Raw genomic sequence first — 220345 nt, 5'->3', positions numbered from 1 at the left:
TCATGCCGGCGCCCCTGAGGATGCGCTGGGCGACCCGCGGATCGTAGCCGGCGCCGCTGCGCTCGAGCAGCAAGCGGTGCCAGGCATACGATTCGGCGGCCGAGAAACCGCCGGTGGCATTGATTCCCTGCAGGTCGGCGAGTTCGGGCAGCGTGATTTCCTCGATGCGGGCGCCGGCGCCGCGCAACACGTGCAACGCACGGTCGAAGGCGCGGGCGACCGACGGTTCGATGTCGTCGAAGAACACGTTCTTCACGACCGCAAGCCGGTACGCACCCACGGGCGCGGCACCGCGCGTCACGCGCCGTGCCGAAAGGATTTCGTGCGCGAGGATCGCGTCACGCACAGAGCGCGTCATGGCGCAGACGGTGTCGAGGGTGGTCGACAGCGGGAGCGCGCCATCGGCCGGAACAAGGCGCGCGGTGCTCTTGAAGCCCACGATGCCATTGAGTGCAGCGGGGATGCGGATCGAGCCGCCGGTGTCCGAGCCCAGGCCGATGAAGGCGGCGCCCGCGGCCACCGAGACCGCCGCGCCCGAAGATGAACCGCCGGGAATGCGCGGCATGGCCGCTTCCGCCGCATTGGCGGGCGTGCCGTGGTGAGGATTGACCCCGACCCCCGAGAACGCAAACTCCGTCATGTTGGTGCGGCCCGTGAGCACCCCGCCGGCGGCCCGCAGGCGCGCCACCGCGACCGCGTCGGTCTGGGCCGCCGGCGCGTGCGCAAGCACCATCGAACCGGCCGGTGTGGGCTGTCCCTCGACGTCGAACAGGTCCTTTGCGGTGAAGGCGAGGCCGGCAAGGCGGCTCGCCGGCGCTGCGCCGGCGATTTCCCGGCGGGCTTCGTCGAACATGGTGCGGGTGAAGACGTGGCGGCAGGCCGGCGATTCGGAGATGCCGATGGCACGCTCCAATTCGGTGCGTGCATCGGTGCCGCCGGCCAGGAGTTCCAGGCGGGTGGCGTGAAGGTCGTTCATGGGGGCTGGAGGGGGGTGGGTCGGCGTTGCGGGGAAGGCGGCAAGGGGCGCGTGCTATACTCTTTGGGTTTCGCTGATCGCGTGGCGGACTTTCGCTACAGCAGCCAGACGCATTCGCAAACCGGCCCATTCAAGGTGTTGCGGCTCCGCCCAAAGAGGGCTGGAGAAGCAAAGCGGGCTGGATTTTAGACCCAACCTTTGGAGTAATTTCAATGTCGACCACCATGCGCGAAATGCTGGAAGCCGGTGTCCACTTCGGCCACCAGACCCGCTTCTGGAACCCCAAGATGGCACCGTTCATCTTCGGCCATCGCAACAAGATCCACATCATCAACCTGGAAAAGTCGCTCCCGATGTTCCAGGACGCGATGAAGTACGCCAAGCAGCTCACCGCCAACCGCGGCACTATCCTGATGGTCGGCACCAAGCGCCAGGCCCGTGAGATCGTGGCGGCCGAAGCCCGCCGTGCCGGCGTGCCCTTCGTCGACACCCGCTGGCTCGGCGGCATGCTGACCAACTTCAAGACGGTCAAGACCTCGATCAAGCGCCTGAAGGACATGAAGGCCCAGCAGGAAGCCGGTCTGGACAGTCTGAGCAAGAAAGAGCAGCTCACCTTCTCGCGTGAAATCGAGAAGCTCGAGAAGGACATCGGCGGCATCCAGGACATGACCGCGCTGCCCGACGCCATCTTCGTGATCGACGTGGGCTTCCACAAGATCGCCGTGGCCGAAGCCAAGAAGCTCGGCATCCCGCTGATCGGCGTGGTCGACTCGAACCACTCGCCCGAAGGCATCGACTACGTGATTCCCGGCAACGACGACTCGTCCAAGGCCGTGGTGCTTTACGCCCGCGGCATTGCCGACGCGATCATCGAAGGCCGCAACAGCGCTACCGGCGACGTGGTCAAGGCCATCGCCGAGGGCAGCGACGAATTCGTTGAAGTCGAAGAGGGCGCCTCGGCCTGATCGAGGCCCTCGCGCGCCTGAAGAAGGGGCTTTGGTGCCCCTTTTTTTTAATCTGATTTTTTGGACACGGAGATAGAACAATGGCTGCAATCACCGCAAGCATGGTCGGCGAACTTCGCGCAAAGACCGATGCGCCCATGATGGAATGCAAGAAGGCCCTGACGGAGGCCGACGGCAACATGGAAAAGGCCGAGGAACTGCTGCGCATCAAGCTCGGCAACAAGGCCGGCAAGGCGTCGGGCCGCATCACGGCCGAAGGCGTGGTCACCGCATTCGTCGAGGGCGACAAGGGCGGCATGATCGAGATCAACTGCGAGACCGATTTCGTCACCAAGAACGACAGCTTCCTGGCCATGGCCAATGCCGCTGCGATGCTGGTCGCGAAGAACAATCCGGCAGATCTCGCGGCGCTCGGCGCGCTCCCCTATGAGCAGGACGGCTTCGGCCCGACGCTCGAAGACGTGCGCAAGGGCCTGATCGGCAAGATTGGCGAGAACATGAGCTTCCGCCGCTTCAAGCACTTCTCGGGCAACGGCAAGCTGGCTTCGTACCTGCACGGCACGCGCATCGGCGTGATGGTCGAGTTCGAAGGCGACGACGCCTCGGCCAAGGACGTGGCCATGCACATCGCTGCCATGAAGCCGGTCGCCATCTCGGCCGCAGACGTGCCCGCCGAGCTGATCGAGAAAGAGCGCGCAGTGGCTGCAGGCAAGGCCGAGGAAGACCGCAAGACGGCCGAAGCCGAAGGCAAGAAGCCGCAGCCTGCCGACATCGTCGCGAAGCGCGTCGAAGGCGGCGTGCAGAAGTACCTCAAGGAAGTCTCGCTGCATAACCAGGCTTTCGTGAAGAACGACAAGCAGACCGTCGAACAGATGCTCAAGGCCGCCAACACCTCGATCAAGGGCTTCACGCTCTACGTGGTCGGCGAAGGCATCGAAAAGAAGGTCGACGACTTCGCGGCCGAAGTGGCTGCGCAGGTCGCTGCCGCCAAAGCTGGCGCGTAAAACTGTTACGCCCCGAAGCGACGGCCTGCGCCTGTGCGCCGTCGCTTTTTCACCGCCTCGTTCTACACTCGTCCCGCCAAATCAACCCAAGGAAAATGCCCATGTCCGATGCCCGCCCAGCCCACAAGCGAATCTTGTTGAAGCTGTCGGGAGAGGCATTGATGGGAGATGATGCCTTTGGTATTAACCGTGCCACCATCGTGCGCATGGTCGAGGAGGTGGCCGAGGTCGTGAACATGGGCGTCGAGGTCGCGGTCGTGATCGGCGGCGGCAACATCTTCCGCGGCGTCGCGGGAGGCTCCGTGGGCATGGACCGCGCCACGGCCGATTACATGGGCATGCTGGCCACGGTGATGAACTCGCTGGCGCTGGCCGATGCCATGAACAAGCAGGGCCTGGTGGCGCGCGTGATGTCGGCCATCGCCATCGAGCAGGTGGTCGAGCCGTATGTCCGGCCCAAGGCGCTGCAGTACCTCGAAGAGGGCAAGGTCGTGATCTTTGCCGCCGGCACGGGCAATCCGTTCTTCACCACCGACACGGCCGCTGCGCTGCGCGGCGCCGAGATCGGTGCCGAACTGGTGCTCAAGGCGACCAAGGTCGACGGCGTCTACAGCGCCGACCCCAAGACCCACCCGGACGCGACGCGCTATTCGACGCTGACTTTCGACCAGGCGATCGCGCAAAATCTGGGCATCATGGACGCCACGGCCTTTGCGCTGTGCCGCGACCAGAAACTGCCAATCAAGGTGTTCTCGATCTTCAAGAACGGCGCGCTCAAGCGTGTCGTCATGGGCGAGGACGAGGGCACGCTGGTGCATGCCTGAGGAGTAAATTGAGATGACCACCCCGACCATTGCTGAAATCCGCAGTGCGACCGACGCCAAGATGAATCAGTCGCTCGCAGCGTTCCAGAACAACCTCACGAAGATCCGCACCGGCCGCGCGAATTCGGCGCTGCTCGACTCGATCCAGGTCGAGTACTACGGTTCCCAGGTGCCCCTGAGCCAGGTGGCCAACGTCTCGGTGCTCGATTCGCGCACGATCAGCGTCCAGCCCTGGGAAAAGGGCATGGGCGCCAAGATCGAGAAGGCCATCCGCGAAAGCGACCTGGGGCTGAACCCCGCCTCGATGGGTGACCTGATCCGTGTGCCGCTGCCCGCAATGAGCGAGGAGCGCCGCCGCGAGATGACCAAACTGGTCCGCAACGAAGGCGAGAGCGCCAAGGTCGCGACGCGCAACCTGCGCCGCGACGCGAACGAGTCGGTCAAGAAGCTGGTGAAGGAAAAGCTCGCCTCCGAGGACGAGCAGAAGCGCGCCGAAGCCGAGATCCAGAAGGTCACCGACCGCCACATCGCGGAAATCGACCGCCTGATCGCGGCCAAGGAAGCGGAGATCATGGCCGTTTGAGGCTGCGCATGGCTTCCCCCTCGCTGCAGATTCCTCACCATATTGCCATCGTCATGGATGGCAACGGTCGGTGGGCCACGCGGCGATTTCTGCCCCGCGTGGCAGGCCACAAGCAGGGCGTTGAATCGCTGCGCCGCTGCGTGAGGGCGTGCGTCGACCGCGGCGTGGGCATTCTCACTGTGTTCGCGTTCTCGTCGGAGAACTGGAACCGGCCGCCCGAGGAGGTCTCGGGGCTGATGGAAATCATGGTCGGTGCGCTCGCGCGCGAGGTGCCCAAGCTCGGGCGCGATGGCGTGCGCCTGCATTTCGTCGGCGAACGCGCGGGTCTCTCGAAGAAGATGGTGCAGGGCCTGGTCGACGCGGAGGCCAACACCGCGCAGAACGCCAAGCTGATCCTCAACATCTGCTTCAACTATGGCGGCCGCTGGGACATTGCCCGCGCCGCTGCGCGCCTGGCCGAGCAGGGCGAGGCGCTCACCGAGGCCAACCTCGACCGTGCCATGGCCCTCGCGCACGTGCCCGACCCGGATCTGCTGATCCGCACCGGCGGCGAGCAGCGGCTGTCGAACTTTTTGCTGTGGCAGAGCGCCTACGCCGAGTTGTTCTTCAGCAGCAAGCTCTGGCCTGAATTCGACGAGGCCGAGCTCGATGCAGGCATTGCTGCGTACCAGGTGCGCGAGCGCCGCTTCGGCAAGACTTCGGCGCAGGTCACGGCCGGCAGCCAGTCCCCGCAAGATCGCCAACTGGCCTGAGGCTGCGGCCGGCCTCCACCTTTCAGCCGAATGCTCAAACAACGCATCATCACGGCGGTCGTCCTGTTGGCGATCCTGCTGCCGGCGCTCTTCTATCCGTCGCACATCCCCTTTGCCGGCGTGATGCTGGTGCTGATCGGCGCGGCCGGCTGGGAATGGGGCCGCTTGAACGGCCACGGCCAGCGGCTGTCGGTGTTCCTCGGCCTGGAAGTCGTGGCGCTGTGCGCGCTGTCGTGGTGGCTCGGCCTGCTCGAACGTTCCCTGCTGCCGATCTGGCTGGTGGCCAGTGCGGCCTGGGTGCTGGGCGGCGCCGCCTTGCTGCGCGTCGCGGTGCCGGGTTGGCCGCGCATTCCGCGCGGCCTGCGTCTGGTCGGCGGATTGCTCGCACTCTGGGTGGCCTGGCTGGCGGCTGTGCAGGCGCGCATGGTCGGCATCAATTTCCTGCTGTCGATCTTCGTGCTGGTCTGGGTGGCGGACGTTTTTGCCTACTTCGCCGGCCGGGCGTTCGGCCTAAAGTTCACGCGCAGCAAGCTCGCGCCGGCGATCAGCCCCGGCAAGAGCTGGGAGGGCGTCTGGGGCGGCATGGTCGGTGTGGCCGTGCTGGCCTTCGCCTGGGTCTGGGCCGACCGCGCCGTGGGCGCGACGGTGGCCAGCCTGTACTCCCGGCTGCACGAGCGCGGCTGGTGGCTGCTGCTTCTTGGCGTGGTCTTTCTCGCGGCGATGAGCGTCGTCGGCGACCTCGTCGAATCGCTCATCAAGCGCAGCGCCGGTGCCAAGGACAGCAGCAGCCTGCTGCCAGGGCACGGCGGCGTGCTCGACCGCGTGGATGCCCTCTTGCCGGCGCTTCCCATTGCCATGATGCTGGCTTCCTTGTGAACATGTCCAAACAACGGGTCACGGTGCTCGGCTCGACCGGCTCGGTCGGTGTCAGCACGCTCGACGTGATTGCACGCCATCCAGACCGTTTCGAGGTCTTCGCGCTCTCCGCCTCGACCAAGGTCGACGAGATGCTGGCGCAGTGCGCACGCTTTTTGCCTCGCTTCGCCGTCATGGCGAGTGCGCCGCATGCCGCGCTGCTGGCCGAAAAGATCGACCAGAACGGCCTGCCGACGCAGGTGCTGAGCGGCGCGCGCGCGATCGAGGAGATCGCGTCCCACGAAGAAGTCGATGCCGTGATGGCTGCGATCGTCGGTGCCGCCGGGCTGGGGCCGTGCCTCGCTGCGGCGCGAGCCGGCAAGCGGCTGCTGCTGGCCAACAAGGAAGCGCTGGTGGTCGGGGGCGAGCTGTTCATGCGCACCGTGCGCGAAGGCGGCGCCACGCTGCTGCCGATCGACAGCGAGCATTCGGCGATCTTCCAGTCGCTGCCTGAAGATCCATCGACCTGGGCGCGGCGGATCGACAAGATCATTCTCACGGCCTCGGGCGGCCCTTTCCGCACCCGCGCGCCCGCGACGCTGGGCTCGGTCACGCCGGAGCAGGCGTGCGCGCATCCGAACTGGGTCATGGGCCGCAAGATCTCGGTCGATTCGGCCACCATGATGAACAAGGCGCTCGAGGTCATCGAGGCGCGTCACTTGTTCGGCGTCGAACCCGAGCAGATCGAGGTGGTCATCCATCCGCAGAGCGTGGTCCATTCGATGGTGCAGTTCACCGACGCATCCGTCATTGCCCAGCTTGGAACCCCCGACATGCGGGTGCCGATCGCGGTCGGCCTGGCCTGGCCCGAACGCATCGAGAGCGGGGCAGGGCGCCTCGACTTCCGGCAGATGGCCGCGCTGAGCTTCGACGCGCCCGACGCGGCGCTGTTTCCAGGACTGGGCCTCGCCTGGCATGCGCTGCGCGCCGCGCCCGGAACCACGGCGGTGCTCAATGCCGCCAACGAGGTCGCCGTCGAGGCCTTTCTCGACCGGCGCCTGCGGTTCGACCGGATTCATGCGGTGAACATGGAAACTTTGGAGGCCGTCATCCCCTCCAAGCCCGGATCGCTGACCGACCTGCTGGCGCTCGATGCCAGCGCCCGGGCGGCGGCCAATGCGGCGGCGCTTCGCTTCGCCGCCTGATCGCGCCCCTGCCGACCGACAAGGATCAGGATGCTCACTGTCATTGCTTTTGTGGTTGCGCTCGGCCTCTTGATTGCCGTGCACGAATACGGCCACTACCGCGTCGCCGTGGCCTGCGGCGTGAAGGTGCAGCGCTTCTCGGTCGGCTTCGGCAAGACCCTTTTCCGCTGGCGGCCGAAGCGCCAACACCCGGGGCAGGAAACCGAATTCGTCATCGGCGCCTTCCCGTTGGGCGGCTACGTCAAGATGCTCGACGAGCGCGAAGGCCCGGTGCCGCCCGAAGAGCGCCATCGCGCCTTCAACACGCAGCCGCTGCGCTCCCGCGCGGCTATCGTGGCCGCCGGGCCGATCGCCAACCTGCTGCTCGCGGTGGTGCTCTACACGGCCGTCAACTGGATCGGCGTGGACGAGCCGGTCGCCAGGCTCGCGCCCCCCGTGGCCGCTTCGCTCGCCGAGGCGGCGGGGCTGCGTGGCGGCGAGCATGTCACGCGCGCCGGCTTCGAAGGCGAACTGGAGCCGGTGGACTCTTTCGAGGACCTGCGCTGGCGCATGACGCGCGGCGCGCTCGACAGCCGCGACCTCACGCTCGAGATCGCGGGCGAAGCCGGCCGGCCCGCGCGCGAAATCGTGCTGCCCCTGAGCCAATTGGAGGCCAAGGACGCCGATCCGCAGATGTTCCGCAAGATCGGCCTGCTGGCGCCCCTGACCGTTCCCGAGATCGGGCAGGTCATGGAAGACAGTGCTGCCGAGCGCGCCGGCCTGCGCAGCGGCGACGTGGTGCGTGTCGTCGGGGACACGCCCATCGTCGACGGCCAGCAGTTGCGCGAGGTGATCCGCAGTTCGATCGACGGCGACCAGCCGCGTGCACAGACCTGGCAGTTGATCCGCGCCGGACAGGCGCTCCGGCTCGAAGTGGCACCCGAAGTGCGCGACGAAGGCGGCACGAAGGTGGGACGGATCGGTGCCTATGTGGGTGCCCCGCCCGAGATGATCATGGTGCGGCAGGGTCCGGTCGAGGGCTTCTGGCGCGGCATCGTCCGCACCTGGGAGGTGTCGGCCCTCACGGTGCGCATGATGGGCAAGATGGTGATCGGCGAGGCGTCGCTCAAGAATCTCAGCGGGCCGCTCACGATTGCCGACTATGCCGGCAAGTCCGCAAGCCTCGGACTCACGCAGTACCTCGTGTTCCTGGCCCTGATCAGCGTGAGCCTGGGCGTGCTCAATCTCATGCCGCTGCCGGTCCTCGATGGAGGACACCTGATGTATTATCTTTGGGAGGGCCTGACCGGCAAGGGTGTCTCCGACGCCTGGATGGAACGGCTTCAGCGCGGCGGTGTCGCTTTGCTGCTGGTCATGATGTCGGTCGCACTCTTCAACGACGTCACGCGGCTCTTTGGTTAACTTTCTGCCGGCCCTTTGCGCGCCGGCCCAATTCTCAGATGAACAAAAACTTCAGTCGCTTTCGCCTGCGTAGCGTCGCCGCGGTGGTGGCCAGCGCCCTGGCGGCCACGGCAGCCTGGGCCGTCGAGCCCTTCACGGTGCGCGACATCCGTGTCGAAGGCCTGCAGCGCGTCGAGCCCGGCACGATCTTCGCATCCCTGCCGCTGCGCGTGGGCGATACCTACAGCGACGAACGTGGATCGGCCGCGATCCGCGCGCTGTTCGACCTGGGATTGTTCAAGGACGTGCGCATCGACGTCAACGGCAATGTGCTGGTGGTGATCGTCGAGGAGCGGCCCACGATCGCCGACGTCGACTTCGTCGGCACCAAGGAGTTCGACAAGGCCGCGCTCCAGAAGGCGCTGCGCGAAGTCGGCCTGGCCGACGGACGCCCGTACGACAAGGCGCTGGCCGACCGCGCCGAGCAGGAGCTCAAGCGCCAGTACGTGAGCCGCAGCCTCTACAACGCGCAGGTCGTGACCACCGTCACGCCGATCGAGCGCAACCGCGTCAACCTGACCTTCACCGTCACCGAAGGCGATTCGGCGCGCATCCGCGAAGTGCGTGTCATCGGCAACAAGGCATTCAGCGAATCGACGCTGCTGAGCCTGTTCGACCAGGACAGCGGCGGCTTCATGAGCTGGTACACCAAGTCGAACCACTATTCGCGCACCAAGCTCAACGCCGACCTCGAAACGCTGCGCTCCTACTACATCACGCGCGGCTACCTCGAGTTCCGCATCGATTCGACGCAGGTCGCGATCTCGCCCGATCGCCAGGACCTGACGGTCACGGTCAACGTCACCGAAGGCGAGAAGTTCGTCGTGGCGGGGGTCAAGCTCGACGGCAACTACCTCGGCCGCGACGAAGAATTCAAGTCACTCGTCACGATCAGGCCGGGCGAGCCCTACAACGGCGAGGAGGTCACCGAGACCACCAAGGCGTTCACCGACTATTTCGGCACCTTCGGCTATGCGTTCGCACGGGTGCAGGCGCGCCCCGAGATCGACCGCGTCAACAACCGGGTGACGCTCACGCTGCAGTCCGAGCCGTCGCGGCGCGTCTATGTGCGGCGCGTGATCGTCGGCGGCAACACCAAGACCCGCGACGAGGTCATCCGCCGCGAGTTCCGCCAGTTCGAGGCCTCTTGGTACGACGGCGACAAGATCAAGCTGTCGCGCGACCGCGTGGACCGCCTCGGCTTCTTCACCGAAGTCAACGTCGAGACGCAGGAAATCCCCGGCACGCCCGACCAGGTCGACCTGACGATCAACGTGGCCGAAAAGCCCACCGGCAGCCTGCAGCTGGGCGCCGGCTACTCGAGCGCAGAAAAGGTCGCGCTGACCTTCGGCATCTCGCAGGAGAACGTGTTCGGCTCGGGCAACTTCCTGGGCGTGCAGGTCAATACCAGCAAGTACAACCGCACCCTGTCGGTGACCACCACGGACCCGTACTTCACGAAGGACGGCATCTCGCGCACGGTCAGCCTCTATCACACCACGACGCGTCCGTACTCGACGACCATCGACGGCGACTACAAGCTCGTGAACCAGGGCGGCTCCATCCGCTTCGGCGTGCCGTTCAGCGAGGTCGACACGGTCTTCTTCGGCATCGGCCTCGAGCGCTATGCCTTCGACCCGAACTCGACGACCTCGTTCTCGGGCCTGTTCACCCCTTCGTCGTACCTGCGCTACTTTCAGTGTTCCAAGGATGCCACCGGCTTCTTCGTGACCAACTGCGACCAGAAGAGTGTCTGGGGTGTGCCGCTGACCATCGGCTGGGGCCGTGACAGCCGCGACAGTGCATTGGTCCCGACCACCGGACGTCTGCAGCGCGCCAACCTCGAGCTCGGGGTGGCGGGCGACATGAAGTACTTCAAGACGAACTACCAGTACCAGCAGTTCTTCGCAATCAACAAGCAGTACACCTTCGCGATCAACGCCGACCTCGGCTATGCCAAGCCGTTGGGCGGCGCGGTCTACCCGATCTTCAAGAACTTCTATGCCGGCGGCCTGGGCTCGGTGCGCGGCTTCGAGCAGAACTCGCTCGGTCCGCGCGACGTGCCGCTGGTCTTCCAGACCGAAGGCGCCGCGCTCGGCGGCACCAAGAAGGCCGTGTTCAATGCCGAACTCAGCACCCCGTTCCCCGGCGCCGGCAATGACCGCACGCTGCGCCTGTACGGCTTCTTCGACGTCGGCAACGTTTTCGGGTCGCGCGCTCCCGGCCTGTCTGAAGAGCAGTACAAGGCGCAGAAGAAGCTGCGCGCCTCGGTGGGTCTGGGCATCAGCTGGATCTCGCCGCTGGGCCCGCTGCGCCTCGCCTACGCCTTCCCCGTCAAATCCCAGAAGGAAGTGCTGGATCCGGCCACCGGCTTCGTTGTGATCCCGAAGGATAGAATCCAGCGCTTGCAATTCCAGATCGGAACGTCTTTCTAAATGAAGCATTTGATTCGCGCCGCCGCTGGCGCGTTGTTGATCCCCGCTTTTGCGCTGGTTGCCGCGCCTGCCCAGGCGCAGGAGACCTTTCGCATCGGCTTCGTGAACCCGGACCGCGTGCTGCGCGAGGCCCAGCCGTCGAAGAATGCGCAAGCCAAGCTCGAGGCCGAGTTCCTCAAGCGCGAAAAGGATCTCGCAGCATTGGGCGAGGCACTGAAGAGCGCTTCCGAACGGTTCGAGCGCGAGGCGCCCACGCTGTCCGAAAGCCAGCGCACGTCGCGCCAGCGCGCGCTCGTCGATCAAGACCGCGACTTCCAGCGCCGCCGCCGCGAATTCCAGGAAGACCTCAACGCACGCAAGAACGAAGAGCTGCAGCAGGTCTACGAGCGCGCCAACCGCGTGGTCAAGCAGGTGGCCGAGGCCGAGAAGTACGACGCGATCCTGCAGGAAGCGATCTACATCAATCCGAAGCACGACATCACGGACAAGGTGATCAAGGCGCTGAACGCCACGACCGCTTCTTCCGCGCCAGCGGGCGGCAAGTAACGCCGCAGACGGCGTGTCGTTGCAGCTCGGAGCCATCGTCAGCGCCCTTGGGGGTGAGCTTCACGGCGACCCGGCGCTCTCGATCGAGCGGCTTGCGCCGCTTCAGAACGCTCAGCCGGACGCGCTCAGTTTCCTGAGCCATCCCAAGTACCAGCAGGAACTCGCGGTCTCCAAGGCCGCCTGCGTCATCGTGGCGCCCGCCATGCGCGAGGCCGCTGCGGCGCGCGGCGCGTACATCGTCGCGGCCGATCCCTACCTGTATTTCGCACGGCTCACCCAGTTGTGGAAGGCCCGTCATGCGCGGCCCGAAGCCGAGCGCATCCACCCGTCGGCGGTGGTCCATCCTGAAGCCGTGGTCGACGCCACGGCGCGCATCGGCGCGCTGTGCGTGGTGGAGCGGGGTGCGCGCATCGGCGCGGGCACGGTGCTCAAGTCGCGCGTCACGGTCAGCGAGGATTGCGTGATCGGCGAACGCTGCCTGCTGCATCCGGGCGTGGTGATCGGTGCCGACGGCTTCGGCCTCGCGCCGCACGAAGGTGCATGGGTCAAGATCGAGCAACTGGGCGCGGTGCGCATCGGCAACGACGTCGAGATCGGCGCCAACACCTGCATCGACCGCGGTGCGCTCGACGACACTGTCATCGAGGACGGCGTCAAGCTCGACAACCTGATCCAGATCGGTCACAACGTGCACGTGGGCAGGCACACGGCCATGGCCGGTTGCGTCGGCGTGGCGGGCAGCGCGACCATTGGCGCGCATTGCACCTTTGGCGGCGGCGCAATTGTGCTGGGCCATCTCACGGTGACGGACGGGGTGCATGTGTCGGCCGCGACCGTGGTCACGCGCTCGATCCGCAAGCCCGGCCAGTACACCGGCATGTTCCCCATCGACGACAATGCCAGCTGGGAAAAGAATGCTGCAACGCTGAAGCAGTTGCACGGCCTGCGCGAACGACTCAAGGCGCTGGAGAAGGCTCCCGAGAAAAAGTGAAGAGATGCAGGAACAGACAATCATGACGACGACGCTCGATATCCATCAAATCCTCAAGCTGCTGCCCCACCGCTACCCGTTCCTGCTGGTGGATCGCGTGCTGGACATGGAAAAGGGCAAGCGCATCACGGCGCTCAAGAACGTGACGATGAACGAGCCGTTCTTCAACGGCCATTTCCCCCATCGCCCCGTCATGCCTGGCGTGCTGATGCTCGAGGCCATGGCGCAGGCGGCCGCGCTGCTGTCGTTCCGTTCGCTCGACATCGTGCCCGACGACAACACGGTCTACTACTTCGCGGCCATCGACGGCGCGCGCTTCAAGCGTCCGGTGGAACCCGGCGACCAGCTCACGCTCGAGGTCGAGATCGAACGCATGAAGGCCGGCATTTCGAAGTTCAAGGGCCGTGCGCTGGTCGGCAGCGAACTGGCTTGCGAGGCTTCGCTGATGTGCGCGATGCGCCAGATCAACTGAGCCTGCGCAGCAACGAAAAGGCATGACGCAGGTTCATCCCACAGCGCTCGTCGACCCGAAGGCAGAACTCGACGCCTCCGTTTCCGTCGGGCCCTACACCGTCATCGGTCCGCACGTGCGCGTGGGTGCGGGCACGACCATCGGCGCGCATTGCGTGATCGAAGGCCGCACCAACATCGGCCGCGACAACCGGATCTTTCAGTTCTCGTCGCTCGGAGCGATACCGCAGGACAAGAAATACGCCGGCGAGCCGACCGAACTGGTGATCGGTAACCGCAACGTGATCCGCGAGTTCTGCACCTTCAACCTCGGCGTGCCGGGGGCGGGAGGCGTCACGCGCGTGGGCAGCGACAACTGGATCATGGCCTACACGCACATCGCGCACGATTGCCAGGTCGACGACCACACCACGCTCGCCAACAACACCACACTCGCCGGGCATGTGCACCTGGCCGACTGGGTCACGATCGGCGGGCTCACGGGCATCCACCAGTTCGTCTCGGTCGGCGCGCACGCGATGGTTGGTTTCGCCAGTGCGGTGTCGCAGGACGTGCCGCCCTTCATGCTGGTCGACGGCAATCCGCTCGCGGTGCGCGGCTTCAATGTGGTGGGCCTGCGGCGGCGCGACTTCTCCGCGGCGCGCATTGCAGCCGTCAAGCAGATGCACCGCCTGCTGTACCGCCAGGGCAAGACGCTCGAAGAGGCGCGCGCCGGCATTGCCGCGCTGGCTGCCGAGTCGCCCGAGGCGGGCGAGGACGTGGCGCTGATGGAGCGCTTCCTGGCCAGCTCGACGCGCGGCATCGCGCGTTGAGGCCGGCGGCACCCATGGTCAAGGACGCGCAGCGGCGGTTCGCGCTGGTCGCAGGCGAAGCCTCCGGCGACCTGCTGGCCGGCCTGTTGCTCGACGGCCTGCAGGCGCGCTGGCCTTCGCTCGAGACGGTGGGCATCGGGGGTCCGCGCATGCTCGCGCATGGCCTCCAGAGCTGGTGGCCGCAAGAAAAGCTCGCGGTCCGCGGCTACATCGAGGTGCTGCGCCACTATGCCGAGATCGCCGGCATCCGGCGCCAGCTCAAGGCGCGGCTGCTGCGCGAATGGCCCGAGCTCTTCATCGGTGTCGATGCGCCGGATTTCAATCTCGACCTCGAGGCCGGCCTGCGCAGCCGCGGCATGAAGACCGTGCATTTCGTCTGTCCCTCGATCTGGGCCTGGCGGGCCGACCGCATCGAGAAGATCCGTGCCGCGGCCGACCATGTGCTGTGCATCTTCCCGTTCGAGCCGGCGCTGCTGGAAGCGCAGGGTGTCGAGGGCAGCTATGTCGGGCATCCGCTCGCCAACGTGATTCCCATGGTGCCCGACCGCGGCGCGGCTCGCGCGGCGCTCGGCCTGCCGCCTGATGCGCAGGTCGTGGCCCTGTTACCAGGCAGCCGCCGCTCGGAGGTGCGCTACCTTGCCACACGCTTCTTCGCTGCCGCCGCGCTGATGCTGAAGGCCAGGCCCGGGCTGCGCTTCGTCGCGCCGATCCTGCCGGGGCTGCGCGTCGAGGTCGAGGCGCTGCTGCAGGCCAGCGGTGCGGCGGGGCGGGTGACGCTGCTCGACGGCCAGTCGCATGCCGCGCTGGCTGCCTGCGACGCGACCCTGATCGCGAGCGGCACCGCCACGCTCGAGGCGGCGCTGTTCAAGCGGCCGATGGTCATCGCGTACAACATGAATTCGCTGTCCTGGCGGCTGATGCAGCGCAAGCAGCTCCAGCCCTGGGTCGGCCTGCCCAACATCCTGTCGGGGGAGTTCGTGGTGCCCGAACTGCTGCAGGAGGCCGCGACGCCCGAAGCGCTGGCGCAGGCCACGCTCGAATGGCTCGATGCGCCCGAGAAGACCGAGGCGCTGCAACAAAGATTTTCAGCGCTGCACGTGCAACTGCAGCGCGATACGCCGACACTTTGCGCCGATGCGATCCAGAAAGTTCTTGAAGGCTGAGCAGGCGCCGCTCGTATGGGACGCGCCGGGCCTGGTGGCCGGCGTCGACGAGGCGGGCCGCGGTCCTCTGGCGGGGCCGGTGGTGGCCGCGGCCGTCATCCTCGACGACCTTCGGCCGATCCGGGGCCTGGCCGACTCCAAGACGCTCACGGCGCTGCAGCGCGAGCGCCTGCACGACCAGATCCTCGCGAAGGCGCTGTGCTGCTCGGTAGCGCAGGCCAGCGTCGAGGAGATAGACACCCACAACATCCTGCAGGCCACGATGCTCGCGATGCGCCGCGCGGTCGAGGGGCTGCGGCTCAAGCCCGCCAAGGTGCTGGTCGACGGCAACCGCCTGCCGACGCTCGATGTGCTTGCCGAGGCCATCATCAAGGGTGATGCGCGCGTCAAGGCGATCTCGGCCGCGTCGATCCTCGCCAAGGTGCACCGCGACCGGCTGTGCGAACAACTGGACCTGGAATTTCCGCATTACGGTTTCGCGGGCCACAAGGGCTACGGCACGCCCGAGCACCTCGAGGCGCTGCTGCGCCACGGCGCCTGCGTGCATCACCGCCGCACGTTCAGTCCGGTGGCTGCGGCGCTGGCGCGCACCGCGACCACGGCGGGTTCGACCATGGCGTTCGAGATTGCGGTGGGACCGGCTGCAGTGCCGATCGGCGCCGCCGAGACCGCGCACCCCGAACTGCGCACTGCGCCGTGATCTGCCCATGACCGAACCCGCTGGCCCGACCCACATCAGCTCGCGAGACAACCCGCTGCTCAAGGACCTGCGCAAGCTGGCGCAGGACCCGGGCGCCTACCGCAAGCTCGGGCGCGTGTGGCTCGAAGGCGACCACCTGTGCCGGGCAGCGCTGGCGCGCGGGGTGCAGCCAGCCCTGGCGGTGTTTTCCGAATCGTTCTGGGCGGCAGCGCCGGCCGAATGGCGCAGCAGTGCCATCAAGACGGTGGTCGTCGGCGACGACCTGCTGCGCGGCGTGAGCGGGCTCGAATCGCCCGCGCCGATGGGCTTCGTGCTGGATCTGCCGGTGCGCCCCGAATTGGTGCCCGGTGCGCCGAGCGTGGTGCTCGACCGGCTCCAGGATGCCGGCAATGCCGGCTCGATCCTGCGCAGCGCGGCCGCCTTCGGGTTCACCCAGGTGATCGCGCTCAGGGGCACCGCAGCCTTGTGGGCGCCGAAGGTGCTGCGCGCCGGCATGGGCGCGCATTTCGGCCTGCGATTGATCGAAGGGGTAGAGCCTGAAGCGCTCGAGGCCTTGACGATTCCGATGGTGGCCACCAGCTCGCACCGCGGCGAATGGCTTCACCAGGCCCGGCTGCCGCATCCGTGTGCGTGGCTCATGGGGCACGAAGGGCAGGGCGTCTCGCTCGCGCTCGAGGCCCGCGCGGCCCGGCACATTCGCATCGCCCAGCCGGGCGGCGAGGAATCGCTGAACGTGGCCGCCGCCGCCGCCATCTGCCTGCACGCCAGCAGTGCCCTTCAGGCGGGCTAGAAGCGCAGTCCGGGCTACAATCGGGGGCTTACTCGCAAATCAGCGTCGCCCGGCCGCCTTCAACGCCATCTTCCCCTTAAGCAGCAGTCCGCAGGCAACGCGCCTGGGGCTTCCGGGCGACCGTAACCATCCGGAGAACCCAGTGCTTTTGTCTCTCAAGGGAAGTTTCCCGCCCGCCATCCTGGCGCTCGCAGACGGCACGGTCTTTCAAGGCAATTCGATCGGAGCCACGGGCTCTACGACCGGTGAAGTGGTGTTCAACACCGCGATGACCGGTTACCAGGAAATCCTCACCGACCCGAGCTACTGCCAGCAGATCGTGACGCTCACGTATCCGCACATCGGCAACTACGGCGTCAACGAGGAAGACATCGAAGCCGACAAGATCCATGCCGCGGGCCTGATCATCAAGGACCTGCCCCTCGTCGCCTCCAACTTCCGCAAGACGGCCACGCTGAACGAGTACCTGGTGGCCGGCAAGACGGTCGCCATTGCCAACATCGACACCCGCAAGCTGACGCGCCACCTGCGCACCCACGGCGCCCAGAACGGCTGCATCCTGGGCCTGGCTGAAGGCGAGGCGGTCACGCAGGCGCTGATCGACAAGGCCATCGCGGCCGCCAAGGCCGCGCCGAGCATGGCCGGCCTCGACCTGGCCAAGGTGGTGTCGGTCCAGCAGACCTACGAATGGACCGAAACCGAGTGGAAGCTCGCGAACGCGAACGGCAAGCCGGGCTATGGGGTGCAGATCACGCCGCGTTTCCACGTGGTGGCCTTCGACTACGGCGTCAAGAAGAACATCCTGCGCATGATCGCCCAGCGCGGCGCACGCATCACGGTGGTGCCGGCGCAGACGCCCGCGGCCGACGTGCTCAAGCTCAAGCCCGACGGCATCTTCCTGGCCAACGGCCCCGGCGACCCGGAGCCCTGCGACTACGCCATCGAGGCCACCCGCGAGCTGATCGAGACCGGCATCCCCACCTTCGGCATCTGCCTGGGCCACCAGATCATGGCGCTGGCCTCGGGCGCGAAGACCTTCAAGATGAAGTTCGGCCACCACGGCGCGAACCATCCGGTGAAGGACCTCGACAACGGGCGCGTGAGCATCACGAGCCAGAACCACGGTTTCGCGGTCGACGAGAAGTCGCTGCCGGCCAACCTGCGCGCCACCCACATCAGCCTGTTCGACAATACGCTGCAGGGCCTTGCGCGCACCGACAAGCCGGCGTTCTGCTTCCAGGGCCACCCCGAGGCCTCGCCCGGCCCGCACGACATCGGCTACCTGTTCGACCGCTTCACCGCGCTCATGGAGGAGCAGGCACGTGGCTGATGCGTCCGCGGTGCTCGACGTCTCGGTGCTCGCGGCATTGCGCGAAGCCGAGAACAAGATCTATGTGCTGCGTGGCCTGAAGGTCATGCTCGCGCAGGATCTGGCCGAGCTCTACGGCGTCGAGACCCGGGTGCTGTTGCAGGCGATGCGCCGCAACCTCGACCGCTTTCCCGCGGATTTTGCTTTTTCCCTTGAGAATCAAGACCTTGCGAGTTTGAGATCACAAATCGTGATCTCAAACAAGGCCGACAGGCCGGGTTCGGGTGGTGCGCGCTACCGCAGCGTCGCCTTCACCGAGCAGGGCGTGGCGATGCTCTCGAGCGTGCTGCGCAGCCAACGCGCCGTGGCGGTCAACATCGAGATCATGCGCACCTTCGTCAAGCTGCGCAGCATGCTGTCGGAGCATGCCGACCTGAAGCGCAGGCTGACAGCGCTGGAACAGAAATACGACCAGAACTTTCGCGATGTCTTCACCGCGATCCACCAACTGATGGATGAGCCGAAGCCCGGCGCCTACGGCGGCCGCGGCATCGGATTCACCAAGGACAATTAAAGATGCCCAAGCGCTCAGACCTCCAATCCATTCTCATCATCGGCGCCGGCCCGATCATCATCGGCCAGGCGTGCGAGTTCGACTATTCCGGCGTCCAGGCCTGCAAGGCGCTGCGCGAGGAGGGCTACAAGGTCATCCTGATCAACAGCAACCCCGCGACGATCATGACCGACCCGGCCACGGCCGACGTCACCTACATCGAGCCGATCACCTGGCAGACGGTCGAGAAGATCATCGCCAAGGAGCGTCCCGACGCGATCCTGCCGACCATGGGCGGCCAGACCGCGCTCAACTGTGCGCTCGACCTCTGGCGCCACGGCGTGCTCGACAAGTACACCGGGGCGGCCACCAACAAGCCCGTCGAACTGATCGGCGCGACCCCCGAGGCCATCGACAAGGCCGAGGACCGCCTGAAGTTCAAGGACGCGATGACCAAGATCGGTCTCGGTTCGGCGCGCTCGGGCATTGCGCACACGATGGAAGAGGCCTGGGCGGTGCAGAAGACGCTCGGCTTCCCGACCGTGATTCGTCCCAGCTTCACGCTCGGCGGCACCGGCGGCGGCATCGCCTACAACCCCGACGAGTTCGAGACCATCTGCAAGCGCGGCATCGAAGCCTCGCCCACCAACGAGCTGCTGATCGAGGAGTCGTTGCTCGGCTGGAAGGAGTACGAGATGGAGGTCGTGCGGGACAAGGCCGACAACTGCATCATCGTCTGTTCGATCGAGAACCTCGACCCGATGGGCGTGCACACCGGCGACTCGATCACGGTGGCACCCGCGCAAACGCTGTCCGACAAGGAATACCAGATCCTGCGCAACGCCTCGCTGGCAGTGCTGCGCGAGATCGGCGTCGACACTGGCGGCTCCAACGTGCAGTTCTCCATCAACCCGAAGGACGGCCGCATGGTCGTCATCGAGATGAACCCCCGCGTGTCGCGCTCCTCGGCGCTGGCCTCCAAGGCCACAGGTTTCCCGATTGCCAAGGTCGCGGCCAAGCTGGCTGTGGGCTACACGCTCGACGAGCTGCGCAACGAGATCACCGGCGGCGCCACGCCGGCGTCGTTCGAACCGTCGATCGACTACGTGGTCACCAAGATCCCGCGCTTCGCCTTCGAGAAGTTCCCGCAGGCCGATTCGCGGCTCACCACGCAGATGAAGTCGGTCGGCGAGGTGATGGCCATGGGCCGCACCTTCCAGGAGTCGTTCCAGAAGGCGCTGCGCGGCCTCGAAGTGGGCGTCGACGGCCTGAACGAGAAGACGCAGGACCGCGAAGTGCTCGAGAAGGAACTCGGCGAGCCGGGCCCCGAGCGCATCTGGTACGTGGGCGACGCCTTCGCCATGGGCCTGTCGGTCGACGAAGTGTTCGCGCTGACCAAGATCGATCCGTGGTTCCTGGTGCAGATCGAGGAGATCGTGAAGATCGAACTCGAGCTCGAGACCAAGTCGCTCGACGACATCGACCGCGACACGCTGCTCGCGCTCAAGAAGAAGGGCTTCTCCGACCGCCGCCTCGCCAGGCAGCTCAAGACCACCGACACGGCCGTGCGCGAGAAGCGCCGCGCCCTGGGCGTGCGCCCGGTCTACAAGCGCGTGGACACCTGCGCGGCCGAGTTCGCAACCAACACGGCCTACATGTACTCGACCTACGAGGACGAGTGCGAGGCCGAGCCGACCGACCGGAAGAAGATCATGGTGCTCGGCGGCGGCCCGAACCGCATCGGCCAGGGCATCGAGTTCGACTACTGCTGCGTGCATGCCGCGCTCGCGATGCGCGAGGACGGCTACGAGACCATCATGGTCAACTGCAATCCCGAGACCGTGTCGACCGACTACGACACGAGCGACCGCCTGTACTTCGAGCCGCTCACCCTCGAAGATGTGCTCGAGATCGTCGACAAGGAGAAGCCGCTCGGCGTGATCGTGCAGTACGGCGGCCAGACGCCGCTCAAGCTCGCGCTCGACCTCGAAGCGAATGGCGTGCCGATCATCGGCACCTCGCCCGACATGATCGACGCGGCCGAGGACCGCGAGCGCTTCCAGAAGCTGCTGCACGAGCTCAAGCTGCTGCAGCCGCCGAACGCCACCGCCCGCACCGAGGCCGAAGCCCTCGAGAAGGCGGCCGAACTGGGCTACCCGCTGGTGGTGCGTCCGAGCTACGTGCTTGGCGGCCGCGCAATGGAGATCGTGCACGAACAGCGCGACCTCGAGCGCTACATGCGCGAGGCGGTCAAGGTCAGCAACGATTCGCCCGTGTTGCTCGACCGCTTCCTCAACGATGCCGTCGAATGCGACGTCGACTGCCTGCGCGATGCCGAGGGCCAGACCCTCATCGGCGGCGTGATGGAGCACATCGAGCAGGCCGGCGTGCATTCGGGCGACTCGGCCTGTTCGCTGCCGCCCTACAGCCTGAGCGCCGAGACCATCGCCGAACTGAAACGCCAGAGCGCTGCCATGGCGGCCGCGCTCAACGTGGTCGGGCTGATGAACGTGCAGTTCGCGATCCAGCAGAAGGACGGCAAGGACGTCATCTACGTGCTCGAAGTGAACCCGCGCGCGTCGCGCACGGTGCCCTACGTGAGCAAGGCCACGGGCATCCAGCTTGCCAAGGTCGCGGCGCGCTGCATGGCCGGGCAATCGCTCAAGTCGCAGGGGGTCACGAAGGAAGTGACGCCGCCGTACTTCAGCGTCAAGGAAGCCGTGTTCCCGTTCGTCAAATTCCCGGGCGTGGACACGATCCTCGGACCCGAGATGAAGTCGACCGGCGAGGTGATGGGCGTGGGCAAGACCTTCGGCGAAGCCTTCGTGAAATCGCAGATCGGCGCCGGCACGCACCTGCCGAAGTCGGGCAAGGTCTTCATCTCGGTGAAGAACAACGACAAGGCGCGCGCGGTCGAAGTGGCACGCGGCCTTGCCAAGCTCGGCTTCGAGCTGATCGCCACCAAGGGCACGGCCGCGGCGATCGCCGCCGCGGGCATCGCCTGCGACACGGTGAACAAGGTGACCGAAGGCCGTCCGCACATCGTGGACATGATCAAGAACAACGAGATCGCGCTGGTCATCAACACGGTCGAGGAGCGCCGCAATGCGATAACCGACTCGCGCCAGATCCGCACCTCGGCACTGCTCGCGCGCGTGACCACGTTCACCACGATCTTCGGCGCCGAAGCGGCCGTCGAGGGAATGGGCTTCATGGACGAACTCGGCGTGATTTCGGTGCAGGAGATGCACGCGCAGCTCGCCGCGGCCGCCTGAGCCTGGCCATGCAGACGCAGCTCGTCGAACTCGACCTCGCGCTCTGGGATGCGGCCACGCCCAACGAGGCGTGGATCGCGGAACTGGAGGCGGGCAAGGTCCTGTACTTTCCGCGGCTGGGCTTCGAGCTGCTGCCCGAAGAGCGGGCGTTGCTGACGCCGGGGCTGCTCGCGCCCGGCGTGCGCAACATCAGCCTCGATGCCGAGGGCCAGCTCAAGGGCGCCGTCGGCGACGCGCCGGTACAGCGCGCCACCGCGACGATGGTGGGGCGGTTCCGCGCACAGGCCACGCAACTCATCCATGGGCTGCTGCCGCACTACACACCGGCGCTGCGCCTCGCGCCCACGAGCTACCGGCCCGCGCAGGTCGAGACGCGCGTGCAATCGTGGCGCGCCGACGACCGGCGGCTGCATGTAGACGCGTTTCCCTCGCGGCCCAACTACGGCGAGCGCATCCTGCGCGTGTTCACCAACGTCAATCCCGAAGGCGCGCCGCGCGTGTGGCGCGTCGGCGAGCCGTTCGAGGATGTCGCGAAGCGCTTCCTGCCGCGCGCCAAGCCCTACGCGCGCTGGCAAGCCAGGCTGCTGCAGGCGCTGCATGTGACCAAGTCCTTTCGCAGCGAATACGACCATTTGATGCTGCAGCTGCACGACGGCATGAAGTCGGACATGGCCTACCAGGCGGATTCGCCGCAGGAAACCGCGAAGTTTCCGCCCGGTTCGGTCTGGGTCTGCTTTTCGGACCAGACCTCGCACGCGGTCATGGCGGGGCAGTACATGCTCGAGCAGACCCTTCATCTGCCCGCGTCAAAGCAATACAATCCCGATTCGAGCCCGCTCGCCATCCTGAGCCGGCTGACCGGACGTCCGCTCGTTTGAGAGACGTCCCCATCGACCGCCGAACGGCAGCGTTCGGCGGTTTCGCTTTATGGAGAACTAGATATGGCGACCATCCCCATCACCAAGCGCGGCGCGGAGAAGCTGCGTGAAGAGCTGCGCAGGCTCAAGTCGCAGGACCGTCCCGCGATCATCGGCGCCATCGCCGAGGCGCGGGCCCAGGGCGACATCAGCGAGAACGCCGAGTACGAAGCCGCCAAGGACCGCCAGGGCTTTATCGAGGGCCGCATCATCGAGATCGAAGGCAAGCTCTCGGCCGCGCAGGTCATCGATCCGTCCGAACTCGATGCCGGCGGCAAGGTCGTGTTCGGCTCGACCGTCGACCTCGAGGAAGAGGACAGCGGCGACGCCGTCCAGTACCAGATCGTCGGCGAGGACGAGGCCGACCTGAAGCAGGGCCTGATCAATGTGTCGAGCCCGATCGCCCGCGCGCTGATCGGCAAGGAAGAGGGCGACACGGCCGAGGTGCAGACGCCCGGCGGCCTCAAGCGCTACGAGATCGTGGCGGTGCGCTACCTCTGATCGCACGCATGAAGGCGCGTCTTGCCCTGCTGCTGGCCGCTTTCTGGTGGGGCAGCCTCACGACCATCGGCTTTCTCGTGGTGCCGATGCTCTTTGCGAAGCTCGGCAACCCGGCCGTGGCCGGCAACTTCGCAGGCCAGCTGTTCGAGGCCCAGAGCTGGATCGCGATCGGCTGCGGGCTGTTGCTGCTGGTTCATTTCAGGACCCAGATGGACGACCGCATCGATGCGGCCTCGATGGGCGCGATCTTCCTGATCCTTGCGGCGCTCCTGCTTGCGCTGCTGCAGCAGTACGCCGTGGCGCCGCGGATCCTGGCGCGCGACAACCTGAAGCTGTGGCATGCCGTGGGAAGCGGCATGTACCTCGTGCAGTGGCTGTGCGCGGGAGCGCTGCTGTGGCGCATGAGCGCCCGTCCGGCCGCGGCCTGAGCCGCCGCCGACCCGTCAGTCACTCTTTCCAGAACTTCGCGACCCAGGTCGCGGGCCGGATGTAGCGGAAGGCCCGGTTGCGCCGGCCGGCAAGCGCATCGGGAGGATTGCATTCGCCGTGGAACACCATGATCCGTGCGCCTTCGGGCACGAAGGGCGCTTCCCAGTAATTGGTCGGCCAGGTCGGGATGCCGTGGTACTTGAAGCTCGGGCACCAGGCCGCGGGCCAGTAGGCCAACTTGCCCCGCTTGTGCATCATGGCCGAAAGATAGGTCTGCTCGTTGCGGTACTCGGCCTGAACCTGGTCCATGTTGTCGCGAAAATGCGCCAGCACGTCGGCATGGGCACCGAGCTCGAAGCGGTAGACCGACGAATTGCCGGTGATGCGCTGGCGCCGCCAGGGCCGAGCGTAGTCGTGGATGATGAGGAATTCGCCCGGCTGCTCGAAGAAGGCGTCGAGGCTGCCCACGACGACCACGTCGAGGTCGAGGAAGAGGGCGGTGCCGCGCAGCCCGTGCAGATCGCGCTCGAAGGTCGTGAGCTTCTTCCAGGCGCCGTCGCGCTGGCCGGGCGCCAGGTGCAGGTTGAGCGGCGGGATCGGCAGGCAGGCGACCTCGGGCCGGACGCCGGCGCCATCGTCGGTCAGGCACACGAACTTGAAATCGCCGCTGAGGTGGCGGCGCACCATCGCGTAGAGCCGGTTGACGTACTCGGGGCCGTACTTCGTGCCCCACTTCATGCAGAGGATATGGCGCTCGGCGCCTTTCGCCGGCGCCAAGCTCAGTCTGCCTGGTTGCGCTTCTTGGCCGACAACGGGCGCTTCGCCTTGGCACGCTTGATGGTGCCGCCGGGGGTGAGACGCTGGTTGCCGAGCACCCGCAGGGTCTTGATCTCGGGACGCTGGCCGGCGCGCTTGCTGTACTTGACGATCTTCACATCACGCGGGCCGGGCATGCGGTCTTCGTCGACCACGCGCTCTTTCTCGGGCTTCGGGCGCCACAGCACCAGCAGCTTGCCGATGTGCTGGATCGGCGCGGCGTTGAGCTCTTCGGCCAGCTCTTGCAGCATCGCATCGCGCGCGAGGCGGTCGTCGGAGAACACGCGGATCTTGATCAGGCCGTGCGCCTTGAGCGCCGCGTCGGCCTCTTTCTTCACGGCAGGGGTCAGCCCGTCTCCACCGACCATGACGATCGGATCCAGGTGGTGAGCTTCGGCGCGGTGCACCTTGCGCTCGGCAGGGGTAAGTTGAATGGCGGGCATCCCCGTATTATCGGACGTTCTCGAATGCATTCATGAGCCGCCGGGCCGCCCCAAGGCGAATACCGCAGCGAATGCGAAGGCTATCCAATGAGCACCAAGCCCAAAAGCAAAAAAGTCAACAAGGCGTGGCTGCACGACCATATCAACGACCCCTACGTGAAGCTCGCCACGCGGGAGGGCTACCGAGCGCGCGCCGCCTACAAGCTCAAGGAGATCGACGAGGCGTTCGGCCTCGTGAAGCCGGGGCACTTGGTGGTCGACCTCGGCTCCACGCCCGGCGCCTGGAGCCAGTACCTGCGCCGCCGCATGTCGCCCGGGGGCGCCGCCGCGGGCGAGCTCAACGGCACCATCATCTCGTTGGACATGCTGCCGATGGATCCGATCGAGGGTGTGACCTTCCTGCAGGGCGACTTCCGCGAGGCCGACCTGCTGGCGCAGGTGCAGACGGTGCTGGCGGGCCGCAAGGCCGATCTGGTGGTCTCGGACATGGCGCCCAACCTCTCGGGCATCCACTCGGCGGACGCGGCGCGCGTGGCGCACCTGATCGAGCTGGCCATCGACTTCGCCCAGCACCACCTGAGGCCCGAGGGAGCCCTGGTCGCCAAGCTGTTCCACGGCAGCGGCTACGACGAACTCGTGAAGCTGTTCAAGGCCAATTTCCGGACTGTGAAGCCGTTCAAGCCGAAGGCCTCGCGCGACAAATCTGCCGAAACCTTTCTGGTCGGCATGGGTCTCAAGGGGCAGGAAACGCTTTGATACCTTGAGGCTGCGGGCCCGATTTCGGTGCAATACGGGCAATTCCTACCGGTCAACCCTTGCGGGGCTATGGCTGCTTTAGGGAAATGCCGCTTTTTCGCAGCTTGAAAAGCCTAAAATGGAGCGCAATTGCGTATCCGTAGCGCGTCCTTTCACAATCTTGTCACGCGCTTTTGACTGGAGCTTCGTTTGAACAATCAGTGGTTTTCCAAAGTTGCCGTCTGGCTCGTCATTGCCATGGTGTTGTTCACTGTGTTCAAGCAGTTCGACACCCGTGGCGGCGTCGGCTCGGGAATGGTGAGCTATTCGGAGTTCCTGGACCAGGTCCGGAACAATCAGATCAAGAGCGCCGTTATCCCTGAGGGCGCGAGCGGCGGCGAAATCGTCGCCGTCACCAACGACGACCGCAAGATCCGCACCGTCGCTACGGTCCTCGACCGCGGCCTGGTCGGCGACCTGATCGACCACAACGTCAAGTTCGACGTCAAGCCGCGCGAAGAAGGGTCGCTGCTCATGACGCTGCTCGTGAGCTGGGGCCCGATGCTGCTCTTGATCGGCGTCTGGATCTACTTCATGCGGCAGATGCAGGGCGGCGGCAAGGGCGGGGCATTCAGCTTCGGCAAGAGCAAGGCCCGCATGATGGACGAGAACAACAACACGGTCACCTTCGCCGATGTCGCAGGCTGCGACGAGGCCAAGGAAGAGGTCCGTGAGGTCGTCGACTTCCTGAAGGACCCGCAGCGCTTCCAGAAGCTCGGCGGTCGCATTCCGCGTGGCTTGCTGCTGGTCGGCCCCCCGGGCACCGGCAAGACCCTGCTGGCCAAGTCGATCGCTGGCGAAGCCAAGGTGCCGTTCTTCTCGATCTCGGGTTCCGACTTCGTCGAGATGTTCGTCGGCGTCGGCGCGGCCCGCGTGCGCGACATGTTCGAGAACGCCAAGAAGAACGCACCCTGCATCATCTTCATCGACGAAATCGATGCAGTGGGCCGCCAGCGCGGCGCCGGCCTCGGTGGCGGCAACGACGAGCGCGAGCAGACGCTGAACCAGATGCTGGTCGAGATGGACGGTTTCGAGACCAACCTCGGCGTGATCGTGGTCGCGGCCACCAACCGCCCCGACATCCTGGACGCCGCACTGCTGCGCCCCGGCCGCTTCGACCGCCAGGTGTACGTTACGCTGCCCGACATCCGCGGCCGCGAGCAGATCCTCGGCGTGCACATGCGCAAGGTGCCGCTGGGTCAGGACGTGAACCCGAGCGTGATCGCGCGCGGCACGCCGGGCATGTCGGGCGCCGACCTGGCCAACCTCTGCAACGAAGCGGCGCTCATGGCTGCGCGCCGCAATGCGCGCGTCGTCGAGATGCAGGACTTCGAGAAGGCCAAGGACAAGATCTTCATGGGCCCCGAGCGCAAGAGCATGGTCATGCCCGAGGAAGAGCGCCGCAATACGGCCTACCACGAGTCGGGCCACGCGCTCATCGGCAAGCTGCTGCCCAAGTGCGATCCGGTGCACAAGGTCACCATCATTCCGCGCGGCCGGGCGCTCGGCGTGACCATGAGCCTGCCGGCGCAAGACCGCTACAGCTACGACCGCGAATACATGCTGAACCAGATCAGCATGCTGTTCGGCGGCCGCATCGCCGAAGAAGTGTTCATGCACCAGATGACCACGGGCGCCAGCAACGACTTCGAGCGCGCGACCTCCATCGCCCGCGACATGGTCACGCGCTACGGCATGTCCGACGCGTTGGGCCCGATGGTCTACGCCGAGAACGAAGGCGAAGTGTTCCTCGGCCGCTCGGTGACCAAGACCACCAACATGAGCGAGCAGACCATGGAAAAGGTCGACGGCGAAGTGCGTCGCATCATCGACGAGCAGTACGCCCTGGCGCGCGGCCTCATCGAAGAGAACAGCGACAAGATGCACGCCATGGCCAAGGCGCTGCTCGAGTGGGAAACCATCGACACCGAGCAGCTCGACGACATCATGGCCGGCCGCGCACCGCGCCCGCCCAAGGACTGGACGCCACGCGTTCCGCCCTCGGGCAGCGACGGCAGCGGCGGAACGCCAGCGGTCAACCCGGATCCCGCGCCGAGCGCCGCCTGAGGTGCCTCCGGAATCCGACAGCAACGGGGCCGTGGGCCCCGTTTTCGATGATCCGGATGAAGAAGGCGCCGCATGACAACCCCGATGGCGCCGACGGCCTGGCAGACCAGCCGCTTCTCGATCGATCTCGCGCAGCCGCGCGTGATGGGCATCGTCAACGTCACGCCTGATTCCTTTTCCGACGGTGGCGCCCACGCCTCCACCGAAGCCGCGCTGCGGCATTGCGAGCAGCTGCTGAAGGAAGGGGCCGACATCCTCGACATCGGCGGCGAATCCACCCGTCCCGGCAGCCCGGCCGTGCCGCTCGAGGCCGAACTGGCGCGGGTGCTGCCAGTCGTGCGCGAGGCCGTGCGGCTCCAGGTGCCGCTTTCCGTCGACACCTACAAGCCCGAGGTCATGCGCGCCGTGCTCGACCTGGGCGCCGACATCGTCAACGACGTGTGGGCGCTGCGGCAGCCCGGTGCGCGCGAAGCGGTCGCTGCGCATCCTTCGTGCGGCATCTGCCTGATGCACATGCACCGCGATCCGCAGACGATGCAGGCCGCGCCCATGCAGGGCGACGTCGTTCCCGAGGTGCTGTCGTTCTGGCGGGCGCAGCTGGCGTTGCTGCGGGTGCTCGGTATCGCGCCTGCGCGCATCACGCTCGACCCGGGCATCGGCTTCGGCAAGACCGTGGCCCAGAACTTCTCGTTGCTGGCGCGGCAGCGCGAACTCCAGGCAGCGGGGCATCCGCTGCTGCTAGGCTGGTCGCGCAAGTCGTCGATCGGCTCCGTCAGCGGCATTCCTGTCGCGGCCGAGCGCCTTGTGCCGAGCGTGGCGGCGGCCGTGCTCGCGGTCGACCGCGGTGCCGCCGTCGTGCGCGTGCACGACGTGCGCGATACCGTGACGGCGCTCGCCGTGTGGCGCGCCATGAAGGCCGAAACACCGGCCCCGCTAGTTAGGTAGTCTTCGATCAACAAATTCCACAACAAGAAGCGTTCCATGACCCGCAAATATTTCGGCACCGACGGCATCCGCGGCACGGTCGGCCAATCGCCCATCACGCCCGATTTCGTGCTGCGCCTCGCACATGCCGTGGGCCGCGTGCTCAAGAAGACCGAGGCGCGCCCCACGGTGCTGATCGGCAAGGACACGCGCATCTCGGGCTACATGCTCGAATCCGCGCTCGAATCGGGCTTCAACTCGGCGGGCGTCGACGTGGTGCTGCTCGGGCCGCTTCCCACGCCCGGCGTCGCCTACCTCACGCGTACGCAGCGCGCGAGCCTCGGCGTGGTGATCAGCGCGAGCCACAACGCGTTTCCCGACAACGGCATCAAGTTCTTCAGCGCGCAGGGCACCAAGCTCGACGACGCGTGGGAACTGGCCGTGGAAGCGGCGCTCGAGGAAGCACCGACATGGGTCACTTCCGCCGATCTCGGCAAGGCGCGCCGCCTCGACGATGCGGCCGGGCGCTACATCGAGTTCTGCAAGAGCACCTTCGCGAGCGACCTCACGCTGCGCGGCATGAAGCTCGTGGTCGATGCCGCGCATGGCGCGGCCTACCAGGTGGCGCCGAACGTGTTCCACGAACTCGGCGCCGAGGTCGCGAGCATCGGCTGCGCGCCCGATGGCCTCAACATCAACGAAGGTGTGGGTGCGACGCATCCCGCCGCGCTCGTGGCGGCGGTGACGGCGCAGCAGGCCGACTACGGCATCGCGCTCGACGGCGACGCCGACCGGCTGCAACTCGTCGATGCAAGCGGGCGCCTGTTCAACGGCGACGAACTGCTCTACCTCATGGTTGCCGAGCGCATTGCACGCGGCGACAAGCCGGTGGGCGTGGTGGGCACCCTCATGACCAACAAGGCCGTTGAAGTCGCGCTGCGCGGGCAGGGCGTCGAGTTCGTGCGTGCCAAGGTGGGCGACCGCTATGTGCTCGAGGAACTCGAGCAGCGCGGCTGGCTGCTCGGTGGCGAGGGCTCGGGCCATCTGCTGGCGCTCGACCGCCACACCACGGGCGACGGCATCGTGAGCGCGCTGCAGGTATTGCAGGCCTGCGTGCGCAGCGGCAAAACGGTGGCCCAGTTGCTTGAGGGCGTCACGCTGTTCCCGCAGACGCTGATCAACGTCCGCTTGGCGCCGGGGCAGGACTGGACGAACAACGCGGCCTTGCGCAGCGAGACCGTGCGCATCGAAGCCGAGCTCGGCGACAGCGGCCGTGTGCTGATCCGCGCGAGCGGCACTGAACCGCTGGTGCGTGTGATGGTCGAGGCGCGCGATGCGAAGCAGGCCGAATCGTGCGCGAAACAGCTCGCCGCCACGCTGGAGCCGGCGGCTTGAGTGCGCCAGCGACGCCACAGGTGCTGGCGGTGCACGCCAGCGACGTGCACGGCTTCTCGAAATTCGCCGAACCGTCGGTGCGGCTGCTCGCCGGCCTCGGCGTGGGGGGCGACACCCACGCGGGCCGCACCGTGCAGCATCGCTCGCGCGTCGCGCGCGACGCCAGTGCGCCCAACCTTCGCCAGGTGCATTTGCTGCATGCCGAACTCTTCGACGAGTTGGTCGACGCGGGCTTCGCGGTGTTCCCCGGCGACCTGGGCGAGAACATCACGACACGTGGCATCGATCTGCTGGCACTGCCCACGGGCACGCGCTTGCGCCTCGGCGCCGAAGCGATCGTCGAACTCACCGGCCTGCGCAATCCCTGCAGCCAGATCGACCGCTTTCAGAAAGGTCTGATGGCGGCCACGCTGGCGCGCGACGCAGACGGCACGCTGGTGCGCAAGGCCGGCGTGATGTCCATCGTCGTCTCGGGCGGAGAGGTACGAGCCGCAGACGCCATCCGCATCGAACTGCCGGCGGGCGAACCGCGGCGGCTGGAGCCCGTGTGATCGAGATTCTTCTGGCGGACTACCGCACGAGCGCGCACGCCAGCGCGCTGGTCGACTTGCTGGATGCCTATGCACGCGATGCGGCAGGTGGCGGCACGCCGCTGACAGAAGAGGTGAAGCAGGGCTTGCCGGCCGCCCTGGCTGCGCGCCCACAGGCTTTCAGCGTGCTGGCCTTCGACGGCGCCACGCCGGTCGGGCTCGTCAACTGCATCGAAGGTTTCTCGACCTTCGCGTGCCGGCCGCTGGTCAATGTGCATGACGTGGTCGTGCTGGCGAGCCACCGCGGCCGGCGCGTCGCGCAGCAGATGTTCGCGAGGGTCGAGGATGAGGCGCGCAAGCGCGGCGCCTGCAAGCTCACGCTCGAAGTGCTGTCGGGCAATGCGCCGGCTCTGCGCGCGTACGCGCGCGAGGAGTTCGCCGGCTATCAGCTCGACCCGGCGTTCGGCCAAGCGGTCTTCCTGCAGAAGAAACTCTGAACAAAGAAAAGGGCCGGGGCGAATGGATCGCCGTCGGCCCTCGGCCACCCGCTCCCGGAAGGAGCGGGTGGCATGCAGAAGCAGAAGATCAGAAGCGCGTGACGGGCGCCTCGGCTTCGGTCTTGGCTGCCGAGTACTTGCCCAGTTCCCACTTCGCGATCGCATTGCGGTGCACTTCGTCGGGACCGTCGGCAAAGCGCAGCGTGCGTGCGCCGGCATAGGCGTAGGCGAGCGGGAAGTCGTCGCACATGCCGCCGCCGCCGTGCACCTGCATGGCCCAGTCGATCACCTGGCAGGCCATGCTCGGCGCCACCACCTTGATCATCGCGATCTCGTTCTTCGCGACCTTGTTGCCGGCCACGTCCATGAGCCAGGCGGCCTTCAGCGTCAGCAGGCGAGCCATGTCGATCTTGCAGCGTGCTTCGGCGATGCGCTCCTGCGTCACGGTCTGCGAGGCGACGGTCTTGCCGAAGGCCACGCGTGAGGAGGCGCGCTTGCACATCAGCTCGAGCGCGCGTTCGGCCAGGCCGATCAGGCGCATGCAGTGGTGGATGCGTCCGGGGCCGAGGCGTCCCTGTGCGATCTCGAAGCCGCGGCCTTCGCCCAGCAGGATGTTGTCGACGGGCACTCGCACGTTCTCGAAGTACATCTCGACGTGGCCGTGCGGTGCGTCGTCATAGCCCATCACGTTGAGCGGACGCACGATGCGGATGCCCTTCGTGTCGGCCGGCACGATGACCATGCTCTGCTGCGAATGCCGCGGCGCGTCGGGATCGCTCTTGCCCATGGTGATGAAGACCGCGCAGCGCGGATCGGCCGCGCCCGAGATCCACCACTTGTGGCCGTTGATCACGTACTCGTTGCCCTGTCGCTCGATGCGCGTCGAGATGTTGGTGGCGTCGCTGGAAGCGACTTCGGGCTCGGTCATCGCGAAGGCCGAGCGGATCTGGCCCTCGAGCAGCGGCTTGAGCCAACGCGCCTTGATGGCGTCGGAGCCGTAGCGGGCGATCGTCTCCATGTTGCCGGTGTCGGGCGCCGAGCAGTTGAAGACTTCCGATGCCCATTGCACGCGGCCCATCAGCTCGGCCAGCGGCGCGTATTCCTGGTTCGTGAGCCCCGCGCCTTCGTAGCCCGAGGCTGCGGCGCTGTCGACCGGCAGGAAGAGGTTCCACAGGCCCTGGGCCTTGGCCTTGTCCTTGAGCTTCTCAACGGTGTTGAGTGCCGTCCAGCGCTTGCCGGCCGCCGTGTTCGCGGCCAGCTCGGCCGCGTACTCGGCTTCGGCCGGAAAGATGTAGTCGTCCATGAACGCGCTGACGCGTTTCTGCAGTTCTTTGGTTTTGGCCGAGTATTCGAAGTCCATCTCTGTCTCCTTGGGTGATGGGTGATGTGGGACAGCTAGGCCTTTTGGGCAAACTGCCAGGCCATTTCGGCCATGGGACGAGCGCCGCGGGCCGATGCCACGGCTTGCTCGCTCGATGCGGTGCCGGCCTCGACCCGTTTGGCAATGCCTTGCAGGATCGCAGCCATGCGGAACAGGTTGTAGGCCAGGTAGAAGTTCCAGTCGGGCGCCAGCGCTTCGGGCGTGCCGATGCGCGTGCGCTCGCAGTAGCGGCGGATGTATTCGCTCTCGGTGGGAATGCCGAGCGCGGCCACGTCCACGCCGCCGATGCCGCGGCCGGTGGTGGGCGGCATGTGCCACGACATGCAGTGGTAGCTGAAGTCGGCCAGCGGATGGCCCAGCGTCGAGAGCTCCCAGTCGAGCACCGCGATGATCCGCGGCTCGGTGGGGTGGAACATCACGTTGTCGAGGCGGTAGTCGCCATGGACGATCGAGATCTTGCTTTCGTCGCGCGCGCTCGCCGGCATGTGCGCAGGCAGCCAGTCGATGAGCCGCTCCATGGCCTCGATGGGCCGCGAGAGTTCGCCGGCACCGTCTGCCGAAGCCTTGTACTGCTTGCTCCAGCGGCCGATCTGGCGTTCGAAGTAGTTGCCGGGCTTGCCGTAGTCGGCGAGTCCGCGCTCGGCGAACTTCACCGTGTGCAGCGCCGCGATCACGCGGTTCATCTCGTCGTAGATCGCCGCGCGTCCGGCGTTGTCCATGCCGGGAAGCGACTGGTCCCAGAGCACGCGGCCCTGCATGAATTCCATCACGTAGAAGGCGCGGCCGATGATGGCTTCGTCTTCGCACAGGCAGTGCATGCGCGGCACGGGCACGTCGGTGCCGGCCAGGCCGCTCATGACCTTGAATTCGCGCTCCACCGCATGCGCCGAAGGCAGCAGCTTGGCGACGGGACCGGGCTTGGCGCGCATGACGTAGCTGCGCTTCGGCGTGACGAGCTTGTAGGTCGGGTTGGATTGCCCACCCTTGAACATCTCGACCGTGAGCGGCCCCTCGAAGCCCTCGAGGTGCACTGCGAGCCAGGCCGCAAGGACCTCGACGTCGAAGGCATGCTGCGCCGAGACCGCGCGGGTGCCGATGAAACTGGAGAAATCCTGGCTCATGTCAATGATCTGCTTCCGAGATGCGCATCAAGGCTGCGCGGTCCAGCACCACGAGGCCGCCTGGCTCGATCCGGATCGTGCCCTCGCGCTCCATGGTCTTGAGTTCCTGGTTGACGCGCTGGCGCGAGGCGCCGAGCAGCTGCGCGAGCTCTTCCTGTGCCAGGTGCAGGCCAATGCGCGTCTGGCTGCCGTCGTCGAGGTTCGGCACGCCGTAGCTGCGCACCAGATGGATCAGCTGCTTCGCGAGCCGCGCGCGCAAGGGCAGGGTGTTGAGGTCTTCCACCAGCCCGAACAGCGTGCGGATGCGGCGCGCCTGCAGCCGCATCAGCGCCTCGTACAGCTCGACGTGGGTCGCGAGGATCTTCTGGAAATCGGCGCGCGCCACGCACAGCACCGTGCTGTCGCCATGCGCATAGGCGTCGTGCGTGCGCCGGTCCCCATCGAACATCGCCACGTCGCCGAACCAGATGCCCGGCTCGACGTAGGTCAGCGTCACCTGCTTGCCCGAGACCGCCGTCGAGCTGACGCGCACGGCACCCTTGGCACAGGCGATCCAGTGATCGGGCGGGTCGCCGCGGGCAGCGATCAGGTCGCCGTCCTTGAAGCGTTTGACGAAAGCGCATCGAAGAATGTCGTGCCGTAGCGATGGTGAGAGAGAAGAAAACCAGCGACCACTGTTGATCGCTTCACGTTCTTCGATGGTAAGAATGGGGTCGTCCATTGGTCTGTCCTGTCGGCGACTGAAAGGCTGGAAGGTGTCACGGGAGCGACGGCGCGCTTATCCGTACTGCGGAGGCTTCTTCTCGAGGAAGGCGGCAATGCCGATGCCGGCATTCGGATGATGGAGGTTGCGCACGAAGTGGTCGCGCTCCTGCGAGAGCTGCGACGCGAAGCTGGCGCCCCGCGCCTCGCTGAGCAGTTCCTTGATGCTCGCCAGCGCATTCGGTGCGTGCGCGTTGAGCCGCGCCGCCAGCGCCAGCGCGCCGGCAAGCGCCTGGCCGTTCTCGCTCAGTTCGTTGACGAGGCCGAGCGCATGCAGCCGCGGCGCGGCGATGCGTTCGCCGCACATCAGCCATTCGCTGGCAAGCTGGCGCGGCAGGGCTTGCGCCAGCTCCCAGCTCAGGCCCGCCACGGGAGACAGCGCCAGGTTGCTGTACGACGATGCGAAGACCGCATCGCGCGCGGCCACGATGAAATCGCAGGCCAGCGCCAGCGAGAAGCCTGCACCTGCCGCCGCACCTTCGACGGCCGCAATGATCGGCTTGGGAAAGGCGCGGATCGAGTCGATCCAGTTGTGCAGGCCCTCGACGCTTTCGGCCTGCACCAAGGGATCGCGCTGGCGGTTGTCGGCCAGGCGCTGCAGCGAGCCGCCGGCGCAAAACCAAGCGCCCTGGCCCACGAGCACCACGCTGCGGACCTCGTCGCTGCTCTCCGCGCCGTTGAGCGCCTCGACGCCGGCGGCGTAGATCTCGGGGGCCAGTGCATTGCGCTGGGTCGGGTTGGCGATGGTCAGCACCATGGTGCGTCCCTCGCTGGTGCTTTTCAGTTCGGCGGGCATGGCGGCGGTGCTTTCGTGGAGGATGGTCGGTTCGGCGGCTGACTACTCTTACTCTTCTTCGTGCAGCAGGCTCAGGCCGAGTGCACCACGGCGGCGCAGCCACGGGCTCGGGCGGTAGCGCGGGTCGCCATAGACGGTCTGCAGGTTGAACAACACTTCGAGCATGTTGGTCGGCCCGTGCAGGTTGCCCATGGCGAGCGGTCCGCGCGGGTAGCCGAGGCCGAGCTGGACCGCGGTTTCGAGATCGGCCGGCGAACACACGCGCTGCTGGCACATGTCGGCGGCGATGTTCACGATGGTGCCGACCACCCGTTGGGTGACGAAGCCGCCGCTGTCGCGGATCACGCTGACGGCCTTGCCGTCGCGCGCGAAGAGCGCATGCGCTGCATCGCGCATGTCGCGCCGCGTGGCCGGGTTGGTGGCCAGCACGCGGCGTCGCGTGGCGGCGTCGTCGACCAGCATGTCGATGCCGACGGTGCGCGTGGCGTCCAGGCGCTCGACGGCGGCGATCGTGGTCACGTCGAAGCCGAGCGGCGCCACGAGGATCAGCGAGCCCGGTGCCGCCGTGGCGCCGCTGTCGATCTGCGCGCCCAGCGTGTTGATCAGGCGCAGCAGTTCGGCACGGCGTGCGGCACGCGGCGAGACCCAGACCGAAGGCAAGGTGCCCACGCTCGGCGGCAGTGGTTCGGCGTCCTGCTGCTGGGCCCCGTCGGCGTAGCGATAGAAGCCCTCGCCGGTCTTGCGCCCGAGCACGCCGGCCGCGAGGCGCTGCGCGGTGATCACGCTGGGCCGGAAGCGCGGCTCCTCGTAGTACTGGTGGTAGATCGACTCCATCACCGGGTGCGACACGTCGAGCGCGGTCAAGTCCATCAGCTCAAAGGGGCCGAGGCGGAAGCCCGCCTGGTCCTTGAGGATGCGGTCGACCGTGGCGAAGTCGGCCACGCCTTCGCCGACGATGCGCAGCGCCTCGGTGCCGTAGCCGCGGCCGGCGTGGTTGACGATGAAGCCGGGCGTGTCCTGTGCCTGCACGGCGCTGTGGCCCATCTGTGCGGCGTAGCCCGCCAGCCGCTTGCAGGTGTCGGGTGATGTGCGGAAGCCGGCCACGACCTCGACCACCTTCATCAGCGGCACGGGGTTGAAGAAATGGAAGCCCGCCATCCGCTCGGGATGCGCGAGCCCGGCGGCGATCGCCGTGACCGAGAGCGACGAGGTATTGGTGGCGAGCGTGGCCGCAGGCGTGACGATCGCCTCGAGTTCGCGGAACAGCTTGCGCTTGACTTCGAGGTCTTCGACCACCGCTTCGATCACGAGGTCGCAGCCGGCCAGGGCGGCGATCGAATCGACCGCCTTGACGCGCGCAAGCTGCGCGTCGCGCGTCGGCACGTCGATCCTGCCTTTCTCGTGCAGCTTGTTCCATTGGGCCGCAAGGGCTTCGCGCCCGCGCTCCGCGGCGCCCGCGAAACTGTCGAGCAGCAGTACCTCGCTGCCGGCCTGGGCGGCGATCTGGGCGATGCCCCGCCCCATTGCGCCGGCGCCGACGACGCCGATCCGGGTGTAGTTGACTGTCATTGGAGAAGGATTTTCACTGGTTGAGAAATTCGGGCCGGCGGGCGGCTGCCCCGACCGCGGTGTTTCGAGCAGACTGCGATTTTGCCGCCATGGCCGGAACGGGCGCTGCGGGTTTCTCGCAGCAGGCGCGTCAGGCCGCCCGGCCGCTGCGGTCGATGGCCACGCTCGCGCCGATGGCGACCAGCAGCAGCGCAAGGCCGACCCAGTTCATCCATGCCGATGCGTCGTTGGCCAGCAGCCATCCGCCGAGCGCGGCACCGACGGCCTGGCCCGTGTAGATGCCCGAGCTGTTCAGCGCCACCGAGCCGGGCGCGAGCGCTGGCGCCAGGCTCACCAGCCGAGCCTGCTGCGCCGAATTGGTGGCGAAGCATCCGAGCCCCCAGGGCACGATCACCGCGGCCAGCCAGGGCAGGGTGGGCGCCCAGGGCCAGAGGAACAGACTCAGCGCGATCAGCGAACTCGTCAACAGCACCATGCGGCCTGCACCGACGCGGTCGATGAAGCGGCTCACGACCATGTTGCCCAGCACGCCGAAAACGCCGAACAGGCCCCACACCAGGCTCAACGTGGTGGGGTCTGCGCCGAAGTCCTGCTTAAGGACCGGGCCGAAGTAGCTGGACAGGACGAACTGGCCGGCACCCTGCAGCGCCGTGACCGCGACGATGCCCATCAGCACCGGGCTGCGCAGCACGCGCGACCATGCGGCCTTGGACAGTGCTGCGGGATGGATCCCCTGCGGCAGCGTCAGCCAGACCCAGGCTGCGCTCGCGACGCTCAGCACCGCGATGGCCACGAAAGCCATGCGCCATCCAAAGTGCCCCCCGATCAGCGCACCGATCGGGAGGCCCAGCACCGAGGCCAGCGACCAACCGAGAAAGACGAAGGTCACCGCACGCCCGCGCTGTTCCGGTGCCACCAGCAAGCCGGCACAGGCGGCGGCTTGCGGCGTGAAGACCGCTGGCGCGATCACCGTGAGCATGCGCACCGGCAGCAGGGCGCCGAAGCTGGGCATCGCGGCCGCAATGGCGTGCCATGCCGCGTACCAGAGGAGCGAAAGCGCGAGCAGCTGGCGGCGGTCCCAGCCCGCGACCGCGGCCGCCAGCAGCGGCGCGCCGATGCACATCACGATGGCCGCGACCGTGATGAGCTGCCCTGCCGTCGCGACGGAGACCGCGAGCGATGCGCTGATCTCGTTGAGCGTGCCGGGCACCACCATCACGCCCGTGCCAATCACGAAGTTGCCGGCCAGCAGCGCCCAGAGCGCACCCCGGGACGCCGACCGGCTCACGGAGCCGTCTCCGGACTCACCGGCGGACCTGCAGGGCGCCGGGATTCACGATGTTGGTGGGGTTGCCCTTGATGAAGCTCACGACGTTGTCGAAGGCCTGCCCGAAATAGCTCTCGTAGCTTTCCTGCTCGACATAGCCGATGTGCGGTGTGCAGATGCAGTTTTCGAGGCGCAGCAGTGCGTGGCCCTGCAACGGCGGTTCGCTCTCGAACACGTCGATCGCCGCGAGGCCCGGCCGGCCGCGGTTCAAGGCGGCGAGCAGCGCATCGGCCTCGACCAGTTCGGCCCGCGAGGTGTTGACGAAGAGCGCTGTCGGCTTCATGCGCGAGAGGTCCTCGAGCGTGACGAGGCCCACGGTCTCTTCGTTGAGCCGCAGGTGCACCGACAGCACGTCGGCCGCGGCAAAGAACTCCTGGCGGTTCTGCGCCACCTGGAAGCCGTCGGAACGCGCCTTGGCGCAGCTCGCCTCGCGGCCCCAGATCACGACCTGCATGCCGAACGCCTGGCCGTAGCGCGCCACCAGTTGGCCGATGCGACCATAGCCCCAGATGCAGAGCGTCTTGCCCTTGAGCACCGAGCCGAGCCCGAAGTTGGGCGGCATCGACGCCGACTTGAGACCCGACTGCTGCCACGCGCCGTGCTTGAGGTTGCTGATGTACTGCGGCAGCCGGCGCATGGCCGCCATGATCAGCGCCCAGGTGAGTTCGGCGGGCGCCTGCGGCGAGCCGCTGCCCTCGGCCACAGCCACGCCGCGCTCGGTGCAGGCCGCGACGTCGATGTGGCCGCCGACGCGGCCGGTCTGGGAAATGAGTTTGAGCCGGGGCAGCTTCTCGATCAGCTGCCGCGAGATGTGGGTGCGCTCCCGGATCAGCACGATCACGTCGGCGTCTTTCAGGCGCACCGAGAGCTGGCCGATGCCTTTCACGGTGTTGGTGTAGACCTTGGCGGCGTAGGCGTCGAGCTTGGCGGCGCAGCGCAGCTTGCGCACGGCGTCCTGGTAATCGTCGAGGATCACAATATTCATGGCGTGCAATTGTGCCTCGCAGCACTGGCACGGCGCGCGCCTGAACGTTTGGATACCCGGCCCCGGGGAAAGTCACCGGGGCGTGCACGGGCTCAGTGCAGGTGCGCGGACCGCGGTGCGGCACTCACGGCTTCCATGGCCTCGAGCGCGGCGAGCCGGTCGAGCTCGGCGCAGACATCGGCCATACGCCCCGAAATCACCATCCGGTTGGTGCTGCGTTTTTCGCCCTGGTGATCGACCACGCGGATCACGCGCAGCGGCCGTGCAGGCGCGGCAGCGGCCTTGGGTGCCGCCTGGGCATGGGGCCGGGCCGCGCAGGCAGGGCGAACGACGAGGCCGCCATGCAAGCCTGCGGACGCAGCACGGCCATCGCGGTGGCGGGCACTGCGCGCGGGCAGCAACCGGCTGGCCAGCGACTGCAGCGGCATCCAAAGGTCAACGATAGCGAGAAGGGCGATTCCCATGTGAACTCCAAGAAGGTTTGAGGTTGAACACAGGCAGGATTGCTTTCGCCGGACGCAACAGGGTGATGGCGCCAGTTGCGCCATACGCCCGCCACCTGTTGCGGCTGGATGGATGGTTTCGGTTGTCAGCAGCCGGTTTGGCGGCTACATCAGCATGGTGTTGCGGATCAGGCCCACGGCAAGGCCCTCGATCTCGAACGGCTCGCCGGGCTGGACCACGATGGTCGGATAGTCGGGGTTTTCAGCGTGCAGCTCGATCACCTGCTTGTTGCGCTTGAGGCGCTTGACAGTGACTTCGTCGCCGAGGCGGGCCACCACGATCTGGCCGTTGCGGGCTTCCTTGGTGGCTTGCACCGCGAGCAGGTCGCCGTCCATGATGCCGGCGTCGCGCATCGACATGCCGCGCACCTTGAGCAGGTAGTCGGGCTGCTGCTGGAACAGGGTGTTTTCGACGTAGTAGGTCTGGTCGACGTGCTCCTGCGCGAGGATCGGCGAGCCCGCGGCCACGCGGCCGATGAGCGGCAGCGCGAGCTGCGCCATGCCGGGCAGCGAGAGCGAGAACTGCCCGCCTTCGCGGTGCCGGGTCTCGTTGAGCGAGCGCAGCGCGTCGCCCTTGAGCCGGATGCCGCGCGAGGTGCCGCTGACGAGTTCGATCACGCCCTTGCGGGCCAGCGCCTGCAGATGCTCCTCGGCCGCGTTCGCGGATTTGAAGCCGAGTTCGTTGGCGATCTCGGCGCGCGTGGGTGGCGCGCCAGTGCGTGCGATGGCGCTCTGGATCAAGTCCAGGATCTGTTGCTGGCGGGCGGTAAGCTTCACGGCAAACTGCATAGTGGTTCCTTGCGGCACTGGCTAGATATCCAGTAACTGTATTTTTAACCAGTTTTTAAAAGTTGGCAAGCATGGTGAATTCATCAGGTCCTGGTGTGCGGCGTATCGTGGTGTTGGGCACGGGCGGCACCATCGCAGGCCGCGCCGCCGATGACGGCGACAACATCGGTTACACCGCGGGCGAGGTCGTGGTGGCCGATCTGCTTGGCGGCATCGGTGCCCCCGCGGGCTTTGCGCTCGTGGCCGAGCAGGTTGCCCAGCTCGACAGCAAGGACATGGGCTTTGACGTCTGGCTGCAACTCGCCGAGCGCTGCGCTGTGTGGCTCGCCGAGCCTGACGTGGCGGGCGTGGTGGTCACCCATGGCACCGACACCATCGAGGAGACGGCCTTCTTCCTCCACTCGGTGCTCGCGCCGGCCAAGCCGATCGTGTTGACCTGCGCCATGCGCCCGGCAAGCTCCCTCTCGCCCGATGGCCCGCAGAACCTGCGCGATGCCGTCGCGGTCGCCGGCGCGACGGGCGCGAAAGGGACGACTGTGGTCTGTGCCGGCACGGTGCATGGTGCGCTCGACGTCCAGAAGGTGCACACGTACCGTCCTGATGCGTTTGCATCGGGCGACGCCGGCCCGGTCGCCTACGTGGAAGAGGGTGTGGTTCGGCGCCTGCGGGACTGGCCCGGCGCCGTGCCGGGCGGCGCTGGCGTAGGGCTGCGCGCGGTCGCGGGAGCGGTCGCGGCGGCAGGGTGGCCGCGGGTCGAGATCGTCATGAGCCATGCCGGCGCCAGCGGCGCGCTGATCGACCTGCTGTGCCAGGAGCGCGCCGGCGGCGTCGCCGAGCCGGTCCGCGGACTGGTCGTGGCGGCCACCGGCAATGGCACACTGCACCAGACGCTCGAGGCTGCTGCCGTGCGCGCGGAACAGGCTGGTATCCCGGTGTTGCGCGCCACGCGTTGCGCGAGCGGCCGCATTCTGCCGCGGCCCGACGACCGGCTGCGCGATGCGGGCGCGCTGACGCCGGTCAAGGCGCGCGTTGCGTTGATGCTCGAACTGCTGGGAAGGGGAAAAGAAGACGCCGCCTGAACCGCAGCGCCGGCGCGGCGCTCAGCTGCTCAGGGCCGCCAATGCGCGCTGCGTGATCTCGTCGACCGTACCGACGCCCTTGATGGCGCGGTACTTGGGCGCATTGGCCGGGTCGGCCTTGGCCCATGCGGAGTAGTAGTCGACCAGCGGACGGGTCTGCTCGCTGTAGACCTCGAGGCGCTTGCGAACGGTTTCTTCCTCGTCGTCCTTGCGCTGGATCAGGTCTTCGCCCGTGACGTCGTCCTTGCCTTCGACCTTCGGCGGATTGAACTTGACGTGGTAGGTGCGGCCCGACGCAGGATGCGAGCGTCGGCCGCTCATGCGTTCGATGATGTCGCTGAACGGCACGTCGATCTCGAGCACGTAGTCGAGCTTGACGCCGGCCGCCTTCATGGCGTCCGCCTGGGGGATCGTGCGTGGGAAACCGTCGAACAGGAACCCGTCGGCGCAGTCGGGTTGCCCGATGCGTTCCTTCACGAGATTGATGATCAGGTCGTCGCTCACGAGGCCACCCGATTCCATGATCGACTTGGCTTGTTGTCCGAGCGGGGTGCCCGCCTTGACCGCCGCGCGCAGCATGTCGCCGGTGGAAATCTGGGGAATGCCGTACTTCTGGCAGATGAAAGTGGCTTGCGTGCCTTTGCCCGCCCCGGGCGCGCCCAGCAAAATTAGTCTCATGATGTCCTCGGACGGTTCTTAGATTTTGTGTCGCACCCCATGCGGCCCGAGGGCCGCCCAAGGCGGAATTGCTTCGAGGATAGCATGCGAGGACGGGCGAAATTCCCGCTGCCGCCCTCTGTGCGGGGGCTTCAGCGCACGCTCGCGAAGACCGCGCGGACGCGCGCGAGGTCTTCGGGTGTGTCGACGCCGGGGCCCGGCGCAGTCTGGCTCACATGCACCGCGATGCGGTGACCGTGCCAGAGCGCACGCAACTGTTCGAGCGCCTCGGTGGCCTCGATCGGCGCCGGCGGCAGCGACGGAAAACGCCGCACGAAACCGGCACGGTAGCCATAGATGCCGATGTGGCGCAGCGGCGCGGGCGAGGGCAGCACACCGGGTGCCGCGCCGCCGGCCGAGCCATCGCGCCACCAGGGGATTGGCGCCCGGCTGAAATAGAGCGCGTGGCCTTCGGCGTTGAGCACGGCCTTGACCACGTTTGGATTCACGAAGTCGGCCACCGACTCGATGGCGTGCACTGCGGTGCTCATCGCGGCGCCGGGGTGGGCCGACAGCGTGGCGGCCACGGCATCGATCAGCGCCGGATCGATCAGCGGTTCGTCGCCCTGGACATTGACCACGATGTCGTCGCCGTCGAGCCCAAGCTGTTCGCAAGCCTCGGCCAGGCGGTCGCTGCCGCTCGCATGGTCCTGCCGCGTGAGCACGGCCTCGACCCCATGTTCCCGGCAGGCATCGACGATGGACCCATGGTCCGCTGCGACCACCACGCGCGCCGCGCCCGACGCGGCGGCGCGCAGGGCCACGCGAACGACCATGGGCAGGCCGGCGATGTCGGCCAGCGGTTTGTCGGGCAGCCGCGTCGACGCCAGGCGCGCCGGCACCAGGACGGTGAAGCTCACCGCCCCAGCTCTTCGTCGGACAGGGTGCGCGCCTCGTTCTCGAGCAGCACGGGAATGCCGTCGCGCACCGGGTAGGCGAGGCGGGCGCTGCGCGAGCAGAGCTCCTGCTTCTCGGCGTTCCAGGTCAGCGGGCCCTTGGTGACGGGGCAGACGAGCAGTTCAAGCAGCTTGGTGTCCATCGAGCGATGATAGCTTTGCGTCGAGCGCAGCGAAGAACGCGGCCGACGGCGCGAAGTCGAGCGGCACCGCGAGCGCTTCCGGGGCCTTGCGCCACAGCTTGACCGCGTCCTTCTCGGTGCAGAGCAGCCGCTGCCCGGCGAGCGCGGGCGTTTCCCAATCGGCAAAATCGTGGTGGTCGGGCAGTGCGATGGTCCGGGACAGCGTGAGCCCGCGTGCGCGCAGCATCTCGAAGAAGGCTTCGGGCCGCGCAATGGCTGCAAGCGCGATCACGGGATGGCCTGCGAGCGCAGCCAGCGGAATGCGTGTGCCGTCGCGCGCCACCGTGTCGGGCGCGAGCGCACGGGTCGCGGTGTAGCCGCCCGCGAAGGCAGGCTTCGCGCCGCTGTGGAGCACCAGGTCGCAGGCGCGCGGCCAGCGCTCGCGCAGCGGTCCGGCAGGAAGCCGCCAGCCGTTGCCGACGCCGCGGTCGTCGAACACGCAGATCTCGATGTCGCGGGCGAGCGCGAGGTGCTGCAGCCCGTCGTCGCTCACGATGACCTGCGTGGCCGGGTAGCGGGCGAGCAGGGCCCGCGCGGCCTCGATGCGGCGCCGCGCCACGAATACCGGCGCCCCGGTGGCGCGATGGATCAGTGCCGGCTCGTCACCCACTTCTGCAGGTGCGCTCTCGGCGAGCACCTCGCGGCAATCGGTGGTGCGGCGGCCATGGCCGCGCGAGATCACGCCCACGCGCAGGCCACGCGCCTGAAGATGCCGCACGATGGCCATCACCACCGGCGTCTTGCCGGCACCGCCCGCGATCACGTTGCCCACCACGATGACCGGCACGCCGGCGCGCTCGGATCGGAGCCATCCCAGCCGGTAGAGCGAACCGCGCAGCGCGAAGAGCGCTGCATACAGCAGCGACAGCGGCCACAGCAGGCAGGCCGGCAGGCCGCGTCGCAGCCAGGCCCGCTGCAGCCGGGAGGCCGATGCGTTGCGCGCCTCGGGCTGCTGCACTTGGCGGCCCTCAGTGCGTCGTCGACTGCGCGGCGAAGGTGATCTGCACCAGGCCCGCGCGGCGTGCGGCTTCCATCACCGTGATCACCGACTGGTGCGGGCTGCTCGCGTCCGCGCTGATGATGACGACGCTGTCCTTGCCGCCGGTCGCGGCTGCGGCCAGGGCGGCGGCCACGGCATCCACGCCGCGATCCGCCAGCGCGGTCTTGTTGATCGAATACCGGCCGTCGGCCGACACCGCAACGATCACTTCCTTCGGATAGTCGCGCTGGGCATCGACATCGGCCGTCGGCAGCCGCAGCTGCATCTCGGTGAATTTGCTGTAGGTGGTCGACAGCATCAGGAAGATCAGCACCACCAGCAGCACGTCGATGAACGGGATCAGGTTGATCTCCGGCTCGTCGCGCGCGCCGTGGCGAAACTGCATGCGGCCGGGGCGGCTCATCTGCGCAGGGCGCTCAGATGGCGCGCGAAGCGTTCGCCCGACAGTTCGAGGTGCAGCAGGTATTCGTCGACCCGGGTGCGGAAGTAGCGCCAGAAGATCAGCGTCGGAATGGCCACGATCAGGCCGAACGCCGTGTTGTAGAGCGCGATCGAGATGCCGTGGGCGAGCTGTGCGGGATTGCCCGAACCCACCGCGCCGCTGCCGGGCGACTGCGAGCCGAAGATCTCGATCATGCCGATGACCGTGCCGAGCAGGCCGAGCAGCGGCGCCGCCGACGCAATGGTGGCCAGCGCCGGCAGGTAGCGTTCGAGCCGGTGCGCCACGGTGCGGCCCGACGCCTCCATGGCGGCGCGCAGGTCTTCCTCGGTGCACAGCGGGTTGGCATTGAGCGCCCGCAGGCCGGCGGCCAGCACCTGGCCGAGCATCGAATTCTGTTCGAGCCGGGTGACCACGTCGGGCCCCGGCACGGCGCCGTGCGAGACGGTGATGGCCTCGTCGAGCAGCTTGGGCGGCAGGACCTTCACGGTCTTGAGGTTCACGAAACGTTCGATCACCAGCGCGAGCGCAATGACGGAGCAGGCGAGCAATGGCCAGATCGGCCAGCCCGCGGCAACAATGATGGAAAACAAGAAAATCCTCCGGCCCGTAGACTGCAAATGCGCGGCGATTATCCCCCGAGCGCAGCCCGCTAAACGCGGCACGCTTCCTGTAAGCGAAGACGCACAGATTCTGTGGATAACTTTGTGACTAACCCATTGCGCAATGCGTCCGAACCCGCATGGGGCGGGCTTCTCATTAGATCGACTGAATTTTGAGCACTCCTTTTTTCAATGAAATCAAGGGCTTGCACGACAAACCGTGCTTTTGTTCCATGCCTGGTGCCGCCTGCCGGGGCCCGGCGGGCGACTGTGGAAGAGTGGCGACACGCCGCTCGTGCGCTTCGTGAGCTGGCGTGAGCCGGCTGCGGCGCCCGGGCCGCGCATCTGGGCCGTCGGTGCGCTCTGCCGTGCGGTGGCCGACGCGCTCGACGCGCGCTTCAATCCGGTCGCGGTTCGTGGCGAGATCTCGGGCTTCTCGCGCGCGTCGAGCGGCCACTGCTATTTCTCGTTGAAGGACGAATCGGGCCAACTGCGCTGCGCCATGTTCCGGCGTGCCGCAAGCCTGCTCGACTTCTCGCCGCGCGACGGCGATCAGGTCGAGGTGCGGGGCCGGCTCGCCGTCTACGAGCCGCGCGGCGACCTGCAACTTGTCGTCGAGAGCCTGCAGCGGGCGGGGCAGGGTGCGCTTTTCGAGCAGTTCCTGCAGCGCAAGGCCCGGCTCGAGGCCGAGGGGCTCTTCGACACGGCCCGCAAGCGGGCGCTGCCGCTGATGCCGCGTTCGGTCGGCCTCGTGACCTCGCTCGGCGCTGCGGCTTTGCACGACGTGGTCACGGCGCTGCGTCGCCGCGCGCCGCACATTCAGGTGGTCCTCGCGCCGGCGGCCGTGCAGGGTGCCGGCGCGCCGGCCGAACTGGTGCGCGCGCTGCAGTCGCTCTATGCGTTCACGCCCGCTGTCGACGTGATCCTGCTGGTGCGCGGCGGCGGATCGATCGAGGACCTCTGGGCTTTCAACGACGAGTCGCTGGCGCGTGCCATCGTCCAGAGCCCGGTGCCCCTGGTCTGCGGCGTGGGCCACGAAACCGACTTCACCATCGCCGATTTCTGCGCCGACCTGCGCGCGCCCACGCCCACGGCGGCCGCGGAACTCGTGAGCGCCCCGCAGGCCGTGTGGCTCGGCGCGCTCGACCTGCTCGACGAGCGCCTCGGCGATGCCCTCGGCACGCGGCTCGACGCACTCGGGCAACGGCTGGACCAGGCCGCGGCACGCCTGGGGCGGCCGTCGGGCATGGTGGCACGCCACCAGTTGCGGTTGGCTCACCATTCGCAGCGGCTGCGCTATGCGGCCATGTCCCGCATCGAGCGGCTCGGGCAAACGCCGCGCGCGATGGCGGCCGACTTTCCGCTGAAGCTCGTGCGCGTCATGGCCGAGCGCCGCGAACGGCTCGAAAGGGTTGCGGCGCGCCTTCGGCTGCTCGACCCGGCGCTCGTGCTGCAGCGCGGCTATGCCCTGCTCAGCGACGCCAGCGGCCGCACGGTCGTCAGCGCGAAGAATCTCCACGCCGGCGACGCGGTGTCGGCACGGCTCGCCGACGGTACGGTCGACCTGACCGTCGCACCCGACGAGACGGGAACGCGTCCGACGCCAGGCCGGTGATTACTTCCTAGAATCGTCGATTCCCACAACCAACCACGAGAAAAAAACCATGGAACATGTGCTCCCACCCCTGCCTTACGCCCTCGACGCGCTGGCACCCGAGTACTCGAAGGAAACGCTCGAGTACCACTACGGCAAGCACCACAACGCCTACGTGGTGAACCTCAACAACCTGCAGAAGGGCACCGAGTTCGAGTCGATGCCGCTCGAGGAGATCGTCAAGAAGTCGAGCGGCGGCATCTACAACAATGCCGCGCAGATCTGGAATCACACCTTCTTCTGGAACTGCATGAAGCCCCAGGGCGGCGGCACGCCCACGGGCGCGCTGGCCAAGGCGATCGACGCCAAGTGGGGCAGCTACGACGCGTTCAAGGAAGCCTTCGTCAAGTCGGCCGTGGGCAATTTCGGCTCTGGCTGGACCTGGCTGGTGAAGAAGGGCGACGGCTCGCTCGACATCGTGAACATGGGCGCCGCAGGCACGCCGCTGACCACGGGCGACACGCCGGTGCTCACGGTCGACGTCTGGGAGCACGCCTACTACATCGACTACCGCAACCTGCGCCCGAAGTTCGTCGAGACCTTCCTGGCGAAGCTGGTCAACTGGGACTTCGCAGCCAAGAACTTCGGCTGAGCAAACACGTACAGCTGAACGCAGAAAAAGCCCGGGCGGTCGCCTGGGCTTTTTTCTGCCTGCGTCCGGTTGATCGTTCCCGTCAGCGCCGGGCCGCAGCGAACAGCTCGCCGCCGAGCTTGGCGCCTTTCTTGATGTTCTTCTTGGCGAACCAGCCCTGGTTCATTTCGAGCACGTAGCGCACGGGCTCTTCGGAGCAATGCGATTGTTCGGTCATCGGCTGCATGTCGACCAGATTGACGATGCGGCCATCGTCGGCCACGAACGCCGCGGTCAACGGCAGCAGCGTGTTGCGCATCCAGAAGCACTGGGTGGCTGGCTGGTCGAAGACGAAGATCATCCCTTCGGACTGCGGCATCTCCTTGCGGAACATCAGGCCGATCTCGCGTTGGCGAGGGGTCTGCGCCACTTGCGCGTCAATCTTGTAGAGCCCCACCGAGAGCTGCGTGCGCTGGAGGTCGGTCTGGGGTTGTTGCTGGGCATGCGCGGCGCCGGCAAGGAACATGGCGGCAAGCAGGAGCAGGGCGGCGAAACGCTGAAACATCGAGAGCCTCTCTGGCGGGGACGGGGTTCGGGGCAGGGCAACAAAAATGCCAGCCGATGCGGGCGATGCCGGTGCGCTAGAAAGCTTACACCTTCTTCGAAGGCAAAAAAAAGCGCCCCGTCGGAGCGCTTCTTCTGCAGGGACGGGCCCTTACTTGGGCGTGCTGCCCTGGTTCGACTTGCGCTTCACGCTGCCGTCTTTATTGCGGCGGCGGTCGTCGCGCGTTGCAGCGCGCTTCTCGCCAGCCACTGCGGCCTTGTCGGCACCAAAGGTGCCGCCTTCGGGCGTCTTGGCGATGTCGCCGGCGGGAGCTGCCACTTGACCGGCGGGGCGGCTTTCCTTGGTGGCTTCGGCACGGGCTTGCGGCTTGCTGCCGGTGGCGTTCCCTTGCTCGGGCGTGGCGCCGGTGGGGTTCTGGGCGTAAGCGCCAGCGGCGAACAGGCCTGCAATCATGACTGCGAGAATTTTGCTCATTGATGATTCCTCTATTCGAGAATTGGTTGGAAACGCCCCCCGGCTGGCAGAAGGTCAGTCCCTAACGAGGCCGCGGTCTCATCGGTTGACAAATGTCAGCGTACGGGTTGCGTCTAAAATGTACCGTGATTTGTTCGCTAGCTGTACAGCGATTCCTTTCGCTGTCTGAATTCGCAGACGGTCGTCCGAACTACGTCACTCCCGGAGTCATTTCCCCTCATGTCCAGCTACCAGCACATCAAAGTCCCGGCCGAAGGCCAGAAGATCACGGTCAACGCCGACAACTCGCTCAATGTGCCTGACCAGCCGATCATTCCCTTCATCGAAGGCGACGGCACGGGCATGGACATCACCCCGGTGATGCTCAAGGTGGTGGACGCTGCCGTGGCCAAGGCCTACGGCGGCAAGAAGAAGATCCACTGGATGGAGGTCTTCGCCGGCGAGAAGTCGACCAAGGTCTACGGTCCCGACGTCTGGCTGCCCGAAGAAACGCTGCACGCCGTGCGCGACTACGTCGTCTCGATCAAGGGCCCGCTGACCACGCCCGTGGGCGGCGGCATCCGCTCGCTGAACGTTGCACTGCGCCAGGAACTCGACCTGTACGTCTGCCTGCGCCCGATCCAGTACTTCGAGGGCGTGCCCAGCCCGGTGCGCGAGCCGCACAAGACCAACATGGTCATCTTCCGCGAGAACTCGGAAGACATCTACGCCGGCATCGAGTTCGAAGCCGAGAGCGACAAGGCCAAGAAGCTCATCAAGTTCCTGCAGGACGAGATGGGCGTCAAGAAGATCCGTTTCCCCAATACCTCCGGCATCGGCGTCAAGCCGGTCTCGCGCGAAGGCACCGAGCGCCTGGTGCGCAAGGCCCTGCAATACGCCGTCGACAACGACAAGCCCAGCGTGACCCTGGTGCACAAGGGCAACATCATGAAGTTCACCGAAGGTGGCTTCCGTGACTGGGGCTACAACCTCGCGGCCAAGGAGTTCGGCGCCGAGCTGATCGACGGCGGCCCGTGGATGAAGTTCAAGAACCCCAAGACGGGCAAGGAAATCACCGTCAAGGACAGCATCGCCGACGCGTTCCTGCAGCAGATCCTGCTGCGCCCCGCCGAATACAGCGTGATCGCCACGCTGAACCTCAACGGCGACTACGTGTCCGACGCGCTCGCCGCACAGGTGGGCGGCATCGGCATCGCCCCGGGCGCGAACCTCAGCGACACCGTCGCGATGTTCGAGGCCACCCACGGCACGGCGCCCAAATACGCCGGCAAAGACTACGTGAACCCCGGTTCCGAGATCCTCTCGGCCGAGATGATGCTGCGCCACATGGGCTGGACGGAAGCCGCCGACCTGACCATCAGCTCGATGAAAAAGTCGATCGCCAGCAAGAAGGTCACCTACGACTTCGCGCGTCTGATGGACGGCGCCACGCAGGTGAGCTGCTCCGGTTTCGGCCAGGTGATGATCGATAACATGTAATCTCGCCCAGCAATTTCACGGTGCCTTCGGGCTCTCGAAAAAAGAACCCTCAAGATCGCCCGGTCTTGGGGGTTTTGTACTTGATTTGTCGAATACTCGCCACCACATCTTCCTGCGTCGGCACGGTGCTTGCACGCTCTATAGAATCTTTTTTATGGCAACGAGAATTCCCAAGACGCCGACCAAGCCGCCGGCGCAGAAACCGGCCGGAGACGACGGAGATTCGGTCGTCCTGGAGCGTCGGCCGCAAAAAACAGCGCCACCCCAGATGTACCAGGTGGTCATGCTGAACGACGACTTCACACCGATGGAGTTCGTGATCGTCGTGCTGCAGGAATACTTCAACAAGGATCGCGAGACCGCGACCCAGATCATGCTCAAGATCCATCTCGATGGCCGCGGTGTTTGTGGGGTCTATTCCCGCGACATGGCTGCCACGAAGGTCAATCAGGTGATGGAAGCGGCGCATCAGGCCGGGCATCCGCTCCAATGCGTGAGCGAACCCGTTGCATGAGCCTGTTGAATTGCGCAAGCTCCAACCCATCTGAGAACTTATTTACAGCAAGGCAAAAGGAAATCACATGATTGCCCAGGAACTGGAAGTCAGCTTGCACATGGCCTTTGTCGAGGCCAGGCAGCAGCGCCACGAGTTCATCACCGTGGAGCATCTGTTGCTCGCTTTGCTGGACAACCCGAGCGCCGCAGAGGTCCTGCGCGCCTGCTCGGCGAACGTCGACGACCTGCGCGCGTCGCTCACCAACTTCATCAAGGACAACACGCCCCAGGTGGCGGGTACCGACGATGTCGACACCCAACCCACGCTGGGTTTCCAGCGCGTGATCCAGCGTGCCATCATGCATGTGCAGTCCACCGGCAACGGCAAGAAGGAAGTCACCGGCGCGAACGTGCTGGTCGCGATCTTCGGCGAGAAAGACTCGCACGCGGTGTACTACCTCCACCAGCAGGGCGTGACGCGCCTCGACGTGGTGAACTTCATCGCCCACGGCATCAAGAAGAGCGATCCGCCGGAGGCCGTCAAGGGCAGCGGCGATGCACCTTCGAGCGAAGGCGAGGAGGGCGGCGGCGAGAAGAACGAGAAGGCTTCGCCGCTCGAACAGTTCACGCAGAACCTCAACCAGATGGCCAAGGACGGCAAGATCGATCCGCTGATCGGCCGCGAGTACGAGGTCGAGCGCGTGATCCAGATCCTGTGCCGCCGGCGCAAGAACAACCCGCTGCTCGTGGGCGAGGCCGGCGTGGGCAAGACCGCGATCGCCGAAGGCCTAGCGTGGCGCATCACCCAGGGTGACGTGCCCGAGATCCTCGCCGAGTCGAACGTATTCTCGCTCGACATGGGCGCACTGCTCGCGGGCACCAAGTACCGCGGTGACTTCGAGCAGCGCCTGAAGGGCGTGATCAAGTCGCTGAAGGACAAGCCCAACGCGATCCTGTTCATCGACGAGATCCACACGCTGATCGGCGCGGGCGCGGCCTCGGGCGGCACGCTCGATGCATCGAACCTGCTGAAGCCGGCGCTCTCGAGCGGCCAGCTCAAGTGCATCGGTGCCACCACCTTCACCGAATACCGCGGCATCTTCGAAAAGGACGCGGCCCTGTCGCGCCGGTTCCAGAAGGTCGACGTGGTCGAGCCGACGGTGCAGGAAACCGTCGACATTCTGAAGGGGCTGAAGTCGCGCTTCGAAGAGCACCATGGCGTGCGTTACGCTGTCGCGGCCCTGCAGGCCGCAGCTGAACTGAGCGCCAAGTACATCAACGACCGCCACTTGCCCGACAAGGCCATCGACGTGATCGACGAGGCCGGTGCCGCGCAGCGCATCCTGCCCCCGAGCAAGCGCAAGAAGACCATCAGCAAGACCGAGGTCGAGGACATCGTCGCGAAGATCGCGCGCATTCCCCCGGCCAATGTCAGCAACGATGACCGCAGCAAGCTGCAGACCATCGAGCGCGACCTCAAGAGCGTGGTGTTCGGCCAGGACAAAGCGCTCGAAGTGCTCGCTTCGGCGGTCAAGATGGCGCGTTCGGGCCTGGGCAAGGGCGACAAGCCGATCGGCTCGTTCCTGTTCTCCGGCCCCACCGGCGTCGGCAAGACCGAAGCTGCCAAGCAGCTCGCCTACATCATGGGCATCGAGCTGATCCGCTTCGACATGTCGGAGTACATGGAGCGCCATGCCGTGAGCCGCCTGATCGGCGCGCCCCCGGGCTACGTCGGCTTCGACCAGGGCGGGCTGCTGACCGAGGCTGTCACGAAGAAGCCGCATGCGGTGCTGCTGCTCGACGAAATCGAGAAGGCGCATCCCGACATCTTCAACGTGCTGCTGCAGGTCATGGACCACGGCACGCTGACGGACAACAACGGGCGCAAGGCCGACTTCCGCAACGTCATCATCGTCATGACGACGAACGCGGGTGCCGAGGCCATGAACAAGGCGAGCATCGGCTTCACGAACGCGCGGCAGGCCGGCGACGAAATGGGCGACATCAAGCGCCTGTTCACGCCCGAATTCCGCAACCGTCTCGACGCCATTGTCAACTTCAAGGCGCTCGACGAGCAGATCATCCTGCGCGTGGTCGACAAGTTCCTGCTGCAGCTCGAGACGCAGCTGGCCGAGAAGAAGGTCGAGGTCACCTTCTCCGACAAGCTGCGCAAGCATCTTGCGAAGAAGGGCTTCGATCCGCTGATGGGCGCACGCCCGATGCAGCGCCTGATCCAGGACACGATCCGTCGTGCGCTGGCCGACGAGCTGCTGTTCGGCCGCCTGACCGAAGGCGGGCGCCTCGAAGTCGATCTCGACGAGAAGGACGACGTGCTGCTCGATATCCAGCCGCTGCCGAAGAAAGAAGGCAAGTCGAAGCCCGAGCCCGAGGAAGCCGCCGCAGGCTGACCCTCCGGTCGATGCCGTGGGCCGGCAAAAGCTGGTTCCGAGGCCAACCTGGAACGAAGTCAAAGGCCGGTAGCATTCGCTGCCGGCCTTTTTTGCGGCCACCCGAAACCGAACACATCCACCTTGACCCTCCCCGAGCTCAGCCAGGAATGGAAAACCGGCCTCTCCCTGGCCTGGAGCGGCTACATCGCCGTGCTCTCGGTCTGGATCGTGATGCAGAAGCGCGCGCCGGTCTCCACGATGAGCTGGATCCTGTCGCTAGCGCTGGTGCCGTTCGCGGGGTTCCTGGTCTACTACTTTCTCGGGCCGCAGCGCCTGCGCAAGCAGCGTCAGAAGCGCCTGCACAGCCGTGCCAGCGCGCACATCCAGGCCGATCTCGCGCGCGTGCGCGATGCGGCCCAGAAGGCGCCGCCGGCGCTGCAGCAGATGGCGCGGCTCGGCACCGCGGCCTGCGGCCTGCCGGTCTCCAGCGCGACCGCCGTCGAGCTGCTTTCGGGCGGCGCGCGCACCTTCGACGCGATCTTCGATGCCGTGCGCGCGGCACGCCATCACATCCACCTCGAGTACTACATCTTCGAGCCCGACCGGATCGGCACCGCTCTGCGCGACCTGCTGGTCGAACGCGCGCGTGAGGGCGTAGCGGTTCGGCTGCTGCTCGATGCGCTCGGCTCCAAGCGCATCGGGCGCAAATTCATGGCACCGATGGTCGCTGCGGGGGTCCAGATCGCGCTCTTCCACGACACGCGTATTGGCCGCCGCCTGCGGCCGGTGACCAACTACCGCACCCACCGCAAGATCGTGGTGTGCGACGGGCGCGTGGGCTTCACGGGCGGCGTCAACATCACCGATGAGGAAGACAAGCGCACCCGGCCCGATGCGTACCACGACGTGCACCTGCGCATCGAGGGCAGCGCGGTGCGCTGGCTCCAGACCACCTTCCTCGAGGACTGGGCCTATGCCACCGGCGAGAGCCTGCGCCACCTCGACGACCAGATGGACGCCATGCTGCCGCAGGTGAAGGCGGGCGACATCCCGGTGCAGATCGTGACGAGCGGCCCCGACAATGCGCTCGAGGCCATTCACCGCATGCACGTGGCGGCGATCCATTCGGCGTGCGAGCGCGCCTGGCTCACCACGCCGTACTTCGTGCCCGGCGAGCCCGCGATGATGGCGCTCACCAGCGCGGCGCTGCGCGGCGTCGACGTGCGCCTGCTGGTGCCGCGGCGCAGCGATTCGGCGATCGTGAGCGCTGCCGCCCGCTCGTACTTCGACGAACTGATCGCCGCCGGCGTGAAGGTCTGGGAGTACGAGGCGCGCATGCTCCATTCCAAGACCCTGGTGGTCGACGATGATTGCGCGATGATCGGCACCGCGAATTTCGACAACCGCAGCTTCCGGCTCAACTTCGAGGTTCTGGCCGTGGTCTACGGCCCCGCGCTGACCCGGCCGCTGGCGGCACAGTTCGAGACCGACCTGCACAGTTCCGGCGCGGTGCGCGCCAACCGGCCGCAGACATTCTGGCGCCGGCTCGTCGATTCCGTGGCACGCCTGTTTTCACCATTGCTCTGAATGAACCACACTTTTCTCTGGCACGACTACGAAACCTTCGGCGCCGTCCCGCGGCGCGACCGCCCGTCGCAGTTCGCCGCCATCCGCACCGACGCAGAACTCAACGAGATCGGCGAGCCGCTCATGGTCTATTGCAAGCCGGCGCCCGACTACCTGCCGAGCCCCGAGGCCTGCCTGATCACCGGCATCACGCCCCAGCTCTGCGTCGAGCGCGGCATTCCCGAGCATGCCTTCGCGGCGCAGATCGAGCAGGTGTTCTCGCAGCCCGGCACCATCGGTGTGGGCTACAACACCATCCGCTTCGACGACGAGGTCACACGCTTCCTGTTCTGGCGCAACCTGATCGATCCCTATGCGCGCGAATGGCAGAACGATTGCGGACGCTGGGACCTGCTCGATGTCGTGCGCCTGACCTACGCGCTCCGGCCCGACGGCATCGAATGGCCCCTGAAGGAAGACGGCAAGCCGAGCTTCAAGCTCGAGGACCTTGCGCGCGCCAACGGGCTGCTGCATGAATCGGCGCACGATGCGCTGTCCGACGTGCGCGCCACCATTGCGCTGGCGCGACTGATCCGCGAGCGCCAGCCGCGGCTGTTCGACTTCGCGCTCGGCCTGCGCAAGAAGGAGCGCGTGGGCGCCGAGCTCGGCCTGCCGGCCATGCGCGAGACGGCCAAGCCCTTTCTCCACGTTTCGGGCATGTTCCCGGTCGAGCGCGGCTGCCTCGGCGTGCTGTGGCCGCTCGCGAGCCATCCGACCAACAAGAACGAGCTGATCGCCTGGGACCTTGCCCACGATCCGAGCGAACTGCGCGACCTCGACGTCGAGACCCTGCGCCTGCGCCTGTTCACGCGCTCCGCCGACCTGCCCGAAGGCGTGGTGCGCCTGCCGGTGAAGGGCATCCACCTGAACAAGTCGCCGATGGTGGTCGGCAACCTGCGCACGCTGGTGCCCGCCATGGCCGAGCGCTGGAGCATCGACCTCGACACCGCGATGCGCCATGCGGCGATCGCGCGCGACCTGCCCGACATGAGCGCCATCTGGTCGCAGGTGTATGCCCGGCCGCCGCAGGAGGTCGCGCCCGACGTCGACGAGGACCTCTACGGCGGCTTTGTCGGCAACGCAGACCGCCGCCGGCTGAACCAGCTGCGCGCGCTCTCGCCCGAGGAACTCGCCAAGGACCGCACCGGTTTCGACGATGGGCGGCTCGATGAGGTCCTGTTCCGCTACCGCGCGCGCAACTGGCCCGAGCTGCTGAGCGAAGCCGAAGCCGAGCGCTGGGAGGCGCTGCGTGCGGCACGGCTTTTCAAGGGCGAGGGCGGCGCGCGCACGATCGAGGCGTTGTTCGCCGAGGTCGATGCGCTGTCCGAAACCGCGGACGAGCGCGGCGAGGAGATCCTCGGCGCGCTCTACGAATACGCCGAGGCGATCGCGCCCGAGGTCTGAGCGAAGGTCGCCCCATGCCAGCAGACGCTGCCGCGCTCGCCGACTTCGTCGGCCGCCACCGCTCGCTCTTCGTGCTCACCGGCGCGGGCTGCAGCACCGAGTCGGGCATTCCCGACTACCGGGATGCCCGGGGCGAATGGAAGCGCCCGGCGCCGGTCACGTACCAGGCCTTCATGGGCGACGAGGCCACGCGCCGCCGCTACTGGGCGCGCAGCCTGGTCGGCTGGCCGACGATGGCGGGTGCGCGTCCGGGCGCGGCCCATCGCGCACTGGCGCGGCTCGAGGCGGCCGGCCAGGTCGGGCTGCTGCTCACACAGAACGTGGACGGGCTGCATGCGGCGGCGGGAAGCAGAGGCGCGATCGACCTGCATGGCCGCATCGACACCGTGCGCTGCATGGGTTGCGAGCGGCGATCGCCGCGCGCCGAACTGCAGGTGGCGCTGCGCGAGCGCAACCCGCGCTTTGCCGCGCTCGAGGCGCGCGCAGCGCCCGACGGCGATGCTGACCTCGAGGGCCAGGACTTCGGCACCTTCGACGTGCCGGTCTGCGTCCATTGCGGCGGGCTGATCAAGCCCGACGTGGTGTTTTTTGGCGAAAGCGTGCCGCGCGACCGCGTGGCCGCCGCCTTTGCGGCGCTCGGCGAGGCCGACGCCGTGCTGGTGGCCGGCTCGTCGTTGATGGTCTATTCCGGGTTTCGCTTCGTACAGGCCGCGGCTGCTGCTGGTAAGCCCATCGCGGCCGTCAATCTGGGGCGCACGCGCGCCGACCACTTGCTGACCTTGAAAGTCGAACAGCCCGTAGGTGAAACGCTGGCGCTGCTGGCCGCGCGGTGGGAGCCGGCAAGTCCCGGGTGAGCGGCGCGGCGCGGCGCAGGGCGATGCGCCCCGCGCCGGACCTGTCAGAGACTCAACTGGCGACCGCTGCGAGTGCCGCGTTGAAGGTGGCGCTGGGGCGCATGACCGCTTCGGTCTTGGCCGTGTCGGGCTTGTAGTAACCACCGATGTCGGCCGGCTTGCCTTGCACCGCCGCCAACTCGGCGACGATCTTCTGCTCGTTGGCCGCGAGTGACTTGGCCAACGGTGCGAAGTGTGCCTGCAGCTCGGCATCTTCCGTCTGTGCCGCCAATTCCTGTGCCCAGTACAGCGCGAGATAGAAGTGGCTGCCGCGGTTGTCGAGCTGGCCGGTTTTGGCCGACGGCCCCTTGTTGTTGTCGAGCAGCTTGCCGGTGGCTGCGTCGAGCGTTTTGGACAAGAGCTTGGCCTTCGCATTGTTGTTCTTGAGGCCCAGGTCTTCCAGGCTCACCGCCAGCGCGAGGAATTCGCCCAGCGAGTCCCAGCGCAAATGGTTTTCTTCCACCAGCTGTTGCACGTGCTTGGGCGCGGAGCCCCCGGCACCCGTTTCGTACATGCCGCCGCCCGCCATCAGCGGCACGATCGACAGCATCTTGGCCGAGGTGCCCAGTTCCATGATGGGGAACAGGTCGGTCAGGTAGTCGCGCAGGATGTTGCCGGTCGCGCTGATGGTGTCCAGCCCGCGCACCACGCGTTCGAGCGTGTAGCGCATCGCACGCACCTGGCTCATGATCTGGATGTCCAGGCCCGAGGTGTTGTGCTCGTGCAGGTACATCTTGACCTTGGTGATCATCTGCGCTTCGTGCGGGCGGTACTGGTCGAGCCAGAACACCACCGGCATGCCCGAGTTGCGCGCGCGCGTGACCGCCAGCTTGACCCAGTCGCGGATCGCTGCGTCCTTGACCTGGCACATGCGCCAGATGTCGCCGGCTTCCACTTCCTGGCTCAGCAGGACTTCGCCCGTGTTCAGGTCGGTGATGTTGGCGACGCCGGCTTCTGCGATCTCGAAGGTCTTGTCGTGCGAGCCGTATTCCTCTGCCTGCTGCGCCATCAGGCCCACGTTGGGCACCGTGCCCATGGTCCTCGGGTCGAATGCGCCGTGCCACTTGCAGAAGTTGATGATCTCCTGGTAAATGCGCGCGAAGGTCGATTCGGGCATCACGGCCTTCACGTCCTTCAGGCGGCCGTCGGCGCCCCACATCTTGCCGCCGTTGCGGATCATCGCGGGCATCGAAGCGTCCACGATGATGTCGTTGGGCGAATGGAAGTTGGTGATGCCCTTGGCCGAGTCGACCATGGCCAGTTCGGGTCGGCCTTCATGGCAGGCGTGCAGGTCGCGCTTGATCTCGTCCTGCTTGCTTTGCGGCAGCGTGCTGATCTTGTCGTACAGATCGAGCATGCCGTTGTTGACGTTGACGCCCAGCTCTTCGAACAGCTTGGCGTGCTTCTCGAACGCTTCCTTGTAGAAAATCTTCACGCAGTGGCCGAACACGATGGGGTGCGAGACCTTCATCATCGTGGCCTTCACGTGCAGCGAGAACATCACGCCAGTCTTGAACGCGTCGTCGATCTCCTTTTCGTAGAAGGACACGAGCTCCTTCTTGCTCATGAACATCGAGTCGATGATCTCGCGGTCGAGCAGCGCGACCTTGGGCTTGAGCACGATGGTCTTGCCGCTCTTCGTGATGAGCTCCATCTTGACCTCGCGTGCGCGGTCCAGCGTCATGGACTTTTCGCCGTGATAGAAATCGCCGCCGTGCATGTGCGAGACGTGCGAGCGCGAGGCCTGGCTCCACTCCGCCATGCTGTGTGGGTTCTTGCGCGCGTAGTTCTTGACGGCGGCAGGCGCGCGACGGTCGGAGTTGCCCTCGCGCAGCACCGGGTTCACGGCCGAGCCGATGCACTTGTTGTAGCGCGCGCGGATGTCCTTTTCTTCGTCGGTCTTCGTGCTCTCGGGGTAGTCGGGGATCTTGTAACCCTTGTCCTGCAGTTCCTTGATCGCCGCCTTGAGCTGGCCAACCGAAGCACTGATGTTGGGCAGCTTGATGATGTTGGCCTCGGGCTTGAGCGTCAGCGTGCCCAGAGCAGCCAGGTTGTCCGGTGCGCGTTGGTCTTCGGCCAGAGCTTCAGGGAATTGGCCAAGGATGCGGCCGGCCACGGAGATGTCGCTGGTCTCGACTTCGACGCCCGCGGCTTCCGCGAACGTGCGCACGATGGGCAGAAGCGACGCCGTCGCCAGCAGCGGCGCCTCGTCGGTCAGGGTGTAGATGATCTTGGATTTTTCGGCTGCCATGGGGGGACCTCTTCAGCACAAAGGAATGAACGATGCCGCTCACGAAGCCTTCGAATTTATCATCCCGCAAGGGCATCGGCCCTCCTTGAATGCCGGCATGGTGGTCTGGCCGCTCGGAAGCCCGTCCACATCGCCAGTCCGCCGGTCCGACAGCGCCCGCAGGTTGGCCTGCCTGGGTTTAAGCGGCGACCATGATGTCTAGCCGCCACGGTTCGGCCGACCGCTCATCCATTCGGTCTGCCCATCCCGCCCCGGCAGGTGCAGCGCTGCCCGCGCGGCAGGCGTCTCGGCCAGCAGGCGCCCGCGGCGAAACACCTTGAGCCGCGCGGCACGCAGCCGGATTGCCTCGATCGGATCGCGCGCCTGCAGCAGCACGAAGCTCGCGTCGCAGCCGGCCTCCAGGCCGTAGCCCTCGAGGTGCATCACGCGCGCGGCATTCGTGGTCACGGCCTCGAAGCACTGGCGGATGCCGGCCTGGCTGGTCATCTGCGCCACATGCAGGCCCATGTGCGCCACCTCGAGCATGTCGCCCGAGCCCATGCCGTACCACGGGTCCATCACGCAGTCGTGGCCGAAGGCGACGTTCACGCCCGCGGCCATGAGCTCGGGCACGCGCGTCATGCCGCGGCGCTTTGGATAGCTGTCGTGGCGGCCCTGCAGCGTGATGTTGATGAGCGGGTTCGACACCACGGCCACGCCGCTCTCGGCGATGAGCGGCATCAGCTTGCTCGCGTAGTAGTTGTCCATCGAATGCATCGAGGTGCAGTGCGAGCCCGTGACGCGGCCCTGCATGCCGAGGCGGAACGTCTCCGCGGCCAGCGTTTCGATGTGGCGCGAGAGCGGGTCGTCCGACTCGTCGCAGTGCATGTCGACCAGCTTGCCGCGCTCGGCCGCGATCTCGCACAGCAGCTTCACGCTGACTGCGCCGTCGGCCATGGTGCGCTCGAAATGCGGAATGCCGCCGACCACGTCCACGCCCTTGTCGAGGGCGCGCCGCAGGTTGTCGAGTCCGCCGGGCGAGCGCAGCACGCCGTCCTGCGGAAAGGCCACGAGCTGCAGGTCGAGGTATGGCGCCACCCGGCGCTGCACTTCGAGCAGTGCGTCCACGGCCAGCAGGCTCGGGTCGCTGGTGTCGACATGGGACCGGATCGCGAGCAGCCCCTTGGCCACCGCCCAATCGCAGTAGGCGAGTGCGCGCTCGATCAGCGCCTCGGCCGTGAGCAGCGGCTTGAGCTCGCCCCAGAGCGCGATGCCCTCGAGCAGCGTGCCGCTCTGGTTGACGCGCGGCAGGCCGTAGCTCAGCGTCGCGTCCATGTGGAAATGCGGATCGACGAAGTGCGGCGCGAGCAGCAGCCCCTCCGCATCGAGCTTTTCATGGGCCGGGGCGTCGAGGCCTTCGCTCACCTCGGTGATGCGGCCGGCCTGTACCGCCACCGACATGTGGGTGCGGCCGTCGGTGAGGGTGGCGTTGGTGACGAGGAGATCGAGCATCGTGGAACGGTTTTTGGGGGCGCCGCGCAGGCTCAGCGCTCGCCCTTGCGGTACGGCTTCATGAGTGCCTGCGGATAGCTGGCCTTGCGCGCGACCAGCACCAGCGCCAGGATCGACAGCAGGTACGGCAGCATCAGGTAGACCTGGTAGGGCAGCACGGCATCGCCCGATTGTTGCAGCCGCAGCTGCAGCGCGTCGAAGAACGCGAACAGCAGCGCCCCGAGCAGGGCCTTGCCGGGCCGCCATGAGGCGAACACCACGAGCGCGACGCAGATCCATCCGCGCCCGTTCACCATGTTGAAGAAGAAGGCGTTGAAGGCCGACAGCGTGAGGAACGAGCCCGCCACGCCCATAAGCGCCGAGCCCGCCACGATGGCGCCCGTTCGGGTGGCAGCGACCGACACGCCCTGGCTTTCGGCGGCCTGCGGGTTCTCGCCCACCATGCGCAGGGCGAGGCCGAGCGGCGTGCGGTACAGCAGCCAGCCCACCGCCGGCACCAGCAACAGCGCGAACAGCGTCAGCGCGGTCTGCGCGTTCAGTACCGGCACCGGCAGCCAGTCCATCGGCGCGAACGGCGTGATCGTCGGCGGCGTGTCGACCTTCGGAAAGCTCACGCGGTAGCCAAAGTAGCTCAGCGCCGTCGCCAGCAGCGTGATGCCGAGGCCCGAGACATGCTGCGACAGCGCCAGGCCCACGGTGAGGAACGCATGCAGCAGCCCGAACACCGCGCCGGTGACCGCCGCCACGCCCACGCCCGCCCAGAGCGGCGCACCCGCATACACCGCGAGCCATCCGCTGAAGGCGCCCGCGACCATGATTCCCTCGATGCCGAGGTTGAGCACGCCCGCGCGTTCGCACAGCAGCACGCCGAGCGTGCCGAGGATGAGCGGCGTGGCGATGCGCAGCACCGCAACCCAGAACGAGGCATTGGCGAGGATGTCGAGGAGGTCCGTCATTTCGCGATCCGCACCCGGTATTGCGTGAGCAGCGTCGCCACCAGCACCGCGATCAGCGAGGCCGCGACGATCACGTCGGCGATGTAGGTCGGCACGCCGACCGCGCGGCTCATGGTGTCGGCCCCCACCAGCACGCCCGCGACGAACACGCCCGCCGCCACCACGCCGAGCGGGTGCAGCCCCGCGAGCATCGCGATCACGATGCCGGTGTAGCCGTAGCCTGGGGACATGTCGAGCGTGACGTAGCTCGTGCGCCCCGCCACCTCGATGGCGCCCGCCAGGCCGGCCAGCGCCCCCGAGAGCAGCGCCACCATCACCACCGTGCGCGTGACCGGTACGCCGGCGAAGGCAGCCGCGCGCGCGTTGGCGCCCACAGCGCGGATGTCGAAACCTAGCACCGTGTGCTTGAAGATGGCCCACACGATGACTGCGAGCGACACGGCCCAGACCAGGCCGGTGTGCACGCGCGTCTGCACGATCAGCTTGCCGAGCTCGAGGTCAGGATTCAGCGAGACGCTTTGCGGCCAGCCCATCGCGGCCGGGTCCTTCATCGGCCCGTCGAGCAGCGCCGAAACGCCGAGCAGCACGATGAAGTTGATCAGCAGCGTGGTCACAACCTCGTCGACGCCGAGCCTGTTCTTCATCAGCGCGGGGCCGAGCAGCAGCAGGGCGCCGGCCGCCGCGGCGGCCAGCATCATGAGCGGGAACAGCAGCCATGGCGGCAGCGCGAGGCCCGTTCCGCCGTGCATGCCGCCCACCGCGACGGCGGCCAGGGCGCCCGCGAACAGCTGGCCTTCGGCGCCGATGTTGAAGAGCCTGGCCTTGAACGCCACCGTGGCCGCCAGGCCCGTGAGGATCAGCGGGATCGCGCGCGTCAGCGTTTCGCTCCAGGCGAACACCGAGCCGAAGCCGCCTTCGAGCAGCAGGGCATAGGTGCGGCCCACCGGCGCGCCGGCCCAGCGCACGAGCAGGGCGCTCACTGCCATCGTGAAAAGGACGGCACCGATGGGCGCCAGCACCAGCGCGGCGCGCGAGCTCTGGTGGCGTCGTTCGAGCCGCATCATGCTGCAACTCCTGGGGGATGCGCCGCTGCCGCACCGGCCATCGCGAGTCCGATGGCCTCGCGCGTCCATGCCGCTGCGGGGCGGGCCTCGCCGAGCCGGCCGCCGTGCATCACTGCCACGCGGTCGCCGAGCGCCAGCACTTCGTCGAGGTCGTCCGAGATCACCAGCACCGCCGCGCCGGCGTCGCGCGCGGCAATGAGCTGCTGCTGCACGTAGGCCACGGCGCCGATGTCGAGGCCCCAGGTCGGCTGGTGCGCGACGATCAGGCGCGGCGGCTGAAGCGGCTGCTTTCCGGTGCCGGTGCCTTCCGCCGAACCGGGCGGCAGCAGCGCGCGGCCGAGGATCAGCTTCTGCATGTTGCCGCCGGAAAGCGAGCGGGCTGGCGACATCAGCCCCGCACCGCGCACGTCGAACGCCTTCTCGATGCGCCGCGCATGCAGCCGCGCGGCCGCACGCCGCACGAACATCGCGCCGCGTGAAAAGGCGGGGCTGCGCAGCCGCTCGGACACGGCGTTCTCCCACACCGGCAGGTCGCCGACCACGCCGACGGCGTGCCGGTCCTCGGGGATGCGCGCCACGCCGCGCTGCACCAGCCGGGCGGGCGAGGGCGGCAGCGCGCGGCCCATCAGCTGCACCGTGCCGCTGGCCGCGCGCCGGGTGCCGCAGAGCAGCTCGGCCAGCGCCACCTGGCCATTGCCCGAGACGCCCGCGATCGCGGTGATCTCGCCCGCGCGAAGCGTCAGCGAGACCTCGCGCAGCCGGTCGTAGGCGCCGTGCTTCTCGGCCGCGGTGCTCACATGGTCGAGCACGCAGACCGCGTCGCCCACCGAGCGCGGCGGCCGGCGCTCGGGCGCCTCGACCGCATGCCCGACCATCCACAGCGCAAGTTGCGACTGTGTGGCGTCGGCCGTGCGGGCCTCGGCCACGAGCTTTCCGCCGCGCAGAACCGCCACGCGGTGCGACACACGCAGCACCTCGCCGAGCTTGTGGCTGATGAAGATCACCGACAGGCCCTGCGCCACCATCTGCGCGAGCGTGGCAAAGAGCGCCTCGCTCTCCTGCGGCGTGAGCACCGCCGTCGGCTCGTCGAGGATCAGGATGCGCGCGCCGCGGTACAGCGCCTTGAGGATCTCCACGCGCTGCCGCTCGCCGACCGACAGGCTGCCGATCCGCGCATCGGGCTGCACCGGCAGGCCGAAACGCTCGGCCACCTGCAGCAGCCGCTCGCGCGCGGCCGCGCGGCGTGACACCGGACGCCACAGCGGCTCGGTCCCCATCATCACGTTGTCGAGCACGCTGAGGTTGTCGGCCAGCGTGAAGTGCTGGTGCACCATGCCCACGCCGGCGGCCAGCGCGGCCTTCGGGTTGCCCGGCGGAAGCGGCGTGCCGAACACCTCGATGCGGCCCGCGTCCGCGACGTAGTGGCCGAACAAAATCGACATCAGCGTCGACTTGCCCGCGCCGTTCTCGCCGAGCAGCGCCAGCACTTCGCCGGCGCGCAGTTCGAGGGAGATGCCGTCGTTGGCGACGAGGGCGCCGAAGCGCTTCGTGATGTCCTGCAGCCGCAGGACCGTCGCGCTGGTCACTTCCATGCCGCCAGGAACGCCAGCATGACCTTGGCCGAATTGTCGGCAGCGATGTTCATGAAGGTGCCCATTTCGTTCTCGCCGTCGCCGCCGCCCGCGAGGTCGCTGAGCGAGCGGAACGCGATGTAGGGCACACCGTTGCTGTAGGCCACCATGCCGACGGCGGCGGTTTCCATGTCGAGCACGTTGGCCTGGAAGGTGCGATGCGTGTATTCGCGGAAGGCCTTGTTGTCCATGAAGGCCTGGCCCGACACGCCGTTGCCGCCCACCACCAGCTGCGGCTTGCGCGACAGGCACCGGCCGGCGCTGCTGCAATGCGCGAGGTCGACACTGCGGATGCCGCGTGCCACCTCGAGCATCTTCGGATCGGCCTCGAACCAGAACTTGCGGTGGACCTGCGGCATGGCCGCCGAGCGCACCTCGACCGGCCGCGGATGCAGCATGCCGAAGTTCGGCAGCGTGGCATCGGTGATGAAGGGCGGGGCGGTGAACTTGCCCGGTGCGGTCTCGCGTGCCATCAGCACCTCGAGGTACTGGCCCCACTGGGCCGGCACCGTGACGTCGCCCACGTGCAGCTGCGGGTTCACGCCCCCCGCGATGCCGCTGAACACGATGCCGGTGACCCGGAAGCGGTCGAGCGCGAGTTGGGTGTTCATGGTCGCGTTCGTCATGCTGATGCCCGAGAGGAACAGCACCACCGGCTTGCCCTCGAGCGTGCCGGTGGTGAACTGCACCCCGTTCACGCTGTGCCGGGCCGCGCCCTGCACGCGCGGCAGCAGCAGCGTGAGCTCGGGTTCGAAGGCCGAGATCACCGCGAGGCGCGGCGTGTCGTCGAGCCGCGTTCCGCCGGCCGCACCGCCCTTGTTGATGCCGGCGCAGCCGCCGAGGCCCAGCGCCAGCACGCCGGCGGCGAGAAGAACGCGCCAGCGTCGGGTCGTTGTCGCCGTGCTCATTTCGCGGTCGACTTGGGCTGGCTGTCGTCCACCTTCACGGTGAACTTGCCGGCCAGGATGTCGGCCTGCTTCGCCTTGACCTTGGCGACGATGTCGGCCGGCACCTTCTTCTCGAAGGTGCCGAGCGGCGCGAGCTCGGAGCCCTTGTGCTTCATGTGCGAATAGACGCCGTAGTCCTCGGCCGCGAACTTGCCTTCCTTCACGAGCTTGATGGCGCGGTCGGCCGAAGGCTCGAAGTTCCACAGCGCCGAAGCCACCACCGTGTCGGGGTACTGCGCTTGCGTGTCGATCACGTTGCCGATCGCGAGCTTGCCCTTTTCCTTGGCCGCGTCCGAGACGCCGAAGCGCTCGGCGTACATGATGTCGGCGCCCTTGTCGATCATCGCGAAGGCGGCTTCCTTGGCCTTGGGCGGGTCGAACCAGCTGTTGATGAAGCTCACGCTGAACTCGACCTTCGGGTTCGTTTCCTTCGCGCCGGCCATGAAGGCGTTCATGAGCCGGTTCACCTCGGGGATCGGAAAGCCGCCGACCATGCCGATGCGGTTCGTCTTGGTCATGCCGCCTGCCACCATGCCGCTCAGGTAGGCCGGCTCCTGGATGTAGTTGTCGAACACGCTGAAGTTCGGCGCCTGCGGCTTCAGCGACGAGCCCATGAGGAAGGCGACCTTCGGGAAGTCTCTCGCGACCTTGCGCGCCGCGGCCTCCACGCCGAAGACCTCGCCGAGGATCAGTTGGTTGCCCGCGGTGGCGTATTCGCGCATCACGCGCTCGTAGTCGGCGTTGCTGACGTTCTCGGTGGCCTTGTACTCGATCTCGCCGCGCGCCTCGGCGGCCTTGAGCGCCTTGTGGATGCGGCCCACCCATTGCTGCTCGAACGGAACGGTGTACACCGCCGCCACCTTGAGCTTGGCTTGCGCGAGCGCAAGGCCAGGGAGGCCGACCGCCAGAGCGGCGGCGGCAAGGGCGGCGGAACGGATGATGATCTGGCGGCGTGCTGTCACGGGTCTTCTCCTCGATCGTAAAAAAACTGGCGCTGCAATCCCCGTGCCATGGTCCCAGCCTGGCCCCTACCAGGAACACCGCGGAACCGGCTTTGCCGGGCCGCCGGTGTTGCCCTCTCGAGAGGGAGTCGAGCTACACGCAGTGAGCGAGGGACGGGGGTGGTTTTACTTCGTGCCGAAGATGCGATCGCCGGCGTCGCCCAGGCCGGGCAGGATGTAGCCGTGGCTGTCGAGTTCGCGATCGATCGCAGCGGTGTAGATCGGCACGTCCGGGTGCGCCTTCTGCATGGTCGCGACGCCTTCGGGGCAGGTCAGCAGGCAGACGAACTTGATCGACTTCGGGTTGAGCTCTTTCAGTCGCTCGACCGCCGCCACGGCCGAGTTGCCCGTCGCGAGCATCGGGTCGACCACGATCACGTCGCGGTTCTCCATCTCGCCGGGCATCTTGAAGTAGTACTCGACCGCGGTCAGCGTCTTCGGGTCGCGGTACAGGCCGATGTGCCCGACGCGGGCGCCCGGCACCACCGTGAGCATGCCGTCGAGGATGCCGGTGCCTGCGCGCAGGATCGACACCAGCACCAGCTTCTTGCCGTCGATGACCTTGGCCTGCATCGTTTCGAGCGGCGTCTCGACCTCGATGTCCTGCATCGGCATGTCGCGCGTGACCTCGTAGGCCATGAGCATGCTGATTTCGTTGAGGAGCCGGCGAAAGCTGTTGGTGGAAGCGTCCTTGCGGCGCATCAGCGTGAGCTTGTGCTGGACGAGGGGGTGGTCGAGGAGGTGGACGTTGCTCATTGGTATTTTTCGCCGTTGCGGGAGTGAACCCTCGAGTCTAAAAGACGGTGCCGTCGCTTTCGATCAGGAGCGGCGGGGCGCCGTCGCGCAGGCGCTGCGCCAGCGCACGCCCCGCGGCCCAGGTGCCGCCCTCGAGCACGCAGGCGAGTGGCAGTTCTTCTTCGGTGCGGTCGAGCACCTTGCGCACGCGCGGCGCCACTTCGTCGAGCAGCGCCACGGTCAGCGCGCGCCATTCGACGATGAATTCGTCGCTGGCCTTCCAGCGCCGCGCGAGGAAAGCGGGGTCCTTCGGCACGATCACGCCGCTGTCGATCAGCAGGCCGCCGTTGCGGTACTCGGGCAGGGCGGTCAGCGCGCCGACCTGGCGCACCTTCACGCCCGCCCACTCGAAAGGTTCGAGCAGCGAATAGGTGAGCCACTGCGACAGCTTGTGGAACGGCATCCATCCGTTGGTGAGGCCCGGCCCGGTCACCGCACTGTGGCGCCAGCAGTCGCCGAGCGCGAGCGCCGGGTCGTTGGCGCCGATGCCGCCCAGCACGTCGCTGCCGTCGGCGGCGATGCTGTCGACGGCATTGGCCGCAGGCCAGATGCGCGAGAGTGCGTCGAGCAGCAGCGTGAGCATCTGGTGCGCCGTCACCTCGGCGGTCGGTGGCGCGGCCGGACCGAAGGGGCCGACCAGCGCATCGAACAGGTTGCCGGGACGGCCTTCGTCGCCGAAGTACTCGGGTTGATCGGCCAACGCCTCGCCGAGCCGGCGCAGCAGCGTGGCCCGACCGGCAAGCCCGACCAGCGGGTTGACCTCGCTGACCTGGAAAGCCGCGCCGAGCCGGTCGGTCACCAGGGCGCGCAGGCCCGCGGCATCGACCTGCAGCGGATGGCCGTCGCGCGACGAGAACATGCCGCTCGTGAAGGCATGGAAGCTGGCGATCCCGAGGCCCTCGGAGCGCGTGAAGCGCTCGCCGCTGGCCGGCTCGGTGTAGTGCCAGTCGGGTCCGGCGCCGGCGTCGAGCAGCACGCTCACGAGCACCAGGTCGATGTGGGCGCGGGCGCGCTGGCGCGCGTCGGCATCGCCGAGCATCTCGTTCAGGCGGGCCAGGCGATCGACGCCGCCGGCCTCGAAATGGCGCCAGCGGCTGTGGTACGGAATGCTGTCCCACGGATAGCGCTCGCGCGTGACCTCGGCCACGCTGCGGGCCGCGTCTTCGAGCGCATCGTCGGCGCCGATGCGGAACCATGCCGATTCGCCGCGGCGCGCTCGCGCCAGCAGGCCGGACGCGCGGCGGCGGATCTCGTCGGTGCTGCGCAGCAGGCGTGCGGCGCCGGCCGGGTTGCTGGTGTCGACCGCGAATTCGATGGCCGGGTCGACCTCGCCCGCGGCGCCCGGCGCCAGGCTGCCCGAACCGTCGACGGGAAGATGATCGTTGGGGTTGTCGTCGTCGTGTCGGCTGTCGTTCATTCGCTCAGTCCCCGGCCCTTGGCCTTCTTGAGTTCGTCCGCGTCGGGCACGGGGCCCGGCGTGAAATAACCGGCCGCCATCTTGGCGTCCATCTCGACGCGCGCGTCGGCCGGGATCAGTGCGTCGGGAATGTTCACCCGCTCGCCGATCTCGATGCCCGAGCCGGTGATGGCGTCGAACTTCATGTTGCTCATCGACACGAGCCGGTGGATCTTCCGGATGCCGAGCCAGTGGAAGACGTCGGGCATCAGCTCCTGGAAGCGCATGTCCTGCACACCGGCCACGCATTCGGTGCGCGCGAAATACTGGTCGGCCGTGTCGCCGCCCACTTGCCGCTTGCGCGCGTTGTAGACCAGGAACTTGGTCACTTCGCCGAGGGCGCGGCCTTCCTTGCGCGAATAGGCGATCAGCCCGACGCCGCCGCGTTGCGCGCCCTGGATGCATTCCTCGATGGCGTGCGTGAGGTAGGGACGGCAGGTGCAGATGTCGGAGCCGAAGACGTCGGAGCCGTTGCATTCGTCGTGGATGCGCGCAGTGAGCTCGACCTCGGGGTTGGCCAGGTCGCGCGGGTTGCCGAAGATGTAGAGCGTCTGCCCGCCGATGGGCGGCAGGAACACCTCGAGGTCGGAGCGCGTGACGAGTTCGGGGTACATGCCGCCCGTTTCCTCGAACAGCGTGCGGCGCAGGTCGGTCTCGGAGCAGCCGAAGCGCCGCGCCACTTCGGGCAGGTACCACACGGGCTCGATGGCGGCCTTGGTCACCAGCGCGGCGCCGCCCGCGGTGAGGAACTTGCCGTCGGCCTGGAGCCGGCCCGATTGCAGCGCCTCGATCACCTCGGGCAGGATCACGTGCGCCTTGGTGATCGCGATGGTCGGGCGGATGTCGTAGCCCGCCGCCAACTCGGTGGAGAAGACATCGGCCACGAGCGCGCCCCACGGGTCGAGCGAGACGATGCGCCCCGGCTCGCTCCACTGCGGATAGGGGCCGATCACGTCGGTCGGCGAGGTGTTGGTCAGGTCGGCCTTGTGCTCGCGCTTGAGGGCGCCGGCCGCCACGGCCAGCGCGCGGTAGACGCTGTAGGAGCCGCTGTGCGTGCCGATCACGTTGCGGTGCGCTCGCTTGGTCGTGGTACCGACCACCGGACCGCGCTCGGTGGGGGTGGCCGCGGCCCAGCGGATCGGCAGCGCGCCGAAGCCGCCCGCATGCGAGGTCAGCCGGATGTGGCCGGCCGGTGGCAGGGACGGGATCGGGGCAAGGGGGGAAACGGGAGGAAGGGGCGAAACGGGAAGCGCCGGCGTCGCGGGGACTGCGGCAGAGGTCGCTGTGCTGTCTGCTGGCATTGGAGGCCCTCAAAAAATGCAATGTACCGATCCGTCGCGCGGCTGGCAAGCCGGCCGCGCGCGTCATCGGTCAATGCCCTTTCGGGCCGCAGCCCCGGAGTCAGGCCGGCGAGGAGCGCAGGCCGTAGGCCTTGCCGCCGACGAACAGGTATTCGGCGCGCAGCACCGGATCGCCTTTCTCGCCCGTGAACGTGAAGCCGATCACCTCCACGGGCGTGCCGGGCTTGATCTCCTCGACGCGCCAGGCCGAGAGTCGCGTGAGCGGCGCGAGCTCGACCAGCCACTTGCGGTCGCGCCGGGTTGGCAACTGCGCCTTGGCGAGCAGCGCCGGGCCATCGACCGCGGCGCTTTGCGGCGGCAGCGTGCGCTGCTTCAGGTCGGCTGGCAGGCTCGGGCTCTCGGGCCGCTCGAGCTCGAGCTCGCCGTGCGGGTTGCGCCACACGACCTTGGTCGCGCGCCCCGCGAGGTAGAGCGGCCGGTCCTGGTCGAAGCTGCTCCAGCCGTGATGGGCCCAGGCCGGCAGTGCGAGCGCCAGCGAACCGGCGGTGAACATGCGTCTCGGAATCATTTCTCGGTCTCCTTGCTCAGACATAGGCAATCCAGCGCCCGCAGATGATGACAGCGAGCCAAAACCCCAGCGACAGCAGGCATTGCGTCCGGCCCCGGGTGCCGTCCGCGGCCAGCCCGCCGCGCAGGTGGAACCAGAGCGCATTGGCGCCCGCCAGGCCGATCAGCAGGAGCTTGATGCGAAACGCGGCATTCGACAGCAATTCGTCCGGCTGGGTGGCAAACATCGTGAGGCCGGTAGCCGCGCAGAGCAGAAAGCCCGCCAAGGCCGGAACGAGGGTGATGCGCGCAAGCTGCGGCACCGGCAGGCCGCGGCCCAGTCCGAGCACCCGCAGCTCGAACACCACGAGCCCGCCGAACAGCAGCGCGATGCCCACGATGTGTACCGCCTCGAGCGCGGGATACGCCCAGGGGTGGGATGCCAGTCCGGCGAACATCGGCATCAGGCCCGGGCCAGCGGCGAAAAGCGGTCAGGCGGGCGGGAATCGGGCGGTGGCATGAAGCGCTCCTTCCACGGGTTGGCGGCGAGCTTAGCCGACGGCCGACCGGGGGCGCCGGTCGGGCAGGGCACAATCCGCAACATCTTTTTTCGACAAGGCTGTAACTGGCCGGTCCGATGGCACGAAACACAATGGACAGCGGAATGCGAATGAGGGAGGCGGAGATGGCGCTGCGAAGCCTGTTTCTGCGCGGGCTCGACGGTGACGCCGCAGCCTATCGCGAATTCCTGCAGAAGCTGAGCGCGCATTTGCGCGCGTTTCTGGCCAGACGGCTCTTCGGTTGGCCCGATGAAGTGGAAGACCTCGTCCAGGAATGCCTGCTCGCCATGCACAACCAGCGCCATACCTACCAGAGCGACCAGCCGCTGACGGCCTGGGTACACGCCATTGCGCGCTACAAGATGATCGACCTGCTGCGCTCCAAGTCGGTGCGCGAGGCGCTGCATGACCCGCTCGACGACGAACTCGAGGTGTTCGCGGCCTCGGCCACCGACGCCAGCGACGCCCGCCGCGACCTCCACGGGCTGCTGCAGACGCTGCCCGAGCGCCAGCGCCTGCCGATCGTGCACGTGAAGATCGAAGGCCTGTCGGTGGCCGAGACGGCCGGGCTGACCGGCATGTCCGAATCGGCGGTGAAAGTGGGCATTCATCGCGGGCTGAAGGCGCTCGCCGCCAGGATCAGGAGCAAGACAGAATGAAGACCGACGATCTCGTCGCCATGCTGGCCTCAGGGCCCACCGCCGTGCCGCGCCGCGCTGCTGCGCGGCGCATGGAATTCGCGCTGCTTGCGGGCCTCCCGGTGTCGGCCGCCATCGTGCTGATTGGTTATGGCGTGCGGCCCGACCTGGTGCAGGCGATGTTCTGGCCCATGTTCTGGATGAAGCTGCTGTTCCCGCTGTGCATCGCGGTGGGGGCCTTCGTCGTGGCACAGCGCGTCGCCCGCCCTGGCGTGCGGGTGCGCGGCGCATGGCTCGGCATCGCGCTGCCGGTGCTCGCGCTGTGGGTGATGGCGGCCATGAGCTGGTTCGCCGCGCCCTCCGGGGAACGCATGCCGCTGCTGATGGGCGAGACATGGCGCATGTGCCTGGTCAGCATCGGGGTGATCGCGCTGCCGGTCTTCATCGCCACTCTGGCGGCCATGAAGAGCCTGGCGCCCACGCGGCCCGCGCTGGCCGGCGCTGCGGCCGGGGGGCTCGCCGGCGGCGCCGGCGCCGCGCTCTATGCGCTGCACTGCGTCGAGTTGACCGCGCCGTTCCTGGCGGTCTGGTATGTCGCCGGCATGGCACTGCCGGTGGTGGTCGGCGCGCTGATCGGGCCGCGGCTGCTGCGCTGGTGACACGAGGGCCGGCGCCGCCGGCCCTGCAACGCCTGGCTACCGTCGCTTCTTGGCGCCGAAAATCCCGCCCAGCACGCCGCGCAGAATCTCCCTGCCGACCGTGGTGCCCATGGTCCGGACTGCGGACTTGGCCATCGTCTGCACCAGGCCGTCGCGCTTGCCGCCGCGCGGTCCGGTGCTGCCGAACAGCAGGTCGTTGAGCATGCCGCCCGAGCCCGAAGCCGATTCCTCCGCGGCCTTGCCGGCAGCGGCGGCATCCGGTGCGCTTTCGGCGCGCCCCTTGAGCTTTTCATAAGCCGACTCGCGGTCCACCGTCTTCTCGTAGGTGCCGGCCACGAGCGAATTGGCGATCACCGCCTGGCGCTCGGCCGGCGTGATCGGGCCGATCTGGCTGCCCGGCGGCACCACGTACACGCGCTCCGTCACGCTCGGGCGCCCCTTGGCGTCGAGAAAGCTCACCAGCGCCTCGCCCACGGCGAGTTCGGTGATGGCGGTCTCGATGTCGAGACCCGGCTTCTGCCGCATGGTGGAAGCGGTCGCCTTCACCGCCTTCTGGTCGCGCGGGGTGAAGGCGCGCAGCGCATGCTGCACCCGGTTGCCGAGCTGGGCCAGCACCGAATCGGGAATGTCGAGCGGGTTCTGGGTCACGAAATAGACGCCCACGCCCTTCGAGCGCACCAGCCGCACCACGAGCTCGATGCGCTCGACCAGCGCCTTGGGCGCCTCGTTGAAGAGCAGGTGCGCCTCGTCGAAGAAGAAAGCCAGCTTGGGCTTCTCGGGGTCGCCGATCTCGGGCAACTGCTCGAACAGCTCCGACAGCATCCAGAGCAGGAAGGTCGCATAGAGCCGCGGCGAGTTCATGAGCTTGTCGGCCGCCAGGATGTTGACCACCCCCTTGCCGTCCACCGTCTGCATGAAGTCGGCGATGTTGAGCATCGGTTCGCCGAAGAATTTGTCGCCGCCCTGGGTTTCGATCTGCAGCAGCCCGCGCTGGATCGCACCCACGCTCGCGGCGCTGATGTTGCCGTATTCGGTGGTGAACTGGCTCGCGTTCTCGCCCACATGCTGCAGCATGGCGCGCAGATCCTTCAGGTCGAGCAGCAGCAGGCCGTTGTCGTCGGCGATCTTGAAGACCAGATTCAGCACGCCGGCCTGGGTCTCGTTCAGGTCGAGCATGCGGCCGAGCAGCAGCGGGCCCATGTCGGAGACGGTGGCGCGCACCGGATGGCCCTGTTCGCCGAACACGTCCCACAGCGCCACGGGGCAGGCGCCGGGCGCGGGCAGTTCGATGCCGCGCTCCTTCAGCGTGGCCGCCATCTTCTCGCCGATGCTGCCCTTCTGGCTCATGCCGGTCAGGTCGCCCTTGACGTCGGCCATGAACACCGGCACGCCGATGCCCGACAGCTTCTCGGCGATGGTCTGCAGCGTAACCGTCTTGCCGGTGCCGGTGGCGCCGGTGATCAGTCCGTGGCGGTTGGCAAGGCTGGGCAGCAGGGCGCACTCGATGGCGTCGTGGCGTGCGATCAGGAGAGGGTCGGCCATGAAAAGGGGCTCCGGAACTTGTGGAAGCGGGCAGTTTAGGGCCGCGGGCCCTTGGGCCGCGCTCCTATAATCCACGGCCCCCAAGGCAGTAACCCAAAAAGTTTCAGGAGGTTCTCTTTGTCATCGACTGCTCAGCCCCCCATCCCCGCCGCCGGCGATTCACCTGAACAGTCGCCGATCGAGAAAGAGCTGGCCGTCCTGCTCGTGAACGCGCTCAACCTCGAGGTCGCGCCCGAAGACATCGTGCCGACCGACCCGCTGTACGGCGAAGGCCTGGGCCTCGACTCGATCGACATCCTCGAGGTCGCACTCGAGGTGTCCCGCCGCTACGGATTCCAGTTGCGCTCGGACGACGAACGCAACCAGCAGATCTTCCAGTCGCTGCGAACGCTCGCGACCCACGTCGCCCAGCACCGCAGCGCTTCCTGATCCATGTCTCGATGGCGACTGGCGCTCCTGTTGCTCGCGGGGGTGGCGTATGCCGGCCTCTCGCACTGGATGATGCTGTTCCACGCCACCGAGCCGTGGGCCGTGCTGGTGCTGCTCGGCCCGCTCTGGCTCGCCGCCATGGGCTTCGCCGCCAGCAAGCTCGGCCGCTGGGGCTTTGCCGCCGCGCTGCTGCTCGGCGCGGTGGGCTTCGCGCTGGTGTTCATGGGTGAGGCGGGCGATCCCAATCGGCTCTACGTGTTCCAGCATGTCGCCATCAATGGCCTGTTGGGTGGCTGGTTCGGCGCTTCGCTGCGCGGGCCCGGGCTGCCGTTGATCTCGCAGTTCGCGCAGCGCGTGCATCCGCTCAAGGGCCACATGCTGGCCTACACCACGCAGCTCACGCGCATCTGGACGGTGTATTTCGCGCTGGTGGTCACCTCCTCGGTCGTGGTCTACCTGACGCTGCCTTTCTCGGCCTGGTCGCTGCTCGCGAACGTGCTCACGCCGCTGTCGGTGACGCTGCTCTTCGTCGGCGAACACCTGTTGCGCTATCGGCTGCACCCCGAATTCGAGCGCACGCGGCTGATCGATGCGGTGCGCGCCTTTCAGGGCAGTTCGATCGGCGAGGGCAGCGGGCATCGCTGAACGCGGAGGCGCTTCTTGACTGCCGACAACCGATTGCTGCCCCTCGTGGCCGACCGCGACCTCGACGCCCCGCTGGCGTGGCGTGCGGGCGTGCCCGTGAGCACGCGCCAGTTCCTGGCCGACGTCGCGCGCTTTGCGCCGGTGCTGCCGGCGCAGGGCCCCGCCGTCAATCTCTGCGTCGACCGCTATGCCTTCGCCGTCAGCCTCGCGGCCGCACTCGTGCGCGGCCATGCGAGCCTGCTGCCGCCCGATGCGCGGGCCGACACGCTCGAGCGCCTGCGCGGATCGGCCGCACCCGGCCTGTTTGCACTGACCGACGATGCCGACCAGGCCACGCCCGGCATGCCGCGCGTGCTGATCGAAGACCGCTCCAGCCTCGACGGCGGCGAGCGCCTGGCGATCCCCTCCATCGACGCGAAGCTGCATGCGGTGAGCCTGCTGACCTCCGGCTCCACCGGTGCGCCGCAGCCGCATGCCAAGCGCTGGGAGACCCTGGTCGGCGATGTGGCGGTCGCGGTCGAGCGGCTCGCGAGCCTGCTCGGCAGGCCGTCGCTTGCTGGTCTCACGCTGGTCGCGACCGTGCCGGTGCAGCACAGCTACGGCCTCGAGTCATCGGTGCTGCTGGCGTTGCTGGGCGGCGCCGCGTTCGACAGTGGGCGGCCGTTCTTCCCGGCCGACGTGGCGCGCACGCTGGCCTCGGTGCCGCGGCCGCGCGCACTCGTCACCACGCCGTTCCACCTGAAGACGCTGCTACTCTCGGGCATCGAACTGCCGCCGGTAGACCTGATCCTCTCGGCCACCGCGCCGCTCTCGCCGCAGCTCGCTGCCCAGGCCGAGCAGATGCTCGGCGGCGTGCTGATCGAGATCTACGGCAGCACCGAGTCGGGCCAAGTCGCCACGCGGCGCACCACGCAGAGCGAGGTCTGGGAGAACCTCGGCCAGATCCGCGTGCATGCCGAGCCGGGGGAGGGTGACGGTCCCGAGCGCTTCATCTTCAGCGGCGACTTCCTGCCCGAGCCGACGCCGATGGCCGACGTGCTCGAACTGCTCGACGCGCGCCGCTACCGCCTGCTGGGCCGTGCCAACGACCTGATCCACGTGGCAGGGCGGCGCAGTTCGCTCGCCCACCTCAACTACCACCTCAACAGCATCCCGGGCGTCGAGGACGGCGCCTTCTGGCTGCCCGACGAGGTGGCCGACGGCGTGGTCCGCCCCGTGGCCTTCGTGGTGGCGCCGACGCTGTCGGCCGGCGAGATCATTGCCGCGCTGCGGCAGCGGCTCGAGGCGGTGTTCGTGCCGCGCCGGGTGGTGCAGGTCAAGGCCTTCCCGCGCGAAGGCACCGGCAAGCTCACGGCACGCGCGCTGCGCGAGTTCGCCCTTGCACAGGTGGCCGGCGACGACACGCCGGTGCAGCTCGCGCATCAGGTGCCGGCCGATCATCCCGCCTTTGCCGGCCATTTCCCCGGCCAGCCGCTGCTGCCGGGTGCCCTGATCCTGGCCGAGGTCATGGAGGCCGTGCAGCGGGTGCCGGCCCTGGCCGCGCGGCTCGGCAGCCATCCCATGCTGGCGGCCGCCAAGTTTCTCGCGCCGGTGCGCCCGGGCAGCCTGCTGTCGATCGACCTGCAACCCGAAGCCGGTGCCGCGCGCGGTGTGCGCTTCGACGTGCGCTGCAACGGCGTGGTGGCCGTCACGGGCCGCTGGACCGCCGCGCCAGGATCGGTGTGATGAAGCACACCGGTGAAGAAACGCGCGCCGTGGACGAGGCCGCGCAGGCCGGCCAGCGCGGCAACTGGGCGCATGCGCCCGAGCGCAGCAACATGCTGGCGCTGCGCTTCATCTGCTTCATGGCGGTGGTGTTCGGGCGCCGCATCACGCGCTTGCTGCTGGCGCCGATCAGCCTCTATTTCCTGCTGTTCGCGCCGACGCCGCGCCGGCACATCAAGCGCTACCTGTTCAGGGCCATCGGTCCGCGTGCGGGATGGGTCGACGGCTACCGACTGCTGCACGCTTTCGCGTCCACGGTGCTCGACCGCGTGTATTTCCTGCGCGGGCGCATGGACCTGTTCGACGTGCGGGTCGAAGGCAGCGTCCCGCTCGAGGCCGAGGTGCTCTCGGGCCGCGGCGCCTTCCTGCTCGGGGCCCATTTCGGCAGCTTCGAGGCGATGGGTGCCTGCAAGCAGCACAGCGCGCACCGGCACAAGCTCGGGCTGGCGATGCTGATGTACCCCGACAACGCGCAGCGCATCACGGCCATCCTCAACGCCATCAGCCTGCCCGAGCTTCGGCCGCACGTGATCGCGCTCGGGCGGCCGCATTCGATGCTGGCGCTGCGCGACTGGCTCGACGGCGGCGGCCTGGGCGGCATGCTGGCCGACCGTACGCTGCCGGGCAGCGACGAACAGCCCGCGCAGCAGCGCGGCAAGCAGATCGTGCTGCCGTTCCTCGGCCATCCCGCGCGCTTCGACGACGGACCGTTCCGCCTGGCGGCGCTGCTGCGGCGCAAGGTGTTCTTCATGGCCGGCATCTACGGCGGCGGCGCGCGCTACGATGTCCGCTTCGATCCGCTGGCCGACTTCAGCGAGCGGATCGCCGATCCCGCCGAGCGGGAACGCCGCATCCACGCGGCCGTCGAAGCCTATGCGGCGCGCCTCGAGGCGCTGTGCCGCGCCCATCCGTACAACTGGTTCAACTTTCATGATTTCTGGCTCGAAGACTCGCATTGACCGGCTTGGCAGGAGCCTGCTGCTCGCACTGGCCTGCTGCGCCGCGCCGGCGTGGGCTTTCGACCTGCCTGAACTGATGGGGCTGCTGTCGAAGCAGAAGAGCGGCGAGGCGCGCTTCACCGAGCAGCGCTTCGTACACGGCCTCGAAGGACCGCTCGATGCGCGCGGCACGCTGAGCTTCGAGGCGCCCGATAAGCTGGTGCGCCGAACGCTGTCGCCGCGCGTGGAGACCATGGCGGTCGAAGGCAACACGCTGACGCTCTCGCGCGGCGGCCGCAACCGCGTGCTCACGCTCGACAGCATGCCCGAGCTGCTCGGCCTGGTGGAGGCCATGCGCGGCACGCTCACGGGCGACGGCGCCACGCTGCAGCGCTACTTCCGCAGCACGGTTGGCGGTTCGGCCGCCAACTGGACGCTCGACCTCACGCCGCTCGACAGCCGGCTCGCGTCGCAGATGCGCAGCATCCGCATGACTGGGCGCGCGAGCGAGGTGCTCGGCCTCGAGATGGAGTTCGTCGGCGGCGATCGCTCGGTGATGAACATTTCGCCCGAGCGCGCGGGCGCCGCACCCTCCGCGCCGGCCGGCGCTGCCGGGCGCACCACGCCGTGATCGCGGGCGGCTCGCCTGCGGGGCCGCCCAGCCGCCAGCGCCGCGCGCTGGTGCTGCTGGTGTGGCTGCTGGTCGTGCTTGCGGGCGCGCTGCAGATCGCCCGCACCACGTTCAGTGCCGACCTCTCGGCCTTCCTGCCCCAAAGCCCCGACGCGCGGCAGCAGGTGCTCATCGAGCAGCTGCAGAGTGGCGTCGCCTCGCGCACGCTGATGCTCGGCATCGAGGGCGGCGCCAGTGCCGAGCAGCGTGCCGACGTGTCGCGCGCAGTGGCCCGCACCATGCGCGAGAGCCGGCTCTTCGACCTGGTGCAGAACGGCGACACCGGCGACTGGAGCGAAGCCGGCACCTGGGTCTTCACGCACCGCTACCAGCTGTCGCCGGCCGTGCGCCCCCAGCACTTCACGGTCGAGGGCTTGCGCGATGCGATCAACGAAACCCTTTCGGCGCTTGGCACACCGGCCGGCAACGCGATCAAGCCCTTGCTCGACCGCGACCCGACCGGCGAAACACAGCGCATCGCCATGGAACTGGTGCCGGCCAGCGCGCCGCGCAGCGAGGGCGGCGTCTGGATGTCGCGCACCGCGCCGCGCGCGCTGCTGATCGCCACCACGCATGCCGCCGGCAGCGACCTCGACGCCCAGGCCGTGGCCATCGGCCGGGTGCAGACAGCGTTCGATGCGGCCACGCGAGACATGGGCGAAGCGAAGCCGACGCTGCTCCTGAGCGGACCGCCTGTGTTCTCGGTGCTGAGCCGCGACAAGATCAAGACCGAGGCGGTGAACCTTGCGATCGTCGGCGGCATCGTCATGGGCATCCTGCTGCTGCTGGCTTTCGCATCGCCGCGCGCGCTGGTCATCGCCTTCCTGCCCGTGGCCACGGGCGTGGTGGTGGGCACGGCCGCCGTGAGCCTGGTGTTCGGCTCGGTGCACGGCATGACGCTGGGCTTCGGCAGCACGCTGATCGGGGAGACGGTCGACTACGCCATCTACTACCTGATCCAGGCGCGCGGCGCGGCCGTCGCGGGCACCGGCTGGACGCGCTGGCGCGCAGTGCACTGGCCCACCGTTCGGCTCGGCCTGCTGACCTCGGTGTGCGGCTTCGCCGCGCTGGTGTTCTCGGGCTTTCCGGGGCTCGCGCAGCTCGGCGTGTTCTCGATCGCAGGGCTCGTGGCGGCGGCGCTCGCCACCCGCTATGCGCTTCCGATGCTCGCGCCCGACGGCGCGAGCGGCATGGGCATGCGCAAGTACATGGCGCTGGCCGCCGGCAAGCTCGTTCGCGGCCTGCCGCGCCTGCGCTGGGCCCTGGTCGGGCTCGGCGCGGCGGCGTTCGCGCTCGTCGTCTGGCAGGGCGGCCATCTCTGGCGCGCCGATCTTGGCGCCATGAGCCCGGTGCCCAAGTCGGCCCAGCAGCTCGACGAGATGCTGCGTGCCGATATAGGCACGGGCGACGGCGGCACGCTGGTCGTGGTCCATGGCGCCGACGAGGAAACCGCGCTGCGCAACACCGAGGCCGCGGCCTTACGGCTCGAGGCGCTGGTCGACAAGGGCGAGCTCGGCGGCTTCGAGTCGGTGACGCGCGTGTTGCCGAGCGTGGCGACGCAGGCGGCACGCCTGGCCAGCATTCCCGATGCCAAAACCCTGCGCACGCGGCTCGCCGAAGCCGCAGAGGGTTCGCCGCTGCCGGCGTCGCGCCTCGGGCCGTTCCTGGCCGAGGCCGAGGCGGCGCGCCAGCTCGCGCCGCTACGGCGCGCCGACCTGGCCGGTGGTCCGCTGGGCTCGGTCGTCAACACGCTCATGTACGAACGCCCCGGCGGCGGATGGTCGACGTTGTTGGTGCTGCACCCGGGCCCCCGTTTCGACGCCACGAGGCTCGAGCAGGCCCTGGCCGACGCGCCGCAGGTGCAGGTGGTCGACGTCGGCCGCGAACTGGCCGGGCTCTACAAGCGCTACCTGCACGAAGCCTTCGTGCAGGTGCTGCTCGGTGCGCTGGCGGTGGTGGTGCTGCTCGGCCTCTACCTGCGCTCGGCGTCGCGCCTGATCGCCGTCTGCCAGCCGCTGGTGTTCGCCGTGGTGCTCGTGCTGGGCGGCATGGCCGTGCTGCAGGTGCCGCTCGGCATCCTGCACCTGGTCGGCCTGCTGCTGATCGTGGCGGTCGGTTCGAACTACGCGCTGTTCTTCGACCAGCTGCGCGTGGCCGGACGCGCCGACGAGGACACGCTGGCCTCACTGATGCTCGCCAACCTGACAACCGTGGTGTCGTTTGGGTTGATCGCGATCTCGGACATCCCGGCACTGTCGTCGATCGGCCGCGTGGTGGCGCCGGGCGCCTTGCTCGCGCTGCTGCTGTCGGCCGCGTTCGCGCGTCGGCTCGCGCCGTCGCCGTCATCCGTGCAAGTCTGATGGGAGAATCGCGTCCCATGCCCGCCGCCGCCGTCGCTCGCGAATCCTGGCCCCTGCCGCTGTCCATTCGTGCCAGCGTCGCGCTGCACGTGGCAGCCTTCGGCGCGGGCGCGCTGGTGCCCGGCGCCATGCCCTGGGCCGTCGGCGCCGTTGTGTTGAACCATGCGCTGATCACCGGCGCCGGGCTCACACCGCGCAGCAGCCTGCTCGGCCCGAACGTGACGCGCCTGCCCGAAGCTGCCGGCGTCCGGCGCGAAATGGCGATCACGATCGACGACGGGCCCGACCCCGAGGTCACGCCGAAGGTGCTCGACCTGCTCGACGCGCACGGGCAACGCGCCACGTTCTTCTGCATCGCCGAGCGCGTGCGCGCGCATCCGGCGCTCGCGCGCGAGATCGTGGCCCGCGGCCACAGCATGCAGAACCACACCGCGCGGCACCGTCACAATTTTTCGTTCCTCGGTCCGCGCGGCTTCGCGAGCGAGATCGCGCGGGCGCAAGACATTCTTTTCGAGACCACCGGCGAGCGCCCGACCTGCTTTCGCGCGCCGGCTGGCTTGCGCAATCCGTTTCTCGCGCCCGTGCTGCACCGCCTCGGCCTGTCGCTCGTGAGCTGGACGCGGCGCGGCTTCGACACGCGCGAGGGTGATCCGGTCAAGGTGACGGCGCGCCTGGCCCGCAACCTGCAAGCGCGCGACATCCTGCTTCTGCACGACGGCAACGCCGCGCGCACCGCTTCGGGAAATCCTGTGTTGTTGGAGGTACTGCCCTTGTTGTTCGAACGCCTGCGCGCCGATGGACTGCGCGCCGTGACCCTGCCGGAAGGGCTTCAGTCATGAGCGCAGTGCTGCCTTCGTCGCCCTCGACGACGACCGACGCCGCCTGGCGCGAATTGCACGAGGCCGCCACCGTTCCCTACAAGAAGGGCGGCAGCTTCGCCTGGCACTTCGCACGCGGCAAGCTCGGGCGCGACCCGGTGTTCCGCGGCCTGCTCGAGCGCGGTCTCATCGGCGAGGCGCACCGCCGCGTGGTCGACATCGGCTGCGGCCAGGGCCTGTTCGCGAGCCTGCTGTCGTCGATGAGCCGCATGCAGGCGGCTGGGCGCTGGCCTGCGGCGTGGAAGCCCACCCCGGCGGCGGCCGAGTACACCGGCATCGAACTCATGCCCAAGGACGTGGCGCGCGCCGAAGCATCGATAGGCCACCTGCAGCCTGCACCCCGGCTGGTGTGCGTCGACATGTGCTCGGCAGCGCTGCCGGCCTGCGACCTGGTGGTGATCCTCGACGTGCTGCACTACGTGAACATCGAAGCACAGAACGACGTGCTGCAGCGCGTGCGCGATGCGCTGCGCCACGGCGGCAGCCCCGAAGCCCGGCTGCTGCTGCGCGTGGGCGATGCATCGAGCAAGCGCGGCTTCGCGATCAGCCAGTGGGTCGATCGCACCGTCACGCGCATCCGCGGCCACAAGGTCTCGCCCACCTGGGGCCGGCCGCTGGCCGACTGGGTGGCGGTGCTGCAGCGGCTCGGCTTCCGCGTGCAGAGCATTCCGATGAGCGAAGGCACGCCCTTTGCCAACGTGCTGCTGGTGGCCGACCTGGAGCCCGCGGCATGACGCAGGCACCGGCGACGCTCGACCGCGCCGGCGTCGCGGCGCGCATTCCGCACAGCGGCAGCATGTGCCTGCTCGACCGGCTCGAGCGCTGGGACGCCGAGTCGATCCACTGCAGCACCCGTTCGCACACGCTGGCCGACAACCCGCTGCGCACCGCGGGTGGACTGCTTTCGCCCAATGCGATCGAATATGCGGCGCAGGCCATGGCGCTGCACGGCGGGCTGCTTGCGGCCGAGGGCAGCACGCCATCGGCCGGCTTTCTCGCGAGCGCGCGCCAGGTGCGCCTCGCAGTGGCGCGGCTCGACGACGTGGCCGGGGCGCTGCAGGTACGGGCGCGGCGGCTGTCGGGCGATGCGAACCAGGTGCTTTACGAATTCGCGGTCACGAACAGCGACGACCACGTGCTCGCCGAAGGCCGCGCAGTGGTGGTGCTGAACACGCCGCTCGCAACCGGAGCCAATGCCTCATGAGCCTCGAAGGAAAACGCGCACTGATCACCGGCGCCAGCGGCGCGCTGGGCGCTGCGATGGCCGAGCGCTTGGCGCGCGACGGCGCCACGGTGCTGCTGCACGCGAACTCGCGCCCCGAAGCGGTCGAGCAGCTAGCCGCATCGATCACGGCGGCTGGCGGCAAGGCCGAGTGCCATGTGTTCGACCTGCGCAGCGACGAGGCGTCAGCGGCCGCGTGCGCGCGCATCCTCGAGGCCGGCCCGGTCCAGGTGCTGGTCAACAACGCGGGCGTCCATGACGACGCGGTGCTGCCCGGCATGCGCGCCGAACAGTGGCACAAGGTCATCGATGTCTCGCTCAACGGCTTCTTCCGGGTGACGCAACCCTTGCTGCTGCCTATGATGCGCACGCGCTGGGGCCGCATCCTGAACATCTCTTCGGTGGCCGCGCTCACGGGCAACCGCGGCCAGGTCAACTACGCGGCCGCCAAGGGGGCGCTCAACAGCGCGACCAAGGCGCTGTCGCTCGAAGTGGCGTCGCGCGGCGTGACGGTCAACGCCATCGCGCCGGGCATCATCGCCTCGCCGATGGCCGATTCGGTGTTCGATCCCGAGATGGTGAAACAGATGGTGCCGATGAAGCGCGCCGGCACGCCGCAGGAGGTGGCGGCACTCGCGGCCTTCCTCGCGAGCGACGAGGCGGCCTACATCACGGGGCAGGTGATCTCGATTAACGGCGGGATGATCTGAGCACCGCCGGGCCGTCCTGGAAAAACTAGGGCTGAAAGGGCGCCTTGCCCCGCATCTTGCGAAGCAGCAGCGCCGGCAGCCGCAGCACGAACTCGACCATCAGCCGCGTGTGCATCCACGTCAGCAACAGGTTGTCGCGCCCGTAGCGGAAGTGCGAAACCCCGCCTTCCTCGGCGGTCAGGTACTTGACCGGGGCGTCGATGTTCACCGGCTTGACGCCGCGCCAGGCCAGGCGCACCACGGCCTCGGTATCGAAGTCGAAGCGCCGCATCCATGGCTGGCGCACCATCACGGCGATCAGGTCGGCCACCGGATACACGCGAAAGCCGTAGAGCGAATCGCCGACGCCCGCGAACAGCGTCTCGAGCTGCGTCCAGCCATTGGACACACGCCGCCCGCGCACGCGCAAGAGCGGTGCAGAAGCGTCGAACACCGGCCGCCCGAGCACCATGGTCTCAGGCCGGGCCTGAGAGGCGGTCATGAAGGCTGGAATCAGGTCGGCCGGGTGCTGGCCGTCGGAATCCATGGTGAGGGCATGCGTGAAGCCGGCCTCGCGCGCGGCCTGCAGCCCGTGCAGCACAGCCGCGCCCTTGCCCTGGTTCTCGGGCAGCAGCGACACGCGCAGGCCCGGATCGTGCGCGGCCATCTGCTGCAGGCGCTCGCCGGTGCCGTCGGTGCTGCCGTCGACCACCACCCAGACCGGATTCCACTGCGCGCGGGCCGCTTCAACGGTCGAGAAAAGGCGTTCGCCCGTGTTGTAGCTGGGAATCAGGACAAGGTGTGTGCGCGAGGCGTCTGGCATGCGGGGGACGCGTCGGAGGCGCGCTGTTCCATATGTTGGCGAAAGTACTGCTCGAGTTCCGCTTGCAGCGCGTCGCTGTTCTGCGTGGGTGCAAAGCGCTGCCCGAGGCGCAGCGTGAAGACGATCGGGAAAGGCGGCAGCCGCCAGAGGGGCCAGCCCTTGCTCAGGTACGGCGAATCGGTGTCGATGAACACGGTCTGGATCGGCGCCTGCGCGAGCTTGGCGATCAGCGTCACGCCGGAGCGGAACGGATTGAGCGGCGGCGTGACCGTGCGCGTGCCCTCGGGAAAGATCACCAGCTGGCCACCGTTGCGCAGGTCGGCCACCGCGAGCCGCACCATCGTGCGCGCCGACTCGTTGCTGATGTAGCGCGCGAGCCGTGCGCCCGCCCCGAGGAAGATGTTGCGCAGTAAATCGGCTTTCATGATGCAGGCGCTGCGCGGCAGCCGCGCCACTAGCAGCAGGGCGTCGAGCATGGTCGGGTGATTGGCCACGAAGATCACGCCGGGCTCGTCGCGCATCGAATCGAGGCAGCTTGCGTCGATGCGCATCATGCCGGTCGCCGAGGCCACGCCCCAGAACATGCGGTAGGCCCGGGCGATGGTCGCGCGGCCCAGCGTGCGCGCCGGCGCCTCCGGCAGCACCGGATAGAGCAGCATCGCGATCACGTTCCAGGTCAGCGAGACCAGCCCCAGGAAGAACAGCTGCACATACAGCATCAACGCGAGCGGAATGGCCGTGAGAATGCGCAGCACGCGGTTCATCGACATGGTGGAGGTCGCTGGTCCCGTCGGTCGCGCGGACTCAGGCCCGCAGCCGACCTGGGGCCACCGCATGCGCCTCGATCTCGACCAGCAGGTCGCTGCGGCAGATGTCCGCCTCCAGGTAGACCGCGTGGCGAACCATCGGTGCGTCAGGGCCGAGAGCCTGCTCGATCACGCCGCGCACCTTGTCTGCATCAGCCGGATGGCGCACGTAGACGACGCAGTCGAGCATCGCGAGCGAGAACCCGGCGTTCGCCTGCCCGTTGGCGGCCGCGATCACGGCCTCGAGGTTGCGCAGCGTCTCGCGCGTCTGCTCGAACACGTCGCCCGGGTGCACGGTTTCGTGGCCCACGATGCTGGCGGTGCCTGAAATGAAGAGGGCCACGTCGCCGTTGCCGATCTCGGCCAGTGCGGCCCGCGAGAAGGTGGGCGAACGCGGGCCGTAGGTGTCGGGGTAGCGGTAGGCCGAGACCTGGCGCGGGTTCTCGACCGGCAGCGGCGCGGTCTGGCCGGCCAGGAAGCGGATCGACAGCGCGCCCTGGTGGATGCCGAGCGCGCAGGCCGCCGGGGCGCCCTCGAAGGCGGCGCGGCCGGCCTCGAGGAAAGCCTCCTGGCGCCCCAGGTTGAACTGCCGGTAGCGCTCGAGCCCGCCGCCGTCGGCGTTGATCTGGGGCAGGTAGTTCCAGATGCGCAGCAGGTGCGGCGCGCCGGCCTGCGCGAGGGTCTTGAACAGGTCGCGGTAGGCCCGGTGCGCGAGCTCGGCCAGGCCTTGTTTCTCGGTCGCCTCGTCGAGGTCGATGGCGCCGAGCAGCCATTCGCCGTCGCTGCGCCAGCGCGCAATGCCGGTGGTGCCCGATTCGACCGGGCGCGCGCCGCCCACATGCCAGACGTCGGCCATCGCGCCGCGCTCGGAGAGCACGCGGGCGTTCACGGTCGGCATCCAGGCGACGCCGTGCGGCGTGCCGTAGCCGAGCGCGGCGAAGGGGGCGCTGCCGCTGGCGGCCAGCGCGAGGCTGTCGGGCAGCGAAAGGCGCTCGACGCGCAGCGGGGAAAGAGGGCTTTCTTTCTGCATGCTCAACCGGCCTTTTCGACAGCGTCGCCGTCGGGTTTGCGTGCCATGTACTCGGAGAAGACGCCCAGGCTCGCATGGCGGCGCACGTCGGTGAAGCCGGCGGCGCACAGAGCCTCGAGCACGCGCTCCGGCGGAATGCAGGCCTCGATCGTGTCCCAGTAGTAGCGCCACAACTCCGAGGTGTTGCTGCGGCGGCCGACCACGCGCGCGATCAGCGGCACCACCGCACGCATGTAGCCCTTGAGCAGAGCGGTCGCGATGCGGCCGCGCGGCTTCGTGATCTCGAGCACCACGACGCGGCCGCCGGGACGCAGCACGCGGTGGAATTCGCCGAACGCGGCTGCCACGTCGCTGATGTGGCGCATGGCATAGCCCATGCTCACGAAGTCGCAACTCGCATCGGGCCGGGGCAGGGCTTCCGCCACGCCCGGTACCAGTTCCACGCCCGGCAGGTCGATCTGCGCCATCATGCCCACGCTCGGGTCGACGCCGACCAGCCGCCCGGTGGGGCCGATGATCCGCAGCGCCTCGCGGGCGACCAGTCCGGTGCCGATGCCGACGTCGAGCACCTCGGCGCCCGGCACCAGGCCGGCCTGCGACAGGGCGGCGCGCCGGTACGACGGACCGGTGCCGAAGGCGAGCACGCTTTCGATGCGGTCGTAGTCGGCGGCGGTGCTGTCGAAGATGCGCCGCAGGAACGCCTGATGCTCTGCCTCGTTCTTGTAGTAAAGCGGCAACGGGGTGTGCGGCGGCAGGATGGTCGGATTCCCGGGCCCGACAGAAGGCGATGGCGTCATCGAGGGATTATCACCAAAAGACATGGCCGCTTTTTGGCACGGTCGTGCGGGCCGTTGTGTTCGGCGGACAGTAAACTCGCAACCTGCTTTGAAAACACAAGATTGCGAGATAGGAAGTCATGGCCGGACACAGCAAATGGGCGAACATTCAGCACCGCAAGGGCCGCCAGGACGAGAAGCGCGGCAAGCTCTGGACCCGCGCCATTCGCGAGATCATGGTCGCCGCGCGCGCTGGTGGCGGTGACCTCAGCGCCAACCCGCGGCTGCGGCTCGCGGTCGAGAAGGCCAAGGCCGTCAACCTGCCCGCCGACACCGTCAAGCGCAACATCGACAAGGCCACCGGCAACCTCGAAGGCGTGAACTACGAGGAAATCCGTTACGAGGGCTACGGCATCGGCGGCGCCGCGATCATCGTCGACACCATGACCGACAACCGCGTGCGCACCGTGGCCGAGGTGCGCCACGCGTTCGCCAAGCACGGCGGCAACATGGGCACCGAAGGCTCTGTGGCCTTCCAGTTCAAGCACTGCGGCCAGATCATCTTCGCGCCGGGCACCGACGAGGACAAGGTCATGGAAGTGGCGCTCGAGGCCGGCGCGGAAGACGTCGTCACCGACGACGACGGCGCCATCGAGGTGCTCACCGCAGTGGGCGACTTCGAGGCCGTCAAGGCGGCGCTCGAGGCCGCGGGCCTGGCGCCCGGGGTGGCCGAGGTCACCATGCGCGCCGAGAACACCGTCGAAGTCGCCGGCGAGGACGCCGCCCGCATGCAGAAGCTGCTCGACGTGCTCGAGGACCTGGACGACGTCCAGGAGGTCTATCACAACGCGGCGCTTTCCGAATGACAGACAGGCAACAGCAACGAACGAAGGCGCGCGCATGAAGGTACTGGTCATCGGGGGAGGGGGCCGCGAGCACGCGCTCGCATGGCGGCTCGCGCAGTCCACCCGCGTGAGCCGCATCTACGTGGCGCCCGGCAACGGCGGCACCGCGAGCGACACGCGCTACGACTGCATCGACATCATCGAGCCTGCCGCGCTGCGCGAGTGGGCCATCAAGGAAAAGATCGCACTCACCGTGGTCGGCCCCGAGGCGCCGCTCGCGGCTGGCGTGGTCGATGAATTCCGCGCGCACGGCTTGCGGATCTTCGGCCCCACGCAGGCGGCCGCGCAGCTCGAGAGCTCGAAGGCCTTTTCCAAGGCCTTCATGAAGCGCCACAAGATCCCCACGGCCGAGTACGAAGCCTTCACCGATGCCGCCGCGGCGCATGCCTACATCGACGCCAAGGGCGCGCCGATCGTCGTCAAGGCCGACGGACTCGCGGCCGGCAAGGGCGTGGTCGTGGCCATGACCGCCGAGGAAGCGCACGAGGCGGTCGACTTCATGCTGGTCGACAACAAGTTCGGCGTGTCGCACAACGAAGGCGGCGCGCGCGTCGTCATCGAAGAATTCCTGCAGGGCGAAGAAGCCAGCTTCATCGTCCTGTGCGACGGCAAGAACGTCACTGCGCTGGCCACCAGCCAGGACCACAAGCGCCTGCTCGACGGCGACGAAGGCCCGAACACGGGCGGAATGGGCGCGTACTCGCCCGCGCCGGTGGTCACCGCCGAAATCCATGCGCGCGCCATGCGCGAGATCATCCTGCCGACCATCCGCGGCATGGAAAAAGACGGCATTCCGTACACGGGGTTCCTGTACGCCGGCCTGATGATCGACGCCAATGGCCAGCCCAAGACGCTCGAATTCAACTGCCGCATGGGCGACCCCGAGACGCAGCCGATCATGATGCGGCTCAAGTCCGACCTGTTCGAGGTGTTCTGGCATGCCACCGACGGCACGCTCGACCAGGTCGAGCTGCAGTGGGACCGGCGCGTGGCGCTCGGCGTGGTGATGGCCGCGCACGGCTACCCGCTCTCGCCGCGCAAGGGCGACCGCATCACCGGCATCCCGGCCGAGGCGCCCGATGCCGTGGTGTTCCACGCCGGCACGGCGCTGAACGACGGCGAGCTCAAGACCAGCGGCGGCCGCGTGCTCTGCGTGACCGTGCTGGCCGACAGCGTCAAGCAGGCGCAGCAGCGGGTCTACGAGGTCGCTGCGCGCATCAACTTCGACGGTGCGCAATACCGCAGAGACATCGGCCACCGCGCGGTGCAGCCGCGCAACCCGCCGCAGGCCTGATGCAGCAGACAGACCCGGCAGCAGTCGGCGACTACCTGCGCAAGCTCCAGCAGGAGATCGTCGCGGCGGTCGAGGCCGCCGATGGCGGCACCTGCACGCGTGACGCCTGGCAGAAGGCGCCCGGCGAAGCGCTGCAGGGCAGCGGCCTGACCTGCATCCTCGAAGGCGGCGATCTGTTCGAGCGCGCCGGCTGTGGCTTCTCGCAGGTGCGCGGGCCGAAGCTGCCGCCATCGGCCACGCAGAACCGGCCCGAACTCGCGGGCGCGCCCTTCGAGGCCATGGGGGTCTCGCTGGTGTTCCATCCGCGCAATCCGTACGTGCCGATCGTGCACATGAACGTGCGCATGCTGGCCGCGCTGCCCGAAGGCAACGACCCCGTGTGCTGGTTCGGCGGCGGCATGGACCTGACGCCCTGCTACGGCTTCGAGGACGATGCGGTGCATTTCCACACCGCCTGCCGCGATGCGCTTGCGGCCTTCGGCGACGACAAGTACCCGCGCTTCAAGACCTGGTGCGACGAGTATTTCTTTCTCAAGCACCGCAACGAGCAGCGCGGCGTGGGCGGCATCTTCTTCGACGATTTCGCCGAAGGCGGATTCGAGAACGGCTTCGCGCTGCTGCGCGCCGTTGGCAACGCCTTTGTGCCGGCCTACCTGCCGATCGTCGAGCGCCGCCGCGCAATGCCCTGGGGCGAGCGCGAGCGCGCGTTCCAGCTGTACCGGCGTGGCCGCTATGTCGAATTCAACCTCGTGTGGGACCGCGGCACGCACTTCGGCCTGCAGTCGGGCGGGCGCACCGAGTCGATCCTGCTGTCGATGCCGCCGCTGGCGAGCTGGGCCTATCGCCAAGAGCCCGAGCCCGGCAGCCCCGAAGCGGCGCTGTACAGCGACTTCATCGTGCGGCGCGACTGGCTGTGAGCACGAGCGCACCGGCCGAAGGCAGGGCGCCGCGCATCGGCGTCTTCGGCGGCGCCTTCGATCCGCCGCACAACGCCCACGTGGCGCTGGCCGGGGCCGCGCTGTCGCAGCTCGGCCTGGCCGAACTGCACGTCGTCCCGACGGGGCAGGCCTGGCACAAGACGCGCGCGTTGACGCCGGCCCAAGACCGCCTTGCGATGGCGCAACTGGCGTTCTCGGGATTGGAGGGCACCGTGGTGGTCGACAGCCGTGAAGTGTTGCGCGACGGCCCCACCTACACGCTCGACACCTTGCATGAGCTGCAGCAGGAGCAGCCCGGCGCCCAGCTGGTGCTGATCATGGGCGCCGACCAGGCGCATGCGCTGCCGACCTGGCATGGCTGGCAGGCTATACTCGGCATTGCTATTGTTTCTGTAGCGTATCGCGCATTGTCGACGGGCAGCACCGCCCGTTTCGACCCGAAGATGCTGCCAGGCCTGCCGGCCGGCGCGCGTTTCGAGGCGCTCGAATTGCCCGCCATGGACACCAGCGCCACCGACATCCGGCGGCGAGCCGCGCTCGGCGAGGACATTTCCTCGCTGGTTCCGCCCGCCGTTGCACGCTATATTGACCAACACCACCTCTACCGCTCTGCCTGATGACCACTGAAGCCGCCGCCAAGAAAGACACCCAGAAACTCCAACGGGCCATCATCGATGGGCTCGAAGACGTCAAGGCGCAGGACATCCAGGTTTTCGACACCGAGCATCTCTCGCCGCTGTTCGAGCGCGTGATCGTGGCGTCGGGTTCCTCGAACCGCCAGACCAAGGCGCTCGCCTCGAGCGTTCGCGATGCGGTGCGCGAGGCCGGCTTCCCCAAGCCGCGCATCGAGGGCGAGGACAACGGCGAGTGGATCATCGTGGACTGCGGCGCCGCGGTCGCGCACATCATGCAGCCCGCCATCCGCCAGTACTACCACCTGGAAGAGATCTGGGGCGACAAGCCGGTGCGCGCCAAGCTGGGCGGCAGCAAGCCCGTGGTCGCGAAGGCTTCGGCACCGAGCGAAGACGAGACGAAGAAGCCCGCCGCCAAGCAGCCGAGCCTGCGCCGCGCGAGCGCGGCCAAGACCGCGGTCCGCGCCGCCGAGCAGGAAGCCAAGGCCGAGAAGGCCGCCCGCGCCCCCGCGAAGAAGATGGCCGCAAGGAAGTCGCCCGCGAGGAAGACTGGCACCGCCAGCGCGCGCGTGCCGGTCAAGGTGGTCGGCAAGCCGGCCGCCAAGAAGACCGCGGCCAAGAAGGCGCCTGCCAAGAAGGCGCCAGCCCGCCGCGCATGAAGCTGCTGGTGGTCGCCGTCGGGCAGCGCATGCCCGACTGGGCGCAGACTGCCTGGGACGACTACGCGAAGCGCTTCCCACCAGAACTCAAGCTCGAACTGCGGGCTGTCAAGACCGAACCTCGTGGCTCCAAGTCGCTCGAGACGCTGTATGCGGCCGAGCGCGAGCGCATCGAGGGGGCGATCGCCCGCGGCATGCGCATCGTCGTCCTCGATGAGCGCGGCACCGCACTCACCACCAAGGCGATGGCCGCGCGGCTCTCGGCCTGGCAGGGCGAGGGCGACGACGTGGCGCTCGTCATCGGCGGCCCCGACGGGCTCGATCCGGCTTTCAAGGCTGCGGCGCACGAACGCATCCGCCTGTCCGACCTGACGCTGCCGCACGCGATGGCGCGCGTGCTGCTCGTCGAGCAGCTCTACCGCGCCTGGTCGGTCAACGCGGGGCACCCCTACCACCGGGAATGACCGACGTTGTCTGCTGAATTCATCTATCTCGCATCGCAAAGCCCGCGCCGGGCGCAGCTGCTCGGACAGTTCGGCGTGCGCCACGAACTGCTGTTGCCCGGACCCGACGAAGACGCGGAATCGCTCGAGGCGGTGCTGCCCGGCGAATCGCCGACGGCCTATGTGCAGCGCGTGACCGCGTTGAAGCTCGATGCCGCCGTCGCGCGACAGAAGCGACTTGCACTCGCCGACGCGCCCGTGCTCTGCGCCGACACCACGGTGGCACTCGGGCGCCGCATCCTCGGCAAGCCCGAGGGCGTGCGCGATGCCGAGCGCATGCTCGCGCTGCTGTCCGGCACCACCCACCGCGTGCTCACCGCGGTGGCGCTGCAGCAAGGCCGCCGGCGCCATGCGGCGCTCAGCGTGTCGCGCGTGCGCTTCGCTCCCATGACGAAGGCGCAGATCGCACGCTATGCCGCGAGCGGCGAGCCGCTCGGCAAGGCCGGTGCGTATGCGATCCAGGGGGCGGCGACCGCCTTCGTCGAGCACATCAGCGGGTCCTATTCGGGCATCATGGGACTCCCCATGTTCGAGACGGCGCAGCTGTTGCGGCGCGCCGGCTTCATCGTTTAAAGGTCTCATGCAAGACATCCTGATCAACTGGTCCCCGCAGGAGACCCGCGTGGCGCTGGTCGAGCACGGCGCGGTGCAGGAGCTGCACGTCGAGCGCACGCTCGAGCGCGGCCTCGTCGGCAACGTCTACCTGGGCAAGGTCTCGCGCGTGCTGCCGGGCATGCAGTCGGCCTTCATCGACGTGGGCCTCGAGCGCACGGCCTTCCTGCACGTCGCCGACATCGTGGCGCCGTTCACGCCCGGCTCGCGCCCGAGCGCGCCCGCGCCCGAGCGCGACCACCGCAACGGCGCTCCGATGGTGCCGATCGAGAAGCAGGTGTTCGAAGGCCAGTCGCTATTGGTGCAGGTCATCAAGGACCCGATCGGCACCAAGGGTGCGCGGCTGTCGACGCAGATCAGCATCGCCGGGCGGCTCTTGGTCTTCCTGCCGCAGGACAACCACATCGGCGTGTCGCAGAAGATCCCCGCCGACCAGCGCGAGTCGCTGCGCACGCGCATGCTCGCGCTGATCGAGGCCGCCGCGGCGGCCGACAGCGGCGGCGTGGTGCCGGCCAACACCGGCGGCTTCATCCTGCGCACCAATGGCGAGGACGCGTCGGACGCCGAGCTGGCCGAAGACATCGCGTACCTGCGAAAGACCTGGTCGCGCATCCGCGAAGCCTCGAGCAAGACGCCGCCGATGTCGCTGCTGCACCAGGACCTGAGCCTGCTGCAGCGCGTGCTGCGCGACATGACCAGCGAGGACACGCAGACCATCCGCATCGATTCGCGCGAGCAGTTCGAAGTGCTGCTCAAGTTCGGCCTCGAATACATGCCGCAGGCTGCCGGCAAGCTGCAGCACTACAAGGGCGAGCGGCCGATCTTCGACCTGTATTCGGTGGACGAGGAAATCGCCAAGGCGCTGGGCCGCCGCGTCGATCTCAAGTCGGGCGGCTACCTCGTGGTGGACCAGACCGAGGCGCTCACCACGGTCGACGTGAACACCGGCGGCTTCGTCGGCGCGCGCAATTTCGACGACACGATCTTCAAGACCAACCTCGAGGCCGCGCAGGCCATTGCGCGCCAGCTGCGGCTGCGCAACCTGGGCGGCATCGTCATCGTCGACTTCATCGACATGGCGCGCGACGACCATCGCGAGCAGGTGCTGGCCGAGTTCCGCAAGCAACTCGCGCGTGATCGCGTCAAGACCACGGCCGGCGGTTTCTCGCAGCTCGGCCTGGTCGAGATGACGCGCAAGCGCACCCGCGAATCGCTGGCGCACATGCTCTGCGAGCCGTGCGCGGCCTGCGGCGGCCAGGGCATCGTGAAGACCGCGCGCAGCGTCGCCTACGACGCGATGCGCGAGATCCTGCGCGAGGCGCGGCAGTTCACGCCGCGCGAGTTCCGCATCGTGGCCGCGCCGCAGGTGATCGAACTGTTCCTCGACGAAGAGAGCCAGCACCTGGCCGGGCTCAGCGACTTCATCGGCAAGCCGATCTCGCTGCAGTCGGAGCAGGCGATCGGGCAGGGGCAGTACGACATCGTGCTGCTTTGAGGCGTTGAGCGAAAGGCGGCGCGTGCCGCCGCGCCACCAGAGCGGTCAGAGCGTCGGGGCCTGGCCCGCCGGCGTCGTGCGCATCGCCGTGGTCTGCAGGCGGGCGTAGAGCCCGTCGAGCGCCATGAGCTGCGCATGGCTGCCTTGTTCGACCACGCGGCCATGTTCCATCACGACGATGCGGTCCGCATGCTGGACCGTCGAGAGGCGGTGCGCGACGATCAGCGTGGTGCGGTTCTGCATCAGGCGCTGCAGAGCGTCCTGCACCAGCCGCTCCGATTCGGTGTCGAGCGCCGAGGTGGCCTCGTCGAGCAGCAGGATCGGGGCGTTCTTGTAGAGAGCGCGCGCGATCGCCAGGCGTTGGCGCTGGCCGCCAGAGAGCTGGGTCGCGTTGTGGCCGAGCACGGTGTCGATGCCCTGCGGCAACCCCTCGACATGGCTCGCCAGGTTGGCGGCGTCCACGCACGCCTGAACGCGCGCGCGGTCGATCTCCGCATCGGCGCCGAGCGCCACGTTGGCCGCCAATGTGTCGTTGAGCATCACTACGTCCTGGCTCACCATGGCGAACTGCGAGCGCAGGCTTCCGAGCGACCAGTCGGCGATGTCGTGGCCGTCGAGCAGCACCTGCCCGCCGCTCGGCAGCACGAAGCGCGGCAGCAGGTTCATCAGCGTGGTCTTGCCCGAGCCAGACGGCCCGACGAAGGCCACGCTCTGGCCCGGCTCGATTGCCAGGATCACACCGTCGAGCGCCGGGCGCTCGTCGTCGCCGCGGTAGTTCACGCGTGCGTCCTTGAACTCGATGCGGCCCTGGGCGCGGTCCACGGCGAAACGGCCCTGCGGCTCGGTTGGCACCTCGTCGACCAGTGCGAGGCCGCGCTCAAGCGCCGCCAGGCCCCGCGTGATCGGACCGGCTACTTCGGCCAGCCTCCGGATCGGTGCGATCAGCATCAGCATGGCCGTGATGTAGGCGACGAAGCCGCCGACCGTGAAGCCCTGCTCGCCGCTCTGCCAGAGCGCGATCATCACCACCACCGACAGCGCAAGCGCGGCCATCATCTGCGTGAGCGGCGTGGTCGCGGCCTGGGCAATGGTCGACTTGACCGCGAGCCGGTTGAGCCGCTGGCTCAGCTGTTCGAAGCGCCGGGCCTGCGCCGCCTCGGCGCCATGCAGGCGCACCATGCGGTGCGCGAGCACGTTCTCCTCGACCACATAGGCCAGCTCGTCGGTGGCCTGCTGGCCCTGCTGCGTGAGCTTGTAGAGCCGCTTCGAGAACACCTTCATGATCCAGGAGATGCTCGGCACGAGGAAGGCCACGATGAGCGTGAGCTTCCAGTTGAGATAGACAAGGTAGCCCAGCAGCGCCACCAGCGTGAAGCCGTCGCGCGACAGCCCGAGCAGCGCCTGCACCAGCAGCAGCGCGCCGGTCTGCACCTCGTAGACCACCGTGTTCGACAGCGTGCTGGCCGACTGGCGCGCGAACAGCGCGAGCTCGGCGCCGAGCAGCCGCTCGAACAGCACGCGACGCAGGCGCTGCATGCCTTCGTTCGCGATGCGCGAGAGCGCGTACTGCGAGATGAATTGCGCGACGCCGCGCACCGCGAACAGCAGCAGCACCGCCGCGGGTATGAACCACAGCGGCATCTGGCCCTTGGTGAAGCCGCGGTCGAGCAGCGGCTTGAGCAGCGCGGCCATCAAGGGCTCGGTGAGCGCCGCGAGCATCGCACCGATCAGGCCCAGCGCCCACCATTGGCGCGAGCCGCCGAACCAGGTCATGAGACGCGCCAGCCGTCGGATCAGGGGAGGGCGTGCGGGGGTCTCGCTGCCGGGGGATGCTTGCATGGCCGGGAATTCTACGGGGCGCCTGTCGGCGCCCAGGATGGCCGCCGTGTAGGACCGCTTCGCCCGATACACGTTTTGTGACGGCAACGTCGAGCCAGTGTGTAACATGTGGGTCGTTGCACCGGGGAGAACTTTCTTACCCCGAAACCTCTCCGAACCGCATGAACAAGCCGTTGTCAGTTTCCATTCCAACTCCTTCTTCATCGCTTTTTGCGCGCCGCTCGCTGATCGCGGCATTGGCTGCGACGCCCGTGCTGCCCGCGCTCGCCCAGTTCCGGGTCGAGGTCTCGGGCGTCGGGCTCACGCAGCTCCCGATTGCGCTGGTTCCCTTCAAGGGCCAGGACGCCTCGCCGCAGAAGATTTCCGAAATCGTCCAGGCCGACCTCGAACGCAGCGGCCAGTTCCGTGGCGTCGATGCTTCGGGCCAGGCGCTCGACGAGGCCTCGCGCCCGGATCTGTCGCTGTGGCGCCAGCGCACCGCGGATTCGCTCGTCGTCGGCAGCGTGGCGCGGCTTGGCGACGGCCGCTACGACGTTCGCTTCCGTCTCTGGGACGTGGTGCGCGGACAGGACCTCGGTGGCCAGAGCTACACCGTGCCGCAGGGCGACCTGCGGCTCGCGTCGCACCGCATCGCCGACTACGTCTACGAGAAGCTCACGGGCGACAAGGGCATCTTCTCCACCCGCATCGCATACGTCACCAAGGGCGGCAGCCGCTACTCACTCTGGGTGGCCGATGCCGACGGCGAGAACGCGCAGGCCGCGCTCGCGAGCCCCGAGCCGATCATCTCGCCGGTCTGGTCGTCCAACGGACAGCAGCTCGCGTACGTTTCGTTCGAATCCCGCAAGCCCGTGGTGTACGTCCACAACGTGGCCAATGGCCAGCGCCGTCTGCTCGCGAACTTCCGCGGCTCCAACAGCGCGCCGGCCTGGGCGCCCAACGGAAGCTCGCTGGCCGTCACGCTCAGCCGCGACGGTGGCTCGCAGCTCTATACGATTCCCGCGGGCGGCGGCGAGCCGCGCCGGCTCACGCAGAGCGCCAGCATCGACACCGAGCCGGTCTACTCAGCCGACGGCAGCACGATCTACTTCGTCAGCGACCGCGGCGGTGCGCCGCAGATATACCGGATGGGCGCCAGCGGCGGTGCCCCCACCCGGGTCACCTTCAGCGGAACCTACAACATTTCTCCTTCTGTCAGCGGCGATGGCCGGTGGTTGGCCTACATCTCACGCGTAGGCGGTGCCTTCAAACTCCACGTGATGGAATTGGCGACCGGCAATGTCACGGCCATCACCGACACGTCCGCAGACGAAAGCCCGAGTTTTGCGCCCAACAGCAAGCTCATCGTCTACGCAACGAACCTGCAAGGTCGCGAAGCGCTCATGACGACGACGCTGGACGGAAAGATCAAGGCACGGTTGGCGGGACGGGCGGGAGACATAAGAGAACCGGACTGGGGTCCGTTTCAAAAGCAATGACCAAGAGTTTTTTTGAGGAGTTCCAATGTTGAAACGTACGATTTATTCGCTGGCGATCGTGGCCCTGATTGCCGGTTGCTCGTCGGGCACCAAGCTCAACGACACGCCCGTCACTGACAGCTCCGGCATGGCCGGCGGCGCCGGCCAGCAGGGCAGCGCGAGCGCAGTGGCACCCGTCACCATCGACCCCAATGCCAGCACCGCGCAAGGTCCGATGGGCGTCGAACGGATCGTGTATTTCGATTACGACAGCTACACCGTCAAGCCCGAATTCCAGTCGGTGGTCGACGGCCATGCCCGCTTCCTGCGCGCCAACAACCAGCGCCGCATCTCGATCGAAGGCCACACCGACGATCGCGGCGGCCGCGAGTACAACCTCGCGCTCGGCCAGAAGCGTTCTGAAGCCGTTCGCCGCGCGCTCACGCTGCTGGGCGTGAACGATGCGCAGATCGAAGCTGTGAGCTTTGGCAAGGAAAAGCCGGCGGTGCAGGGTTCGGGTGAAGACGCCTGGGCGCAGAACCGTCGCGCTGAAATCCGCTACACCCGGTGATGCAGCCATCCTTGTGGCGTGGTGCGGCCCTGGCGGCCGCCTTGCTCTGCGCATCGGCAGGGTCGCAGGCTGCCTTGTTCGAGGATGACGAGGCGCGCCGCGCCATCCTCGACCTGCGCCAGCGTGTCGAGGCCATGCGCCAGCAGACCGACCAGCGCCTTGCCGACGAGAACGGTCAGCTGCGGCGCAGCTTGCTCGACCTGCAGACCCAGATCGAGCAGATGCGCGGCGACCTCGCACGCATGACTGGCCAGAACGAGCAGCTCCAGCGCACCGTCAGCGAACTCCAGTCGCGCCAGACCACCATCGACGACCGGCTCAAGCAGACCGAACCGACCAAGGTCTCGGTCGACGGCCGCGAGTTCAATGCCGATCCGAGCGAGAAGGCGGATTTCGACGCCGCACTCGGCATCTTCCGCGCCGGCCAGTTCGCGCAGGCGCAGACCGCCTTCGCCGAATTCGTCAAACGCTATCCGCAAAGCGGCTACAACGCCTCGGCGCTGTTCTGGCTCGGCAACGCGCAGTACGCCACTCGCAACTACAACGAGGCCATCGCGAACTTCCGTTCCATGCTCTCGCTCGCGCCCGACCACGCCAAAGCCCCTGAGGCCGTGCTGTCGATCGCCAACTGCCAGATCGAACTCAAGGACACGCGCGCCGCCCGGCGCACGCTGGAAGACCTGACCAAGGCCTATCCGCAGTCCGAAGCCGCACAGGCCGGCCGCGAGCGTCTCTCGCGCCTGCGCTGATCCACGGCGGAGCCCTCCGCTTGAGCGCAGCAGCAGCAAGCCTTCCCGAAGAAACCTCGCGCGCCGCCGCGGCTGTCGTCACCCACGACACCGCAGCGGCGCCTGATTTCGCGCGACGCTTCGGCGGGCTCGAGCGGCTTTACGGCGTGGCGGGCGCCGCGCGCATCCGCGGTGCGCACGTGCTCGTCGCGGGCATCGGCGGCGTTGGCTCGTGGGCCGTCGAGGCGCTGGCGCGCAGTGGCGTAGGGCGCCTGACGCTGATCGATCTCGACCATGTGTCGGAGTCGAACATCAACCGCCAGATCCATGCGCTTGAGTCCACCGTCGGCCAGGCCAAGGTCGAGGCCATGCGCGAGCGCATTGCGCAGATCAACCCCGAATGCCAGGTGCTTGCGCTCGACGAATTCGTCGAGCCGGACAACTGGCAGGCGCTGCTCGAGGCATCGCAAGCGGCCAACGGGCCCGTCACCGCTGTCGTCGACGCTTGCGACCAGGTGAAGGCCAAGCTTGCGATGGCCGCATGGGCGCGCGCCGCGCGCACGGCCACGTTCGTCACTGTCGGCGCGGCGGGCGGCAAGCGGCAGGCGCACAAGGTCGACGTCGACGATCTCTCGCTCGTCACACACGACCCGCTGCTGGCACAGCTGCGGCAGCGCCTTCGCAAGCAGCACGGCGCCCCGCGCGAGGGCCGCAAGATCGGCGTGACCTGTGTCTTCAGCCGCGAGAGCGTCGCGCCGCCCGATGCCTCTTGCGCCATCGAGGGCGACGGCTCGCTCAACTGCCGCGGCTACGGTTCGGTGGTCAGCGTGACCGCGACCTTCGGCCAATGCGCGGCAGGTTGGGTGCTCGACAAAATAGCGAGCCACGCCGCGCTATAATCTTTGGCTTTGCCGGATCGGATCCGGCAAGAGCGAAAAAAGAAGAAGTGAAAAAGAAGAAGTGAAGAGTGAGTGAATGGTTTCGGGACGTTAGCTCAGTTGGTAGAGCAGCGGACTTTTAATCCGTTGGTCACAAGTTCGAATCTTGTACGTCCTACCAGACCCACTCCAAGGTCGCCAATTGCAGCATGCAGTTGGCGATTTTTTTTGGCTTGCGTGGTGAGGCAACTTGCTGGCCCTCGATGCGTCGGCAGTTCGACACCGGCCCTCAATCCTCGTCTTCCCACTTCCCCACCACGGTGCCAAGCACCGAGAACGCCACCCGGATCGGCTCGTGCTTGGGGTTCAGCGGTAGGAGCCAGCGGCGGCCGTCTTCGTTCTTGAAGGACTTGAAGGTGATGTCGCCGGTTTCGTCGAGCCTGGCGATGATGCGGTCGCCGTCCTCGGGCGTGGTCAGTCGGGTGTCGACGAAGACGATCGACCCCGCGGGGTAGCTTTTCAGGTGCCCGCTCGGCGCGGTCATGCTGTCGCCTCGCACGCGCAGCGCGTAGGTGTGGCCGGGGCTGTGGTAGGCGATGCAGGGCATCCAGCGCTCGACAGGCACGTTGATGGGTAGGGTGCCGTTCCACGACGCAATGTCAGTCCAAGCGATGAGCGGCACGGTTCCCGGTGTGCCCGGCTCGAAGGCGGGGCCGGCGGGCGGTGTGCGTGCAATTCTGTAGGGGGCTGGCGGCTCGTTAGCGTGGTCGCGCGCGCGGCGTGACTGCTGCACTTCGTCCCACGGCGCAGGGCCGTCGCCTGTGTCGAGCCAGTGGGGGTCGACGCGGTAGGCGCGCGCCAATGCCAGCAGGCCCATCGAGCGGCCGGTGTCACCGCGCTCGATCTTGGAGATATTGGACTGTTTGACGCCTGACGCCGCTTCGGCCTGCTTTTGCGTCATCTTCGCGAACTTGCGTGCGGCCTTCGCGCGAGCGGCAATAGTCTCCATTTGGAGGATTTAATCCCACGCGAATATTCAAGTTGGCCTCTAGAATAGTTTCAGGGGAGTAAAAGCCATGAAACCACGTCAGTTGGTGCGGGCGCGCGGGACCCGCGCGCTCTGGCTGGACCGCACGTTGTGCGCGCTCGTGGCATTGCTGGCCGCTGCTGCGCTGGGCTATGGGCTGCGCAGCGGCCTGGACGGGCTGGCAGGCATGGCGCTGTCGGCGCTGGTGGCGGTCGGATGGGCCGCGAAAGTGCTGTTCGGCACGACGGCGCTCACGCGGGCGCGAGCGGTGCGGGCGGCGATAGTGCGAGCGTCGTGCGTACACGAACGCAATCCTTGATGTGCTGCTCGCCGAGCGCGCGCAGGGCGGCGTAGCCCAAAGCCGCCGAGACCAGTTGCCCGGCAATCGGTACGTACTTGGTGGCCTGCTTGGTCGTTAGCCTGATGCCGGCATGCCGCGCGAGCCGGATCAGCAGGTCGCGCGTGACGAGCCGCCCGACAAGCAGCGCGCCCACGGTGGTGGCTGCCTTCTGAATGCGCTCGCGCTGGTGCGGCGCGAGCTTTTCGACCTGCGTGGCCGAAAGCCCGAATTCGGCGCTGATCTGCGGCACGAGCCGCGAGAGCAGGGCAGCGTCGGCGGCCCAGTCGACGCCGGGGAGCGGAACGGCGCTGGCTGCTGCGGACATCAGCGCCTTGCGCCCGATGAGGCGGCGGCTGCGCTGGATGGCGGCAATCAGCGCCTCGTCACCCTGGGCCAGTTCGATCGCAGAAGGCATGCGGCAAATCTCTCCTTGGCGCGATTCTCACCCAGCCGTCAGGCAGCTGCCAGCGCCTCGAGCTGGTCCGACAGCGCCAGCCAGCGCTCTTCGAGCCGGCCGATCTCGTCGTTGAGGGCCTTGAGCCGCTTGCCGGCTTCGGCGATCTCTGCCGCCGGCAGCGGCTCGGCGAGCCGCGCCTCGAGCGCGCTGCGCTCGGTGCCGGCGGCCGCGAGGCGTTCGTCGACCTGCGCCAGCTCGCGCTTGAGCGGCCGGGCCTGATCGGTGCGCTGCTGGCGCTCCTGCGCGTCCTGCTTTCGCTGCTGCGAACTCGCCGGTGGTGCGGCGGCCGGAACTGCTGCTGCTGCTGCGGGCGGCGGCGCTGCTTCGGCTGCAGCGCTGCTGGCGGCCGCCTCCCGCACCGCCAGCCTGGCTTCTTCGCGCAGGCGCTTGGCCTCGTCGAGCAGGTAGCGCTGGTAGTCGTCGAGGTCGCCGTCGAAATCGCCGATGACGCCGCGCCCCACGAGCCAGAATTCGTCGCAAACCGAGCGCAGCAGCGCGCGATCGTGGCTCACGAGCATGAGCGTGCCCTCGAACTCATTGAGGGCCACGGCGAGCGCCTCGCGCGTGGCGAGGTCGAGGTGGTTGGTGGGCTCGTCGAGCAACAGCAGGTTGGGGCGCTGCCACACCATCATGGCGAGCACGAGGCGTGCCTTCTCGCCGCCGCTCATGGTGCCCACGGGCTGCCTGACCATGTCGCCGCTGAAATTGAAGCTGCCGAGAAAACCGCGCAGCGCCTGCTCGCCGGTCGCTTCCTTGACGCTGCTGCCGAGGTCGCGCGCCAGCCGCACCATGTGTTCGAGCGGGTTGCTCTCGGGGTGCAGCACGTCGAGCTCCTGCTGCGCGAAGTAGCCGATGTTCAGGCCCTTGCCCTCGGTGACCTGGCCCGCGAGCGCGCCCATTTCGCGCGCGATGGTCTTCACCAGCGTCGACTTGCCCTGGCCGTTGGCACCCAGGATGCCGATGCGCTGGCCTGCGAGCACGGAGCGGCTGACGCCGCGCAGGATGGTCTTGGGTTCGGCGCCCTCGATGCGGTAGCCGAAGCTCGCATTGCTGATCGAGAGCATCGGGTTCGGAATGTTGCCCGGCTCCTTGAACTCGAAGGTGAAGTCGGCCTCGGCCAGGAGCGGCGCAACCTTTTCCATGCGCTCGAGCGCTTTGACCCGGCTCTGCGCCTGCTTGGCCTTGCTGGCCTTGGCCTTGAACCGGTCGATGAACTTCTGCAGGTGCGCGATCTTGTCCTGCTGCTTGGAGAAGGCGACCTGCTGCTGCTCCATCTGCAGCGCGCGCATATCCTCGAACTTGCTGTAGTTGCCGCCGTAGCGCGTGAGCTGCGCGTTGGCGATGTGCAGGGTCACGTCGGTCACGGCATCGAGGAACTCGCGGTCGTGGCTGATGACGATCATGGTGCCGGCGTACTTCTGCAGCCAGGCTTCGAGCCAGACCAGGGCATCAAGGTCCAGGTGGTTGGTCGGCTCGTCGAGCAGCAGCAGGTCGCTTGGGCACATCAGCGCGCGTGCGAGCTGCAGGCGCATGCGCCAGCCGCCCGAGAAGCTGTTCACGGGCTGGTCGAGCTCGTGCGTCTTGAAGCCCAGGCCGAGGATCAACGCCTGCGCGCGCGGCACCGCGTCGTGCTCGCCGGCGTCGGCCAGGTGGGTGTAGGCGTGGGCCAGTTCCATGCCGAGGTCGCCATCGTCGGGGTTGGCCTCGTAGGCGGCCTCGGTGGCGGCAAGGGCCTGGCGCAGCTCGACCAACTGGGTGTCGCCGCCGACGACGAAATCGGTGGCCGACTCGTCGGTTTCGGGCATGTTCTGCGCCACCTGGGCCAGGCGCCAGTGCCGGGGCACCGAGAAGTCGCCGCCGTCCTCGTGCAGCGTGCCGTTGAGCAGCGCGAACAGGGTCGACTTGCCGGCGCCGTTGCGGCCGACCAGGCCGACCTTTTCGCCGGGATTGAGGGTGACGGTTGCGCCGTCGAGCAGAACCTTGGCGCTGCGGCGAAGAATGACGTTCTTGAGAGTGATCATGAAATAGGGGGGCCTGAACCGGGGATTATCCCGGGTGGGCGAAATGGGGCCGCCCCATGCGGGTACAGAACGCAGGGGGCGCGGAAGGTTCGCGAAAGCCGCAGAAAAAAGGCCAGGAACGGGCGCTTCTGCGGTTTCTGCGTCGTTTTTGTCTTATTTCTGCGTTCGGCTGTCCGATGCCAGCAGCGCCTCTCGCGTGAGGAGCAGCACCTGGTCTTCGCCGGCAGAGGTTTCGAGCCAGACCACTTCGAGCCGCGGGAAGGCGGCTTCGAAGTGGTCACGCTCGTTGCCGATCTCGAGCACCAGCACGCCGCGCGCGTTCAGCCGCGAAGGCGCCTCTGACAGCAACCGGCGCACGAAGTCCATGCCGTCGGTGCCGCCGGCCAGCGCCAGACCGGGCTCGGCGCGGTATTCGGCAGGCAGGGCGGCCATGCTCGCGCTGTTCACATAGGGCGGGTTGCACAGCACCAGGTCGTAGGGGTCGGGCAGGTTCTCGAGGCCGTCGGATTCGACCAGCCGGACGCGATCGTCGAGCTGGTGGCGGGTGAGGTTGATCGCCGCCACCTCGAGCGCCTCACGCGAGAGGTCGGCGGCGTCCACCGCGATGTCGGGGTAGGTCAGGGCCGCGATCACCGCGAGGCTGCCGTTGCCCGTGCACAGGTCGAGCACGCGCCGGGTGTGTTCGCCCAGCCAGTAGTCGATGCTGCCGTCGACGATCAGTTCGGCAATGAAGCTGCGCGGCACGATGGCGCGCTCGTCGACGTAGAACGGGACGCCCTGCAGCCAGGCTTCCTTCGTGAGGTAGGCGGCGGGCTTGCGCGTGGCGATGCGCTCGTCGAGCAGGGCGGCCACCTTCGCGGCGTCGGCCGGCGAAACGGTGCGTTCGGCCGCCGCGTCGATGTCGTCGAGCGGCAGCTTCAGGCGCCAAAGCACGAGCCAGGCTGCTTCGTCGAAAGCGTTGGCCGTGCCGTGGCCGAAGGCGACGCCGGCCTCTTCGAGCCGCCTGGCGCCGGCCTCGATGAGCGCGATGACCGTGCGAACTGGTGCACCCTTGGCGCTGCGCGCCTTCCCGCCAGGCGGGAGCGAGCTTGCTTGGCGGCGGTCCGGCGCGGCGCTCACTGGTGCACCCTTGGCGCTGCGCGCCTTCCCGCCAGGCGGGAGCGAGCTTGCTTGGCGGCGGTCCGGCGCGGCGCTCACTGGTGCACCCTTGGCGCTGCGCGCCTTCCCGCCAGGCGGGAGCGAGCTTGCTTGGGGCGGCCCGGCGCGGCGCTCATGGTGCCTGCGACTCGTCGAGCCGCTCCAGGGTGCGCTTGTAGATGTTCTTGAGCGTCTCGATCGCGGCGACCTCGATGTGCTCGTCGATCTTGTGGATGCTCGCGTTCACGGGGCCGAGCTCGACCACCTGCTTGCAGATCTTGGCGATGAAGCGTGCGTCGCTCGTGCCGCCGCTGGTCGACAGCTCGGTGGCGATGCCGGTCTCGTCGGCGATCGCGGCCTGCACGGCGCTGACGAGTTCGCCCGGCGGCGTGAGAAAGGGCAAGCCGCCGACGGTCCAGGCCAGCGTGCAGTCGACGCCGTGCGCATCGAGCACCGCGCGCACCCGCTGCTGAAGCGATTCGGGCGTCGATTCGGTCGAGAAGCGAAAGTTGAAGTCGATCACGGCACTGCCCGGGATGACGTTGCTTGCACCAGTTCCCGCGTGGAAGTTGCTGATCTGCCAGCTCGTGGGCTGAAACCATTGGTTGCCGGCGTCCCAGCCGCCGGCCGCATTGATGGCCACCAGTTCGGCCAGTGCGGGCGCCACGGCATGCACCGGGTTCTTCGCAAGGTGCGGATAGGCGATGTGGCCCTGCACGCCTTTCACCGTGAGCCTGCCGCTCATGGTGCCGCGGCGGCCGTTCTTGATCATGTCGCCGCAGCGCTCGACGGCCGTGGGCTCGCCGACGATGCAGTAGTCGATGGTCTCGCCGCGCGCGGTCAGCGCATTGCAGACGACCACGGTGCCGTCGACCGCCGGGCCTTCCTCGTCGCTCGTGAGCAGCAGCGCGAGCGCGAGCTTCGGCTCGGGCGTGACCTGCAGGAATTCCTCGATGGCCACGACGAATGCGGCGACCGAGGTCTTCATGTCGCAGGCGCCGCGGCCGTAGAGCTGGCCGCCGCGGTGCGTGGGCGTGAACGGATGGCTGGTCCATTGCTCGAGCGGACCGGTCGGCACCACGTCGGTGTGGCCGGCAAAGACGAGCGTCCGGGTGGCAGCCGACGCATGGCCGGGGCGGCGCACCGCCCACAGGTTGGTCACGCGGAAGTCGGCCGGCCCGCTCTCGATGGTCTCGAGCGTGAAGCCCAGCGCGGCCAGCCGCTCGCCGACGATCCGTTGGCAGCCCGCATCGTCGGGCGTGACGGAAGGGCGCGAGATGAGTTGTTCGGCAAGCTGTAGGGTGCGGGACATCGGGGCGGTTCTTCTTCTCTATCGGTTCAGAATTTCACGTCGAGCGTGATGTCGGTGAAAGTGGGTTCCTCGACCTGGTCCATGAGGCTGCGCTCGTCGGCCTGCGCCTTGGGCGCGGCGCGGTTCTGCAGGCGCCACATCAGGTTGGTGGGGGAGTCGGCATGGGCGAGGCCTTCCTCCCGCGTGATGCGGTTCTCGGTGACGAGGCGGGCGATGTCCTCCTCGAAGGTCTGCGAGCCCTCGGCCATCGACTGCTCCATGGCCTCCTTGACGCCCGAGAAGTCGCCCTTCTCGATGAGCTCGGCCACGAGCGCGGTGTTCAGCATCACCTCGAGCGCCGGCACGCGGCCGCCCGCGGGCGTGCGCAGCAGGCGCTGCGACACGATGGCGCGCAGCGCGCCGCCCAGGTCGCCGAGCAGCGTGGGGCGTACCTCGACCGGGTAGAAGCTCAGGATGCGGTTGAGCGCGCGGTAGCTGTTGTTGGCATGCAGCGTGGCCACGCACAGGTGGCCCGACTGCGCATAGGCGATGGCGGCCGTCATGGTGTCGCGATCGCGGATCTCGCCGATCTGGATCACGTCGGGCGCCTGGCGCAGCGCGTTCTTGAGCGCGACCTGCAGCGACTCTGTGTCGCTGCCCACGTCGCGCTGGTTCACCATCGACTTCTTGTTGGTGTAGGTGAATTCGATCGGTTCCTCGACCGTGAGGATGTGACCGGAGGCGTGCTCGTTGCGGTAGTCGAGCATCGAGGCCAGCGTGGTGGTCTTGCCCGCGCCGGTGGCGCCCACCATCAGGATCAGCCCGCGCTTTTCCATGATGAGCGTCTTGAGCACGTCGGGCAGGTTCAGGTCGGCAAAGCTCGGGATCGTCGACGCGATGTGCCGCACAACCACCGCATAGCTGCCGCGCTGGCGCATGGCGCTGATGCGGTAGTTGCCGGCGCCCTCGAGCATCACCGCCATGTTGAGCTCGCCGGTGCGTTCGAGCTCCTGGATCCGGGCCTCGGGCACCACTTCGGCCAAAAGCGCGAGCGGCGCGCTGGCCGGCAGCACCTGCGCGTTGATCGGCACGCAGGTGCCGTTGATGCGGATCAGGACTGGGGAGTGCGCCGAAAGATAGATGTCGGAAGCCTTGCGCTCGGCCATCAGACGAAGGATCCGTTCCATCATGTTCATCGGGCGCTCTCCTCGGGGTACTGATTGTTCTGGCGAAAAAAGAAGGATCAGTCGCGCAGCAGGTCGTTGAGCGAGGTGGTCGAGCGCGTCTTGGCGTCGACCTTCTTCATGATGATCGCCGCGTAGGTGTTGTACTTGCCGCCGGGCTTCGGCAGGCTGCCGGCCACCACGACCGAGCCGGCGGGCACGCGGCCGTAGATCACGGTGTCGGTCGCGCGGTCGTAGATCGGCGTGCTCTGGCCGATGAAGACGCCCATCGAGAGCACCGAGTTCTCTTCGACCACCACGCCTTCGACCACTTCGGAGCGCGCGCCGATGAAGCAGTTGTCCTCGATGATGGTGGGGCCGGCCTGCAGCGGCTCGAGCACGCCGCCGATGCCGACGCCGCCCGACAGGTGCACGTTGGCACCGATCTGCGCGCACGAACCGACGGTGGCCCAGGTGTCGACCATCGTGCCTTCGCCCACGTAGGCGCCGATGTTCACGTACGAGGGCATCAGGATCGCGCCCTTGGCGATGTAGCTGCCGCGGCGCGCCACGGCCGGCGGCACCACGCGCACGCCCGATTCCTTGAGTTCGGCGGCCGACAGGTGCGAGAACTTGGTCGGCACCTTGTCGTAGAAGCCCAGCGAGCCGGCCTGGATCTGCTCGTTGTCCTTGAGGCGGAACGACAGCAGAACGGCCTTCTTGATCCACTGGTGCACGGTCCACTGGCCGACCGCTTCGCGCGTGGCGACGCGCAGCTTGCCGTTGTTGAGTTCGGAGATCACGTGCTCGACGGCCTCGCGCACTTCGGCCGGCGCGGCGCTGGGCGAAAGGTTGGCGCGGTCTTCCCACGCGGCGTCGATGGTTTGTTGCAGTTGCTGGGTCATGAGAAGGTCTCGTTTGAAAAAGAGGAAATGCCGGAAGAAGGCGCTCAGCGCGCCTGCGGGCCGGCCTGCACGAAGCGCACGATGCGCTCGGCGGCTTCCACGCATTCGGCCGTTTCGGCCACCAGGGCCATGCGGATGCGGCCGCGGCCGGGGTTGGCGCCGCGGGGCCCGTGCGTCGCCTCGCGGGCCAGATAGCTCCCCGGCAAAACGGTCACATTGTATTGAGCGTAGAGCGCGCGGGCGAAGGCTTCGTCGTCGCCGCCCCACGCCTCGGGCACGCCCGCCCAGAGGTAGAAGCTGGCGTCGGGCAGGCGCACGTCGAGCACCTGCGCGAGCAGCGGCGTGACGGCCTCGAACTTGGCCCGGTACTTGGCGCGGTTCTCGACCACATGGCCCTCGTCGCCCCAGGCCGCGATGCTGGCGGCGGCCACTGCGCCGCTCATGGCGCTGCCGTGGTAGGTGCGGTAGAGCTGGAAGGCCTGGATGATCGCCGCGTCGCCGGCCACGAAGCCGCTGCGCAGCCCGGGCACGTTGCTGCGCTTGGACAGCGAGGTGAGCGCAATCAGGTTCCTGAAGTCGCTGCGGCCGAGCTTCGCGGCGGCTTCGAGGCCGCCGAGCGGCGGCGCGTCGCGGAAGTAGATCTCGCTGTAGCACTCGTCGGCCGCGATCACGAAGCCGTGGCGATCTGACAGTGCGAACAGCTTCTGCCACTCGTCCAGCGGCATCACCGCGCCGGTCGGGTTGCCGGGCGAGCAGACGAAGACGAGCTGGGTGCGCGCCCAGATGTCCTCGGGCACGCTGTCCCAGTCGACCGCGAAGTTGCGCGCGGGCACGCTCGGCACGTAGTAGGGCTCGGCCCCCGAGAGCAGCGCCGCGCCTTCGTAGATTTGATAGAACGGATTGGGCGACACCACCACCGGGGCTGTCGTGCGGCTGCCGTCGACCACCGTCTGCGCGAGCGAGAACAGCGCCTCGCGCGAGCCGTTGACCGGCAGCACCTGGGTGGCCGGATCGAGCTTCAATCCGTAGCGGCGCTCGAGCCAGCCGGTGAAGGCCGTGCGCAGCTTCGGGCTGCCGGCCGTGGCGGGATAGGCCGCGAGGGCGTCCATGCCGGCGGCCAGGGCCTCCTTGATGAAAGGCGGCGTGGCATGCTTCGGTTCGCCGATGCCCAGGCTGATGGGCGCGAAGGCGGCATCGGGCGTGACGCCCTCGAACAGGCGCCGCAGCCGCTCGAACGGGTAGGGCTGGAGCTTGGAGAGCAGGGGATTCATGGGGTGCGATTATCGGCGACGGGTGGCCGCCGCCGGGCGGCCGGCGCGCCGGTCAGGTGCCGCTGCGGCGGTAGAACGCGAGCGACCCGGCCAGCGCCAGCAGCATCGCGCCGCAGGTGCGGTCGATCCAGCGCGCGGCGGCGGCCGTCAACAGCCGCATGGCGCGCGCGCCGACGAAGGCGTAGACCAGCATCACGGCCGCGTCGAGCGAAGCGAACAGCACCGCGATGAGGGCGTACTGCACGCCCTGCGCGGCCGCGGGATCGATGAACTGCGGCAATAGCGCCGAGCAGAACAGGTAGCCCTTCGGGTTGGTGACCGCCACCAGGAACGACTTGAAGAACACCTTGCGGCCTTCGCCGGGCATCCCGGCCGGCAGCGCGCCGGCCGATCCACGGGGCGCATCGAAACTGCCGCCCCTGGAGCGCAGCATGCGCACCCCGAGCCATGCGAGGTAGGCGGCGCCGACCCACTTGAGCATCGAGAACCAGAACTCCGACGCCGCGAGCAGTGCACCGAGGCCCAGCGCCACCGCGCCGACCAGCACGAAGTCGGACAGCACCGCACCCGCGATGCCGGGCAGCGCGCCGCGCACGCCGCGTCGCGAGCCGTTGCTGAGCGCCAGCAGCACCGTCGGGCCGGGCGTGGCGATCGCGGCCAGTGCGACGATGGAGAACAGCAGGGCGGTGGCGAGCGTCATGGCGGTGGCCTTCCTACGGGTGGGTTCAGATCTTCTTGACCAGCACCTGGCTCTTGCGGTCCCAGTTGTACTTGCGCTTGCGCGCCTCGGGCAGCCAGTCGGGGTTGACCTGCTGGAAACCGCGCTTGAGGAACCAGTGCATGGTGCGCGTAGTGAGCACGAAGATGCTGTCCAGGCCCATGGCCTTGGCGCGGTGCTCGATGCGCTTGAGGATGCGCTCGCCGTCGCCCTGCGACTGCGACTGCGGCGACACCGTGAGCGCCGCCATCTCGGCGGTGCGCGCTTCGGGGTAGGGGTACAGCGCGGCGCAACCGAAGATCACGCCGTCGTGCTCGATGACCGTGTAGTGGCCGACGTCGCGCTCGATCTCGGTGCGGTCGCGCTTGACCAACGTGCCGTCGCGCTCGAACGGCTCGATCAGCTGCAGGATGCCGCCGATGTCGTCCACCGTGGCCTCGCGCAGGCTTTCGAGCTTCTCGTCGATCACCATGGTGCCGACGCCGTCGTGCACGTAGATCTCGAGCAGCAGCGAGCCGTCGAGCGCAAAGGGCAGGATGTGGTTGCGCTCCACGCCGGCCTTGCAGGCCTTCACGCAATGCTGCAGGTAGAAGGCCGTGTCGGTGGGCTTCTGCGGCGGCGGCAGCGAGGCGAGCAGCCGCTCGGCGGCGGCCAGCGGCAGCTCGGTGTCGATCGGGTTGTCTTCGCTTTCGGGCAGTTCGCTGTCGATGCGGATGCCCGGGACCTCGGTCAGGAAGATCAGCTTGTCGGCCTGGATGGAGATGGCCACGCTGGTGGCGACGTCTTCCATCGTGAGGTTGAAGGCCTCGCCCGTGGGCGAGAAGCCGAACGGCGAGATCAGCACCATGGCGCCGAAATCGAGCGTGCGGCGGATGCCCGCGGCATCGACCTTGCGCACCAGGCCCGAATGCTTGAAGTCCACGCCGTCGACCACGCCGATCGGCCGCGCGGTGATGAAGTTGCCCGAGATCACGCGCACCGTCGAGCCCGCCATGGGCGTGTTCGGCAGGCCCTGGCTGAACGCGGCCTCGATCTCGTAGCGCAGCTGGCCCGCAGCTTCCTGCGCCGAATCGAGCGCCACCTCGTCGGTGATGCGGATGCCGTGCGAATAGCGCGCCTCGTGCCCCTTGGCCGCGAGCTGCTCGTTGACCTGCGGCCGAAAGCCGTGCACCAGCACGACCTTGACGCCCATGCTCTGGATCAGCGCCAGGTCCTGGGCGATGTTCTGCAGCTTGCCCGCCGCGATCGCCTCGCCCGCCAGCGCGACCACGAAAGTCTTACCGCGGTGCGTGTGGATGTAGGGCGCGACCGAGCGGAACCAGGGCACGAAGGTGAAGTTGAAGACGGTGGACATGGGGCGTGATTGTGCAGCCACCGATAATCGCCGGTTCCCCGATTTTCGATATCCCTTGACGACCACTACGCCTTCGCCCTCGCTTCGCATCGACTTTCCCGAATCGCTGCCGGTTTCGGCCCGGCGCGAGGAGATCATGGCCGCCATCCAGGCGCACCAGGTGGTGATCGTCTGCGGCGAAACCGGTTCGGGCAAGACCACCCAGCTGCCGAAGATCGCGCTGGCGCTGGGTCGCGGCAAGCTCAACGCGCCGCCCGGCAAGGGGCGCCTGATCGGCCACACGCAGCCGCGGCGGATTGCCGCGAGCTCGGTCGCCAAGCGCATTGCCGAAGAGCTGAAGACGCCGCTCGGCGACGTGGTCGGCTTCAAGGTGCGCTTCCAGGACCGGCTCTCGCGCGATGCCTCGGTCAAGCTCATGACCGACGGCATCCTGCTGGCCGAGACGCAGACCGATCCGCTGCTCAAGGCCTACGACACGCTGATCATCGACGAGGCCCACGAGCGCTCGCTGAACATCGACTTTTTGCTTGGCTACCTGCGTGAGATCCTGCCGCGCAGGCCCGACCTGAAGGTGATCGTGACCTCGGCGACCATCGACGCCGAGCGCTTCGCCAATCACTTCGCCTCCGCCAAGGGGCCGGCGCCGACGGTGTTCGTCTCGGGGCGCACGTTCCCGGTCGAGCAGCGCTACCGCCCGTTCGAGGAATCGCGCGAGCACGACCTGAACGACGCGATCGCCGACGGCGTCGACGAGCTCTGGCGCGACCCGCACAACGCGGGCGACATCCTGGTCTTCCTGCCGGGCGAGCGCGAGATCCGCGAGGCGGCCGACCACCTGCGCCGTCATCTCGCGCACCAGCCGCTGTTTCGCAACGCCGAGGTGCTGCCGCTGTTCGCGCGGCTGTCGGGCCCCGAGCAGGACCGAATCTTCGACGGCCACACCGGCCGCCGCATCGTGCTGGCCACCAACGTGGCCGAAACCTCGCTCACCGTGCCGGGCATCCGCTACGTGATCGACACCGGCACCGCGCGCGTCAAGCGCTACAGCTTCCGCAGCAAGGTCGAGCAGCTGCTGGTCGAGCCGATCAGCCAGGCCGCGGCGAACCAGCGCGCGGGCCGTTGCGGCCGCGTGGCGGACGGCATCTGCATCCGGCTCTACGACCAGAAGGATTTCGACGGCCGGCCGCGCTTTACCGATCCCGAGATCCTGCGCTCGTCGTTGGCGGGCGTGATCCTGCGCATGAAGTCGCTGCGCCTGGGCGACGTGGCGCGCTTTCCGTTCCTGGAGGCGCCGTCGCCGCGCGCCATCGCCGACGGCTACCAGCTGCTCAACGAACTCGGCGCGGTGGACGACGCGAACGAACTCACCGCCACCGGCGTCGAACTGGCCCGGCTGCCGCTCGACCCGCGCGTGGGCCGCATGATCCTCGAGGCGCGCACGCGCGGTGCGCTCGAGGAGGTGCTGGTGATCGCCTCGGCGCTCAGCGTGCAGGACGTGCGCGACCGGCCGATGGACGCGCAGCAACAAGCCGACCAGGCACATTCGAAGTTCGACGACGAGAAGAGCGAATTCAGCGGCTACCTGCGGCTGTGGAAATGGATCGCCGACGCGCGCGGGGGGCATGGCGACACGCATAAACTCAGCAACCGGCAGTACGAGCAACTGCTGCGCCAGAACTTCATCAACATCCGGCGCGTGCGCGAATGGCGCGACATCCATTCGCAGCTGCTCACGGTCGTGACCGAGCACAAGTGGCGCATCAACCAGGAACCGGCAGGCTACGAAGCGCTGCACCTGTCGATGCTCGCGGGCCTGCTCGGCAACGTCGGCTGGAAGCTCGAGGACGACGAGGCCTACCTGGGCGCGCGCGGCATCAAGTTCTACAAGCACCCGGGCGCGCACCTGAAGAAGAAGCCCGGCCGCTGGATCGTCGCGGCCGAGCTGGTCGAGACCACGCGGCTCTTCGGCCGCGGCATCGCCAACATCGAGCCGCAGTGGCTCGAAGAGGTGGCGGGCCACCTGCTGAAGAAGCAACTGCTCGATCCGCATTGGGAGAAGAAGGGCGCGCAAGTCGCGGCGCTCGAGCGCGCGACGCTGTACGGCCTGGTGGTGTACAGCGGGCGCCGCATCGACTTCACGCGCGTCGATCCGGTCGCGGCGCGCGAGATCTTCATCCGCGAAGCGCTGGTCGGTGGGCAATGGGACACCAAGTTCCCGTTTCTCGCGGCCAACCGCAAGCTGGTTCGCGAGGTCGAGGGCCTGGAGCACAAGTCGCGCCGGCAGGACGTGCTGGTGGACGACGAGCTGATCTTCGCTTTCTACGATGCGCAGCTGCCCGCCGACGTGGCGAGCGGCATCACCTTCGAGAACTGGTACCGGCAGGCGTCGAGGGAACAGCCGCGTCTGCTGTTCCTGAGCCGCGAAGAGCTGATGCGCCACCAGGCGGCGGGCATCACCACGCAGTCGTTCCCCTCCACGCTGCGGCTCGGCGGCGTGGATTGCGCAGCCACCTACCTGCACGAGCCCGGCGACCCGAAGGACGGCCTCACGGTCAGCGTGCCGCTGTTCGTGCTCAACCAGGTGAGCGAGGAGCGTTGCGAATGGCTGGTCACGGGCATGCTCAAGGACAAGATCCAGGCGCTGCTCAAGAGCCTGCCGCAACGCCCGCGCTCGCGGCTGGTGCCGCTGCCCGACACCGCGACAAGGCTGGCCGCCGAGCTGTCGGCGCCCGAGGTCTTCGGCACCGGCTCGCTCACCGACGCGCTGCTCAAGCGCGTGCGCGATGCCACGAGCCTCGACGTGAAACGCGCCGACTTCAAGCTCGACATGCTGGCGCCGCACCTGTTCATGAACCTGCGCATCGTCGACGAGCACGGCCGCCAGCTCGGCATGGGCCGCAACCTCGGTGCGCTCAAGGCCGAACTCGGCGCGCAGGCCCGCGGCGCCTTCCAGGCGCTCGCGGGCCTCAACGTGAAGGCCTCTTCGCCATCGACGGCGCGCGGGCCTGCGGCCGACGCCGAAGCGGGCGCGCAGTCAGCGGGCGAGGCTGCGGCGGCGCCCGCCGCGCCCAGCCTGCCAGCGGGCCAGCGCTACACGAGCTGGAGCTTCGGCGAACTGCCCGAGCTCATGGAGGTGCGCCGCGGCGCGCAGTCGCTGATCGGTTTTCCGGCGCTGCGCGACGAAGGCGATGCGGTCACGATCGAGGTCTTCGACGAGCCCGCAGTGGCTGCGGCCAAACACCGCGCGGGCCTGCGCCGGCTGTTCGCGCTGCAGCTGAAGGACGCGCTCAAGTACCTCGAGAAGAACATCCCCGACCTGCAGAAGATGTCGGTGGCCTACATGCCACTCGGCACCTCCGAAGAGCTGCGCACGCAGATCATCGACGTGGCGATCGACCGCGCCTTCCTGCAGGAACCGCTGCCCACCGACGAGCCCGCCTTCAAGCGCCGGCTCGAGGAAGGGCGAGGCCGGCTCACGCTGATCGCGAACGAGGTGGCGCGCCTGGCCGGCGGCATCCTGGCCGAATACGCGGCGGCCGCGCGCAAGATCAAGGACACGAAGCTGCAGCCCGAGTCGGTGCAGGACGCTGCGCAGCAATTGCAGCGCCTGGTCGGCAAGCGTTTCATCGCCGACGCGCCATGGAGCCAGTTGCAGCACTTTCCACGCTACCTGAAGGCGATTGTGCTGCGGCTCGACAAGCTGCGCGGTGACCCCGCGCGCGACGCCGCAAAATTGGCCGAGCTGCGGCCGCAGGAACAGCGTTACTTGCGGCTGGTCGCCGAGCGCAAGGGCGTAGTCGACGAGCGCATGCTCGAATTCCGCTGGCTGCTCGAGGAGCTTCGCGTGAGCTTCTTCGCGCAGGAGCTGCGCACGCCGCAGCCCGTGAGCGTCAAGCGGCTCGACAAGGCCTGGGGCCAGTTGCAGGCCTGAGGCGCGCCAACGAAGAAGCAGCGCCAAAAAAAAAGCCCGCGGGTGCCGCGGGCTCTTCGGTGGGTGCGATACCCAGGGCGCCTATATGCGTCCCATGAGCACCAGGATGACGACGATCAGCACGACAAGGCCCAGACCGCCGCTGGGCCAATAGCCCCAGCTCCGGCTGTAGCCCCAGCTCGGCAGCGCGCCGACCAGAAGCAATATCAGGATGATCAGCAGAATGAACGAGAGGGACATGCGTTTCTCCTGGCGTTGTTGTGATGCCCTCGATGCTGGGTGCCGAGCCACAGGAAAAACGCCGGATAGCCGCTTCTTCGGCGGTCAGGACTGTCCTACCGCTGCCCTCGGGCAGCGGGCGGGTCAGAGCTTCGCGAGCCGGTCGAGTGCCGCGCGCAGGGTTTCGTCCTTCTTGGCGAAACAGAAGCGCACCACGCGCTGGTCGAAGCCGTTGCCATAGAACGCCGACAGCGGGATCGCCGCCACACCGATCTCGCGCGTGAGCCAGAGGCAGAACTCGGCTTCCGACAGGTCACTCACCGCCGAGATGTCGACGCACTGGAAATAGCTACCTTCGCTGCGCAGCAATTTGAAGCGTGTCTTCTCGGCCAGGCCCGCCGCGAACAGGTCGCGCTTGCGCTGGTAGAACGCGGGCAGCTCGAGGTAGGGCGCCGGTGCGCCCATGTACTGCGCAAGCGCGTGCTGCATCGGCGTGTTGACCGTGAACACATTGAACTGGTGCACCTTGCGGAATTCGGCCATGAGCGGCGCCGGCGCGGCCACGTAGCCGACCTTCCAGCCGGTGACGTGGTAGGTCTTGCCGAAGCTGCTCACGATGAAGCTGCGCGCCGCCAGGCCGGGAAAGCGCGCCACGCTCTCGTGCTGCGCACCGTCGAACACCATGTGCTCGTAGACCTCGTCGGCAATCACCAGCACCTCGGTGGGCGCGAGCAGTTCCTCGAGCCGGCGCATCTCGGCCGCGGTCCAGACCGTGGCGCTCGGGTTGTGCGGCGTGTTGACGATGATGGCGCGCGTGCGCGGCGTCAGCGCGGCCGCGATGCGGTCGAAGTCGGGGCGGAAGGTGCCGGGCGTGAGCGGCACGCGCACCACGCGCCCGCCGGCCAGCTCGATGTTCGGCACGTAGCTGTCGTAGCACGGCTCGAGCACGATCACCTCGTCGTCGGCGCGCACCACGGCGAGGATGGCGGTGATGATGGCCTGGGTCGCGCCGGCGGTGACCGTGATCTCGTCGGCGGCGCTGTAGCTGCGTCCATAGACCGCCGAGATCTTGTCGGCAATGGCCTGCCGCAGCGCCGGGATGCCCGGCATCGGTGGGTACTGATTGTGGCCCGCGGCCATCGCGGCCGTGACGTCGTCGAGCAGCTTCGGGTCGCAGTGGAAATCGGGAAAGCCCTGCCCGAGGTTGACCGCGTTCTTCTCGGCCGCGAGCGCGGACATCACGGTGAAGATGGTGGTGCCCACGACGGGCAGCTTGGTGCCGATCTCCGGCGTGCGGGGGGACGAATGAAGAGTACTCATGGTGATCGTGGGGTCGGAAGTTCTGCTGCTTCGGCGTTCCTTCGTGAAACACCGCGGAACCGGTTTTGCCGGGCCGCTGGTGTTGCCCCCGGAAGGGGGTTGGCGAAGCGACACGAAGTGCGCGAAGACTGGGGGTGATCCTATAACTCGTAGTCCTGCTGGTGGCCGCTCAGGGCCTTTGCGATCAGGTTGCGGTCGAGGCGGTCGGACAGCAGCTCGGCGAACTTGAACACGAAGTTGCGCAGGTAGGCGCTGCGCTTGAAGGCTACCCGCGCGATGTTCTGGCCGAACACGTGTCCCATCGGGCGCACGACGAGGTCGGCGTTCGACTCGTCGCGCACCGCCATCTCGGCCACGATGCCCACGCCGAGGCCCAGGCGCACGTAGGTCTTGATCACGTCGGAGTCGATCGCCTCGAGCGCGATGCGCGGCGAGAGCTTCTTTTGTGCAAAGGCATGGTCGATGCGCGTGCGCCCGGTGAAAGACGGGTGGTAAGTGATGATCGGCTCGAGCGCCAGGTCCTCCAGCGAGATGCGCTCCCTGGCCGCAAGCGGATGGTCCTTCGGCAGCACCAGCACGTGCTGCCATTCGTAGCAGGGCAGGGTCACGAGATCGGCATAGTCGGCGAGCGACTCGGTCGCGATGCCGACCTCGGCGATCTCGTCGATCACCATGCGCGCCACCTGGTCGGGCGAGCCCTGGTGCAGGCTCACGTTGACCTTCGGGTACGCCTCGCGCAGCTTCGCCACCGGCACCGGGAGCACGTAGCGCGCCTGCGTGTGCGTGGTCGCGATAGACAGCGTGCCGCTGTCCTGGGCGCTGAACTGCTCGCCGATGCGCCGCAGATTGCCGACCTCGCGCATGATCAGCTCGATGCTCGCAATGACATGCTGGCCCGGCTCGGTGATGCGCTTCAGGCGCTTGCCATGGCGCGCGAAGATCTCGACGCCAAGTTCTTCCTCGAGCTCGATGATGGCCTTGGACACGCCGGGCTGCGAGGTGTGGAGCGCTTTCGCTGCCTCCGTCAGGTTCAGGTTGCGCCGCACGGCTTCCTGAACAAACTTGAACTGGTGCAGATTCATATCAAATTCCGTCTTATTGCGGAATTCATTATGCCTTTGAAGTCTATTGAAATTTCAAGGACATCAAGTTTTGCTTGCAATTCTGGCGAGCAGGTCGATCAGTTCGGGTTCTTCCCCGACGGTGCGGGCCAGGTCGAAGCGCACAGCGGGCCAAGCCTGGCGCAGCGCGTCCATCTGCAGCGGCAGGTCTTCGCGCGCATGCTTGCCCATGCCGAGGAACAGCGGAACGATCCGCAGCGCTGTGGCGCCGCTCGCGATCAGCGCGGCCGCGGCTGTGTGCACGTCGGGCGTGGCGAGTTCCATGTAGGCGCAGGCCACGCGCGCCTGCGGATCGAGCGCGGTCAGGCGGGCCGCCACCGCTTCGATCGGCTCGCGCCAGCGCGCGTCGCGCGAGCCGTGGGCCAGCAGCACGATGCCTCTTGCGTTTTCCGCGCCGGCCATCGTCGCTACCTTCGAAGCACCAGCCAGCTGAAGGCCGCCAGCGACATCACCGAGTAGATGAGCCCCGGCGCCGCCGCCGTGAGCATGGGCGACCAATTGCTCAGGTTCCCGAGATAGCCGAACACGTTGTTGAGCAGGAAGAAGCTGATGCCGATCATCACGCCGCCGAACACGTACGTGGTGATGCCGGCCTGGCGAAAGTGCAGGTAGGCGAACGGCAGCGCGAGCACCACCATCACGAGGCACGACAGCGGATAGAAGACCTTGCGCCAGAACTGGATCTCGTAGCGCTGTGCGGTCTGGCCGTTGGCGTCGAGGTGGCGGATGTAGTCGAACAGGTCGATCGTGCCCATGCGGTCGGGCCGCAGCAGCGCCACCGAAACCATCTCGGCCGTCAGCGTGGTCGGCCAGTCGAGCTGCGGCTCCTTGGTGGTCACGATGCGCGCCTTGTCGGCCGTGCTCCGGGTGTCGTAGTCCTGGGTTTCGACGTCGGTCAGCGTCCAGTGCTCGTCGTGGATGCGTGCCGAGGCGGCGACGATCTGCTTGCGCACATAGCCGTTCTCGTCGAACTCGAAGATGCGAGCGTTCTTGAGCGAGCCGTCACGCGCGATCGAGAGCACGTTCACCGCATAGGAGACGTTCTCGCGCTTCTCCTTGAGCCAGGCGCCGGTGTTGCCGACGAAAGAATAGGTGCCCTGGTAGCGTGACTTGAGCAACTGGCCGGTGCGCTCGGAGGCCGGTGCGATGTAGTCGCCGATGGCGAAGGTCAGCACGACGAAGCCCAGGCCCAGCAGCAGCAGCGTGCGCAGCGCGCGCCACGGACCGAGCCCGCTGGTGCGCAGGATGGTGTATTCCGAACTCTGCGCGAGCCGCGCCATCACGAAGATGCAGCCGATGAGCACCGTGATCGGGAGCAGCTCGTAGAGATGGCTCGGGATCAGCAAGGTCACGTAGATCAGCGCCTGCGCGGGGCCATAGGCCAGGCTCTCGGGCCGGCCGAGCGACTGCAGCTCGTCGACGAAGTCGAAGAAGAAAAAGAGGCTCAGGAAGCCGAGGGTCACGAAAGCCACGGCTTTCAGGACCTCGACGTAGATCAGGCGGCGGATGGTTTTCACGGGGACGGATCGGTTTTGGAGGACGGCAGGCCGCCGGCCATCACGCGCTCGGCCCTGCGGCGCCGGCCCCAGTTGTTGTTGCGCAGCGTCAGCCACGCGAGCGCCACGACCATGACGCCGCCGTGCAGCAGCAGCATGAACGAGCCCATGCCGAAGCGGCCGGTGCTGATCCAGCTCTGGCCGAGGTTGAGCATGTTGTAATAGACGACGAAGGCGAACAGCGCGAACAGCAGGTTGCCGCTGCGCCCCACGCGCGGATTGACGCTCGAGACGGTGAGCGCGAGCAGCACGAAATTGACCGCCGCGAGCAGCATGCCAAGGCGCCAGGCCAGCTCGCCCTGGCTCACGTCGCCGGGCTCGCGCAGCAGCTGCAGCGTGGGCTTGGCGCGCACCGGCGTGCCGTCGGTCGCGAAATCGCTGCTGCCGCCGGCGCGCGTTCCGTAGGTTTCGAACTCGCTGATCTTCAGGCCCGAGGTGGGCAGCAGCGGCCGCTCGAGCCGCTGGCCGTTGCTCAGCATCAGGTAGCGGTTGTTGCCGATGTCCTCGATGCGGCCGCTGCGAGCCGAAGTGGTGATCTGCAGGCCGCGCTCGATGGACCAGATGAACACGTTCGTCGCCGTGGCATTGTCGGGCGTGTCCTTGTCGATGAAGAACACGCGCATGCGGCCCGACGACTCACGGAATTCGCCCGGCGAGACCCGCTCGATGTCGCTGCGGCGCTCGTACTGGGCGCGCATGCCGATGGTCTGCGAATTGGCCCAGGGCCAACCGACCAGCGCCATGACGGCGATCAGCAGCAGCACGGGCCACGCGAAGCGGAACAGCGGCTTGACGAAATCGACCAGGCCGCGGCCGCTGGAAAACCAGATCACCATCTCGCTGTCGCGGTACATGCGCGAGAGAGTGCCGACGATGGCGACGAACAGGCTCAGGCTCAGGATGGTCGGCATGTAGCCGAGCACCGTGTAGGCCATCACGAGGAAGACTTCGGAGGGATTCACGCTGCCCTTAGAGGCGAGGCCGAGCGTGCGGATCAGCATCATGGTCATCACGATGGTGACCAGGACCACGAGGGTCGCTCCGAAGCTGCGCGACAGCTCCTTGCGTAAGGAAGAATGGAATAACATCGTTCGAGGAAAAAAAGGATTATGGACTTTCAGCTCAAGACCCTCACCGTCGCGCGCGCCGCGGCCGAAAAATCCGACGTCCTGATCGTGCTGGTCGGCAGTGCGCCGCTCACCACCCGGGACCCGCTCTCCGCCCTGATCGCCAGCGCCCGCAAGGCCGGCGACCTGCCCGACAAGGCCGGCAAGCTGCTCGCGCTCTACCACCCGGACGAGGTGGCGGCCTCGCGCGTGGTGCTCGCGGCCATCGGCGACGGCCAGCCCGCGTCGGTGCGCAGCGCCGTGATCGCGGCGGTCAAAGCGGCCAAGGCCCAGGCGCCCAAGCGGGTGGTGATGGTGTTCGCCCAGCAGGCCGATGGCGCCGCGGTGGCGAGTGCCGTGGCGGCCGCGGCCGATGCCAGCTACGTCTACACCACCACCAAGTCGAAAGCCTCGAACGGCGAGGGCGGGCGCAGCGTCCGCACCCTGGTGCTCGGCGTGGCCGACGCTGCTGCGGTGACCCAGGCCTTCGACGAGGCCCGCGCCACGGTGTCCGGCATCGAACTCGCCAAGGAATGGGGCAACCGGCCCGGCAATCACTGCACGCCCACGCTGCTGGGCGAGGCCGCCAAGGAACTCGGCCGGCTGCCGCGCATGAAGATCGAAGTGCTCGGCCCCAAGGAAGTACAGAAGCTCGGCATGGGCTCGTTCGCTGCGGTGGCGCAGGGCTCGGCCGAGCCGCTACGCTTCATCGTGCTGCGCTACCAGGGCGGCCCGAAAGACCAGGCGCCCGTGGTGCTGGTCGGCAAAGGCATCACTTTCGATACGGGCGGGGTCTCGCTCAAGCCGGCCGCCGAGATGGACGAGATGAAGTTCGACATGTGCGGCGCGGCCAGCGTGCTCGGCACCTTCCGGGCGCTCGGCGAGATCCAGCCGGCGATCAATGTGGTGGGCCTGGTGCCGGCGTGCGAGAACATGAACGACGGCCGCGCGCTCAAGCCCGGCGACGTGATCACGAGCATGAGCGGGCAGACCATCGAGGTGCTCAACACCGACGCCGAAGGGCGCCTGGTGTTGTGCGACGCGCTCACATACGCCAAGCGCTTCGCGCCGGCGGCCGTGATCGACATTGCCACGCTCACGGGCGCGTGCGTGGTCGCGCTCGGCGGCGTACGCAGCGGCTTGTTCACCAGCGACGACGCGCTCGCAACCGCGCTGCAGGCGGCCGGGGACGCGTCCCAAGACCGCTGCTGGCGCATGCCGCTCGACGACGACTATGCCGAAGGCCTGAAGACCAACTTCGCCGACGTGGCCAACGTGGCGGGCCGCGCCGGCGGCGCCATCACCGCTGCCAAGTTCTTGCAGCGCTTCGCCGGCGATTTCGCCTGGGCGCACCTCGACATCGCGGGCACCGCCTGGAAGAGCGGAGCGGCCAAGGGTGCCACCGGCCGGCCCGTGGGCCTGCTGGTTTCGTATCTGATGGAACGTGTGCGCAGCAGTGCCGCAGCGGCGCCCAAGGCCGCGGGCAAGAAAGGCGCCGCCGCCCCACGCAAGGCCCGGTCCGCGCAGTGACTGAGATCGGCTTCCACTTCAACACGCCGGACAAGGCCAACTACGCCTGTCGGCTGGTCCGCAAGGCCGTCAATGCGCGCGGGCTGCGCGTGGTGGTCGTGGGCGAGCCGCCGATGCTCGACGCGATCGATACCGCGCTGTGGCAGCTTTCGCCTTCGGACTTCATTGCGCACTGCCGTGCCGATGCGCCGGCGCACCTGCTGAGCCGCTCACCGGTGGTTCTCTGCGCCGAGGGCGCGGACGCCGCGTCGCTGCCGCACCGCGAGATGCTGGTGAACCTCGGGCCGGCGGTGCCGTCGGGCTTCGAGCGCTTCGAGCGGCTCATCGACATCGTGAGCAGCGAGCCCGATGACCGGCAGATCGGCCGCGCGCGGTGGCGCCACTATGCCGACCGCGGCTATCCGATCCAGCCGCACGATTTTGCAAGGAGCGCTTCCTGATGGCCAGCACGCTGCGCACGCCGCCCCGGTTCGTTCCGACCCTGACCACCGTGCTCGACCTCCCGCCCGAGCCTGTTGCCACGGCGGCCAAGCCGGCCGAGGCTGTGCCGCAGATCGACCCGGCCGAGGCGGTGGCATTGCCGCCCGCAGCCCAGCGTTCCGAGGCCGACATCGTGCGCCTCGAAGAGCAGCTTCTGCACCGCGTGCTGCAGCGCGTCGACCTCTCGCTCGAGGAGCGGCTGAGCGACACCGTGGCGGCCGCGGTGCAGCAGCAGCTCGATGCCATGGTGCCTCGCCTGCGAGAAGAAATCGAGGCCGTGCTGCGCGCTTTGGTGATCGAAGCCATGGCCGCCGAACTCTCCGAAAACCCAGGGTCTACGCCAACTTAATGCTTGTAAGGGTTCGGCTAAACTGCGCGCCAGGTCGGAGGGCGTGAGGGTGCCACTGGTCTGCGGCGCGAAACTTGCAAGGTCTGCGCGCCCGGATCACACGACCGGTTTCTTGGTTTTATATCTATCCATGTTCTGGAGGTTCTCATGCAATTGAAATGGACTGCGGTCGCATTGGCTGCAATCACGCTCGTGGCTTGCGGCAAGAAGGAAGAAGCTGCTGCACCGGCCGCTTCGGCGCCCACGGCTGCGGCCCCGGCACCTGCAGCACCTCCGGCCGATGCGCTTGTCGTGAAGATCGGCCATGTGGCGCCGACCAGCGGCCCGATCGCTCACCTCGGCAAGGACAACGAGTTCGGCGCCCGGATGGCCATCGAGGACCTGAACGCGAAGAACCTCAAGATCGGCGACAAGACTGTCAAGTTCGAACTCGTCGCCGAAGACGATGCCGGCGATCCGAAGCAGGGCACCGCCGTCGCCCAGAAGCTGGTCGACAGCAAGGTCAACGGCATCGTGGGCCACCTCAACTCCGGCACCACGATTCCGGCCTCCAAGCTCTACAGCGACGCGGGCATTCCCCAGATCTCGCCGTCGGCAACGAACCCCAAGTACACCCGCCAGGGCTTCAAGACCACATTCCGCGTGGTGGCCGACGACACGCAGCTCGGCGGCACGCTGGGCAAGTACGCCGTCGAGACGCTCAAGGGCAAGAACATCGCCGTGATCGACGACCGCACCGCCTACGGCCAGGGCGTTGCCGAAGAATTCGAGAAGGCCGCCAAGGCCGCCGGCGCCACCATCGTCGGCCACGAATTCACCACCGACAAGTCGACCGACTTCAACGCTATCCTGACCAAGCTCAAGGCCACCAAGCCCGACGTGCTGTTCTTCGGCGGCATGGACGCCGTGGGCGGCCCGATGCTCAAGCAGGTCAAGCAGCTCGGCCTGAACGTCAAGTTCATGGGCGGCGACGGCCTGTGCACCGGTGAACTGCCGAAGCTGGCGGGCGACGCCATTGGCGAAGACATGGTGGTGTGCGCCGAGGCTGGCGGTGTCGACGGCGACTTCAAGCAGCCGCTCGACGACTTCAAGGCCAGGTTCAAGACCAAGAACGGCGTCGACGTGCAGATCTATGCACCGTACGTCTACGACGCGGTCAACGTGTTGGCCGAAGCCATGGTCAAGGCCGGCTCGGCCGACCCCGAAAAGTACCTGCCCGAAGTGGGCAAGGTCGAGTACAAGGGCGTGACCGGCCCGATCGCCTTCGACGAGAAGGGCGACATCAAGAACGGCGCGCTGACGCTGTTCACGTACAAGGGCGGCGTGCGCACGCAGATCGCCGTGGTGCGCTGATTTCTGTGCCGACCGCGCGCAGCAATGCGCGCTTCGAACAAAAGGGCCTCTCGGGGCCCTTTTGTTATTTCGGAGCGCCTGCCGCGGCGCGCTCAGGCCAGCGTGGCCAGGCCCGAAGGGCGGTCGGTGTTGCAGTAGTCGATGAAGGCGTCGAGGTCGCGCGACTTGTCGAAGACGGCGTCGGCGCCCAGGGCCTCGCAGCGCGCGCGAATATCAGCTGTCACGTAGTTGCTGAGCACCACGACGCGCTGGCCCGGGCCACGGGCCGTGCAGCCCGCGAGCACGCCGAGGCCGGAGCCTTCCTTCAGGAAAAGGTCGACGATGAGCAGTTGCCAGTCTCTGGGATGTGCGGCGAGCCAAGCAAGCGCATCGGACTCGGTTTCGGCGAAGCCGACGACCTGGCCGTCGACCAGATCTTCGAGGGCCGGGACCAGGTTGTCCCTGATGGTCTTGTTGTCCTCTACGAGGAACGTGATGAGGGCCATGCCGTGGTTTCGCCTTGAGAACCAATAGCGTAACGCGCCAGATGAGTTGACAGCGTAGGAGAAGGGAGACGGAGAGTTCCGTTCGGCCGAGAAGAAAGCCCGCCGCGCGCGGTCAGTCCGCAGCCCCGGATCGGATCTGGGCCTTGAGTTCCTCGGCCTCGGCCTGGCTTTCGTCGCGCTGGGCCGTGATCTCGAGGCGCTTCTCTATTTCTTCGCCCAGCGCCGCATTCACCTCTGCCAATGTTTCGGCCGACCGGGCCAGCTTTTCTTCGAGCTGGCTGGTGTGCTCGATGGCCTGTGCCACTTCGCCGACCTGGACTTCTTCGGGTAGCTCCTGCCCGAGCACCGTGTTCACGACCGCCAGGTTGTCGGATGCCCGCTGGACATCGGCCGCAACCGCTTCCGTCTTCTCCAGTGTCCGTTCGAGCGACGCGTCGTCACGCGACGAATTTGTTTTTTGTCCGGCCATCCGGGCTCCTTTGCAGACGTGAAAGTAAGACCTTTGGATCGTACCGCCAGACGGCTGCGCCGGGCAGGGGCATCCCTGTTGCCGGAATGCAGCGGCTCGCTTGCTCGAATTCAGATGGCCGATGCGGAGGCTGGCAGAAAAGAAAAACGGGGCGCAAGGCCCCGTATTCATGACTTCTCTGGCGGAGCAGGCGGGATTCGAACCCGCGGAGGGCTATTAACCCTCACACGCTTTCCAGGCGTGCGACTTAAACCGCTCATCCACCGCTCCTGAGCCTTCGATTGTAGCAGTCGCCAAAGGGCCAATCAGGCCGGATTCGAGGGCTTGACGGTCTGGATCATGCGCATGGCGGAGGCAATGAGGGCAGAGGTTTCGCCCATGTTGCTCGGCACGATCAGGGTTGTCTGGGAATCGGCCGCGACCTTGCTGTAGGCGTCGACCGCGCGCTCGGCGACCTTGAGCTGCACCGCCTGTTCGCCGCCGGGTTGGCGGATGGCGGCGGCCACGCGTTCGATGGCGTCGGCCGTGGCGGCGGCCACGGCGGTGATGGCCGCGGCCTCGCCCTGCGCGTTGTTGATCTGGGCCTGCTTTTCGCCTTCGGAGCGGGCGATGAAGGCCTCGCGCTCGCCAGTGGCGATATTGATCTGCTCCTGGCGCCGGCCTTCCGAGGCCGCGATCAGCGCACGCTTCTCGCGCTCGGCCGTGATCTGGCGCTGCATCGCGTGCAGGATCTCCTTGGGTGGCGTCAGGTCCTTGATCTCGTAGCGCAGCACCTTCACGCCCCAGTTGAGCGCCGCCTCGTCGATGGCCGCTACCACTTGGGCGTTGATCACGTCGCGCTCCTCGAAGGTCTTGTCGAGCTCGAGCTTGCCGATCACGCTGCGCAGCGAGGTCTGGGCCAGTTGCGTGACAGCCACGATGTAGTTCGACGAGCCGTAGCTCGCACGCATCGGATCGGTGACCTGAAAGTAGAGGATGCCGTCGACCTGCAATTGCGTGTTGTCGCGCGTGATGCAGATCTGGCTCGGCACGTCGAGCGGGATTTCCTTCAGGCTGTGCTTGTAGGCAACCCGGTCGATGAACGGGATCAGGAAATTGGGGCCGGGCGTCATGGTGCCGTTGTACTTGCCGAGGCGCTCGCGCACCCAGGCGTTCTGCTGCGGCACGAACTTGACTGACTGGCTGATGAAGATGATCGCGATGACCAGGATGATGATGGGGACCGAAAATTCCATGCTGCTTTTCTCCTCGAGGGGGTTGTGTCAGATCTTGTCGACGACAAGACGGCTGCCGATGACTTCGACCACGCGGTGCTCGCCGGTGGTGGGCGCGCGACCGGCGCGCTGGACCACGGTCCACTGGGCCCCGCGGTAGCGCACGGTCGCCGTGCCGTCGGGGTTCCAGGTGTCGACGTGAAGGGTCTCGCCGATGTCCAGGTTGATGTCGCGGTTAGCCTCGGTGGGCGGCTCGGCGGGCCGCCGGCGCCGCACGGCATACCAGACGAGCACGGCGCCCACGCCGACCACGGCCGCAACGATGAGCTGGGCCATGAGCCCGGCGCCCAGGTGCGCCGCAATGGCCGCCGCCGCAAAGCCGGCCGCGAGCAGCAGCAGGTAGACGGTGCCCGAAATCAGCTCGAGGACGATCGCGGTTCCCGCTATCAGCCACCAGATGGTGGAGTTCGCCATAACTTTTCCTTCTCTCCTCAGTGTTGGATGCACGCTATTCTGGGTCATAAGCCGACGGAACCCGTCATCCGAATTCCGTACACTTCGCGGCTCATTGCCTGTCCGGAGCCCTGCTCATGAAATTCCGCTTCCCCATCGTCATCATCGACGAGGACTTCCGCTCCGAAAACACATCGGGCCTTGGCATCCGCGCGCTCGCGCAGGCCATCGAGACCGAGGGCTTCGAGGTGCTCGGCGTCACCAGCTACGGCGACCTGAGCCAGTTCGCCCAGCAGCAAAGCCGTGCCAGCGCCTTCATCCTGTCGATCGACGACGAGGAGTTCACCGTCGGGCCCGACCTGGATCCGGCCGTGCTGAGCCTGCGCAGCTTCATCGGCGAGGTGCGGCGCAAGAACGCCGACGTGCCGATCTACATTTACGGCGAAACCAAGACCTCGCGCCATATCCCGAACGACATCTTGCGCGAGCTGCACGGCTTCATCCACATGTTCGAGGACACGCCGGAGTTCGTGGCGCGCCACATCATCCGCGAGGCCAAGAGCTACCTCGAAGGCGTGCAGCCGCCGTTCTTCAAGGCGCTGATCGACTACGCGGAAGACGGCTCGTACTCGTGGCACTGCCCCGGCCACTCGGGCGGCGTGGCTTTCCTCAAGAGCCCGGTCGGCCAGATGTTCCACCAGTTCTTCGGCGAGAACATGCTGCGCGCGGACGTCTGCAACGCGGTGGAAGAACTCGGGCAACTGCTCGACCACACCGGCCCGGTCGCGGCCAGCGAGCGCAATGCAGCGCGCATCTTCAATGCCGACCATTGCTTCTTCGTGACCAACGGCACCAGCACCAGCAACAAGATGGTGTGGCACCACACGGTGGCACCCGACGACGTGGTGGTGGTCGACCGCAACTGCCATAAGTCGATCCTGCACGCGATCATCATGACGGGCGCCATTCCGGTGTTCATGAAGCCCACGCGCAACCACTTCGGCATCATCGGCCCGATTCCCAAGAGCGAATTCGAGCAGAGCGCCATCAAGGCCAAGATCAAGGCCAATCCGCTGTTGGCCGACGTCGACCACGACAAGGTCAAGCCGCGCGTGATGACGCTCACGCAGTCGACCTACGACGGGGTGATCTACAACACCGAGACCATCAAGAACATGCTCGACGGCTACGTCGACACGCTGCACTTCGACGAAGCCTGGCTGCCGCATGCGGCCTTCCATCCGTTCTACGGCGCCTACCACGCAATGGGCAAGCGGCGCGTGCGGCCGAAGGAGTCGCTGGTGTTCGCCACCCAGTCCACGCACAAGCTGCTCGCCGGCATCAGCCAGGCCAGCCATGTGCTGGTGCAGGACTCGCAGAACCGCGCACTCGACCGCGACCTGTTCAACGAGGCCTACCTGATGCACTCGTCCACGAGCCCGCAGTACGCGATCATCGCGAGCTGCGACGTGGCCGCGGCAATGATGGAGCCGCCCGGCGGCACTGCGCTGGTGGAAGAGAGCATCCTCGAGGCGCTCGACTTTCGCCGCGCGATGCGCAAGGTGGAAGCCGAGTTCGGCAAGGACGAATGGTGGTTCAAGGTCTGGGGCCCCGAGAAGCTGGTCGATGAGGGCATCGGCCGCGCCGAAGACTGGATCATGCAGGGCGAGAAGAACGGCAAGCCGACGAAGAAGAAGTCGCCACGCAACTGGCACGGCTTCGGCGAACTGGCCGACGGCTTCAACATGCTCGACCCGATCAAGTCGACCATCGTGACGCCCGGCCTCGACCTCGAAGGCAGCTTCGCGGAGACCGGCATTCCCGCGAGCGTGGTGACCAAGTTCCTGGCCGAGCACGGCGTGATCGTGGAGAAGACCGGCCTCTACAGCTTCTTCATCATGTTCACCATCGGCATCACCAAGGGCCGCTGGAACACGCTGCTCACGGCGCTGCAGCAGTTCAAGGACGACTACGCGCGCAACCAGCCGATGTGGCGGATCCTGCCCGAATTCTGCCAGCAGCATCCGGGCTACGAGCGCCTGGGGCTGCGCGACCTGTGCCAGCACATCCACCAGCTCTATGCGCGCTACGACGTGGCACGGCTCACCACCGAGATGTACCTGAGCGACCTGACGCCGGCGATGAAGCCCAGCGATGCCTTCGCGCACATCGCGCACCGCAAGACCGAGCGCGTGGAGATCGACGAGCTCGAAGGCCGCATCACCACGAGCCTGATCACGCCGTACCCGCCGGGCATCCCGCTGCTGATTCCGGGCGAGGTGTTCAACAAGAAGATCGTCGACTACCTGAAGTTCTCGCGCGAATTCAACCTGCAGTGCCCGGGCTTCGAGACCGACATCCACGGCCTGGTGGCGCGCATCGACGAGACCGGCAAGAAGCGCTATTACGCGGACTGCGTGGCGCTGCCGAAGCAAGAAGCTAAGAAGTAAGAAGCGGCGAGCGAGTGCCGGCGCGCCTCAAGAGGGCGCGTCGGTTCGGACGCGCATGAAGCGCGCGAAGCGCGGCAGCCCGCTCGCATGGGTGCCGTTGTAGCGGTAGGTGACCCAGGTTCCGACGGCCGGGGGATGGTCGCGCTGGGCATCGCTCAGGCCGCTGCCAAGCTTGAAGCGCCGGCCGTCGCGCGTTTCGACCAGCAGCGCGCCGAGCCGGCCGGCATGCCGGCCCTTGCCGCCCACATGCCCGACCACGCGCGCCTCGGCGTCCTCGTAGCTCTTGACCTTCAGCAGGTCGTTGTTCCGCTCGGCGCGGTAGAGCGAACTCCCCCGGTGCAGCATGAGCCCTTCGCCGCCCATCTTTTCGGTCTTGGCGAGCAGTGCCTGGAGCGCGGCATGGGTGGTGGCGCGTTCCTGGGGCACGGGCACCACCCAGGGCGCATCGGTGATCGGCAGCAGCTGGCGCAGGGCGGCCAGGCGCGCGGTGAAGTCGCCGCCATGGGCCGGCAGGTCGAACACCATGAAGCGCATCTCGCGCCAGGCCGCGTCATTGGGCGTCTGGCTGCGAACGGTGGACGCGGCGCGCTCGAATTGTCCGCGGCCCGCCCAGAGTTCGCCGTCGAGCGGCTGCTTGGGCAGCGGCGCGGTGAACCAGGCCGGCGCGATGACGGCTTCGCCGCCGCGGGTCCAGAGCCGCTGGCCATCCCAGAAGCCGCGCAGGCCGTCGTATTTCTCGCTGACCCAATAGTCGTCGAGCGACATGCCCGGCCGGTAGACCCCGGCGAGCATCAGCCGCGGCGGGCCGTCGGTCGCAGCGGCGGCGGTGCGCGCCACCAGCGCGCCGAGGCCGGCGAGCAGCAGCGTGCGTCGCGTCAGGGGGAGGGCGCAGCGCATGAAGATCCGGCCTGGCAGTAAGAGGAAGGGAGGGCGGGGCTTATTCCGCCATGCCCGGCACCACCCGGCTGAAGCCGCCGTCGACGTAGGTGATCTCGGCGGTCACGCCGCTGGCCAGGTCGCTCAGCAGAAAGGCGGCCACGTTGCCGACTTCCTCGATCGTCACGTTGCGGCGGATCGGCGAGGCCTCGGCGACCGCCGAGAGGATCTTGCCGAAATCCTTGATGCCGCTCGCGGCCAGCGTCTTGATCGGGCCGGCGCTGATGCCGTTGGCGCGCATGCCCTTGGGGCCGATCGCGGCGGCGGTGTAGCGCACCGAGGCCTCGAGCGAGGCCTTGGCCAGGCCCATGGTGTTGTAGTTGGGCAGCGCGCGCTCGGCGCCCAGGTAGGTCAACGTGAGGAGCGCCGCCTTCGGATTGAGATAGGGCAGCGCCGCCTTGGCCATGGCCGGGAAGCTGTAGGCGCTGATGTCGTGCGCGATCCGGAAGCCCTCGCGCGACAGGCCGCCGAGAAAGTCGCCCGCGATCGCCTCGCGCGGCGCAAAGCCGATGCTGTGCACGAAGCCGTCGAAGGTGGGCCAGGTCTGCGCCAGGTCCGCGAACAGCTTGTCGATCTGCGCGTCGTCGCCCACGTCGCAGTCGAAGATCAGCTTCGAGCCGAAATCGGCCGCAAACTCGGTGATGCGGTCCTTGAAACGTTCGCCCACGTAGCTGAACGCCAGTTCGGCGCCCTGCGCGTGGCACGCCTTGGCGATGCCGTAGGCGATGGAGCGGTTGCTCAGCACGCCGGTGATCAACAGTTTTTTGCCGGAAAGAAAGCCCATGGATCTGCCTCTTGAAAATCTTGTGCAGAATTCTCGCATGCGAGGTTGGCTGCTTCTTTTCTTGGCGCTCTCGGCGGCTCCCTCATGGGCCGCCCATGCCTACGCGCAATTCGGCGACATCAAGTACCCGCCCGGGTTCACCCATTTCGCCTATGTGAACCCCGATGCGCCCAAGGGTGGTGAGTTCAGGCTGGTACCGCCGACGCGGCCGACCAACTTCGACAAGTTCAACCCGTTCACGCTCAAGGGCACGGGACCCGCGGGGATCGGACCGTTGATGTTCGAAAGCCTGATGACCGGCAATTCCGAGGAGCCGACCACGGCCTACGGCCTGCTGGCCGAGGACGTGGAGGTGGCGCCCGACCGGCTCTCGGCCACCTTCAGGCTCAACCCGAAGGCCCGCTTCAACGACGGCTCGCCGGTGCTGGCGGCCGACGTGGTCCATTCGTTCGTGACGCTCACGGGGCCGCTCGCCTCGCCGCAGTTCAAGACCATCTACGCCGAGGTCCGGAAGGTGACGGCGCTCGGCGAGCGCAGCGTGCGCTTCGACTTCGCGAGCCCGAACCGCGAACTGCCGCTGGTGGTCGGCGGCATGCCGGTGTTCAGCCGGCAGTGGGGCGGCGGCAAGCCCTTCGACCAGATCGTCAGCGAGGTGCCGATCGCGTCGGGCCCCTACCGCCCGGCGAGCGACCGCCTGGGCCGCGACATCACCTACGTGCGCCGCGCCGACTACTGGGGCGCCGAGTTGCCGGTGCGAAAGGGGTTCTTCAACTTCGACCGCATCGCCTACAAGGTGTACCTCGACGAGACGGCGCGCTTCGAGGGGCTCAAGGCCGGCGAGTTCGACTTCATGCGCGAGTTCACCTCTCGCAACTGGGCGCGCCAGTACAAGGGCAAGCAGTTCGACAGCGGCGAGATCGTCAAGCGCGCCTTCGAGAACCAGAACCCGGGCGACTTCCAGGGCTACATCTTCAACACCCGCAGGGACAAGTTCAAGGACGTGCGCGTGCGCGAGGCCATCGGTCTCGCGATGGACTTCGAATGGCTCAACCGGCAGCTGTTCTACGGCCTCTACAAACGCGTGCACGGCTACTTCCCGAACAGCGAGTTCCATGCCGAGGGCCTGCCCAAGCCCGACGAACTGGCGCTGATGGAGCCGCTGCGCGCCAAGCTCCGGCCCGAAGTGTTCGGGCCTGCCGCCGTGCCGGCGAGCACCGAGCCACCCGGCAGCCTGCGCGACAACCTGCGACGGGCGAGGGCGCTGCTGGCCGAAGCGGGCTGGACCTACCGTGACGGCGCACTGCGCAACGAGAAGAACGAGGCCTTCACGATCGAGTTCCTCAACGACCAGCCCTCGCTGATCCGCGTCGCCACGCCGCTGCAGGCGTCGCTGAGAAAGCTCGGCATCGCGCTGAGCTTTCGCACCGTCGACTTCTCGCTCGCGCAGCAGCGCATGGACAACCACGACTTCGACATGACGACGCGGCGGCTGCCGGGCAGCAGCGCGCCGGGCGGGGAACTGTTCGAGCTGTTCGGCGCCAAGGCCGCGGAAACCAACGGCTCGGCCAACGCATGGGGCATTGCCGATCCGGCGGTGGACGCGATCATCGGCAAGGTGGTGGCGGCAACCACGCGCCCCGAGCTCGCCACGGCCATGCGCGTGCTCGACCGCGTGCTCTCGCACGGCCATTACTCGATCCCGATGTACTACGGCAGCGACTTCCTGATCGGCTACCGGCCGGCCGGCGTGGTGCTGCCGCCGACCATCCCGCCGTACTACGATGCGGGCGACTGGGCCCTCTCGACGTGGTGGGCCTCGCCCGCCAACAAGTGAACGAGGCATCCCCCGGAATGGCCAGCTACATCCTCAAACGCCTCCTGCTGATGATCCCGACGCTGCTGGGCGTGCTGCTCATCACCTTCATGGTGATCCAGTTCGTGCCGGGCGGCCCGGTCGAGCAGATGGTGGCGCAGCTGCAGGGCCGCGACTCGGGGGGCGAACGCGCGGCCGCCGCCGGCGCGGGCTATCGCGGCCGACAGGGGCTCGACCCGCAGCGCATCGAGGAGATCAAGAAGCTCTACGGCTTCGACAAGCCCCCGCACGAGCGCTTCTGGCAGATGCTCAAGTCCTTCGCGCGGCTCGACCTCGGCCAGAGCTTCTACCAGCGCAAGGCGGTCTGGGAACTGGTCAAGGAAAAGCTGCCGGTGTCGATCAGCCTGGGCCTGTGGACCTTTTTCATCAGCTACCTGATCGCGGTGCCGCTGGGTGTGGCGAAGGCGGTGCGTGCGGGCTCGCGCTTCGACTTCGTCACCACGCTGATCGTGCTGATCGGCTATGCGATCCCTGGCTTCGTGCTCGGGGTGGCGCTGCTCGTCATCTTCGGCGGGCAACTGCAGTGGTTTCCGCTTCGCGGGCTGACTTCGCCCAACTGGGAAACGCTGAGCTGGGGCGCGAAGATCGTCGACTATCTCTGGCACATCACGCTGCCGGTGACGGCGATGGTGCTCGGCAGCTTCGCGGTCACGGCCATGCTCACGAAGAACTCCTTCCTCGAGGAAATCCGCAAGCAATACGTGCTGACCGCGCGCGCCAAGGGGCTGGCCGAACGGCAGGTGCTCTGGAAGCACATCTTCCGCAACGCGCTGATCCCGATCATCACGGGCTTCCCAGCCGCCTTCATCGGCGCGTTCTTCACCGGCTCGCTGCTGATCGAAACGCTGTTCTCGCTCGATGGCCTCGGCCTGCTGAGCTACGAGAGCGTGATCCGCCGCGACTATCCGGTGGTGCTCGGCACGCTGTTCCTGTTCACGCTCATCGGACTCGCGACCAAGCTCATTTCGGACTTGTGCTACGTCTGGGTCGACCCGAGGGTGAAGTTTGACTGACGTGCCGATCGCCTCCGTGAGCCCCGGACGCCGCGCCTGGCGCCGCTTCCGCCGCAATCCGCTGGGCTTCTGGAGCCTGGTGGTGTTCACGATCCTCGTCGTCCTGAGCCTGTTCGCAGAGCTGCTGTCGACCGACAAGCCGCTCGTCGTGCGCTACGAGGGCCAGACCTACTTTCCGGTGTTGCGCGACTACCCCGAGAAGACCTTCGGCGGCGACTTCGAGACGCCGGCCGACTACCTCGACCCGTTCATCCGCGAGCGCATCACCTCGGGCCGCAACTGGGCCGTGTACGCGCCCAACCCCTATGGACCGCAGACGCTCAACTACTTCGCCAAGTTGCCGAATCCTGCGGCGCCGTCGCGCGAGAACCTGTTCGGCACCGATGACCGCGGCCGCGACCTGCTGGCGCAGCTGATCTACGGCTTTCGGGTCAGCGTGCTGTTCGCGCTGGCGCTCACCGCCATCGGTGTGGTGCTGGGCATCGTGACGGGGGCGATCCAGGGCTTTTTCGGCGGCAAGACCGACCTGGCGTTCCAGCGCTTCATCGAGATCTGGGGTTCGATGCCCGAGCTGTACCTGCTGATCATCTTCAGCGCGATCTTCTCGCCGAGCGTGGCGCTGCTCTTGATCCTGCTGAGCCTGTTCGGCTGGATGGGGCTCTCGGACTACGTGCGCGCGGAGTTCCTGCGCAACCGCCAGATGGACTACGTGCGCGCGGCGCGGGCGCTCGGCGTGGGCAATCTGCAGATCATGTGGCGCCACATCCTGCCCAACAGCATGGTGCCGGTGGTCACGTTCCTGCCGTTCCGAATGAGTGCGGCGATCCTCGCGTTGACCTCGCTCGACTTCCTCGGCCTCGGCGTGCCGCCGGGCACCCCGTCGCTCGGCGAACTGCTGAGCCAGGGTAAGGCCAACATCGATGCCTGGTGGATCTCGCTGTCCACCTTCGGCGTGCTCGTGATCACGCTGATGCTGCTCACCTTCATGGGCGACGCGCTGCGCGATGCCCTGGACCCGCGCAAGGCAGACAAGTGAGCGACATGTCCCGACCCCAGCCACCCCTCGTCGACGTGAAGGGCCTGCGCGTTGCCTTCGGCGGCAAGGAGGTCGTGCACGGCATCGACTTCCACATCGCTGCGGGTGAAAAGCTCGCGCTGGTCGGCGAGTCGGGCTCGGGCAAGACGGTCACTGCGCTGTCGCTGCTGCGGCTGGTGCAGAACGCCGATCTGGCCGGAACCGCCACGCTGTTCAATGCGCCGCCTTCTTCGCCGAACGGGCGCGACCTGCTGTCGATCCCCGAACGCGAACTGCGCGGCATCCGCGGCAAGGAGATCGCGATGATCTTCCAGGAGCCGATGACCGCGCTCAACGCGCTCTACACCGTGGGCGACCAGATCGCCGAGGTGCTCGAACTGCACGAAGGGCTTCCCGCGCGCGCCGCACAGGAGGCGGCCGTCCGGCTTCTTTCCGACACTGGCATCCCCGAGCCCGAGCGGCGGGCGAGGGCGTTTCCGCACCAGCTCTCGGGCGGTCAGCGGCAGCGCGCCATGATCGCGATGGCGCTGGCCTGCAAACCGCGGCTGCTTTTGGCCGACGAGCCCACCACGGCGCTCGACGTCACGGTGCGCGCGCAGATCCTCGAGCTGCTCGCCGACCTGCAGCGCCGCCACGGCATGGCCGTGCTGCTGATCACGCACGACCTGAACCTCGTGCGCCGCTTCGCCGACCGGGTGGCGGTGATGGAGAGTGGCCACATCGTCGAGCACGGCGCGGTCGCCACCGTCTTCGAGGCGCCGCGGCATGCCTACACCCGCAAGCTGATCGACAGCCACCCCGAGCGCAACGTGTCGCCCGTGCCCGGCGATGCCGACGCGCGGCCGGTGCTTGAGGCCAGGGGCCTGCGCGTGGCCTATCCGATCGCGCGGCCGGGCTTCGCGGGCTGGTTCCGCAAGGGCGAGTTCGTCGCCGTGCAGGGGGCGGATTTCCGCATTGCGCCCGGCGAGACGCTCGGCGTGGTCGGCGAATCGGGCTCGGGGAAGTCGACGCTGGCGCTGGCGGCGCTCGGGCTCCTGAAGCACCGCGGCACGCTCGCGGTCGACGCCAAGGCCTGGGCTGGCGGCCGGGCCTCCGACCTGGCCCTGCGCCGCCTGATGCAGGTCGTCTTCCAGGACCCGTTCTCCTCGCTCTCGCCGCGCATGACCGTGGAGCAGATCGTGGGCGAGGGGCTGCGCGTGCATGCGCCCGAGCTCGACCGCGCGCAGCGCCGCGAACGCGCGCTGGCGGCGCTGGCCGACGTCGGGCTCGACGAAGCCCAGTTTCCGGCGCTGCTCGATCGCTATCCCCACGAATTCTCGGGCGGCCAGCGCCAGCGGCTCGCGATCGCGCGTGCGCTGATCGTCGAACCGCGCCTTCTGGTGCTTGACGAACCCACCAGCGCGCTCGACGTGACGATCCAGAAGCAGGTGCTCGGACTGCTCCAGCGGCTGCAGCGCGAGCGCGGGCTGAGCTACCTGCTTATCACGCACGACGTCGAGGTGATCAGGGCCATGGCGCACCAGGTCATCGTGATGAAGGACGGCGCGATCCTCGAAGCCGGCCCGGTCGAGCGCGTGCTCGATGCGCCGGAACACCCCTACACGCAGCGGCTCGTGGCCGCTGCCTTGCTCGAATAGAAAAAGAAGAACCCAAAGATGTCGCAGATCGGACAAGGACGGCGCGACGCCTGGCGCGCGGCGCTGGCCTGCATGGTGACGCTGGCGGTGGCGATGGGCCTGGGGCGCTTCGCTTTCACGCCCATGCTGCCGATCATGCTGCACGAGGGAAAGCTCTCGCTGCAGGGCGGAGGGGTGCTAGCTTCTCTCAATTACCTTGGTTACTTCCTCGGTGCAGTCAGTTGCGCAGCGATCGCCATTCCGGCCCGGCGCATGGTGCGCGGCGGTCTGGTCGCGACGGCGCTGCTGCTGGTCGGCATGGGGGTGCTGCACAGCTTCATCGGCTGGGGCGTGCTGCGCACGGCGGCCGGCGTGATGAGCGCCTGGGTCTTCGTGTTCGCGTCGGGCTGGGGGCTGCGCCGGCTGGCCGAAACGAATTTGCCGACGCTGGCCGGTGTGATCTACACCGGTCCGGGCATCGGCATCGCGGTGACTGGCTTGCTCGGTGGGGCGCTCGGGCGTTGGGGTTCTGAGGCAGGATGGATTGGGCTTGGCCTCCTTGCGGCGGCGCTGGTGGCACTGATCTGGCGGGTCTTCGACGACGGCGAGGCGCCCGCTGCCGGCGGCGCGGCGGCAGGAGTACCAGTCGCGCCCGGCTTTGCCGCGCCAGCGTCGGCGCGCGGCGATGCGGCCTGGCTCGTGGCGCTCTACGGGCTGGCGGGTTTCGGCTACATCATCACCGCGACCTTCCTGCCGGTGATTGCCCGCCAGGCATTGCCCGGCTCGACCTGGCCCGACCTGTTCTGGCCGCTGTTCGGGCTTGCGATCATTCCGGGCGCCCTGATCGGCGCGCGGGCGCCCCAGCATTGGGACAACCGGCTGCTGCTCGCAGTCGCGTACGCGCTGCAGGCGCTCGGCGTGGTGCTGTCGGTGGCCTGGCCAACCATCGTCGGTTTTGCGCTTGGCAGCCTGCTGCTCGGCATGCCATTCACCGCCATCACCCTTTTCGCCATGCGCGAAGCGCGCCGCCTGCGCGGCAATGCGGCGGCCGGATTGATCGGCTATGCCACGGCTTCGTACGGTGTCGGCCAGATCGTCGGCCCATTGTTTGCCGCGCCGCTGGCACAGCGAACCGGCACTTTCGAGCTGCCGCTGCTGGTTGCGGCAGCGGCGCTGGCGCTCGGCGCGGCGCTGTTTGCGCGGGTCTGGGCCAAATCCCGGTGCCGGGTAGCGTTTTGAAGCGCGCCAGCCCCTTCATTTGTCATTGGAATAGCATATAATCCGAGGCTCACGACCAAACGGGCGGGTACCAACCGCCCGTTTTTTTTGGTCTGTCCGAATTCAATGCGTGGCACCCGTGGCGGGCGGGTGGCGCGCATATACGTTTTTATTCAAGGCATTTTCAAACACGTGGCATTGCAGCAGACAGTGGAACAAACCGTTGCCGGACTCGGCTACGACCTGGTCGAGATCGAGCGCTCGGCCGGGGGATTGCTGCGCGTGACAATTGATTTGCCCTGGACCGCCCCCACTTCCGAAGCCTTGGCTGCTGGTATGCCCGAGCCCTTCGTGACGGTGGAAGACTGCGAAAAAGTCACACGCCAATTGCAGTTTGCGCTCGAAGTCGACGGCGCCGAATACAAGCGGCTCGAGGTTTCCTCGCCGGGTATTGACCGCCCGCTGCGCAATGCGCAGGATTTCGAGCGCTTCGTGGGTGAAGTGATCGACATCACGCTGAAGGCGCCGATGGGTGCGGCGGCTGCCGGGCAGGTGTCTGCCAACCGCAAGAAATTCCGCGGCACGCTGGAGCGTGTCGAGACGGCCGAAGGCGCCGCGGGCTGGCAGATCGTCTGGAGCGATGCGCCCGAGCCCAAGCCTGGACAAAAAGTGAGCAAGAAGCGCGCGCCTGCACCGCTGCGCGCGCTGGGCTTCTCGCTGGACGAGCTGCGCGAGGCGCGGCTCGCACCCATTGTGGATTTCAAGGGCCGCAGGGCCAAGACCCAGCAGGGTTCGACGGATATTGACGACGGAACGAATGTTCCGGACTGACTGAAGGAGAGTGGTGGCATGAATCGCGAAATGTTGATGTTGGTGGATGCGATCTCGCGCGAGAAGAACGTCGAACGCGACGTGGTCTTCGGCGCGGTCGAATCCGCGCTGGCGCAAGCCACCAAGAAGCTCCACCAGGGCGACGTGGACATCCGCGTCTCGGTCGACCGCGAAAGCGGCGACTATGAAACCTTCCGCCGCTGGCACGTCGTCCCGGACGAGGCCGGCCTGCAGCTGCCCGACCAGGAGATCCTCCTGTTCGAAGCCCGCGAGGAAATGCCCGACATCGAGGTCGACGAGTACATCGAGGAAGCGGTCGACTCCGTGCCGATCGGCCGCATCGGTGCGATGGCCGCCAAGCAGGTCATCCTGCAGAAGATCCGCGACGCCGAGCGCGAGATGCTGCTCAATGACTTCATGTCGCGCGGCGACAAGATCTTCGTGGGTACCGTCAAGCGCCTCGACAAGGGCGACATCATCGTGGAGGCCGGCCGCGTCGAAGGGCGCCTGCGCCGCAGCGAGATGATCGCCAAGGAGAACCTGCGCAACGGCGACCGCGTGCGCGCCATGATCATGGAGGTCGACCTCACGCTTCGTGGCGCGCCCATCATCCTCTCGCGCTCGGCACCCGAGTTCATGATCGAGCTGTTCCGCCAGGAAGTGCCCGAGATCGAGCAGGGCCTGCTCGAGATCAAGAGCTGTGCCCGCGATCCCGGCTCGCGCGCCAAGATCGCCGTGCTCTCGCACGACAAGCGTGTCGACCCGATCGGCACCTGCGTCGGCGTGCGCGGCACCCGCGTCAATGCCGTGACCAACGAGCTCGCCGGCGAGCGCGTGGACATCGTGCTGTGGAGCGAGGACCCGGCCCAGTTCGTCATCGGCGCGCTGGCCCCGGCCAACGTGTCGTCGATCGTGGTCGACGAGGAAAAGCACGCCATGGACGTGGTGGTCGACGAGGAAAACCTCGCGATCGCCATCGGCCGCGGCGGCCAGAACGTGCGCCTCGCTTCCGACCTCACGGGCTGGAAGATCAACATCATGGACGCCAACGAGTCGGCCCAGAAGCAGGCGAGCGAAACCGATGCGAGCCGCAAGCTCTTCATGGAAAAGCTCGACGTCGACGAGGAAATCGCTGACATCCTGATTTCCGAGGGCTTCACCAGCCTCGAGGAAGTGGCCTATGTGCCGATCTCCGAACTACTGGAGATCGAGTCGTTCGATGAAGATACGATCAACGAACTCCGTTCGCGCGCCAAGGATGCGCTGCTGACGATGGAAATCGCCAAGGAAGAGGGCGTCGAGACCGTCTCGCAGAATCTGCGCGACCTCGAAGGCCTGGACCCCGAGCTGATTCCCAAGCTGGCCGAGGCGGGTGTTCACACCCGTGACGACCTGGCCGACCTCGCGGTCGATGAACTCACCGAGATCACCGGCCACAGCGCCGATGACGCCAAAGCCCTCATCTTGAAAGCCCGCGAACACTGGTTCGCCGGCCAAGAGTGACGGTCATGGAGGCACGAAACCAATATGTCCAGTACCACTGTCGCCGAGTTCGCGCACGAACTCAAGAAGACTCCCGAAACCCTGCTTGACCAGCTCAAGAGTGCGGGCGTGCCCAAAGCGGCCGCCACCGACGCGCTCACCGAGGCTGACAAGCAGCGCCTGCTCGGCCACCTGAAGGCCGCGCACGGCACTGTCGAGCCCGAGCGCAAGAAAATCACGCTGACCAAGAAGTCGACCAGCGAGATCAAGCAGGCCGATGCCATGGGCCGCGCCCGCACGATCCAGGTCGAGGTGCGCAAGAAGCGCACCTTCATCCAGCGCGACGATGGCCCCGCGGTCGCGCCCGAAGCGCCGCCGGCTGCCGAGGCGCCCGCCGAGGCCCCCGCCGCACCCCGCATCGACGAGACCGAACTGGCCCGCCGCGAGGAAGAGGCGCGCCGCCAGGCCGAGCTGATCCGCCGTCAGGAAGAAGAGCTCGTCGAAAAGCGCCGCCTGCGCGAGGAAACCGAAGCCCGTGCACGCGAACAGGCCGAGAAGGCCGAGCGCGCCGAACAGGCCGAACAGGAAGCCGCACGCGCCGCCGCCGAGAAGAAGAAGGCCGCCGATGCCGCCGCTTCGCCTGCGAAGGAAACGGCCGCGCCGGCGCCTGCGCCCGCCGCAGCCGCTGCCGAGCAGCAGGCCGCCGACGACAAGGCGGCAGCGCAGGCAGCCGCGGCCCAGGCCAAGGAAGACGCGAAGGCCAAGGCCGCCGCCGAATCCCAGGCCCGTGCCGACGAAGAAGCCGCCCGCGCCCGCGATCTCGACGAACGCCGCCGCAAGGCCCTCGCCGAGGCCGAAGCCATCCGCGCGATGATGAATGCGCCGGCCCGTGTGCTGGTGCCGCACAAGGCGCCCGAAAAGCCGCAGCCCGAAAAGGCGGCGGTCAAGGGCACGCTGCACAAGCCGGCTGCGCCCGCGGCCCGCCCTGGTGCGCCCGCCGCGCCGGGTGCTGCAGCACCCGCTGGCGCAGGCAAGGAAGTCAAGTCGGCCAAGCTCTCGTCGAGCTGGGCCGGCGATCCTGCCGCCAAGAAGAAGGAAATCAAGACCCGCGGCGATGCGAGCGGCGGCGTTGGCCGCGGCAACTGGCGCGGAGGCCCGCGTGGGCGCCGCGGCGGCAACGACCGCGGAGGCCATGAAGACCATGTGCAGGCCGCACCGGTCGAGGCGCGCATTATCGAAGTGCACGTGCCCGAGACCATCACGGTGGCCGAGCTCGCGCACAAGATGGCCGTCAAGGCCCAGGAAGTCATCAAGCAGCTCATGAAGCTGGGCCAGATGGCGACCATCAACCAGTCGCTCGACCAGGACACCGCCATGATTCTGGTGGAGGAAATGGGCCACAACGCGGTGGTTGCCGCGCTGGACGACCCCGAAGCCTTCACCGACGAGGACGTGTCGGCGCAGCAGGCAGAAGCCCTGCCGCGCGCACCGGTCGTGACCGTCATGGGCCACGTCGACCACGGCAAGACCTCGCTGCTGGACTACATCCGGCGCGCCAAGGTCGCCTCGGGCGAAGCCGGCGGCATCACGCAGCACATTGGTGCGTACCACGTCGAAACCGAACGCGGCATGGTGTCGTTCCTTGACACCCCGGGTCACGAGGCGTTCACCGCCATGCGTGCCCGCGGTGCGCAGGCCACCGACATCGTCATCCTCGTGGTGGCGGCCGACGACGGCGTCATGCCCCAGACCAAGGAAGCCATCAAGCACGCGAAGGCGGCTGGCGTGCCGATCGTGGTCGCTATCAACAAGGTGGACAAACCCGACGCCAACCTGGACCGCGTGAAGCAGGAACTGGTGGCCGAAGAGGTCGTGCCTGAAGAGTACGGCGGCGACGTGCCGTTCGTGCCGGTGTCGGCCAAGACCGGCCAGGGCATCGACAACCTGCTCGAGCAGGTGCTGCTGCAGGCCGAAGTGCTGGAACTCAAGGCGCCGGTCGATGCCGCCGCCAAGGGCTTGGTCATCGAAGCCCAACTCGACAAGGGCCGCGGCCCGGTCGCAACCGTGCTGGTGCAATCCGGCACGCTCAAGACCGGCGACGTGGTGCTGGCGGGCTCGACCTATGGCCGCGTGCGCGCCATGCTCGACGAAGACGGCAAGACCATCAAGACCGCGGGTCCTTCGATTCCGGTCGAGATTCAGGGCCTGACCGAAGTGCCGCAAGCGGGCGACGAGTTCATGGTGATGAGCGACGAGCGCCGTGCGCGCGAGATCGCCACCTACCGTGCCGGCAAGTTCCGCAACACCAAGCTGGCAAGGGCCCAGGCCGCGAACCTGCAGAACATGTTCACCGACCTCTCGGCCGGCGAAGTGCAGACGCTGCGCATCATCATCAAGGCCGACGTGCAGGGCTCGCAGGAAGCGCTGGCCCAGTCGCTGCTCAAGCTGGCGACCGAAGAGGTCAAGGTGCAGATCGTGTACGCCGGCGTGGGCGGCATCAGCGAAAGCGACATCAACCTCGCGATCGCGTCGAAGGCCGTCGTGATCGGCTTCAATGTGCGCGCCGACTCCGGTGCGCGCAAGCTGGCCGAAGGCAACGGCGTGCAGCTGAACTACTACAGCATCATTTACGACGCCGTGGACGAGATCAAGGTCGCGATGTCGGGCATGCTGGCGCCGGAGCGCCGCGAGGAAATCATCGGCTCGGCCGAGATCCGTACGGTGTTCGTGGCTTCGAAGATCGGCACGGTCGCGGGTTCGTACGTCACCTCAGGTTCGGTCAACCGCAGCGCGCATTTCCGCCTGCTGCGCGACAACGTGGTGATCTACACGGGCGAGGTCGACTCGATCAAGCGCATGAAGGACGACGTGCGCGAAGTCCGCGAAGGCTTCGAGTGCGGTATCAAACTCAAGAACTACAACGACATCAAAGAGGGCGATCAGCTCGAGTTCTTCGAGATCAAGGAAATCGCCCGGACGCTCTAAGCGCTCGATGCGAGGAACGCCATGCCCAAGAGAAAAGCTGCCGCCCCCAACCGCGCCTTCAAGGTGGCCGACCAGATCCAGCGCGATCTGACGGAGCTGATCGCGCGCGAGTTGAAGGACCCGCGCGTGGGCATGGTCACGATCCAGGCGGTCGAGGTCACGCCCGACTATGCGCACGCGAAGATCTACTTCAGCATGCTCACGGGCGACGTGACCGAGACCACCGACGCGCTCAACCAGGCCGCGGGCTTCCTGCGCAACGGCCTGTTCAAGCGCCTCCACATCCACACCGTGCCCACGCTGCACTTCCTGTTCGACCGCACCACCGAGCGTGCGGCCGACATGAATGCGCTGATTGCGCAGGCCGTCGCTTCGCGTTCGAAAGACGACTGACGATGAACGCGCCACGCACACGGGTGCAGCGGCGCCCTGTGCATGGGGTGTTGTTGCTCGACAAACCGCTGGGGCTCTCCAGCAACCAGGCCTTGCAGAAGGCCAAGTGGTTGTTGCGCGCCGAAAAGGCGGGCCATACCGGCACGCTCGATCCACTGGCCACCGGCGTGCTGCCGCTGTGCTTTGGCGCGGCCACCAAGTTCAGCCAACTGCACCTCGATGCAGACAAGACCTACGTGGCCACGGCCCGGCTTGGCGTCAAGACGACGACCGGCGATGCCGAGGGCGAGGTGATCGCCGAACGGCCGGTGCAGGTCTCGCCCGAAGACCTCGTGCGCGTCGAAGCGCAGTTCGCCGGCTCGATCAGCCAGGTGCCGCCGATGCACAGCGCGCTCAAGAAGGACGGCAAGGCGCTCTATGAATATGCCCGCGAGGGCGTGGAGGTCGAGCGCGCGCCGCGCGACGTCGTCATCCACATGCTCGCGCTCGAACGCACGGGCGATGCCGAACTGCGCATCGCCGCCCGCGTGAGCAAGGGCACCTACATCCGCACGCTCGGCGAAGACATCGGCGAGGCGCTCGGCTGCGGCGCCCACCTGACCTCGCTGCGCCGCATCGCCACGGGCAACTTCGTCGAGGCGCAATGCGTCACGCTCGAGGCGCTCGAGGCCATGGACGAGGACGAGCGCCTCGCGCAACTGCGGCCGGCCGAGGCCCTGGTGGACGGCCACAGCCGCGTCACGCTCGGCGCCGAAGATGCGGCACGTTTCCTGTCGGGGTTGCGGCGCCGCGGCGACTGGGGCGACGCCGATGCGGTGGCGGTGTTCGGCACCGACCCACCGGCCTTCCTGGGCACCGCCCATGTCAAGGCCAGCGAACTGATCCCGGGGCGCTTGCTGAACCCCATCGAAATCCAGCAAATTCTTTTGAACGCACAACAGACCGAAGCGACACCATGAGTACCAACAAGCAAATCCGCAATATCGCCATCATTGCCCACGTGGACCATGGCAAGACCACGATGGTTGACCAGTTGCTGCGCCAGTCGGGCACCTTCGCCGAGCACGAGAAGGTTGTCGACACCGTGATGGACAACAACGCGATCGAGAAGGAACGCGGCATCACGATCCTGGCGAAGAACTGCGCCGTGACTTGGCAGGGCACGCACATCAACATCGTCGACACCCCGGGCCACGCGGACTTCGGCGGCGAAGTGGAGCGCGCGCTCAGCATGGTCGACGGCGTGGTGCTGCTGATCGATGCCCAGGAAGGCCCGATGCCGCAGACCCGCTTCGTGACCAAAAAGGCGCTGGCGCTCGGCCTGAAGCCGATCCTGGTCGTCAACAAGGTCGACAAGCCCGGCGCCAATCCTGACAAGGTGGTCAACGCCGCCTTCGACCTGTTCGACAAGCTCGGCGCGACCGACGAACAGCTCGACTTCCCGGTGGTGTACGCCTCGGGCATCAACGGCTGGTCGTCGCTCGAGGAGGGTGCGCCCGGCGAGCAGTGGGGCCCCGACATGTCGGCCCTGTTCAACACCATCCTCGAGCACGTGCCGGCCCAGACGGGCGACCCCGAGGCGCCGCTGCAGCTGCAGATCTCGGCACTCGACTTCTCGACCTTCGTCGGGCGCATCGGCGTGGGCCGCATCAGCCAGGGCACCCTGAAGCCGATGACGGACGTGCTGGTGATGGAAGGCCCGGACGGCAAGTCGATTAAAGGCCGCGTCAACCAGGTGCTGACCTTCCAGGGCCTCGACCGCGTGCAGTCGACCGAGGCCGGCCCCGGGGAGATCGTGCTGATCAACGGCATCACCGACATCGGCATTGGCGTGACCGTGACCGACCCCACCAATCCGGCGCCGCTGCCGATGCTAAAGGTCGACGAGCCCACGCTGACGATGAACTTCTGCGTCAACACCAGCCCGCTGGCCGGCCGTGAAGGCAAGTTCGTCACCAGCCGCCAGATCTGGGACCGCCTGCAGAAGGAACTGCAGCACAACGTGGCCCTGCGCGTGAACGAAACCGGCGAAGAAGGCATCTTCGAGGTGATGGGCCGTGGTGAACTGCACCTGACCATCCTGCTGGAGAACATGCGCCGCGAAGGCTACGAGATGGCCGTGTCGAAGCCGCGCGTGGTGTTCCGCACCGTCGACGGCGAGAAGCACGAGCCGATCGAGCTGGTCACGGCCGACATCGAGGAACAGCACCAGGGCGGCGTGATGCAGGCACTGGGCGAGCGCAAGGGCGAGCTCGTCAACATGGAACCGGACGGCCGCGGCCGCGTGCGCCTCGAGTACCGCATTCCGGCGCGGGGCCTGATCGGCTTCACCAACGAGTTCCTGAACCTGACGCGCGGCTCGGGCCTCATCAGCAACATCTTCGACAGCTACGAGCCGCACAAGGGCGACATCGGTGGTCGCAAGAACGGCGTGCTGATCTCGATGGACGACGGCGAGATCTTCACCTACGCGCTCGGCAAGCTCGACGACCGCGGCCGCATGTTCGTGAAGGCCAACGATCCGGTGTACGAAGGCATGATCGTGGGCATCCACAGCCGCGACAACGACCTCGTGGTCAACGCGACGCGCACCAAGCAGCTGACCAACTTCCGTGTCTCGGGCAAGGAAGACGCGATCAAGATCACGCCGCCGATCGACCTCACGCTCGAATACGGCGTGGAGTTCATCGAGGACGACGAACTGGTCGAGATCACGCCCAAGAGCGTGCGCCTGCGCAAGCGCTTCCTGAAGGAGCACGAGCGCAAGCGGGCCGGCCGCGACACGACGAGCTGAGCACGCGGCGGCTGGCCCGGCGATGCGCCTGACTCACGGCAGGGCGGTGTGGCTGATGGTCGCCGTGACCCTGATGTGGGGCACGGCGGGCGTCGTCACGCGCCACCTTGAACAGGCACAGAGTTTCGAGGTCACGTTCTGGCGCAGCTTCTTCACGATGCTGGCGCTGCTCGTGATCCTGCCGCTCTGGCGCGGCCGGGCGGTTTTCTCGCAGATCCGCCATGGCGGACGGGCGCTCTGGATCTCGGGCGCCTGCTGGACCGTGATGTTCACCGCATTCATGGTGGCACTCACGCTCACATCGACTGCACGGGTGCTGGTCACGCTGTCGCTCGGGCCCCTGCTCACGGCGCTGGCGGCACGCATCTTCATCGGCCATCGGCTGCCGCTTCGGACCTGGGTGGCGATCGTCGTCGGCGGTCTCGGCATCGCCTGGATGTACGGCGCTCAAATGACGGGTGGGGGCGGGGGCGCGCTGCCCGGCATGCTGGTGGCGCTCTGCGTGCCGCTCGCGGGCGCGACGAACTGGACCGTGGTGCAGCATGCCAATGCCAGGGGCCAGAACATCGACCTTGTGCCCGCGGTGCTGATCGGCGCGGCCTTGAGCACGCTGCTCACGCTGCCGCTGTCGCTGCCGTTCCAGGCGAACGCGCACGACCTGGGCCTGCTGGCCTTCCTGGGGGTATTCCAGCTCGCGATCCCGTGCGTGCTGTCGGTGCTGTGCGCACGCGTGCTCAAGGCACCCGAAGTCGCGCTGCTGGCCTTGCTCGAAGTGATCTTCGGCATCGCGCTGGCTTGGCTCGGGGCGGGCGAACAGCCCGCGGCGAGCGTGCTGACGGGCGGCGTGCTGGTGATCGGCGCACTGGTATTCAATGAATTGCTGGCGCTGCGCGCTCGCCGCACGCCCTTGCCGGACAAGGTGCTGCCGGGCGCGCACTGATCAGCAGCTGACGCGGACGAAAAAAAACCCCGGCAGCACCGGGGCCCTTGCGGCCAGCGGACCGACAGCGGTCGCTCAGGGACGCGCAACCTTCCAGGCGCCGTTCATCACGCCGTCGCCCGTCTTGTCGCCGGGCTTGCTGTCCTTCACCCAGTAGTAGAGCGGCCAGCCCTTGTAGGCCCACTGCTTCTTGCCGTCCTGGCGAGCGATGATGGTGTAGCCGCCCATGGGCTTGGCGGTTTCGGCCACCGGCAGCGGTGGCCAGTTGGCGGCGCACTGGGCGTTGCATGCGGAGGTGCCCGCGCCGGCCGTGTCGCGTGCGAAGGTGTAGAGCGTCATGCCGTTTGGCCCCACCAGCACGCCGTCGGCCGTGCGGGTCGGCGTGTCGGGTGCGCTGGCGGTCTGGTTCGACATGCTGCCGCAGCCGGCGAGCAATGCCGCCGCGAGGATCGAGGCGCTGAGCAATTTCATGCAATTTCTCCTTCAGTTGAAAAATCGCGCCGACAGCAGGGCAGGTCGGGCGACCGGGCAGTGTATGCCGGGCGCGAGGCAACTCCGGTAGGCCGGAGTCGCGAGTTTCTTTCAGCGGCTGCGGCTCTTCATTGCGCGCTCGACCTCGCGCTTGCCTTCGCGGTCCTTGATGGTGTCGCGCTTGTCGTGCTCGGCCTTGCCCTTGGCCAGCGCGATCTCGCACTTGACCTTGCCGGCCTTCCAGTGGAGGTTGAGCGGCACCAGCGTGTAGCCCTTCTGCTCGACCTTGCCGACCAGGCGCTTGATCTCTTCCTTGTGCAGCAGCAATTTCTTGGTGCGGACCGAATCGGGGCTGATATGGGTCGATGCGCTCTTGAGCGGATTGATCTGCAGGCCGACGACGAACAACTCGCCGTCGCGGATCACCACGTAGCCGTCGGTCAGCTGGACCTTGCCTTCGCGCAGCGACTTGACTTCCCAGCCCTCGAGCACCATGCCGGCCTCGAAGCGCTCTTCGAAGAAATAGTTGTACGCGGCCTTCTTGTTGTCGGCGATGCGGGAGGAGGTGGTGTCTTTTTTCTTGGTGGCCATCGTTGTCAGTTGGGGGCGCATGGCGCCCGGACAACCGCCCGGCATGCACAGGGCATCGATTCTATGAAAACCGGCACCGGCCTCAGCGATGGCGCTGCAGCGTGCGGTGCGGCGACTCGCCGAAGCGGCGCGCGTAGTCCTGTGCGAATCGCCCCAGGTGGCCGAAGCCGCATGCCAGCGCGGCCGAGGTCACGGTGGTGTCGTGCGCCGGCGCCGCGAGGCAACGGTGCACCGCGAGCAGGCGCCTCTCTCGCAGGTAGGCCATGGGTGTCAGGCCTGCGTGCTCGCGAAATGCCAACTGCAGGCTGCGTACGCACAGCCCGCTGGCCGAGGCGATCTCGTCGACGGTGAGGGCGTCCGCCAGATGGGCCTCGATGTAGTCGCGCGCACGGCGCAGCGCGCGCGGCGAGACGTCGCCGCGCGGGGTGCACAGCCGCCCGCTCTGGTTGTGCGGCAACTGGCCGAGCAGCGTGTGGATCAGGCCCGATTCGGCCTGGGCCAGGAAGGGCGTGGTCAGCGTCGTGCGGCCGCAGGAGAGCTCTTGCGCCAGGAAATCGACCAGGTGCTTCACGCTCGCGCCTGCGCCCTCGTCGAGCGCGACCGCAGGCTCGAACTCGAGCGGCCGGTCGCCGGCGGGTTCGCCGCACAGCGACGCCCAGTGGCGCTGCACCACCGCGGTGGCGATCTTCACGATCAGGTGCGGCGTGTCGTCGCCCCAGCGCATGCGCAGCGGCTTGCTCGGGGAGGCGAGCGAGGCCCGGTGCGCGTCGGACGTGAAGGACCGGCCTGCCCAGTCGATCTGGGCGCTGCCCCGCAACGGTATCTGCAGCAGGTAGAAGTCGCCGAGGCAGCCGGGATCGATCTCGACTTCGGCGCCGTATTGCACGTAGTTCAGCGAGATGTCGCCCAGCGGCGCCACGTGGTGCCGCGCATCGAAGCGCGCGCTGCCGTGCCCCAGGTGCAGCCGGTGCGGACAGAAGATGCGCGCCACTTCGTCGCGGGCCTGGTCGAGGTCGGGCGTGGCGATGACGGCGTAGCGCGCCAGGGGGAGCGTGGCCGGTTGCGCGACAGCGTGTGGCATGCGGAGCAGCGTCGAAAAGCGAATAAATGCGTTTTGCGGACAGCGCGCTGCGCAATCCGGATTGGGCAGCGAATCCTTCAAATCTAAAGTACCTGCAGCCGATTGACAACGGGACCAACCAGGAGAAAGTGCATGAGCGACAAGGACTTGCAGGACAGGACGGTGCTCGTCACCGGTGGCGCGACCCTGATCGGTGCGGGCGTTGGCCGCTGCATGCGCGATGCCGGCGCACGCGTGGTGCTGGCCGACATCGACGTGGCGCGCGGCGAAGCGGTGGCGCGCGAGATCGGTGCGACGTTCATCGCCACGGACATCACGGACGACAGCGCGGTGCAGGCCTGCGTGGCGCAGGCGGCGGACGCCGAGGGCCGCATCCACGGGCTCGTGAACCTCGCCTGCAGCTACCTCGACAACGGCCTCGCCTCGCCGCGCGCCGAATGGCAGGCCGCGCTCGACGTGAACGTGGTCTCGGCAGCGATGATGGCGCGCGCCGTGCTGCCTTTCATGCAGGCGGCGGGCGGCGGCGCCATCGTCAACTTCACCTCGATCTCCTCGGGTGTGGCGCAGACCGGGCGATGGCTCTATCCGGTAAGCAAGGCCGCGCTGGTGCAGCTCACGCGCAACATGGCGCTGGACCTGGCGCCGATGAACGTGCGCGTCAATTCCGTGTCGCCGGGCTGGACCTGGTCGGCCGTGATGGACCAGCTCAGCGGTGGCAACCGCGCCAGGACCGATGCGGTGGCGAAGCCCTTCCACATGCTCGGCCGCGTGGGCGACCCGGTCGAGGTCGGCCATGTCGTGGCCTTCCTGTGTTCGGCCAAGGCTTCGTTCGTCACCGGCGCCGACTGGTCGGTGGACGGCGGCTACTCGGCCATGGGCCCGGAGCAGGGCGAGCCGGCCATTCCCAAGCTCGCGGCCTGAAGAGCGCCGCCGACCCCTTTTCTTCCCCACCCACGAGGCTTTCCCATGAGCAACATCGCATCGCAGGGCGCCAAGCCGCGCCGTTTCATGATCGTCGGCGCCGGGCAATCGGGCCTGCAGCTGGCGTTGGGCCTCCAGCGCGAGGGGCACGAGGTGACCGTGGTCTCGAACCGCAGCGCCGAGGACATCGCTGCGGGCCGCGTGATGTCGAGCCAGTGCATGTTCGACAGCAGCCTGCAGATCGAGCGCGACCTCGGCCTCGACCAGTGGGGCGAGCGCTGCCCGCCCGTCGAGGGCATCGGCTTCACGGTTCCGCATCCCGAGAAGCCCGGCGAGAAGCTGCTCGGGTGGTCGCATCGCCTGGATGCGCCCGCGCGCTCGGTCGACCAGCGGGTGAAGGTACCGGCCTGGATGCAGACCTTCGCCGAGCGCGGCGGGGAGCTGCTGTTCCAGGACGCCGGCGTCGAGGACCTCGAGCGCTGGACCCGCTCGCACGACCTGGTGATCGTGGCTGCCGGCAAGGGCGAGATCGCGCAGATGTTCGAGCGCGATGCCGAGCGCTCGCCCTACGACAAGCCGCAGCGCGCACTGGCCCTGACCTATGTGCATGGCATGACGCCGCGCGCCGACTACTCGGCCGTCAACTTCAACCTGATCCCCGGCGTTGGCGAGTACTTCGTGTTCCCCGCGCTCACGCTCTCGGGGCCTTGCGAGATCATGGTGTTCGAGGGCGTGCCCGGCGGTCCGATGGACTGCTGGGCCGATGTGAAGACGCCCGAGCAGCATCTCGCGCGTTCGCTGTGGATCCTCGACACGTTCACCCCCTGGGAGGCCGAGCGCTGCCGCGACGTGCGCCTGACCGACGACAACGGCATCCTGGCCGGGCGCTTCACGCCCACGGTGCGCAAGCCGGTCGGGCTGCTGCCCTCGGGGCGCGCCGTGCTCGGCATGGGCGACGTGGTCTGCCTCAACGATCCGATCACCGGCCAGGGCTCGAACAACGCCGCCAAGTGCGCCGACGCCTACCTGCGCGCCATCCTCGCCCATGGCGAGGGCGCCTACGACGCCGCGTTCATGCAGTCGGCCTTCGACCGCTACTGGCACTACGCGCGCCACGTGGTCGAATGGACCAACGCGATGCTGCAGCCGCCGCCTCCGCACGTGCTAGAGGTGCTGGGCGCAGCCCAGGGCCACGCCGCCGTGGCACGGCGCTTCGTCAACGGCTTCGACGATCCGCGCGACTACGCCGAGTTCTTCATGACGCCCGACGCCAGCAGCGCCTACCTGCGCTCGCTGGCGCCGCAGCCGGAGGCGGCCTGACCATGCGCGGCGAATTCCGGGCCATCGAGACGCTGCGCTGCGAACCCAGCGTGGGCGCAGGTGATTTCCGCCGCGCCATGCGCTGCCTGGTCGGTGCGGTGACAGTGGTCACGAGCACCGACGGGCAGACGCCGGTCGGCCTCACGGCCACGGCCGTGACCTCGTTCTCGGCCGAGCCCGCGCGCATCCTGGCTTGCGTCAACCTGCAGGGCAGCAGTTTCCGCACCATCGCGCAAAGCCGCCGCATGGCCGTCAACCTGCTGTCGCTCGATCAGTCGGCGCTGGCGCTGGCGTTCTCGCGGCGCGGCGACGAGCCCGGCGACCGCTTTGCTTCGGCGTGTTGGGAAACGTTGGTGACCGGTGCGCCGGTGCTGCGCGGCGCGCTCGCGGTGTTCGATTGCGTGGTCGACGAGATGATGGTCGCGCACAGCCACGCCATGCTGATCGGCGAGGTCAAGGCGGCGCGCATCACCGATGCCCAGGAGTTGCCGCTGCTCTACGCCTGCGGGCAATTCACTACCTTGCGCGACGGCGTGCCGGCCTGAACGCACAGCCAAAGAGGAAAACCACGACATGACAGCTCGACAAGGCCGATGGCTGCAGGTGCCCGCCATCGACGGCAGCGGCAGCTTCCGCGCGTACCTCGCCGTTCCGGACGCAGGGCATGGCCCCGGCATCGTGCTGGCGCAGGAGATCTTCGGCGTCAACGCCACCATGCGGGAGGTCGCAGATCTTTACGCCGAGGAGGGCTACACCGTGCTCGCGCCCGACCTGTTCTGGCGACAGCAGCCCGAGGTCGAGCTCGGCGACACACCCGACGACTGGCAGAAAGCCTTCGCGCTCTACCAGGGCTTCGACGAGGACAAGGGCGTCGAGGACATCGCCGCCACGCTGGCGCTCCTGCGCTCTTTGCCCGAGCAGCAAGGCAAGGCCGGCGTGCTGGGCTTCTGCCTGGGCGGCAAGCTCGCCTACCTCGCGGCCTGCCGCACCGATGCCGAGGTCTGCGTGGGCTACTACGGCGTGGGCATCGAACAGCGGCTCGAGGAGGCCGGTCGCATCCGCGGCCGGCTCGTGCTGCACATTCCCGAGCTCGATGGCTTCTGCCCGCCCGAGGCGCGCACGCGCATCGTCGAAGCGCTGGGCGCGCGGCCGGGTTGCGCGCTCCATGTCTACCCGGGCGTCGACCATGCGTTCGCGCGGCTCGGCGGCGCCCACTACCACAAGCCTTCCGCGCTGATGGCGCACGAGCGCAGCGTGGCCGCCTTCCGGCGCGAGATGGGCCCGCACTACGACTTCTCGGCGCTGTGGGACAAGCATTGCGAATACGAGTTCGCCACGCGCAACGTGGCCGACACGATGGCGACGATGGTTGCCGAGCCCTACGTCAATCACATTCCGACCATGACCGGCGGGGTGGGGCATGCGATGCTGAGCCGCTTCTACCAGCACCATTTCGTCGACAGCAATCCGCCGGACACGCGGCTCGTGCCGATCTCGCGCACCGTGGGCGCGACGCAGATCGTGGACGAGGTCCTGTTCAGCTTCACCCACACCTGCGAGATCGACTGGATGCTGCCCGGCGTCGCGCCAACGGGCCGGCCGGTGGAGATCCCGCTGGTGGCGATCGTCAAGTTTCGCGGCGACAAGCTCTGCCACGAGCACATCTACTGGGACCAGGCCAGCGTGCTGGTGCAGGTCGGGATGCTCGATCCCGCGGGCCTGCCGGTGGCCGGTGTCGACACCGCGCGCAAGCTGCTCGACGAGACGCAGCCATCCAACACACTGATGGCGGCCTGGTCGCGTTCTGGTTGAGGCAAGGGCCTCCCGCGCGGAGGTGGGGGCCGGGCGGAGGCTCCCTACAATGAATCGCTCTCCCGATCCGATTCATGAAAACAGTCAACAAGTCCGTTCTCATCTGGTACAGCGCCGAAGAGATGTACGCGCTCGTCACCGATGTGGCGAAATACCCGCAGTTCCTGCCCTGGTGCGACAAGGCCCGGGTCATCGAGGAAGACGAAGCCGGCATGACCGCCGAAGTGGGCCTGGCGTTTGCCGGCCTGCACCAGAGTTTCACCACCCGCAACACCCACGTGCCGGGCCGCGAGGTGCAGCTCAAGCTCGTGGACGGGCCGTTCTCCAACCTCGACGGCACCTGGAAATTCGCGCCCGTCGGGGAACCCGGCGAACGCGCCTGCCGGGTCGAACTGCACATGAGCTACGGCTTCAGCAACTTCGCGCTGCAGGCGCTCGTGGGACCGGTGTTCGACACCATCGCATCGAGCCTCGTCGAGGCCTTCGTGAAGCGCGCGGAGCAGGTCTACGGCAGCGCCTGATGATCGAAGTCACGCTGAGCTGCTCGCCCGCGCCGCGTGAGGTGTTCGAGCAGGCCCTGCGGCTTGCGCCCGGTGCCACGCTCGCCGATGCGGTGGGTGCGAGCGCGCTGGCCGAGCGCTTTCCGCAACTGGACTGGCGCAGCACGATGACGCCCGGCGTCTGGGGCAGGGAAGCGGCCTGGGACCAGCCGCTGCAGGACGGCGACCGCGTGGAGCTTTGCCGGCCGCTCGCGGTCGACCCGAAGGTGGCGCGGCGCGAACGCTTCCAGCGCCAGGGCGCCCGGGGCACCGGGCTCTTTGCCAAGCAGCGCAAGGGCGGCAAGGCCGGTTACTGACCGAACGCGCTGACGGCTACTTGCAGTCGCTCTGGATGATCGACTGCAGCCGCTTCTGTTCCGCGGCGCGTGCCGTGTCGTCGAGGATCTCGCGCTCGCCGCTGGCGTTGACCCGCGCGACGCGCATGCCGCTGTCGTAGGTGGCCTTGGCCTGGCGCGCGCGGTCGCAGTTCTCGGCCTTGGCCTTCGCGACCTTCGCGGCCTCGGCGTCCTGCCGGGCCTTTTCCTCGTCCTCGGCCTTCTTCTTCTTCGCCTCGAGCTCCTTGTCGACGCCCGCGGGCTTGGGCGGCGCGGCCTCGGCCGCCGGTGCCGCTTCGACCGGTGCGGTGGCGGCGGCACCGCGCGAAGGCGGCACGCCCGCGCGGCGCAGGATGTTCTTCTCGGGCACGTTCGAAGGCGGAGGTTGGTCGCTGAAGACCTTCTTGCCCTGGTTGTCGACCCATTGCCACTGCGCGCCGGCCGCAAGCGGCAGCAGGCAGCAAATCCATCCCAGTACGAGCCGATGCGCAAACTTCATGAGCGGGAGTTTAGCCGCGCCTTACGTTTTGCAACATCGCGGCGGCGGGCGCCGGAGCGGGCGAGTTGGGAATTGGCGACGTTTTGCCAGCTGCCGTGCAGGTCGGCGGCCGCGCAAACCCTGCAGGCTTCGGGTAAGTACCGGGCGTCGTTACAATCCGTCTTTTGGAGCTTCACCCATGCGCCTTCTCGGCAAAGCGCTCACCTTCGACGACGTGTTGTTGGTGCCAGCGTTCTCCCAGGTCCTGCCCAAGGACACCTCCCTCGCGACCAAACTCTCCCGCAACATCACGCTGAACCTGCCGCTCGTCTCGGCGGCCATGGACACCGTGACCGAAGCCCGCCTCGCGATCGCGATCGCGCAGGAAGGCGGCATCGGCATCGTGCACAAGAACCTCACCGCGCAGCAGCAGGCCGCCGAAGTGGCCAGAGTCAAGCGCTACGAGTCCGGCGTGCTGCGCGATCCGGTGGTCATCACCCCCACGCACACCGTGCTGCAGGTCATGCAGCTGTCCGACGAGCTCGGCATCTCGGGCTTCCCGGTGGTCGATGGCGGCAAGGTGGTGGGCATCGTCACCAGCCGCGACCTGCGCTTCGAGACCCGCTACGACGTGCCGGTCAGCGAGATCATGACGCCGCGCGAGAAGCTGGTGACCGTGAAGGAGGGCGCCACGCCCGCCGAGGGCAAGGCGCTGCTCAACAAGTACAAGCTCGAGCGCCTGCTCGTCATCGACGACGACTTCGTGCTCAAGGGCCTGATCACCGTCAAGGACATCACCAAGCAGACCAGCTTTCCCAACGCCGCGCGCGACCCTTCGGGCCGCCTGCGCGTGGGTGCGGCGGTCGGCGTGGGCGAGGGCACCGAGGAGCGCGTCGAGGCGCTGGTCAAGGCCGGTGTCGATGCCATCGTGGTCGACACCGCGCACGGCCATAGCAAGGGCGTGATCGAGCGCGTGCGCTGGGTCAAGCAGAACTATCCGCAGGTCGACGTGATCGGCGGCAACATCGCCACGGGCGACGCGGCGCGCGCGCTGGTCGAGGCGGGCGCCGACGGGGTCAAGGTCGGCATCGGCCCCGGCTCGATCTGCACCACCCGCATCGTCGCGGGCGTGGGCGTGCCGCAGATCATGGCGGTCGACAGCGTCGCCACCGCGCTGCAGGGCACCGGCGTTCCGTTGATCGCCGATGGCGGCATCCGCTATTCGGGCGACATCGCCAAGGCCATCGCCGCCGGCGCGAGCACCGTGATGATGGGCGGCATGTTCGCGGGCACCGAAGAGGCGCCCGGCGAGATCGTGCTGTTCCAGGGCCGCAGCTACAAGAGCTACCGCGGCATGGGCTCCATCGGCGCCATGCAGCAAGGCAGCGCCGACCGCTACTTCCAGGAATCGAGCACGGGCAACCCGAACGCCGACAAGCTGGTGCCCGAAGGCATCGAAGGCCGGGTCCCCTACAAGGGCACGATGGTCTCGATCGTCTACCAGATGGCCGGCGGCCTACGCGCCAGCATGGGCTACTGCGGCTGCGCCACCATCGACGAGATGAAGAACAAGGCCGAATTCGTCGAGATCACCACGGCCGGCATCCGCGAGAGCCATGTGCACGACGTGCAGATCACCAAGGAAGCGCCGAACTACCGGGCCGACTGATTCGCGCCAGATACGAAAGTTGGGCCAGATTGTTATAATCTGGCCCAATTTCTTTTTCAGGCCAGACTTTTATGCAAACCGTCTCGGTGCATCAAGCCAAGGACCGCTTCTCTGCGCTGCTTCAAGCGGTGGAGGCGGGCGAGGAAGTGGTGATCACGCGCCACGGCAAGAAGATCGCGCGCATCGTGCATGAAGCCGACGCGCAGCCTTCGGAGACCGAGCGCGAGCGAATTCGCCAGCAGGCCCTGGCGCAATTGCGCGAATACCAGGCGGGCGTGAAACCTGCCGTCCCGGGCTATTCCGACTGGAAGAGCCTTCGGGACGCGGACCGCCGATGAAGCCCATCGTCATCGACGCCTCGGCCGCCGCCGCGTGGGTGCTGCCCGACGAGTGCAGCGATGCGGCGCAGGCGCTCTACCTGCAGGCCATCGAACCCAACGACGTGTTCCACGTCCCGCTGCTGTGGTCATGGGAAATGGGCAACATGCTCGTCATGGGAGTGCGCCGCGAACGCCTCGACGCGCAGCAGCTCGAACAGGGCCTGGCGCTGCTCGCCAGGGTGCAGGCGCAGGTCGACGTGCCGCTGTCGGCGCATCGGCAGGCGCAGGTCGGCCGGATGGCGCTGGCCCATGACCTGACTTTCTACGACGCCACGTACCTCGAACTCGTGCTTCGCCTCAACGGGCAACTCGCCTCGCTCGACCACAAACTCGTCGCTGCAGCCAAGTCCTGCGGCATCGTCTGCCTTCATTTCTGAGCCCTCACCATGCAACACGACAAGATCCTCATTCTCGACTTCGGCTCGCAGGTCACCCAGCTCATCGCGCGCCGCGTGCGCGAGGCGCATGTGCTCAGCGAAGTGCATCCCTGCGACGTCAGCGACGAATGGGTGCGCGAATACGCCGCCGACGGGCACCTGAAGGGCGTGATCCTTTCGGGCAGCCACGCCAGCGTGTACGAGGAAACCACCGACAAGGCGCCGCAGGCCGTGTTCGACCTCGGCGTGCCGGTGCTCGGCATCTGCTACGGCATGCAGACCATGGCGCACCAACTCGGCGGCAAGGTCGAGGGCGGGCACAAGCGCGAGTTCGGCTTCGCCGCCGTGCGCGCGCATGGCCACACCGCGCTGCTGAAAGAGATCGCCGACTTCACCACGCCCGAAGGCCACGGCATGCTCAACGTGTGGATGAGCCACGGCGACAAGGTCACCGAGCTACCGCCCGGCTTCAAGCTCATGGCCAGCACCGAGAGCTGCCCGATCGCCGGCATGGCCGACGAGGCGCGCCGCTACTACGCGCTGCAGTTCCACCCCGAGGTCACGCACACGGTGCAGGGCAAGGCCATTCTCGAGCGCTTCGTGCTCGGCATCTGCGAAGCCAGGCCCGACTGGGTCATGCGCGACCACGTCGCCGAGGCCGTCGAGAAGATCCGTGCGCAGGTGGGCGATGAAGAAGTCATCCTCGGCCTCTCGGGTGGTGTCGATTCGAGCGTGGCCGCCGCGCTCATCCACCGCGCCATCGGCGACCAGTTGACCTGCGTCTTCGTCGACCACGGGCTGCTGCGCCTCGACGAGGGCGACAAGGTGATGGAGATGTTCGCAGGCAAGCTGCACGCCAAGGTGATCCGCGTCGACGCGAGCGACCTGTTCCTCGGCAAGCTCGCGGGCGTGAGCGACCCCGAAGCCAAGCGCAAGATCATCGGCGGCGAGTTCGTCACCGTGTTCAAGCAGGAGGCCGCGAAGCTCAAGGCCGGCGACCAGGGCCACAAGGGCGCGACCTTCCTGGCGCAGGGCACCATCTACCCCGACGTCATCGAGTCGGGCGGCGCCAAGAGCAAGAAGGCCGTCACCATCAAGAGCCACCACAACGTCGGCGGCCTGCCCGAGCAGCTCGGCCTCAAGCTGCTCGAGCCGCTGCGCGACCTGTTCAAGGACGAGGTGCGCGAGCTCGGCGTGGCGCTCGGCCTGCCGCCCGAGATGGTGTACCGCCATCCGTTCCCCGGCCCCGGCCTGGGCGTGCGCATCCTCGGCGAAGTGAAGAAGGAATACGCCGACCTCCTGCGCCGCGCCGATGCGATCTTCATCGAGGAGCTGCGCAACTTCACCGACGAAGCCACCGGCAAGAGCTGGTACGACCTCACGAGCCAGGCCTTCACCGTGTTCCTGCCCGTGAAGAGCGTGGGCGTGATGGGCGACGGCCGCACCTACGACTACGTCGTCGCGCTGCGCGCCGTGCAGACCAGTGATTTCATGACCGCCGACTGGGCCGAGCTGCCGTATGCGCTGCTCAAGAAGGTGTCGGGACGGATCATCAACGAGGTGCGCGGGATCAACCGGGTGACGTACGACGTGTCGAGCAAGCCGCCGGCGACGATCGAGTGGGAGTGAGGTCACCCCGGCCCGGCGGCCGCAGCGCCGGTGCTGCACGATCGTCCCTCAAGGCGCAAGCCCGGCCGACTTGACGATCAACGCGTACTTGCCAACTTCCGATTCCGTATAGCGCGCAAACTGCGCCGCATTGCGCGCATCCGGCTCGGTGCCGATGTCGCGCAGCCGCTGCACCATGGCGGGCGCCTGCATCACCTCGGCCAATGCATCGGACAACTGCTTCAGCACCGGTTGCGGCACCTTGGCCGGCGCGAACACGCCGAACCAGGCGCTGACCTCGAAATCGGGCAGGCCGCTTTCCGCCACCGTTGGTACATCGGGCAGCAGGGGGCTGCGCTTGAGGCCGGTCACGGCGAGCGCCTTGACCTTGCCGGCCTTCAGGTTGGGAATGGCCGTGGTCTGCAGGTCGAACATCAGCGGCACGTGCCCGGCCAGCACGTCCGCGAGCGCGGGTGCGCTGCCGCGATAGGGCACGTGCATCAGCTGGATGCGCGCCGCGTTCGCTAGCATTTCGCCGGCCAGGTGGTTGGAGGTTCCCGGCCCGGCCGAGGCATAGCTGATCGTGCCCGGGCTCTTCTTGCCCGCGGCGATCAATTCCGAGACGTTGCCGTAGGGCGCAGCGGGATGGGCGACCAGCACGAACGGAATCGAGGCCAGCGGGCCAACCACGGCGAAGCCCTTGACCGGGTCGTAGCCCACCTTGCTCATGGCCGGGTTGATCGCCTGCGAGCTCACCGTCCCCATGAGCAGGGTGTGGCCGTCCGGCTTGGCATCGGCCACGAAGCGAGCGCCGATGGCGGTGCCGGCGCCGGCCTTGTTCTCCACGATGACGGGTTGCCCGAGGCGCGTGGCGAGCTGCTCGCCCACAGTGCGTGCGAGGATGTCGGCCGACCCGCCGGGCGGATAGGGCACCACGAGGGTGACCGGACGGGCCGGAAAGGTCTGGGCGAGCGAGGGCCCGGCGACCACGGCCGCAGCCATCAGGACCGGAACGGCGAACAGCTTCTTCATCATTGATTTCATCGTGGACTCCAGTGGGCGGGCAGGGCGGCACGGAGCGCTTCATCGCGCTTCCTCGCCGCATGATGCAAACCGCGCCTCATAACGTCCAATACGGACTGCGTACCGAATCCATACATGAATCGAATCACCAGCGCCTGCCGGGCAGAGCTGATCCGGTCAGCTGCCGCGGGCCTGCGCGACGACCTTGGCCGCCACCGAGAGGAAGGAATGGATCACGGGGTTGTCGTTGCTGCGGCTGTAGGCGAACGCCAATTGGTAGGTCGGCGGGACGCGCGTCGCGGCTACGTCGAGGAAGGCCACCTCTTTCATCGCCAGCATGCGCATCGAGGCCGGCACCAGCGCGATGCCCAACCCACCGGCCACCAAGGTCAGCACGGCCTGCATCTGCGAGGCCTCGTGCACCACCCGGGGCGAGAAGCCCGCGGCCTTGCATGCACTCAGCAGCGCCCCCACGAAGCCCGCGCCCTCGGCGGCCGGAAAGGTGATGAAGGGTTCCGCGGCCAGCGCCTTGATCTTGACGCTGCGCTGCGACGCGAGCGCATGGCTGCGCGGCACCGCGATCACGAAGGGCTGGGCCTTGAGGTCGACGAACGCAAGGTCGGGCACGTCCTGCAGCGGCCCGACGACCAATGCCAGGTCGACCTCGGCTCGCCGCAGTGCCTCGACTTGGCGCGTGGTGGTGTCGGCGGTCACCTGCAGGTGCACCGTCGGGTAGTCGCGTTGAAAGCGTTTGAAGACTTCCGGCAGCAGGTCGAGCGCGGCGCTCGGCACGAACGACAGGCTGAGTGCGCCCTCGGCGCCCTGGGCCGCGCGCCGGGCTCGCTCGGTGGCGGCATGGGCCTGGGTCAGCAGCCGCTGCGCGTCCTTCAGGAACACCTTGCCCGCGGGCGTGAGGCGCACGTGGTGCCGGCTGCGGTCGATCAGCAGCGTGCCCACCTGCGCCTCGAGGTTGCGGATGGCCACGCTCAAGGGCGGCTGCGACATGTGCAGCTTCTCCGCCGCACGGCCGAAGTTGAGTTCTTCCGCCACGACCACGAACTGACGCAGTTGCCTGAATTCGATCATCTGGGGTGCCTTGCTCGCCGAATGGATATACACGGATTGGATCACCGCACCATCCAAACGGTATTGGATGTATCACTGTGGCGAACCTAGCATGCGTGGCATTCCCCCACTGCCGAAGGAAGCGCGCCATGCAACCGTCTTTGCTCGAAGAGATCCCCGCCGTTCCGAATCCGTACCCGGTCGTCTCGAAGATCGAATACCCCGAGGTCTGGCGCCTGTGCACGCAGGCGCGCGAGCTGGCCTGGAACCCCGTCACCGACATCGACTATTCGGACCTGCAGAAAGCCGAGCTTCCGCCCGAGGTCCGCCGGGCCGGTGCCGAATGGTGGAGCCTGCGCGCATGGATGGAGCACGGCGCCACGCCCTATGGCGCCGAACGCCTGCGCGATGCGATCTTCCAGCACCAGCCCTTCGAGGTGAAGCAGCACATCACCAACTTCATCGCCGAGGAGTTCCGGCACCACGAAGCCAGCTTCCGGATCGCCGACGCGCTGGCCGCGTACGAGCCGATGCCGCGCTCGGACTACTTCAAGGACATCATTCCGCGCTTCCACGACGAGACGGACGAGAAGGCGATGAGCTTCTTCGCGGGCCTCTCGGTCAACACGCTGTTCGAGCAGCTGTCGGGCGACCTGCTGCAGGCGCGCTACGAGAACGCGCGCTTCGACTCCATCCGCGAGGCCTGCCGGCTGATCCTGCGCGACGAGGCGCGCCACATCCAGTTCGGCCGCATCATCATGCGGCGCTTCTTCAGCGAGCTGCCCGCCGAGGAGAAGCGCCTTATCGGGCTCAAGGTCGCGAAGAAGCTGCGCGGCAGCCTGCTCAACGGGGTCTATGCCGTCGTCAACCTGCCGGAGGCAGAGCGCGAGCGGTCCGGGCGCAACCGCGCGCTGGCCGCCGACCACGGCCTCGGCGCAACGCACCCCGACGAAGAGATCGGCATCATCAAGCGGGGCGTCGACAAGATCCGCGAGGACATCGGCGTCTACGGTGTCGAGATCCCGGCGATCCCCGAAATCGACAGCGTCGTGCACTGAGGCGGCCATGCATCGACGCATCGCTCCCGACACCGTCGCAGCGCCTGCGGGCGCCTACAGCCATGGCATTGCTGTCCAGGGCCCCGGCACATGGCTGCATGTCGCAGGCCAGATCGGCACGGACCGCGACGGCCTTCTGCTGCAAGGCTTCGACGCACAGGCCGACCAGGCCTGGAAGAACCTGATGGCGGTGCTCGCAACGGCCGGCATGGACGCGTCGCACCTGACCAAGGTCTCGACCTATCTCACCCGCGCCGCGGACCTGCCGCGGCTCAATGCGATCCGCAGCGTCTACCTCGGGTCGGCGCGCCCCGCCTCGACGCTGGTGGTGGTCGCGGCGCTGGCGCATCCGGACTGGTGTTTCGAGGTCGAGGCTTTCGCCTTCCGGCCCGACTGACCGCCATGCGCATCGCCGGCCGGTCTGCGGAACTGGACGCGCTGCTGCGCGAGGTCGGCCCCGTGTGGCAGAAGGACATCCGCACGGCGGGCGACAGGGTCAAGGCCGCCTACCTGCCCGTGCTGATGGCGGCGACGCGCAGCGGCATCGCGGTCACGCGCGAGCTGGCCTACGGAACGCATCCGCGCCAGGTGCTGGACGTCTATCGCCCGGCCACGGCGCGCGAAGCACCCGTGGTGGTCTTCGTGCATGGCGGCGCGTTCGTGCGTGGCGCCAAGGACATCAACGAAGCCATGTACGCCAACGTGCTGACCTGGTTCGCGCGCCAAGGCTGCGTGGGGGTCAACGTGGAGTACCGGCTCGCACCCGAGGCGTCGCATCCGCAGGGCGCCCTCGACGTGGCAGCCGCATGCGCCTGGGTGGCCGAGCACATCGGCGGCTTCGGCGGCGATCCGCGCCGCGTCTGCCTGATCGGCCATTCGGCCGGCGGCACCCACGCAGCGAGCTTTGCCTGCGATCCGTCGCTGGCCCACCTGCGGCGCGGCCTGCGCTGCCTGGTGCTGGTGTCGGCCCGGCTGCGCGCCGATACCTTGCCGGAGAACCCCAACGCGGCGGGCGTGCGGGCCTATTACGGCGACGACGAAGGCTGCTACCAGGATCTGGCCCCCATGGCGCACGCGGCGCACCTCGCGCTGCCGCTGTTCGTCGTCAATGCGCAGTACGAGAACCCGCTGCTCGACGTCTATGCGGCGGAATTCGTCCATCGGGTTGCCGTGGCCCGTGGCGTCGCGCCGCGCCACATGACGATGGCGCAACACAACCATGTGTCGATCGTTGCGCACTTCGACAGCGGCGAACAGCTGCTCGGCGAGCAGATACTCGATTTCTTTGCAGCTTGCTAGACCGCAACCACGATCGGAAACCGCGCCCGCAGTCCGTCCGCACCGCGCTCGAACGGCACGGTCACGGCGTCGCGCGCGGCCTCCGGCAGACGGCGCCAGAGCCCGTCGCGCGCATTGCCCGGGTCGCCGGCCACATAGAGCTGCGTCGTCAACAGCTCGCGCGCACCGAGCTTCACCTTGACGTGGATGTGCGGTGTGCGGCCGCTGTAGGGCACCGGCCGGATGGTGCGAAAACGGTAGCGGCCGTCGTCGCCCACGGCGACGCGGCCGAAGCCCTGGAACGCGGCGTCCGCGCGGTCGCCGTCACCCGGGTGGTGGTAGTGGCCGTTCTCGTCGCATTGCCAGATCTCGACCTGCGCGCCGCGCACGGGCTTGCCTTCCAGGTCGGTCACGGTGCCGTCGACCCAGGCCGGCTGGCCGCGGCCGTAGCGCAGCGTGCCGTTCTGCAGCAGGTCGTGGTCGGCATCCTGCGGCAGGCGCACGGGGTAGAACGGGCCTTCGGTCTGGGCTGGCGTGGCGATGCGCGCGGGCGCGGGTTGGGCGCGGGCACCGAGCCAGAGCGCGGGTGCGCCGACGATGGCCGCGGCGAGCAGAATGCGACGGGCGCTGTCAGGGGTGGGTTGGGCCGGTGCGCGCATGACGGGTCAGACCCGCGCCGCCGGTGCCGAGTTCCGCGGGCGCTTGAACGCGCCGCGTGCGCGGTCCACCTTCGAGCGGACCACGCAGCCTTCGGCGTGATCGTTGATGAGTCCCATCGCCTGCATGAACGCATACACGGTCGTGGGCCCGACGAACTTCCAGCCGAGCTTCTTGAGCGCCTTCGAGATCGCCACCGATGCCTCGGAGGTCGAGGCCGTCTGCGGCGTGTCGAGCGCTGCGGGTTCGTAGGCCCAGAAGAAGGCCGCGAGCGAGCCTTCGCGCGCGACCATCTCCTGCGCGCGTGCGGCGTTGTGGATCACCGCCTCGATCTTGCCGCGGTGGCGCACGATGCCCGCGTCCTGCAGCAGGCGCGCGACGTCGTCCTGCGTGAAGCGGGCGACCTTGTCGAAATCGAAACCCTCGAAGGCCGCGCGAAAGTTCTCGCGCTTCGCAAGAATGGTGCGCCAGCTGAGCCCCGACTGGAAACCCTCGAGGCTGATCTTCTCGAACAGGCGCCGGTCGTCGGCGACCGGATAGCCCCATTCGTTGTCGTGGTAAGCCGTGTATTCGGGCGTGGCCGCGCACCAGTGGCAGCGGGGGTGGCCGTCGGGGCCGTCGATCAGGGGAGGGGCTGTCATGCGGGATCGATCAGGGGTGTGGTGCGGCGCATTGTGCCAATATTGCGCGTTTGGCCGGAGGCGCTGCGCACGCTGCCTCCGGCGCATCGACAGAGTCCCATGACCGAACAGCTTCTTCTCCCCGGCATCGATCCGCCACCGCCGCCGTTGCGGCGCAAGCGCGGCACCGCCAAGCCCCGGGTGCGCCTGGCCCGCTCGCTGTTCTTCGCGATCTTTCCGCCGCCCGAGCTTGCCGGTTCGGTGGCCGCGCTGGCGGCGCAGCTCGACGATCGGCATGCGCTCAATGGCAAGCGGGTCGAGCCGCACCGCCTGCACGTCACGCTGCACCATCTCGGCGATTTCGCAGCCGTGCCAGCCAAGCAGTTGCAGGCCGCGCGCGATGCCGCAGCGGCGGTGCCGCCACCCGTGTTCGAGATCGTGTTCGACGAAGCCATGCGCTTCGACAAGAGCCAGGCCTTCGTTCTGTGCGCCGACGACAGCCGCAACGCAGCGTTGACGGCTTTCCGGCAGCGCCTGGGCGAAGCACTGGCCGACGTGGGCTTCAAGCCCGAGCACGGCTTCACGCCGCACATGACGCTGGCGCGGACCCCGCGCACGATCGCGCGGCAGGCCGTCGCGCCGGTGCGCTGGCATGCCGACGCCTTCGCGCTGGTCGAAAGCCATGTCGGCAAGGGTGTGTACGACGTGCTCGCGCGCTGGCCCGCCTGACGAGCGCCACATTCAGGCGCCGTCGGCAAAGTGGTCGAACAGCAGCCCGCGCAGCCACTGGTTGCCCGGCTCGCGGTGCACCTTCGCATGCCAGAACAGGTTGATCGCGATCTGCGGCAGCGCCACCGGATGGGGCCGCCACACCAGCCCGAACGGTTCGGCAATGCTCTGTGCGAGGCGCTCGGGCACGGTCGCGATCATTCCGCTCGCGCGCAGGATGTGGCCGATCGCCACGAAGTGCGGCACCTTGAGCCGGATGCGACGCTGGATGCCTTGCGCGGCCATCACGTCGTCGGCCTTGCCGTGACCGGTGCCGGCCGCCTGCACCAGCACATGGTCGGCCGCGCCGAAGTCCTTCAATGACACGCTGCGCTTGCGCGCGAGCGGATGTGCGGCAGAGAACAGGCACACGTAGCGCTGCAGAAACAGCCGGCGCTGGAACACGCCAGCCTTGAGCTGCGGCAGCAGCCCGATGGCGATGTCGACGTGGCCGGCCTCGAGCTCGTCGCGCAGGCTCGCGGGCGCACTGCTGTTGTTGCGCACCGTACTGATCGTCACGCCCGGCGCCGCGTGCGACAGCGCCTCCATGAGCCGGGGCGTGAAGTAGATCTCGCCGATGTCCGTCATCGCGAGCGTGAAGCTGCGCGTGCTGGTGGCCGGATCGAACACCACCTGCTGGTTGAGCGCGCCGTGCAGCGCGCCCATCGCATAGGCGACCGGCTCGGCCAGCTGCAGCGCGAACGGCGTCGGCTCCATGCCGCGCGCGGTGCGCAGGAACAGCTCGTCGCCGAGCAGCTTGCGCAGCCGCGCGAGCGCGTTGCTGATGGCCGGCTGCGAGAGGCCGAGCGATTCGGCCACCGCAGAGACGCGCTTCTCGGCCAGCATGCGGTCGAACACCAGCAGCAGGTTGAGGTCGATGTCCTTGAGTTGCATGCCGGACCTTTATTCATGAGCGTGATGTCATCGATTCACCAAATTCTATTGGTCAATTCGACACGGCCGCGCATCATCGCGGCACAGAGACAAGCCGGCCATGGCGCCCGACGCCGCCGGCCCAAGAAAGAGCCCCCGATGGACCTGCACATTCACCCGCTTGCCCGCACCCTCGAGGTTCGCCCCGGCGCGAACCTGCTCGAAGTGCTGCGCGCGCACGACGTACCCGTGTCGTACAGCTGCCTGTCGGGGCGTTGCGGCACCTGCCGCTGCAAGGTGGTGGGGGGCCAGGTGCTCGACGGCGGCCAGGACGCGATCCGCCCGGACGGGCAGGGCGAACGCTACGTGCTGGCCTGCCAGGCCACGCTGACCGAAAGCTGCGCGATCGAGATTCCCGAGCCCGACGAGGTGGTGGTGCATCCGGCACGCATCCTCAAGGCCACGGTCACGGCCATCGATGCGCTCACCCATGACATCCGCCGCCTGCGGCTCAAGCCGAACAAGCCGCTTGCGTTCTCGCCCGGCCAGTATGCGCAGCTGCAGTTCGCGCCCGACCTCGTGCGGCCGTATTCGATGGCCGGACTTTGCGACGACGCGGAACTCGAATTCCACGTGCGCCGGGTGCCGGGCGGGCGCGTCACCGACCACGTCTTCGACCGGCTGCAGCTCGGCGATGCGGTGCGCGTGAGCGGTCCGCTGGGCACGGCCTACCTGCGCACCAAGCACCGCGGGCCCATGCTCTGCGCGGCGGGCGGCACCGGGCTCGCGCCGATCCTGTCGATCGTGCGCGGCGCCGTCGCCGCCGACCTGATGCAGCCGATCCACCTGTACCTGGGCGTGCGTTCCGACGCGGACGTGTACGGCCTGGACGAACTGCGCGCACTCCAGGCGCAGCATCCGGGGCTGAACGTGCACGTGGTGGTCGTCACCGGCCCCGCGCGCGAAGGGCAGCGCCAGGGCCTCATCACCGATGCGATCCGCGCCGACTGGCCCGGTGGCTTCGAAGGCTGGCGCGCCTACCTCTGCGGCTCGCCGCCGATGGTCGAGGCCGTCACGCAGCTCGTGCGCAGCCGCGGCTTGGCGCCCGAGCAGATCCACGCCGACGCCTTCTACCTGCAAGGCACCTGAAGAATTCGAACGAAAGGAGACCCCACGATGACGACGCAGACCGTGTTCCCCATCGAACTCGCATGGGAGAACGACAAGACCAGCCGCATTCCCTTCATGGCCTACACCGACGAGGCGCTGCACAAGAAGGAACTTCAGCGCTTCTTCTACGAGAAGCACTGGTGCTACGTGGGACTCGAAGCCGAGATACCGAACCCGGGCGACTTCAAGCGCACCGCGATCGGCGAGCGCTCGGTCGTCATGGCGCGCGACGAGGCCGGTGAGATCCATGTGTTCGAGAACGTCTGTGCCCACCGCGGCATGCAGTTCTGCCGCGAGCGCCATGGCAACCGCAAGGAGTTCGTCTGCCCCTATCACCAGTGGAACTACACGCTCAAGGGCGACCTGCAGGGCGTCCCGTTCCGGCGCGGCGTGAAGCAGGATGGCAAGGTCCATGGCGGCATGCCGCCCGACTTCAAGACCGAGGACCACGGCCTGACGAAGCTCAAGGTCGCCTCGCGCGGCGGCGTGGTGTTTGCATCGTTCGACCACGGCATCGAATCGTTCGAGGATTTTCTCGGCCCCGACATCCTGCATTACTTCGACCGCCTGTTCGACGGCCGCAAGCTCACGATCCTGGGCTACAGCCGCCAGCGCATCCCGGGCAACTGGAAGCTGATGCAGGAGAACATCAAGGACCCGTACCACCCGGGCCTGCTGCACACCTGGTTCGTCACCTTCGGGCTCTGGCGCGCCGACAACAAGTCCGAGCTCAAGATGGATGCGCGCGGCCGCCACGCCGCGATGATCTCCACGCGCGGCAGCGCGGGCAAGGCGGCGCAGGTCACGCAGGTGTCGAGCTTCAAGGAGAGCATGCAGCTGAAGGACCCGCGCTTTCTCGACATCGTGCCCGAGCCCTGGTGGGGTGGGCCGACCGCGGTGATGATGACGCTGTTCCCGAGCCTGATCCTGCAGCAGCAGGTCAACAGCGTCTCGACGCGCCACATCCAGCCCGTGGGCCACGATGCCTTCAATTTCGTCTGGACGCATTTCGGCTTCGAGGACGACACCGCCGAGATGACGCAGCGCCGCTTGCGCCAAGCCAACCTGTTCGGCCCGGCGGGCTTCGTGTCGGCCGACGATGGCGAGGTGATCGAGTTCTCGCAGCAAGGCTTCGAGCAGAAGCCGTTCCACCGCACGCTCGCCGAGCTCGGTGGGCGCGAAGTAGCGAACACCGACCACATGGTGACCGAGACGCTGATCCGCGGCATGTACCGCTACTGGCGCGACGTGATGGAGGCGGCATGACGAAAAAGCTCGACCCCGGCGCCTACCTCGAACTCGCGGGGCTCTATGCGGCCTATGCACATGCGGTCGATTCGGGCCAGTGGGACCTGTGGCCCGGCTTCTTCATCGAACAGTGCAGCTATCGGCTGCAGCCGCGCGAGAACCACGCGCGCGGCCTGCCGCTCGCCACGCTATCGTTCGAGAGCCGCGGCATGCTCGAAGACCGCGTCTACGGCATCCAGGAGACGCTGTTCCACGATCCGTACTACCAGCGCCATGTGGTCGGCCTGCCGGTGGTGCACCGGGTCGACGACGACGGCGCGATCCACAGCGAGGCCAACTATGCGGTCTTTCGCACCAAGCTCGACGGGCCCTCCACCGTGTTCAACGTGGGGCGCTACATCGACCGGGTCGTGCCGACGCCCGACGGCCTGAAGTTTGCCGAGCGCCTGTGCGTATTCGACAGCGAAATGATCCCGAATTCCATCATCTATCCGATCTGAACCCCATGACCGAAAAAAAAGAACCCGACACCCACGGTGCGCCGCTCAGGCGCTTTGTCGACCCGGACTACCGGCCGCTGTGCGCCACGCTGGCCGAGGTGCGCCAGAACATCGATGCGCTCGACCGCAAGATCGTCGCGCTGCTGGCCGAACGCGGCCGCTACGTGAAGGACGCCGCGCGCTTCAAGCGCGATGCCTTCCAGGTGTCTGCGCCGCAGCGCCAGCAGGAAGTGATCGACAAGGTGCGCGCGCTGGCCGAAGCGGAGGGCGCCTACCCCGAGGTGGTCGAGGCCGCCTACCGCGCGCTGATCGCGGGTTTTATCGCGCGAGAACAACAGGACCATCAAGGCATGGTCGACCTGGAGGCAACATCATGAAATCGCTTCGTCTTTGGTTGAGCATTGCCGCAACCGCGCTGGCCGCGAGCGCCCATGCGCAGGAATGGCCGCAGCGCCCGGTGCGCATCGTGGTGCCCTACGGCGCCGGCTCGTCGCCCGACATCCTCGCGCGCATCGTCAACGACAAGCTCGCGGCACGCATCGGCCAGCCGCTGATCGTGGAGAACAAGCCCGGCGCGGGCGGCAATACGGGCACGGATTCGGTCAGCAAGGCGCAGCCCGACGGCTACACCTTTTTGCTGTCGGTGAACGCGCCGCTGGTCTACAACACCGTACTCTTCAAGAACCTGCCGTACGACCCCTTCAAGGACCTGGTGCCGGTCTCGCTCGCGGCCACCACGCCCAACGTGTGTGCGGTGTCCAACGCGATGAACGTCGATTCGGTCAAGGGCTGGCTCGCCGCCATGAAGGCGAACCCCGGCAAGTTCAACTTCGCCTCGACCGGCAACGGATCGATCTCGCACCTGGGCGTGGAGCTCATCAAGGCGAAGACCCAGTCGTTCGCGGTGCACATTCCGTACGCATCGTCGGGGCAGGCCGTCACCGCGATCATCCAGGGCGACGTGCACTACGCCTGCCTGCCGCCGGTCGCCGTGATGCCGCAGGCCAAGGCCGGCCGCCTCAAGGCGCTGGCCGTCACCTCGGCCGAGCGTTCGGCGCTGCTGCCCGAGCTGCCGACGCTGCGTGAATCGGGCATTCCCGACATCCAGGCCGTGCCGTGGTTCGCCTACATGGCGCCCAAGGGCACGTCGAGCGACGTGGTGCAGCGCATGAGCCGCGAGATCGCCGCGGTGCTGAAAGACCCCGAGACCCAGAAGCGGCTGCAGACCGCGTACTTCGACCCGGTCGGCAGCACGCCCGAGGCGCTCGCCAAGTTCATGGCCGACGAGCTCGCGCGCTGGAAGCCGGTGATCGAGCGTGCCGGCCTCAAGCCCGACAACTGAGCCAGGAACGAACACATGAGCACCACCACCTGGGTCGACGCCGCGGCGGTCGACGACGTTCCCGCCGACGACGTGATCGGCATCGAGGTGCAGGGGCGCGACATCGCGCTCTACGGCACCGAAGACGGCATCCATGCCACCGACAACATCTGCACCCACGGCCATGCGCGGCTGTGTGACGGTTTTCTCGAAGGCCACGAGATCGAATGCCCGCTGCACCAGGGCCGCTTCGACGTGCGCAGCGGCAAGGCGATGTGCGCGCCGCTCACCGAGGACCTGCGCAGCTATCCGGTGAAGATCGAGGGCGGACGCGTGTACCTGGCGCTGGACGCCTGAGCCGCGCCCTCAGCGCTGTGCGGCTTCGACCACGTCGCGCGCGAGCGAGGCGATGGTCAGCGGCGCGCAGCCCTCGGCGTTGTTGCTGACCGTGACGTAGGCGCGCTGGCCGGCGCCGGTGGTGCCGGCGATCACCTTCGCGAGCGCCGCGCGCGTCTCCGGGTCGGGGTCGACGATCCTGTCGAAGGGGCCGTAGAGCTTCTCGGCATCTTCGTAGCCGAAGCGGCCGTGCCGGCGGTGCAGGTTCCAGCGGCACACCAGTGGCCCCGGCCAGAGCGCGCGCAGCATCGGCAGTTGCGCCTCGATCGGCGGCATCTTGGCATGCAGGCCCATGCAGAAGGTGGCGCCCACGCTGCGCAGCATGGCCGCGAAGGCGGGTGAGAGCAGTTGCGGGTCGCGCACCTCGACGGCGATCACCGCGTCGGGCGCCGTTGGCTTCAAGTTGGGCAGCGCTTCGAGCATGACGCCGATGCGCGCGAGCAGCGCCGGCGTGTCGGCCAGCAGCTGCGAAGGAATCGGGCTCAACTGGAACACCAGCGCGCCGATGCGGTGGCCCAGGCCCTCGAGCGCGGGCTGCACGAACTCCTGGACCGCGAGCTCGCGGTTCAGGAACACCGGGTTGGCCTGCGTGCCGCGGCCGCTTTCGTCGCGCACCGTGGCATCGGTCACGAGGCTCGGCGCCTTCACCACGAAACGGAAGTCGTCGGGCACCATGGCCGCATAGCGCGCGTACTGGCTCGCGGTGAGCGCGCGATAGAAGTTGCGGTCCAGGCTCACGGTGCGAAAGAGCGGATGCTGCGCCAGCGCCGCGAGCCCGTTCTTCGACAGCGCCGACTCGGCGTACTCGCCGTCCCAGACGAGGTGGGCCCAGCCCGGATAGCTCCATGACGAGGTGCCGAGCCGCAAGGCCGGCGGCAGCGCGGAAGCCAGCGCGACGAGCGCCGGATCGATGGGCGCGGGAGCCACCGTGCCGCCGCGCGATTTCTTCTTCGCAAGCGGCTCGGCTTCTTGCGGGCCTGCGGCGGGCGCCTCGGGAGGGCGCGCGAGATCGGGAAAGAGGGGGTCCTGCAGTTCGGTCATTTCTGGGCCCGCATTCTCGGCCACGCGGGGCCGCCCCCGCCGCGCCGGGCACAATCCGCGCCATGAAACAGTGGTTGCGCACGCGGGGTGGCTGGTGGCTGGCATGGCTGGCGCTCACGGCCGTGGGCGCGGTGTGGCTGGCGCGCGCCGAACTCGCGCAACTGCAGCAGGACTTCGAGACCGATGCCCGCATTGCGCACCGGCTCATGAGCCAGCAGATGGTGCAGTACGACGCCGTGCTCGCGACGCTCGCGCTGCTGGAGCCCGGCGCCGAGGCGGGCCAGCCCGAGCAGCGCCTGCCGTCGGTGTATTCGTCGATCCTGCGGGTGCAGCGCCGTGCGCGCGACGAGCCCTGGCCCGACGCCCGCCAGGCCGACGCGCTTGCAGCGGCCGAGGCTCGATCGCGCAGCACGCGTCACGCCGAACTGGCGTCGCTGGCCTTCGCCGAGGCCCGCTACCAGCTCGTGATGGGTGCCACGCCGTTCAGCTATGCGCTCGAGATCGACCTGGCCGGCTCGGTGCCCTGGCGCGACTGGCCGATGAAACCGCAGGACAGTCCGGTGCGCCTGAGCCTGCAGCACGATGGCCAGCAACTGGTGCTGCAGCCCGGCAGGCCGGCGCCCAACGGCTGGCGCTTCGGCCTCTCGAAGGCGCTCGCCTCGCCGAGCCAGCCGTTCCTCATGGTGGCCGAGCGCGAGGTCGGCTGGGCCGAGCTGCCGTGGCGCAGCATGGCCGGTTGGGCCGCCGTGGTGGCGCTGCTGCTCGCGGGCCTGTGGGCCGCACAGCGCCAGCGCATTGCGCGTCGCCGGGCCGAAGAGCTGCTGCGGCTCGGCCAAGTGGCGCGGCTCAATGCGCTCGGCGAACTCTCGGCCGGGCTGGCGCACGAACTCAACCAGCCGCTCACCGCCGTGCTGGCCAATGCCCAGGCTGCGCGCCGCCTGCTCGACGACGATCCGCCCGACCTCGCGACCGCCCGCGACGCGATGGGCCAGGCGGTCGAGCAGGCCCGCCGCGCGGCCGGCGTGGTCGGCCGGCTGCGCCGCGTGATCGAGCGCCCGGAGGCCGGCGGCGACGTGCGGCCGCTCGTGCTGCAGGAGGTGGTGCGCAGCGCGCTGCACCTGCTGGCGCCCGAAATCGCGAAACGTGGCGTGGCCGCGCAGTTCGATGCCGGTGCCCAGGCGCCGGTGCGCGTGCAGGCCGAAGCGGTGGCGCTGGAGCAGATCGTGCACAACCTGCTGATGAACGCGCTGCAGGCGCTCGACCTCGTGCCGGCCGGCGATCGGCGCCTTTCCGTGGCCGTCGGGCGCAACGGCCAAGAGGGCGTGCTGACCGTCACCGACAACGGACGCGGTATCGCGCCCGAGGCCATGCCGCGTCTTTTCGAGCCTTTCTTCAGCACGCGGGAGGGCGGCCTCGGCCTGGGGCTGAGCCTCAGCGAGACGCTCGCGAGCGGCATGGGCGGCAGCCTGAGCGCCGCCCATGCGTCGCCGCGCGGCGCGCGGTTCACCTTGCTGCTGCCGCTGGTGGCGCCCCCTACGCCATGAATGCACCTGCCGCCGGCCCTCAGCCGCAGTCCCCGCTGGTCCACCTGATCGACGACGACCAGGCCGTGCGCGAGGGCCTTGCGCTCTTGATCGGCACCGTCGGCCTGCGCGTGCAGGGCTGGGCCGATCCGCAGGCCTTCATCGACGGCTTCGACCGCGCAGGCGTCGGCGCCATCGTGCTCGACGTGCGCATGCCCGGCATCAGCGGCCTCACGGTGCTCGACCGGCTGGTGGCGCAGGGCGTCGACCAGCCCGTGATCATGCTGACCGGCCACGGCACGGTGGAGATGTGCCGCCGCGCATTCAAGGCCGGCGCGGCCGAGTTCCTCGAGAAGCCGGTCGACGACGAGCAGCTGCTCGAGGCGCTGCAGCAGGCGGTGCGCCAGCATGTGCGCTCGCGCGAGCGCTCGCAGGCCGACCAGGCCGCGCGCGAGCGGGTGGCGCAGCTCTCCGAGCGCGAGCGCGAGGTGCTGGCCTTCATCGTCCAGGGGCTCACCAACAAGGAGATCGCGCGCACGCTCGCGCTGTCGCCGCGCACGGTCGAGACGCACCGCGCCAACCTGTTCGCCAAACTCGAAAGCGATTCGCTCGCGCAGCTGATCCGGCGCTATGCGCTGGTGGTGGCGCCGCAGGACTGACCGGCGCAGACACGCTCCGTCGTCTCCGTATTTTTACGGAGCGCCGGGCGTAGCCGTACGAATGGCCCGCAAGCGCCGCGGCTTCTACAGTTCGTGCAGCCGTCGACACACCGTCGGCGCAGCCCCTGCACCCCTGGAGAAACAACACACCATGCGTTCCATCCTTCGCTTCAGCACCGCCGCCGTCCTGCTCGCCGCTTCGGCCGTTCAAGCCCAGACGCCGGCACCCGCCGTGCGCACCGAAAAGAACATCTCGCTGGCGCTCGCGAACCAGATCGCGGCCGAAACCGTGGCCGCGTGCAGCGCCCTCGGCTACAACGTGGCCGCCACCGTGGTCGACCGCGCCGGCACCGTGCGCGCCGTACAGCGCGCCGACAACGCCGGCCCGCACACGCTGGCCTCGAGCGAGCGCAAGGCCTGGACCTCGGCCTCGGCCAAGGCCCCCACGCAGGCCATGATGGAAGGCGCCCAGAAGAACCCCGGCGCCGCCAACCTGGTCTACCTGCCGGGCTTTCTGCTGCTCGGCGGCGGCGTGCCGGTGAAATCGGGCAACGAAGTGATCGGCGCCGTCGGCGTGGGCGGCGCGCCGGGCGGCCACCTCGACGAGCAGTGCGCAAACGCCGCGCTCGAGAAGGTCAAGGGCCTGCTCTGATGACGATCCAGCGCCGCGCATTGCTCTCGGGCCTCGCCGCCGCTGCGCTCGGCGCCGTGGTGCCGGCCCGCGCGCTGGCGCAGGTGGCGCCGCAGCCCGCCGAGGCCGAGGCCTACCAGGGCCTGCACCGCGCCGCCTGGCGTGGCGACCTCGCGAAGATGAAGGCGCTGATCGCGGCCGGCGCGATGCTCGAGGCGCGCGACGCGCACGGCCGCACGCCGCTGCATGTGGCCGCCCATGCACGCCAGCACGACGCGATCCGGCTGCTTGCCAAGGCCGGCGCCGATCTCGACGCGCTCGAGGCCGACCGCTACGACGCCGTCACCATCGCCGCGGTGGCCGACGACGTGCCGACGCTCGCGCTGCTGCTCGCGCTGGGCGCCAAGCCCGGCCAGATCACGAGCCGCTACGACGGCAACGCCCTGATCGCGGCCGCGCACCTCGGCCACGACGAGGTGGTGCGCCGGCTGATCGCGGCGGGCGCACCGCTCGACCATGTCAACAACCTGCACTGGACCGCAGTGATCGAGTCGATCGTGCTCGGCGACGGCGGCCCGCGCCACCAGCGCACGCTCGCCGCGCTCGTCGAGGCCGGTGCCAGCCTGAAGCTCACCGATCGCCAGGGCAACACGCCGCTGCAGCTCGCGAAGGCGCGCGGCTACGCGGCAATGGTCGCGCTGCTCGAGGCAGCGGGCACGGGCCTACAGCGAAAGTAGCGCGCAGCACGGCTGCTGCCGCTCGGGGACAATCGGGGCCTCGCCACGAGGAATCCGCCCCATGTACATGCCCCCGCAGTTCAATGCCAAGGACCCGGCCATCGCGCTGGAACTGATGCGCGCGCACCCGTTCGCCACGCTGATCTCGAACGACGACGACGGCCTGCCGTTCGTCACGCACCTGCCGCTCGTGGCCGAGCAGGATGCCGACGGCGAACTGGTGCTGTTCGGGCATTGCGCCAAGCCCAATCCGCACTGGCGCTTCCTGCAGGCCCGGCCGCAGGCGGTTGCCAGCTTTCTCGGCCCGCATGCGTACCTTTCGCCATCGGTGTATCCCGACCTCGCGCGCGTGCCGACCTGGAACTACCTGGCGGTGCACTGCACGGTCGAGGCCCGGCTGATCGAAACACCCGAGGCCAAGGACGCGCTGCTCAAGAAGCTCATCGGCGAGCACGAGCCCGCCTATGCGCAGCAGTGGCGCGACCTCGGGGAAGCGTTCCAGCACAAGATGCTGGCCGGCATCATGGGCTTCTCGCTGCACGTGCGCGCGCTGCAATCCAAGGTCAAGCTCAACCAGCACCGGCGCGAATCGCATGCCGCGATGCATGCGATGTATGGCGCAGGCACGCCCGACGAGAGAGCACTCGCCGTGTGGATGGAACGCCTCGGGCTCATGGCCGACATTCCGCAGACCGCCGCTGGTACGCAGAGCGCGTGATGATGGCCGCCGACGACGCGCACTGGATGGCGCTCGCGCTGGCCGAGGCGCGGCTGGCGGCCGAGGCCGGCGAGGTGCCGGTGGGCGCGGTGCTCGTCAAGCAGGGGCAGCTCGTCGCGTCGGGACGCAACCGGCCCGTGGCGCAGCACGACCCGAGCGCGCATGCCGAGATCAACGCGCTGCGCGCCGCCGCCGCTGCGCTCGGCAACTACCGCCTCGACGGCTGCGAGCTGTTCGTCACGCTGGAGCCCTGCGCGATGTGCGCCGGCGCCATGCTGCATGCGCGGCTCGCGCGCGTGGTGTTCGGCGCACCCGATCCCAAGACCGGCGCGGCCGGCTCGGTGCTCGACCTCTTCGCGGAACCGCGGCTCAACCATCGCACGCAGGTGCAGGGCGGGGTGCTCGCCGACGAGTGCAGCGCGGTGCTGCAAGCGTTCTTCCGCCTGCGCCGGGAGGCGGCGCGCGAGCAGGCCGAGCCGCTGCGCGACGACGCGCTGCGCACCCCGGCCGAACGCTTCGAGGCGCTCGAAGGCTATGACTTTTCGCCGCACCATGTGCAGGACCTGCCCACGCTGCAGGGCTGGCGCATGCACTACCTCGACGAAGGCCCGGCCGATGCGCCGCTGGCCCTGTGCCTGCACGGGCCTGGCGAATGGAGCTACTTCTTCCGCCACCTCACAGGCGCGCCGGGACTGCGCACGCTGGTGCCCGACCTGATCGGCTTCGGCCAGAGCGACAAGCCCAAGCGCGAGAGCGTGCATCGGCTCGCGTGGCACTGCGAGGTGCTCTGCGAATGGCTCGACCGCATCGCGCCCGGGGCGCCGGTGGCGCTGGTGCACAGCGCCGCGGGCGGGGCGCTCGCCGCGCTGCTGCAGGCGGCGCGACCCGGGCGATTCACTGCCGTGCTGGCTGCGCCTGACGAGGGCACCGCGGCCGGCGCTGCATGGCGCGCGCCATTCCCGGACCGCGGCCACGAGGCGGCACTGCGCGCGCTCGGCCCGGTCGCCCCGGCCTCGGCATCGGGGCCAAGCCCTGCACAGGCCGCCGCGCTCGGGCGGCAGGTGCGCGAGGCAATGGGATACTCGTCGCCGTGAGCACCAAAAAACACATCTACATCTATTCCCCTTCGAGCGCGGTCCGCGACAAGGCCGCATTCCGCCGCGGCGTCGTGAGGCTCGAGAAGCTCGGCCACGAGGTCGAGATCGACGAAGCCGCGTTGTCGGTGCACCAGCGCTTCGCGGGCGACGACGCCACGCGGCTCGCATCGATCACACGCGCCGCGGCAAGCGGCGCCGACATTGCGCTGATCGCGCGCGGCGGCTACGGGCTCACGCGCATCCTCGATGCGGTTCCCTACAAGGCCGTGGCCAAGGCGATCGACCGCGGCACCGAGTTCGTCGGCCTCAGCGACTTCACCGCGCTGCAGAACGCGCTCTTCGCCAAGACCGGCGCCGTCACCTGGGCCGGACCCGCGGTCGGCGAAGACTTCGGTGCCGAGGGCGGCCCCGACGACATCATGGAAGCCTGCTTCGACGACCTGGTGAGCGGGCAGGGCGAGGGCACCGGCTGGCGCATGCCGGTGCGCGATGCAGAGATCCGGTTCAAGCCGGTGCACGGCGCCACGCTCTGGGGTGGCAACCTTTGCGTGCTCGCGAGCCTGCTCGGCACCCCGTATTTCCCGCAGGTCGACAAGGGCGTGCTGTTCCTCGAGGACGTCAACGAGCATCCCTACCGCATCGAGCGCATGCTCGAGCAGTTGCGCATGGCCGGCGTGCTCGCACGGCAGCGCGCGATCGTGCTGGGCCAGTTCACCGGCATGCGCAAGGTGCCCGGCTACGACCGCGGCTTCGGCTTCGAGGCGGTGGTCGACCGGCTGCGCACGCAGCTCAAGGTGCCGGTGCTCACGGGGCTGCCTTTCGGGCATGTGCCGACCAAGGTGCTGCTGCCCGTGGGCGCCAAGGTCGAACTCGCGGCCGACGGGCGCGACGTGTTCATGGTCTGGGGCCATCGGCATGCGCACGGTCATGGCGACCATGCCTGAAGCCTGACGGCCGGCGGCCGGCGGCCGGTCAGCAGACTCTGTGGTGGCGGCGCGGCCCCATGGAACCGGGCAGGCCGCCCTTGAACATGCCGTTGATGGATTTCATCTGGCGGCGCGCGGCGGTTTCGCCGTCGATCGCGCTCAAGGCCAGCATCACGTCCTGGCGCAGGTACCAGAGAGATTCCACATCGACCGCGAAGCGCACGCGCTGCGCCACCCGCTGAACCGAATGTCCGCCGTGCACCTGAAGCACCTTCAGCATGGCCGCGCGGATGCGCACCAGCTGGTGTTCTGCCATGAGAGCGGTCGACCCAGGACCGGGAATTCCTAGAAGTCGGAGGAGGCGACGGACAAGCAGCATGAGACGAAGCAAAACGTATTGCGGCGACGGTGATGGATACCTTAAGCCTCACACAATCAATTCACAAGCTGGGGAATACCGTCCCTTGTTTACAAACAACAAACTTTACGTTGCAGTTGATCAAATAGGGTAGGAATTGCCTGCCTTTGCAGCGATCGCCCCGGGGGCCACGCGGCAGAAGGGAGAATGGCGAGATCCCATCTTTCAACTTGCCATGGACGTTCAAGCCACCGTCGTTTTCGCGGACCTGACGGAAAGCTCCAGGGTCTTCGAGGCCATGGGCAACGCGCGGGCGACCGAAACGGTGACGCGGCTCACCCAGTGGATCGGCAGCATCTGCCAGGCCCACGGCGGGCGGGTCGTGAAGTCGCTGGGCGACGGCGTGTTCGCCGTCTTCGCGCATGCGGCGCCGGCCACGCAGGCGGTCATCGAACTGCAGCGCTACCACCAGAAGCGGCTCATGGCATGGCCGGCGCCGCTGCGCATGGCGCTGCAGATCGGCGTGGCGAGCGGGGACGTGGTCGAAGTCGAAGGCGACTGCTTCGGCGATGCCGTCAACCTGGCGTCGCGGCTGAGCGACCTGGCGGGGCCGGGCCAGATCTGGGCCACCGACGCGGTCATCGCGCAACTGGGCGAAGGCAGCGTGCGGCACCGCGACCTGGGCCTGCTCACGATCCGCGGCCGCAGCGAGATGTCGGCCGTGCACCGCATCGACTGGCAGGAGGAACTGACGGCCTTCCTCACGGTGCCGGCTGCGCTCGCGCCGCTGCGGCTGCCCGATTCGTCCTTCGGCCAGATCGTGCTCGAATGGCTCGACGTGCGCTCGGAGTTCCGCATCGACGAGCTGCCGATCCACCTGGGGCGCGTCGACGAGGCGCAGTTCGTGGTCGACGATCCGCGGGTTTCCCGGCTGCATGCGCGCATCGAAATGCGCCACGGCAGCTGCGTGCTGATCGACCTGAGCACCTACGGCACCTGGGTGCGCTTCCACGGCAATGGCGGCCCGAGCCACGAGATCGCCTTGCGGCGCGAGGAGTGCGTGCTGCACGGCAGCGGCGAGATCGGCCTCGGCGCGCCACTTGGCGACTTCAGCGCACCGACGATCGCCTTCAACACCTCGGGCGGCGGGGTGCACCTGTCGCGCGGGTTCGCGCGCTGAGCCGCACCGTCGGGGTCAGTGTCCGGCGGCCAGGATGTCCGAGAGTTGGCCGATGTCGATCGGCTTCTGCAGGTGGTGGTCGAACAGGTCGCGCGCGGCAGCGCCTGCGGCGTCGTCGGCCGAAAAGCCCGAAATCGCCACCAGCAGTCGCGGGCTGTGGCCGCTGGTGTCGGCGCGCAGGCGCCTGGCGACCTCGCTGCCCGGAAAATCGGGCAGCGTCAGATCGATGAGCGCCGCATCGAAGCGCTCCGCGGCCGCGGCGTCCATGGCCTGTTGCGCGGTGTAGGTGCAGCGCGCCGTATGGTCCTGCAGGGTCAGCAGCTCCCGCAGCAGGTCTGCGGCAGCTTCGTTGTCATCGACGATCAGCACGTTCACGGAGGCGCTTTCTTAATAAATTCAAAGGTCGATCATGCAGTATCCCGGCGCACCAGCGCGCCGGTCGTAGGAGGACGCCTATGCCTGCGCCGGGGTCGGCAGGGCGGCGGGGGTTTCGGCCTGCAAGGGCAGCGTCACCCGGAACAGCGCGCCCTCGCCGGGGTGGCTCTCCACTTCGATGCGCCCGCCGTGCAGGCACACGATGCGCCGCGTGATGAAGAGGCCCAGCCCGAGGCCCGGCGCGTGCTTGCGGCTGTCGTCGGTGCGCTCGAACTGCTCGAAGATGCGCTCCTGGTCCTCGGGCGCGATGCCGATGCCCTGGTCGCGCACCGCGACGTTCGCCATGCCGTCGATTTCGCGCAGCTGCATCTCGACGGGCTTGCCGCGGCCGTAGCGCAGCGCGTTGGTCAGCAGGTTGGTCAGCACCTGCTCGATGCGGAACTCGTCCCACACACCGTGAAGCTGCTGCGGCGCGTCGAGCGCGATCACGGAACCCGCGGCCTCGGCCTGCTGCCGCAGGCCCTCGACCACCGCCCGGGCCAGCGCTGCCAAGTCGACCGACTTGGGCTGGATCGACAGCGCGTCGCGGCGCAGCCGCGTCACGTCGAGCATGTCGTCGATCAGCCGCACCATGTTGCGAATCTGCCGCTGGTCGCGCTCGATCATCGCCGGCAGCCGGTCGGCGGCGAAGGACTCGAGGTTGCCCTTGGCCACATGCAGCTGCCGCAGCTGTGTTTCGAGGTAGAGCGTGTTCAGGGGCGTGCGCAGCTCGTGCGAGACCATCGACATGAAATCGTCGCGCATGCGCACCGCATGCTCCAGCTCGACCTGCGTATGGCGCAGCTGGCGCACGAGCTCTTCCTGCTTGTGGTTGGCGGCCGCGAGCGCGTCGCGCTCGTGCCGCAGCGCCTTGCGGTGGCGGTGGAGGTCGACGAAGACGCTGACCTTGCTCGCGACCACATGCGGATCGAGCGGCTTGTGCAGGAAATCGACCGCGCCGCTTTCGTAGCCCTGGAACGCGTAGTTGAGCTCGCGGCCCGCGGCGCTCACGAAGATGATCGGGATGTGGCGCGTGCGCTCGGTGCCGCGCATCAGCTCGGCCAGCTCGAAGCCGTTCATGCCCGGCATCTGCACGTCGAGGATGGCGAGCGCGAACTCGTGGTCGAGCAACAGCGCCAGCGCCTCCTCGGCAGAGGCCGCGCGGTGCACGGCGCGGCCGGGGCCGCGGATCAGGGCCTCGAGCGCCAGCAGGTTCTCGGGCAGGTCATCGACGATCAGCAGCTTGCTCTCGACGTCAATGGGCATGGGTGGACTCCAGTTGCAGCAGCAGTGCGCGAAGTTCGCGCAGGGGAAGCACGTGATCGGGACGGTGCAGCGCGATGGCCGCTTCGGGCATGGTGGACACCTGGGCTTCCCCGGGGTCCTGCACGGCGGTGAGCCCGCCGGCCAGGTGGATGCGGTACAGGCCCTCGGCGCCGTCTTCGTTGGCGCCGGTAAGTAGCAGCCCGGCCAGCCCGGCGCCATACGCGTCGGCGGCCGAGGCCATGAGCACGTCGATCGAGGGCCGCGAAAACCGCACCGGCGGCTCGCAACTCAGCGAGAACGAGCGGTCGCGCTCGATCGACAGATGGTAGCCCGGCGGCGCGAAATACACCGAGCCGGCAGCGACCGGCATCTTGTCGGCGGCTTCGTGCACCGGTACCTGCAGGCGCTCGGCGAAGATCTCCGCCAGGTGGCTCTCGTGCGCTTCGGGCAGGTGCAGCACGATCACCACCGGCAGGCGCCAGGGCGGCGCAAGACCGTCGAGCAGCGCGATGAGCGCCTCGATGCCGCCGGCCGAGGCGCCGAGCGCCACGGCCTCCACGCGCCGCTCCGGATGGGGCCTTGCGTTCGTCTTCATGAGGCCTTGCGGTAGATGCGCTCGGGCCGCGAATGGGCGTCGAAGCGGCTGGCGTAGCTAGAGAAATCGATGCTTTCCTTGGCGCCCAGGCCGAGGAAGCCGCGGTGGCAGAGTGACTCGTGGAACAGGCCGAGCGCGCGGTCCTGCAGCTCGCGGTTGAAGTAGATCAGCACGTTGCGACACGACACGAGCTGCGTCTCGGCGAACACGCTGTCGGTCGCCAGGCTGTGGTCGGCAAAGATCACGCCGGCGCAGAGCGAGGGGTCGAAGCGCGCCGCGTCGTAGGCCGCGGTGTAGTAGTCGGAAAATTCGCCACGCCCGCCCGCGCGCTGGTAGTTGGCGGTGTAGCCGCGGATCGCCTCGATCGGAAAGATGCCCTGGCGTGCCTTCTCGAGCGAAGCGGGATTGATGTCGGTCGCGTAGATCTGCGTGCGCGCGAGCAGGCCTTCTTCCCGCAACAGGATCGCGAGCGAGAACACCTCCTCGCCAGTACTGCAGCCCGCCACCCACACCTTGACCGACGGGTAGGTGTGCAGGATCGGCACCACCTGCTGGCGCAGCGCAAGAAAGTACGCCGGGTCGCGGAACATCTCGCTGACCGGAATCGTCAGGTACTGCAGCAGCCGCCCGAACAGCGCCGGGTCGCGCAGCACCTTCTCCTGCAGCGCCGAGATGCTCGGCAGGCCCAACTGCTCGAGCGCATGCAGCACGCGGCGCTTCTGCGAGGCCAGCGTGTAGTTGCGGAAGTCGTAGCTGTACTTGAGGTAGATCGCCTCCATCAGCAGCCGCAGCTCGATCTCCGTGTTGCTCAGCACGGCGGGCGGCGGTGGGGCGGCGGGCTTCACAGCCGCTCCATCTTGGGCATCCACACGCGCAGCAGCGAGAACAGCCGCTCCAGGTCGACCGGCTTGGCGAGGTAGTCGCTCGCGCCGGCCGCGAGGCACTGCTCGCGGTCGTCCTTCATGGCCTTGGCGGTGATGGCGATCACCGGCAGCTTGTCGAAGCGCGGGTCGGTGCGCAGCCGGCGCGTGGCCTCGAGGCCGTCCATCTCCGGCATCATCACGTCCATCAGCACGAGGTCGATGTCACGCACCTGGTCGAGCTTCTCGAGCGCCTCTCGCCCGTTGCGGCCGATCTCGACAGTCGCGCCGCGCTGCTCGAGCGCGCTCGTGAGCGCGAACAGGTTGCGCACGTCGTCGTCCACCAGCAGGATGGTGCGGCCCTCGAAGATGCGGTCGCGCCCGCGAGCCGCCTTCAGCATGCCCTGGCGCTCGCTCGAGAGCTCGGCCTCGACCTTGTGCAGGAACAGCGTCACCTCGTCGAGCAGCCGCTCGGGCGAGCGCGCGCCCTTGATGATGATCGAGCGCGAATAGCGCTGCAGCTCGGCTTCCTCGTCGCGCGTGAGGTTGCGCCCGGTATAGACGATGACCGGCGGGAACGAGACGATCTCCTCGGCCGCCATCTGCTTGAGCAGCTCGCTGCCCTGCATGTCGGGCAGGTGCAGGTCGGTGATCATGCAGTCGAACACGCGCTGGCGCAGCAGCACGAGCGCCTCTTCGCCCGAGCCCACGGCGACGATCTCGATGTCGTCGTCGCCGATCAGCCGGATCACGCTTTCGCGCTGCAGCGCGTCGTCCTCGACCAGCAGCACGCTCTTGACCTTCTGCGTGAGCTTCTCTTCCAGCCGCCCGAACACCTTCATCAACTCGGCGCGCGTGGCCGGCTTCTGCGCGTAGCCGATGGCGCCCATGTGCAGTGCGGCCGCCTGCGCGTTCTCGGCCGCCGAGACCACGTGGATCGGGATGTGACGCGTCTTCGGCGAATCCTTCAGCCGCTGCAGCAGGTCGAGCCCGGTGCTGTCGGGCAGCCGCATGTCGAGCAGGATGGCATCGGGCACGAACTGCTGCGCCAGATCGAAGCCGTCGGCCGCGCCGTGCGCGACCAGGCAGCGGTAGCCGAGCTCGTGCGCAAGGTCATAGAGGATGTGTGCGAACTGCGGCTCGTCCTCGATCACGAGCACGCGCCGAACCTGGTCGATCGGCAGCGCCCGGTCGTCGTCGAAGAGCGGCGCCGGCACCGGCGCGGGCGGTGCCGGGCTCGCGTGGCCGAAAGAAGAAGAAGAGAGAGCGGAAGAGGGCGCACGCGTGGGCGACGGGGCGCGCTGCGGCAGTGCCGAGCGTGCGGGCGCGGGCGCCTGCTGCGATGCCTGTGGCGCCGCCGCCGGCAACTGCAAGGTGAAGGTGCTGCCGCGGCCCGGTTCGCTCTGCACGGTGATCGTGCCGCCCAGCAGATGCGTGAGGTCGCGCGAGATCGACAGGCCCAGGCCGGTGCCGCCATAGCGGCGGCTCGTGGTGCCGTCGGCCTGGTGGAAGGCCTCGAAGATCAGCGCCTGCTGCTCGGGCGCGATGCCGATGCCTGAATCGGACACGGCGAAGGCCGCACCGCCGTCGGGCGTGCCCGAGACCACCACCGACACCTCGCCGCTGTCGGTGAACTTGAGGGCGTTCGACAGCAGGTTCTTAAGGATCTGCTCGACGCGGTGCCGGTCGGTGACGAGCGTCGGCGGTATGTCGGGCTGCAGCGCCATGCGGAACGAGAGCTGCTTGTCGGTGGCCAGTGGCCTGAACATGTCCTCCAGGCCTTGCACGAGCTTCGGCAGCGCCAGCTCCTCGACCACCACCTCGAGCTTGCCGGCCTCGACCTTGGCAATGTCGAGGATGTCATTGATCAGCACCAGCAGGTCGTTGCCGGAGGCATAGATCGATTCGGCGAACTTCACCTGCTCGGCGCTCAGGTTGCCCTGCGGGTTGTCGCCGAGCAGCTTGGCGAGGATCAGTGCACTGTTGAGCGGCGTGCGCAGCTCGTGCGACATGTTCGCGAGGAATTCCGACTTGTAGCGGCTGGCGCGCTGAAGCTCGTCGGCACGGTCTTCGAGGTCGCGCTGCACACGGCGCAGCGCGGCATTGCGCTGATCGAGCGCCTCGGTGCGTTCCGACAGCTGGCTGTTGGTCTGCTCGAGCTCGGCCTGCTGGTTCTCGAGCATGGCCTGCGAGGCGCGCAGCGCCCGCGACTGCTCCTCGAGCTCCTCGTTGGCGGTGCGCAGTTCTTCCTGCTGAACCTGCAGTTCCTCGTTGAGCTGCTGTGTCTCGGTGAGCGCGTCCTGCAGCTGCTCGCGGTAGCGCGCGGCCGCAAGCGAGGCGCCGATGTCCTCGGCGACCAGGTCGAGCAGGTCGTTGGTGCGCGCATCGGGGGCGCGCGGCAGGCCGAGCTCGAGCACGCCGTTGACCAGCCCGTCGCTCGACACCGGCACCAGCAGCACGGCCGAGGGCGACATCTCGCCAAGGCCCGAATTGACCTTCAGGTAGTCGGCCTGGATCGGCTCCACCAGCATACGCCGGCGCTCGGCGGCGGCTTGGCCGACGAGGCTCTGGGTCGGCGAGAAGACCTGCGGCGACGACTCGGCCTCCATCGAGAAGCCATAGCTCGCGGCCCGCCGCAGCGAGCCGTGGCGCTCGCGCACGTAGAGCGCCCCCACGGCGCTGCCGAGGTGGCGCGAAAAGAAGGCCAGCACCTTGCGGCCCATGTCGTTGGCGCTGAGTTCGCCGACCAGTTCGCCTACCAGCTCCGTCTGCAGGTTGCGCAGCCATGCCTGCTGGGCCAGCCGCTCTGCATGCGTGGCCTGTTCCTGGAGCACCGCGTCGTAGCTGTCGGACAGCAGCATCAGCTGGCGCCGTCCGAAGTAGGCCACCAGGCCCGTGAAGAGCACCGTGAAGAACAGGAACACGCTCACCACGAGCCAGCTCGTGCGGTTGGCGTCGCCGTTGCGCTGGTGGCGCAAGGTCTGCTCGGTGTTCATGAAGGCATCGAACTCGGCACGCATGCCATCGCTGAGCTGCTTGCCCCGGCCGTCGCGCACGGGCCGAAGGTAGTCGGCGCCGGCGCGGCGCAGGTCGATGAGTTCCTGGGCATACCGGTTCCAGTCGTCCTGCACCGCTGCGATGCGGTCGAGCCGCTCGGTTTGCTGTCGGTTGTCGGACACCAGCTTGCGCAGCGCCTGGAAGTCGCCCTTGATGCGCGGCAGCGCACTCTGGTAGGGCTGGAGAAAGCTCTCGTCGCCCGTCAGCAGAAAACCGCGCAGGCCGGTTTCCATGTCGATGCTCCGGCGCTGCAGCTCGCTGACGCTGCGGGTCACGGTGTCGGAGTGCTCGACCCACCGGATCGTCGACAGCAAGAACAGGATCAGCCCGACGAACACCAGGGCGCCGATCAGCCCGCCGAGCAGCGGGAGTTTCAGGTTGCGGCTGAGCAGGCGGTCGAAGTCATCGGGGTCGATCGCGGTCGGGGTTTTCATTCGTGAGAAGCGTATTTGTAAGCAAAACCTTTGAAGTCTGACCGATTCGAGCGATTTTCCGTGTCAGAGAAGGCGCCGACAGGATTTGGAGCGCCGTCGGCAGGCTTAGTTATACTGTTGTTTTGTACAGTTCTCCCGTGGCCACGGATCCTTCCTCCATGCTCCCCGATATGGCAGCCGATGCGCGCACGGTGTCGGTGCGGGCGCTGTGCGCGTTCGCGGCCAAGGCGGGCGATCTCGACCTGCGTTTCGTGCCTGCGCCGAGCGCCCAGGAGGGCATGGCCGGCCACGCCCTGGTGCAGGACCGGCGCGGCGAGGGCTACGACAGCGAGGTCGCGCTGGTCTCGCACTGCGGGGCGCTGCGCGTGCGCGGCCGGGCGGATGGCCACGTGCCGCAAGCGCCGCGGGTGGAGGAGATCAAGACCTTCCGCGGCGACTTCGACGCCATCCGCGGCAACCATCACGCGCTGCATTGGGCGCAGGCCCGCACTTATGCCTGGATGCTCTGCGAGAAGCACGGCTACGAACGCATCACCGTCGCGCTGGTGTACCTCGACCTCGGCAGCGGCGAAGAAACCGTGCTCGAGGAGCCGCACACCCGCGAAGCGCTGCAGGCGCATTTCGAAGACCTGTGCGCGCGCTACAGCGCCTGGGCCGACAGCGAGGCCGCGCACCATGCGGCACTCGGCGCGGCGCTGGCGGGGCTGGCGTTTCCGCACGGGGCGTTCCGCGCCGGCCAGCGCGAACTGGCCGAGGCCGTCTATCGGGCCGCTGCGAACGGCCGCTGCCTGATGGTGCAGGCGCCCACGGGCATCGGCAAGACGCTGGCCACGATCTTTCCGCTGCTCAAGGCCCGGGCCGCGCAGAAGATCGACAAGATCTTCTTTCTCACGGCCAAGACCTCGGGCCGCGCCGTGGCGCTCGACGCGCTGCGCCTGCTCGGGCCCGGTGGCGGCAAGGCGCGGGTGCTGGAACTCACCGCGCGCGAGAAGGCCTGCGAATACCCCGAGCGCGCCTGCCACGGCGACGCCTGTCCGCTGGCCAAGGGCTTCTACGACCGCCTGCCCGCCGCGCGCGAGGAGGCTGCGCAGGCGGTCAGGCTCGACCGGCCGGCGCTGCGGCGCATCGGGCTCGCGCATGGCGTGTGCCCGTATTTCCTGGCGCAGGAGATGGCGCACTGGTGCGACGTGATCGTCGGCGACTACAACTACTACTTCGACGGCAGCGCCTTCCTGTTCGCCACCATGAAAGATGCCGAATGGCGCGTGGCCGTGCTGGTCGACGAAGCGCACAACCTGCTCGAACGTGCGCGCGGCATGTACAGCGCCGAACTCGACGGCCCGGCCCTCGAGGAAGCCCATCGCGCGGCGCCCGCGGCCGTGCGCGGCGCGCTGGCGCGGCTGTACCGCGAGTGGGACGCCGTGCAGCAGGCGCAATCCGAGCCCTACGACACCTGCGACGAGATCCCCGATCGCTTCGCGCGCACGCTGCAGGCCGCCAACATGGCGATGGGCGAGCATTTTGCCGCCACCCCCGACGCGGCGCAGGGGCCGCTGCAACGCTTCTTCTTCGACGCGCTGCATTTCGCGCGGCTGGTCGAAGCTTTCGGCGACCATTCGGTGTTCGAACGCCGGCTCGGCCCGACGGGCGGTCCGGGCCAGCCGCGCAGCCTTTCCATTCGCAACCTTGTGCCCGCACCGTTCCTGGAGGCGCGCTTTGCCGATGCGGCTTCGGTCGCGTGTTTCTCGGGCACGCTGTCGCCGTTCGCGTTCTACCGCGACGCGCTCGGGCTGCCACCCGAGACGGCGCTGCTCGACGTCGCGTCACCTTTCGGCAGCGACCAGCTGCAGGTCGAGGTGGCGACCCACGTCTCGACCCGCTTCCGTGACCGCGCGGGGTCGCTGCGCCGCGTCACCGACATCATGGGCGCGCAGTTCGAGCGCCGGCCCGGCAACTACCTCGCGTTCTTCAGCAGCTTCGACTACCTCGAACAGGCTTTCGCGGCCTTTCTCGCGCGGCATCCCGGCGTGCCCGCCTGGGCCCAGACGCGGGGCATGGCCGAATCCGAGCGCAGCGGCTTCGTGGCGCGCTTCGAGGAAGGCGGCCACGGCATCGGCTTTGCCGTGCTCGGCGGCGCCTTCGGGGAGGGCATCGACCTGCCGGGCAGCCGGCTCATCGGCGCCTTCATCGCGAGCCTGGGCCTGCCGCAATACAACGCGCTCAACGAGATCACGCGCGAACGCATGCAGGCGCGCTTCGGCAAGGGCTACGAATACACCTACCTCTATCCGGGCCTGCAGAAGGTGGTGCAGGCGGCCGGCCGCGTGATCCGCACCGAGCGGGACACCGGCGTGCTGCACTTGTTGGACGACCGCTTCGCACGCGCCGAGATCCGCGCGCTGCTGCCGCGCTGGTGGGCGCTGCGCATCGGTGGTGCGGCCGGGGCGACGCACGAAGGAGCGGCCGATGCGATCGGCTAGCCGCATCGTCCAGTTGCCCGACGAGGCCGACCTGTTCGGCGAATCGCCCGCCGCCGCGATCGAGGGGCTGAAGTACGAGCGCGAGTTCATCACCCGTGCCGAGGAAGAGGAACTGCTGCGCACCGTGCGCGGCTTCGAACTGCGCGAGATGCGCTACAAGGCCTACATCGCGCGGCGCCACGGCATCGGCTTTGGCGGCAGCTACGACTTCGAGGACCACAGGCTGCGCCCCGGCCCGCCGATGCCCGAATCGCTGCACCCGCTGCGGGCACGGGTGGCCGCATGGATGGGCATGGCGCCCGAGAATTTCGCGCATGCGCTGCTTGCCGAATACCGGCCCGGCACGCCGCTCGGCTGGCACCGCGACGTGCCGGATTTCGAGGACATCGTGGGCGTTTCGCTGCTCGGCGACGCCGTGCTGCAGCTGCGGCCCTATCCGCCGGCCAGTGCCAGCGCACCCGCGAGCCTGCAGCTGCGAATCGCGCCGCGCTCCATCTACATGCTGCGCGGCCCTGCGCGCTGGGCCTGGCAGCACGCGATCGCGCCGACCGAAGGGCTGCGCTATTCCATCACCATGCGCACGCGCCGGCAGGGGTGAGCGGCGGTGTGCGGCGGCCAGGGTGGCGCCGTGCGGCTGTGGGAATAGGCTCACGGCGGCCGTCGCCCCTGCCGCGCGCGCGACATGCCGGCGGCTGGGTAGCTTCATGCCATGACATACCCGTCCGTTCTCATTTCGTTCAGCGTTGCTCATGCGGCCGCGGAGGCCTCGCGATGAAGCACGCGGTCATCGGTGCCACCGGGCACGTCGGCTCGGCGCTTGTATCGGCATTGCTTGCGCGTGGCGAAGCTGTGACGGCCATCACACGCGATGCGCGCCATGCCGAGGGCTTTCAAAAGCAGGGCGCGGCCATAGCGCAAGCAGACGTCTTCGACGTGCCCGCGCTGCGCCGAGCGATCGAGGGGGCGGAGCGCCTGTTCGTGCTCAATCCGCCCGCGCCGCCCGACACCGATACGGCGGCCGAGGAGCGCCGCAGCCTGCGCTGCATTCTCGATGCGATCCAAGGGCTGCCGCTGCAGAAGATCGTGGCCGAGTCCACCTACGGCGCGCAGCCCGGCGAGGGCCTGGGCGACCTCGGCGTGCTCTATGACATGGAGCAGGCGCTCGCAGCGCAGCCGGTGCCGGTGCCGGTGCCGGTGAGTGTGATCCGGGCGGCCTACTACATGAGCAACTGGGATGCGGCCCTGGCAGGCGCGCGCGACGCGGGTGTCGTCGAGAGCCTGTTCCCGCGCGATTTCCGCTTGCCGATGGTGGCGCCCGCGGATCTCGGGCGCTACGCCGCGCGGCTCATGTTCGGAGCCGCCGAGTCTTCGGGTCCGCATTACGTGGAAGGGCCGACGCGCTACTGCGCGGCCGACGTGGCCGCTGCGTTCGAGGCGGCACTCGGTCGACCGGTGCGGGTCGTCGAGGTGCCGCCCGCGCAGTGGGAGGCGTGGTTCCGGCGTGCCGGTTTCTCCGAGGCCGGCGCCGCGTCCTATGCGGCCATGACGCGCGACACGCTCGACAACCTCGTGCTGCCCGATGCGCCCGAGCGCGGGACAGTTTCGCTCGAGGACTACATCGGAGCGCGCGTGCGCGCCTCAGCCGCGCAGGCCTGATTCGGCCAGCCGCCTGGCCCGGTTTCCGCCCTGGCGCTCGAGCATCCAGCCCGGGTATTCCGAGGGCAGGGCGCTCGCCTTGCCGAGCGCCGCGAGTTCGGCGGCGTCGAGGAGGATCGCGGTGGCAGCGATGTTGTCGTCGAGCTGCGCCAAGCGCTTGGCACCGACGATCACGCTGGTCACCACCGGCTGGTGCAGCAGCCAGGCGAGCGCGATCTGCGCCACCGAGACCTTGCGCGCCTCGGCCAGCGTGCGCATTGCGTCGATGCAGTCGTAGGCACGCTCGAGGTTGACCGGCGGAAAGTCGAAGGTGGTGCGGCGGCTGCCCTGTTCGGCCGCGCCCGCATCGACGTCGCGCCCGTACTTGCCGCTCAGCAGGCCGCCGGCGAGCGGGCTCCAGACCATCAACCCCAGGCGTTCGCTCTGCAGCATCGGCACGAGTTCCCGCTCGAGGTCGCGCCCGGCGACGGTGTAGTAGGCCTGCAGCGACTCGAAGCGCGCGAGGCCCTGGCGCTCGGCGATGCCCAGCGCCTTCATGATCTGCCAGGCGGCCCAGTTCGAGACGCCCACGTAGCGCACATGGCCCTGGCGCACCAGATCGTCGAGCGCGCGCACCGTCTCCTCGATTGGCGTGACCGGATCGAAGCCGTGGATCTGGTAGAGGTCGATGTGGTCGAGCTGCAGTCGCCGGAGGCTCGCCTTCACGCCGTCCATGATGTGGTAGCGCGAAGCGCCGGCCGAATTGGGAGCCTGGCCGGTCTCGCCGAACACCTTGGTGGCGACGACGACGTTCTCGCGCGGCACCTTGAGGTTGCGCAGCGCCTGGCCGGTCATGGTTTCGGACAGCCCTTCGGAATACACATCGGCCGTGTCGATGAAGTTGATGCCGGCATCGAGCGCGCGGCCGACCAGCGCCTCGGCCTCGGACTGCTGGAGGTTGCCGATCTGGCCCCAGATGCCGCTGGCGCCGCCGAAGGTCATGGTGCCGAGGCAGAGCTCGGAGACGAACAGGCCGGTGCGGCCGAATTGGCGGTATTGCATGGAAGTGCGTCCTTTGCGTCGGGTGTGTGGTGTGGCGTCGTGGCCAAAAGTATCCGTCCACGGCGTGCCGTCCGGCGAGCGCGATTCTGCAAAGTCCTTGCCTGATCCTCCAGAACGCTGGCGGCCGTGGTGCAAGGCGGCTGGTGGCGCGCTAAGCTCCGGGCACCCGATCCTCCACGGCGCCCGCCCGCCGTGGCTTCATCCGTCACAAGGTTGAAACATGCCCGACAAAACACCCGAATTCGCAACCGCCGTGGCTGCGCCGGTGCCGCTGGAGCCCGAACTCGAGGCGGCCCGCAAGGAACTGGTCGCACTGATCAACCGCATCACACGCGGGCAGGACGGCAGCATCGAAACCCCGGTGCCCGGCCTGTTCGTGTACTGCATCAACAAGCCCGACGGCCCCAAGCATGCGCTGCAGACGCCGGCCTTCGGCCTTATCGCGCAGGGCTCCAAGCGCGTGATGGTGGGCGACGAGATCTACGTCTACGACCCGATGCACTACCTCGTGAGTTCGGTCGACCTTCCGGTCTGCGGGCAGGTGCGCCTGACCAGCGAGAACGAGCCTTACCTGGGCCTGCGCCTGGACCTCTCGCTCGACGAGATCGGCGACCTGATCCGCGACGAAAAGCTGCCCGCCAAGGCCAATGCGCCCGCATCGCGCGGCGTCTACGTCAGCCGCATCGCGATGCCGGTGCTCGAACCCGTGCTGCGGCTGCTGCGGCTGCTGGATACGCCCGAAGACATCCCGATCATGGCGCCGATGGTCAAGCGCGAGATCTTCTATCGCCTGCTCGTGAACGGCGAGGGCGCGCGGCTGCGCCAGATCGCGCTGCAGGACAGCCACACCCAGCGCATCGCCAAGGCGATCAGCGCGCTGCGCATCAACTATGCGCAGTCGCTGCGCATCGAGGACATGGCGCGCGCGGTGCACATGAGCGTGTCGTCGTTCCACCACCACTTCAAGGCCGTGACGGCGATGAGCCCGCTGCAGTACCAGAAGCAGTTGCGCCTGCAGGAGGCGCGCCGGCAAATGCTGATGGCGGGAGCCGACGTGGCGAGCGCGGCGCACAGCGTGGGCTACGAGAGCCCGTCGCAGTTCGCGCGCGAATACGGCCGCATGTTCGGTGTGCCGCCGCTGCGCGACAAGCGGCGCTGGCTGGCCGAGGCCGAGGCGCAGAACGACGCGCTCGGCGCCGCATCGCAGGCGGCCTGAGCGGCTCAGCGCAGCACGAGCACCGGCAGCGTCGAGTGCGTCAGTACGTGCTGCGTCTCGCTGCCGAGCAGCAGCCGCTGCAGTCCCTTGCGGCCGTGCGAGGCCATGACGATCAGGTCGCAGCGGTGCTTGCGCGCCGCGGCGATGATCGATTCGGCGACCCGGTCCGAGTTCGCGACCACCGGCTTCACATGCACCCCAGCCGCCGCCGCACGCGCCGCGACGCTGTCGAGCATGGCTTGCGCCTTGTCGGCCCACTGCTTTTCCACGTGCGCGATCTCCTCGGGCGAAAAAGCCATGGCACCCTCGAAGTAGCCCTTGGGGTAGCGTGGCACCACGGTGAGCGCCACAAGGGAGGCCGCGTGCGCGGCTGCGAGGTCGATGGCGCTGGCGACGGCCTTCTTCGACAGCGTGGAGCCGTCCGTGGCGACGAGGATGCGCTTGAACATGGGAATTCTCTCCAGTGAAGTTGCCGTCAGCTTAGGCGGTGACCGGGCGCGCCACTTGATGCATATCAAAGGGGAGGGCGCCGGCCCCGCTTAGCCTTGCGCGATGCAAGCTGCGCTCGCCCCCTTTTCATCGCCCGATGCGGCGCCGCCCACGCCATTGCACGAGGCCTGGCGGGTGCTCGACGATCCCGCCGAATGGTCCGCGTTCGGGCGCGCGCTCGATGAAGGCGCGCCGGCGGCCGCACGCTGGGAATCTCAGGTTGCCGTCGAAGGCATGCATTGCGCCACCTGCGGCTTCACGCTCGAGTCGGCGCTGCTGCGCGTGCCCGGCGTTCAGGAGGTGCAGGTCAATGCCGCGAGCCGGCGCGCGCGGATCGTGTGGTCTGCCGTGCTGGTGCGGCCCTCGCAATGGTTGGAAGCCGCCGAGGCGGCAGGCTACCGGCTGGTGCCCGCAACCGACAGCGCCGCGCGCGAGCGCCGTTCGCGCGAGGTGCGGCTCGCGCTCTGGCGCTGGCTGGTGGCGGGTTTCTGCATGATGCAGGTGATGATGTACGCCTACCCGGCCTACATCGCGCAGCCCGGCGAGATGGCGGACGACGCCGCGCAGTTGCTGCGCTGGGCTTCCTGGGTGCTCACGCTGCCGGTGCTTTTCTTTTCCTGCGGCCCGTTCTTCCGCAGCGCGTGGCGCGACATCCGCCACGGCCGCATCGGCATGGACCTGCCGGTGGCCTTCGGTATCGCCATCGCCTTTGCCGTCAGCACGGCGGCCACCTTCGACAGCGCCGGCGTGCTGGGCAGCGAGGTGTATTTCGACTCGCTCACCATGTTCGTGTTCTTCCTGCTGACCGGTCGCTGGCTCGAGGCGCGGCTGCGCGATCGCACCGCGGGCGCGCTCGAGACGGTGCTGAACCGCCTGCCGGACAGCATCGAGCGGCTCGCTGCGGATGGCAACTGGGAGCGCGTGGCGGTGCGCCGACTTGTGGCCGGCGACGTGGTGCGGGTGCGCGCGGGCGAAGCCTTTCCGGCCGACGGCGTGCTGCTGGACGGCGGCACCAGCACCGACGAGGCGCTGCTCACCGGCGAGTCGCGTCCCGTGCCCCGTGCCCGCGGCGAGCGCGTGCTGGCGGGCAGCCACAACCTCTCTGCCACGGTGCAGGTGCGCATCGACGCGGCGGGCGAGGGCACGCGCTTCGCGCAGATCGTCCGACTGATGGAAAGCGCCGCCTCTGGCAAGCCGCGCTGGGCACTGCTGGCAGACCGTATCGCTCGGCCGTTCCTTGCCGTGGTGCTGGCCTCGGCCGCTGCCGCAGCGGCGTTCTGGTGGCATGTCGAACCGGGCAAGGCGTTGATGGTGGCGGTGGCGGTGCTCATTGCGACCTGCCCCTGTGCGCTGTCGCTCGCCACACCCGCGGCCATGCTCGCAAGCGCGGGTGCGCTGGCGCGTGGCGGTGTGCTGACCGCGAACCTCCAGGCGCTCGAGGCGCTCGCCGCGGTGGACACCGTGGTCTTCGACAAGACCGGCACGCTCACCGGCGACACGCCGCGCCTGGACCGCGTGTTCTGCCGGCAGGGTTTGCGCCACGGCGAGGCGCTGGAGATGGGGGCCGCGCTGGGCGCGCACTCGCTGCACCCCGGCGCGCGAGCGCTGGTGGCTGCATGGCAGGCGCAGCTCGACATGCCGCCCGCCTGGGAGGTGATGCAGCCGGCGGAGCGCGCGGGCTTCGGGCTCGAAGGGCTCATGCGGCGCGCCGGCGGTCCGGATGGCGCGGTGCGCCGCGTCCGGCTCGGGGCAGCCGCGCATTGCGGGGTCGCGTCGGTTGCCGTCGAGGCGCCGCAGGTGCACCTGAGCGACGACGACGGCTGGCTCGCGAGCTTCGTGCTCGCAGAAGACCTGCGCCCCGACGCCGTCGCCGCAGTGGCGGCGCTGCAGGCCGAGGGCATCACGGTGCGGCTGCTGTCGGGCGACCGCGACGGCGCCGCGCGGGAGGTTGCCGCGCGTGCCGGCATCGAATTCGCGCAGGGCGGCTGCACACCCGAGGAAAAGCTCCAGGTGCTGTGGCGGCTGCAGGCCGAAGGCCGGCAGGTCGCCATGGTGGGCGACGGACTCAACGACGGGCCTTCGCTCGCCCGCGCGAACGCCTCGTTCGCCTTCGGCAAGGCGGTGCCGCTGTCGCGCGCGCGCGCCGACTTCGTGGTGCTCGGCGAGACGCTCTCGGCCATCCCGCGCACCATCTCGCAGGCGCGTCGCACCGCCCGCGTGGTGCGGCAGAACCTGGCATGGGCAGCCGGCTACAACGCGCTGTGCGTGCCGCTCGCCATCGCTGGCTGGCTGCCCGCGTGGCTCGCGGGGCTGGGCATGGCGGCGAGTTCGCTCGTGGTGGTCGCCAACGCGGCGCGGCTCGCGACCGTGGCGCAGAGGGGCCGCTGATGGACGTCCTCCTTCTTCTGATTCCGCTGTCGGTCGCGCTGGTGCTCGCGATCCTCGCAGGCCTTTGGTGGGCCATCGAGCGTGGGCAGTTCGACGACATCGACGGCGAAGGCGACCGCATCCTGCGCAACGATTGATCTGCATCAAACCCCGGGCCCTGTCGGCCGCGGACACTGCCTTCAGAACATCCAAAGGCAGCACGATGCAAGTTTCGAACCCCCCGGCGGCGATCTACGACGACACCGCCGTCCGCCAGTTGAGCCTCATGTCCGTGGTCTGGGGCGTGGTCGGCATGCTCGTCGGCGTGATCATCGCCGCCGAACTCGCATGGCCCGACCTCAGCCTCGGCATTCCCTGGCTCAGCTACGGCCGGCTTCGGCCGCTGCACACCAACGCGGTGATCTTCGCGTTCGGCGGCTGCGCGCTCATGGCCACCAGCTTCCACGTGGTGCAGCGCACCTGCCAGGTGCGGCTGTTCGCGCCCCGGCTCGCATCGTTCGTGTTCTGGGGCTGGCAGGCCGTGATCGTGGCGGCCGCCATCAGCCTGCCGATGGGCTACACCTCGGGCAAGGAATACGCCGAACTCGAGTGGCCGATCGACATCCTGATCGCCGTGGTGTGGGTGGCCTACGCCATCGTGTTCTTCGGTACCGTCGGCACGCGGCGCGTGCGCCACATCTACGTGGCCAACTGGTTCTACGGGGCCTTCATCATCGCGGTGGCACTGCTGCACATCGTCAACAGCGCCGCGATCCCGGCCGGCTGGATGAAGAGCTACTCGGCCTATGCCGGCGTGCAGGATGCAATGGTGCAGTGGTGGTACGGCCACAACGCAGTCGGCTTCTTCCTCACCGCCGGCTTCCTCGGGATGATGTACTACTACATCCCCAAGCAGGCCGAGCGGCCGGTCTATTCGTACCGGCTCTCCATCGTCCACTTCTGGGCGCTGATCTTCACCTACATGTGGGCCGGCCCACACCACCTGCACTACACCGCGCTGCCGGACTGGACCCAGTCGATCGGCATGGTGTTCTCGCTGATCCTGCTCGCGCCGAGCTGGGGCGGAATGATCAACGGCGTGATGACGCTCTCGGGCGCCTGGCACAAGCTGCGCACCGACCCGATCCTGCGCTTCCTGATCGTGGCGCTGTCCTTCTACGGCATGGCCACCTTCGAGGGGCCGATGATGTCCATCAAGACGATCAACGCACTGAGCCACTACACCGACTGGACCGTGGGCCACGTGCATGCCGGCGCGCTCGGCTGGGTCGGCTTCATCACGATGGGTTCGCTGTACTACCTGGTGCCGCGCATGTACGGGCGCACCACCATGTTCAGCATCAAGGCCATCGAGGCGCACTTCTGGATGGCCACGATCGGCATCGTGCTCTACATCGCCGCGATGTGGATCGCCGGCGTGATGCAGGGCCTGATGTGGCGCGCGATCAACCCCGACGGCACGCTCACCTACACCTTCGTCGAGAGCGTGAAGGCGACCTTCCCGTTCTACGTCGTGCGGCTGATCGGCGGCCTGCTGTACCTCGCCGGCATGCTGGTGATGGCGTGGAACGTGTGGATGACCGTGATCTCCGGACGCTCCGTACAGGCCGCGATCCCGCCCATCGCCCTGGCCCACGCCTGAGAAAGCAAAGCACCATGCCTTCCACACCCGACAACAAAAACCGCGGCTTCACCCACGAGAAGGTGGAGACCAACAACCTGCTGATGATCGTGCTGATCCTCGTAGTGATCGCCATCGGCGGCCTGGTCGAGATCGTGCCGCTGTTCTTCCAGAAGTCGACCACCGAGCCGATCCAGGGCCTGAAGCCGCCGACGGCGCTGCAGCTGGCCGGTCGCGACGTGTACCTGCGCGAGGGTTGCTACAACTGCCATTCGCAGATGATCCGCCCGTTCCGTTCGGAGACGCTGCGCTACGGCCACTACTCGGTGGCGGGCGAGTTCGTCTACGACCGGCCGTTCCAGTGGGGCAGCAAGCGCACCGGTCCGGACCTGCACCGCGTGGGCGGCAAGTACAGCGACGAGTGGCACCGCATCCACCTGAACAACCCGCGCGACCTGGTGCCCGAATCGAACATGCCGGCCTATGCCTGGCTCGAGAAGAAAACCGTCGATGCCGAGGCGATCCCGCGCCACATGCGCGCGCTGCGCCGGGTCGGGGTGCCCTACACCGAAGAGGAGATCGCCCGCGCCGGCGCGGACGTCCGCGGCAAGACCGAGATGGACGCGACCGTGGCGTACCTGCAATCGCTCGGCCTGACGCTCAAGTAAGGAGCACCGCACCATGATCGACCTGACCTTCCTGCGCGTCGGCGCCACGCTGGCCTGCTTCGCGCTGTTCCTCGGCATCGTGGCCTGGGCCTATGCCAGCCGCAACGCCGCCCGCTTCGACGAGGCCGCGCAGCTGCCGCTCGAGCAGGACTGAGCGCGAAGAGAAAACAAGAGAGCCCCCATGAGCGATTTCGTCAACAACTTCTGGTCCAACTACGTGGCGGCGGGCACGCTGCTGAGCATCCTCGGATGCCTGCTGCTGCTGTGGCTCACGGCGCGCAAGCGCGTGCCCTCGGACGCGGACAACACCACTGGCCACGTCTGGGACGAGGACCTGCGCGAAGCCAACAATCCATTGCCGCTGTGGTGGGTCGGCCTGTTCGTGCTCACGATCCTTTTCTCGGTCGGCTACCTCGTGGTGTACCCGGGCCTCGGCAGCTTCGACGGCCAGGCGGAATGGAGCGCCAAGGCCGAATACGAGGCTGAACTCACCAAGGCCACCGCCGCGCTCGCGCCGGTCTATGCGAGCTACGACGGCATGGCCCCGGAAGACATTGCCCGCGAGCCGAAGGCCATGGCGATCGGCGAGCGGCTCTTCATGAACAACTGCGCGCAGTGCCACGGCTCCGATGCGCGCGGCAGCAAGGGCTTTCCGAACCTCACCGACAAGGAATGGCTGCACGGCGGCACGCCCGAAAAGATCGTCGAGTCGATCACCCACGGCCGCACCGGCACGATGCCGCCGATGGCGGCCGCGGTCGGCACGCAGGATGACGTGAAGAACCTCGCCAATTACGTGCTGAGCCTTTCGGGCGCGCCGAATGACTCGCTGCGCGCAGGGCTCGGTAAGTCGAAGTTCACGGCCTGCGCCGCCTGCCACGGCATCGGCGGGGTCGGCAACCAGGCGGTGGGCGCGCCCAGCCTCGCCGACAAGGTCTGGCTGCACGGCTGGGGCGAGGCGGCGATCGTCCAGATCGTCAACGAAGGCAAGAAGAGCGAGATGCCGGCGCAGCAAGGACGGCTGACCGAGGCGCAGATCAAGCTGCTCGCGTCCTACGTCTGGGGCTTCTCGAACGCACCGGTCGCCGGGCCCTGAATGCGCGGAGGTTGATCATGGAATCATCCGCAGGCCGCAAGTCGATTCCGATCGTTCCCGTCGCGGCCGAAGCCGAAGCGGTCGGCCTTTACCAGGCATCCAAGAAGATCCATCCGCGTGCGATCCAGGGCGTTTTCGCGCGCTGGCGCTGGGCGATGGTGTTCCTGACCCAGCTGGTGTTCTATGGCATGCCCTGGATCCAGTGGGGCGAACGGCAACTGGTGCTGTTCGATCTGGCCGCCCGCCGCTTCTATGTCTTCGGGCTCGTGCTGTACCCGCAGGACCTGATCTACCTGTCTGGGCTGCTGGTCGTCAGCGCACTGGCGCTGTTCCTGTTCACCGCCGTGGCAGGGCGGCTGTGGTGCGGCTATGCCTGCCCGCAGACCGTCTACACCGAGATCTTCCTCTGGGTGGAGCACAAGATCGAGGGCAACCGCTCGGCCCGCATCCGACTCGACGGCGAGGCCATGTCGCTCGAGAAGCTGGTGAAGAAGTGGTTCAAGCACCTGGTCTGGATCGGCATCGCGATGTGGACCGGCTTCACCTTCGTGGGCTACTTCACGCCGATCCGCGAACTGGGCCTGGCCTTCCTGCAGACGGGCATGGGCTCGTGGGAGGTGTTCTGGGTCTTCTTCTACGGTTTCGCGACCTACGGCAACGCGGGCTTCATGCGCGAGCAGGTCTGCAAGTACATGTGCCCCTACGCGCGCTTCCAGAGCGCCATGTTCGACCGCGACACGCTGATCGTCAGCTACGACCCGCAGCGCGGCGAGCCGCGCGCCCCGCGGCGCAAGGACATCGACCCGCGCAGCAAGGCGCTCGGCGATTGCATCGACTGCGGCCTGTGCGTGCAGGTCTGCCCGACCGGTATCGACATCCGCCAGGGGCTGCAGTACGAGTGCATCGGCTGCGGCCTGTGCGTGGACGCCTGCAACACGGTGATGCGCAAGATGGGCTATGCGCCGCGGCTGATCCGCTACGACACCCAGAACGGCATGGAGGCCGGATGGTCGCGCCAGCAGCTGCTGCGGCGGGTGCTGCGCCCGCGCGTGCTGGCCTATGCGGCGATCCTCGCGCTGCTCGTGGCCGGGTTGCTCGCGAGCCTGGTGGTGCGCACGCCTCTCAAGGTCGATGTGGTGCGCGACCGCGCATCGCTCGCGCGCATCGTCGAGGGGGGCCGGCTCGAGAACGTCTACCGGCTGCAGATCATGAATGCCACCGAGGCGCCGCGCAGCTATCGCATCACAGCGCACGGCATCGACGGGCTGAGCGTCTCGCCGGACACCCCCGTCACCGTGGACGCGGCCCAGTCGCGCTGGGTGGCGGTTCGGCTGCAGGTGCCCTATGGCGCTGTGGCGGCGGGTTCGCACACCGTGCACTTCGACATCCGGGAAGAGGGCGCAGGCGGGGTGCAGGTCTCGGAACCGGCGGCCTTCCTGGTGCCGCGCTGAATCGACAAGGAACAACGACATGACCGCAACGACATCGATCGGCAACGACGCGCCGGCAACGCAAGGCGACGATCGGTGGTGGCGGCATCCGCTGCTGTGGATGGTGATCGCCGGACCGGCGCTGGTGGTGGTCGCGAGTTTCGTGACGCTCTGGTATGCGCTCGCCACGCCCGATCCGGTGGTCTCGGCCGACTACTACCGGCGCGGGATCGAGATCAACCGCATGCTGGCCGACAAGAAGCTGATGCCCGCCATGGCCGGGCGCAACCATGCGACCACGCCGGTCGAGGCCGTGCCGCTGCCGCCGCCGGAGGTACTGCGATGAGTTCGTCGCGCCAGGTCATCGGCATCTTGTGGCCGGCCTTCCTGCTCGCCTGCGGGCTCGAGGTGCTGGTCTTCTCCCTGGTCGATCCTTCCGACCTGCACTGGGGCGGTGACGCGCTGCGGCTCTCGCGCCAGGGCGTCTACAGCATCGCCTTCTTCGTTTTCTGGGCGATGGCGGCCGCGTCGAGCGCCTTCACCGCGCTGCTCGCCATGCCGCCGGCGCGCGATCTTCCGGAGCATCCGCAATGAGCCTGTCTTTTCCCGTGGCCCCCGGGACCGCCGAGCGTCCCTCTGCGCAGCCGTTGCCGCCCGACCTGCTGCGACAGTTCGACGTGGCCGGACCCCGCTACACCTCCTACCCCACGGCCGACCGCTTCGTCGAGGCGTTCGGCGCCGAGGCTCATGCGCTGGCGCTGCGCGAGCGGCGCAGTGCGGGCACCCATGCGCCCGCGCTCTCGCTCTACGTGCACATTCCGTTTTGCGAATCTCTGTGCTACTACTGCGCCTGCAACAAGGTGGTGACGCGGCACCGCGAACGCGCGACGCGCTACCTCGGCTACCTGGCGCGCGAGGCGCGGCTGCAGGCGGCGGCGCTCGGCGCGCGCGCGGCCGTGAGCCAGTTGCACCTCGGCGGCGGCACACCGACCTTCCTTGCCGATGCGGAGCTGAGCGAGCTGATGGCGATGCTCGGCACGGTCTTCGACCTGGTCCCGGGCGGCGAACGCTCGATCGAGATCGATCCGCGCACCGTCGATGCGGTGCGGCTCGCGCACCTCGCGGCGCTGGGCTTCAATCGCCTGAGCTTCGGCGTGCAGGACTTCGATCCCGAGGTGCAGAAGGCGGTGCACCGCATCCAGCCGGCGCAGCAGGTCTTCGGGCTGATGGCCGAGGCGCGCGCGCTGGGCTTCGGCTCGATCAACGTGGATCTGATCTACGGGCTGCCGCGCCAGAACGACGCCTCTTTCGCCTGCACCATGTCCCAGGTGTGCGACCTGCGGCCCGACCGCATCGCCCTGTATGCCTACGCCCACCTGCCCGAGCGATTCAAGCCGCAGCGGCGCATCGCCGCGGACCAGTTGCCCGATGCAGCGGCGCGGGTGCGGATGCTGTCGCATGCAATCACCACACTGACCGCAGCAGGCTACGTCTACATCGGCATGGACCACTTCGCGCTTCCGGACGATCCGCTCGCGGTGGCCCGGCGTGAAGGGCGGCTGCAGCGCGGCTTCCAGGGGTACGGGACCGAGCCCGAGGGCGACCTGCTGGCATTGGGCGTGTCGGGCATCGGCCGCATGGGCGCCACATACAGCCAGAACGCCAAGACCATTGAGGCCTACTGCGACCTGCTCGACCAGGGCCGCCTGCCGGTGGAGCGCGGTCTGGCGCTCACGCGCGACGACCTGCTTCGGCGCAACGTGATCATGGCGCTCATGTGCCAGGGCCACGTCGATTTCGATGCCGTGGGCGAGGCGCACCGGATCGACGCGCGGCGCCATTTCGCGGCCGAGTTCGCTGCGCTCGGTCCGCTCGCGGCTGAGGGCCTGGTGCGCATCACCGACCACGACATCCGCGTCACGCCGCAGGGCTGGTTCGTCGTGCGCGCCATCGCGATGGTGTTCGACCGCTATAGCCGCGCGAGCCAGGGCCGTTTCTCGCGGATGGTGTGAGCATGACGCAGACAGCACTCGCCGGCGCCGCGCTGGTCATGGGCCTGGCCAGCGGGCCGCACTGCATCGCCATGTGCGGCGCCGCATCGGCCGCCGTGATCCGCATCGTTCCCGTTCGGGCGCACGCAGGGTCCGGCGGCACGGGCGCACCCGCCTGGGTCGGTGCGCAGGCCGCCTTCCACCTGGGCCGCGCTGCGAGCTATGCAGTCGCGGGCGCCGCCGCAGCCGCGAGCGTGGGCAGCCTGGCGCTTGCCAGCGACCAGGTGGCGGCGCTGCGGCCGCTCTGGACGCTGCTGCACGTGTTCGTCTTTGCCTGGGGCGCGATGCTGGCGATCGCCGGGCGACAGCCGGTGTGGACGCAGCGCATCGGGCGCCGGCTCGAAGCACGGCTGCGCCCGCTCGGCGCGGCCACGCCGCTGGGGGTGCTCGCGACCGGCGCGCTGTGGGTCGCGATGCCGTGCGGACTGCTCCATTCGGCGCTGTTGCTGGCGAGTCTCGGCAACCGGCCGTGGGACGGCGGCCTCGCCATGCTGGCCTTCGCGCTCGGCAGCGGCCTGTCGCTGGCGCTCGGGCCCTGGCTCTGGCGGCGCCTGCACCGGCAGGGCGAAGGCAGCCTCCAGGCCTGGGGGGCGCGGCTGTCGGGCGTGCTGCTCGCCGCGGTGGCGGTGCAGGCGCTCTGGTCCGACCTGGGTCCGCGCATCGACGCCTGGTGCCGCTGAGCGCCGCGCAGGGTTCAGTTCACGCTACCGAGCAGCAAGGCCTGCAGCACGAAACACCGGTTGGCCGCGGGCGGGGTGCGCTCGTCGAGCCAGGCGGCCAGGCGCGCGGTCGGATGGGACGCACAGGCCGCGCCGTCGTAGACCGGGATGCCGGCATGCCGGCCGATCTCGCGCACCACCTCCGGCGGGAGCCCCTGGCATTCCACCGCGTCGTAGAAGCGCCCGAGGATCCGCGCCGCATGCTGGACCTCGCCGGGCATGCCCAGGTTGGAAGGGCCGGGGCGCACGGTGGCGACGAGCGCGCCGAGCGCTTTCGCCGCGCCTTCGAACAACGCGCGGCTCTCGCGGTGGGCTTCGTCGTCGCTGCAGAGCATGCCCAGGTTCTTTCCCTTGAGCTGCGGAGCGGGGGCGCCGCGCAGCGAGGCCGCCTGGAGCAGGCGCGCAGCGCTCAAGAGTGCCGCCTCGTCTTGCGGCGACAGCGCCCGGAAGGCCGCGGCATTGTGGATTTCAAAGGGATAGGACATGGGCGCCAGGATGAAGCCCGCAAGACTAGCGGCGCAGACGCCGGCCAGGATTGATGCGGATCAAACCTGGCGCGCGGCGTGCCGTTACAGATCGGACACGGAGGGTTCACCGAGCGTTACCCAACGATGCGAACCATTGGCATGCCATTGCCTCGTGTTTTTTAACATTTGTCTACTAAATAACGAGATGCACAGGAGTTACCAGATGCTCGACCTCACCCGCACCGCCACCGCCTTTCCGGCACTGCAGGGCTTCGCCGCGGCCGGCGCGAGGCCCGCCACGGGCGTGGCGGTCTATGAAAGGGCGAGCCGCACGATGGCCGAGACGCTGAAGCTGCTGCAGGAGCGCCTCGCACCGCAGCGCCGCGTGGTGCATGCGGGCGACCGGGTCTACCAGGCCGGCGAGCGTTTCGGCAATCTCTACATCCTGAACTCGGGCTTCTTCAAGATCGTGAACCTTTCGGCGGACGGCCGCGAGCAGGTGGTCGGGCTCAAGTTTCGCGGCGACTGGCTGGGTTTCGACGGCATGGCGCGCAACCAGTATTCCTGTGACGCGGTGGCCATGGACACGGGCGAGGTCTGGGTCGTCTCGTACGAATCGCTCGTGTCGGCCTGTCTGGCCGAACCGACGCTGCTGCAGGTGTTCCACACGGCGATGAGCCGCGAGATCGCGCATGACCGCGATTCGCTGATGTCGGTCTGCACGCTGCCGACCGACGCGCGCGTGGCCGACTTCCTGCGCTACTGGGCCGAGTCGCTCGCCGAGCGCGGCATGCGCGCCGACCAGATCACCCTGCGCATCACGCGCGCCGAGATCGGCAACTACCTCGGCATGACGCTCGAGAGCGTGAGCCGGGCGCTGTCGAGGCTGGCGCGCGACAAGGTCATTGCGATGGAGAAGGGCCGTCGCGAGGTGCAGATCCCCGACGTGGGCGCGCTGTCGGCATTCGTGCAGCGCTGCCTGGCCCCGGCACCGGCGATGCTGCAATAGCCGATCAGTGCCGGCCCGCGAGCGCCCGGGTCAGCGCGCCCGCGAGTTCGGCGCGCGTGTAGGGCTTGCGCAGCAGCTCCCAGCCCTGCAGCACGTCGCGGTCAGCCTCTAGTAACTCCGACGAGAACCCCGACATCAGCAGGATCGCGACCTGCGGAAAGCGCCGCTGCACCTCGGCGGCGAGCCGGGTGCCGCGCATGCCGGGACCGAGCGCGATGTCGCTCAGCAACACGTCGAACGAACCCGCGCCGGCATCGAGCGCGAGCAGGGCCTCCTCGGCGTTGGCGGCTGTCGAGACGGTGCAGCCGAGCGCCGCGAGGAATGCCTGCACCACTTTGCGCACTTCGGCGTCGTCCTCGACCAGCATCACGCGCAGGCCCGCGGGAATGGCATGGCCGACCGCATCCTCGCGCGGCGCGGCAGGCGCCGCGTCGTCGAGCTCTGGCAGATAGAGCGTCACGGTGGTGCCCGACCCGGGCCGGCTCGCGATGGCCACTGCGCCCTTGGACTGCTTCGCGAATCCGTAGACGGTGCTGAGCCCCAGCCCGGTGCCGCGGCCCGCTTCCTTGGTGGTGAAGAAGGGCTCGAAGGCGTGTTCCTTCACCTCGTCGGTCATCCCGGTGCCGCTGTCTGCAATCGAGATCGCGACGAAGCGGCCATGCGCGTCGTGTTCGCTGAGTTCGTTGCGCACCTCGGGCGGCAGCGCGCCGCAAGCTTCGGTGCTGAAATGCAGCGCGCCGCCCTTGGGCATTGCGTCGCGCGCATTGATGGCGATGTTCAACAGCGCCGATTCGAGCTGCCCCGGGTCGGCCAACACGGACGGACAACCAGGTGCGGCATCGATGCTGATCGTGATGCGTTGGTCCAGCGTGCGCCGCAGCATGTCGGCGAGCGACTGCAGCAGCGCGTGCGTGTCGACCGCATTGGGCTGGAGCATCTGCCGGCGTGAAAAGGCCAGCAGCTTGCCGGTGAGCTCCGCACCGCGCCGCGATGCCCGCGTGGCGGCGCCGACGAGCTGCTGCGCGTGGCTGTCCTGCGCCAGGCCCGGCAGCTCTTCGAGCACCTGCAGGTTGCCCTGGATGATGGTGAGCAGGTTGTTGAAGTCGTGCGCGATGCCGCCAGTGAGCTGGCCGACGCTCTCGAGCCGCTGCGCATGGTTGAGCGCCTCCTCGGTCTGCACCCGCTGCAGGCTGGTCGCGAGCAGGTTCGAGAGCGATTCGAGGAAGCGCAGCTCCTCGTCGCCGAAGCGCCTGGCCTCGCGCGACCGGACGGCGAGCACGCCGGTGAAGCGGCCGCGGTCGTAGAAGGGCACGGCCACGCCGCTCACCATGCCCGCGTCGAGGTACGCCTGCGGCACGGCGAAGCGGCGCTCCACGCTGTAGTCGGACACGACCACCGGCGCGCCCTCGGCGAACACGAAGCCTGGCGGGGTGCTGGCGTGGCTCTGCAGCCTTGCACCGACCTCCTCGCCGGGCACCAGCCCCACGCCGCTGGCGACGCGAAACTCGAGCCGGCTGCTTTCGAGCAGCAGCACCATCGCCACGTCGACCTCCAGCGCCTCGGCGGCGATTGCCGGCACGTGGTCGAGCACGACCTGCAGATCGCGCGTGTCCACAGCCAGCCGGCCGAGCTGCGCCACATGGTCGCTGTAGCGCGCGCGCTGCAGCGCCTGCTTCACGCGCGGGTAGGCGCCGATGTCGCGGATCGCGGCCACCACGAACGGCAGCCCCTGGTTCTGAAGCGGGCTCAGCGCGATCTCGACCATCACCTCGCTGCCGTCCTTGCGCTTGGCGACCAGTTCCATCTGCGTGCCCATGGGCCGCGGACGCGGCGCCCGGCCGTAGGCCTCGCGATAGGAAGCATGGCGCGGCCGGATGCTGTCGGGCACCAGCGCATCGACGCTCAGGTCGACGAGCTCGTCGACCGTGTAGCCGAGCAGGATGGCAGCCGACGGATTGGCCAGCACGATGGCGCCCGCCTGGTCGACGAGCAGCAGCGCATCGGGGTAGGCGAAGAAGAGCGAGCGGAAGACGCTGGATTCCTCGATGCCCGAAGGCAGGCCGGGCAGGGCGCCGGCGGTGGGCGGCGTAGAGGCGTGCATGACCTCAGCCCGGGATGACCGGCGCAACGAAGAGATAGCCGGCGCCGCGCACCGACTTGATGATCTGCGGATCGTCGGCGTCGGACTCGATCTTGCGGCGCAGCCGGCCGACCTGCACGTCGATCGTGCGGTCGAACGGGGCCGCCTCGCGCCCGCGCGTGTGCTCAAGCAGGAAGTCGCGCGAGAGCACGCGGCCCGGATGACGCACGAAGGCACAGAGCAGGTCGAACTCGCCGCCCGTGAGCGCCACATTGACGCCCTGCGGGTCCGAGAGGCTGCGCGCCGCGGTGTCGAGCCGCCACCCGGCAAACGAAAGCCGGCCGCCGGGTGCCGCCGGCGCAGGGGCCGCTGCCGGTGGCAGCGGGGCGGGCGCCCGGGCGAGCGGCGCGCCCTCGGGCGCCAGCCGCCGCAGCACGGCCTTGATGCGTGCCACGAGTTCGCGCAGGTCGAAGGGCTTGGTCACGTAGTCGTCCGCGCCGACCTCGAGGCCCACGATCTTGTCCACCGCGTCGCCGCGGCCCGTGACGATCACGAGCCCGCAGCGCCAAGTCTCGCGCATGCGCCGCGCGATCGCGAATCCGTCCTCGCCGGGCAGGCCCAGGTCGAGCAGCACCAGGTCGGCCGGATCGGTGCTCATCAGCGCGGTCAGTGACCGGCCGTCGTGCAGCTGGGTCACACGGAAGCCATGGCCCTGAAGGTAGTTGGCCAGCAGCAGCGTGATGTCGACCTCATCGTCGAGGACCGCGATGTGGAAGGCGGATGTCATTCGGCAGGCAGGGGATGTGGGCGCGGGTTCGGCGGCATCGCCGAAACTGCCTGTAAGCGTATCACGCACACATCGAGAAACTTAACCTCGGGCGGCCGTGCCGCTCGAGACGGTGGCGGTTCAGGGTGTGGCGAAGGTCACGCGGGTGGCGATCAGCACGCCCTGCGCGACGCTGTCGCCGACCACGGTGACGCGGCGGCCGTTGCCGAGGTCGGCGACGGTGCCGTTCTCGAACACGGTCGACGGGCCGCTGGCATCCACGGCCCGCCCCTGCACCCGGAAATCCGAGGCCGACTGGTAGCTGCCGATGGCGCCGATCAGCGAGAAGTCGACCGGGCCGCCGACGCCTGGCACGTTGCGCACGCGCAGCTTCTTTGCCACCAGCACGCCATTCGCCGACATGATGCCGTCGACCTCGACCTTGACGCCGTTGCCCACCGAATCCTGCTGGCCGCCCGGGATCTGCGCACCGGAAGCATCGACGGTCGTGCCGAGCAGCTTGAAGTTGGCCAGCCCGTTGAAGCCGCTCACCACGCCCGCGAGCTGCACCGCCGCGCCCGCCTGCCGGGGCACCGCATACCAGCCCTGGACTTGGCTGGCCGTGAAGTTGCCGAAGCTGGGCGCCGTGCCGCCGCGCACGCGCACGATCGCGTCTTCGGCGAGCGAGGCCGCGTCGATTCCGCCCGAGAACGCGGCTTGCTCGAAGCTCACAGTGAGCTGGCCGAGCGTGAAGGTCTTGGCGCCGCGGTCGAGGTTCTTTACGGCACCGGTCACCAACGCTGCGGTGTTGCTGGGCCGCAGTTCGACGCGCGTGGCGCGCAGCGCGCCCGGGGCGACGGGCAGCCCCCACACCTGCACGACCTGGCCGGCGACCGCCTGGGCGAGGCCGGTCGAATCGCCCCAGACCGTGGCGTTGTCGGTGCTGACCGTGGTGCCCATGACCGTGAAGCTGCCGCCGGCGAGGTCGATCGCCGACACCGCGCCGCGCAGCTCGGCCGCCGAGACCACGCTCTGGGCCGTGGCGGTGGTGAACTCGCTGTCGATCTTGCCGGCGATGCGCACGCTCATGCCGATCTGCAGCTCGGCGGTGTCCTCGAGGCTGAAGCTCGCGGTGTCGGTGTTGTAGCGCACACCGTTGAGGATCACGCTGCCGATGCCGCCGACCGAGCCGATGCCCGCGTCGGCACTCACGCCGGTGCCGCCCGAGCCCACGCCCGAACCGTCATCCGTGCCGTTGCCCGCGGTGGAGGTGCCATCGCCGCCGTCACCGCCGCCGCTGCCGCCCGCGGTGCCCGTGCCGCCCGTTCCGGGGCCGCCCGGCCCATCGCCGCCGCCACCACCGCCATCGTTGTTGGTTCCCGTGCCGGTACCGGTGCCATAGCCGCCGCTCAGACCGAGCCCGCTCACGGAGCCCCCACCACCGCCGCCGCCTCCGCAGGACAGCAGCACCGCCATCGCCGCGGCCATGAAGATGCCGCGCACCAAGGTTGTTGGGATGTTCATCGTTTTACTTCCTTGCGCCCCGAGGGAAGGGCGGCCGGCCGCGTCTGCGGCGCCGGCTCATCTTCGTAATAGGTGTAGATGCCGACCCGGATCCGGCCCTTGGCGCCATCTGGCGCGCGCTTGACCGCGCGGGTCATCTCGCCCGTGAGTTCCAGATGCAGTGCCGACCAGCGCTCGCGCACCAGCTGGTGGATTTTTTCGCAGTCTTCCGCGCTCAGGCCGCGTGCGAACACCGCGCGCTCAAGCATGCGCGGCTGCTCGCCGAGGGTGTTCGAGACGGCGGCCAGCAGGTGGTCGCGGCCGTTGTCGCCGAGGAAGGCGAGCATCGACTGCAGGTCGTCCACCGGCACGAAGCCGTCGACCTTCAGCTCGGCGCATCCGTCCTGCTCGGCGACCATGTTCAGGCGCACCAGCTCGTCGAGGATGGTGCGGTGGTGCACGTTGCCGCGGCTGCCGAGCCGGGCCACGGTCTCGAAGGAGGGCACGTCGTCGCCTTCGGCGGTGATCGGCAGGCGCTGGAAGGCCAGGTTCTCGGACACCATCTGCAGCCACAGCGTGAAGGTCTTGGCCGCGGCCGAGAGTTCGGTGTGGGGCAGGGCGTCCGCGGTCTCGCGGACCTTCGCGGTCACGGCCTTGCGGTTCAGCCCCGTCGTGACCGACAGCTGGCTGATGTTGGGCCGGGCCACGCCCTGGCGGCGCCAGGAACGCGCGGCCTCCTCGAGCAGCACGTCGCGCAGCAGCACCTCGAGATGCGGATGCTTCACGCCCATCGCCAGGGCGAGCCTGACCACGGGCCGCAGGATGCGGGCGCAGGCGGCAAGTGCCCAGTCGAGCTGGTGTTCCATGAAATGAAGCGTGTGAAACCGATGGGGTGACGGTTTTCGGCCTGCGGGCGGCGGCCGCCGTCAGTGCGCTATTGTCGTCGCCGCGGAGGATCGCACAAAAAACCGCTCATCCGCCGGCGCTGCAGCTGCCGGCCGCTGAACGGGTGATCGACGAGCGCCCGGTGGCGCTGATTTTCACCACGCGCTCTTGCGAGCCGGCCGGGCTGGCGCGGCAGATGGTAAGGGTGGCGGCGGTAGCGCCCACGCCTGTGCCCTCGAAGCGCAGCGCGCTCTGGCTGGCGCCGTCGCGGATGCGATAGCCATTGGCGGCCGCGCCCTGCTTCTGGACCACCTGGCCGCCGCTGAGGACGATCCAGCCTGCCTCCCACTGGCCATTGCTGGCGCAGCTGCTGCCGTTCGACGAGGCGCACAGCGTCACTTGCGCATTGCGCTTGATCGCCTCGCTGCGGGCGAGCTGGCTGGCCGCGACCAGGTCGGTCGCGTAGGCGCCGAGCCGGTTCGACAGCAGCACGTTGTCGTAGGAGGGCACAGCGATCATGGCGAGCACCACCATCACCGCGACAGTGACCATCAACTCGACCAGCGTGAAGCCGCGCATTCGCATGGGTGGTGCCTTGCCTTACTTCTGGATGAACCAGTAGACGCGCCCCTTGGGCTGCGTGAACGCGGTCTTGACGGCGGTGCCCTTCGGGCTCAGGAACGAATCGGGGTTGGCGCCGATCACCACGTCGCGGTAGCCGTTGCCGATCTTCACGCGGCCGACGACGGGCGAGGGCGCCAGGCCGCCGCCCACCACGGTCTGGAACCGCGGCCCGGCGTTCTGGCCGGCCGCATTGAGGTAGGAGACGTTGTAGACCCTGGCCGTGCCGAGGTCGGCGCGGCAGGACTGGCGCACAGCCGGATTGGTCGGCGTGTGGGTGTTGAAGGTGGTGGTGCCGTAAGCCGTGACCGAGGAGGTCACGACCTGCTCGCCGGCCTCGAGCGCGAGCCACCAGCCCTTGCGGGCGGCCAGGTCGGCGGTCGAGGGCGAGCCGGTGCCGGTGATGCCGAGCAGCGAGGCGTGGCACAGCAACGCGTTGTCGTTGCAGCGGGTCGCTTCGTTGGCGAGCCAGCTGTCGTCGTTCGGCTTGTCGACCATCATGTAGAAGCGGTTCGTGACGCTGAGCGCCGCGCCGTAGGAGCGCAGCGGCTTCTCGCGGTCGCCCGAGCCGATCAGCAGCACGACCACGCCGTTGTCCACCACGGCGTCGGGGCCGAACATGAACTTGCGGTTGGGCGTGCAGGTGGCCACGGTGTCGCAGCCCAGCGCCGCGATCCGCGTCATCGTCCAGCTGCCGGGCGCGGTGCTGCCGATCTTGATGCGGTACACGTTGCCGCCCAGATCGGCGGCATAGGCCACCACGGCGAGGCCAGCGCTGTCGTTCACCACCGTCACTTCGCCGCTGACGCTGCGTGAGGTGGTGAAGGTGTTGAGGATTTCGCCGCTGTTCGCGTCGAGCACGTAGATCCGGTTGCCCTTGGCACCTGTGCCGCAGGCGGTGGCAGCGGTGGCGGCATCCACGTCCTCGCACTTGTCGTAGCCGCCGCCGAAGATCAACACCGGCGTGCTGCCATCGCCGTGGCCGCTGGCCTTCACGACCTTGGGCGCCGACCAGGTCTGGCCGATGCCGGCCATGCCGGTGTCGCAGCCCGTGTCGTTGTCCTGGTTCGGGCAGCCGCGGCGCCACTTGAGGCTCGGTGCCGCGGGGTTCGAGACGTCGAAGGCATAGATCAGCCGGCCGCCGCGGCGCATGCTGGCGTAGAGCCAGGCCGTGCTGCCGTCGCGGTAGGCTGCCATCGGGCCGTCCATGCCGTAGGGTTTGGGCGCGCCGGGGCCCAGCGTCGTGGGCAGGCCCGGGAAGTTGATGCGCTGGCTGTTGTCGTGGATGCGCTTGATGCTGCCGTAGAACTCCGGCGGCACGAAGGACCACAGCTCGCCGCCGGGGGGCGCCCCGCCGACGGTGCCGGACTGGTTGCCGTTGACGGCGCGCAGTGCGCCGTCGTTGGCGCCGTAGAACACCACCACCTGCGCATCAGTGTCGGTGCCGTAGTTGATCGCCACCGGGCGCGAGTGCACCACGTCGCCGTGCACCGAGGGGCGCATGGCGCTCGAGGTGAGGGGATTGCCGGCGGTGTCCTCGCGTTCGTCGCCCTTGTTGTCCAGGCCGCGCAGCCAGTTGATCAGCGCGGCGCGCTCGGTGGTCGTCTCGACGCCGAGCGCGGTCGTGGTGATGTTGGTGTTGCCGTCGCTGAAGCTCGTCAGCGCCGTGCAGTTGCCCGGCGTGCAGGTCTTCATGTTGCGATCGGCCACGGCGAGCTGCCGCAGCATGTAGCCCTGCGCACCCTTTTCGACGACGTTGCCGTCGGGGCTTTCGGCTTCGGCCTTGTCGACGCAGTCGCCCGCAGGCCGGAAGCGCCAGTAGGTGTCGTTGTCGCTCGGCAGCGGTGTCCAGAAGCTGCGCGCGCACGGCGCGATGAAGCCGGTCTGGTTGTTGATGGCGTTGGCGCCGGCCGCGTCCTGCAGGATCAGCTGGTTGTTGCGGTCGAGGCCGAGCTGGTACTGCTTGAGATTGCCGTTCCAGCGCGGATAGGCCGATTCGTCGGGGCGGAACATGCCGACGAACACCTGGTTGAGGTACGTGCCCTGGGTGTTCACGCTCACGGGCAGGCTCACCGACGAGAACACGCTGTTGACCGACTGGATCTTGCTGAAGATGTCGTCGAGCGTTTCCTTGAGCGCCAGGCCCAGGTCGACCTCCGCGGAGAGGTCGAAATACTCGCCCTTGCTCACCGTCGCCATGCTCTGCAGCAGCGCGCTCCACCCCGGCCCCTGGCCGCCGCTCGCCTTGGCGGCCTCGACCGTGAACACGCTCACCCCCATGCTGGACTGCAGGAAGCGGGCCCATTCGTCGGCCACGTTCTCCTGCGAGCCGCTGGTGCCGAGACGGATGGTGGCGGTGTCGCCGCCGGCGGCGCGCAGCGCGGCGGTCGAGGTGACGGTGTCGGCGTTGTTGTCCTGCGCGGCACCGTTGCTGATGTAGATGACGAAGGTGCCGATGCAGTTGGCGGTGTCCGGGCCGGTGTAGCGCGTGCTGTTGACCGCCGCGAGCGGGTTGCCCCCCAGCGCATAGACCGCCTTCGAGGCGGCGCTGCCGAAGACGTTGCCCGCGTAGTCGGCCTTGGCCTTGTTGTTGCCCGCCATCGGCGCGCCGGAGCTCAGGTAGCGGTAGACCTCGGCCATCATCTTGCCGGCCTTGCCGCCGTTGGACTTGTCGTCGATCTTGTCGAGGCTGCCGATCAGCGCGGCGTACCTGGCCTGCGTGGCCTTGTCCATCAGGCGCACGCCGGCGCGCAGGTAGGCGCCGTCTTCGTTCGAGTTGCCGCCGCCGGTCTCGGTGAACATCATCACGCCGACCTTGAACTTGCCCTCCGGCAGGCTGTTGAAGGCATTCGCCAGCGCCTCGATCTCGGCGACGAAGGGCTGGTTCCAGTTGGCCGTGTTGTCGAGCACGAACAGCACGTTGGGCGCCTCGGCCGCGCTCTGGTTGTAGCCGACGAACAGGTCGATGTCCTCCGCCCGGGACGCCGCGGACAGGCCGAGCGCGAGCATCGCGGCGGCGCAGAAGGTGCGGATGATGTTCTTTTTCATAGGGCCGATCCGTTCTTCTTCGTCGTCGTCGCGATCTTCAGGAGGCGCACAGCGCCTGGAACTGTTCCTTGCTCAGCAGCACCCGCACGCCCTGGCGCACAGCAGTGGTGGTGCCGCTGGCCGCGTGCGCCACCGAGGTGCTGATGTCCCAGACCGTGTTGTATTGCTCGGGCAAGGCGTCGAGCCCGGCGCCGGCGGTCGATCCGCCGCCGCCGATGCCGCCGATGCCGAGCCCGCCGCCACCGGTCTCGGTCGATCGGGTTGCGCGCACGCAGGTGGGTGCCGCCACCTGCACCGTGTAGTCGACCGTGCCGTCGTTGTCGATGTCGACGCGGCTCACCGTTTCCTGCGGGGTCGCGAGCGAGGGCGACCCGTCGGCGCCCGGCAGCAGCAGCGAACTCGCGACCTCCTCGATCGCGCGATTTGCAGCCGCGACCGCTTCATTGCGGTTCTGCATGTTGCCCACCGACTTGAGGTTGGTGTTGCTGAGCGTGAAGCCGGCCGTGACCGCCAGCGTGATCAGCACCAGCATGATCAGCCCGACGATGAGCGCGGCGCCGCGCTGACCGGCGAGAGAGGAGGGCGGCACTGGCGTCACGGCGTTTCCCTGCGGCCGGTGACGTTGACCAGGCGCACTGCCGTGGTGAACGCGTGGCGCTTGTAGCGGTCGTTGAACGGCCCGAGCGTGGCTGCTCCAAGGTTGTAGGTGCGCGTGTCGGTATGGCCGGGCGAGGTCTCGAGGCTGCGCGCCACCACGTAGAGCTTGAGCGACACCACGTTGATCAACTGGTCGGCGGTGCAGGGCGCGGCCGTGCTGCAGTGGATGAAATTGCCGTCGGGGCTACCGTCGCCGCGGTTGGTCGGCATGGAATGGTTGGCCGGGTCGGCCCAGGCGATGGCCGTGGTGTAGTCGACGACCGCACCGGTCTTGCCGAGCGTGTCCAGGCCCAGTTCGACGCGAAAGCCCTCGATGCCCTCGATCAGCGGCACCGGCGCCTGCTGCGCGAGGCCGGTCGGCGTCAAGTCGAAGCGCGAGCGCGCCAGCGTCGGGATGCCGTCGCCCACCGTTTCGGCGTGATCGCGCACGTAGTAGATGTCGGCCACGAACCGGCGCTTGGGCGCTGGCGTCGTGCAGTCCTTCAATGCCATGGTGGCGAAGCCGGCCGTCGCGAGATCGAAGTCCGACGGCTTCTGCGTGCCGCAGAAAGACGACTGGAAATACAGCTTGCCGTCCGTATCCGCCTCGCAGCCGGCCGTGCCCGCGACGCACGGCTCGGCATGGCGCACCACCAACACGTCGGTGCCCGCCTTCTTGTTCGTCAGCAGCCCGGCACAGCCGGCCGGCACTGCGTCGTAGGCTTGCACCGGGATGTCGAGCAGGCTGCGCTTGAAATCGTCGGTCCAGTTCGCGGCCGTGTAGGGCAGGCAGGGGTCGGGCGCCGTCCCGGTCGGCACCTTCTGGGGCACGCCGCTGACCGTCAGGTCGTCGAACTGGGGCATGTAGTTTTCCCAGAAGCCCGCATGCGCGACCTCGTTCTCGAGCACGAACACGCTGAGCCGCCCGCCTTCGATCTGCCGGTTGACCTTGACCATCTCGCGCTGCGTGCTGCTCACGTTGAGGAACAGCGCGATCAGCGCGGCCAGCACCACCAGCATGATGGCGAGCGCCACCATCAGCTCGACCAGCGTCAGGCCGTGTTGGTGCCAGCGCCGGGCGCCGCGCGCCTGCGTCATGACAGCGCTCCGATGCGCACCAGCGTCGTCACCGTGCGCCGGCACCGGTCGGCCGAGCAGGCGGGCGAGGGCATGGCGGTGGTGGGCGCCACGTCGTACTGGTCCTTGCCGCAGGCCACGCCCTCGGGCGGTGCAGAAATGGGCACCAGACCCTGCCAGGCGACGGTGACCAGGTATTCGTTGTTGCCCAGGTCCTCGACGCAGCCGCGTCCGCCGATCATCGCGCCAAGCCGCGTGTCGCCCGAGGTCTCGGCCGCGCCCTGCAGCGCGTTGCACCATTCCATGGCATCGACCTGCTGGCGCGTGCCGGTGGCGGTCGGGCAGGCATCGCCCGCGCCGAGCGGCTCGCCCGTGACATAGCTCGCGGCCATGCGGCGGTTGATGGCGATGCGGCTGGCCATGTCGTTGAGCAGGATCAGCGCCTGCGAGCGCTGGTACGACTCCATCTCGGTCGACTGCAGCCGCGCCTGCAGCCCGACAAGGCCGAACAGGCCGAAGGCGACGATCAGGAGCGTGACAAGCACCTCGATCAGCGAGGTGCCGCGCTGCGCCCGTGCGGGCGCCGCCGACGACGAATGCCGAGTCACCATTTGTCGGCCGGCGTCTTCACGCCCTGGTTGTCGAGGGTGAGGTCGCCGTCGGGTTCCTGGGTGCCGGTGGGTGTGAAGGTCAGTACGTAGCCCGGAACCAGGCCGCTCGGCAGCGTGATCGTGTAGCCGTAGTTGGCCGCGACCTCCGGTGGCAGGGTGTAGCCGCTGGCCGCGAGGGTGACCTTGTTCGCATAGCTGCGGTTGGCCATCAGGAACTGCTGCTGTCGGTTGGCGATGTCCATCATCTCCGCCTGCGCAGCCGTCCGTTTGGCGCGCATCACATAGCGGGTGTAGCTGGGCAGCGCGACCGCGGCCAGGATCGCCACGATGACGACCGTGATCATCACTTCGATGAGCGTGAAGCCGCGATGCTGCACAAATGAATTCTTTGTCATTACGTTCAGCGTGCCATTGTGTTTCATATTGTTAGCAATGTGAATTTATCACATTACAACCGTTTGCAGGCCGAGTGTTGCAGGGCGGGGATGCTTCCGACCGATGGACGCTGGCGCCGTCCTACGTCGGGTCGCTGGGGCGTCACCAGAATCGATTCATTCATCTACGACCGACGCTCTTCGATGAGCAGGAGCCAGACGACATGAACAGAACACCCGGCAGCATGGGTTCAGGCGACGGAACCCGTCCCACCACCAGCGGTGGCGTGGACAACATCGGCGCAGGCGAGAAGTTCGCGAGCAGTTCCTCGGCCGCGGGCGAAGAGGACACGGCACCGACGCCGCCGGAGCGCATGCAGCAGAAGCGCCGAAACGCGGAGGCCGCCCGCCACGAAGGCTCCGCAGCCTACGGATTGCGCGAGAACTTCAGATCCGAAACCAATCGGGAGCCGCCAAACCCTGAGCAGGAGCGCACATGACATCGAAAAAGACATCGGGCAACGCCTTTCCTTTCCCCACCTCCGAAAATCACGGCAAGCCGCCGCCCCAGCCATCCACGCCGGTGCAGGAGGAGCCGAGCGAAGACGCGCTCGACAGCGGGGTCGAGGAATCCTTCCCCGCCAGCGACCCGGTTTCGGTGACAGTCACCAAGGTCAAGCTGCCGAAGGCGCCGCAGGACGACAAGGCAAAGAGCGACGCCGAGGGCAATGCTGGAAACAATCGTTAAATTAGTCATGCAGATGGGGTCGACAGGGGTGTAACCCGCTCCAGCTGGGTCGAGAACTAACTGGCGACCGCGCAATTCGCGTGGTTTGCTTGTTCAGTTCAACACCCTTCGGAGTACACCCATGATCCACCGTCCCCTCGCCATCACCGCCCTCGCGCTGGGCGCGCTCACCGCCAGCTCCGCCATGGCGCAAGACAAACCCATGGCCGACAAGATGGCCAAGATGGAAAAGTGCTACGGCGTCTCGCTCGCCGGCAAGAACGACTGTGCCGCCGGCCCCGGCACCACCTGCGCAGGCACCTCCAAGGTCGACTACCAGGGCAATGCCTGGAAGAACGTGCCCACCGGCACCTGCACCACGATCAAGACCCCGAAGGGCATGGGCTCGCTCGCACCGATCAAGTCCTGATCGGCGGCCGCCGCCATGTCGAACGTTCTCACGGCCGGAGTCGGCCTGAAACCGGAGCATTTCGAGCCAGCGCTCGGCGCACGCGCCCAAGGCCTGTGGTTCGAGGTGCATCCCGAGAACTACATGGTGGCCGGCGGGCCCCGGCTCGGATGGCTCGAAGCGATCCGGGCCCACCATCCGGTGTCGCTGCACGGGGTTTCGCTCTCGCTTGCGGGCGATGCCGAGCCTGATGCCGCCCACCTGCAGCGCCTGGTCGAACTGGCCCGTCGCATCGAGCCCGCGCTGATCTCCGAACACCTCGCCTGGTCGTCGTGGAACGGCTGCTACTTTCCGGACCTGCTGCCATTTCCGCGCAGCACGGCCGCATTGAAGCGCATCGCCGCGAACATCGCGCGCACGCAGGATGCGCTCGGCACCGCCATCGCAGTGGAGAACCCGTCGCACTATCTGCGCATCGACGGGCATGAATGGGACGAGATCGATTTCCTGCGCGAGCTGGCACGGCGCACCGGCTGCTCGCTGCTGCTCGACATCAACAACGTCTACGTCTCTGCGCGCAATCTCGGCTTCTCCGCCGACGAGTGGATCGACCGCTTTCCGCACGCGCTGGTCAGCGAGGTCCATCTGGCGGGCCACAGCACCGATCCGGCGTTGGGTGAAACCTTGCTGATCGATTCGCACGATGCGCCGGTCGCGGCCGAAGTCTGGCAGCTCTACCGCCGCTTCATCGAGCGCGCGGGTGCGCGGCCCACGCTGGTCGAGCGCGACGGCAACCTGCCGGGCTTCGGCGAGTTGATGGCCGAACGCGGGCAGGCGGCGGAAGAACTCACACGCGAGACAGTCCTACAGGAGTCCATCGCATGAACACGACCCTTGGCGACTTCCAGCAAGCCTTTGCGCAGGCCCTCTTTGCCGAGCCCGGCGCCGTTGCGCCCGAGATGCAGGCGCTGGCGGGGCAACCGGCTTTCGCGGTGTACCGCAACACCGTCATGAAGGGCTGCATCGACACGCTGCAAGCCAACTTTCCCGCGGTGGTGCGGCTCGTCGGCGAGGAATGGTTCCGCGCCGCGGCCGCCATCCACGCGGCCGTCGAAGCGCCGCAGGATGGCCGGCTGCTGCACTACGGCCATGGTTTTGCCGATTTCCTGCGCCAGTTCGAGCCGGCTGGCGAACTCGTCTACTTGCCCGGCGTGGCGCAGCTCGATGCCTTCTGGCGCGAAGCCCACGTCGCGACGGACGCGCCGGTGGCCGATGCCGGCTGGGTGGCCGGCCGCGATCTGGCCACGCTGGTGCTCGAGCCGCACCCGGCGGCCCGCTGGGCCTGGTTCCCGGACCAGCCGATCTTCAGCATCTGGGAACGCAATCGCCGGCACGATCCAGTCGACGAGGAACTGGATTGGCAAGGGGAGGGCGCCTTGCTCACGCGGCCGCACGACACCGTCCAGTGGCAGGAGATCCCGCGCGCCGGCTGCGTGTTCCTCGACGCCTGCGCCGAAGGCGCGAGGCTGGCCGACGCTGCCGAGGAAGCGCTGCTGGTCGACCCTGGCGCCGACCTGGCCGCCACCTTCGGCATCCTGCTGCGCGCCGGCGCCTTCGTTGGTGCGCAGGCCTCCATCGTTTCAACGGGAAGACCTTCATGAACAACAACAACAGCAGCCGCCTTCGCACCCACGCCATGCCGAACGTGGAGCGCGGCCCCCGCGCCGGCCTGCTCGCACGCTGGAACGCGGCCGCCGATCTGCTCACGCGCATGGTGCCGCACGACCTGCTCGCGCTTGCCGCGCGCGTGGCTGTCGCCGCGATCTTCTTCCTGTCGGGCCGCACCAAGGTCGAGGGCTTCCTCACGCTGAGCGACAGCGCCTATTACCTCTTCAGCACCGAATACAAGCTGCCGCTGATTCCGCCCGAGATCGCCGCGCACCTTGCGGCCTATGCGGAGCACCTGTTTCCGTTGCTGCTGGTGCTCGGGCTGTTCACGCGCCTGTCGGCGCTGGCGTTGCTGGGCATGACGTTGGTGATCCAGCTCTTCGTTTATCCCGACGCCTGGCCGACACACCTTTCGTGGGCCGCGCTGATGCTCTTGCTGGTGGGACGCGGGGCAGGCCGGCTTTCGCTCGACCGGGCGCTCGGCATCCGCTGACCCTGGGGGGCCGGCTCGGCTACTCGAGCGTGAAGCCGATCTTGACCGTGACCTGCCAGTGCGCGACCTTGCCGTCGACCACATGACCGCGGGTCTCGGTCACGTTGAACCACTGGATGTTGCGCACCGTCTCGTGCGCCTTGGCGATGGCGGTCTGCACGGCATCCTCGATGCCGAGGGGCGACGAGCCCGTGAGTTCGAGCGACTTGTAGACGTGGTTCGACATGGCCTTGCTCCTTGTTGGAAAAATTGCACGCCCCCAGCTTGCGCTAGGAACCGAGCAGGTGCAAGGCCACCTCGCGCCGGTGCGCCCGGGCGCGGTGTTCCCAGAGGTAGATGCCTTGCCAGGTGCCCAGCGCCAGGCGGCCATCGGCCACCGGGATCGAGAGCTGGACCGCCGTCAACGCCGAGCGCACATGGGCCGGCATATCGTCGGGGCCTTCGTCGCGATGCCGGAACAGCGCATCGCCATCGGGCACGAGCCGCGCAAAGAAGCGCTCCAGATCGGCCTGGACCTCGGGGTCCGCGTTTTCCTGCACCAGCAGGCTCGCCGACGTGTGGCGGACGAACAGCGTGACGAGCCCGGTGCGCAGGCCGCTGCGTTCGACCCAGCGAGCGACCGCGGGGGTGATCTCCAGAAGGCCGCGTCCTGGCGTATCGAACGTGAGGGTGGTGGTCCTTTGGTCAAGCATGGCAAAACCTGCTGCGGGCAGATGCACATCTTTCATTTAACATAATGCACATTGTGTTCCCTTAGAGGACGGTCTGATCGGCACCGGACCGGCGGATCGCCTTCAGGCCCGCCGCGTGCCCCCCGGCTGGCTCACCACTTGCCGTCCTTCGGAATGGCCTTCGGGCCGTTCTTTGCCCCGGCAGCCGCTTCGATCAGCTGCGCGGCTTCCGAACGGCTGGCCTTGTTCGCGAAATCGACCGCCGTCATGCCGAGCTGGTTTTTCATTGCCGTGTCGGCACCTTCGGCCAGCAGCAGCTTCACCGCCTCCGTCGAGCCGTACATCGCGGCCATCATGAGCGGCGTGGTGCCGTTGGGCGACTGCGCGTCGATGAATGCGTGCTTGTCGAGCAGCACCTTCATGATGCTCAGTTGCCCGCTCGATGCGGCGTAGTGCAGCGGCGTCCAGCCGGTCTTGTTGACGGCGGCGTCGCGCTTGAGCAACTGGGCCACCACGTCCTGCTGGCCCTTGATGGCGGCGAGCATCAGCGGCGTCTCGTCCTTGGGGTTGGCGATGTCGACGTCGGTCTTCGGCGATTCGATCAGCACCTGGATGACCTTTGGCGACGGCTCGCGCAGCGCGATGAGCAAGCCGGTCTGGCCATGCTCGTCGCGCGTGTTGGGGTCGAATCCGCGGTTCAGCAGCGTGCGCACGCCGCTTGCGTTGTC

The 220345-nt window shown here is 68.0% G+C and carries 222 protein-coding genes and 2 tRNA genes (1 of these 224 only partly in view); 131 read left to right on the top strand and 93 right to left on the bottom strand.

Features of this window, described 5'->3' with window-relative positions:
* On the bottom strand, positions 1-976 hold the 5' portion of the coding sequence (locus tag AC3A6J_RS07735) for an amidase (protein ID WP_487859321.1). It extends 350 nt beyond the left edge of the window; only the first 976 of its 1326 coding nucleotides appear in the window; it begins with the start codon at positions 974-976; its stop codon lies off the left edge, out of view.
* 212 nt (positions 977-1188) lie between these two features.
* Here AC3A6J_RS07735 and rpsB point away from each other — a divergent pair, with 212 nt between their 5' ends.
* The 22 genes from rpsB (at position 1189) to AC3A6J_RS07625 (ending at position 23495) form a co-directional block, all read left to right on the top strand.
* Entirely contained in the window at positions 1189-1941 is a 753-nt protein-coding gene (gene rpsB / locus AC3A6J_RS07730) for a 30S ribosomal protein S2 (RefSeq protein ID WP_487859320.1), read from the top strand.
* 80 nt (positions 1942-2021) lie between these two features.
* A complete protein-coding gene (tsf, locus tag AC3A6J_RS07725; RefSeq protein WP_487859319.1) occupies positions 2022-2945 on the top strand; it encodes a translation elongation factor Ts in 924 nt (307 codons plus the stop codon).
* Positions 2946-3046: 101 nt separating this feature from the next.
* A complete protein-coding gene (gene pyrH, locus AC3A6J_RS07720) occupies positions 3047-3769 on the top strand; it encodes a UMP kinase (RefSeq protein WP_487859318.1) in 723 nt (240 codons plus the stop codon).
* A 13-nt stretch (positions 3770-3782) separates the two neighbouring features.
* Positions 3783-4352, top strand: coding sequence for a ribosome recycling factor (gene frr / locus AC3A6J_RS07715; RefSeq protein WP_487859317.1), 570 nt, complete (start codon positions 3783-3785; stop codon positions 4350-4352).
* Positions 4353-4360: 8 nt separating this feature from the next.
* Positions 4361-5104: a polyprenyl diphosphate synthase gene (gene uppS / locus AC3A6J_RS07710; RefSeq protein WP_487859316.1), complete on the top strand. Its 744-nt coding sequence runs from the start codon at positions 4361-4363 to the stop codon at positions 5102-5104.
* Between the two features lie 30 nt (positions 5105-5134).
* On the top strand, positions 5135-5980 hold the full coding sequence (locus AC3A6J_RS07705) for a phosphatidate cytidylyltransferase (RefSeq protein ID WP_487859315.1): 846 nt from the start codon (positions 5135-5137) through the stop codon (positions 5978-5980).
* 2 nt (positions 5981-5982) lie between these two features.
* Positions 5983-7164, top strand: coding sequence for a 1-deoxy-D-xylulose-5-phosphate reductoisomerase (ispC, locus tag AC3A6J_RS07700; RefSeq protein ID WP_487859314.1), 1182 nt, complete (start codon positions 5983-5985; stop codon positions 7162-7164).
* Positions 7165-7194: 30 nt separating this feature from the next.
* Complete coding sequence (gene rseP, locus AC3A6J_RS07695; RefSeq protein WP_487859313.1) at positions 7195-8565, top strand: RIP metalloprotease RseP; 1371 nt, start codon at positions 7195-7197, stop codon at positions 8563-8565.
* A 38-nt stretch (positions 8566-8603) separates the two neighbouring features.
* Positions 8604-11039, top strand: coding sequence for an outer membrane protein assembly factor BamA (gene bamA / locus AC3A6J_RS07690; RefSeq protein ID WP_487859312.1), 2436 nt, complete (start codon positions 8604-8606; stop codon positions 11037-11039).
* Positions 11040-11585 (top strand): OmpH/Skp family outer membrane protein, encoded by a 546-nt coding sequence (locus AC3A6J_RS07685; protein WP_487859311.1) that lies wholly within the window; start codon positions 11040-11042, stop codon positions 11583-11585. It abuts the gene before it with no gap.
* Between the two features lie 13 nt (positions 11586-11598).
* Positions 11599-12576 (top strand): UDP-3-O-(3-hydroxymyristoyl)glucosamine N-acyltransferase, encoded by a 978-nt coding sequence (lpxD, locus tag AC3A6J_RS07680; RefSeq protein WP_487859310.1) that lies wholly within the window; start codon positions 11599-11601, stop codon positions 12574-12576.
* Between the two features lie 22 nt (positions 12577-12598).
* Positions 12599-13048, top strand: coding sequence for a 3-hydroxyacyl-ACP dehydratase FabZ (gene fabZ, locus AC3A6J_RS07675; protein ID WP_280816786.1), 450 nt, complete (start codon positions 12599-12601; stop codon positions 13046-13048).
* Positions 13049-13070: 22 nt separating this feature from the next.
* A complete protein-coding gene (lpxA, locus tag AC3A6J_RS07670) occupies positions 13071-13859 on the top strand; it encodes an acyl-ACP--UDP-N-acetylglucosamine O-acyltransferase (protein ID WP_487859309.1) in 789 nt (262 codons plus the stop codon).
* 14 nt (positions 13860-13873) lie between these two features.
* Complete coding sequence (gene lpxB / locus AC3A6J_RS07665) at positions 13874-15022, top strand: lipid-A-disaccharide synthase (protein WP_487859308.1); 1149 nt, start codon at positions 13874-13876, stop codon at positions 15020-15022.
* The gene (gene rnhB, locus AC3A6J_RS07660; protein WP_487859307.1) at positions 14994-15722 is read left to right on the top strand and encodes a ribonuclease HII; all 729 of its coding nucleotides are present in this window, start codon (positions 14994-14996) and stop codon (positions 15720-15722) included. Before lpxB ends, rnhB begins: the two co-directional genes overlap by 29 nt.
* 7 nt (positions 15723-15729) lie before the next feature.
* A complete protein-coding gene (locus AC3A6J_RS07655; RefSeq protein WP_487859306.1) occupies positions 15730-16512 on the top strand; it encodes a TrmH family RNA methyltransferase in 783 nt (260 codons plus the stop codon).
* Positions 16513-16654: 142 nt separating this feature from the next.
* Positions 16655-17842 carry a glutamine-hydrolyzing carbamoyl-phosphate synthase small subunit gene (gene carA / locus AC3A6J_RS07650; RefSeq protein WP_487859305.1) on the top strand — a complete coding sequence of 396 codons (1188 nt, stop codon included), beginning with the start codon at positions 16655-16657 and terminating at the stop codon, positions 17840-17842.
* A gap of 10 nt (positions 17843-17852) precedes the next feature.
* Entirely contained in the window at positions 17853-18395 is a 543-nt protein-coding gene (locus tag AC3A6J_RS07645; RefSeq protein ID WP_487859304.1) for an ORF6N domain-containing protein, read from the top strand.
* 2 nt (positions 18396-18397) lie between these two features.
* Complete coding sequence (gene carB / locus AC3A6J_RS07640) at positions 18398-21649, top strand: carbamoyl-phosphate synthase large subunit (protein ID WP_487859303.1); 3252 nt, start codon at positions 18398-18400, stop codon at positions 21647-21649.
* A gap of 8 nt (positions 21650-21657) precedes the next feature.
* Complete coding sequence (kdoO, locus tag AC3A6J_RS07635) at positions 21658-22527, top strand: Kdo hydroxylase KdoO (RefSeq protein WP_487859302.1); 870 nt, start codon at positions 21658-21660, stop codon at positions 22525-22527.
* A gap of 63 nt (positions 22528-22590) precedes the next feature.
* Positions 22591-23067, top strand: a complete 477-nt coding sequence (gene greA, locus AC3A6J_RS07630; protein ID WP_487859301.1) for a transcription elongation factor GreA — start codon at positions 22591-22593, stop codon at positions 23065-23067.
* Between the two features lie 8 nt (positions 23068-23075).
* On the top strand, positions 23076-23495 hold the full coding sequence (locus AC3A6J_RS07625; RefSeq protein WP_487859300.1) for a DUF4149 domain-containing protein: 420 nt from the start codon (positions 23076-23078) through the stop codon (positions 23493-23495).
* A 19-nt stretch (positions 23496-23514) separates the two neighbouring features.
* Here the strand turns inward: AC3A6J_RS07625 and AC3A6J_RS07620 are convergent, their stop codons facing one another.
* Positions 23515-24273 carry a glycosyltransferase gene (locus tag AC3A6J_RS07620; RefSeq protein ID WP_487859299.1) on the bottom strand — a complete coding sequence of 253 codons (759 nt, stop codon included), beginning with the start codon at positions 24271-24273 and terminating at the stop codon, positions 23515-23517.
* A 2-nt stretch (positions 24274-24275) separates the two neighbouring features.
* Positions 24276-24755, bottom strand: coding sequence for a YhbY family RNA-binding protein (locus tag AC3A6J_RS07615; protein ID WP_487859298.1), 480 nt, complete (start codon positions 24753-24755; stop codon positions 24276-24278).
* An 87-nt stretch (positions 24756-24842) separates the two neighbouring features.
* On the opposite strand from AC3A6J_RS07615, the gene AC3A6J_RS07610 reads away from it, so the two are divergent.
* The 6 genes from AC3A6J_RS07610 to AC3A6J_RS07585 all read left to right on the top strand — a co-directional run bounded on the left by AC3A6J_RS07610 (position 24843) and on the right by AC3A6J_RS07585 (position 30963).
* Positions 24843-25511, top strand: coding sequence for an RlmE family RNA methyltransferase (locus AC3A6J_RS07610; RefSeq protein ID WP_487859297.1), 669 nt, complete (start codon positions 24843-24845; stop codon positions 25509-25511).
* A 189-nt stretch (positions 25512-25700) separates the two neighbouring features.
* Positions 25701-27617, top strand: coding sequence for an ATP-dependent zinc metalloprotease FtsH (ftsH, locus tag AC3A6J_RS07605; protein ID WP_487859296.1), 1917 nt, complete (start codon positions 25701-25703; stop codon positions 27615-27617).
* Positions 27618-27689: 72 nt separating this feature from the next.
* Positions 27690-28562 (top strand): dihydropteroate synthase, encoded by an 873-nt coding sequence (folP, locus tag AC3A6J_RS07600; protein ID WP_487859295.1) that lies wholly within the window; start codon positions 27690-27692, stop codon positions 28560-28562.
* A 36-nt stretch (positions 28563-28598) separates the two neighbouring features.
* The gene (glmM, locus tag AC3A6J_RS07595) at positions 28599-29936 is read left to right on the top strand and encodes a phosphoglucosamine mutase (RefSeq protein WP_487859294.1); all 1338 of its coding nucleotides are present in this window, start codon (positions 28599-28601) and stop codon (positions 29934-29936) included.
* Positions 29933-30487 carry an MOSC domain-containing protein gene (locus AC3A6J_RS07590; RefSeq protein ID WP_487859293.1) on the top strand — a complete coding sequence of 185 codons (555 nt, stop codon included), beginning with the start codon at positions 29933-29935 and terminating at the stop codon, positions 30485-30487. The genes glmM and AC3A6J_RS07590 overlap by 4 nt, the downstream gene beginning before the upstream one ends.
* The gene (locus AC3A6J_RS07585) at positions 30484-30963 is read left to right on the top strand and encodes a GNAT family N-acetyltransferase (protein ID WP_487859292.1); all 480 of its coding nucleotides are present in this window, start codon (positions 30484-30486) and stop codon (positions 30961-30963) included. The genes AC3A6J_RS07590 and AC3A6J_RS07585 overlap by 4 nt, the downstream gene beginning before the upstream one ends.
* Before the next feature lie 88 nt (positions 30964-31051).
* Here the strand turns inward: AC3A6J_RS07585 and AC3A6J_RS07580 are convergent, their stop codons facing one another.
* From AC3A6J_RS07580 to lexA, 9 genes are all read right to left on the bottom strand, one after another.
* Positions 31052-32323, bottom strand: coding sequence for an acyl-CoA dehydrogenase family protein (locus tag AC3A6J_RS07580; protein WP_487859291.1), 1272 nt, complete (start codon positions 32321-32323; stop codon positions 31052-31054).
* Between the two features lie 35 nt (positions 32324-32358).
* Positions 32359-33465, bottom strand: coding sequence for a phosphotransferase (locus AC3A6J_RS07575; RefSeq protein WP_487859290.1), 1107 nt, complete (start codon positions 33463-33465; stop codon positions 32359-32361).
* 1 nt (position 33466) lies between these two features.
* Positions 33467-34186: a Crp/Fnr family transcriptional regulator gene (locus AC3A6J_RS07570; RefSeq protein WP_487859289.1), complete on the bottom strand. Its 720-nt coding sequence runs from the start codon at positions 34184-34186 to the stop codon at positions 33467-33469.
* Between the two features lie 57 nt (positions 34187-34243).
* Positions 34244-35023, bottom strand: a complete 780-nt coding sequence (locus AC3A6J_RS07565; RefSeq protein ID WP_487859288.1) for an oxepin-CoA hydrolase, alternative type — start codon at positions 35021-35023, stop codon at positions 34244-34246.
* Positions 35024-35071: 48 nt separating this feature from the next.
* On the bottom strand, positions 35072-36592 hold the full coding sequence (locus AC3A6J_RS07560; protein ID WP_487859287.1) for a 3-hydroxyacyl-CoA dehydrogenase: 1521 nt from the start codon (positions 36590-36592) through the stop codon (positions 35072-35074).
* A 130-nt stretch (positions 36593-36722) separates the two neighbouring features.
* Positions 36723-37880 carry an MFS transporter gene (locus tag AC3A6J_RS07555; protein WP_487859286.1) on the bottom strand — a complete coding sequence of 386 codons (1158 nt, stop codon included), beginning with the start codon at positions 37878-37880 and terminating at the stop codon, positions 36723-36725.
* A 16-nt stretch (positions 37881-37896) separates the two neighbouring features.
* Positions 37897-38904 (bottom strand): D-2-hydroxyacid dehydrogenase family protein, encoded by a 1008-nt coding sequence (locus tag AC3A6J_RS07550; RefSeq protein ID WP_487859285.1) that lies wholly within the window; start codon positions 38902-38904, stop codon positions 37897-37899.
* 92 nt (positions 38905-38996) lie between these two features.
* A complete protein-coding gene (locus tag AC3A6J_RS07545; protein ID WP_487859284.1) occupies positions 38997-39368 on the bottom strand; it encodes a hypothetical protein in 372 nt (123 codons plus the stop codon).
* Between the two features lie 144 nt (positions 39369-39512).
* A complete protein-coding gene (gene lexA / locus AC3A6J_RS07540) occupies positions 39513-40196 on the bottom strand; it encodes a transcriptional repressor LexA (RefSeq protein ID WP_487859283.1) in 684 nt (227 codons plus the stop codon).
* 71 nt (positions 40197-40267) lie between these two features.
* On the opposite strand from lexA, the gene AC3A6J_RS07535 reads away from it, so the two are divergent.
* Complete coding sequence (locus AC3A6J_RS07535) at positions 40268-41275, top strand: asparaginase (RefSeq protein ID WP_487859282.1); 1008 nt, start codon at positions 40268-40270, stop codon at positions 41273-41275.
* Between the two features lie 21 nt (positions 41276-41296).
* On the opposite strand, the gene adk is transcribed toward AC3A6J_RS07535, so the two are convergent.
* The 6 genes from adk to AC3A6J_RS07505 all read right to left on the bottom strand — a co-directional run bounded on the left by adk (position 41297) and on the right by AC3A6J_RS07505 (position 45102).
* Positions 41297-41953, bottom strand: a complete 657-nt coding sequence (gene adk, locus AC3A6J_RS07530; RefSeq protein ID WP_487859281.1) for an adenylate kinase — start codon at positions 41951-41953, stop codon at positions 41297-41299.
* Between the two features lie 131 nt (positions 41954-42084).
* Positions 42085-42852, bottom strand: a complete 768-nt coding sequence (kdsB, locus tag AC3A6J_RS07525; protein ID WP_487859280.1) for a 3-deoxy-manno-octulosonate cytidylyltransferase — start codon at positions 42850-42852, stop codon at positions 42085-42087.
* On the bottom strand, positions 42849-43031 hold the full coding sequence (locus tag AC3A6J_RS07520) for a Trm112 family protein (RefSeq protein ID WP_487859279.1): 183 nt from the start codon (positions 43029-43031) through the stop codon (positions 42849-42851). The genes kdsB and AC3A6J_RS07520 overlap by 4 nt, the downstream gene beginning before the upstream one ends.
* Positions 43012-44028 carry a tetraacyldisaccharide 4'-kinase gene (gene lpxK / locus AC3A6J_RS07515; RefSeq protein ID WP_487859278.1) on the bottom strand — a complete coding sequence of 339 codons (1017 nt, stop codon included), beginning with the start codon at positions 44026-44028 and terminating at the stop codon, positions 43012-43014. Before lpxK ends, AC3A6J_RS07520 begins: the two co-directional genes overlap by 20 nt.
* Before the next feature lie 10 nt (positions 44029-44038).
* Positions 44039-44455, bottom strand: coding sequence for an ExbD/TolR family protein (locus AC3A6J_RS07510; RefSeq protein WP_487859358.1), 417 nt, complete (start codon positions 44453-44455; stop codon positions 44039-44041).
* Between the two features lie 14 nt (positions 44456-44469).
* Positions 44470-45102, bottom strand: a complete 633-nt coding sequence (locus AC3A6J_RS07505) for a MotA/TolQ/ExbB proton channel family protein (protein WP_487859277.1) — start codon at positions 45100-45102, stop codon at positions 44470-44472.
* Between the two features lie 313 nt (positions 45103-45415).
* Between AC3A6J_RS07505 and xseA the strand changes: the two genes are divergently transcribed.
* Both xseA and AC3A6J_RS07495 read left to right on the top strand, forming a co-directional pair.
* Complete coding sequence (gene xseA / locus AC3A6J_RS07500) at positions 45416-46726, top strand: exodeoxyribonuclease VII large subunit (RefSeq protein WP_487859357.1); 1311 nt, start codon at positions 45416-45418, stop codon at positions 46724-46726.
* Positions 46727-46775: 49 nt separating this feature from the next.
* A complete protein-coding gene (locus AC3A6J_RS07495; protein WP_487859276.1) occupies positions 46776-47357 on the top strand; it encodes a superoxide dismutase in 582 nt (193 codons plus the stop codon).
* 82 nt (positions 47358-47439) lie between these two features.
* On the opposite strand, the gene AC3A6J_RS07490 is transcribed toward AC3A6J_RS07495, so the two are convergent.
* Entirely contained in the window at positions 47440-47901 is a 462-nt protein-coding gene (locus AC3A6J_RS07490; RefSeq protein ID WP_487859275.1) for a DUF192 domain-containing protein, read from the bottom strand.
* Between the two features lie 150 nt (positions 47902-48051).
* Positions 48052-48375: a cell envelope biogenesis protein TolA gene (locus AC3A6J_RS07485; RefSeq protein WP_487859274.1), complete on the bottom strand. Its 324-nt coding sequence runs from the start codon at positions 48373-48375 to the stop codon at positions 48052-48054.
* 219 nt (positions 48376-48594) lie between these two features.
* Here AC3A6J_RS07485 and icd point away from each other — a divergent pair, with 219 nt between their 5' ends.
* The 6 genes from icd to AC3A6J_RS07455 all read left to right on the top strand — a co-directional run bounded on the left by icd (position 48595) and on the right by AC3A6J_RS07455 (position 56623).
* Positions 48595-49854: an NADP-dependent isocitrate dehydrogenase gene (icd, locus tag AC3A6J_RS07480; RefSeq protein WP_487859273.1), complete on the top strand. Its 1260-nt coding sequence runs from the start codon at positions 48595-48597 to the stop codon at positions 49852-49854.
* 154 nt (positions 49855-50008) lie between these two features.
* Positions 50009-50368 carry an ATP-dependent Clp protease adapter ClpS gene (gene clpS, locus AC3A6J_RS07475; RefSeq protein WP_487859272.1) on the top strand — a complete coding sequence of 120 codons (360 nt, stop codon included), beginning with the start codon at positions 50009-50011 and terminating at the stop codon, positions 50366-50368.
* A 67-nt stretch (positions 50369-50435) separates the two neighbouring features.
* Positions 50436-52757 (top strand): ATP-dependent Clp protease ATP-binding subunit ClpA, encoded by a 2322-nt coding sequence (gene clpA / locus AC3A6J_RS07470; RefSeq protein ID WP_487859271.1) that lies wholly within the window; start codon positions 50436-50438, stop codon positions 52755-52757.
* A 123-nt stretch (positions 52758-52880) separates the two neighbouring features.
* A complete protein-coding gene (gene cls, locus AC3A6J_RS07465; RefSeq protein WP_487859270.1) occupies positions 52881-54326 on the top strand; it encodes a cardiolipin synthase in 1446 nt (481 codons plus the stop codon).
* A complete protein-coding gene (sbcB, locus tag AC3A6J_RS07460; RefSeq protein ID WP_487859269.1) occupies positions 54327-55769 on the top strand; it encodes an exodeoxyribonuclease I in 1443 nt (480 codons plus the stop codon).
* A 14-nt stretch (positions 55770-55783) separates the two neighbouring features.
* Positions 55784-56623, top strand: a complete 840-nt coding sequence (locus tag AC3A6J_RS07455) for an NAD-dependent protein deacetylase (RefSeq protein ID WP_487859268.1) — start codon at positions 55784-55786, stop codon at positions 56621-56623.
* A gap of 52 nt (positions 56624-56675) precedes the next feature.
* Here the strand turns inward: AC3A6J_RS07455 and AC3A6J_RS07450 are convergent, their stop codons facing one another.
* The 12 genes from AC3A6J_RS07450 to AC3A6J_RS07395 form a co-directional block, all read right to left on the bottom strand.
* Positions 56676-58913, bottom strand: coding sequence for an NADP-dependent isocitrate dehydrogenase (locus AC3A6J_RS07450; RefSeq protein WP_487859267.1), 2238 nt, complete (start codon positions 58911-58913; stop codon positions 56676-56678).
* Between the two features lie 198 nt (positions 58914-59111).
* Positions 59112-60404 (bottom strand): amidohydrolase family protein, encoded by a 1293-nt coding sequence (locus AC3A6J_RS07445; RefSeq protein WP_487859266.1) that lies wholly within the window; start codon positions 60402-60404, stop codon positions 59112-59114.
* 32 nt (positions 60405-60436) lie between these two features.
* On the bottom strand, positions 60437-61360 hold the full coding sequence (locus AC3A6J_RS07440; protein ID WP_487859265.1) for an ABC transporter permease: 924 nt from the start codon (positions 61358-61360) through the stop codon (positions 60437-60439).
* Entirely contained in the window at positions 61357-62421 is a 1065-nt protein-coding gene (locus AC3A6J_RS07435) for an ABC transporter permease (protein WP_487859356.1), read from the bottom strand. The genes AC3A6J_RS07440 and AC3A6J_RS07435 overlap by 4 nt, the downstream gene beginning before the upstream one ends.
* A complete protein-coding gene (locus AC3A6J_RS07430; RefSeq protein ID WP_487859264.1) occupies positions 62421-64016 on the bottom strand; it encodes an ABC transporter ATP-binding protein in 1596 nt (531 codons plus the stop codon). Before AC3A6J_RS07430 ends, AC3A6J_RS07435 begins: the two co-directional genes overlap by 1 nt.
* Complete coding sequence (locus AC3A6J_RS07425; protein WP_487859263.1) at positions 64007-64963, bottom strand: 5'-methylthioadenosine/S-adenosylhomocysteine nucleosidase; 957 nt, start codon at positions 64961-64963, stop codon at positions 64007-64009. The genes AC3A6J_RS07430 and AC3A6J_RS07425 overlap by 10 nt, the downstream gene beginning before the upstream one ends.
* On the bottom strand, positions 64960-65964 hold the full coding sequence (locus AC3A6J_RS07420; RefSeq protein WP_487859262.1) for a BMP family protein: 1005 nt from the start codon (positions 65962-65964) through the stop codon (positions 64960-64962). Before AC3A6J_RS07420 ends, AC3A6J_RS07425 begins: the two co-directional genes overlap by 4 nt.
* A gap of 165 nt (positions 65965-66129) precedes the next feature.
* Positions 66130-66759: a uracil phosphoribosyltransferase gene (gene upp / locus AC3A6J_RS07415; RefSeq protein WP_487859261.1), complete on the bottom strand. Its 630-nt coding sequence runs from the start codon at positions 66757-66759 to the stop codon at positions 66130-66132.
* A gap of 37 nt (positions 66760-66796) precedes the next feature.
* Positions 66797-68215, bottom strand: coding sequence for a URC4/urg3 family protein (locus AC3A6J_RS07410; protein ID WP_487859260.1), 1419 nt, complete (start codon positions 68213-68215; stop codon positions 66797-66799).
* Complete coding sequence (locus AC3A6J_RS07405) at positions 68212-69555, bottom strand: GTP cyclohydrolase II (RefSeq protein ID WP_487859259.1); 1344 nt, start codon at positions 69553-69555, stop codon at positions 68212-68214. Before AC3A6J_RS07405 ends, AC3A6J_RS07410 begins: the two co-directional genes overlap by 4 nt.
* A 100-nt stretch (positions 69556-69655) precedes the next feature.
* Positions 69656-70123 (bottom strand): DUF6152 family protein, encoded by a 468-nt coding sequence (locus AC3A6J_RS07400; protein WP_487859258.1) that lies wholly within the window; start codon positions 70121-70123, stop codon positions 69656-69658.
* A 16-nt stretch (positions 70124-70139) separates the two neighbouring features.
* Positions 70140-70559: a hypothetical protein gene (locus AC3A6J_RS07395; protein WP_487859355.1), complete on the bottom strand. Its 420-nt coding sequence runs from the start codon at positions 70557-70559 to the stop codon at positions 70140-70142.
* 179 nt (positions 70560-70738) lie between these two features.
* On the opposite strand from AC3A6J_RS07395, the gene AC3A6J_RS07390 reads away from it, so the two are divergent.
* Together AC3A6J_RS07390 and AC3A6J_RS07385 are read left to right on the top strand one after the other, a co-directional pair.
* Positions 70739-71320, top strand: a complete 582-nt coding sequence (locus tag AC3A6J_RS07390; protein WP_487859257.1) for a sigma-70 family RNA polymerase sigma factor — start codon at positions 70739-70741, stop codon at positions 71318-71320.
* Positions 71317-71958 (top strand): NrsF family protein, encoded by a 642-nt coding sequence (locus AC3A6J_RS07385; protein WP_487859256.1) that lies wholly within the window; start codon positions 71317-71319, stop codon positions 71956-71958. The genes AC3A6J_RS07390 and AC3A6J_RS07385 overlap by 4 nt, the downstream gene beginning before the upstream one ends.
* A 36-nt stretch (positions 71959-71994) precedes the next feature.
* On the opposite strand, the gene AC3A6J_RS07380 is transcribed toward AC3A6J_RS07385, so the two are convergent.
* Positions 71995-73500: a helicase HerA-like domain-containing protein gene (locus tag AC3A6J_RS07380; RefSeq protein WP_487859255.1), complete on the bottom strand. Its 1506-nt coding sequence runs from the start codon at positions 73498-73500 to the stop codon at positions 71995-71997.
* 117 nt (positions 73501-73617) lie between these two features.
* On the opposite strand from AC3A6J_RS07380, the gene AC3A6J_RS07375 reads away from it, so the two are divergent.
* From AC3A6J_RS07375 to fabG, 10 genes are read left to right on the top strand one after another with little or no spacing between them, the layout of a single operon-like run.
* Positions 73618-73929, top strand: coding sequence for a phosphopantetheine-binding protein (locus AC3A6J_RS07375; RefSeq protein ID WP_012747776.1), 312 nt, complete (start codon positions 73618-73620; stop codon positions 73927-73929).
* Between the two features lie 3 nt (positions 73930-73932).
* Positions 73933-74574, top strand: a complete 642-nt coding sequence (locus AC3A6J_RS07370) for a COG4648 family protein (protein ID WP_487859254.1) — start codon at positions 73933-73935, stop codon at positions 74572-74574.
* A gap of 15 nt (positions 74575-74589) precedes the next feature.
* The gene (locus tag AC3A6J_RS07365; protein ID WP_487859253.1) at positions 74590-76299 is read left to right on the top strand and encodes an ApeI family dehydratase; all 1710 of its coding nucleotides are present in this window, start codon (positions 74590-74592) and stop codon (positions 76297-76299) included.
* Entirely contained in the window at positions 76299-77297 is a 999-nt protein-coding gene (locus tag AC3A6J_RS07360) for a lysophospholipid acyltransferase family protein (RefSeq protein ID WP_487859252.1), read from the top strand. The genes AC3A6J_RS07365 and AC3A6J_RS07360 overlap by 1 nt, the downstream gene beginning before the upstream one ends.
* Entirely contained in the window at positions 77269-77907 is a 639-nt protein-coding gene (locus tag AC3A6J_RS07355) for a LolA-related protein (RefSeq protein ID WP_487859251.1), read from the top strand. Before AC3A6J_RS07360 ends, AC3A6J_RS07355 begins: the two co-directional genes overlap by 29 nt.
* Entirely contained in the window at positions 77904-80306 is a 2403-nt protein-coding gene (locus AC3A6J_RS07350; protein ID WP_487859250.1) for an MMPL family transporter, read from the top strand. The genes AC3A6J_RS07355 and AC3A6J_RS07350 overlap by 4 nt, the downstream gene beginning before the upstream one ends.
* Positions 80306-81145, top strand: coding sequence for a polysaccharide deacetylase family protein (locus AC3A6J_RS07345; RefSeq protein WP_487859249.1), 840 nt, complete (start codon positions 80306-80308; stop codon positions 81143-81145). Before AC3A6J_RS07350 ends, AC3A6J_RS07345 begins: the two co-directional genes overlap by 1 nt.
* Positions 81142-81918, top strand: a complete 777-nt coding sequence (locus tag AC3A6J_RS07340) for a class I SAM-dependent methyltransferase (protein ID WP_487859248.1) — start codon at positions 81142-81144, stop codon at positions 81916-81918. The genes AC3A6J_RS07345 and AC3A6J_RS07340 overlap by 4 nt, the downstream gene beginning before the upstream one ends.
* Positions 81915-82388 carry a hotdog family protein gene (locus AC3A6J_RS07335; protein ID WP_487859247.1) on the top strand — a complete coding sequence of 158 codons (474 nt, stop codon included), beginning with the start codon at positions 81915-81917 and terminating at the stop codon, positions 82386-82388. Before AC3A6J_RS07340 ends, AC3A6J_RS07335 begins: the two co-directional genes overlap by 4 nt.
* Entirely contained in the window at positions 82385-83116 is a 732-nt protein-coding gene (gene fabG, locus AC3A6J_RS07330) for a 3-oxoacyl-ACP reductase FabG (RefSeq protein WP_487859246.1), read from the top strand. Before AC3A6J_RS07335 ends, fabG begins: the two co-directional genes overlap by 4 nt.
* A gap of 25 nt (positions 83117-83141) precedes the next feature.
* On the opposite strand, the gene AC3A6J_RS07325 is transcribed toward fabG, so the two are convergent.
* The 4 genes from AC3A6J_RS07325 to AC3A6J_RS07310 are packed head-to-tail and all read right to left on the bottom strand — an operon-like array spanning position 83142 to position 86551.
* Complete coding sequence (locus tag AC3A6J_RS07325) at positions 83142-83918, bottom strand: glycosyltransferase family 2 protein (RefSeq protein ID WP_487859245.1); 777 nt, start codon at positions 83916-83918, stop codon at positions 83142-83144.
* A complete protein-coding gene (locus tag AC3A6J_RS07320) occupies positions 83885-84688 on the bottom strand; it encodes a lysophospholipid acyltransferase family protein (protein WP_487859244.1) in 804 nt (267 codons plus the stop codon). The genes AC3A6J_RS07325 and AC3A6J_RS07320 overlap by 34 nt, the downstream gene beginning before the upstream one ends.
* Before the next feature lie 34 nt (positions 84689-84722).
* Complete coding sequence (locus AC3A6J_RS07315) at positions 84723-85754, bottom strand: chorismate transformation FkbO/Hyg5 family protein (RefSeq protein ID WP_487859243.1); 1032 nt, start codon at positions 85752-85754, stop codon at positions 84723-84725.
* Positions 85755-85756: 2 nt separating this feature from the next.
* Entirely contained in the window at positions 85757-86551 is a 795-nt protein-coding gene (locus AC3A6J_RS07310) for a class I SAM-dependent methyltransferase (RefSeq protein ID WP_487859242.1), read from the bottom strand.
* 119 nt (positions 86552-86670) lie between these two features.
* Between AC3A6J_RS07310 and AC3A6J_RS07305 the strand changes: the two genes are divergently transcribed.
* Genes AC3A6J_RS07305 through rng form a run of 8 tightly spaced genes read left to right on the top strand, consistent with a single transcriptional unit; the run spans position 86671 to position 93568 of the window.
* The gene (locus AC3A6J_RS07305) at positions 86671-87396 is read left to right on the top strand and encodes a YebC/PmpR family DNA-binding transcriptional regulator (RefSeq protein WP_487859241.1); all 726 of its coding nucleotides are present in this window, start codon (positions 86671-86673) and stop codon (positions 87394-87396) included.
* Positions 87397-87430: 34 nt separating this feature from the next.
* On the top strand, positions 87431-88729 hold the full coding sequence (purD, locus tag AC3A6J_RS07300) for a phosphoribosylamine--glycine ligase (protein WP_487859240.1): 1299 nt from the start codon (positions 87431-87433) through the stop codon (positions 88727-88729).
* Positions 88729-89646: an oxygen-dependent coproporphyrinogen oxidase gene (gene hemF / locus AC3A6J_RS07295; RefSeq protein WP_487859239.1), complete on the top strand. Its 918-nt coding sequence runs from the start codon at positions 88729-88731 to the stop codon at positions 89644-89646. Before purD ends, hemF begins: the two co-directional genes overlap by 1 nt.
* Positions 89643-90284 (top strand): nicotinate (nicotinamide) nucleotide adenylyltransferase, encoded by a 642-nt coding sequence (gene nadD, locus AC3A6J_RS07290; RefSeq protein ID WP_487859238.1) that lies wholly within the window; start codon positions 89643-89645, stop codon positions 90282-90284. Before hemF ends, nadD begins: the two co-directional genes overlap by 4 nt.
* Positions 90284-90958 (top strand): ribosome silencing factor, encoded by a 675-nt coding sequence (gene rsfS / locus AC3A6J_RS07285; RefSeq protein ID WP_487859237.1) that lies wholly within the window; start codon positions 90284-90286, stop codon positions 90956-90958. Before nadD ends, rsfS begins: the two co-directional genes overlap by 1 nt.
* Positions 90955-91422 carry a 23S rRNA (pseudouridine(1915)-N(3))-methyltransferase RlmH gene (gene rlmH / locus AC3A6J_RS07280; protein WP_487859236.1) on the top strand — a complete coding sequence of 156 codons (468 nt, stop codon included), beginning with the start codon at positions 90955-90957 and terminating at the stop codon, positions 91420-91422. Before rsfS ends, rlmH begins: the two co-directional genes overlap by 4 nt.
* 6 nt (positions 91423-91428) lie before the next feature.
* A complete protein-coding gene (locus tag AC3A6J_RS07275) occupies positions 91429-92034 on the top strand; it encodes a Maf family protein (RefSeq protein WP_487859235.1) in 606 nt (201 codons plus the stop codon).
* A gap of 7 nt (positions 92035-92041) precedes the next feature.
* Positions 92042-93568: a ribonuclease G gene (gene rng / locus AC3A6J_RS07270; RefSeq protein WP_487859234.1), complete on the top strand. Its 1527-nt coding sequence runs from the start codon at positions 92042-92044 to the stop codon at positions 93566-93568.
* A 45-nt stretch (positions 93569-93613) separates the two neighbouring features.
* Here the strand turns inward: rng and msbA are convergent, their stop codons facing one another.
* A complete protein-coding gene (gene msbA / locus AC3A6J_RS07265) occupies positions 93614-95407 on the bottom strand; it encodes a lipid A export permease/ATP-binding protein MsbA (protein ID WP_487859233.1) in 1794 nt (597 codons plus the stop codon).
* Positions 95408-95568: 161 nt separating this feature from the next.
* Between msbA and tolB the strand changes: the two genes are divergently transcribed.
* From tolB to AC3A6J_RS07240, 5 genes are all read left to right on the top strand, one after another.
* Positions 95569-96885: a Tol-Pal system beta propeller repeat protein TolB gene (gene tolB, locus AC3A6J_RS07260; protein WP_487859232.1), complete on the top strand. Its 1317-nt coding sequence runs from the start codon at positions 95569-95571 to the stop codon at positions 96883-96885.
* Between the two features lie 25 nt (positions 96886-96910).
* Positions 96911-97435 (top strand): peptidoglycan-associated lipoprotein Pal, encoded by a 525-nt coding sequence (pal, locus tag AC3A6J_RS07255; RefSeq protein ID WP_487859231.1) that lies wholly within the window; start codon positions 96911-96913, stop codon positions 97433-97435.
* Positions 97435-98184: a tol-pal system protein YbgF gene (gene ybgF / locus AC3A6J_RS07250; RefSeq protein WP_487859230.1), complete on the top strand. Its 750-nt coding sequence runs from the start codon at positions 97435-97437 to the stop codon at positions 98182-98184. The genes pal and ybgF overlap by 1 nt, the downstream gene beginning before the upstream one ends.
* Before the next feature lie 20 nt (positions 98185-98204).
* Positions 98205-99062 carry a tRNA threonylcarbamoyladenosine dehydratase gene (locus AC3A6J_RS07245; RefSeq protein WP_487859229.1) on the top strand — a complete coding sequence of 286 codons (858 nt, stop codon included), beginning with the start codon at positions 98205-98207 and terminating at the stop codon, positions 99060-99062.
* Positions 99063-99146: 84 nt separating this feature from the next.
* Positions 99147-99222, top strand: a tRNA-Lys gene (locus tag AC3A6J_RS07240).
* A gap of 108 nt (positions 99223-99330) precedes the next feature.
* Here the strand turns inward: AC3A6J_RS07240 and AC3A6J_RS07235 are convergent.
* Positions 99331-100050: a helix-turn-helix domain-containing protein gene (locus AC3A6J_RS07235; protein WP_487859228.1), complete on the bottom strand. Its 720-nt coding sequence runs from the start codon at positions 100048-100050 to the stop codon at positions 99331-99333.
* 67 nt (positions 100051-100117) lie between these two features.
* On the opposite strand from AC3A6J_RS07235, the gene AC3A6J_RS07230 reads away from it, so the two are divergent.
* A complete protein-coding gene (locus AC3A6J_RS07230; protein ID WP_487859227.1) occupies positions 100118-100387 on the top strand; it encodes a hypothetical protein in 270 nt (89 codons plus the stop codon).
* Here AC3A6J_RS07230 and AC3A6J_RS07225 read toward each other — a convergent pair.
* The 9 genes from AC3A6J_RS07225 to argA form a co-directional block, all read right to left on the bottom strand.
* Positions 100320-100823 (bottom strand): hypothetical protein, encoded by a 504-nt coding sequence (locus AC3A6J_RS07225; RefSeq protein WP_487859226.1) that lies wholly within the window; start codon positions 100821-100823, stop codon positions 100320-100322. The two genes, AC3A6J_RS07230 and AC3A6J_RS07225, sit on opposite strands and share 68 nt — an antisense overlap.
* A 38-nt stretch (positions 100824-100861) precedes the next feature.
* Complete coding sequence (locus AC3A6J_RS07220; protein WP_487859225.1) at positions 100862-102886, bottom strand: ABC-F family ATP-binding cassette domain-containing protein; 2025 nt, start codon at positions 102884-102886, stop codon at positions 100862-100864.
* A 153-nt stretch (positions 102887-103039) separates the two neighbouring features.
* Positions 103040-103915: a 50S ribosomal protein L3 N(5)-glutamine methyltransferase gene (prmB, locus tag AC3A6J_RS07215; RefSeq protein WP_487859354.1), complete on the bottom strand. Its 876-nt coding sequence runs from the start codon at positions 103913-103915 to the stop codon at positions 103040-103042.
* Positions 103916-104156: 241 nt separating this feature from the next.
* Entirely contained in the window at positions 104157-105335 is a 1179-nt protein-coding gene (dapE, locus tag AC3A6J_RS07210; RefSeq protein ID WP_487859224.1) for a succinyl-diaminopimelate desuccinylase, read from the bottom strand.
* A gap of 26 nt (positions 105336-105361) precedes the next feature.
* Complete coding sequence (locus AC3A6J_RS07205) at positions 105362-106510, bottom strand: PilT/PilU family type 4a pilus ATPase (protein WP_487859223.1); 1149 nt, start codon at positions 106508-106510, stop codon at positions 105362-105364.
* 47 nt (positions 106511-106557) lie between these two features.
* A complete protein-coding gene (dapD, locus tag AC3A6J_RS07200) occupies positions 106558-107382 on the bottom strand; it encodes a 2,3,4,5-tetrahydropyridine-2,6-dicarboxylate N-succinyltransferase (protein WP_487859222.1) in 825 nt (274 codons plus the stop codon).
* 44 nt (positions 107383-107426) lie between these two features.
* Entirely contained in the window at positions 107427-108653 is a 1227-nt protein-coding gene (gene dapC, locus AC3A6J_RS07195; RefSeq protein WP_487859221.1) for a succinyldiaminopimelate transaminase, read from the bottom strand.
* A gap of 52 nt (positions 108654-108705) precedes the next feature.
* Positions 108706-109353 (bottom strand): LysE family translocator, encoded by a 648-nt coding sequence (locus AC3A6J_RS07190; protein ID WP_487859220.1) that lies wholly within the window; start codon positions 109351-109353, stop codon positions 108706-108708.
* A 25-nt stretch (positions 109354-109378) separates the two neighbouring features.
* Positions 109379-110725, bottom strand: a complete 1347-nt coding sequence (gene argA / locus AC3A6J_RS07185; protein WP_487859219.1) for an amino-acid N-acetyltransferase — start codon at positions 110723-110725, stop codon at positions 109379-109381.
* 55 nt (positions 110726-110780) lie between these two features.
* Here argA and hrpA point away from each other — a divergent pair, with 55 nt between their 5' ends.
* Entirely contained in the window at positions 110781-114656 is a 3876-nt protein-coding gene (gene hrpA, locus AC3A6J_RS07180) for an ATP-dependent RNA helicase HrpA (RefSeq protein WP_487859218.1), read from the top strand.
* 81 nt (positions 114657-114737) lie between these two features.
* Here hrpA and AC3A6J_RS07175 read toward each other — a convergent pair whose 3' ends face one another.
* From AC3A6J_RS07175 to lptF, 6 genes are all read right to left on the bottom strand, one after another.
* Positions 114738-114896 (bottom strand): DUF3309 family protein, encoded by a 159-nt coding sequence (locus tag AC3A6J_RS07175; protein WP_487859217.1) that lies wholly within the window; start codon positions 114894-114896, stop codon positions 114738-114740.
* Positions 114897-115019: 123 nt separating this feature from the next.
* Positions 115020-116195: a pyridoxal phosphate-dependent aminotransferase gene (locus tag AC3A6J_RS07170; RefSeq protein WP_487859216.1), complete on the bottom strand. Its 1176-nt coding sequence runs from the start codon at positions 116193-116195 to the stop codon at positions 115020-115022.
* A gap of 140 nt (positions 116196-116335) precedes the next feature.
* Complete coding sequence (locus AC3A6J_RS07165) at positions 116336-117277, bottom strand: CysB family HTH-type transcriptional regulator (protein ID WP_487859215.1); 942 nt, start codon at positions 117275-117277, stop codon at positions 116336-116338.
* A gap of 63 nt (positions 117278-117340) precedes the next feature.
* A complete protein-coding gene (locus AC3A6J_RS07160) occupies positions 117341-117718 on the bottom strand; it encodes a sirohydrochlorin chelatase (RefSeq protein WP_487859214.1) in 378 nt (125 codons plus the stop codon).
* A gap of 5 nt (positions 117719-117723) precedes the next feature.
* Entirely contained in the window at positions 117724-118833 is a 1110-nt protein-coding gene (gene lptG / locus AC3A6J_RS07155; RefSeq protein ID WP_487859213.1) for an LPS export ABC transporter permease LptG, read from the bottom strand.
* Complete coding sequence (gene lptF, locus AC3A6J_RS07150) at positions 118830-119960, bottom strand: LPS export ABC transporter permease LptF (RefSeq protein WP_487859212.1); 1131 nt, start codon at positions 119958-119960, stop codon at positions 118830-118832. Before lptF ends, lptG begins: the two co-directional genes overlap by 4 nt.
* Positions 119961-119981: 21 nt before the next feature.
* Here lptF and AC3A6J_RS07145 point away from each other — a divergent pair, with 21 nt between their 5' ends.
* From AC3A6J_RS07145 to AC3A6J_RS07130, 4 genes are all read left to right on the top strand, one after another.
* Positions 119982-121508: a leucyl aminopeptidase gene (locus AC3A6J_RS07145; protein ID WP_487859211.1), complete on the top strand. Its 1527-nt coding sequence runs from the start codon at positions 119982-119984 to the stop codon at positions 121506-121508.
* Positions 121505-121948: a DNA polymerase III subunit chi gene (locus AC3A6J_RS07140; RefSeq protein ID WP_487859210.1), complete on the top strand. Its 444-nt coding sequence runs from the start codon at positions 121505-121507 to the stop codon at positions 121946-121948. The genes AC3A6J_RS07145 and AC3A6J_RS07140 overlap by 4 nt, the downstream gene beginning before the upstream one ends.
* On the top strand, positions 121948-122337 hold the full coding sequence (locus AC3A6J_RS07135) for a hypothetical protein (protein WP_487859209.1): 390 nt from the start codon (positions 121948-121950) through the stop codon (positions 122335-122337). Before AC3A6J_RS07140 ends, AC3A6J_RS07135 begins: the two co-directional genes overlap by 1 nt.
* Positions 122338-122484: 147 nt before the next feature.
* Positions 122485-123690, top strand: coding sequence for a branched-chain amino acid ABC transporter substrate-binding protein (locus AC3A6J_RS07130; RefSeq protein WP_487859208.1), 1206 nt, complete (start codon positions 122485-122487; stop codon positions 123688-123690).
* Positions 123691-123782: 92 nt separating this feature from the next.
* Here AC3A6J_RS07130 and AC3A6J_RS07125 read toward each other — a convergent pair whose 3' ends face one another.
* From AC3A6J_RS07125 to AC3A6J_RS07105, 5 genes are all read right to left on the bottom strand, one after another.
* A complete protein-coding gene (locus AC3A6J_RS07125; RefSeq protein ID WP_487859207.1) occupies positions 123783-124175 on the bottom strand; it encodes a response regulator in 393 nt (130 codons plus the stop codon).
* Between the two features lie 112 nt (positions 124176-124287).
* A complete protein-coding gene (locus AC3A6J_RS07120; protein ID WP_487859206.1) occupies positions 124288-124644 on the bottom strand; it encodes a hypothetical protein in 357 nt (118 codons plus the stop codon).
* A gap of 179 nt (positions 124645-124823) precedes the next feature.
* Positions 124824-124914 (bottom strand) — tRNA-Ser (locus AC3A6J_RS07115).
* A gap of 35 nt (positions 124915-124949) precedes the next feature.
* The gene (locus AC3A6J_RS07110) at positions 124950-125879 is read right to left on the bottom strand and encodes an SPFH domain-containing protein (RefSeq protein ID WP_487859205.1); all 930 of its coding nucleotides are present in this window, start codon (positions 125877-125879) and stop codon (positions 124950-124952) included.
* A 27-nt stretch (positions 125880-125906) separates the two neighbouring features.
* The gene (locus AC3A6J_RS07105; RefSeq protein WP_487859204.1) at positions 125907-126332 is read right to left on the bottom strand and encodes an NfeD family protein; all 426 of its coding nucleotides are present in this window, start codon (positions 126330-126332) and stop codon (positions 125907-125909) included.
* 116 nt (positions 126333-126448) lie between these two features.
* Here AC3A6J_RS07105 and AC3A6J_RS07100 point away from each other — a divergent pair, with 116 nt between their 5' ends.
* On the top strand, positions 126449-128761 hold the full coding sequence (locus tag AC3A6J_RS07100) for an Orn/Lys/Arg family decarboxylase (protein WP_487859203.1): 2313 nt from the start codon (positions 126449-126451) through the stop codon (positions 128759-128761).
* A gap of 27 nt (positions 128762-128788) precedes the next feature.
* On the opposite strand, the gene AC3A6J_RS07095 is transcribed toward AC3A6J_RS07100, so the two are convergent.
* Both AC3A6J_RS07095 and fabI read right to left on the bottom strand, forming a co-directional pair.
* Positions 128789-129658, bottom strand: coding sequence for a DNA ligase (locus tag AC3A6J_RS07095; RefSeq protein WP_487859202.1), 870 nt, complete (start codon positions 129656-129658; stop codon positions 128789-128791).
* A 40-nt stretch (positions 129659-129698) separates the two neighbouring features.
* Positions 129699-130481, bottom strand: a complete 783-nt coding sequence (gene fabI / locus AC3A6J_RS07090; RefSeq protein WP_487859201.1) for an enoyl-ACP reductase FabI — start codon at positions 130479-130481, stop codon at positions 129699-129701.
* 37 nt (positions 130482-130518) lie between these two features.
* On the opposite strand from fabI, the gene AC3A6J_RS07085 reads away from it, so the two are divergent.
* From AC3A6J_RS07085 to AC3A6J_RS07030, 12 genes are all read left to right on the top strand, one after another.
* Positions 130519-132315: an extracellular solute-binding protein gene (locus tag AC3A6J_RS07085; protein ID WP_487859200.1), complete on the top strand. Its 1797-nt coding sequence runs from the start codon at positions 130519-130521 to the stop codon at positions 132313-132315.
* A gap of 17 nt (positions 132316-132332) precedes the next feature.
* Positions 132333-133367, top strand: coding sequence for a microcin C ABC transporter permease YejB (locus AC3A6J_RS07080; protein WP_487859199.1), 1035 nt, complete (start codon positions 132333-132335; stop codon positions 133365-133367).
* 1 nt (position 133368) lies between these two features.
* Positions 133369-134403, top strand: coding sequence for an ABC transporter permease (locus tag AC3A6J_RS07075; RefSeq protein ID WP_487859198.1), 1035 nt, complete (start codon positions 133369-133371; stop codon positions 134401-134403).
* A 5-nt stretch (positions 134404-134408) separates the two neighbouring features.
* Entirely contained in the window at positions 134409-136040 is a 1632-nt protein-coding gene (locus AC3A6J_RS07070; RefSeq protein WP_487859197.1) for an ABC transporter ATP-binding protein, read from the top strand.
* 18 nt (positions 136041-136058) lie between these two features.
* Positions 136059-137258, top strand: a complete 1200-nt coding sequence (locus tag AC3A6J_RS07065; protein WP_487859196.1) for a YbfB/YjiJ family MFS transporter — start codon at positions 136059-136061, stop codon at positions 137256-137258.
* Between the two features lie 171 nt (positions 137259-137429).
* The gene (gene rimP, locus AC3A6J_RS07060; RefSeq protein WP_487859353.1) at positions 137430-138068 is read left to right on the top strand and encodes a ribosome maturation factor RimP; all 639 of its coding nucleotides are present in this window, start codon (positions 137430-137432) and stop codon (positions 138066-138068) included.
* 18 nt (positions 138069-138086) lie between these two features.
* Entirely contained in the window at positions 138087-139571 is a 1485-nt protein-coding gene (nusA, locus tag AC3A6J_RS07055; protein ID WP_487859195.1) for a transcription termination factor NusA, read from the top strand.
* A gap of 24 nt (positions 139572-139595) precedes the next feature.
* Positions 139596-142535, top strand: coding sequence for a translation initiation factor IF-2 (gene infB, locus AC3A6J_RS07050; protein WP_487859194.1), 2940 nt, complete (start codon positions 139596-139598; stop codon positions 142533-142535).
* 21 nt (positions 142536-142556) lie between these two features.
* Positions 142557-142928: a 30S ribosome-binding factor RbfA gene (gene rbfA, locus AC3A6J_RS07045; protein ID WP_198784014.1), complete on the top strand. Its 372-nt coding sequence runs from the start codon at positions 142557-142559 to the stop codon at positions 142926-142928.
* A 2-nt stretch (positions 142929-142930) separates the two neighbouring features.
* On the top strand, positions 142931-143887 hold the full coding sequence (truB, locus tag AC3A6J_RS07040) for a tRNA pseudouridine(55) synthase TruB (protein ID WP_487859193.1): 957 nt from the start codon (positions 142931-142933) through the stop codon (positions 143885-143887).
* Entirely contained in the window at positions 143884-145722 is a 1839-nt protein-coding gene (gene typA / locus AC3A6J_RS07035; protein WP_487859192.1) for a translational GTPase TypA, read from the top strand. The genes truB and typA overlap by 4 nt, the downstream gene beginning before the upstream one ends.
* A 22-nt stretch (positions 145723-145744) precedes the next feature.
* The gene (locus AC3A6J_RS07030) at positions 145745-146662 is read left to right on the top strand and encodes a DMT family transporter (RefSeq protein ID WP_487859191.1); all 918 of its coding nucleotides are present in this window, start codon (positions 145745-145747) and stop codon (positions 146660-146662) included.
* Positions 146663-146737: 75 nt separating this feature from the next.
* Here AC3A6J_RS07030 and AC3A6J_RS07025 read toward each other — a convergent pair whose 3' ends face one another.
* The 3 genes from AC3A6J_RS07025 to AC3A6J_RS07015 all read right to left on the bottom strand — a co-directional run bounded on the left by AC3A6J_RS07025 (position 146738) and on the right by AC3A6J_RS07015 (position 148805).
* Positions 146738-147133, bottom strand: a complete 396-nt coding sequence (locus tag AC3A6J_RS07025; RefSeq protein WP_487859190.1) for a COG4315 family predicted lipoprotein — start codon at positions 147131-147133, stop codon at positions 146738-146740.
* A gap of 111 nt (positions 147134-147244) precedes the next feature.
* The gene (smpB, locus tag AC3A6J_RS07020) at positions 147245-147724 is read right to left on the bottom strand and encodes an SsrA-binding protein SmpB (protein ID WP_487859189.1); all 480 of its coding nucleotides are present in this window, start codon (positions 147722-147724) and stop codon (positions 147245-147247) included.
* An 82-nt stretch (positions 147725-147806) separates the two neighbouring features.
* Positions 147807-148805, bottom strand: a complete 999-nt coding sequence (locus tag AC3A6J_RS07015) for an AraC family transcriptional regulator (RefSeq protein WP_487859188.1) — start codon at positions 148803-148805, stop codon at positions 147807-147809.
* Between the two features lie 132 nt (positions 148806-148937).
* Here AC3A6J_RS07015 and AC3A6J_RS07010 point away from each other — a divergent pair, with 132 nt between their 5' ends.
* From AC3A6J_RS07010 to AC3A6J_RS06985, 6 genes are all read left to right on the top strand, one after another.
* Positions 148938-149726, top strand: coding sequence for an SDR family oxidoreductase (locus AC3A6J_RS07010; protein ID WP_487859187.1), 789 nt, complete (start codon positions 148938-148940; stop codon positions 149724-149726).
* A gap of 45 nt (positions 149727-149771) precedes the next feature.
* Positions 149772-151046 carry a styrene monooxygenase/indole monooxygenase family protein gene (locus tag AC3A6J_RS07005; RefSeq protein WP_487859186.1) on the top strand — a complete coding sequence of 425 codons (1275 nt, stop codon included), beginning with the start codon at positions 149772-149774 and terminating at the stop codon, positions 151044-151046.
* 2 nt (positions 151047-151048) lie between these two features.
* Positions 151049-151591: a flavin reductase family protein gene (locus AC3A6J_RS07000; RefSeq protein ID WP_487859185.1), complete on the top strand. Its 543-nt coding sequence runs from the start codon at positions 151049-151051 to the stop codon at positions 151589-151591.
* 28 nt (positions 151592-151619) lie between these two features.
* Positions 151620-152858 carry a dienelactone hydrolase family protein gene (locus AC3A6J_RS06995; protein WP_487859184.1) on the top strand — a complete coding sequence of 413 codons (1239 nt, stop codon included), beginning with the start codon at positions 151620-151622 and terminating at the stop codon, positions 152856-152858.
* A gap of 74 nt (positions 152859-152932) precedes the next feature.
* Positions 152933-153379 carry a type II toxin-antitoxin system RatA family toxin gene (locus tag AC3A6J_RS06990; protein ID WP_487859183.1) on the top strand — a complete coding sequence of 149 codons (447 nt, stop codon included), beginning with the start codon at positions 152933-152935 and terminating at the stop codon, positions 153377-153379.
* Complete coding sequence (locus AC3A6J_RS06985) at positions 153379-153714, top strand: RnfH family protein (protein WP_487859182.1); 336 nt, start codon at positions 153379-153381, stop codon at positions 153712-153714. The genes AC3A6J_RS06990 and AC3A6J_RS06985 overlap by 1 nt, the downstream gene beginning before the upstream one ends.
* Before the next feature lie 16 nt (positions 153715-153730).
* Here AC3A6J_RS06985 and AC3A6J_RS06980 read toward each other — a convergent pair whose 3' ends face one another.
* The gene (locus AC3A6J_RS06980) at positions 153731-154231 is read right to left on the bottom strand and encodes a DUF4124 domain-containing protein (RefSeq protein WP_487859181.1); all 501 of its coding nucleotides are present in this window, start codon (positions 154229-154231) and stop codon (positions 153731-153733) included.
* Positions 154232-154409: 178 nt separating this feature from the next.
* Here AC3A6J_RS06980 and guaB point away from each other — a divergent pair, with 178 nt between their 5' ends.
* From guaB to guaA, 4 genes are all read left to right on the top strand, one after another.
* Complete coding sequence (gene guaB, locus AC3A6J_RS06975; protein WP_487859180.1) at positions 154410-155879, top strand: IMP dehydrogenase; 1470 nt, start codon at positions 154410-154412, stop codon at positions 155877-155879.
* A gap of 71 nt (positions 155880-155950) precedes the next feature.
* Positions 155951-156217: a type II toxin-antitoxin system Phd/YefM family antitoxin gene (locus AC3A6J_RS06970; protein WP_487859179.1), complete on the top strand. Its 267-nt coding sequence runs from the start codon at positions 155951-155953 to the stop codon at positions 156215-156217.
* The gene (locus AC3A6J_RS06965) at positions 156214-156636 is read left to right on the top strand and encodes a type II toxin-antitoxin system VapC family toxin (RefSeq protein WP_487859178.1); all 423 of its coding nucleotides are present in this window, start codon (positions 156214-156216) and stop codon (positions 156634-156636) included. The genes AC3A6J_RS06970 and AC3A6J_RS06965 overlap by 4 nt, the downstream gene beginning before the upstream one ends.
* Before the next feature lie 9 nt (positions 156637-156645).
* Positions 156646-158265 (top strand): glutamine-hydrolyzing GMP synthase, encoded by a 1620-nt coding sequence (gene guaA, locus AC3A6J_RS06960; RefSeq protein ID WP_487859177.1) that lies wholly within the window; start codon positions 156646-156648, stop codon positions 158263-158265.
* Positions 158266-158313: 48 nt separating this feature from the next.
* Here guaA and AC3A6J_RS06955 read toward each other — a convergent pair whose 3' ends face one another.
* Together AC3A6J_RS06955 and AC3A6J_RS06950 are read right to left on the bottom strand one after the other, a co-directional pair.
* Entirely contained in the window at positions 158314-159288 is a 975-nt protein-coding gene (locus AC3A6J_RS06955; RefSeq protein WP_487859176.1) for a Bug family tripartite tricarboxylate transporter substrate binding protein, read from the bottom strand.
* A gap of 156 nt (positions 159289-159444) precedes the next feature.
* Entirely contained in the window at positions 159445-160353 is a 909-nt protein-coding gene (locus tag AC3A6J_RS06950; protein ID WP_487859175.1) for a LysR family transcriptional regulator, read from the bottom strand.
* A gap of 128 nt (positions 160354-160481) precedes the next feature.
* Here AC3A6J_RS06950 and AC3A6J_RS06945 point away from each other — a divergent pair, with 128 nt between their 5' ends.
* From AC3A6J_RS06945 to AC3A6J_RS06935, 3 genes are read left to right on the top strand one after another with little or no spacing between them, the layout of a single operon-like run.
* Entirely contained in the window at positions 160482-161390 is a 909-nt protein-coding gene (locus AC3A6J_RS06945; protein WP_487859174.1) for a ferritin family protein, read from the top strand.
* A 7-nt stretch (positions 161391-161397) separates the two neighbouring features.
* Positions 161398-161787, top strand: coding sequence for a RidA family protein (locus AC3A6J_RS06940; RefSeq protein ID WP_487859173.1), 390 nt, complete (start codon positions 161398-161400; stop codon positions 161785-161787).
* A gap of 5 nt (positions 161788-161792) precedes the next feature.
* Positions 161793-162689: an alpha/beta hydrolase gene (locus tag AC3A6J_RS06935; RefSeq protein WP_487859172.1), complete on the top strand. Its 897-nt coding sequence runs from the start codon at positions 161793-161795 to the stop codon at positions 162687-162689.
* Here the strand turns inward: AC3A6J_RS06935 and AC3A6J_RS06930 are convergent.
* Both AC3A6J_RS06930 and AC3A6J_RS06925 read right to left on the bottom strand, forming a co-directional pair.
* Positions 162686-163327 carry a dioxygenase family protein gene (locus AC3A6J_RS06930; protein ID WP_487859171.1) on the bottom strand — a complete coding sequence of 214 codons (642 nt, stop codon included), beginning with the start codon at positions 163325-163327 and terminating at the stop codon, positions 162686-162688. The two genes, AC3A6J_RS06935 and AC3A6J_RS06930, sit on opposite strands and share 4 nt — an antisense overlap.
* Positions 163328-163333: 6 nt before the next feature.
* Positions 163334-163966, bottom strand: a complete 633-nt coding sequence (locus tag AC3A6J_RS06925) for a DNA-3-methyladenine glycosylase I (RefSeq protein WP_487859170.1) — start codon at positions 163964-163966, stop codon at positions 163334-163336.
* A 99-nt stretch (positions 163967-164065) separates the two neighbouring features.
* On the opposite strand from AC3A6J_RS06925, the gene thpR reads away from it, so the two are divergent.
* The gene (thpR, locus tag AC3A6J_RS06920; RefSeq protein WP_487859169.1) at positions 164066-164674 is read left to right on the top strand and encodes an RNA 2',3'-cyclic phosphodiesterase; all 609 of its coding nucleotides are present in this window, start codon (positions 164066-164068) and stop codon (positions 164672-164674) included.
* A 12-nt stretch (positions 164675-164686) separates the two neighbouring features.
* Here thpR and AC3A6J_RS06915 read toward each other — a convergent pair whose 3' ends face one another.
* Positions 164687-165607 carry a LysR family transcriptional regulator gene (locus AC3A6J_RS06915; protein ID WP_487859168.1) on the bottom strand — a complete coding sequence of 307 codons (921 nt, stop codon included), beginning with the start codon at positions 165605-165607 and terminating at the stop codon, positions 164687-164689.
* Between the two features lie 138 nt (positions 165608-165745).
* Here AC3A6J_RS06915 and AC3A6J_RS06910 point away from each other — a divergent pair, with 138 nt between their 5' ends.
* Genes AC3A6J_RS06910 through AC3A6J_RS06885 form a run of 6 tightly spaced genes read left to right on the top strand, consistent with a single transcriptional unit; the run spans position 165746 to position 170182 of the window.
* Positions 165746-166735: a 2Fe-2S iron-sulfur cluster-binding protein gene (locus AC3A6J_RS06910; RefSeq protein WP_487859167.1), complete on the top strand. Its 990-nt coding sequence runs from the start codon at positions 165746-165748 to the stop codon at positions 166733-166735.
* 27 nt (positions 166736-166762) lie between these two features.
* Entirely contained in the window at positions 166763-168022 is a 1260-nt protein-coding gene (locus AC3A6J_RS06905) for an aromatic ring-hydroxylating dioxygenase subunit alpha (RefSeq protein WP_487859166.1), read from the top strand.
* Positions 168019-168504: an aromatic-ring-hydroxylating dioxygenase subunit beta gene (locus AC3A6J_RS06900; RefSeq protein WP_487859165.1), complete on the top strand. Its 486-nt coding sequence runs from the start codon at positions 168019-168021 to the stop codon at positions 168502-168504. Before AC3A6J_RS06905 ends, AC3A6J_RS06900 begins: the two co-directional genes overlap by 4 nt.
* A 5-nt stretch (positions 168505-168509) precedes the next feature.
* Positions 168510-168881 (top strand): chorismate mutase, encoded by a 372-nt coding sequence (locus AC3A6J_RS06895; protein WP_487859164.1) that lies wholly within the window; start codon positions 168510-168512, stop codon positions 168879-168881.
* Positions 168878-169846: a Bug family tripartite tricarboxylate transporter substrate binding protein gene (locus AC3A6J_RS06890; RefSeq protein ID WP_487859163.1), complete on the top strand. Its 969-nt coding sequence runs from the start codon at positions 168878-168880 to the stop codon at positions 169844-169846. The genes AC3A6J_RS06895 and AC3A6J_RS06890 overlap by 4 nt, the downstream gene beginning before the upstream one ends.
* A 15-nt stretch (positions 169847-169861) precedes the next feature.
* Positions 169862-170182, top strand: coding sequence for a non-heme iron oxygenase ferredoxin subunit (locus AC3A6J_RS06885; protein WP_487859162.1), 321 nt, complete (start codon positions 169862-169864; stop codon positions 170180-170182).
* A gap of 9 nt (positions 170183-170191) precedes the next feature.
* Here the strand turns inward: AC3A6J_RS06885 and AC3A6J_RS06880 are convergent, their stop codons facing one another.
* On the bottom strand, positions 170192-171262 hold the full coding sequence (locus AC3A6J_RS06880) for a DUF72 domain-containing protein (protein WP_487859161.1): 1071 nt from the start codon (positions 171260-171262) through the stop codon (positions 170192-170194).
* 62 nt (positions 171263-171324) lie between these two features.
* Between AC3A6J_RS06880 and AC3A6J_RS06875 the strand changes: the two genes are divergently transcribed.
* The 7 genes from AC3A6J_RS06875 to AC3A6J_RS06845 all read left to right on the top strand — a co-directional run bounded on the left by AC3A6J_RS06875 (position 171325) and on the right by AC3A6J_RS06845 (position 177571).
* Positions 171325-172806: a sensor histidine kinase gene (locus tag AC3A6J_RS06875; protein WP_487859160.1), complete on the top strand. Its 1482-nt coding sequence runs from the start codon at positions 171325-171327 to the stop codon at positions 172804-172806.
* The gene (locus tag AC3A6J_RS06870) at positions 172803-173444 is read left to right on the top strand and encodes a response regulator transcription factor (protein WP_487859159.1); all 642 of its coding nucleotides are present in this window, start codon (positions 172803-172805) and stop codon (positions 173442-173444) included. The genes AC3A6J_RS06875 and AC3A6J_RS06870 overlap by 4 nt, the downstream gene beginning before the upstream one ends.
* Before the next feature lie 151 nt (positions 173445-173595).
* The gene (locus AC3A6J_RS06865) at positions 173596-174096 is read left to right on the top strand and encodes a GlcG/HbpS family heme-binding protein (protein ID WP_487859158.1); all 501 of its coding nucleotides are present in this window, start codon (positions 173596-173598) and stop codon (positions 174094-174096) included.
* Positions 174096-174812, top strand: a complete 717-nt coding sequence (locus AC3A6J_RS06860; RefSeq protein ID WP_487859157.1) for an ankyrin repeat domain-containing protein — start codon at positions 174096-174098, stop codon at positions 174810-174812. Before AC3A6J_RS06865 ends, AC3A6J_RS06860 begins: the two co-directional genes overlap by 1 nt.
* A 61-nt stretch (positions 174813-174873) precedes the next feature.
* A complete protein-coding gene (locus tag AC3A6J_RS06855; protein WP_487859156.1) occupies positions 174874-175530 on the top strand; it encodes an FMN-binding negative transcriptional regulator in 657 nt (218 codons plus the stop codon).
* Positions 175530-176624 (top strand): tRNA adenosine(34) deaminase TadA, encoded by a 1095-nt coding sequence (tadA, locus tag AC3A6J_RS06850; RefSeq protein ID WP_487859155.1) that lies wholly within the window; start codon positions 175530-175532, stop codon positions 176622-176624. The genes AC3A6J_RS06855 and tadA overlap by 1 nt, the downstream gene beginning before the upstream one ends.
* Positions 176621-177571 carry an LD-carboxypeptidase gene (locus tag AC3A6J_RS06845; protein ID WP_487859154.1) on the top strand — a complete coding sequence of 317 codons (951 nt, stop codon included), beginning with the start codon at positions 176621-176623 and terminating at the stop codon, positions 177569-177571. Before tadA ends, AC3A6J_RS06845 begins: the two co-directional genes overlap by 4 nt.
* A 28-nt stretch (positions 177572-177599) precedes the next feature.
* On the opposite strand, the gene AC3A6J_RS06840 is transcribed toward AC3A6J_RS06845, so the two are convergent.
* Complete coding sequence (locus AC3A6J_RS06840; RefSeq protein WP_487859153.1) at positions 177600-177851, bottom strand: hypothetical protein; 252 nt, start codon at positions 177849-177851, stop codon at positions 177600-177602.
* A 295-nt stretch (positions 177852-178146) separates the two neighbouring features.
* On the opposite strand from AC3A6J_RS06840, the gene AC3A6J_RS06835 reads away from it, so the two are divergent.
* The gene (locus AC3A6J_RS06835) at positions 178147-179091 is read left to right on the top strand and encodes an adenylate/guanylate cyclase domain-containing protein (protein WP_487859152.1); all 945 of its coding nucleotides are present in this window, start codon (positions 178147-178149) and stop codon (positions 179089-179091) included.
* A gap of 15 nt (positions 179092-179106) precedes the next feature.
* Here the strand turns inward: AC3A6J_RS06835 and AC3A6J_RS06830 are convergent, their stop codons facing one another.
* The 5 genes from AC3A6J_RS06830 to AC3A6J_RS06810 form a co-directional block, all read right to left on the bottom strand.
* A complete protein-coding gene (locus AC3A6J_RS06830; protein ID WP_487859151.1) occupies positions 179107-179466 on the bottom strand; it encodes a response regulator in 360 nt (119 codons plus the stop codon).
* A gap of 78 nt (positions 179467-179544) precedes the next feature.
* Positions 179545-180771: a hybrid sensor histidine kinase/response regulator gene (locus tag AC3A6J_RS06825; RefSeq protein ID WP_487859150.1), complete on the bottom strand. Its 1227-nt coding sequence runs from the start codon at positions 180769-180771 to the stop codon at positions 179545-179547.
* Positions 180761-181366: a chemotaxis protein CheB gene (locus tag AC3A6J_RS06820; RefSeq protein WP_487859149.1), complete on the bottom strand. Its 606-nt coding sequence runs from the start codon at positions 181364-181366 to the stop codon at positions 180761-180763. Before AC3A6J_RS06820 ends, AC3A6J_RS06825 begins: the two co-directional genes overlap by 11 nt.
* Positions 181363-182211, bottom strand: a complete 849-nt coding sequence (locus AC3A6J_RS06815) for a CheR family methyltransferase (RefSeq protein WP_487859148.1) — start codon at positions 182209-182211, stop codon at positions 181363-181365. The genes AC3A6J_RS06820 and AC3A6J_RS06815 overlap by 4 nt, the downstream gene beginning before the upstream one ends.
* The gene (locus tag AC3A6J_RS06810; protein ID WP_487859147.1) at positions 182208-185717 is read right to left on the bottom strand and encodes a response regulator; all 3510 of its coding nucleotides are present in this window, start codon (positions 185715-185717) and stop codon (positions 182208-182210) included. Before AC3A6J_RS06810 ends, AC3A6J_RS06815 begins: the two co-directional genes overlap by 4 nt.
* Positions 185718-185875: 158 nt before the next feature.
* Between AC3A6J_RS06810 and AC3A6J_RS06805 the strand changes: the two genes are divergently transcribed.
* The 3 genes from AC3A6J_RS06805 (at position 185876) to AC3A6J_RS06795 (ending at position 189853) form a co-directional block, all read left to right on the top strand.
* Entirely contained in the window at positions 185876-188197 is a 2322-nt protein-coding gene (locus AC3A6J_RS06805) for a helicase C-terminal domain-containing protein (protein ID WP_487859146.1), read from the top strand.
* Entirely contained in the window at positions 188184-188795 is a 612-nt protein-coding gene (locus AC3A6J_RS06800) for an alpha-ketoglutarate-dependent dioxygenase AlkB (RefSeq protein WP_487859145.1), read from the top strand. Before AC3A6J_RS06805 ends, AC3A6J_RS06800 begins: the two co-directional genes overlap by 14 nt.
* Positions 188796-188968: 173 nt before the next feature.
* Complete coding sequence (locus AC3A6J_RS06795; RefSeq protein WP_487859144.1) at positions 188969-189853, top strand: NmrA family NAD(P)-binding protein; 885 nt, start codon at positions 188969-188971, stop codon at positions 189851-189853.
* Here AC3A6J_RS06795 and AC3A6J_RS06790 read toward each other — a convergent pair.
* Entirely contained in the window at positions 189836-190894 is a 1059-nt protein-coding gene (locus AC3A6J_RS06790) for an aldo/keto reductase (RefSeq protein ID WP_487859143.1), read from the bottom strand. The two genes, AC3A6J_RS06795 and AC3A6J_RS06790, sit on opposite strands and share 18 nt — an antisense overlap.
* 220 nt (positions 190895-191114) lie before the next feature.
* On the opposite strand from AC3A6J_RS06790, the gene AC3A6J_RS06785 reads away from it, so the two are divergent.
* On the top strand, positions 191115-192110 hold the full coding sequence (locus AC3A6J_RS06785; protein WP_487859142.1) for an AraC family transcriptional regulator: 996 nt from the start codon (positions 191115-191117) through the stop codon (positions 192108-192110).
* A 5-nt stretch (positions 192111-192115) separates the two neighbouring features.
* On the opposite strand, the gene AC3A6J_RS06780 is transcribed toward AC3A6J_RS06785, so the two are convergent.
* Complete coding sequence (locus AC3A6J_RS06780) at positions 192116-192559, bottom strand: universal stress protein (RefSeq protein ID WP_487859141.1); 444 nt, start codon at positions 192557-192559, stop codon at positions 192116-192118.
* Positions 192560-192662: 103 nt separating this feature from the next.
* Here AC3A6J_RS06780 and AC3A6J_RS06775 point away from each other — a divergent pair, with 103 nt between their 5' ends.
* The 11 genes from AC3A6J_RS06775 to AC3A6J_RS06725 all read left to right on the top strand — a co-directional run bounded on the left by AC3A6J_RS06775 (position 192663) and on the right by AC3A6J_RS06725 (position 202533).
* Positions 192663-194987 (top strand): heavy metal translocating P-type ATPase, encoded by a 2325-nt coding sequence (locus tag AC3A6J_RS06775; protein ID WP_487859140.1) that lies wholly within the window; start codon positions 192663-192665, stop codon positions 194985-194987.
* Positions 194987-195124 carry a cbb3-type cytochrome oxidase assembly protein CcoS gene (gene ccoS, locus AC3A6J_RS06770; RefSeq protein WP_487859139.1) on the top strand — a complete coding sequence of 46 codons (138 nt, stop codon included), beginning with the start codon at positions 194987-194989 and terminating at the stop codon, positions 195122-195124. Before AC3A6J_RS06775 ends, ccoS begins: the two co-directional genes overlap by 1 nt.
* A 65-nt stretch (positions 195125-195189) precedes the next feature.
* Positions 195190-196629, top strand: coding sequence for a cytochrome-c oxidase, cbb3-type subunit I (gene ccoN / locus AC3A6J_RS06765; protein ID WP_487859138.1), 1440 nt, complete (start codon positions 195190-195192; stop codon positions 196627-196629).
* Positions 196630-196643: 14 nt separating this feature from the next.
* On the top strand, positions 196644-197276 hold the full coding sequence (gene ccoO / locus AC3A6J_RS06760) for a cytochrome-c oxidase, cbb3-type subunit II (RefSeq protein ID WP_487859137.1): 633 nt from the start codon (positions 196644-196646) through the stop codon (positions 197274-197276).
* 13 nt (positions 197277-197289) lie between these two features.
* Positions 197290-197430, top strand: coding sequence for a cbb3-type cytochrome oxidase subunit 3 (locus AC3A6J_RS06755; RefSeq protein ID WP_487859136.1), 141 nt, complete (start codon positions 197290-197292; stop codon positions 197428-197430).
* 27 nt (positions 197431-197457) lie between these two features.
* Complete coding sequence (gene ccoP, locus AC3A6J_RS06750) at positions 197458-198372, top strand: cytochrome-c oxidase, cbb3-type subunit III (RefSeq protein ID WP_487859135.1); 915 nt, start codon at positions 197458-197460, stop codon at positions 198370-198372.
* Between the two features lie 17 nt (positions 198373-198389).
* Entirely contained in the window at positions 198390-199823 is a 1434-nt protein-coding gene (ccoG, locus tag AC3A6J_RS06745) for a cytochrome c oxidase accessory protein CcoG (RefSeq protein WP_487859134.1), read from the top strand.
* Positions 199824-199842: 19 nt separating this feature from the next.
* Positions 199843-200148, top strand: coding sequence for a FixH family protein (locus AC3A6J_RS06740; protein ID WP_487859133.1), 306 nt, complete (start codon positions 199843-199845; stop codon positions 200146-200148).
* Complete coding sequence (locus AC3A6J_RS06735) at positions 200145-200396, top strand: hypothetical protein (protein ID WP_487859132.1); 252 nt, start codon at positions 200145-200147, stop codon at positions 200394-200396. Before AC3A6J_RS06740 ends, AC3A6J_RS06735 begins: the two co-directional genes overlap by 4 nt.
* Positions 200393-201814: an oxygen-independent coproporphyrinogen III oxidase gene (hemN, locus tag AC3A6J_RS06730; RefSeq protein WP_487859131.1), complete on the top strand. Its 1422-nt coding sequence runs from the start codon at positions 200393-200395 to the stop codon at positions 201812-201814. The genes AC3A6J_RS06735 and hemN overlap by 4 nt, the downstream gene beginning before the upstream one ends.
* A 2-nt stretch (positions 201815-201816) precedes the next feature.
* Positions 201817-202533 (top strand): sulfite exporter TauE/SafE family protein, encoded by a 717-nt coding sequence (locus AC3A6J_RS06725; RefSeq protein ID WP_487859130.1) that lies wholly within the window; start codon positions 201817-201819, stop codon positions 202531-202533.
* Positions 202534-202547: 14 nt separating this feature from the next.
* On the opposite strand, the gene AC3A6J_RS06720 is transcribed toward AC3A6J_RS06725, so the two are convergent.
* Entirely contained in the window at positions 202548-203057 is a 510-nt protein-coding gene (locus tag AC3A6J_RS06720) for an ornithine carbamoyltransferase (protein WP_487859129.1), read from the bottom strand.
* 205 nt (positions 203058-203262) lie between these two features.
* Here AC3A6J_RS06720 and AC3A6J_RS06715 point away from each other — a divergent pair, with 205 nt between their 5' ends.
* Positions 203263-204048: a Crp/Fnr family transcriptional regulator gene (locus AC3A6J_RS06715; RefSeq protein ID WP_487859128.1), complete on the top strand. Its 786-nt coding sequence runs from the start codon at positions 203263-203265 to the stop codon at positions 204046-204048.
* 4 nt (positions 204049-204052) lie between these two features.
* Here AC3A6J_RS06715 and AC3A6J_RS06710 read toward each other — a convergent pair whose 3' ends face one another.
* The 10 genes from AC3A6J_RS06710 to AC3A6J_RS06665 form a co-directional block, all read right to left on the bottom strand.
* Positions 204053-206149, bottom strand: coding sequence for a PAS domain S-box protein (locus AC3A6J_RS06710; protein WP_487859127.1), 2097 nt, complete (start codon positions 206147-206149; stop codon positions 204053-204055).
* Positions 206150-206153: 4 nt separating this feature from the next.
* Positions 206154-206915: a winged helix-turn-helix domain-containing protein gene (locus AC3A6J_RS06705; protein ID WP_487859126.1), complete on the bottom strand. Its 762-nt coding sequence runs from the start codon at positions 206913-206915 to the stop codon at positions 206154-206156.
* Between the two features lie 120 nt (positions 206916-207035).
* Entirely contained in the window at positions 207036-208418 is a 1383-nt protein-coding gene (locus AC3A6J_RS06700; protein WP_487859125.1) for a DUF5666 domain-containing protein, read from the bottom strand.
* Positions 208415-209263, bottom strand: coding sequence for a DUF6502 family protein (locus AC3A6J_RS06695; protein ID WP_487859124.1), 849 nt, complete (start codon positions 209261-209263; stop codon positions 208415-208417). The genes AC3A6J_RS06700 and AC3A6J_RS06695 overlap by 4 nt, the downstream gene beginning before the upstream one ends.
* Before the next feature lie 106 nt (positions 209264-209369).
* Positions 209370-209867, bottom strand: coding sequence for a GspH/FimT family pseudopilin (locus AC3A6J_RS06690; RefSeq protein WP_487859123.1), 498 nt, complete (start codon positions 209865-209867; stop codon positions 209370-209372).
* A 15-nt stretch (positions 209868-209882) separates the two neighbouring features.
* A complete protein-coding gene (locus tag AC3A6J_RS06685; RefSeq protein WP_487859122.1) occupies positions 209883-212951 on the bottom strand; it encodes a pilus assembly protein in 3069 nt (1022 codons plus the stop codon).
* A 37-nt stretch (positions 212952-212988) separates the two neighbouring features.
* A complete protein-coding gene (locus AC3A6J_RS06680) occupies positions 212989-213549 on the bottom strand; it encodes a pilus assembly PilX family protein (RefSeq protein ID WP_487859121.1) in 561 nt (186 codons plus the stop codon).
* Complete coding sequence (locus AC3A6J_RS06675) at positions 213546-214685, bottom strand: PilW family protein (RefSeq protein WP_487859120.1); 1140 nt, start codon at positions 214683-214685, stop codon at positions 213546-213548. Before AC3A6J_RS06675 ends, AC3A6J_RS06680 begins: the two co-directional genes overlap by 4 nt.
* Positions 214682-215275, bottom strand: a complete 594-nt coding sequence (locus AC3A6J_RS06670; RefSeq protein WP_487859119.1) for a pilus assembly protein — start codon at positions 215273-215275, stop codon at positions 214682-214684. Before AC3A6J_RS06670 ends, AC3A6J_RS06675 begins: the two co-directional genes overlap by 4 nt.
* Positions 215269-215670: a type IV pilin protein gene (locus tag AC3A6J_RS06665; protein WP_487859118.1), complete on the bottom strand. Its 402-nt coding sequence runs from the start codon at positions 215668-215670 to the stop codon at positions 215269-215271. The genes AC3A6J_RS06670 and AC3A6J_RS06665 overlap by 7 nt, the downstream gene beginning before the upstream one ends.
* 203 nt (positions 215671-215873) lie before the next feature.
* Here AC3A6J_RS06665 and AC3A6J_RS06660 point away from each other — a divergent pair, with 203 nt between their 5' ends.
* From AC3A6J_RS06660 to AC3A6J_RS06635, 6 genes are all read left to right on the top strand, one after another.
* Positions 215874-216149, top strand: a complete 276-nt coding sequence (locus AC3A6J_RS06660; RefSeq protein WP_487859117.1) for a hypothetical protein — start codon at positions 215874-215876, stop codon at positions 216147-216149.
* Positions 216146-216397, top strand: coding sequence for a hypothetical protein (locus AC3A6J_RS06655; protein WP_487859116.1), 252 nt, complete (start codon positions 216146-216148; stop codon positions 216395-216397). Before AC3A6J_RS06660 ends, AC3A6J_RS06655 begins: the two co-directional genes overlap by 4 nt.
* Before the next feature lie 121 nt (positions 216398-216518).
* Positions 216519-216806: a BufA1 family periplasmic bufferin-type metallophore gene (locus tag AC3A6J_RS06650; RefSeq protein WP_487859115.1), complete on the top strand. Its 288-nt coding sequence runs from the start codon at positions 216519-216521 to the stop codon at positions 216804-216806.
* 15 nt (positions 216807-216821) lie between these two features.
* Entirely contained in the window at positions 216822-217670 is an 849-nt protein-coding gene (gene bufB, locus AC3A6J_RS06645; RefSeq protein ID WP_487859114.1) for an MNIO family bufferin maturase, read from the top strand.
* Positions 217667-218446: an HvfC/BufC family peptide modification chaperone gene (locus AC3A6J_RS06640; protein ID WP_487859113.1), complete on the top strand. Its 780-nt coding sequence runs from the start codon at positions 217667-217669 to the stop codon at positions 218444-218446. Before bufB ends, AC3A6J_RS06640 begins: the two co-directional genes overlap by 4 nt.
* 35 nt (positions 218447-218481) lie before the next feature.
* Complete coding sequence (locus tag AC3A6J_RS06635) at positions 218482-218946, top strand: DoxX family protein (RefSeq protein ID WP_487859352.1); 465 nt, start codon at positions 218482-218484, stop codon at positions 218944-218946.
* A 19-nt stretch (positions 218947-218965) separates the two neighbouring features.
* Here AC3A6J_RS06635 and AC3A6J_RS06630 read toward each other — a convergent pair whose 3' ends face one another.
* From AC3A6J_RS06630 to AC3A6J_RS06620, 3 genes are all read right to left on the bottom strand, one after another.
* A complete protein-coding gene (locus AC3A6J_RS06630) occupies positions 218966-219172 on the bottom strand; it encodes a dodecin (protein WP_487859112.1) in 207 nt (68 codons plus the stop codon).
* A 43-nt stretch (positions 219173-219215) separates the two neighbouring features.
* Positions 219216-219638, bottom strand: a complete 423-nt coding sequence (locus tag AC3A6J_RS06625; protein ID WP_487859111.1) for a secondary thiamine-phosphate synthase enzyme YjbQ — start codon at positions 219636-219638, stop codon at positions 219216-219218.
* Between the two features lie 131 nt (positions 219639-219769).
* The coding region (locus AC3A6J_RS06620) for an ankyrin repeat domain-containing protein (RefSeq protein ID WP_487859110.1) at positions 219770-220345 on the bottom strand (576 nt) is incomplete at its 5' end.

Source organism: Variovorax sp. Soil_C_39 (assembly GCF_057656815.1).
The sequence above is the reverse complement of the archived record's forward strand: the minus strand, read 5'-3'. Positions and strand labels throughout refer to the sequence as shown.

What these genes read in the sequence shown, in the direction of transcription:
- tsf (WP_487859319.1), top strand. Translation starts at nt 2,022, where the DNA reads ATGGCTGCAATCACCGCAAGCATGGTCGGCGAACTTCGCGCAAAGACC.
- AC3A6J_RS06995 (WP_487859184.1), top strand. Translation starts at nt 151,620, where the DNA reads ATGACAGCTCGACAAGGCCGATGGCTGCAGGTGCCCGCCATCGACGGC.
- AC3A6J_RS06810 (WP_487859147.1), bottom strand. Translation starts at nt 185,717, where the DNA reads ATGAAAACCCCGACCGCGATCGACCCCGATGACTTCGACCGCCTGCTC.
- AC3A6J_RS07110 (WP_487859205.1), bottom strand. Translation starts at nt 125,879, where the DNA reads ATGGAATTTTCGGTCCCCATCATCATCCTGGTCATCGCGATCATCTTC.
- AC3A6J_RS07580 (WP_487859291.1), bottom strand. Translation starts at nt 32,323, where the DNA reads ATGGACTTCGAATACTCGGCCAAAACCAAAGAACTGCAGAAACGCGTC.
- AC3A6J_RS06785 (WP_487859142.1), top strand. Translation starts at nt 191,115, where the DNA reads ATGCCCGACAAAACACCCGAATTCGCAACCGCCGTGGCTGCGCCGGTG.
- AC3A6J_RS07335 (WP_487859247.1), top strand. Translation starts at nt 81,915, where the DNA reads ATGACGCAGGCACCGGCGACGCTCGACCGCGCCGGCGTCGCGGCGCGC.
- AC3A6J_RS07065 (WP_487859196.1), top strand. Translation starts at nt 136,059, where the DNA reads ATGTCGCAGATCGGACAAGGACGGCGCGACGCCTGGCGCGCGGCGCTG.
- AC3A6J_RS07485 (WP_487859274.1), bottom strand. Translation starts at nt 48,375, where the DNA reads ATGAGCAAAATTCTCGCAGTCATGATTGCAGGCCTGTTCGCCGCTGGC.
- typA (WP_487859192.1), top strand. Translation starts at nt 143,884, where the DNA reads ATGAGTACCAACAAGCAAATCCGCAATATCGCCATCATTGCCCACGTG.
- hemN (WP_487859131.1), top strand. Translation starts at nt 200,393, where the DNA reads ATGAGCCTGTCTTTTCCCGTGGCCCCCGGGACCGCCGAGCGTCCCTCT.
- AC3A6J_RS07550 (WP_487859285.1), bottom strand. Translation starts at nt 38,904, where the DNA reads ATGAATATTGTGATCCTCGACGATTACCAGGACGCCGTGCGCAAGCTG.
- lptF (WP_487859212.1), bottom strand. Translation starts at nt 119,960, where the DNA reads ATGTTATTCCATTCTTCCTTACGCAAGGAGCTGTCGCGCAGCTTCGGA.
- glmM (WP_487859294.1), top strand. Translation starts at nt 28,599, where the DNA reads ATGACCCGCAAATATTTCGGCACCGACGGCATCCGCGGCACGGTCGGC.
- AC3A6J_RS07430 (WP_487859264.1), bottom strand. Translation starts at nt 64,016, where the DNA reads ATGGAAGTGACCAGCGCGACGGTCCTGCGGCTGCAGGACATCACGAAG.
- AC3A6J_RS06715 (WP_487859128.1), top strand. Translation starts at nt 203,263, where the DNA reads ATGCTCGACCTCACCCGCACCGCCACCGCCTTTCCGGCACTGCAGGGC.
- AC3A6J_RS07390 (WP_487859257.1), top strand. Translation starts at nt 70,739, where the DNA reads ATGGCACGAAACACAATGGACAGCGGAATGCGAATGAGGGAGGCGGAG.
- kdoO (WP_487859302.1), top strand. Translation starts at nt 21,658, where the DNA reads ATGCAGACGCAGCTCGTCGAACTCGACCTCGCGCTCTGGGATGCGGCC.
- AC3A6J_RS06890 (WP_487859163.1), top strand. Translation starts at nt 168,878, where the DNA reads ATGAAATCGCTTCGTCTTTGGTTGAGCATTGCCGCAACCGCGCTGGCC.
- dapD (WP_487859222.1), bottom strand. Translation starts at nt 107,382, where the DNA reads ATGACCCAGCAACTGCAACAAACCATCGACGCCGCGTGGGAAGACCGC.
- tadA (WP_487859155.1), top strand. Translation starts at nt 175,530, where the DNA reads ATGATGGCCGCCGACGACGCGCACTGGATGGCGCTCGCGCTGGCCGAG.
- AC3A6J_RS07030 (WP_487859191.1), top strand. Translation starts at nt 145,745, where the DNA reads ATGCGCCTGACTCACGGCAGGGCGGTGTGGCTGATGGTCGCCGTGACC.
- AC3A6J_RS07010 (WP_487859187.1), top strand. Translation starts at nt 148,938, where the DNA reads ATGAGCGACAAGGACTTGCAGGACAGGACGGTGCTCGTCACCGGTGGC.
- hemF (WP_487859239.1), top strand. Translation starts at nt 88,729, where the DNA reads ATGCAGCAGACAGACCCGGCAGCAGTCGGCGACTACCTGCGCAAGCTC.
- nusA (WP_487859195.1), top strand. Translation starts at nt 138,087, where the DNA reads ATGAATCGCGAAATGTTGATGTTGGTGGATGCGATCTCGCGCGAGAAG.
- msbA (WP_487859233.1), bottom strand. Translation starts at nt 95,407, where the DNA reads ATGCAAGCATCCCCCGGCAGCGAGACCCCCGCACGCCCTCCCCTGATC.
- rseP (WP_487859313.1), top strand. Translation starts at nt 7,195, where the DNA reads ATGCTCACTGTCATTGCTTTTGTGGTTGCGCTCGGCCTCTTGATTGCC.
- fabI (WP_487859201.1), bottom strand. Translation starts at nt 130,481, where the DNA reads ATGGGCTTTCTTTCCGGCAAAAAACTGTTGATCACCGGCGTGCTGAGC.
- AC3A6J_RS06775 (WP_487859140.1), top strand. Translation starts at nt 192,663, where the DNA reads ATGCAAGCTGCGCTCGCCCCCTTTTCATCGCCCGATGCGGCGCCGCCC.
- AC3A6J_RS07410 (WP_487859260.1), bottom strand. Translation starts at nt 68,215, where the DNA reads ATGAACGACAGCCGACACGACGACGACAACCCCAACGATCATCTTCCC.
- pal (WP_487859231.1), top strand. Translation starts at nt 96,911, where the DNA reads ATGTTGAAACGTACGATTTATTCGCTGGCGATCGTGGCCCTGATTGCC.
- bamA (WP_487859312.1), top strand. Translation starts at nt 8,604, where the DNA reads ATGAACAAAAACTTCAGTCGCTTTCGCCTGCGTAGCGTCGCCGCGGTG.
- AC3A6J_RS06855 (WP_487859156.1), top strand. Translation starts at nt 174,874, where the DNA reads ATGTACATGCCCCCGCAGTTCAATGCCAAGGACCCGGCCATCGCGCTG.
- bufB (WP_487859114.1), top strand. Translation starts at nt 216,822, where the DNA reads ATGTCGAACGTTCTCACGGCCGGAGTCGGCCTGAAACCGGAGCATTTC.
- AC3A6J_RS06635 (WP_487859352.1), top strand. Translation starts at nt 218,482, where the DNA reads ATGCCGAACGTGGAGCGCGGCCCCCGCGCCGGCCTGCTCGCACGCTGG.
- AC3A6J_RS06825 (WP_487859150.1), bottom strand. Translation starts at nt 180,771, where the DNA reads ATGCCCATTGACGTCGAGAGCAAGCTGCTGATCGTCGATGACCTGCCC.
- AC3A6J_RS06685 (WP_487859122.1), bottom strand. Translation starts at nt 212,951, where the DNA reads ATGAAAAAGAACATCATCCGCACCTTCTGCGCCGCCGCGATGCTCGCG.
- lexA (WP_487859283.1), bottom strand. Translation starts at nt 40,196, where the DNA reads ATGCAGTTTGCCGTGAAGCTTACCGCCCGCCAGCAACAGATCCTGGAC.
- AC3A6J_RS06865 (WP_487859158.1), top strand. Translation starts at nt 173,596, where the DNA reads ATGCGTTCCATCCTTCGCTTCAGCACCGCCGCCGTCCTGCTCGCCGCT.
- pyrH (WP_487859318.1), top strand. Translation starts at nt 3,047, where the DNA reads ATGTCCGATGCCCGCCCAGCCCACAAGCGAATCTTGTTGAAGCTGTCG.
- AC3A6J_RS06800 (WP_487859145.1), top strand. Translation starts at nt 188,184, where the DNA reads ATGCGATCGGCTAGCCGCATCGTCCAGTTGCCCGACGAGGCCGACCTG.
- AC3A6J_RS07565 (WP_487859288.1), bottom strand. Translation starts at nt 35,023, where the DNA reads ATGCCCGCCGAACTGAAAAGCACCAGCGAGGGACGCACCATGGTGCTG.
- AC3A6J_RS06835 (WP_487859152.1), top strand. Translation starts at nt 178,147, where the DNA reads ATGGACGTTCAAGCCACCGTCGTTTTCGCGGACCTGACGGAAAGCTCC.
- AC3A6J_RS07450 (WP_487859267.1), bottom strand. Translation starts at nt 58,913, where the DNA reads ATGGCAGCCGAAAAATCCAAGATCATCTACACCCTGACCGACGAGGCG.
- AC3A6J_RS06725 (WP_487859130.1), top strand. Translation starts at nt 201,817, where the DNA reads ATGACGCAGACAGCACTCGCCGGCGCCGCGCTGGTCATGGGCCTGGCC.
- AC3A6J_RS07015 (WP_487859188.1), bottom strand. Translation starts at nt 148,805, where the DNA reads ATGCCACACGCTGTCGCGCAACCGGCCACGCTCCCCCTGGCGCGCTAC.
- clpA (WP_487859271.1), top strand. Translation starts at nt 50,436, where the DNA reads ATGATTGCCCAGGAACTGGAAGTCAGCTTGCACATGGCCTTTGTCGAG.
- AC3A6J_RS07130 (WP_487859208.1), top strand. Translation starts at nt 122,485, where the DNA reads ATGCAATTGAAATGGACTGCGGTCGCATTGGCTGCAATCACGCTCGTG.
- AC3A6J_RS07435 (WP_487859356.1), bottom strand. Translation starts at nt 62,421, where the DNA reads ATGCGGCTCGAACGACGCCACCAGAGCTCGCGCGCCGCGCTGGTGCTG.
- ccoO (WP_487859137.1), top strand. Translation starts at nt 196,644, where the DNA reads ATGCCTTCCACACCCGACAACAAAAACCGCGGCTTCACCCACGAGAAG.
- AC3A6J_RS07545 (WP_487859284.1), bottom strand. Translation starts at nt 39,368, where the DNA reads ATGGGAATCGCCCTTCTCGCTATCGTTGACCTTTGGATGCCGCTGCAG.
- lpxB (WP_487859308.1), top strand. Translation starts at nt 13,874, where the DNA reads ATGGTCAAGGACGCGCAGCGGCGGTTCGCGCTGGTCGCAGGCGAAGCC.
- AC3A6J_RS07310 (WP_487859242.1), bottom strand. Translation starts at nt 86,551, where the DNA reads ATGACGCCATCGCCTTCTGTCGGGCCCGGGAATCCGACCATCCTGCCG.
- AC3A6J_RS06870 (WP_487859159.1), top strand. Translation starts at nt 172,803, where the DNA reads ATGAATGCACCTGCCGCCGGCCCTCAGCCGCAGTCCCCGCTGGTCCAC.
- AC3A6J_RS06625 (WP_487859111.1), bottom strand. Translation starts at nt 219,638, where the DNA reads ATGCTTGACCAAAGGACCACCACCCTCACGTTCGATACGCCAGGACGC.
- AC3A6J_RS07615 (WP_487859298.1), bottom strand. Translation starts at nt 24,755, where the DNA reads ATGCCCGCCATTCAACTTACCCCTGCCGAGCGCAAGGTGCACCGCGCC.
- AC3A6J_RS07520 (WP_487859279.1), bottom strand. Translation starts at nt 43,031, where the DNA reads ATGGACACCAAGCTGCTTGAACTGCTCGTCTGCCCCGTCACCAAGGGC.
- AC3A6J_RS07205 (WP_487859223.1), bottom strand. Translation starts at nt 106,510, where the DNA reads ATGAACATGATGGAACGGATCCTTCGTCTGATGGCCGAGCGCAAGGCT.
- lpxA (WP_487859309.1), top strand. Translation starts at nt 13,071, where the DNA reads ATGACGCAGGTTCATCCCACAGCGCTCGTCGACCCGAAGGCAGAACTC.
- AC3A6J_RS06650 (WP_487859115.1), top strand. Translation starts at nt 216,519, where the DNA reads ATGATCCACCGTCCCCTCGCCATCACCGCCCTCGCGCTGGGCGCGCTC.
- AC3A6J_RS07070 (WP_487859197.1), top strand. Translation starts at nt 134,409, where the DNA reads ATGTCCCGACCCCAGCCACCCCTCGTCGACGTGAAGGGCCTGCGCGTT.
- AC3A6J_RS06965 (WP_487859178.1), top strand. Translation starts at nt 156,214, where the DNA reads ATGAAGCCCATCGTCATCGACGCCTCGGCCGCCGCCGCGTGGGTGCTG.
- AC3A6J_RS07360 (WP_487859252.1), top strand. Translation starts at nt 76,299, where the DNA reads ATGAAGCACACCGGTGAAGAAACGCGCGCCGTGGACGAGGCCGCGCAG.
- AC3A6J_RS06660 (WP_487859117.1), top strand. Translation starts at nt 215,874, where the DNA reads ATGAACAGAACACCCGGCAGCATGGGTTCAGGCGACGGAACCCGTCCC.
- AC3A6J_RS06665 (WP_487859118.1), bottom strand. Translation starts at nt 215,670, where the DNA reads ATGACAAAGAATTCATTTGTGCAGCATCGCGGCTTCACGCTCATCGAA.
- AC3A6J_RS06905 (WP_487859166.1), top strand. Translation starts at nt 166,763, where the DNA reads ATGACGACGCAGACCGTGTTCCCCATCGAACTCGCATGGGAGAACGAC.
- AC3A6J_RS06710 (WP_487859127.1), bottom strand. Translation starts at nt 206,149, where the DNA reads ATGCACGCCTCTACGCCGCCCACCGCCGGCGCCCTGCCCGGCCTGCCT.
- AC3A6J_RS06700 (WP_487859125.1), bottom strand. Translation starts at nt 208,418, where the DNA reads ATGAACATCCCAACAACCTTGGTGCGCGGCATCTTCATGGCCGCGGCG.
- AC3A6J_RS07685 (WP_487859311.1), top strand. Translation starts at nt 11,040, where the DNA reads ATGAAGCATTTGATTCGCGCCGCCGCTGGCGCGTTGTTGATCCCCGCT.
- AC3A6J_RS07025 (WP_487859190.1), bottom strand. Translation starts at nt 147,133, where the DNA reads ATGAAATTGCTCAGCGCCTCGATCCTCGCGGCGGCATTGCTCGCCGGC.
- AC3A6J_RS07190 (WP_487859220.1), bottom strand. Translation starts at nt 109,353, where the DNA reads ATGACGCTCGCCACCGCCCTGCTGTTCTCCATCGTCGCACTGGCCGCG.
- AC3A6J_RS06740 (WP_487859133.1), top strand. Translation starts at nt 199,843, where the DNA reads ATGACCGCAACGACATCGATCGGCAACGACGCGCCGGCAACGCAAGGC.
- infB (WP_487859194.1), top strand. Translation starts at nt 139,596, where the DNA reads ATGTCCAGTACCACTGTCGCCGAGTTCGCGCACGAACTCAAGAAGACT.
- AC3A6J_RS06900 (WP_487859165.1), top strand. Translation starts at nt 168,019, where the DNA reads ATGACGAAAAAGCTCGACCCCGGCGCCTACCTCGAACTCGCGGGGCTC.
- dapC (WP_487859221.1), bottom strand. Translation starts at nt 108,653, where the DNA reads ATGAATCCCCTGCTCTCCAAGCTCCAGCCCTACCCGTTCGAGCGGCTG.
- AC3A6J_RS06875 (WP_487859160.1), top strand. Translation starts at nt 171,325, where the DNA reads ATGAAACAGTGGTTGCGCACGCGGGGTGGCTGGTGGCTGGCATGGCTG.
- AC3A6J_RS07000 (WP_487859185.1), top strand. Translation starts at nt 151,049, where the DNA reads ATGCGCGGCGAATTCCGGGCCATCGAGACGCTGCGCTGCGAACCCAGC.
- AC3A6J_RS07385 (WP_487859256.1), top strand. Translation starts at nt 71,317, where the DNA reads ATGAAGACCGACGATCTCGTCGCCATGCTGGCCTCAGGGCCCACCGCC.
- AC3A6J_RS06940 (WP_487859173.1), top strand. Translation starts at nt 161,398, where the DNA reads ATGCATCGACGCATCGCTCCCGACACCGTCGCAGCGCCTGCGGGCGCC.
- AC3A6J_RS06820 (WP_487859149.1), bottom strand. Translation starts at nt 181,366, where the DNA reads ATGAAGACGAACGCAAGGCCCCATCCGGAGCGGCGCGTGGAGGCCGTG.
- AC3A6J_RS07100 (WP_487859203.1), top strand. Translation starts at nt 126,449, where the DNA reads ATGAAATTCCGCTTCCCCATCGTCATCATCGACGAGGACTTCCGCTCC.
- AC3A6J_RS06655 (WP_487859116.1), top strand. Translation starts at nt 216,146, where the DNA reads ATGACATCGAAAAAGACATCGGGCAACGCCTTTCCTTTCCCCACCTCC.
- AC3A6J_RS07575 (WP_487859290.1), bottom strand. Translation starts at nt 33,465, where the DNA reads ATGAGCCAGGATTTCTCCAGTTTCATCGGCACCCGCGCGGTCTCGGCG.
- adk (WP_487859281.1), bottom strand. Translation starts at nt 41,953, where the DNA reads ATGAGACTAATTTTGCTGGGCGCGCCCGGGGCGGGCAAAGGCACGCAA.
- argA (WP_487859219.1), bottom strand. Translation starts at nt 110,725, where the DNA reads ATGTCCACCGTCTTCAACTTCACCTTCGTGCCCTGGTTCCGCTCGGTC.
- AC3A6J_RS06945 (WP_487859174.1), top strand. Translation starts at nt 160,482, where the DNA reads ATGCAACCGTCTTTGCTCGAAGAGATCCCCGCCGTTCCGAATCCGTAC.
- smpB (WP_487859189.1), bottom strand. Translation starts at nt 147,724, where the DNA reads ATGGCCACCAAGAAAAAAGACACCACCTCCTCCCGCATCGCCGACAAC.
- AC3A6J_RS07425 (WP_487859263.1), bottom strand. Translation starts at nt 64,963, where the DNA reads ATGAGCACGGCGACAACGACCCGACGCTGGCGCGTTCTTCTCGCCGCC.
- AC3A6J_RS06735 (WP_487859132.1), top strand. Translation starts at nt 200,145, where the DNA reads ATGAGTTCGTCGCGCCAGGTCATCGGCATCTTGTGGCCGGCCTTCCTG.
- AC3A6J_RS07400 (WP_487859258.1), bottom strand. Translation starts at nt 70,123, where the DNA reads ATGATTCCGAGACGCATGTTCACCGCCGGTTCGCTGGCGCTCGCACTG.
- AC3A6J_RS07160 (WP_487859214.1), bottom strand. Translation starts at nt 117,718, where the DNA reads ATGGCCGGCGCGGAAAACGCAAGAGGCATCGTGCTGCTGGCCCACGGC.
- AC3A6J_RS06720 (WP_487859129.1), bottom strand. Translation starts at nt 203,057, where the DNA reads ATGTCCTATCCCTTTGAAATCCACAATGCCGCGGCCTTCCGGGCGCTG.
- AC3A6J_RS07230 (WP_487859227.1), top strand. Translation starts at nt 100,118, where the DNA reads ATGAAACCACGTCAGTTGGTGCGGGCGCGCGGGACCCGCGCGCTCTGG.
- AC3A6J_RS07080 (WP_487859199.1), top strand. Translation starts at nt 132,333, where the DNA reads ATGGCCAGCTACATCCTCAAACGCCTCCTGCTGATGATCCCGACGCTG.
- AC3A6J_RS06895 (WP_487859164.1), top strand. Translation starts at nt 168,510, where the DNA reads ATGACCGAAAAAAAAGAACCCGACACCCACGGTGCGCCGCTCAGGCGC.
- AC3A6J_RS06695 (WP_487859124.1), bottom strand. Translation starts at nt 209,263, where the DNA reads ATGGAACACCAGCTCGACTGGGCACTTGCCGCCTGCGCCCGCATCCTG.
- AC3A6J_RS06910 (WP_487859167.1), top strand. Translation starts at nt 165,746, where the DNA reads ATGGACCTGCACATTCACCCGCTTGCCCGCACCCTCGAGGTTCGCCCC.
- AC3A6J_RS06675 (WP_487859120.1), bottom strand. Translation starts at nt 214,685, where the DNA reads ATGACGCAGGCGCGCGGCGCCCGGCGCTGGCACCAACACGGCCTGACG.
- AC3A6J_RS07535 (WP_487859282.1), top strand. Translation starts at nt 40,268, where the DNA reads ATGGTGAATTCATCAGGTCCTGGTGTGCGGCGTATCGTGGTGTTGGGC.
- ccoN (WP_487859138.1), top strand. Translation starts at nt 195,190, where the DNA reads ATGCAAGTTTCGAACCCCCCGGCGGCGATCTACGACGACACCGCCGTC.
- AC3A6J_RS07315 (WP_487859243.1), bottom strand. Translation starts at nt 85,754, where the DNA reads ATGCAGAAAGAAAGCCCTCTTTCCCCGCTGCGCGTCGAGCGCCTTTCG.
- AC3A6J_RS07165 (WP_487859215.1), bottom strand. Translation starts at nt 117,277, where the DNA reads ATGAATCTGCACCAGTTCAAGTTTGTTCAGGAAGCCGTGCGGCGCAAC.
- AC3A6J_RS07370 (WP_487859254.1), top strand. Translation starts at nt 73,933, where the DNA reads ATGTCTCGATGGCGACTGGCGCTCCTGTTGCTCGCGGGGGTGGCGTAT.
- AC3A6J_RS06970 (WP_487859179.1), top strand. Translation starts at nt 155,951, where the DNA reads ATGCAAACCGTCTCGGTGCATCAAGCCAAGGACCGCTTCTCTGCGCTG.
- AC3A6J_RS07380 (WP_487859255.1), bottom strand. Translation starts at nt 73,500, where the DNA reads ATGGCCGACCCTCTCCTGATCGCACGCCACGACGCCATCGAGTGCGCC.
- AC3A6J_RS06925 (WP_487859170.1), bottom strand. Translation starts at nt 163,966, where the DNA reads ATGACAGCCCCTCCCCTGATCGACGGCCCCGACGGCCACCCCCGCTGC.
- ccoS (WP_487859139.1), top strand. Translation starts at nt 194,987, where the DNA reads ATGGACGTCCTCCTTCTTCTGATTCCGCTGTCGGTCGCGCTGGTGCTC.
- purD (WP_487859240.1), top strand. Translation starts at nt 87,431, where the DNA reads ATGAAGGTACTGGTCATCGGGGGAGGGGGCCGCGAGCACGCGCTCGCA.
- clpS (WP_487859272.1), top strand. Translation starts at nt 50,009, where the DNA reads ATGGCAACGAGAATTCCCAAGACGCCGACCAAGCCGCCGGCGCAGAAA.
- sbcB (WP_487859269.1), top strand. Translation starts at nt 54,327, where the DNA reads ATGAACCACACTTTTCTCTGGCACGACTACGAAACCTTCGGCGCCGTC.
- AC3A6J_RS07625 (WP_487859300.1), top strand. Translation starts at nt 23,076, where the DNA reads ATGAAGGCGCGTCTTGCCCTGCTGCTGGCCGCTTTCTGGTGGGGCAGC.
- AC3A6J_RS07440 (WP_487859265.1), bottom strand. Translation starts at nt 61,360, where the DNA reads ATGACGGACCTCCTCGACATCCTCGCCAATGCCTCGTTCTGGGTTGCG.
- AC3A6J_RS06885 (WP_487859162.1), top strand. Translation starts at nt 169,862, where the DNA reads ATGAGCACCACCACCTGGGTCGACGCCGCGGCGGTCGACGACGTTCCC.
- AC3A6J_RS06860 (WP_487859157.1), top strand. Translation starts at nt 174,096, where the DNA reads ATGACGATCCAGCGCCGCGCATTGCTCTCGGGCCTCGCCGCCGCTGCG.
- AC3A6J_RS07225 (WP_487859226.1), bottom strand. Translation starts at nt 100,823, where the DNA reads ATGCCTTCTGCGATCGAACTGGCCCAGGGTGACGAGGCGCTGATTGCC.
- AC3A6J_RS07125 (WP_487859207.1), bottom strand. Translation starts at nt 124,175, where the DNA reads ATGGCCCTCATCACGTTCCTCGTAGAGGACAACAAGACCATCAGGGAC.
- guaB (WP_487859180.1), top strand. Translation starts at nt 154,410, where the DNA reads ATGCGCCTTCTCGGCAAAGCGCTCACCTTCGACGACGTGTTGTTGGTG.
- AC3A6J_RS06990 (WP_487859183.1), top strand. Translation starts at nt 152,933, where the DNA reads ATGAAAACAGTCAACAAGTCCGTTCTCATCTGGTACAGCGCCGAAGAG.
- AC3A6J_RS07340 (WP_487859248.1), top strand. Translation starts at nt 81,142, where the DNA reads ATGAGCGCAGTGCTGCCTTCGTCGCCCTCGACGACGACCGACGCCGCC.
- carB (WP_487859303.1), top strand. Translation starts at nt 18,398, where the DNA reads ATGCCCAAGCGCTCAGACCTCCAATCCATTCTCATCATCGGCGCCGGC.
- AC3A6J_RS07395 (WP_487859355.1), bottom strand. Translation starts at nt 70,559, where the DNA reads ATGTTCGCCGGACTGGCATCCCACCCCTGGGCGTATCCCGCGCTCGAG.
- AC3A6J_RS06790 (WP_487859143.1), bottom strand. Translation starts at nt 190,894, where the DNA reads ATGCAATACCGCCAATTCGGCCGCACCGGCCTGTTCGTCTCCGAGCTC.
- fabZ (WP_280816786.1), top strand. Translation starts at nt 12,599, where the DNA reads ATGACGACGACGCTCGATATCCATCAAATCCTCAAGCTGCTGCCCCAC.
- AC3A6J_RS06670 (WP_487859119.1), bottom strand. Translation starts at nt 215,275, where the DNA reads ATGGTGACTCGGCATTCGTCGTCGGCGGCGCCCGCACGGGCGCAGCGC.
- AC3A6J_RS07355 (WP_487859251.1), top strand. Translation starts at nt 77,269, where the DNA reads ATGATTTCTGGCTCGAAGACTCGCATTGACCGGCTTGGCAGGAGCCTG.
- AC3A6J_RS06880 (WP_487859161.1), bottom strand. Translation starts at nt 171,262, where the DNA reads ATGACCGAACTGCAGGACCCCCTCTTTCCCGATCTCGCGCGCCCTCCC.
- AC3A6J_RS07655 (WP_487859306.1), top strand. Translation starts at nt 15,730, where the DNA reads ATGACCGAACCCGCTGGCCCGACCCACATCAGCTCGCGAGACAACCCG.
- AC3A6J_RS07610 (WP_487859297.1), top strand. Translation starts at nt 24,843, where the DNA reads ATGAGCACCAAGCCCAAAAGCAAAAAAGTCAACAAGGCGTGGCTGCAC.
- ybgF (WP_487859230.1), top strand. Translation starts at nt 97,435, where the DNA reads ATGCAGCCATCCTTGTGGCGTGGTGCGGCCCTGGCGGCCGCCTTGCTC.
- AC3A6J_RS06755 (WP_487859136.1), top strand. Translation starts at nt 197,290, where the DNA reads ATGATCGACCTGACCTTCCTGCGCGTCGGCGCCACGCTGGCCTGCTTC.
- icd (WP_487859273.1), top strand. Translation starts at nt 48,595, where the DNA reads ATGTCCAGCTACCAGCACATCAAAGTCCCGGCCGAAGGCCAGAAGATC.
- AC3A6J_RS07170 (WP_487859216.1), bottom strand. Translation starts at nt 116,195, where the DNA reads ATGAGTACTCTTCATTCGTCCCCCCGCACGCCGGAGATCGGCACCAAG.
- guaA (WP_487859177.1), top strand. Translation starts at nt 156,646, where the DNA reads ATGCAACACGACAAGATCCTCATTCTCGACTTCGGCTCGCAGGTCACC.
- AC3A6J_RS06780 (WP_487859141.1), bottom strand. Translation starts at nt 192,559, where the DNA reads ATGTTCAAGCGCATCCTCGTCGCCACGGACGGCTCCACGCTGTCGAAG.
- rlmH (WP_487859236.1), top strand. Translation starts at nt 90,955, where the DNA reads ATGAAGCTGCTGGTGGTCGCCGTCGGGCAGCGCATGCCCGACTGGGCG.
- rbfA (WP_198784014.1), top strand. Translation starts at nt 142,557, where the DNA reads ATGCCCAAGAGAAAAGCTGCCGCCCCCAACCGCGCCTTCAAGGTGGCC.
- AC3A6J_RS07510 (WP_487859358.1), bottom strand. Translation starts at nt 44,455, where the DNA reads ATGCAGTTTCGCCACGGCGCGCGCGACGAGCCGGAGATCAACCTGATC.
- AC3A6J_RS07305 (WP_487859241.1), top strand. Translation starts at nt 86,671, where the DNA reads ATGGCCGGACACAGCAAATGGGCGAACATTCAGCACCGCAAGGGCCGC.
- uppS (WP_487859316.1), top strand. Translation starts at nt 4,361, where the DNA reads ATGGCTTCCCCCTCGCTGCAGATTCCTCACCATATTGCCATCGTCATG.
- tolB (WP_487859232.1), top strand. Translation starts at nt 95,569, where the DNA reads ATGAACAAGCCGTTGTCAGTTTCCATTCCAACTCCTTCTTCATCGCTT.
- AC3A6J_RS06955 (WP_487859176.1), bottom strand. Translation starts at nt 159,288, where the DNA reads ATGAAATCAATGATGAAGAAGCTGTTCGCCGTTCCGGTCCTGATGGCT.
- AC3A6J_RS07120 (WP_487859206.1), bottom strand. Translation starts at nt 124,644, where the DNA reads ATGGCCGGACAAAAAACAAATTCGTCGCGTGACGACGCGTCGCTCGAA.
- rnhB (WP_487859307.1), top strand. Translation starts at nt 14,994, where the DNA reads ATGCGATCCAGAAAGTTCTTGAAGGCTGAGCAGGCGCCGCTCGTATGG.
- frr (WP_487859317.1), top strand. Translation starts at nt 3,783, where the DNA reads ATGACCACCCCGACCATTGCTGAAATCCGCAGTGCGACCGACGCCAAG.
- AC3A6J_RS07345 (WP_487859249.1), top strand. Translation starts at nt 80,306, where the DNA reads ATGGGAGAATCGCGTCCCATGCCCGCCGCCGCCGTCGCTCGCGAATCC.
- AC3A6J_RS06640 (WP_487859113.1), top strand. Translation starts at nt 217,667, where the DNA reads ATGAACACGACCCTTGGCGACTTCCAGCAAGCCTTTGCGCAGGCCCTC.
- AC3A6J_RS06980 (WP_487859181.1), bottom strand. Translation starts at nt 154,231, where the DNA reads ATGAAGTTTGCGCATCGGCTCGTACTGGGATGGATTTGCTGCCTGCTG.
- AC3A6J_RS07455 (WP_487859268.1), top strand. Translation starts at nt 55,784, where the DNA reads ATGCCAGCAGACGCTGCCGCGCTCGCCGACTTCGTCGGCCGCCACCGC.
- ccoP (WP_487859135.1), top strand. Translation starts at nt 197,458, where the DNA reads ATGAGCGATTTCGTCAACAACTTCTGGTCCAACTACGTGGCGGCGGGC.
- AC3A6J_RS07145 (WP_487859211.1), top strand. Translation starts at nt 119,982, where the DNA reads ATGGACTTTCAGCTCAAGACCCTCACCGTCGCGCGCGCCGCGGCCGAA.
- AC3A6J_RS06705 (WP_487859126.1), bottom strand. Translation starts at nt 206,915, where the DNA reads ATGACATCCGCCTTCCACATCGCGGTCCTCGACGATGAGGTCGACATC.
- ccoG (WP_487859134.1), top strand. Translation starts at nt 198,390, where the DNA reads ATGGAATCATCCGCAGGCCGCAAGTCGATTCCGATCGTTCCCGTCGCG.
- AC3A6J_RS07085 (WP_487859200.1), top strand. Translation starts at nt 130,519, where the DNA reads ATGCGAGGTTGGCTGCTTCTTTTCTTGGCGCTCTCGGCGGCTCCCTCA.
- AC3A6J_RS07405 (WP_487859259.1), bottom strand. Translation starts at nt 69,555, where the DNA reads ATGCCAGCAGACAGCACAGCGACCTCTGCCGCAGTCCCCGCGACGCCG.
- thpR (WP_487859169.1), top strand. Translation starts at nt 164,066, where the DNA reads ATGACCGAACAGCTTCTTCTCCCCGGCATCGATCCGCCACCGCCGCCG.
- AC3A6J_RS07705 (WP_487859315.1), top strand. Translation starts at nt 5,135, where the DNA reads ATGCTCAAACAACGCATCATCACGGCGGTCGTCCTGTTGGCGATCCTG.
- upp (WP_487859261.1), bottom strand. Translation starts at nt 66,759, where the DNA reads ATGAGCAACGTCCACCTCCTCGACCACCCCCTCGTCCAGCACAAGCTC.
- greA (WP_487859301.1), top strand. Translation starts at nt 22,591, where the DNA reads ATGGCGACCATCCCCATCACCAAGCGCGGCGCGGAGAAGCTGCGTGAA.
- folP (WP_487859295.1), top strand. Translation starts at nt 27,690, where the DNA reads ATGACAACCCCGATGGCGCCGACGGCCTGGCAGACCAGCCGCTTCTCG.
- AC3A6J_RS06805 (WP_487859146.1), top strand. Translation starts at nt 185,876, where the DNA reads ATGCTCCCCGATATGGCAGCCGATGCGCGCACGGTGTCGGTGCGGGCG.
- AC3A6J_RS07320 (WP_487859244.1), bottom strand. Translation starts at nt 84,688, where the DNA reads ATGTCGATGAACCGCGTGCTGCGCATTCTCACGGCCATTCCGCTCGCG.
- AC3A6J_RS06985 (WP_487859182.1), top strand. Translation starts at nt 153,379, where the DNA reads ATGATCGAAGTCACGCTGAGCTGCTCGCCCGCGCCGCGTGAGGTGTTC.
- rsfS (WP_487859237.1), top strand. Translation starts at nt 90,284, where the DNA reads ATGACCACTGAAGCCGCCGCCAAGAAAGACACCCAGAAACTCCAACGG.
- truB (WP_487859193.1), top strand. Translation starts at nt 142,931, where the DNA reads ATGAACGCGCCACGCACACGGGTGCAGCGGCGCCCTGTGCATGGGGTG.
- rpsB (WP_487859320.1), top strand. Translation starts at nt 1,189, where the DNA reads ATGTCGACCACCATGCGCGAAATGCTGGAAGCCGGTGTCCACTTCGGC.
- AC3A6J_RS07095 (WP_487859202.1), bottom strand. Translation starts at nt 129,658, where the DNA reads ATGCGCTGCGCCCTCCCCCTGACGCGACGCACGCTGCTGCTCGCCGGC.
- AC3A6J_RS07570 (WP_487859289.1), bottom strand. Translation starts at nt 34,186, where the DNA reads ATGGACGACCCCATTCTTACCATCGAAGAACGTGAAGCGATCAACAGT.
- AC3A6J_RS07490 (WP_487859275.1), bottom strand. Translation starts at nt 47,901, where the DNA reads ATGTTTCAGCGTTTCGCCGCCCTGCTCCTGCTTGCCGCCATGTTCCTT.
- fabG (WP_487859246.1), top strand. Translation starts at nt 82,385, where the DNA reads ATGAGCCTCGAAGGAAAACGCGCACTGATCACCGGCGCCAGCGGCGCG.
- AC3A6J_RS07005 (WP_487859186.1), top strand. Translation starts at nt 149,772, where the DNA reads ATGAGCAACATCGCATCGCAGGGCGCCAAGCCGCGCCGTTTCATGATC.
- AC3A6J_RS06930 (WP_487859171.1), bottom strand. Translation starts at nt 163,327, where the DNA reads ATGCGCGCACCGGCCCAACCCACCCCTGACAGCGCCCGTCGCATTCTG.
- rng (WP_487859234.1), top strand. Translation starts at nt 92,042, where the DNA reads ATGCAAGACATCCTGATCAACTGGTCCCCGCAGGAGACCCGCGTGGCG.
- AC3A6J_RS07175 (WP_487859217.1), bottom strand. Translation starts at nt 114,896, where the DNA reads ATGTCCCTCTCGTTCATTCTGCTGATCATCCTGATATTGCTTCTGGTC.
- dapE (WP_487859224.1), bottom strand. Translation starts at nt 105,335, where the DNA reads ATGTCCCGCACCCTACAGCTTGCCGAACAACTCATCTCGCGCCCTTCC.
- AC3A6J_RS06795 (WP_487859144.1), top strand. Translation starts at nt 188,969, where the DNA reads ATGAAGCACGCGGTCATCGGTGCCACCGGGCACGTCGGCTCGGCGCTT.
- AC3A6J_RS07495 (WP_487859276.1), top strand. Translation starts at nt 46,776, where the DNA reads ATGGAACATGTGCTCCCACCCCTGCCTTACGCCCTCGACGCGCTGGCA.
- AC3A6J_RS06630 (WP_487859112.1), bottom strand. Translation starts at nt 219,172, where the DNA reads ATGTCGAACCACGTCTACAAGTCGCTCGAACTCACGGGCTCGTCGCCC.
- AC3A6J_RS06690 (WP_487859123.1), bottom strand. Translation starts at nt 209,867, where the DNA reads ATGCGAATGCGCGGCTTCACGCTGGTCGAGTTGATGGTCACTGTCGCG.
- AC3A6J_RS07445 (WP_487859266.1), bottom strand. Translation starts at nt 60,404, where the DNA reads ATGCTCGATCTCCTCGTCACCAACGCCACCCTCACCGACGGCCGCACC.
- AC3A6J_RS07105 (WP_487859204.1), bottom strand. Translation starts at nt 126,332, where the DNA reads ATGGCGAACTCCACCATCTGGTGGCTGATAGCGGGAACCGCGATCGTC.
- AC3A6J_RS06915 (WP_487859168.1), bottom strand. Translation starts at nt 165,607, where the DNA reads ATGCAACTCAAGGACATCGACCTCAACCTGCTGCTGGTGTTCGACCGC.
- AC3A6J_RS07135 (WP_487859209.1), top strand. Translation starts at nt 121,948, where the DNA reads ATGGCCAGCACGCTGCGCACGCCGCCCCGGTTCGTTCCGACCCTGACC.
- AC3A6J_RS07220 (WP_487859225.1), bottom strand. Translation starts at nt 102,886, where the DNA reads ATGATCACTCTCAAGAACGTCATTCTTCGCCGCAGCGCCAAGGTTCTG.
- AC3A6J_RS06950 (WP_487859175.1), bottom strand. Translation starts at nt 160,353, where the DNA reads ATGATCGAATTCAGGCAACTGCGTCAGTTCGTGGTCGTGGCGGAAGAA.
- AC3A6J_RS07560 (WP_487859287.1), bottom strand. Translation starts at nt 36,592, where the DNA reads ATGACAGTCAACTACACCCGGATCGGCGTCGTCGGCGCCGGCGCAATG.
- AC3A6J_RS06935 (WP_487859172.1), top strand. Translation starts at nt 161,793, where the DNA reads ATGCGCATCGCCGGCCGGTCTGCGGAACTGGACGCGCTGCTGCGCGAG.
- AC3A6J_RS07325 (WP_487859245.1), bottom strand. Translation starts at nt 83,918, where the DNA reads ATGCCAGACGCCTCGCGCACACACCTTGTCCTGATTCCCAGCTACAAC.
- ispC (WP_487859314.1), top strand. Translation starts at nt 5,983, where the DNA reads ATGTCCAAACAACGGGTCACGGTGCTCGGCTCGACCGGCTCGGTCGGT.
- AC3A6J_RS07235 (WP_487859228.1), bottom strand. Translation starts at nt 100,050, where the DNA reads ATGGAGACTATTGCCGCTCGCGCGAAGGCCGCACGCAAGTTCGCGAAG.